Origin of the sequence: Streptomyces sp. NPDC092369, assembly GCF_044755245.1 — a bacterium.
Taxonomy (GTDB): domain Bacteria; phylum Actinomycetota; class Actinomycetes; order Streptomycetales; family Streptomycetaceae; genus Streptomyces.
Map to the genome: position 1 here is coordinate 1,034,289 of NZ_JBIVQP010000003.1, position 225,392 is coordinate 1,259,680.

The following is a 225,392-nucleotide window of genomic DNA, read 5'->3' on the forward strand; positions in this document are numbered from 1 at the left end:
AGCGCGGGCGCCTTGACGTCCAGTTCCCTGGCGATGGCACGGAGGGTCAGGCCCTCCAGACCGGCCTCGTTCAGCAGCTTCAGGGCGGTGTCCGCGACTCGCTTGCGGTCGAGGGGCGCACGTCGTTCCGTACTCACGCTGGACAGCTTGACACCTTAACAGCGTTAAGGGCACGCTTGCGAGCAACGGAACTTAACAGCGTTAAGGAGATGGATCATGAGTGCCAACGGACCGTCGGCGGACCTGGCAACGGTGGACGTACTGATCGTCGGCGCGGGCCCGACCGGCCTCGCCCTCGGGATCGACCTCGCCCGGCGCGGGGTGGACGCGCTGATCGTGGAGCGCGGCGAGGGGCTGGCCCGCGGCTCGCGCGGCAAGGGCATCCAGCCGCGCACGATGGAGGTCTTCGAGGATCTCGGCGTGCTGGAGGCGATCCTCGCGGCCGGCGGCGAGTACCCGGTCGGGATGATCTGGCAGGACGGGAAGCAGGTCGGCGAGCACCGGATGTTCGACCCGGCCGAGGACGCCGAGGAGAACACGCGGTTCACCGGACCGTGGATGGTCCCGCAGTGGCGGACGCAGGAAATCCTGTTCGCGCGGCTGACGGAACTGGGCGGGCGGGTGGAGTTCGGCCGGGAGGCCGTCTCGCTCGACGAGTCCCCCGACCGGCGGGGCGACGGCGTGACCGTCCGCTTCGCCGCCGGCGACCCGGTCCGCGCGCGGTACGTGGTCGCGGCCGACGGGGGCCGCTCGGCGGTGCGCAGGAGCCTCGCGATCGGCATGGCCGGCGAGACCGTCGACCCCAACCCGATGCTGGTGGCGGACGTCAGGATCGCCGGCCTGGGCCGGGACTTCTGGCACGTCTTCCCGCCGCACGGCGACGAGGGCTTCCTCGCGATCTGCCCGCTCGCCGGTACGGAGGACTTCCAGGTCGTCGCCCAGTTCCCGGAGGGCACACCTGTCGACACCTCGCTCGACGGCGTCCGCAAGGTCGTCGCCGCCCGCTCCCACCTCGCCCCCGAGGACGTGATGGAACTGCGCTGGTCCTCGAACTTCCAGCCCCGCGCCGCCCTGGCCGACCGCTTCCGCGCCGGACGCGTCTTCCTCGCCGGCGACGCGGCGCACGTCCACTCCCCGGCCGGCGGTCAGGGCCTCAACACCAGCGTCCAGGACGCCTACAACCTGGGCTGGAAGCTGGGCGCGGTGCTGCGCGGGAGCGCGCCCGAACGGCTCCTCGACACGTACGAGGAGGAGCGGCGCCCCATCGCCGCCCAGGTACTGGGCCTGTCGACGGGCGTCCACCGGGGTGAGGTGAAGCGCGGCAAGGCGACCCGCCAACTGGGGCTCGGCTACTGGAAGTCGTCGCTGACGGCGGACACGCGGACGGCCCCGGAGCGGGTGCGCGCGGGCGACCGGGCGCCGGACGTGACCGTGGCGGGTGCCCGCCTCTTCGACGCCTTCCAGGGCCCGCACTGGACCCTGCTGGCGCTCGGCACGGACCTCGGCGCGGACGTGCCGGCGTCGCTCCCCGAGACGGTACGAGTGGTCCACGCGGCCGCCGAAGAGACGTACGGCCCGGGCCTGTTCCTGGTCCGCCCCGACGGTTACGTCGGCTGGGCGGGCACGTCGGTCACCGGGCTGCCGGAGTACCTCGCGGGCTTCGGCGAACGCCCGTGACCGCCTATACGGCCGGCCCGACCTGTGTGATCTACACGCCCCCGGCCAGCGACAGCTTCACCGCGAAGCCGAGGAACAGCGCGCCGGCCGCCGAAGTCGCCGTCGCCGAGAGCCGCTTGCGGCGACGGAAGGCAGCGGCCAGTTTGGTGCCGCTGAATATCAGCGCGCTGAGGTAGAGGAAGCTGGCGATCTGGGCCAGGGTGCCGAGGACGACGAAGGAGACGGCCGGGTAGGCGTACCCCGGGTCGACGAACTGCACGAAGAAGGCGACGAAGAACAGGATCGCCTTGGGGTTGAAGAGGCTGACGACCAAGGCCCGCCGATAGGGCCGCTCGTCGGCCGCGGCGACGGGCGCCTCCTCGACGGCCCGCTCCCGCCGGGTCCGCCACATCGCCCACGCGGTCCGCAGCATCCCGATGGCGAGCCAGGTCAGATAGCCGGCCCCCGCGTACTTCACGATCCCGAACAGCACGGCGTTCGCCTGCAACAGCGAGGCGACCCCGGCCGCGGAGAGGGTCATCAGCACGGCGTCCCCGCACCACACCCCGGCAGCGGCGGTGTACCCGGCGCGCACACCTTTACGGGCGGCGACCGAGAGAACGTAGAGCGAGTTGGGACCGGGCAGCAGGACGATCAGGACGAGGCCCGCCAGATAGGTGGGAAGGTCGATGACACCGAACATGCAGACGAGTGTCGCATGGGGGTACGACAGTCAGTCGTCGCCGTCCAGAAGGGTGTCCACGGAGAGGTCGAGGGCGACGCCGACGGACTCCGGGACGGGGACGGTCTGGCCCCGCTCGTAGCGCTCGGGAGCCGGGTACTTGCCGTTGACCGGGTCCTTGTAGAGCAGGATCTCGTCGTGCTTGCGGTCGGCCACGAGGTAGACGGGGATGCCGGCCTCGGCGTAGCACTCGACCTTGGGGCCGAGGTCGTCGGACCAGTTCGACGAGGTGATCTCGGCGACCAGCCGGAAGACGTTCGGGGCATAGCAGTTCTTCTGGACGTGTGCGTCCCGGAAGTCCTCGTCGACGACGGAGAAGTCGGGGATCGCGAAGTCGGCGGGCAGCGTGGGCAGCCAGAGGCCGATGCCCTGGACGTACTCGTATCCTGCCTCCACGATCCCGGCCCGGTCGAAAGCCCTGCCCAGCTTCGTCAACGACAGTGCATGCGAGCCGTCCGGCGGCGGTGTCACAGTGAGCCTCCCCTGGAGAATCTCCACGCGGTGCCCAGGCAGTGCACGGGAGAGCAGGTCGGCGGCTTCGCTCAACGTCAGCTCGTGTTGCAGTACAGCCACGGCATCCTCCTTTTCGGGGGCCACTCTCCACGAGCGTAACCGCCGCCGTGCGTCTTCCGCCTTCGATCACCCGAACGAAGGAATTCCGCAGGTCAGAGCCCCCTGTTCGCAACCCCCCGCCCGGGGGCAGACTACGGGGCATGGGGAGAACGATCGTCACGACGGCGGCACTCGTGGCCCTGGCGGCCGTGTACGGCTGCACCGTGCAGGGCGCGGACGGCAAGGGTGACTCGCCGGTGCACATCTCGCTGCCGAGCAGCGCTCCCCCGACGAAGAAGTCGGCGGACGGGAAGCCGAGCGGGTCGTCCTCCCCTTCCTCGACTCCCGCCAAGCGGACCGGGCCCGCGCCCGCCGTCCTGTGGTCCCGTGGGGACAGTGGGCGCGATGTGCGGGAGCTGCAGGCCCGGTTGCATCAGGTGCAGTGGCTGTTCGACGGGCCGACGGGGTCCTACGACGATCTGACGGAGCGGGCGGTCAAGGGCTTCCAGGGCAAGCGCGGGCTGCCGAAGACGGGCGAGACGGACACCGTCACCTGGCAGCGGCTGGTGAAGATGACGCACGAGCCGGGGAAGTGGGACCTGTACCTCAAGGGCGGGCAGCCCGCCGGCGCGCCCGATCCGCGGTGTCTGACCGGCCGGGTGCTGTGCATCGACAAGACCAGCCGGACCCTGCGCTGGATGATCGACGGACGCACGGTGTCCACGATGGCGGTCCGCTTCGGCGCGACCGGCACGCCCACCCGGGACGGCGTCTTCCACGTCTACTGGAAGTCCCGCGACCACTACTCGACGCTGTACGACTCCCCGATGCCGTACGCGATGTTCTTCAGCGGCGGCCAGGCCGTGCACTACTCGTACGACTTCTCGGCCCGCGGCTACGCGGGCGGCTCGCACGGCTGTGTCAACGTCCGCGACGAGGCGGCGATCGCGAGTCTGTACGCGCAGGTGCGCAACGGCGACAAGGTCGTCGTGTACTGGTGAGGCGCGGGGCGTGAGCTGTGCGGGGCGCGGACGGGACCGGGGGAACGTGTCCCGCCCGCGCCGAGTTGCACGAGCCGAAGGTACGGGGGGAACCCCGGCTCTGTGCGACGGCCGATGACCAGTCGGCTCATTGAGTACTGCGCCATCCCGGCCGAAAACGTCACACCTCGCGGCAAGAGATTCGGAAACCGCAGGTCAGAGCTTTACAGTGCGCTGTACGTCGGATCCGGCGCCGGAGTGGGCGCGGCGGGCGCCGTCAGCCGCGTCGGCACCAGGGGCCGGACGGCGCCCGATCCGCCGGGGCCGCCGCTCTGTCCGGTACCGCCGAACCCTCCCGCGCCGCCGGGCGCCATGTGGTTGCCGTCGTCGGCACCGCCCAGGTCATCGCCCTTGCCGCCCTGGGAACCCTGGTCACCCGGGCCGCTGTGCCCACCGGGCCCGATGTCGTTCCTGCCGTCGCCCTTGCCGTCGCCCTTGCCCTTGCCCTTGTCGTCGCTGTCCTTGGCGGTGGACCCGGCGTCGCCGAGCGCGTTCTTGCAGTACCGCCACACGCGGCCGCCCCCGACACCGCCCGCCGCGTGCACCAGGGCCCGTCTGCGCTCGGCGCTCAGCTTCTTGCCGTCCCGCAGATCACGGCAGGCAGCCGGGCCGCCGCTCCACCGGCCGCCGTCCTTGCCGCCGGCGCGGTCGTCGGAGCCGGGCGCGACCGTGGCACCGGGACCCGCCGGGTCCGAGGCGGTGGGACCGCCGGTGGGTCCGTCGGGCGTGGGGTGGCCGGGCAGCAGGCCCTTCGCCGAGGGAGAGGCGTGCGGCCGGTCCGGCGACGCGGCCGCCGTGACGGAGGAGACGGGGCTCGGGCCGCCGCCACCGAACGGCGTCGGCAGGATCCCGGAGGTGGCTGCCACCGCGACCCCGCCGAGCATGCCGGCGGCCAGCACGGCGGTCAGCCCGAAGCGCACGGGCCGCCAGCGGGAGAGGCGGGCGTCCGGACCGGGGCCGCCGATCCGCACGAGCCCGGCGTCGGAGGACCGGCCGCGGGTGGGCGACCCGACCACGGCCGCACCGGACCGGTCGGCCCGCGCGGTGCGGAAGGCGGCCAACGCGGCGGCCTCGCCCGGGAGTTCGGGCCCGGGCGGGATGACGTCGGCGCAGAGCGCGCCGAGGGTTTTGGCGAGCCGTTCGGCTTCGTCCCGGGAGGTGGCGTCGACAGCGTCCAGTGGCTCTCCGCGCAGCAGCATCTCCGCTGTTTCGGGGTCCAGCCACCTGTACTGCTCGTCGGCCATCACATGTCCTTCTGCGTCCGCGGACGCGTATGCGTCACACTCGCGGACGTCACCGCACGGTCTTCGGGTTCTCGCTGGTGCGGCATCGCGTCGAGCGCACCCGCGGATTCCGCATCGTCGGCGAGCAACTCTGCCAGGCGTTTCAGACCCCGGTGCGCCGCCGTGCGGACGGCTCCCGGCCGCTTGCCGAGCGTCTCGGCCACGGTCTTGGCGTCGAGGCCCACCACCACGCGCAGCACGACCGCCTCGGCCTGGTCCTGCGGGAGGCGGGCGATCAGCGAGAGGGTGCGGTCGGTGGCCAGCGCCTCGATGGCCTCGCCCGCGGTGTCGGACTCGGCGGCCCTGCCGGTGAGTTCCGTTTCGTCGCCGCCTATGGCCGGACGGCGACCGCGCATGCGGATGTGGTCCAGGGCGCGGTTGCGCGCTATCCGGGCGGCCCAACCGCGGAAACGGTCCGCGTCACCGCTGAACCGCTCCAGGTCACGGGCGATCTGCAGCCAGGCCTCGGACGCGACGTCCTCGGCGTCCAGGTCACCGACCAGTGTCCGGACGTACCCGAGCAGCCGCGGGTGCACCGCTCGGTACACAGTCCGGAACGCGGTCTCGTTCCCGTCCTGTGCCGCAAGCACCGCGGTGGTCAGCTCCGCGTCGTCCCCCAGCACCCGTCATCCTCGATCGATGGTCTGCCGATGGTTGCGGCGATTGTTCGACATCCGCGCCCGGCGCGAAAGGCACGTTACGACCTGAAACCGCTGCTCGTCCATGTCCGTACAAGCTGCAACCATCTTGTGAGGTCGTGGGTGTGACAGAAACCGCACTCATGGCGCTGTAGCAAGTACGGGTCGCCGCGCGGCCCGTGCCGCGCGACGGCCGGGGCCTCTCCTGTGGGGGGTGGCGGCCCCGGCCGTTGCTTCGGTGGGAGCGCTCCGCCACCTCCCGTCTGCGCCTTTCCCGGCCGATTCGCCGACTGGCCGAAATCATTCGCACACGCGGGTGATCACCTTCATCGGCACCCGCGGGTGGTCACCCGGCCCGCCAGTCGTCCCGCCGCCGGGTCGGTGCCCGGTGCGTGCCCGCGTCCCGTGCGGCCCGGAACGCGTCCACCGCCTGCCGCTCCCCCTCGGGATCCAGCACCCCGTCCCGGATGGCGCCGGCGAACAGCACTTCCACGACCGGGCCGTCGGTGCGGCCGCCCTCGTGCCGTTCACCCATGTCCCCGCCCCATCCGTGTCCTACGGCCGGCCCCGGCTGTCGTCGTTCACGTCGACTCCCCCAGCGTGTGCGGGTCCCCGTTCGTCACACCCTCGGCGCCGAGGCGCCGCGCGAGCGAGCGCAGACCCCGGTGCGCGGCCGTACGCACCGCGCCGGGGCGCTTGCCGAGGACGCGCGCGGCGGCGGGCCCGTCGAGACCGACGACGACCCGGAGCAGCACGGCCTCGGCCTGGTCGGGCGGCAGCGTGCGGACCAGCGCCAGGGCGCGCTCGGTGGACAGCGCCTCCAAGGCCTGGTCGTCGGTGGCATGCGGTCCTGGCAGCTCCAGTACGTCCTGTTCGAGCGCGGTCGGCCGGGGCCGCACCCGCTGCCGGCGCAGGTGGTCCAGGGCCCGGTGCCGGGCGATGGTCGCCGTCCAGCCGCGGAAGCCCGCGCCGTCGCCCTTGAACCGCCCGAGGTCCCGGGCGATCTCCAGCCAGGCGTCGGCGGCCACGTCCTCGGCCTCGTCGCCCACGATGCCGCGGAGATAGCCGAGCAGTCCCGGCTGCACCAGCCGGTAGGCGACCGCGAAGGCGGCCTCGTCGCCCTGCTGGGCGCGCGCGACGGACGCGCCCAGTTCCCCGTCGTACACCTGCACGCGGCGGGGTTCCCCTCCCTGGCCCGACACTGCCCTGACAGAAGGCGCGGACACTGTTGAATCGTTCACGTCTTCACGGTCAACAGCGCCAGGTCGCACAGAAGTGTCACAGCTCGTCGGCTGCCCCAACTGCCCAGAGCCATCAGGTGACTTGCATCACTGTCGGCCGATCCCCCGTGACGTTTGCCGCCCGGCGACCGCTGAATGGTCTGGAGCACCCGTGTGACGGGTGTGTTTTCTGTGACTTTCTTCTGACTTCTGTGGCCTTCGGGCCTTCTTCGGGGTGGGGAACACGTGGTGAGTCGTCGTACGTCCCATGCGTACAGACCGCTGAGCATGAAGCGCCGGGCCTGGCTGACCCTGGGCGCCGTGGTGCTGGGCGGCGGGGGCCTGGCGTCCTACGCCATCGCCAGCCCGTCGGCCGAGGGCGCGGCGGACGGCCAGGCCAAGCGGCCGGCCAAGGTGTACGACCTGACGCTGGAGAACACCGCGACCGGCAAGCGGGAACTGGCGCGCACGGAGACCAAGCAGTTCTCGCTGCTGGGCGTCTCCTGGACGGGCGCGACCAAGGACCTGGACGGCACGGCCCAGGTCCGCACCCGCAGCACCGACACCGGCGCGTGGACGGCCTGGCAGGACCTGGAGACGAACGTCGACCCGGTCGAGGACCCCGAGGAGCGCGCCGGGGCCCGGGGCGCGTCGGAGCCCCTGTGGGTGGGCCCCTCGGACGGCGTGCAGGCGCAGGTCGTCCACGAGGACGGCAGCACAAGTTCCGGACTGCCCAAGGGACTTGAGGTCAACCTGGTGGACCCGGGCGTGGTGACGCCCGCGGAGCAGAAGGCCGAGCCGGCCGCGTTCGTCGCGGACGCGAGCCCCTCCGCGACCGTGACCACCACGGCGTCGCCGACGACCACCGCGACCCCGACCGCCACCCCCTCGGCCACGCCGACCGCGCCGCCGTCCACCGTGCCCGAGCCGCCGATCACCACGCGGGCCGGCTGGGGCGCGGACGAGTCGATCAGCAAGGACCCGTCGGAGTACAACCCCGACGTGAAGGCCGTGTTCGTGCACCACACGGACGGCTCCAACGACTACTCGTGCGCCGACTCGGCGGCCATCGTCCGGGGCATCTACGAGTACCACGTGAAGACCAACGGCTGGAACGACATCGGCTACAACTTCCTGGTCGACAAGTGCGGCACGATCTTCGAGGGCCGCAAGGGCGGCGTCGACCTGCCGGTGCTCGGCGCCCACACCTACGGCTGGAACCGCGAGTCCACCGGCATCGCCGTGCTCGGCAACTACACCACAGCCGAAGCCAGCGGCGCGGTCCTGACATCGGTCGCCCGCATCGCGGCCTGGAAGCTCGGCCAGTACGGCGCCGACCCGGCCGGGACGGTGCAGTTGACGGCGGGCGCGACGCAACCCAACTACGCCGGTACGAAGTTCACCGCCGGCACCGCCTACTCCTTCAACCGGATCTCCGCGCACCGCGACGGCTATCTCACCGAGTGCCCGGGCGGTGCCCTCTACGCCCAGCTGCCGGCCATCCGCACCCAGGCGGCCGGTCCGGTGCAGGACCTGAAGACCGGCACGGTGACCGGCGCGGGCAAGTCGGGCTCCACGTACTACACCAAGGGCGCCGTCACGGTGAACTGGTCGACCAGCACGCCCACTTCACTCATCTCGAAGTTCGATCTGCTGGTCGACGGCAAGGTGGTCGCCACCACCGCCGGTACGGCCACCTCCGCCGAGACCACGCTCGCCGCGGGCAGTCACAAGGTGACCGTGCGGGCCACGCACCAGTCGGGCAGGACGACGACCACGGCCGCGCTCGCCTTCGTCGCGGACACGACCGCGCCGACCTTCACCACCGCCCCGAAGCTCACCCTGCGCACCGGCACGGTCAGCACCACCGCCGTCCCGGTCACCCTCGGCTGGAAGGCCACCGACGCGCAGGCCCTGAAGTCGGTCGACCTGCTGACCCCGGCGACGGCCACCCTGGGCCTGACCGCGACGACGTCCAGCCGCACCGCCAAGCCCGGCTCCGCGTCCGTCTGGTCGATGCGGGCGACCGACTACGCGGGCAACACCCGCACGTCCTCGCCGTCCTTCACGCCGCTGATCCTCCAGGAGACCTCGGCGACGAAGACCGGCACCTGGACCAGCCGTTCGTCCACCAGCTACCTCGGTGGGAAGTCGTACTCAAGCGGTTCGAAGAACGCGAGCCTGACCTGGACGTTCACCGGCCGCTCGGCGTCCTGGGTGGTCTCGCGGGCGTCGACCTCGGGACAGGCGTACGTGTACGTCGACGGCGTCAAGGCGGCGACCGTGGACCTGAAGTCGGCCACCACCAGCTACCGCCAGGCGATCTGGACGAAGAGCTGGTCCGCCAGCGCCAAGCACACGGTCAAGGTCGTCGTGGTGGGCACCAGCGGCCGCCCGACGATCACGATGGACGGCCTGGTGTACATCAAGTAGCCACGTCCTCCAGCGACTTGGGCGCCTGCTCCCCCCGACCACCCTGGGGAGTGGGCGCCCTTTCCGCGTTCACGACCACGCCGGCGATCAGCGCGCCCAGCAGCAGCGCGCCCATCGCCCACCAGGTGGCCACGTTGAAGCCGTGCACGGAGGCCTTCGCCGCCAACTCCCGGGCGTCGACGCCCGGTCCGGCGTGGGCCGTCAGATAGCGCGCCGTCACCGTCGCGGCGATCGTGTTCAGCAGCGCCGTACCGATCGAACCGCCCACCTGCTGGGCGGTGTTGAAGGTGGCGGAGGCGGCACCGGCGTCCCGGGGGGCGACGCTGCCGGTGGCCAGGGACAGGGACGTCATCATCGCGGTGCCCATGCCGAGGCCGAGCATCAGCATCCCGGGCAGGATGTGGGAGGCATACGCCGGTTCCACGCCCACCTGGGCGATCAGCGCGAGTGCGCCGGCCGCGATGAGCAGCCCCGGCACGATCAGCACGCGCGGCGGCACCTTGTTCAGCAGCCGGGCGGCGATCTGGGTCGAGCCGATGACCATCCCGACGGTGATGGGCAGATAGGCGACACCGGTCTTCACGGGCGAGTACCCGAGCACGCCCTGCATGTAGTAGGTCAGGAAGAGGAACGTGCCGAACATGCCGATGGTCACCAGCAGCACGGTCAGGAACGCGCCCACCCGCTGCCGGTCCTTGACCACCGACATCGGCAGCAGGGGCACCCGCGCCCGGGTCTGCCAGAAACCGAACGCGCCGAGCAGCACGACCCCGCCGCCGAGCAGCCCGAGCACCAGCCCGTCGCTCCAACTCCTGGACTCCGCCTCGGAGAAGCCGTAGACGAGGGAGAGCATCCCGGCCGAGCCGAGCAGCGCGCCCGGCACGTCGAGGTGGGCGTCCGGGTGGCGTTCGCCGGGCTGGAGCAGCGTCAGCGCGCCCGCGAACGCGACCAGCGCGATGGGGACGTTGACGTACAGGCACCAGCGCCAGTCGAGGTACTCGGTGAGGAAGCCGCCCGCGAGCAGACCGACCGCGGCGCCGGCGCCGATGATGGCGCCGAAGATGCCGAAGGCCTTGCCGCGGTCCTTGGGATCGGTGAAGGTCGTCGCGAGCAGCGACAGCGCGGAGGGCGCGAGCAGCGCGGCGAAGACGCCCTGCAGGGCGCGCGCCCCGAACAGCATCCCGGAGTTGGCGGCGGCCCCGCCCAGCGCGGACGCGGCCGCGAAGCCGAGCAGCCCGATCATGAACGTGTTGCGCCGCCCGGCGAGGTCGGCGACCCGGCCGCCGAGCAGCAGCAGCCCCCCGAACGCCAGGGTGTACGCGGTGATCACCCACTGCCGGTTCCCGTCCGACATGTGCAGCGCGGCCTGGGCGGAGGGCAGGGCGATGTTGACGATGGTCATGTCGAGAACGACCATCAACTGGGCTAGGGCGATGACTACCAGCGCCCACCAACGACGATTGTCGGCCATGCGGCCATAGTGCTCCCGCCGCCCAACTTTGGGAACGGTCGCGTCTCTTATTACGGTCTTTTTGCCGAGCCGGTGCGGGGTCGTCGTGGGGTCGTGGTGGCTCGGCTCGGGTCAGAGCGGCACGACACCCAGCCGGTCCAGCAGCCGGAAGAAGAGGTTCTCGGCGAGCGGATCGGGGTCGGCGGTCAGTACGTCGATCAGTGGCTCGTCGGGCACGTCGTATCCGGCCTCGGCGGCCCAGGCGACGGCCCGGTCGGCGGCGTCGCGGGGGTCCAGGAAGTAGTCCTCCACGGTGAGCCCGTCGTCGCCCGCGCCGAGGTACCCGGCCATCGCGGCCCGCGCCAGACAGGTGGTCCACGCCCCGCTCTCGGGCCCCGCCGCCTCGACGACCACGGCCGTGCTGTCCATGACGTACCCGAAGAGGGCGGGCGCGCCGGTCTCCCGGGCCAGCACGTTCATGCTGCCGACCTCGCCGTCGCCGCTCGGGTACTCCCACACCTGCCAGCCCTCGGGCGCCGACTCCCGCAGCACCATGCCCTCGGCGTCGGCCAGCGCGTCCAGTTCGGCCAGCGGCCGCTCGCTGCGGCCCACGACGTAGTACCCCCAGTAGCCCATGTCCCGTTCCCCCACGGTCTCTCGGCTTCGGCTCGCGCCGAACACACCACAGCCGTACGTCTGTTGGCAGCCCTATCCTGGGATCACCCCAGCTTGTCGGCAAGGGCCCTGAACTGCGTCCAGGACCGGGCCGGCCGCCGCGGGTCCCACAGTTTCTGGACCGTGGCCCGCAGCGGCATCCTGATGCCGGCCGCGACCTGTTCCTGCGTCTGGGAGTTGGCGAGGTCGCACCAGACGGCGAACGATCCGCCGAGGATCTGACCGTCGTACTTCGAGGGCACCGCCTGCGTGCCGCGCACGACGAGCGGGGTCCACCGCTCGTAGATCCGCTGCCCGGTCGGATAGACGAAGGTGTTCGGTTCGCCGAGGACGTAGTAGAGGAACTCGTCGTTGTAGTTGACGACCTTCCGTCCGGCGCTCAGGTACTCCACCGGCAGCCGCGCCCCGATCTCCTTGCCCGTCCAGTACCCGACCCGCAGGTCCTTGGCCGCCGCCACGGACGTACCGGCGAAGAAGCCGTCGTTCCACGCGCGCATCGTGCGGTCGTGGGCGCGGACGGTGTCGGCGCGGTCGTTGAGCCAGCCGGTGGTCAGGTCGGCGACGGTCGCGCCGGAGCCGTAGGCCTCGCGAGCGGCGGTGGCGAGCTGCGGATAGGAGGCGGCGGGACTGGAGACGGTCAGGGCCTGGTACTCGTCGCCGCCGAGGTTCCACTGCCCGCCGGGGAAGAGCCCGGCGTACTCGTTCAGCAGGTCGTCGACGATCTCGGCGGCGGCCGGCTTGGAGATGTCGACGGCCCCGCGCGTGGCGACGCCCCGCGTGTTGCGCAGCTGGAGGTCGGGGTGCGCGGCGATGACCGCGCCCAGGTGTCCGGGCGAGTCGATCTCGGGCACGACGGTGATGTGCCGGCTCGCGGCGAGTTCGACGATCCTCGTGACCTCGGCCTTGGTCAGATGGTCCTTGGACACGATCTCGGGATGGCTGTCGGAGGCGATCCGAAAGCCCTGGTCGTCGGAGAAGTGCAGCCCCAGCTCGTTGAACTTCAGGTCCCCCAGCTCCCGCACCCGGTCCTCGATCCAGGCCGCGGTGAAGGGCTTGCGCGCGATGTCCAGCATGAACCCGCGCACCTGCTTGGCCGGCTCGTCCCGCACGACCCCCTCGGGCGCGGTGCCGCCGCCGTGCACCTCCTGCTTGAGCGTCCGCGTCCCGTAGAACACGCCCGAGTCCGCGGGCCCGCTGATGTTCACCCGACCACCGCGCACGGTCATGGCGTACGACTCAGGATCGGCCCCTTCGTCGTCGTTCAGCGCAAGCCGTACGTCCCCGGCGCGCACGTCGTCCTGTTCGCCTGCGTACGTCAGCCCCAGCTCACCGGCGATCAGGCGCCCCTCGTCGGCCAGTTCGGCATCGCCCACGACCACGCGCTCACCGCGCGCCGGACGCCAGCCCGGACCCCGGGCGGCGGTGTGGGAACGTACGGCGGGAATCGTCCTCGGGGCCTGCGAGAGGGCGTACGAGCGGGTCGGTGTCGGCGTGGGGCTCGACCTCCCGGACGCGCTGGGCGTCAGGCCCGACCTGGCGTCGGAGGGCTGCTGCGTGCGCTCCGCCCCGACCGGCCCGCTCTCGTCGCCGGAGGCCCAGAAACCGAGGCCGACCCCGAGCGCGACCGTCCCGGCGAACGCGCCCGCGACGATGATCCGCCTGTGCTTGACCTTCTGCGCCGGAGGCCGGCGCCTGTGCTGGCTCACAGCGCCAACCTAAGTCCCCTCGGGGGCGCGAGGTGTCCACCACACGTTCCGAAACTCTCCCGTGCGGGTGAAATTCGGGCATCCGTCGGACACGTCACGCGCTCGCTCGATAACGTGACGACACACCTTTCACAGTTTGCGCTGCTGTCCCAGCTTCCCTCGCTTCCTCTGCCGAAACTGCCGAAACCCACGTGACGCCCACACACCTTCCTGGCCGAGTCGGCATACCGGCGCTGCCCACCGTCCTGGACGCCTTCAACGGCGCCCCGCTCGACGACGCCCGCGCCCTCCTCCTGACCTGCCTGCGCAGCCACCGCTGGGCGGACCGAGTGGCGGCCCATCGCCCGTACCCGGACGTCGACGCCCTGCTGGCCGCATCGGACGAGGCGGCGTACGACCTCTCGTCGGCGGACCTGTCGGAGGCCCTGGCCGCGGAAACGCTGCCCACGCTGCCCGACGACACGTACTCGGCCGCCCACACGGCTCTGAGCGCGGCCCAGGCCGCGTACGAGGCCCGCTTCGGCCACGCCTTCGTCATCTACCTGGGCGACACCCCGCCGCGCCAGTGCCTGGACCACATCCTCGAAGGCATCCGGTCACGTTTGACAAACGATCCGGAGGAGGAACGGGCGGTAGCGGCGGAAGAACTCCGGCGCCTGGCAAAGAAACGGCTCCTGGAGGCTCTCAGGGGCGCGGGGAACTGCGCGACCAGCCACAAACAACCCGCACCCGGCACATAAGAGAACCAACCACCCCGGAAGCCGCAATGCTCACCCATACGCGTGCCACTTTGATCACACAGGTAGGCCCGGCGTAAGCCGAGCGGCAGCGCGTCGCTACGATGCTGGGGGCCGGTGGACCGTACCCGGCCGGGCCCGACCGACAGCACAAGCCGGCGCGGCCCCAATCCCCGCTCCCGGAGGGACTTCCGTGCCGGCTGGAACGCTGTACCGCGGCCGGGAAGGAATGTGGTCCTGGGTGGCTCATCGAGTCACCGGCGTCCTCATCTTCTTCTTCCTGTTCGTTCACGTGCTGGACACCGCTCTCGTCCGTGTCTCCCCCGAGGACTACGACAACGTCGTAGCCACGTACAAGACCCCGCTCGTCGCGTGCCTGGAGTACGGCCTCGTCGCCGCCATCCTCTTCCACGCGCTCAACGGCCTGCGCGTCATCGCCGTCGACTTCTGGTCGAAGGGCCCGCGCTACCAGAAGCAGATGCTCTGGTCCGTCGTGGGCATCTGGGTCGTGCTCATGCTCGGGGCGATCTACCCCGTCCTCGGCCACGCCGCTCGTGAACTGTTCGGGAGCTGACACCGATGGCCACCACTGAATCCACCGCCTCCGGTGTCGGCCCCATCGAGGGCGAGTCCCTCTTCAACGTCGACAACCCCGCGCCTCTCATCGAGGCCCCGCGCCAGCGCACCAAGAAGACCCCCAAGTCCACCCGGGGCAACTTCGAGATGTACGGCTGGCTCTTCATGCGCCTGTCCGGCGTGGTGCTGGTCGTCCTGGTCCTGGGCCACCTGCTGATCCAGCTGGTCCTCGACGGCGGCGTCTCCAAGATCGGCTTCGCCTTCGTGGCCGGCCGCTGGGCCTCGCCGTTCTGGCAGGTCTGGGATCTGCTGATGCTGTGGCTGGCGATGCTGCACGGGGCCAACGGCCTGCGCACGGTCATCAACGACTACGCGGAGCGCGCGAACACCCGGCTGTGGCTCAAGGGCCTGCTCTACACCGCCACGGTGTTCACCATCCTGCTGGGCACGCTGGTGATCTTCACCTTCGACCCGAACATCCGCTAGGCCGCCGGGCTGAGGGACTGAGGAATTCCTGATGAAGATCCACAAGTACGACACCGTCATCGTGGGCGCGGGTGGCGCCGGTATGCGCGCCGCCATCGAGTCGACGAAGCGCAGCCGCACCGCGGTCCTGACGAAGCTCTACCCCACCCGCTCCCACACGGGCGCCGCGCAGGGCGGTATGGCCGCCGCGCTGGCCAACGTGGAGGAGGACAACTGGGAGTGGCACACCTTCGACACGGTCAAGGGCGGTGACTACCTGGTCGACCAGGACGCCGCCGAGATCCTGGCGAAGGAGGCCATCGACTCGGTCCTCGACCTGGAGAAGATGGGTCTGCCGTTCAACCGGACGCCCGAGGGCACGATCGACCAGCGCCGCTTCGGCGGTCACAGCCGCAACCACGGCGAGGCGCCGGTCCGCCGGTCCTGCTACGCGGCCGACCGCACCGGCCACATGATCCTCCAGACGCTTTACCAGAACTGCGTCAAGGAGGGCGTGGAGTTCTTCAACGAGTTCTACGTCCTCGACCAGCTGATCACCGAGGTCGACGGCGTCAAGCGCTCGGCCGGCGTGGTCGCGTACGAGCTGGCCACCGGCGAGATCCACGTCTTCCAGGCGAAGGCGGTCATCTACGCGTCCGGCGGCACCGGCAAGTTCTTCAAGGTGACGTCGAACGCGCACACGCTGACCGGTGACGGCCAGGCCGCGGTCTATCGTCGCGGGCTGCCGCTGGAGGACATGGAGTTCTTCCAGTTCCACCCGACCGGCATCTGGCGCATGGGCATCCTCCTGACGGAGGGCGCCCGCGGTGAGGGCGGCATCCTCCGCAACAAGGACGGCGAGCGCTTCATGGAGAAGTACGCGCCGGTGATGAAGGACCTGGCAAGCCGGGACGTGGTCTCGCGCTCGATCTACACGGAGATCCGGGAGGGCCGCGGCTGTGGCCCCGAGGGTGACCACGTGTACCTCGACCTCACGCACCTGCCGCCGGAGCAGCTGGACGCGAAGCTGCCCGACATCACGGAGTTCGCGCGGACGTACCTGGGCATCGAGCCGTACACGGACCCGATCCCGATCCAGCCCACCGCGCACTACGCGATGGGCGGCATCCCGACGAACGTCGAGGGTGAGGTGCTGTCCGACAACACGACGGTGGTCCCGGGCCTGTACGCGGCCGGCGAGGTCGCGTGCGTGTCGGTCCACGGCGCCAACCGCCTGGGCACGAACAGCCTCCTGGACATCAACGTGTTCGGGCGCAGGGCGGGCATCGCGGCGGCGGAGTACAGCCAGAAGGCGTCCTACGTCGAACTGCCGGAGAACCCGGCGCAGCAGGTGATCGACCAGGTCGAGCACCTGCGTGCGTCCACCGGCACCGAGCGCGTGGCGGTCCTGCGGCGCGAGCTGCAGGAGTGCATGGACGCGAACGTCATGGTCTTCCGCACCGAGCAGACGATCAAGACGGCGGTCGAGAAGATCGCGGAGCTGCGCGAGCGCTACCGGAACGTGTCGATCCAGGACAAGGGCCGCCGCTTCAACACGGACCTGCTGGAGGCGATCGAGCTCGGCAACCTGCTCGACCTCGCCGAGGTCATGGCGGTCTCCGCCCTCGCCCGCAAGGAGTCCCGCGGCGGTCACTACCGCGAGGACTACCCCAACCGCGACGACGTCAACTTCATGCGCCACACCATGGCGTACCGCGAGGTCGGCGACGACGGCACCGAGTCCATCCGTCTCGACTACAAGCCGGTCGTCCAGACCCGCTACCAGCCGATGGAGCGTAAGTACTGATGGCTACCCCTGTTCTGGACAAGGCGGAAGCGGCCGGCCAGCCCGAGCCCGGCTTCGCCGACTCCCCCTACATCACGGTCACCTTCCGCATCCGCCGCTTCAACTCCGAGGTCTCGGCGGAAGCGACGTGGGAAGACTTCCAGCTGGAGATCGACCCCAAGGAGCGCGTCCTCGACGGCCTCCACAAGATCAAGTGGGACATCGACGGCACGCTGACCTTCCGCCGCTCATGCGCGCACGGCATCTGCGGTTCGGACGCGATGCGGATCAACGGCAAGAACCGTCTCGCCTGCAAGACCCTGATCAAGGACCTCAACCCCGAGAAGCCGATCACGGTCGAGCCGATCAAGGGTCTGACGGTCCTGAAGGACCTGGTCGTCGACATGGACCCGTTCTTCCAGGCGTACCGGGACGTGATGCCGTTCCTGATCACCAAGGACACGAACGAGCCCACGCGCGAGCGCCTGCAGTCGGCCGAGGACCGCGAACGCTTCGACGACACCACGAAGTGCATCCTGTGCGCGGCCTGCACGAGCTCCTGCCCGGTCTTCTGGAACGACGGCCAGTACTTCGGCCCGGCCGCCATCGTCAACGCCCACCGCTTCATCTTCGACTCGCGCGACGAGGCGGGCGAACAACGCCTGGAGATCCTCAACGACCGCGACGGCGTATGGCGTTGCCGCACCACCTTCAACTGCACGGACGCCTGCCCCCGAGGCATCGAGGTCACGAAGGCGATCCAGGAAGTGAAGAGGGCGCTGATCACTCGGCGGTTCTGACCGAGCATCGACAGCACCTCAGGGCCGTTCCTCCCGGAGTCGGGGGGAACGGCCCTTCCGCTGGCAGGACGGCGGACCGACCCAATAGCCTGACGCGACACGGATGGAACAACGGGGGACAACAGCATGAGTGAGCCGAATCCGTACCAGGGCGGGACCCCTCAGTGGGGTCCCGGTCAGCCTCCGACCACGCCGCCGCCCGGCTACGGATATCCGGGGCCCGGCCCGGGGTACGGCTATCCACCGCAGCCGGGGGCCCCGGCGCCCATGGGCGGTGCCCCGCTGGTGTCCATCGGGGACATCACCGTCATGGGCGACCAGATCATCACGCCCGCCGGCGCCCTCCCCCTCCGTGGGGCGGTGTGGAACGCCACCGACATGTCGCACACCGAGGAGAAGATCCCGACGGTCGCCATCGTGCTCGCGATCATCTTCTTCATTTTCTGCCTCCTCGGTCTCTTCTTCCTCCTGATGAAGGAGAAGCGCACCACGGGCTTCATCCAGGTCAGCGTGACGAGCGCGGGCCGGCACCACTCGACGATGATCCCGGCCCTCGGACCGCACACCTTCCCCGCGGTCATGGGGCAGATCAACTACGCCCGCTCGCTGAGCGCCATGTGAAGCGGCTCGCCAATCCCGGCCCCGCGCCGATCATCGCTCTAACCTGACGGCATGTCAGATGAAGAGTCGTACGAACTGCTCGGCTTCGACAACCTCCTTCTCCCCGTCGGGGACCTCGCCGAGGCCGTCGGGTTCTACGAGCGGGCCGGGTTCACCGTCGGGTTCCGGCTCGACGAGGCGGGGATCGCGGTCCTGAAGGTCGGTCAGGAGACGCCCGGGGTGCTGCTGCGGCAGGAGGAGGGGCTCGGGCACCGACCCCCACCGTGGCCCTCGCCGCGCGTGTGGCTGGAGGTGCCGGACGCGCGGAAGGCCGCTCAGCGTCTCGGTGCCGTCGGTGTCGACCTGCTCGACGCACCCTTCTCCGTGGCCACCGGGTGGACCGTCGAGTTCGCCGATCCGTGGGGCAACGTCATCGGGTTCACGGACTACTCGAAGCGGCCGGAGTTGGCGCGGCGGGTGTGACGCAGGTCCCGGTGATGGCTGTTGAACGTGTTCAAAAGGAGGGCTAGAGTCTTCCTGTCAGCGTTTTGAACGCGTTCAAGAAGGGGGAGGCGCATGGACCGCACGGTCGTCGCCTACGTCATCTACCTGGTCGTCAGCATCGGGCTCACTGTGTGGGTGGCGCGAACGCTCAGTCGCAACGGGCGGATCTTCCTCGCGGATGTGCTGCGCGGGAACGAGAAGCTCGCGGAGGCCGTCAATCACCTCCTGGTGGTCGGGTTCTATCTCGTCAACCTCGGGTTCGTCGCGCTCTACCTCAGCGGGGACGGGACCATCGAGGACACCCGGGGGATCTTCGAGGCGCTGTCCACCAAGGTGGGCGTGGTGCTGCTGGTGCTCGGAGTGATGCACCTGGCCAACGTGTTCGTGCTCAACAGGATCCGGCGGCGCGGGGTGCTGGAGCACGAGCAGGTGCCGCCGGTCGGACCGCAGGGCTGGGTCCCGCCGACGGCCGGGGCGTGACGGGGGTGGCCCCGGCCACGGCACCCCGCGACCGGGACGCCCCGCGCGTCCCGGTCCGCGGGCTCACCGTCCTGTACGACGCCGACTGCTCCCTGTGCGCCTTCCTGCGCGACTGGCTCGTACGGCAGTCGCAGCTCGTGCCGCTGGAGTTCGTACCCGCCGCCTCGGAGGACGCCCGGCGGCGCTTTCCCGGGCTCGACCATCGCGCCACCCTCGACGAGATCACCGTCGTCGGCGACCTGGGGCAGGTCTACCTGGGCGCCGCCGCCTGGATCGTCACCCTGTGGGCGCTGCGGGAACACCGGCCGCTGGCCCACCGGTTGAGCACGCCGGCCGGCGCCCGGCTCGCCAGGGGCGCCGTGCTCGCCGCCGCCAAGTGGCGCGGGGCGCAGTGGGGCGCCGGGCGGCCGAACGCCGGGCAGTGGGGCGGCCGGGCGTACCGGCCGGGTGACGGATGGGCGTACGACCCGCGCCAGGGGTGGACGTACACCGCACCGGGCTGCGACAGCGGTGCCTGCGCCACTCGTTAGGCTCTGCTTCCGTGCCCGCGAACAACGACGGCCCCGATGAGGGCGTCACCCCCAGCAAGTCCGAGCAGACCCGCGCGCTGATCCTGGAGACGGCCATGCGGCTGTTCCAGGAGCGCGGGTACGACAAGACCACCATGCGGGCCATCGCCCAGGAGGCGGGGGTCTCGGTCGGCAACGCGTACTACTACTTCGCCGGCAAGGAGCACCTGATCCAGGGCTTCTACGACCGGATCGCCGAGGAACACCGGCTCGCGGTCCGCGAGGTGCTGGACCGGGAGACCGATCTGGAGGCGCGGCTCGCGGGTGTGCTGCGGGTGTGGCTGGACATCGCCAGGCCCTACCACGAGTTCGCGGTGCAGTTCTTCAAGAACGCCGCCGACCCGGACAGCCCGCTCAGCCCGTTCTCGCCGGAGAGCGAGCACGCGCGCGTGGACGCCATCAGCGTCCACAGGGAAGTGCTGGCCGGTGCGAAGACCAAAGTGGCGCCCGAACTGCGGGACGTGCTCCCGGAGTTGATGTGGCTCTCCCAGATGGGGCTCGTGCTGTACTGGGTGTTCGACCGGACGCCCGGGCGTGAGCGGAGCTACCGGCTCGCCGAGCGCGGGGCCCGGCTCACCGCGCGCGGGGTCTCGCTGGCCCGCTTCCGGGTGCTGCGGCCCCTCGTCCTGGAGGTGCACGAGCTGTTCACGGACTTCCTGCCGGGGATGACCCACGCACTGCCCGACCCGGCGAAGAAGAAGCGCGGGGCGCCCGCCGACCCGCCCGACGAAGGGCCGGAGGTCGACGGGCGCCCCTGAACGCTCAGTTGACGGCGTCCACCTCGTCCTCCGCCAGCTCGACGTCGTACACGAGAGGCCCGTCCGCCACCATCACGTGCCTGGCCCGGGAGCCGTGCGCCGCGGACGTGACCGCGAGCAGGTAGGCGCCGGGGCCCGGCACCGACACGATGTACGAGCCGTCGGCCAGGGTCGTGACCCGGTCCAGCTGGCGTCCGCCCTTGGACAGGACCGTGACCGCCGCACCCTCCACCGCGTCGCCGTCCGGACTGCGGACGAAGCCGTGCACCGCGGAGGCGGGACCGTCGGCCGCGGGCGCGTTGCCCTCGCCCGTCTCGCCGTCCTCCTTGGGCTCGACCGCGAGGTGCGGCAGCCGCTTCTCCAGCCACTCCGGCAGCCACCAGTTGGAGTTGCCGAGCAGGTGCATCGCGGCCGGCACCAGCGCCGTACGCAGGATGAAGGCGTCGAGCGCCACCGCGGCGGCCAGGCCCACACCCGCCATCGCCGCGCCCGAGTCGCCGCTCAGGACGAAGGCCATGAAGACGCAGACCATGATGAGGGCGGCGGAGTTGATGACCCGGCTGGTCTCGGCGAGGCCCACGCGCACCGCGCGCGCGTTGTCCCTGGTGTGCACCCACTCCTCGTGCATCCGGCTGACCAGGAACACCTGGTAGTCCATGGAGAGGCCGAAGAGCAGCGACAGCATGATGACCGGCAGGAAGGCGTTGATCGGGCCCTCCTTGCCGAGGCCGAGCAGTTCCAGACCCCAGCCCCACTGGAAGATCGCCACCAGGACGCCGAAGGAGGCCGCCGCCGCGATCAGGTTCATCAGGGCGGCCGTCAACGGGACCACCAGGGACCGGAAGGCGACCAGCAGGAGCAGGAAGCCCAGGCCGATGATGGTCGCGATGAACAGCGGCAGCCGTTCGCCGGTCACGGTCGCGAAGTCCTTCGACACCGCCGTCACACCGCCGACGTGCGCGGTGACGTCGGCCTGCCGGATGACGTCGTCGCGCAGGGTGTCGATCAGGTCGTCGGTCTCCTTGGACTGCGGTGACGTGGTCGGCACGACCTGGATCACCGTCACGCCCTGCGCGGGCGGCAGCGGGACCACCTTGGCGACCCCGTCGGTGCCCTGGATGCCCTTGACCAGGGCGGTGGTGTCGCCGGCGTCCGTGACCACCTGGAGCGGCCCGTTGAAGCCGGGCCCGAAGCCCTCGGCGAGCAGGTCGTACGCCTTCCTGGTGGTCGACGAGGAGTCGTCGTTGCCCTGGTCGGTGGCGCCCAGACGCAGCGACAGCACGGGCAGCGCGAGCACGGCCATGACGGCCAGGGCGAGCACGGCGATGCGGCGGGGACGCTTCTGCACGTTCATCGACCAGCGGGCCGAGAGGTTGCTCGTCGACTCGGTCTCGGGGCCCTCGGCGGCAAGCCGGCGGCGCTGGCGGCGGCTGAGCACGCGCGGTCCGAGCAGGCCCAGCAGGGCCGGCAGCAGGGTCGTCGCGGCCAGCACGCTCAGCACCACCGTCAGGGAGGTGCCGACGACCACGCCGTCCAGGAAGCGCAGCCGCGTCACGAGCATGCCGGCGAGCGCGATGCAGACCGTGCCGCCCGCGAACAGCACCGCCCGGCCGGAGGTGTTGAGCGCGGTGACCGCCGCCTCCTCCGGGTCCAGGCCCTTCTGGATGCCGCGCCGGTGCCGCGTCACGATGAACAGCGCGTAGTCGATGCCGACACCGAGGCCGATCAGGGAGGCGAGCAGCGGGGCGATGTCGGGGATGTCGGTGGTGTGGCTGAGGAGCTGGGTGGAGAACAGGCCCATGCCGACGCCGAAGATGGCGATCGCGATCGGCAGCAGCATCGCGAAGAACGACCCGAAGGCCAGGAACAGTACGGCGGCCGCGGCGATGATGCCGACCATCTCCGACAGGCCCTGCGGCGGCTCCTGGACGCGCTGGATGGCCTGGCCGCCCAACTCGACCTCAAGGCCGCCGCGTTCGGCGCCCTGCGCGGTGTCCAGGACGTCCTGGACCAGCTCCTTGGGCACCTCGTTGGCGGGCTTGGCGAAGGTCAGCTGGGCGTACGCGATCTTTCCGTCGCCGCTGACCTGGGCCGCGCCCTGCGCGCCGGCGTACGGGCTGGTGACCGCGCCGACGCCCGGCATCTTCGCGATGCGGTCGAGGGCGGGCTGGATACGGGACTGGACCGCGGGGTCCTTCGCCGAGCCCTGGTCGACCTTCCACACCACCGTGTCGGTGTCCCCGGAGGTGTTCGGGAAGGCCTTCTCCATCAGGTCGTACGCACTCTTGGAATCCGTGTCGGGGAGGGAGAACACGTTCGCGTAGTTCGTGCCCGCGGACGAGGCCGAGAAGCCCAGGCCGAACAGTGCCCCCACCCACAGCAACAGGACCACCAGCCGGTGCCGATAGCACCACCGTGCCAATGCCGCCACTGTCAACACTCCTTAGTCGGTCGGTCGGTTGGTCCCCCAGGTCCTGGGCAACAGGATTGGCGGCGCCACGCGTGCGTGCACACGGCGCGCCCATGACTCTCAAGGAACTCCAAAGACCGATCCGGTCCCGTTGTCAGTGGCCCGGCCGATACTGGGGGCATGACGACGGCTCCAGGCACCGTGCTGGTGGTGGAGGACGAGCCGAGCATCGCGGACGTCCTCGCCATCGCCCTGCGCTACCACCGGTTCGAGGTGATGATCGCGGGCACCGTCCGCGAGGCGCTCGCGCTCGTCGAGCGCACCCGCCCCGACGCGGCGCTGCTCGACGTCATGCTGCCGGACGGCGACGGGCGGGCTCTTGGGCGTGAACTGCGCGCGAGGCGGCCCGAGTTGGCCCTGGTCTTCCTCACCGCGCGGGACGCGCCCGCCGAGATCGTCGGCGCCCTCGGCTTCGGCGACGACTACATCACCAAGCCGTTCAACATCGACGAGGTCGTCGCCCGGATCACCGCCGTCCTGCGCCGCACCCGCCGGGCCGACGTGCTGCCCCAGCGACCGCCGCTGACCTACGGTGACCTGGAGCTGGACGAGACGACGTACAGCGTCCACCGCGCGGGCCGCACGGTCGAGCTGACCCCCACCGAGTACGCCCTGCTGCGTTTCCTCGTGCGCAACGGCGGCCGGATCGTGTCGAAGGAGCAACTGCTGCGACACGTATGGCAGTACGAGCACACCCCGCCCGAGTCGACCGTCGTCGAGACCTACATCAGCTATCTGCGGCGCAAGCTGGACACCCTCGGAGCGCCGGTGATCACCACGCGGCGCGGTGTCGGATACGGGCTTGCATGAAGATCCTTAATCCGTTCCTCCGTCCGGTCCGCCTCACGCTGCGCAACTCGTTCTGCAACCGGGGCCTTCACTCGCTGCGCGCCAAGCTGACCCTGGCCAATGTGGCGCTGCTGGCCCTCGGGATCGTGGCGACCACCGCCGTCAGCCTCATGGGGATGCGGTACTACCTGCTCGACCAGGTCGACGCCGAGCTGATCAAGATGCGCGACTCGCTGAGCAATTCGCAGCTCACGCTGCGGAAGGTCGACTCCCTGGGCGCCCTGGGGTTCGTCAAGGAGAGGCTCGTCCCCGACGACACGGACAAGGACCGCTCGGCGCCGGACTCGATCTACACCGCCGTCGACGACCGGGGCAAGGCCGTCGGCATCCTCGGCGTTCAGCTCACCGAGGCGCAGGTGGGCCTCGCCCGCGCGGCCGACGACGCCCCGGCGCTGGCCCGGGACAGCGGCCCGCACGACGTGCAGGTGAACGGCGCCTCGTACCGGGTCACCGCCGTCCGGCTGTCCGACGGCACGTACATCCTGATGGCGGCCTCCACCGAGGCCCTGCACATGGGCATGGGCAAGGCCCTGCGGCTCGACTTCGCGGTCGGCGGTCTGCTCCTCGCCCTGCTGGCCTGGCTGACCATGATGAGCGTCAGCCGCCGGATGCGGCCGCTGGAGGACATGGTGGAGACGTCGTCGGCGATCGCCGAGGGCGACCTGACCCGGCGGGTGCCCTCAAGTCACCATCCGACGCAGGAGGTCGAGCAGTTGCGCCTCGCCCTCAACTCGATGCTCCACCAGGTCGAGTCGGCGTACCGCACGCGCGAGCGCAGCGCGGCCCAGCTGCGCCGCTTCGTGGGCGACGCCTCGCACGAGCTGCGCACCCCGCTGTCCGCGATCCGGGGTTACCTCCAGCTGTACGACAAGGGCATGCTGAGCGACCCCGTGGAGCGCCGGCGGGCCTGGGACCGGGTGCTGGCCGAAACGGACCGCATGGGCCGCCTGGTCGACGAACTGCTCACGCTGGCCCGCCTGGACCAGGAGCCTCAACTGATCCTGCGCAACGTCGACCTGAGCCGCCTGGTGCGGGACGCGGCCGAGGATCTGCGGGTGCAGCAGCCGGAGCGGCCGATATCGGTCGGCGCCGAGGGTGCGCTCCTGGTGCGGGCCGACGAGTCGGGCCTGCGCAAGGTGCTCGGCAACCTGACGGGCAACGTCCGCACGCACACACCCGCGGACGTGCCGGTGCGGCTCGGTCTGGAGCGGGCGGACGGGGTCGTACGACTCTGTGTCGAGGACAAGGGTCCCGGGCTGTGCGAGGAGGACGCGGCACGGGTCTTCGACCGCTTCTTCCGGGCCGGCGGCGGCGCGGGCAGCGGCCTGGGCCTGGCCATCGTGCAGGGCGTCGTCCAGGCCCACGGCGGCGAGGTGACGGTACGCACGGCCCCGGGCGAGGGCCTGACGGTGACGGTGACGCTGCCGACGCGGGTGGCGGCGGAGGCGTAGTCCTGCCGGGGCTCGGGCGACGGGGTTCGGCCGGGCAGCTCCCTTGAGCCCAGGCAACTCCCTTGAGATGGACGGAAGTTCGCCCCGGGGTCGGCCAGGACTACGGCGCGCGCCGACGGCACCGGCCGGGCTCGCACATTGGCACGGTCCGGCCTTCAACGCGGCTCAGGCCTGGCCCCCGCTCGGACTTCGGCCCGATTCGCTCCCGGTCCCGCTCGCACGTCGGTGCGGGTCAGCCCTCGGCCCCCGGTCACCCCTCGGCCCCCTCCCCGGTCAGCACCAGTGCCCATACCGTCTTGCCATGGCGGCCCCTGATCCACACGCCCCAGGCCGCCGCGAGATGGTCCACCAGGTGCAGGCCGCGGCCGGTCTCGTCCCACTCCGTCACCAGGCGCAGGCGTGGTTCGGTCCGGCTCTCGTCGGAGACCTCCATCAGGCAGGAGCCGTCGGCCAGCGCGGTCACGGCCACCTCGAACTCGCGCTCCAGGAGCGGGCCGTGGCGTACGACGTTGGTGGCCAGCTCGGACACGAGGAGGACGGCGTCGTGCAGGGCCGGGTCGTCAGGGCCGTGGCCCCAGTCGGCCAGGTGGTCGCGTACCCGGTGCCGGGCGAGGCCGACGGAGGCCGGGTGGCGGGGCAGTCGGAAGGAGTCGCGTCTCAGCACATCCACTCCTCACCCCGCGCACACCTCCGTCACATCCTCGTGTGTCGGGTGGGCATCGCGCGCCACTCGGGTGAAGGTCGTACCGTCCGGCCCGCGTCAGATCCAGTCCAGGCTCCACAGCCGGAACACTCCGGTGGCGTCCGAGAGGTACTGGCCGCCGCCGACGTCCTCGTTGCTGAGGACGTACTCCTTGCCCTGCCACAGCGGGATGACCGGCACATCGCGCGCGATGTCCTCCTGCAGCGTCTTGAAGTCGGACGCGGCGTCACCCCGGTCGGGATACTGCTGGCTGGCCTGGATCAGCTGGTCGACGGACTTGCTGCTGTAACCGGTGTTCATGGTGCTGTCGGTGCCGACGAGCGGGCCGCCGAAGGTGTCCGGGTCGGGATAGTCGGCGACCCAGCCGACGGCGTACGCGTCGAGCTTGCCGGTCGCCCACTGCTTCTGGAAGTCGGTCCACTCGTAGCCCTTGAGCGTGACCTTGAACAGGCCGCCGGCCTCCAGCTGCTTCTTGAGGTCCTCGGCCTCCGCCTGGGCCGCGCCCCGGCCCTCGGCATAGCCGTAGGTGAAGGTGACGGGGGTGGTGACGCCCGCCTCGGTGAGCAGTTCCTTCGCCTTCTTCTCGTCCTGGTCGGGGTAGGCGTCGAAGAACGACGTGGTGTGACCGGTGATGCCCGTGGGGATCAGCGAGTACAGCGGGTCGACCGTGCCCTGGTACACCGTCGCGGCCAGCTCCTCGCGGTTGATCAGCCAGGCCATGGCCTTGCGGACCTGGACGTCATGCAGGGGCGAGCTGTCGCGCGTGTTGAGGTAGAGGTTGCGGGTCTCGGAGGTGTCGGACTCGTTGACGCGCTGGTCGGGGTCGCTCGCCGAGAGCCGGGACAGCGTCTTGGGCGGCAGCTGCCGGGCGGCGACGTCGATCCGCTTCGCCTTCCAGGCCTTCTCCAGGGCGGCCGCGCTGCCGTAGTAGAGCAGGTCGATCGGGCGTCCGGTGTCGTGCACATCGCCCTTGTAGTGCGAGTTGGGGGCGAGGACGGCCTTCTTGTTCTTCGCGTACGAGGTGAGCTTGTACGGCCCGGTGCCGTCGGCGCCGGGGTCGGTGCGCAGGCTGTTCCTCGGGTACTTGGTGTGGTCGACGATCGAGCCGGCCCCGGTGGCGACCTTGAACGGGAAGGTGGCGTCCGGCGAGGAGAGGTGGAAGGTGACCGTCAGGCCGCTCGCGTCCACCGACTTGAGGGTGCTCAGCAGCGAGGACGGGCCGACGTCGGAGTTGATCTTCTTGACCCGGTCGAAGGAGTACTTGACGTCCTCGGCGGTCATCGTGCGGCCGCTCGGGAAGGTCAGGCCCTCCTGCAGCACACAGCGGTACGTGGTCAGTCCGGTGCCGACGAAGACACAGCTCTTTGCCGCGTCGGGCACCGGCTCGGCGCCGCCCGGGTCGAAGGTCAGCAGTGACTGGAAGACGTTGCTGAACAGCGCCCAGGAACCCGCGTCGTAGGCACCGGCCGGATCGAGCGCCGTGACGGCGTCCGTCGTACCGACCGTGATCGTCCTGCCGGACTTCTCCTGCGACGGCAGCAACTGCCAGCCGCCCACTCCCGCGGCCGCGAGTACAAGTAGCGTCGCGAGAATCCGCGTGCGAACCGAGCGCATCGGTTTGCCCTCTCCGGGCCCCGCCGGGACCCACCCCACCGTTCACTCCCCAGGCCGCTCCCCCGAGCGGCGCGGCTCACCTAATCACACGCGTTTCAGCCAGGGGAAGAGAAATCTGTCGAGATGAGAGAACACTTACCGAAGGATCGTTTCGGCCGAGTTTCACAGCTCGTCCACAGGATGTGAAAACCGGTGAAATGGGGCTCCTGGCAAGGGAGTTGGCCCTCTCGAAAGGGAGCCGGCATTCCGGAAGGGGACGCTGACTCTTACGCGCGCGTCGAGGCCAGCTCGATCACCGTGATGTCCGAGGGCGCGCCCACGCGCGTGGGCGGCCCCCAGGCGCCGGCGCCCCGGGACACGTAGAGCTGCGTGTCGCCGTACCGCTCCAGGCCCGCGACGGTCGGATTCGCGGCCGCCGCCACGAAGTTGCCGGGCCAGAGCTGGCCGCCGTGGGTGTGGCCGGAGAGCTGGAGGTCGACGCCGTGGTCGACGGCGTCGTGGATCTGCACCGGCTGGTGGGCGAGCAGCACGCACGCGCGCGTGGTGTCCCGGTCGCCCAGCGCCTTGGTGAAGTCGGGGCCCTGGCCCTCGCTCTCGCCCGCGATGTCGTTGACGCCGGCCAGGTCGAACCACGGCAGTTCGGTGCGCGCGTTCTCCAGCGGGAGCAGGCCGAGCCGGCGCACCTCCTCGACCCACTGCTCGGCGCCGGAGAAGTACTCGTGGTTGCCGGTGACGAAGTAGGAGGGCGCGTTCAGCTGCCGCAGCGGCGCGGCGGCCGGACCGAGGTCCTTCACGCTTCCGTCGACCAGGTCGCCGACCACCGCGACGATGTCCGGCTGGGTCCCGTTGATCGTGTCGACGACCCGCTGCGCGAAGCCCCGGCCCAGGGTCGGGCCCAGGTGGATGTCGCTGACCACGGCGATGCGGTAACCGTGCGCCGCGCGCGGGAGCTTGGCCAGCGGCACGGTGACCCGCTTCACGCGCGGGCCGCGCAGGACGCCGTAGGTCCCGTATCCGACGGTCGCGACGGCCGCCGCGGCACCGGCGCCGGCGACGACTCGGGAGACGAAGAGGCGGCGGGAGGGGTCGGGGGTCGCGGGGGGTTCGGCGGGCTGGTCGGCTGTCCCGGAAGAGGCGACGGAGGGTGCCTCCTCGGGCGTCGGCTCCTCTGCGGGCGCCGGCAGCGCTCCCGCCGGGACCGGTTCCCGTACGTCCGCCGTCGTGCGCGCCCGGCGCTCCAGCAGGCGGCGCAGCAGCGGTCGTACGACCTCTCCCGCCACCACCGCGAGCAGCAGGTAGATCGAGAGCGCGAGCCACAGGAAGCCCGGCCAGGCGAGGGTCTGCTGGAGCCAGAAGGGGGCGCCGGACCGCTCGGCCACGAGCGCGCCGATCGCCAGCAGCCAGCCGCCCGCGACGACGGCCACGCCCACGCGGCGCATGACGCCCGGGCCCCGGGTCGTGTCGCGGAAGAGGCGGCGCCACAGATACCAGTTGCCCGCCACCAGGACCGTGAGCGCGAGCAGCGCGAAGACGATGACCACCGTGCCGTGAACCCCGCTGTCTTTTGTGAGGACTTCTGGAGGACTTCCGTGCCGACTTCTGTGCGGACTCCTGCGCCGACTTCTATGAGGCGCGGCGCAATGCGCGCAGTCCGCGCAACCCGATGCCCCCCACAACCGTCCCCAATACGAAGGAGACGACGGCGAGCGTCAGGTGCACCCAGAAGTACGCCGTCGGGTTCCCGTCGTCGAACGCGAGCCCGCTGCTGTCCTTGACAAGGTTTTTGACGAAAGTGACCCAGATGACCCAGCTCCACACCCCGAAGGCGAGCAGGAACCAGGAGACCGGGCGGCTGAGCTTCATGCGTTCAGTATCGCCGCCGTCCGTCCGGTTCCCTTCCCGGGGTGGGGTGGGCGGTGGGACTTCCCGTCGCACGCCATGTACGTTCTCGTCCGTGCCCGCTGCCAAGAAGACCGCCAGGCGAACCCTGCTGGTCACCTCCGCCGCCCTGTCGTCGCTCGCGCTCACCGCGCCCGTCGCCCTCGCGGCCCCGAGTCCCTCGACGAGCCCGAGTCCTTCGACGAGTCCGTCGGCCACTCCCCCGGCGAAGATGTCGACCGTGGGCGGCGAACGCCTCGGACAGGCGGGCACGCAGGTCGATCTGGGCACCGGCGCCCCGGTGCTCCCCAAGGACCTCACCGCCCGTTCCTGGATCGTCGCCGACGCCGAGTCCGGCGCCGTGCTCGCCTCGCACAACGCGCACTGGCGGCTGCCCCCGGCGAGCACGATGAAGATGCTGTTCGCGGACACGGTGCTGCCGAAGTTCCCGAAGACCGAGAAGCACAAGGTCGTCCCCGCCGACCTGGCGGGCATCGGTGCCGGCTCCAGCCTGGTCGGGATAAAGGAGGGCGAGACCTACACGGTCCGCGACCTGTGGCTCGGCGTGTTCCTGCGCTCGGGCAACGACGCCGTGCACGTGCTGTCGGCGATGAACGACGGCGTCGACACCACCGTCCAGCAGATGAACGAGCACGCCGAGGAGCTCCAGGCCCTCGACACGCACGTGGTCAGCCCCGACGGCTACGACGCGCCCGGGCAGGTCTCCTCCGCGTACGACCTGACCCTCGTCGCCCGCTCCGGGCTGCAGAAGAAGGACTTCCGGGAGTACTGCTCGACCGTGCGGGCGCAGTTCCCGGGCGAGACGAAGAAGAGCAAGAAGGGCAAGTCGGTCCGCAAGTCCTTCGAGATCCAGAACACCAACCGGCTGCTGAGCGGCGACTACGACACCCCGGTGTACCAGGGCATCGCGGGCGTCAAGAATGGTAATACGACGAATGCGGGCGCGACCTTCACAGGGGTCGCCGAGCGCAACGGCAAGGTGCTGCTGGTCACCGTCATGAACCCGTCGAAGAACGACCACAACGAGGTCTACAAGGAGACCTCCAAGCTCTTCGACTGGGGCTTCAAGGCGGCCGGCAAGGCGCAGCCGGTGGGCGAGCTGGTGGCACCCAGGGGCGCGCAGGCGAGCGCCCAGCCAGGCGCCACGGCCTCCTCGGGACAGGCGGGCGGCTCCGGCGACGCGTCGTCGGACCCGGTGACGAAGAAGGCCGCGGCCGAGGAGGACTCCGGCGGCATCGGGACCGCGCTCGCGATCACGGGCGGCGCGCTGGTGCTGCTCGCGGCCGCCGCGTTCCTGGTCAACCGCCGCTGGCCGCTGCCTGATCTGGTACGTCGTCGTCCTCGTCCCTGACCTTGCGGATCTCCCCGCTGCGCTCCTCGGCCTCCTCCTCACGGATCTCGTCCTCCTTGCTCTGCGTCGCCGTCCAGGCGGCGCAGAACAGGACGAGCTTCGAGGTGAAGTTGATCCACAGCAGCAGCGCGACGGGCACGCCGAAGGCGCCGTACATGTTCTTCGCGGCCACGCCCTGCATGTAGCCGCTCAGCAGCAGCTTCAGCAGCTCGAAGCCGATGGCGCCGGTCAGCGCGGCCACCAGCAGCCGACGGCGCTTCGGCTCGACGCCCGGCAACAGGGTGAGGACGTACAGGAGCAGCAGGAAGTCGGCGAGTACGGCGACGGTGAACGCGGCGATCCGCAGCAGGGCCCGGCCGATGCCGCCCTCCTGGAGGCCGAGTTGCTCGCCGATCCAGCCGACCAGGGCGGAGGCGACGGTCGAGATGGCGATCGTGACGAGGACCGCGCCGCCGAAGCCGATCAGGATGACCGCGTCCTTGGCCTTGGCCAGGATCGGGTTCCCGTCCCGGTCCGGCAGCTCCCACACCGCCCGCAGACAGTCGCGCATCGACCCCACCCAGCCGATACCGGTGAACAGCAGCGCGGCGCCGGCGATGAGGCCGATCGTGCCGGCGTTCTCCACCAGGCCGTGGATGTCGAGCTGGTCGGAGATGCCGGGCACCTGGTCGGCGATCTTGTCCTGGAGCGTGTTCTGCTGCTCGGTGCTGAGCGTGGCGGCGGCGATCGCGGCGGCCACGGTGAGCAGCGGGAACAGCGCGATGAAGCTGATGAACGTCATCGCGGCGGCCAGTCGCGACCACTTCACCCGGTCCAGGCGCTCATAGGACCGCCACGCGTGCGTGGCGGTCAGGCGCGTCATCAGCGGCCCGACGACGGGGAGCTTCTTCAGCCAGTCCATGATCCGACTCTGCCCTCACTTCGGAAAACCAATGTCCGAGTACCCCAGAACCGCAGGATCGTCGCGAAGGCCATGCCGATTACAGCACCTGAGACGGTGTCCGCGCGCTGCGAGGTGAGGCCGAGGCCGTAGTGGCTGACGGCGAGGCACAGGAGCTGGACGAGGGCGCCGGCGAGGTTGACGGCGACGAAGACGGCGTAGGGGCGCAGGCCGCCCGGTCCGGTGCCCCGGTAGGTGCCGAGCGCGTTGCCCGTGTACGCGACCGAGCAGCCGGCCACGAAGGAGAGCGCCTTGGCGGTGATCGGGTCGAGTCCCGCCGGACCGCGCAGCCAGGTGAAGAGGGCGAGGTCGGCGGCGTAGGCGAGGAGTCCTACGGCTCCGAAGGCGAGGAGTTCGCGGCGGCGGGGCGGGCTCGGGGATGCCGGACGGGTGAGGGGCGTGACGGGGCGCGCGGGCGGCGCCGGGCTCGCGTGGGTCACCAGTTCGCCACCGCCAGCGCGTACATCGCCAGCCACACCAGTGCGATGAGGGCGAGTGCCCGGTCGTGCAGGACGACGTCCTCGGGCTCGCCCGCGGTGCCGCGGTCCGCGAAGACGGCGTACCTCAGGATCGCGAGGATGAACGCGACCATGGACAGCTGGCGCCAGGGCAGCACGCTCGCGTGCGAGACGCCGCCCTCCTCCAGGGCCCACAGGCAGTAGCCGAGCACGGCGACCCCGGCCGCCAGCTGCCACACGAACCTCAGGTAGCCGGTGGTGTACTCGGTCAGCAACGCCCGCGTGGCGCCGCCTTTCCCGGCCATCTGCACGGCCTCCGAGTAGCGCTTGGCCGAGACCATGAACAACGCGCCGAAGCCGGTCGTGATCAGAAACCAGCGCGAGAGCGGGATCCCGAGGGCGAGCCCGCCGATCATCGCCCGCATCAGGAAGCCGGTCGTGACGACGACGAGGTCGACGACCAGGACGTGCTTGAGGCTGACGCAGTACGCCAGTTGCATGCCCAGGTACGCCGTCAGGAGCGCCGCGACGACCGGGGAGACCAGCCAGGCCGCGAGCGCCGGTGCGAGCGCCGCGAGGGCGCCTCCCACGGCGTGGGCGAGGGGTACGGGGACCTGTCCGGCGGCGACCGGGCGGTGCCGTTTGGTGGTGTGGGCGCGGTCGGCCTCGGCGTCGCGGGCGTCGTTGATCAGGTAGACGGCGGCGGCGCAGGCGGTGAACAGCGCGAAGACCAGGGCGAGTTGGGTGAGCGCGTGCCGGGTGAAGAGCTGGCCCGCGGCGGCCGGAGCGGCGACGACCAGGACGTTCTTGACCCACTGCTTGGGGCGCGCGGTCCTCAGCAGACCGCGGAGGACCGAGCCGAGGCGGGAGCCCTTGCGGGGTGGTGGGGTACGTCGCTGGGGCGTGCGCTGTTCCAGAAGCGCCGTCTCGCGGGTGCGCGCGCTGCCGGCGAGGGGCGCGGTGTCAGTCATGAGCGCCCTCCCGCATCCGGCGCGACCTTCATCCAGCGCGATCCGATGCGTGCCGTGAGCGCTCCGAGGACCGCGCCCGCCGCCACGTCCGAGGGGTAGTGGACTCCGACGACCAGGCGGGAGAGGCACATCGCGGCGGCGAGCGGCGGGACCGCGTGCGCGCCGAGCGCCCCGAAGGCGACGGCCGCCGCGGCGGCGGAGGTCGCGTGGGAGCTCGGGAAGGAGTGGCGGCCCGCGGTGCGCACGAGGGGTTCGACGTGGGTCGGACGCGGGCGGCGCACCACTCTCTTCACGCCCATGCTGACGAGGTGGGCACCGGCGGTGAGCGCCGTGCCGCGCACCCAGGCGCCGCGTCGTGCGCCGTCCACGGCGGCTCCGGCGAGCCCCGCCGCGATCCACAGCGCGCCGTGCTCGCCGGCCCGGGAGAGGGCGCGCGCGGCTCCGGCGACGCGCGGATCGGCGCCGTACGCCCGGCAGGCCGAAAGGACTCGGTGGTCCAGGTCCATGGGGTCCGTGTGGTCCATGTGGACTCACTGTTCACGTCAACACGGCCGGAACTCCGGCAATATTGAGCGACATCCCATTAATCACCCATTTCGGGGAGAGAGGTCATGTTTATGAACAAACCGATCACATAGGGGCGATACGGTCGCCGACATGTCTGCCGACGCCGCATCCACGTCCGCGCCCGTTCCCGCAGCCGCCTCCCTCCCCGTTCCCGTCACCGGCTGGGGCCGCACCGCGCCCACGGCGGCCCGTCCGGTCCGTCCAGGGACGTACGAGGAGGCCGTTGCGGCCGTCCGGGGCTGCGGGGCCCGCGGGGGCATTCCCAGGGGCCTGGGGCGGGCCTACGGGGACGCGGCGCAGAACGCCGGCGGCACGGTCCTCGACATGACGGGTCTCGACCGCGTCCACGCGATCGACGCCGACGGCGGCATCGTGCTGTGCGACGCGGGCGTCTCCCTGCACCGGCTGATGGAGGTCCTGCTGCCGCTCGGCTGGTTCGTGCCGGTGACGCCGGGCACGCGCCAGGTGACGGTCGGCGGTGCGATCGGCGCGGACATCCACGGCAAGAACCACCACGTCTCGGGCTCCTTCTCCCGGCACGTCCTGTCCTTCGAGCTCCTCACCGCGGACGGCACGATCCGCACGGTGAGCCGCGGCACGCCCCTGTTCGACGCGACCACCGGCGGCATGGGTCTGACCGGTGTGATCCTGACGGCGACCGTTCAACTGCTGCCCGTCGAGACGTCCTTGATGTCGGTCGACACCGAACGGGCGACGGACCTCGACGACCTGATGGCACGCCTCACGGCGAGCGACCACCACTACCGCTACTCGGTCGCCTGGATCGACCTCCTCGCGCGAGGAGCGGCGACGGGCCGCGCGGTGCTCACCCGCGGCGACCACGCGCCCCTCGACGCACTGCCAGCACGCACGCGTAGAGCACCGTTGGATTTCCGGACCCGCCGGCTCCCGGCCGCCCCCGCCTTCCTGCCGGAGGGCCTGCTGAACCGCACGACGGTGGGCCTGTTCAACGAGCTCTGGTACCGCAGAGCGCCACGCGCGCGTACCGGTGAACTCCAGCGGATCCCCACCTTCTTCCATCCCCTGGACGGCGTACCGCACTGGAACCGCGTCTACGGCCGCGGCGGCTTCGTGCAGTACCAGTTCGTCGTCGGACACGGCCAGGAGGAGGCCCTGCGCCAGATCGTGCGGTGTGTCTCCGAGCACCGGTGCCCGTCCTTCCTGGCCGTCCTCAAGCGCTTCGGGGAGGCCGACCCCGGCTGGCTCTCCTTCCCCGTGCCCGGCTGGACGCTGGCCCTCGACATCCCGGCGGGCCTGCCAGGGCTCGGCGCCCTCCTCGACCGGCTCGACGAGGACGTGGCCGGGGCCGGCGGACGCGTCTACCTCGCCAAGGACTCCCGGCTGCGCCCCGAACTGCTCGCCGCCATGTACCCGCGCCTCGACGACTTCCGGGCCCTGCGCGCGGAACTCGACCCGCGCGGGGTGTTCGTGTCGGACCTCGCCCGCCGCCTCGCCCTCTGAGCGGCCCCAAGCTCCGGACGACGTCCGGGCAACCCTCCGCTCCACCTCAGGCAACCCCCAGGCACCCTCCAGGCACCCTCTAGGAGCTCTCTCGTGAAGGACGCCTTCGGCCTCCCCCAGTCCCTGCTCGTCCTCGGCGGTACGTCCGAGATCGCCCTCGCCACCGCCCGCCGTCTGATCGCCCGCCGCACCCGCACGGTGTGGCTCGCCGGACGCCCCTCGCCCGCCCTGGAACAGTCCGCGGAGCAGTTGCGCGGCCTGGGCGCCGACGTGCACACGATCGCCTTCGACGCGCTCGACCCCGACGCCCACGAGGCGGTGCTCGGCAAGGTGTTCGCCGAGGGCGACATCGACATGGTGCTGCTCGCCTTCGGGATCCTCGGCGACCAGGCGCACGACGAACGCGAACCGGCCGCCGCGGTGCGCGTGGCGCAGACGAACTACACGGGCGCGGTGTCGGCAGGACTCGTGGGCGCACGCGCGCTGCAGGCCCAGGGCCACGGCTCGCTCGTGGTGCTCTCGTCCGTCGCCGGGGAGCGCGCCCGCCGCGCCAACTTCATCTACGGATCCAGCAAGGCCGGCCTCGACGCCTTCGCCCAGGGCCTCGGCGACGCGCTCCACGGCACCGGCGTGCACGTCATGGTCGTACGCCCCGGGTTCGTGCGCTCGAAGATGACGGCGGGTCTGCCGGAGGCACCGCTGGCGACGACACCTGAGGCGGTCGCGACGGCCGTCGAGCTGGGCCTGCGCCGCCGCTCGGAGACGGTGTGGGTGCCCGGCACGCTACGTGTGGTGATGTCGGCCCTGCGGCACGTCCCGCGCGGGGTGTTCCGACGGCTGGCCCTGTAGGCGTCCAGGCACGGGCTGCCCTCGGCCGGGCATCCGCCTACCGACTGGGGATGGTGCCCCGCTCCACATGACCGGCCTGCGGCGGCACCACCGAACTCCCGAAGGGGAACTCCCTCAGCTTGCGCCACACGCCGTCCGCGCCCTGCTCGTACAGCGCGAACCCGGTGCACGGCCACTCGGCCTCGTAGTCGGCGAGCTCCTCGAAGGCGCGGTCCATCGCCTCGTCGTCGATGCCGTGGGCGACCGTCACATGAGGGTGGTACGGGAACTGCAGTTCGCGCGCGATGGGCCCGGAGGCGTCGCGGACCTGCTTCTGCAGCCAGGTGCACGCCTCGGCGCCCTCCTCCACGCGCACGTAGACGACGGGCGACAGCGGACGGAAGGTACCCGTGCCGGACAGCCGCATCGGGAACGGCCGGCCGTTCCCGGCGAGCTCCGTCAGATGCGCCTCGACGGCCGGCAGCGAGGCGCCGTCGACCTCCGTCGGCGGCAGCAGGGTGACGTGCGTGGGGATGCCGTGAGCCGCGGCGTCCCCGAAGCCAGTGCGCAGCTGTTGGAGCAGGCTGCCGTGAGGCTCCGGGACCGCGATCGACACGCCGATCGTTACGGTCCCCACGTCATCTCCTGTCGTCGTCTCGGTCGGTCGTTCCCCGCCGTTCGGCTATCGACTGTACGGCCACGGATGGGATGCGGGCAGGCGCAACCGTAGTGATGTGCAGCGCTCTGCCCAGTGGTACGTGTGTGCGGTCGTGCGCCTCAGTGCTTGGCGGGCAGGAAGCCGACCCGGTCATAGGCCTGGGAGAGGGTCTCGGCGGCGACGGCACGCGCCTTCTCCGCGCCCTTGGCCAGAATCGAGTCGAGCGTCTCCGGGTCGTCCAGATACTGCTGCGTGCGCTCCTTGAAGGGCGTCACGAACTCGACCATGACGTCGGCGAGGTCCGTCTTGAGCGCGCCGTACATCTTGCCCTCGTAGTCCCGCTCCAGCTCCTCGATCGACTTGCCGGTGAGGGTCGAGTAGATCGTGAGCAGGTTGCTGACGCCCGGCTTCTCCACGGCGTCGTAGCGGATGACGGTGTCGGTGTCGGTGACCGCGCTCCTGACCTTCTTGGCGGTGGCCTTCGGGTCGTCGAGGAGGTTGATGAGGCCCTTCGGCGTGGACGCCGACTTGCTCATCTTGATCGACGGGTCCTGAAGGTCGTAGATCTTCGCCGTCTCCCTGAGGATGTACGGCTTCGGGATCGTGAAGGTCTCGCCGAAGCGGCCGTTGAAGCGCTCGGCGAGGTCACGGGTCAGCTCGATGTGCTGGCGCTGGTCCTCACCGACCGGCACCTCGTTGGCCTGGTACAGCAGGATGTCCGCGACCTGGAGGATCGGGTACGTGAACAGGCCCACGCTCGCCCGGTCGGCACCCTGCTTGGCGGACTTGTCCTTGAACTGGGTCATGCGGGAGGCCTCGCCGAACCCGGTCAGGCAGTTCATGACCCACGCCAGCTGGGCGTGCTCGGGGACGTGGCTCTGCACGAAGAGCGTGCAGCGCTCCGCGTCGAGCCCCGCCGCCAGCAGCTGCGCGGCGGCGAGCCGGGTGTTGGCCCGCAGCTCCGCCGGGTCCTGCGGAATCGTGATCGCGTGCAGGTCGACGACCATGTAGAACGCGTCGTGGGACTCCTGCAGGGCCACCCACTGACGCACGGCGCCGAGGTAGTTGCCGAGGTGGAAAGAGCCTGCGGTGGGCTGGATTCCGGAGAGTACGCGGGGTCGGTCAGAAGCCATGTTCACCATTCTCTCAGGTGTTGGGGGCCGGTCCGGAACCGATCGGAAACAGATGTGACACGGGTGGGAACCGATCCGGGTCGGGCGGTGTACCAAAAGTGTGAGAACGCGGGAGGGGGGCCGCATCGTCGATGAGGCCGCGGTGATCGCACGCGTACGCGCCGGAGAGCCGGAGGCGTACGCGGAGCTGGTGCGGGCCCATACGAGCATCGCGCTCAGGGCGGCCACGGCACTCGGGGCGGGTGCGGACGCGGAGGACGTGGTGCAGCAGGCCTTCGTGAAGGCGTACTGCGCGCTGGGCGGGTTCAAGGAGGATGCCGCCTTCAAGCCGTGGCTGCTGTCGATCGTCGCCAACGAGACGAGGAACACCGTGCGCACGGCGGCCCGGCAGCGCACGCTCGCCGGCCGGGAAGCGGCGTTCGCCGAGGCCGAGCCGCTGATACCGGAATCGGCGGACCCGGCGGTCGCGACCATCGAGACGGAGCGCCGCGCGGCCCTGCTGTCCGCCCTGGAGAAGCTGAGCGAGGACCACCGCCTGGTCGTCACCTACCGCTATCTGCTGGAGATGGACGAGCCGGAGACCGCCCAGGCCCTGGGCTGGCCGAGGGGCACGGTGAAGTCCCGCCTCAGCCGGGCCCTGCGGAAGCTGGGCAGACTGCTGCCGGATTTTCAGCCTCGGGAAGGGGGTGATGAGCATGAGTGAGCCGCACGAGGACGACGGTCTCGACGCTTTCGACGGTGAGAGCTACGAGGGTCGGAGTTACGAGGGTGAGGGCGGCCGTGCCGCCGGAGGCACCGGTGGCCGGGGCCCGCGCGGCCGTGGTGACGGCCGGAGCGGCGGCCGGGGTCCGCGAGGACGCGAGCGCGGACGTGAGCAGGGACGTGAGCGGGGCCGGGCCCGGGAGGATGCCGCCCGGCTGCCGGAGGAGCTGAAGGCGCTGGGCCGGTCGCTGGACGCGCCCGGCACCGCAGGCGCCGACGACTCCGAGACGATGGTCGAGCGGGTGCTGGGCCAGATACTCGCCGAACAGCTGCCGACCCCGATCCCCGAGCCACGCCCGGTCGGCGCCCGCCTGCGGTCGGTCCGGCACTGGACGCGCCTGCGCTGGCGCTCGCTCAGCGCCCTGCTGTGCGGTCTGCTGACGGTGCTCGTGCTGACGCCCCCGGTGCGGGCGGCGGTCTTCGACTGGTTCGACTTCGGTGGGGTCGAAGTGCGGTACGACCCGTCGGCGGTGCCCTCGCCCGGCGCCGAGGTGCCCGGCTGCGGCCGGTCGGTGTCGCTCGGACAGGCCGAGCGACGCGCCGGGTTCGAGCCGCTGGTGCCGAAGGCGCTGGGCCTCCCGGACGCGGTGGCGGTGACCGGTGAGCCGCACGGGCGGTTCCTGGTGAGCCTGTGCTGGCGCGAGGACGGGCACACGGTCCGGCTCGACGAGATGCCGAACGCGCTGGATCTCACCTTCGCCAAGACCGCGCGCGAACAGCCGGAGTGGATCCCGCTGGGCGAGGAGACCTCGACCGACGGCATGTCGGACTACGCCCTGTGGTTTCCCCGCCCGCATCTGCTGAGCTTCTGGCTGATCGACGCGGACGGCAGCCGCTTCACCCGCAAGGAGCGGACCGCGGGGCCGACGCTGCTGTGGATGCACCGGGCCGGCTTCGACCAGGTGACGCTCCGGCTGGAGGGGGTGACGTCGAGGGCACGGGCGCTGGAGATCGCGAAGGAGCTGGAGAAGTCCGGCGGGTTGTCTGCCGACGGCTCCGCTGCCGGTTCTGCCGACGGCTCCGGGAATTAGTGCGGTCGGGGTGGGAACCCCGGCGGGTCGGGCGGTGTACCAGAAGTGACAGGCGGCTCGGGGACGGGTCGAGGGGACGACTGGTAGGGGGACGGGATGCGCGGGTGGCGGAACAGTTGGCGCGGACGGGTCCGTGAACTGGCGGTGCTGGCAGGTGCGTTGGCGGTGACGCTGGTTCTGATGACGTGGGTCGCGTCGTCGGCCTCGGCGGGCGGCCCGACGAGCGTGCTGGTGACCTCGCCGAGCAGCGGCCAGGCCACCGGGTTGTACTACTCCGACAAGGAGTACGGCGCACTGCAACAACTGCTCGGCACGGCGGACGTGGGCAGCCGAGACCAGCCGTCCGAGGTCGATATGGCGAACGCGCGTCAGATCAACGTCACTTGGATGGCGCACGACATGTCACCCTGGCGCGTGGACCGGGTCTTCCCCGTCGACTCCGGGCGCCACGCCGTCTGGATCCACACGGCGGCCAATGTGCTGGAAACGCCGAACGGTTACTGGCACCGAGCCGACCACCCCGTCGAACTGCGCGCTCTGCTGCAGAAGTTGGGCGTGATGGGCAAGGCCTCGGGCGACGGTGGCTACGGGGGCATCTTCCCGGAACCGTGGCGATCGGAGGAGCCGACCCCGGATCCGGCCACGGTGCCGACCGACGTACCGGACACCTCGACCACCACCGTGTCGGTCGGCCTGCCGGACCCGCCCGACGGCACCCGTTGGTGGTCCAACTGGTGGTGGACGCTGCCGGGGGCGGCGGCCGGGGCGGGGTTGGCGGTGATGCTCCGGCCGCTGGCGTCGCGGCTGCCGTCGGGTCGGTGGCGTGGCGGGCGGGAGCCGGGACCCAGGCAGGAGTTGCGGGACGTATGAGGGGCCGCGGACGGACTCGGCGGGCGATGGTGTGGCTGGCGGTGTTGTCGCCGGCGGTGGCGGTGAGCTTGTGCGGGGCGCCTACGGCCGACGCTGCGGTGGCCGCGGGGGCTGGGGCCGGGGCAGTGACCCGAGTACCGGCGGAGGCACCGACGCGGGGCCGGGACAGCCCCCGACACGGCGATGATCGTCGCGGGTGGCACGGGCCGGACGATGGCGTTGCGCTCGGGCGAGCCCGCGTTCGCCCGGCTGTCGGAGTTGCTGCGGCCGACATACACCGGGACTGAACGGGTGCCGGAGGAGTGGACCAAGGGTCGGTATCCGCCGGTGGACTTCACGGTGATCTGGGGGCTGTCGGGTGTCGGGGGCTGGCCGCGGACCCATCGGGCGCCGGGCGGTGACGTGGCGGTGGAGCGGCAGGACCAACTGTTCGTGGCGGCGGACGGTTCGCCGTGGGTGCGCAGTGACCTCGCGCCGGATGTGGAGGACGACGACATCCGCTGGCACCGGGCACCGAGTTCGATCTTCGTGACGTTGGAGCAGCAGAGCGTGCTCGACGGACTCGGGGACGGGCCGCGGAGCAGACCCGGGGACGGCACGGGCGAGGGCGCCGCCGGGAGCGGGTCCGCGCGGACCGGCTCGGCCGCGGCGGACGGCTCGGACAGAGCGGGGGCGGCGAACAGGCTGGGCGGAGGTGGGTTCGGCCGGGATGGTGTCTGGTGGGCGCTGCCGGGCCTGGCCGTGGGGCTCGCGGTCGGGGCCGGGGGCATGTTGCTGATACGCCGCGCGGCGGACCGGCAGAGAGCCGGACCGCCGCGGGAGGAGCCACGACATGAGCTGATCGACCTCGACCGGTGAGGTGCGGTGCGCCCCTTTGGGCCTCGGGCCTCGGGCCTCAGCCCAGGTCGATCTCCGGGTAGAGCGGGAAGCCGGCCACGAGGTCGGTGGCGCGGTGGGAGATCTCGTCGGCGACCTTGGGGTCGAGGACGTGCTGGGCCTTGGAGGGCACGCCCTTGCTGGTGGTGCCGGGCTCCGCGGTGGTGAGGACGCGGTCGATGAGCGCGGCGACCTCGTCCATCTCGGCGGTGCCGAGGCCACGGGTGGTCAGGGCGGGGGTGCCGATGCGGATGCCGGAGGTGTACCAGGCGCCGTTGGGGTCGGCGGGGATGGAGTTGCGGTTGGTGACGATGCCGGAGTCGAGGAGGGCTGCCTCGGCCTGGCGGCCGGTGAGGCCGTAGGAGGTGGTGACGTCGATCAGGTTGAGGTGGTTGTCCGTGCCGCCGGTGACGAGCGTGGCGCCGCGGCTCATCAACCCCTCAGCGAGGGCGCGGGAGTTGTCGACGATGCGCTGGGCGTAGTCGCGGAAGGAGGGCTGACGGGCCTCGGCGAGGGCGACTGCCTTGGCGGCCATGACGTGCGGGAGCGGACCGCCGAGGACCATCGGGCAGCCGCGGTCGACCTGGTCCTTGAGGGAGTCGTCGCACAGGACCATGCCGCCGCGCGGGCCGCGCAGCGACTTGTGGGTGGTGGTGGTGACGATCTGGGCGTGCGGGACCGGGTCGAAGTCGCCGGTCAGCACCTTGCCGGCGACGAGGCCGGCGAAGTGCGCCATGTCGACCATCAGGGTCGCACCGACCTCGTCGGCGATCTCGCGCATGATGCGGAAGTTCACGAGACGGGGGTAGGCGGAGTAGCCGGCGACGATGATCAGCGGCTGGAACTCGCGGGCGGAGGTGCGCAGGGCCTCGTAGTCGATGAGGCCGGTGGTGGGGTCGGTGCCGTAAGAACGCTGGTCGAACATCTTGCCGGAGATGTTCGGGCGGAAGCCGTGGGTGAGGTGGCCGCCGGCGTCCAGGGACATGCCGAGCATGCGCTGGTTGCCGAAGGCCTGGCGCAGTTCGGCCCAGTCGGCCTCGGAGAGGTCGTTGACCTGGCGGACGCCGGCCTTCTCCAGGGCGGGGGCCTCGACCCGCTGGGCGAGGACGGACCAGAAGGCGACGAGGTTGGCGTCGATGCCGGAGTGCGGCTGGACGTAGGCGTGCCGGGCGCCGAAGAGTTCCTTGGCGTGCTCGGCGGCGAGGGACTCGACGGTGTCGACGTTGCGACAGCCGGCGTAGAAGCGGCGTCCGACGGTGCCCTCGGCGTACTTGTCGCTGAACCAGTTGCCCATGGCGAGCAGGGTGGCCGGGGAGGCGTAGTTCTCCGAGGCGATCAGCTTGAGCATCTCGCGCTGGTCGGCGACTTCCTGGCCGATGGCGTCGGCGACGCGCGGCTCGACGGCGCGGATCACGTCGAGGGCGGAGCGGAAGGCGGTGGACTCGGGGGAAAGGGGCGCAGAGCTGTCGGGCATCAGGACCTCCGGACGTGGCGTTCGGCGTTCACGGTACGGCCCAGGCGCACGGCACACAGTTTCCGTTCGGGCCGCTCCCCGATGGTTGGTCCCATCCCAGCGCGCCAGTCACGGCCCGCCGGTCAGCCTACCGGGGAGGTCGCCGGCCGGAGGTGCCGCGTCCACCATGCGAGCGATGGCGGCGGGGCGGCGGACTCACTGGATGACGTGCGGGAGGAAGCGGGCGTACTCGTCCGTGACCAGGCCCGACGACTCCCGGATGCCGAGGCCGGCCGACTCGTTCTCGACGACCCAGGCGCCGAGGACGACGTGGTTGCCGTCGAAGTCGGGCAGCGGGGCCAACTGCTGGTAGCAGCAGGGTTCTTCGGGCGTTGCCTGGGGCGTGCCCGGGGCGTGGATCGTCACGCCCGCGCCCTCGCGGCCGAGCAGGGGCTTGGCGACGTAGCCCGTGGTGCGGGCGAGGTCGCGGGGGCCGTCGAGATAGGACGGGAGGAGGTTGGGGTGGTCGGGGTACAGCTCCCACAGGACGGCCAGCAGGGCCTTGTTGCTGAGGAGCATCTTCCAGGCGGGCTCGATCCACAGGGTGGTGCCGGTGCCGCCGCCGTTGTCGAGGGTGTCGAGGACGTGGTCGGCGAAGCGGTCGGTGGTGAGCCACTCCCAGGGATAGAGCTTGAAGCAACTGCGGATGAAGCGGAGGCGGTTGTCGACGAAGCGGCCGGAGAGGGGGTCCCAGCCGATCTCCTCCATGGAGATCCAGTCGGTGTCGAGGCCGGCCTGTTCGGCGGTCTCCTTGAGATAGGCGACGGTCATGAGGTCCTCGCCGAGTTCGTCGGCGGCGGAGTGCGCGAAGTGGAGGGGCGCGCCCGGCGGGAGGAGGGCGGCCTGGTTCTTCCAGGCGGCGACGAGGCGTTCGTGGAGGGAGTTCCACTGGTCGGCGCCGGGAAAGCGGTCCCGCATCCAGAACCACTGGGGCGAGGCGGCCTCGACGAGGGAGGTGGGCGTGTCGGCGTTGTACTCCAGGAGCTTCGCCGGTCCGGTGCCGTCGTAGCGCAGGTCGAAACGGCCGTAGACGGAAGGGAGTTCGGCGCGTCGGTGCCAGGCCTCGGCGACGGCCTGCGCGAGGCGGGGGTCGGTGATGCCGAGGTCGGCGAGGCGGTGGTGGGAGACCATGTGCTCGGCCGCGGCCAGGCACATGCCGTGCAGTTCCTCGACGGTCTCCTCCAGGGCCTCGACCTCGGGGAGCGTGAAGGAGTAGTAGGCGCTCTCGTCCCAGTAGGGGCGCAGGGAGTCGTCGGGATACCGGGTGAGCGGATAGACGAGGCCCTGTTCCTCGACGGTGCGCTGCCAGTTCGGGCGGGGGGTGATGGAGTGCCGTCGCATGGGTCGGTCAGCCGCCGGAGCTTCCCTTGCCGCTGCCGAAGCCGCCGCGGTCGACACTGCTGCCGTGGCCGCCGCCGGAGGAACCGGAGCCCTTGCGCGGCTTGGTGAAGGAACCGCCCTCGACCCAGGAGCCCTTCTTCTTGCCGCCGTAGTACCAGGCGCCGTTCGCCGAGGTCCTGGTGGAGTTGCAGCTCTTGTCGGCGACGACCTTGTAGCCCTTGGCGAGCTGGTAGCTGTCGCGGTCGACGCAGCGCTTGTCGGGGTCGGAGGAGCAGGCGGTGAGGGCGGCGGCGAGCAGTCCCATGCCGCCGAGTACGACCGTGCCCGAGCGTAGTTGTCGGCGTGCGTCCGCCATGTTCCGTCTCCCCGTTGATCCGACGGCCCCGCGATCGACCGGTCGCCGTCAGGCTGTTGTGTGATCTTCGGCGGACAGCCTAGAGATCGGTGAGAGCGCGCCACGAGGCACCCCGCCCGTACTCCCCTCCCCTACAGTCACTTTGTGATCTTTGGGATGGTGTGCGCGCTCGGTGCGGCGGTCTGCTTCGGTACGGCGACGGTGTTGCAGGCCGTCGCCACGCGGGAGGCCGACGCGGAGACGGCCGGCACGCGCCCGACCGGCGCCGGCGGGGAGGCGGCGCTGCTGCTCCGGGCCGTGCGGCAGTGGCGGTATCTGCTGGGGCTCGGTCTTGACGGGCTGGGGTTCGTGTTCCAGATCGCGGCGCTGCGCTCGATCCCCATCTACGCGGTCGGTGCCGCACTGGCCTCCAGCCTCGCGGTGACGGCGGTGGTCGCGGCCCGGCTGCTGCGGGTGCGGCTGAGCGGCATGGAGTGGGGCGCGGTCGGGGTGGTCTGCGGCGGACTGGCGATGCTGGGGCTGGCCTCGGGTACGGAGGGGGACCGTGCCGGGTCGACCGCGCTGAAGTACGCGATGCTCGCGGTCGCCGTCGCGGTCCTGCTGCTCGCGCTGGTCGGCGGGCGCTGGTCGGGGCGGGACCGGGCGCCGGCGCTCGGGCTGGGGGCGGGGTTCGGGTTCGGGGTGGTGGAGGTGGCGGTACGCCTGATCGACTCGATCGCCCCGGCGGACCTGTTCACCAACCCGGCGACCTACGCCCTCCTCCTCGGCGGCGCCGCCGCCTTCCTCCTGCTGACCTCGGCCCTGCGGCACGGTTCGGTGACGGCGGCCACCGCCGGAATGGTCATCGGCGAGACGATCGGCCCGGCCGCGGTGGGCGTGATCTGGCTCGGCGACCGCACCCGGGAGGGCTTGGTGTGGCTCGCGGTGCTGGGGTTCTGCGTGGCCGTGGCGGGGGCGTTGGCGCTGGCACGGTTCGGGGAGGCGCCGCCGCCCTCCCCGGGGATTTCCCCTGGCCCTTCCCGGAGGCCTGAGGGCTGACGCGCTTCCTACTGTTCCGTGTGCGGCCGGAGAACCGGCCGGATGGAGCAGGACGAACAGGGGGTAGTCATGGGACCGAACGACGCTCAGATCGTGCGGGTGTTCAGCCGTGAGCCGGGCGGGAAGATCGCCGACAGCACGCTGAACCCGCAGAAGGACGGCGAGATCGTTCTGGAGGCCGAGGCGGGGCGGACCCTCCACGGGCAGGAGGGGTCGTACCGGGTGTCGCTCGTCGTGCGTGACATCGACGACGGCACAGCCATTCCCGTCGTCGGATCCGGAGTGGTGCAGGGTCACTTCCTCACGGCCGGAGAAGGGTGGACCGACTTTCCGGGGGTCTTCGAGTTCACGCTGAGCAGCGCCGTGCTCAGCCAGCACGCTGGCCACATCGCACAGGCCTACGGATCGGTGAAGTACGGCTCGACGGAGCCGGGCGCGACCTTCGCCGTCAGCCCGCCGTTCCTGATCCTTCCCTAGCCGCAGCCACCCGGGCCACGAGTTCCACCCGGGAGCGGATGCCGAGCTTGGCGTAGGCGTGGCTGAGGTGGTACTCGACGGTCTTCGCGCTGAGGACCAGCTCGCGGGCGATCTGGCGGTTGGTCAGCCCGGTCGCCGCGAGTTGGGCGACGGCGTGTTCCTGCGGGGTGAGTCCGACGGGGTCCGGGCAGGTGCCGTCCGGGGCCGCCCCGCAGGCCGCCAGTTCGCGGTCGCAGTGGCGCAGGAAGGGTACGGCGGCCAGCTCGGCGAAGCGCGTGCGGGCCGCGCGCAGGTGGTCCACGGCCGGTGCGCGGCGGCCGGTGCGGCGCAGGAAGGAGCCGAAGTCGAGTTCGGTACGGGCCTGTTCGAAGGGCAGATCGACATGGGCCGCGCGGTCGAGGGCCTCGGCGAAGGCGTCCCGGGCGAGTTTCGGTTCACGGCGGGCCGCGAACAGGGTGCCGCGCACCCGGCACACGGACGCCAGTGTGGAGGCGCGCGAGCGCTCGGTGGCACGGCGTTCCAGCGCGGCCAGTACCTCCTCGGCCTCGTCGAGCCGGCCGGTCGAAACCAGCGCGTCGGCCAGCAGATCGCGCCAGACCATGAGTCCGGGCTCGGCGGTGAAGTCCAGTTCCTCGTGGACGAGGAGGGTGCGCAGCAGGGCGAGGGCCGCCGCGGGTTCACCGCGGACGAAGGCGAGGAAGGCACGGCCGTACGTCACGAAGATCTCCACCATCGCGGACTCCTCGACCACTCGGTGGCCGCGGGCGGTCCTCAACTGCCGCTCGGCACGCTCGTACTCACCGCGGGCCGCGAGCAGGAGCACGTTCTCGGCGTGGACCACGGGGGCGATCCAGCCCTGGCCGAGGTCGGCGGCGACGGAGGCGGCCGTCTCCCAGTGCAGGCCGGCCAAGTCCCAGGCCCCGCAGAGGAATTCGGCCTTCGCGAGGATCGCGAGGGCGATCACGCGCAGGGGCACCGGTCCCCGGCGGGTGAGCTCCACGACCCGCTCCAGGTCGGGCCGGGCCTGGGCCGCGCGGTCGGTGTACAGGTACAACGTGCCCCTGCCCATGAGGAGTTCGATGTCCCGGGGGCCCACCAGGGCGGCCTCGGGCAGTGCCTCGGCCAGCCCGAACGCCTCCTCGTAGGCGCCGAGTTGTCCGAGCGCGGTGAGGTGGATGAAGCGCAGGGTCCCGCCGGAGCGCGCCCGGCCGTCGCGGTCGCGGGCCGAGGCGGCCCACTGGCACACGCGAGCGGCCTGGCCGCCCAGCATGTGGACCATCACGTGCTGTTCCGCGATCCGCGCGTCGAGCCCGGGGTCCGCGCCGGGAGTGCGCAGCCGCCACGCCTCGTCCAGCAGGGCGTGTGCCTGGCCGACGCGGCCGGCGACCAGCGCCAGATGGCCTCGCGCACAGCACCGTACGGCCTCGTCGGTCGCGTCGGGCAGCGCGGCCACGACGGCGGCGGCCTCCTCGTCCCGGCCGTCGAAGAGAAAGGCCTCCACGGCCTCGCAGTTCAGCCGCCCGCGCTCCGCCGGCCGGGAGGCGAGCCGGGCCGCGTACTGGAGCAGGGGCGCGGCCTCCACCCAGCGGCCTTCGGCGCCGCGCCGGCGGGCGCAGTCGGCGAGTTCGGCGGCGAGTCGGTCGTCGGGTCCGTACGCGGCGAGCGCCCGGTGGTGCAGGCGCGTGAACTCGTCGTCTGCGGCCTCGGCGGCCCTGCTGTGCAGTGCGGTACGGCGCACCGGGCCCAGTCCGTGCAGGACGGCCGCACGGACCAGGGGGTGGGTGAACGCGATGCCGGTCGGCGCGGCCTGCGGGGTCTCCCGGAGCAGCCCGTGGGCGAGGGTCTCGCCGAGCGCGGTCAGCGGTTCGGCGACCTCCGCGAGCCGGGCGGCGCGGGCCAGCGTGCAGTGCGGGCCGAGCACGGCCGCGGCCCGCACCAGCGCACGGGCGGACGGCCCGCAGCGGGCGAGCCGGTCCAGGACGAAGCGGGTGTACGACTGCGGGGCGGGCAGTGCCGCGGCGGACCTGAGCGCGGCGGCCGGCACCTCCTCGAACAGGGCCCGGCAGTGCAGCGGGTTGCCGTGGGTGTGGGTGCACAGGCGCCGGGCGGCGGCCGGGGACAGCGGCTCGGTCAGATACCGGGTGCTGAGTCCGACCAGGTCCGCCGCCGCGAGCCCGCCCAGCCGCAGCCGTACGGCTGTGTCGTCGGTGAGGATCCGGAGCAGTCCGCCGGGCAGCCCCGGGGCGTCGACATCGCGCAGCGCGAGCAGGCACAGGACACGGTCGGCGCGCAGCCGGCGCAGGGCGAAGGTGAGCGCGCGCAAGGAGGGCGTGTCGACCCAGTGCGCGTCGTCCACCACCACGACGACGGGTTCGTCGCGCTGCAACTCCCCCAGCGGGTCGAGGAGTTCGGCACCAGCGGTGAGCGGGTCGGTGTGCACGGAGCGGCCCAGGAGCTGGCCCAGCACGCCGTACGGCAGCTCCGTCTCGTTCTCCTCACCGGCCGCCGCCAGCACGTGCCCGTGCGCGCTGTCGGCGAGGAAGCGCCGCAGGAGCGCCGTCTTGCCGATACCGGCGGGTCCTTCGACGACGACCACCCGCGGGACGCCCGCCGACGCCTCCCCGTACCGCCGCCGCAGTTCGGCCAGTTCCTTCGTACGTCCCAGGAACGCCGCCCCGTCGTCGCGTTCCCGGGGAATGCCGGCGTCCACGTCGCCCCCTCCCCGAGGCCACGGTCCCTGACCCCAACCCCGGGACCGTGTCCGTACGTTGGCTCGGGTCCAGCATCCCTGGGCGCGGTGGGGAAAGGTGACGAAAGCCCAGGAAAAGGCCGAAGGTCGCCCTCGCCCCTGCCCTCAACCTTGCCCTCGTCCTCGTCCCCGCCCTCGCCCTCGCCCTAAGGCAGCGCCCGGCACAACGCCTCCAGGGCTCCCGACCACGCGTGCTCCGGCGGGGTCCCGTACCCCACCACCAGTGCGTCCCGGCGTTCGACCACCGCGTCCGGGTGCTGGTAGCGGTGCAGGCCGTGGACGGCGAGGCCCTGCCAGGCCGCTGCGCGCAGGGCCTCCTGTTCGGTGCCCGAGGGAAGGCGGAGGACCACGTGCAGGCCGGCCGCGATGCCGGTGGCGCTGACCTTGGGGGCGCGGTGGGCTAGTTCGGCGACCAGGGCGTCACGGCGGCGCCGGTAGCGGAGGCGGGAGGCGCGCACGTGACGGTCGTAGGCGCCGGAGTCGATGAACTGGGCCAGGGTCAGCTGGTCCAGGGCCCCGCAGGAGTCGATGCCGCCCTTCGCGTGGGCCGCCTCCCGCGCCAGGTCCGGGGGCAGTATCAGCCAGGCCAGCCGGAGTCCGGGGGCGAGGGCCTTGCTGGCCGTGCCCGCGTACACGACGTGGTCGGGGTCCAGGCCCTGGAGGGCACCGACGGGCTGGCGGTCGTAGCGGAACTCGCCGTCGTAGTCGTCCTCGATGACCATGCCACCGGTGCGGCGGGCCCAGTCGACGACGGCGGCGCGCCGGTCGCGGTGCAGGGTGCCGCCCATCGGGAACTGGTGGGCCGGGGTGAGCAGGACCGCGCCCTCGTCGGTCAACTCCCTTGGATCCGTGCCCCGTTCGTCGAAGGGGAGCGGGACGGTCCGCAGACCTTCGGCCGCGAGCAGGCGCCAGTGGATGTAGAGGCCGTACGACTCCACCGCGACCGTGCTCGCGCCGCGGGCCCGCAGTACCGCGGCGAGGATGCGCAGGCCCTGCGAGATGCCGGCGCACACCAGGATGCGGTCGGGGTCGGCGCGTACGCCACGGGCACGGGCGAGGTAGCGGGCGAGCGCGGTGCGCAGTTCGATGCGGCCGCGCGGGTCGCCGTAGCCGAGGGACTGGGACGGGACCTCGGCCAGGGCGCGCCGGGCGGCCTTGAGCCACTCCGCGCGCGGGAAGGAGGCGAGGTCGGGGGTGCCGGGGACCAGGTCGTAGGCGGGGCGGTGCGCCTCGCGGGGGCGCGGCCGAGGGTGTTCACCGGGGTGGCGGTGTTCATGAGGGTGGGCGGCTTCACGAGGGTGGGGGTCTTCGCGGGAGTAGAGGTCTTCGCGGGAGTGGGGGTCGTGCTCCTCGTCGGAGAGCTGCGGGGTGGGGCGGGGTGCGGAGCTCTCGGCGACCCGTGTGCCCGAGCCCTGCCTGGCCGTGAGCCAGCCCTCCGCCACCAGTTCGGCGTAAGCGTCGGCGACCGTGTTGCGGGCGATGCCCAGGTCGGCGGCGAGCGTGCGGGAGGAGGGCAGGCGGGTGCCGGGGGCCAGGCGGCCGGTGCGGACGGCCTCGCGCAGGGCGTCGGTCAGGCCGCGGCGGACGCCCGGTCCGGTCGGTTCCAGATGGAGATCCACGCCGAAAGTGGCCCATGTTCTCGCCATGGAAATGGACCATACTCCTGGGCTGCACGGAATCTAGGGTCGGCACATGACCACAGAGCAGACCGCCGAATTCACCTCCGGGCACTCCGAGGAATACGCCCCCGAGCACAGCCCCCGCCTGCACTGGGCCCAGCACGTGCCCGACGTCTACAAGGCGATGCTCCGCCTGGACGCCGCCGCCCGTAAGGGCCTCGACCCGAAGCTCAACGAGCTGGTCAAGATCCGGGCCTCGCAGCTCAACCACTGCGCGTTCTGCCTGGACATGCACACCAAGGACGCGCTCGCGGCGGGCGAGAGCGTGGAGCGGATCATCCAGCTCGGCGCGTGGGAGGAGTCGCGGCACTTCTACACCGAGAGGGAGCTCGCGGCGATCGAGCTGACCGAGGCGGTCACGGTCCTGACCGACGGTTTCGTGCCGGACGAGGTGTACGAGAAGGCCGCCAAGCACTTCGAGGAGGCCGAGCTGGCGCAGCTGATCGCCGCGATCACGGTGATCAACGCGTGGAACCGCTTCGGCGTGACCTGCCGCATGGTCCCGGGCCACTACACCGCGGGGCAGCACCAGTGACCCGCAGCAAGGTCGCCGTCTTCCGTTCCCTGCACCAGGGGCGCCTCCCGGGCGACCCCCTCGTGCTGCCCGGTCCCTGGGACGCGGCCAGCGCGCGGGTCCTCGTGGAGGCCGGTTTCCCCGCGCTCGCCACGCCGAGCGCGGGGGTCGCCGCGGCGCTCGGGTACGCGGACGGGGAGGTGCCGGGCGACGAGATGTTCGCCGCGGTGGCGCGCGTCACGCGGGCGGTGGACGTACCGGTCTCCGCGGATGTCGAGGGCGGGTACGGGCTCGCGCCGAAGGAGCTGGTGGAGCGGCTGCTGGAGGCCGGGGCGGTCGGCTGCAATCTTGAGGACTCCCACGGGGGTGGAGTTCTCAAGGACCCGCGCGAGCACGCCGACTGGCTCGCCGAGGTGCGGTACGCGGCCGGTGACGAGCTGTTCGTCAACGCCCGGGTGGACACGTTCCTGTACGGGGACGGCGATCCCGAACGGGCCATCCAGCGGGCCGCGTTGTACGTCGCCGCGGGCGCCGACTGCGTCTATCCGATCGGCGCCCCGACGGACGTACTGCCGCTGCTGCGGTCCGGGATCCAGGGTCCGATCAACGTGCTGAGCCGACTGGACGGCGAGGGCCCCTCGCCCACCGAACTCGGTGAACTGGGGGCCACTCGCATCACGTTCGGACCGGGGCTGCAGCGCGCGGCGGCGCACGCCCTCCGAGGGATCGCCGAACGCCTCAAGAAGTAGCCGAACTCCTCAAGAAAACCTGGGCGTTCAGGACAGCCACGCCTTCCACGTGGACGCGTGGCCGTCCACCCACTTCTTCGCCGCCTGCTCGGGTGTGAGCTTCCGGTCGGCGATCATGAGGGAGACCTCGTTCTGGTCCTCGGTCGTCCACTTGAACTTCTTCAGGAAGGCCGCGGCCTCGCCGCCCTTCTTCGCGAAGTCCGCGTTGAGGTACTTCTGCAGCGGGGTGTGCGGATAGGCGCAGGCGACCTTCGCCGGGTCCGCGTCACAACCCTCCTTGTACGCGGGCAACTTGACCTCGGTCATCGGGACCTTCTCGAACAGCCACTGGGGTGCGTACCAGTACGTCAGGAAGGGCTTCTTCTCCTTGGCGGACTGCCGCATCTGCGTGATCTGCGCGGCCTCCGAACCGGCGAACACCACCTGGTAGTCGAGCTTCAGGTTCTTCACCAGCGCCTTGTCGTTGGTGACGTACGACGGTGAGCCGTCCATGAGTTGACCCTTGCCGCCGCTCTCGGGGGTGCGGAACAGCGGCGAGTACTTGTTGAGGTTCTTCCAGTCGGTGATGTCCGGGTGCTGCTTCACCAGGTACGTCGGCACGTACCAGCCGATGTGGCCGGTCACCCCGAGTCCGCCGCCCCGGGCGATGGTGTGCTTGTCGTCGATGTAGCGCTTCTCCTGGTCGGGGTGGCCCCAGTCCTCCAGGATCGCGTCGACGCGGCCCTGGCTGAGCGCGTCCCAGGCGGGCACCTCGTCGACCTGGACGGTGTCGACGCGGTAGCCGAGCCGGTGCTCCAACAGGTACTGCGCGACAGCCACGTTGGCCTGCGCGCCGACCCAGGACTGCACGGACAGGGTCACGGTCCTGGCGCCCTGCGCGTTCGCGAAGGGCGAGGCCTGCTTGGTCATGTCGGCGGCGCCGCAGCCGGTCAGCAGGACCAGCGACGCGACGGCGGCGGTCGTACGGACGCGCATGTCACGCTCCCTTCTTCGTGCGGCGCCGCGTGGGCTGGGTCACCCGGTCCAGCATCAGACCGAGGCAGACGATCGCGCCGCCCGCCACCAGACCGGTCGCCAGGTCTCCCTGGGCCAGGCCGAAGACGACGTCGTAGCCGAGCGCGCCACCGCCGACCAGGCCGCCGATGATGACGACGGCGAGGACGAGGACCACGCCCTGGTTGACGGCGAGCAGCAACGCGGGGCGGGCGAGCGGGAGTTGGACCTGGCGCAGTTGCTGGCCGGGAGTCGCGCCGAGCGAGCGGGCCGACTCCAGGGCGGCCGGGTCGACCTGGCGCAGGCCCTGGGTGGTGATGCGGACGACGGGGGGCAGCGCGTAGACGACCGCCGCGGCGACGGCGGGTGCGCGGCCGACACCGAACAGCGCGACGACCGGGATCAGGTACACGAACTGCGGCATGGTCTGGAAGACGTCCAGGACCGGGCGGAGCAGCCGTTCGAAGCGGTCGCTGCGGGCCGCCGCGATGCCGGTCGCGAAGCCCAGGACGAGGGTGACGGCGACGGCCGCGAGGACCTGCGAGAGCGTGTCGAGGGACGGCTTCCACACACCGAGGACGCCGATCGCGGCCATGGCGAGGACCGCGGTGAGGGCGGTGCGCCAGGTGCCGATCAGCCAGGCGAGGGTGGCGACCAGGAGCAGCACCGACCACCAGGGCAGCCACTGCAGGCCGCCGCGGACGGGGTCCAGGACCCAGGTGGTGAAGTGCCCGGCCCAGTCGGCGGTGCCGCCGATGACCGGGACGCCCGAGTAGAGGTGGGCGGTCATCCAGTCGACGGCGCGGTTGACGGGGGTGGCGATGTTCAGCGTCCAGGATTCGGGCCAGTCGAGGCGGCCCGCGAGACGGGCGACGAGGGCCACGACCACGACGGCGCCGGCCGCGTAGAGCCGGCGGCGGCTTCCGCCCTCGTCCTCGCCCGCGCTCTCGCCCGCCGCGCCGGTCACCCGGTCCAGGACGACCGCGAGGAGGACGATCGGGATGCCGGCCGCGAGGGCCGCGCCGACGTCGACGGAGGCGAGCGCCTGGTAGACGCGGTCGCCGAGGCCGCCGGCGCCGATCACCGAGGCGATGACCGCCATCGACAGCGCCATCATGATCGTCTGGTTGAGGCCGAGGAGCAGTTCCTTGCGGGCCAGCGGGACACGGGCGGTCAGCAGCCGTTGGCGGGCGCTCGCCCCGAGCGACTCGACCGCCTCCAGGACCTCCTTGTCGGCGCCGCGCAGGCCGAGGGCGGTGAGGCGGGCCGTCGGCGGAGCGGCGTAGACGACGGTGGCCAGGACGGCCGCGGGGACGCCGATGCCGAAGACCAGGACGACGGGGAGCAGGTAGGCGAAGGCCGGCAGCACCTGCATGGTGTCCAGGACCGGGCGCAGCGCGCGGTCGAGCCGGTCGGAGAGACCGCCTGCCAGGCCCAGCAGGAGGCCGACGGCGACCGACGCGAGGACGGCGACCACCATCAGCGCGAGGGTCTGCATGGTCGGCACCCACATGCCGAGCAGCCCGCAGGCGAGGAACGCGGCGCCCGTCCCGAGCGCCAGCCGCACACCGGCCACCCGCCAGGCGACCAGCGCGCCGAAGGCCGTGACGCCGGCCCAGCCCGCGGCGAGGAGCACGAGATAGACGGCGCGTACGCAGATGACGACCGCGTTGCTGACGTAGCCGAAGAAGTAGAGGAACAGGGGGTGGCTGTCGCGGTTGTCGATGATCCAGTCGCTGACGTGGGTCAGCGGTTTGGTGAGGTCGACGGTGAGCGCGTCGGGCCAACTGCCGCTCGCCCAGCGGGCGTTGGCGAGCGGTACGAGGATCGCCGCGGCGAGCGCGATGAGCAGGAGCTTCTGGACCGAGCGGCGCTTGAGGAGATCGGTGGGGAGGGTGCGGGGGACGGATGCGGTGAACGTGGCCATCAGACCGCCTCCTTGAACCGCTCCCCCGCGACGACCGCGAGGAGGCGTTCGCGGTCGAGGACGCCCAGACAGTGGCCGTCCTCCACCACGCAGGCCGTCCGGCCACTGTGCGCGACGACCTTGATCGCGTCGGCGACCACGGCGTCGGGGGCGAGCGCGCCGGGGTGGTCAGGGCCGCCGCAGTCGCCGGGGCGCATGGCCGTACGGACGGTCATGACCTGCTCGCGCGGGACGTCCCGGACGAAGTCGCGGACGTAGTCGTCGGCGGGGCTGCCCACGATCTCCTCGGGGGTGCCCAGTTGGACGATCCGGCCGTCGCGCATCAGAGCGATCCGGTCGCCGAGCCGCAGGGCCTCGTTCAGGTCATGGGTGATGAAGACCATCGTGCGGCCCTCCTCGCGGTGCAGGCGGACCACCTCCTCCTGCATGTCCCGCCGGATCAGCGGGTCCAGCGCGCTGAACGGCTCGTCGAACAACAGGACTTGGGGATCGACCGCCAACGCCCGCGCCAGGCCCACGCGTTGCCGCTGGCCTCCGGAGAGCTGGGCGGGCCTGCGCTGCTCCATGCCCTCCAACCCGACCTTGGCGACGACCTCCTGAGCCCGTGCCCGGCGTTCGGCCTTGCCCATGCCCTGGATCTCCAGGCCGTAGGCCACGTTGTCGAGGACCGTGCGGTGCGGGAGCAGACCGAAGTGCTGGAAGACCATCGCGGCGCGGTGCCTGCGCAGTTCGCGCAGCCGGGCCTTGTCCATCGCGCGGACGTCCTCGCCGTCGATGGCGATCGTGCCGGCGGTCGGCTCGATCAGCCGGGTCAGACAGCGCACGAGCGTCGACTTGCCGGAGCCGGACAGGCCCATCACCACGAAGACCTCGCCCTTGCGCACGTCGAAGGAGACGTCGTGGACGGCGGCCGTGCAGCCGGTACGGGCTCGGAGTTCGACGGGGTCGAGGGCGCGCAGGTCGGGGTCGGTGGGGATGGTGTCGGCCTTGGGGCCGAAGACTTTCCAGAGGCCGTCGACGGAGAAGACGGGGTTGTCGGTGCCGGTCCCTGAGGCGCTGTCGGCGCGGGAGAGGTCGATGGCGTCGGTGGTCATCACGCACCGCCCCCGATCAGGTCGACAGCCCGCTCACCGACCATCAGCACCCCGATCATCGGGTTCACGGCGGGCATGGTCGGAAAGACGGACGCGTCGGCGACACGGATGCCGTCCAGGCCGCGGACGCGCAACTCCGGGTCCACCACGGCCAGTTCGTCGTCGGCTGCGCCCATCCGGCAGGTGCCCGCCGGGTGGTACACGGTGTGCGCGACCTTGCGGGCGTACTCGCTCAATTCTGCGTCGCCGAGCACCTCGGGACCGGGGCAGACCTCCCGCTTCAGCCAGCCGGCCAGCGGCTCTGTCTTGGCGACCTCGCGGGCGATGCGGATGCCGTCGACGAGGGTGCGGCCGTCGTGGTCGTCCTCGTCGGTGAAGTAGCGGAAGTCGAGGGCGGGCTTGACCGAGGGGTCGGCGCTGGTGAGGAAGAGCCGGCCGCGGCTCTTCGGCTTGGGGATGTTGGGGGTCATCGAGACGCCGAACTCCGGCCGCTCGTAGCCGAGGCGCTCCGGATTGTCCGTGAACGGGATCTGGTAGAAGTGGAACATCAGGTCCGGGCCCAGGTGTTCGGGGTCGCGGCGCACGAACAGGCCCGCGTCGGAGTCCATCGCGGAGTTCTCGGGGATGGGTCCGTTCGTCTCCCACACGATGACCGACTCGGGGTGGTCGAGGAGGTTCTCGCCGACGCCCGGCAGGTCGTGGGCGACCGGGATACCGAGCGCTTCGAGGTCGGCGCGCGGGCCGATGCCCGAATGCAGCAGCAGGCGGGGCGAGTCGACGGCGCCCGCGCACAGGACGACCTCGTGGCGGGCCCGTATCAGCAGCTCCTCGCCGTCCTGGGTGCGCACGTGCACGCCCTTGGCGCGGGTGCCGTCGAGCTCCAGCCGGTACGCCCACGTCTCAAGGAAGATACGGAGGTTGGGCCGCTCGTCCATCACCGGGTGCAGGTACGCCACCGACGCGCTCGACCGCTTGTTGTCCTCGGGGTGGTAGGCGAGGTCGAAGAAGCCGACGCCCTCCGTGAACGGCTTGCGGTTGAAGCCCTCGACGCGCGGAACGGCCAGCGCGGTCCGGGCCGCGTCGACGAAGTCGCGGGCGATGGCGTTCCGGTCCTTCTCGTCGACCGGCACGATGTTGTTGCGCAGCCGGGCGTAGTACGCCTCCATCGGCACCGCGCCCCAGCCCCGCGCGCCGGCCGCCTCCCACTCGTCCCAGTCGGACGGCAGCGGCTTGAAGGCGATCAGGGTGTTGTGGGAGGAACAGCCGCCGAGCACGCGGGCGCGGCTGTGCCGGATGTGGGAGTTGCCGCGCGGCTGCTCGGTGGTGGGGTAGTCGTAGTCCAGCTCGCCGCCGAGCAGGCCCATCCAGCGGCGCAGGGTGAGGACGTCCTCGCGGCCCACGTCACTGGGACCGCCTTCGATGACGGCGACGGTGACGTCGGGGTTCTCGGTGAGGCGGGAGGCGATGACGGAGCCCGCGGTGCCGCCGCCGATGACGACGTAGTCGTACGTGTTCTCGTACTCGCGTTCGTTCTCGTGCTCGTTCTCGGGCATGGGGGTGCTCACTCCAGTGGGGGCTGGGGTCTGAAAGCTGAGGGTGAAGGGGCCGTGTATGGGGTCAGCCCGCGAACCAGCGCACCGGCTTCGGCGCCAGGTTCTGGTAGATGTGCTTGGTCTCGCGGTACTCGGCGAGTCCGGCGGGGCCCAACTCCCGCCCCACGCCGCTCTTTCCGAAGCCGCCCCACTCCGCCTGCGGGAGATAGGGGTGGAAGTCGTTGATCCAGACGGTGCCGTGTCGCAGCCGGGCGGCGACCCGGCGGGCCTTGGCGCCGTCGCCGGTCCAGACGCCGCCGGCCAGGCCGTACTCGGTGTCGTTGGCGAGGGTCACGGCCTCGTCCTCGGTACGGAAGGTCTCGACGGTGAGGACCGGGCCGAAGACCTCTTCGCGCACGACCCGCATCTCGCGGTGGCACTGGTCCAGGACGGTGGGCTCGTAGAAGTAGCCGCCGGCGGCCCGTTCGGCGGACGGCTCGGGGCGTCGGCCGCCGGCCCGCAGCACGGCGCCCTCGGCGAGCGCGGAGGCGACGTACGCCTCGACCTTGGCGCGCTGCTGCTCGGAGACGAGCGGGCCGCACTCGACGCCGTCCTCGGTGCCGCGGCCCAGGCGTATCTTCTGCGCGCGGCGGGCGAGTTCGGCGACGAAGCGCTCGCGCAGGGACTCCTCGACGATGAGCCGGGCGCCGGCCGAGCAGACCTGGCCGCTGTGGATGAAGGCCGCGTTGAGGGCCTGGTCGACGGCGGTGTCGAAGTCCTCGTCGGTGGCGCAGGCGTCGGCGAAGACGACGTTGGGGTTCTTGCCGCCGAGTTCGAGGGCGACCTTCTTGACGGTGGGCGCGGCGGCCTGGGCGACCTTGGTACCGCTGACCAGGCCGCCGGTGAAGGAGACGAGGTCGACGTCGGGGTGTTCGGCGAGGCGGGCGCCGACGGTGTGGCCGGGTCCGGTGACCAGGCCCGCGACGCCGGTGGGCAGGCCGGCCTCGGCGAGCAGGTCGATCAGGGCGATCGTGGTCAGCGGGGTGATCTCGCTGGGCTTGACCACGAAGGTGTTCCCGGCCGCGAGCGCGGGGGCGATCTTCCAACTGGCCTGCAGCAGCGGGTAGTTCCAGGGGGTGATCAGCGCGCAGACACCGACGGGTTCGTGTACGACGACGCTGTGGATGTCGGGCGAGCCCGCGTCGACGATCCGGCCAGGGGACTCGGCGGCGACGAGGTCGGCGAAGTACCGGAAGGCGTCGGCGACACAGTCGATGTCGACGCGGCCCTCCTCTGCGGTCTTGCCGGCGTCCCGGCTCTCCAGCAGCCCGAGCTGTTCGCGGTCGCGCACGAGCAGGTCGGCGACGCGGCGCAGCAGGGCGGCGCGCTCGGTGGCGGGGGTGCGCGGCCAGTCGCCGTGGTCGAAGGCCTGCCGGGCGGCGGCGACCGCCAGGTTCGTGTCCTCCTCGTCACCCTCCGCGACCACGGCGAACGGCAGCCCGTCCGCGGGGTCGAGGACCTCACGCGTGGCGCCGGAGACGGCTTCACGCCACTCCCCGCTCACGTGGATGGTCGCCTGCGCCTCTAGCCCCAGGCCGTCTGCTGTGTCCGCCATGATCGGTGTTGCCTTCCGTTCCTGTTCAGCGCCCCTGAGTGACACGGATGTCACCCAGCGGGACCGGGAGCACCTGCCCTCCGCCCCCGATTGCATGCGCAATTCATGGCCGAAAGTGCGCTGTGTCACTGGGCATGCGGGCAAATGGGGCGAACCGTACGCTGAGCAGTGAGGCCGACCCGTGGGGCAGAGCCTGGAGGTGGAGCCATGACCAGGAAGGCGTTGGTCTGTACTGCAGCGAGCGCGGCCCTGCTGCTGTCCGTCGCCCCAGCCGTCGCGGTGGCCGACGACGGCCCCTCCGCCGACGAACTGGCCGACCAGGCCAAGGACAACCTCCTCAAGACCGACTCCGTGCACCTGAAACTGACCGACCGCGGCACGGACGCCAAGAACAGCAGGACCCAGCCGACCTCGATGGACCTGGCCCTTGACCGGGACGGCAACTGCGTCGGCACGATGCGGATGGGCTCCGGCGGGGGCACCCTCGACCTGGTCAAGCGGGGCGAGGAGGTGTGGATGAAGCCGGACACCGCGTTCTGGAAGTCCCAAGTGCCGGGCAGCCAGGGCGAAGCGGTGGCCGAACTCTTCAAGAACCGCTACATCCACGGCTCCACAACGGACTCCCTGCTGAAAGGCCTGTCCGGCACCTGCGACCTCACCGCCTTCCAGAAGGAGCTCTACAGCGGCGGGTCCACCAGCGACACCCACCTCACCAAGGGCACCGAGACGAAGATCGACGGCACGAAGGTCACGCCGCTGAAGGGCACGCGGGACGGCGAACGGACGGTCCTGTACGTCACTTCGGCCGCGCCGCACCGCCTGGTCGAGGCCACGCAGAAGGGCGGCGGCACCGACATGACGCTGACCTTCACGGACTACGGCGAACCGGTGCCGTCGGCGACGCCCGCGCCGGACGACACGGTGGACATCGGGAAGCTGCAGCAGGAACTGGGGACCGCGTAAGCCTGCGCCGGTGCCCTTCGTCAGTCCAGGCCGGCGTCGGTTCCGCAGGAGGTGTAGGGCGGGCAGAACCAGGTCAACGCCGTGGCCAGATGGGCGAGTTCGTCCGCGCGCCCGTCGGAGTCGGGGCCGTAGGAGGCGATGGCGTAGATGTTGCCGTCCGCCGCGACGAAACGTTCGTCGTAGACGTGCCAGGTGCCGACGTCCGGGTCGCCCTTGATGGTGTCGGCCAGGTATTCGAGGCGGGAACCGGTGAACTGCCCGTCGTCGAGCGTCTGCAGATCCAGCTTCCGGAACCCGGCCGGCTTCCCCGTCCGGTCCGACAGATACAGCTCGAAGGACGCGGCCGGCGAGTCCTCCGACACCTGGTACACCTGCAACCGGTGAGTCCGGTCCGCACTGCGGTAGTTGACCACCGCGATCCCGAACTGGGAGTCGACCGTACTGCGCGTCCACCCTTCGGGGATCGCGATCCGGAACCCCTCCGCGTCGTCGTACGTCTCGTACCCGGCGGGCGGCGTGAAGGCCGACGCCGACGGAGAGACCGACTCGGCGGAGGGCGTCTGGGACGCGCTCAACTCCGAGGGCGTGGGCGACCCCACGGAACTCCCGGCGACCGACTTGTCGTCCGACCCGCCGTCGTCCTTCCCCACGACCAACGTCAGTACGAGACTGACGGCCACCCCGACCGCGGCGGCCCCGACGACCACGGACCATACGAGCCGCCGATTCATCCCACCGACGGTCGCGGGAGCGGGGGTTGTCACGCCGGGCGCCCAACCACCCCCGGTGGCCCACTCGTTCGGGGCCCAGCCCCCGGAACCACTGGCTCCCGCCGAACCCGCGGAACCCCCCGCAGGCCAAGCACTCCCGTCACCGGCACGGCCCGCCCCCACACCGGGCCAGGCACTCCCGTCACCGTCACCGACACCGCCCGCCCCCACGCCGGGCCAAGCACCCCCGTCACCGACACCGGCACCGGCCTCCCCCGCCGGAGGCCGGCTGGTCCCGGCACCCGCGGCGATACCGGCCGCTCCCGCCGGGAACCACGCATCCCCGCCCCCGCCGCCCCCGCCGACCCCACCGCCCGGAGGTGAAGTGGCCGCACGTCCGCCAGTCACACCCCCGTCCACAACAGTGCCCCCGGCTCCGGCCCCGGGCCCATGCCAAGCACTGCCGGCACCCGCGCCCGCACCGACATCGCCGTCGGGCCGACCGGCTGAGGGAGCTCCCGCCCCTGCGCCCGCGCCGGGCTCCCCCGCCAAAGGGCCGGCACCCGGCGTCTCGCTCCCGGGCCCCGCGTCCGAACCCGAATCCGCCACCGGGGCCTCGGCCGCGGCTCCGGCCCCCGCATCGGCACTCGCACCCGCCCCAGCCCCCGGCAAGTACTCCGGCCGCCCAGGCGGCGGCAACGTCGGTGGGACCGGACGTGCCGGCGGCGTCGCCGACCCGGCGCCCTCCCCTTGCGTCACCGACGCGGTGCCCTCCCCCTGAGTCGCCGACCCGGCGCCCACCTCCTCCCACCGCTGCAAGTCCTCGTTCCAGTACCGCTCTCCCCCGCTCATCGCGCCCCTCTCACAACCCCACCAGCGCGGCGACCGCACCCGCCGAGGCGAGGACGTTGAGCAGGGACTGGGAGTCGGCGAGCAACTCGCGCAGGCGCTGGCGGCGACCGTGGCCCACAGCGCCCGTGCCGGTGATCTCCGCCTCGGTCTCCTCCAGTTCCGTCGCCAGGGCCGCCGTCCGGTCGCTCGCCCGCACCCGCTCCAGGTCGGCTCGCAACTCCCGTACAGCGGCGAGCAGTTCCTCCGTCGCCTGGTCGCGCTCCCCGGCCGCCCCATGGTGATGGTGGCTCTCGGCGTGTGCGTGGCTGCCGATCGCGAAAGTGCTGTCCGAGACGTTTCCGAAGCTGACGTTCGGTTCTTCACTGGGCATGGCTGTCCGCCCCCTTCTGCGGCGCGGGGCCGCCCGAGACAGTGGCTGAGGCGGCCGCGGTCGCATGGCTGCCGACGGCGAACGTGCTGCCCTCGACCCGCCCGATGTTCACGTCGCCGTTGCTGATGTTGACGATCTTCTGGACGAACTCACCGGTCTCGTAACCGCATTCGGCGAGCGCGACCCGTACGCCGTTCGCGACCCGGTCCTGCACGCTGCGCAGATAGCGGGCCACGTCCATCTCCTGGAAGAGCGAACCGGCGGGCACCGCGCCCAGTTCGCGCACCGAGAGCGCGGGACCGTCGGGCAGCGCGCCCGCGTAGCCGCCGGTCAGCAGGCGCCAGAAGTAGAGCAGGCCCCGGCCGAGTTGGGCCAGCGCGCGGCCCGCCGAGGCCGGCACCAGGGCGAGGGCCGCCGCACCCTTGCCGAACGCGTTGTTGTTGCGGAACCGGTGCGCCGTACGGTCGGCGTCCTTGAACTCCGCCCGCACCGGCGTCAGTACGTGCGGGGCGATCTCCAGCATCAGCATGCTGCCCTGCGTGTGGATGCGCACGAAGACCGTGACGACCAGCTCCTCCTCCCAGCCGCCGACCCGGATGCGCAGGAAGTGCCGCCGTTTCTCGGCGCCCTCCTCGACCGCCCGCGCCCGGTGCTCCTCGAAGGCCTGCGGGGTGTACGGCGCCTGCTCCCGGCTGGTCAGCCCCTCGGCCGGCAGGAACACGCACTCGTCGATCTCCAGCCAGCGCAGCCGGTCCCGGACGCCGGGGCCCGCGTACTCGGCGGGCACCCGGAGCTGTTCGAGCAGTGGGCGGATCCGCTCCAGGACCACACGGTTGCTGAGCGGCCGGCGGTTGTGCGTCTCGTCCGGCCGCAGTTCCACCGCGAGCACCCAGGTGTCGTACGCCGTTCCCGCCCCGCAGAACGGACGGGCCTCGTGGTACATGACCAGCGGCGCGTGCTGTTCCAGCCGGATGCGCTGCTTGAGCCGCTGGAAGCGGTGGCCGTCGGCCTGTTCGGCGGGGTCGGCGGCGGCGTCCGGGAAGCGCTGCGGGGAGAGTTCGGCGGCCAGCGCCCGGCTGAACTGGGTGCGCTGGGCGTGCAGGCACAGCGCGATGAGCGCGAACACCCCGAGCGTGACCCAGGCGTGCCACGGCTCGGCGAGGCCGCCGATGTCGTCGGCGTCCGGGACGAAGACGTCACCGAGGCTCGCCGAGTCCGAGAGCCCGGAGCCGGAGCTCGACGAGTACGGGTCGTCCGAGCCGCCGTCGAACGCGGCGAAGACCGTGAGGACCAGGAACACCGCGAAGAACACCCGCCCCCACCAGCGGATCAGGAAGGCCGGGATCAGCCGGTACAGCGGGGGCTGCTCGGCCCGGCCCCTGACCCAGGGCGCGATCGCGAGCGCCACGCCCGGCCACAGGAAGAAGGTGAGGAGCCCGCCGCTGAGCGGTGCCCCCGCCACCCACAGGCCGATGACGGCCCCGGCCCACAGCAGTTCGTAGCGGCGGGCGCGCAGGGCGTGGGCGAGGACGCGGGCCGCGTCGAAGCCGAGCGAGGGGGCCACCATCCGCTGCTCGTTGAGGTGGAGTTCCTCGATGACGCGGTCGCGGTAGCCGGAGTCCAGATAGGTGCCCGCGCACAGCAGCCGGGTCGCCTCACTGGCGTGCGGAGGTGAGGAAGGTAAGGAAGCGGTACTCACGCGGTTCCCCCGATGCGTGGAAAGACCGTTGTCAGGCATTCAGTTGACAAACCGTCAGCATAAAGCGACGGAAGGGACGCGCGAAAGCGGAATGGCAGGGATGGACGGAACCGGAATCTTTGACTAAAGTCAAATAATTATGAGGCACGAGAACACGGACCCGGTGTCGGCGGAGCACGTGGCGACCCTCCGCCGGTTCAACCGCTACTTCACCCGCCGTATCGGCGCGCTCGACGACCACTACCTCGGCCAGGACCGCCCGCTCGGCGAGGCCCGGCTGCTGTTCGAGATCGAGAGCGGGGGCGGGGGCGAGAACGGCGTCGGCGGCGGGGTCTCGCTGCGCGAGCTGCGCGCCCGCCTCGGGCTCGACGCCGGGTATCTGAGCCGGATGACGAAGACCCTGGAGGCGCAGGGCGTGGTCCGGATCGGCGTGGACCCGGACGACAACCGGCTGCGCAGGGTCGAGCTGACCCCGGCGGGCCGCGTCGAGATCAAGGAGCAGAACCGCCGGGCCAACGCGCTCGCGGCCGGTCTCCTCGACAACCTGAGCGAGCCCCAGCGCGCCGAGCTCACCCACGCGATGGCCACCGCGCAGCGTCTGCTCCGGCTGGCCGCCATCACGGTCACCCTGGTCGACGGCGCCGCCGAGGACGCCCGTGCCTGTCTCGACGCCTACGCGGCCGACATCGGCGCCCGCTTCCCGGAGGGCTTCGACAAGTCCGACCTCGTACGCCCTGAGCAGGTCACCGGCGACGCGGGCGCGTTCTTCGTCGCGTACGAGGAGGGGCGGCCGATGGCCTGCGGGGCGCTACGGACGCTGGAGCCCGGCATCGGCGAGATCCGGCACGTCTGGGTCCACCCCGAGGCCCGCCGCCTGGGCCTGGCCCGCCGGATCCTCGCGGAGCTGGAGCGGTCGGCCGTGGAGCACGGCTTCGACGTCGTACGACTGGACACGCACGCCGTGCTCACGGAGGCGCAGGCGATGTACCGGGCGTGCGGCTACACGGAGATCCCGGCCTACGTCGACCACGTCTACGCCTCCCACTGGTTCGAGAAGCGACTGGCCGGCGCCCGCTGACCCGCCTCCCCGAGCAACTCCCGTACGCAGTCCCGCAGCCACGCGTGCGCCGGGTCGGCGTCATGCCGTGGATGCCAGGCCAACCCCAGCTTGAGGACGGGCAGTCGCAGCGGCACGTCGAAGGTGACCAGGCCCAGCGAGGCGGCCAGCGGCACGCTCCAGTAGCTGATCAGGCCGATCAGGTCCGTGTCGCGCAGCACGAACAGTGAGGCGGGGAAGGTGCCGACGGTGCCCACCACCCGGCGCTTCAGGCCCAGTTCGGCGAGCCGTTCGTCGACCGGACCGTGCAGCTTTCCGCGCCGCGAGACGATCAGGTGGTCGGCCTCGCCCGCGAACCGCTCGGGCGTCAACTCCCCCTCCAGCAGCGGGTGTCCGGCCCTGGCGACGCCGACCATCCGGTCCTCGTAGACGAGTTCGTGGTGCACCTCGGGTGCCGTCGCGTCGATGACCCCGACCTCCAGGTCGGCGGTTCCCTGGCGCAGGAACGGCGCGTCGACATGGCTCTCGGCGAGGAAGCGGATCCTGATGCCCGGCGCCTCCTCGGCGGCGCGCGCGAGCAGCCGGGCGCCGTGCAGGGCGGCGAGCGCGTCGTGCCCGATGATCGTGAGCGTCCGGCTGACGGTCCTGAGATCGGCGCCCCGGCCGGGTGCGAACAGGGCCCGGGCCCGCTCCACCACCGCGCTCACCTCGGCCCGTACGGCGAGCGCGTGCGGGGTGGGCACCATCCGGCGCCCGGCCCGCACCAGCACGGGATCGCCGAGCGCCTTGCGGATCCGGCCGAGGGTGCGGCTCGTCGCGGGTTCGGAGAGATGCAGCCGCCGGGCGGCCCCCTGCACGCTCTGCTCCTCAAGGAGCACGTCCAGGGCGACCAGCAGATTGAGATCCAGGCCCCCTGAGCTGCCGGAACTCGCGGATTGCGTCACACGCACTCTCCCCTTGCGAAGGTTGCACTGGAAAGCAGGCCACCGCCGAGCCTACGGTGACAGGGCATCCCACACCACACCGGAGCTCCCCGGAGGAGCCATGCCCCCGCCTGCCCTGAAACGGTCCACCCTCCTCACCCTCTGCGCCTGCGTGCTGGTCGCGCAGAGCATGGTCGCCGCCATCAACCTCCTGATCCCGCAGCTGGGTTCGTCCTCGCTGCACCCCTCGCACACCGAACTGCTGTGGATGGTCGACGCCTACGTCATCGTCTTCGCCGGACTCCTCATCCCGGCCGGCGCCCTGGGCGACCGGCACGGCCGCAAGGGCGCCCTGCTCGCCGGCCTCACCCTGTTCGCGGCGGGCGCCGCCACCAGCGCGCTCGCCCAGAACCCGGCGACGCTCATCGCGGGCCGCGGCCTGTCCGGCGCGGGCGCGGCGCTGATCACTCCGGCGACCATGTCGATCCTGGTCCACCTGTCCGCCCCGGGACACCGCTCCCGCGCGATGGCCTCCTGGACCCTCGCCCTCGGCCTCGGCGGACTCGCGGGGAACCTCGGCGGCGGTCTGGTCGGCCAATTCCTGTCCTGGCGGGCCCTGTTCGGGGCGATGGTCCCGCTGGCCGCCCTGCTCGCCCTCGCGGTCACCCTCACCACACCCCGCACGGCCCGCGCCCCGCACAGCAACCTCGACCCCACCGGCACGGTCCTCCTGACCACCGGTCTGGTCGCCGTCCTCTTCGGCATCATCGAGGGCCCGACGTACGGCTGGGCCTCCCCGCGCATCGTCACGGCCTTCGCGGCGGGTGCCGCACTGATCGCCGCCTTCACCCGGCACGCCCTGCGCTCCCGCGCCCCGCTCCTCGACCCGCGCGTCTTCACCTCCCCCACCCTCCGCGCGGCCACCCTCGGCACGGCCACCGGCTTCTTCGGCCTGTTCTCCCTCTTCTACGTCAACTCCCAGTACCTGCAAGGCATCAAGGGCTACGGCGCCGCCGTCACCGGTGTCGCGATCGTGCCGCTGACGATCGGCATGGCCCTCGTCCCGAAACTCGCCGTCCGCTGGTCGCACCGCCCGCGCGCGGTGATCGGCACCGGTCTCGCGCTCATCGACCTGGGCCTGCTCGGCGCGTCCACCGCCGACGCGGGCACCCCGTACTGGACGTACGCGTGCTGGCTGCTCGTGATCTCGGCCGGCACCGGCCTGTCCATGCCCGCGCTCACGGTCGGTGTCGTCACCTCGCTGCCGCCGCACCAGACGGGCCTCGGCTCCGGGCTCGGCACCTCGGCCCGTGAACTCGGTGCCGCCCTGGGCGTCGCGGTCACCGGCACGATCCTGGCCGCCCACCCCGACCTGGCGCAGGGCATGGGCCCGGCGCTGCGTACGGTCGCCCTGATCGTCCTCGCGGCGACGGCGATCGTGGTCGTCGGACACCGCGACCGCACCACCACACGCACTATCGCGTCCGGCGAGAAACGCGTACTATCGCGTTCATCCCGTCGCATCTGATCATCAACTTCCCTCACGCGCGACCCAGTTGAGGAGCCCCCGTGCCCGCCGCCCTCCTGAACCCCGTCCTCGACCTGCTGACGCTCCGCGCCACCGTCACGGCGGCCGAACCGATCACCGCCCGCATGCGCCGACTGCGTGTCGAGGGCGACGCGCTCGCCGGCCTCGACGTCCGGCCCGGCCAGCAGGTACGCGTCCTGGTCAGCGGCCTGACCCTTCGCACGTACTCCGTGTGGCGCTACGACCCGTCCGGCGCCGTCGAGTTGTGCGTGCTCGACCACTCCGAGGGGGGACCCGGGGCCCGTTGGGGGAAGGGTGTCGGCGTCGGCGAGCAGGTGCGGCTGCGGAAGCCCGAGGGCACCTTCACCCTCCGCTCCGACGCCACCCACCACGTCTTCGTCGGCGAGGAGACGGCGTCCGTCGCCTTCGGCGCGATGCTGGCCGCGCTGCCCGAGGACGCCCGCGTCTCCGGCTGCGTCGAGACGGGCGCACCCGACGACCGACTCCCACTCCCCCACGCGGACCGCCTCAACTGGCTGACCAGGGGCGGCACTTCCCTCCCGGACGCGGTGCGACAGCTCGCCCCCGAACCGGGCGGGATCGCCTATGTCGCCGGGGAGGCCCGGACCGTGCAGCAGGTACGGCAGATCCTCGTCCGCGAGGCGGGCTGGGAGCGCCGCTCCGTACTCACCAAGCCGTTCTGGGCACCGGGCAAGCGCGGCCTGGAGTAGGCGCGGACCGGCTCACCGGACTCCCGCGGCCCGACTCACCCGCACCCCCACAGCCCGGCTCACGTGCACTGCGCACCCGCCGGGCAGAAGGACCGCACCGCCATGGCGAGCGGCTCCCGCACCCGCTCCGGCGCCAGGCCGGCGGGCCCGCCCGCACGGATCGCGTACAGCGAGCCGTCGGCCGCCCGGAACCGGTGGTCGACGATCTGGCGCGCCCCCGTCTGCGGATCGTCGTAGCGGTAGGTCAACTCGGCCCAGGTGTCCCCGCGATCGCGCTCGATCACCTGGTATCCGGGCTGCTTGGCGAAGCCGTACCCGGGGTCGGTCTCGGCCAGTTCGAGGGACTCGGCGGGCGTGGCCTCCGAGATCCGGAAGATCTGCAACTGGCGGCCGTCACCGGGAGCGTCGTAGAAGACCACCGGGGCGAGTTGACCCGTCTTCTGCCGACGGGTCCAGCCCTCGGGGACGTTTACGGTGTAGCCGGTCGGATCCTGGGCGCGGCGGTAACCGGTGGACGGGGAGGGCGAGTTGGGCGTCACGGAAGCCAGGGGCGAGGCGGGCGGGGTGGAAGTCTGCGGCTGAGGACTCTCACTCGTGCTGACGCTGGTCGCGGGGGTCGCCGTGTTCCCGGTCGAGCCGTCCCTGTCGACGTACCAGAACGCGGCTCCCGCGCCCGCGCCGAGGACCACCGTCGCGGTGAGCGTGACGAGCAGCCGGCGCGCGCCGCCGGACCGGCCGGGCGCCGGCGCGGGCGGCGGATACGGATAGGGGGCCGGTGGTGTCCAACCCGTGGGCGGCGGTACCGGACCGCCCGGGCGGCCTTGGGCAGCGACCCAATCGGGGGGCGTGACGTTCGTACGGGTCTCCGCGCTCGCCCAGTCCGGCGGCGGCGCGGGCCGCCCTCCCGACCAGGCCGCCTGACCGCTCTCCTCGCTCGGCTCACGCTCGCCGGAACCCGAGCTGTAGCCGTTCCATCCGCTCATCGCGAACCCCCCGATATCACCCTGGCGGGCACCTGTCCTGACGGTAGCGGCGAAAACGGGCGCGGGCCCGTTCCGGATGGAACCGGAACAGGGCCCGTGCAGGCTCGTGACAGAAGCCGTGGGGTGAGCGGGGCCGAAGAGCCCTCCTGGGGGTGGCTCAGATCAGACCGAGGGCGCGGACCGCCTCGCGCTCCTCCGCCAGCTCCTGAACCGACGCGTCGATGCGGGCGCGGGAGAACTCGTTGATGTCCAGGCCCTGGACGATCTCGTAGACGCCGTCCTTCGTGGTGACCGGGAAGGAGGAGATGAGGCCCTCCGGGACGCCGTAGGAGCCGTCGGACGGGATGCCCATGGAGGTCCAGTCGCCGTCGGCCGTGCCGTTGACCCAGGTGTGGACGTGGTCGATGGCCGCGTTCGCGGCGGAGGCCGCGGAGGACGCGCCGCGGGCCTCGATGATCGCGGCACCGCGCTTGGCGACGGTCGGGATGAAGTCCTCGGCCAGCCACTTCTCGTCGTTCACGGTCTCGGCGGCGTTCTTGCCGGCGACCGTGGCGTGGAAGATGTCGGGGTACTGGGTGGCGGAGTGGTTGCCCCAGATGGTCAGGCGCTTGATGTCGGCGACCGTGGTGCCGGTCTTCTTCGCGAGCTGGGTCAGCGCGCGGTTGTGGTCCAGGCGGGTCATCGCGGTGAAGCGCTCGGCCGGTACGTCCGGGGCGGCGGCCTGCGCGATGAGCGCGTTGGTGTTGGCCGGGTTGCCGACGACGAGGACCTTGATGTCGTCCGCGGCGTTGTCGTTGATGGCCTTGCCCTGCGGCTTGAAGATGCCGCCGTTGGCCTCCAGGAGGTCACCGCGCTCCATGCCCTTGGTGCGCGGGCGGGCGCCCACGAGGAGGGCGACGTTGGTGCCGGCGAAGGCGACGTTCGGGTCGTCGGTGATGTCGATGCCCTGGAGGAGCGGGAAGGCGGAGTCGTCGAGCTCCATCGCCGTGCCCTCGGCGGCCTTGAGCGCCGGGGTGATCTCCAGGAGCCGCAGCTTGACCGGCACGTCCGCGCCGAGCAGCTGGCCGGAGGCGATGCGGAAGAGGAGGGCGTAACCGATCTGGCCGGCCGCGCCGGTGACGGTGACGTTCACGGGAGTGCGGGTCATGGCGTTCTCCGTATACAGCTGGCGGTGGAGCGTCCGGGTGGGACGTACAGATGATCGATCTCTTGGTATCAAGAGAGATCCACCGGTCAGGCTATCGCGCATCCGGGATCGCGTACGTCCGGGTCCGATGTGGCCCGTCCCACAGCCCTCGCCGTCGTCGGCTCACGGCATCGGATCACTCGGTCGAGTGAACCCTCGCACCATTTCGCGGGCGGTACGCATAGTCGCCCCGATCTCGGGCACGCGAACCGTACCCCCACGGGAGTCCGGCACAGTCGGCACCCCCACAAGGCGGCCGCCACGGTCCCCCTCTCCCGGACCGGACGGCCGCCCCCCTTTTCTCTTCCGCCGTTCTGCTTCTTTCGCCTCTCCGCACTGCCGTGCGGCGTTACTGGGCGCACCCCTTCTGACCGGTCGCGAGCGTCGCGCACGCCGTCGCCTCGCCCGCGTCCTTCACCGCGACCATCGGCGTGTAGGCGATGGTGTCGCCGGCCGTCGTGATGCTGTCGTTCTCCTTCGCGGTGCCCGCGGCCACCTCGACCCGGTCGCCCTGCGCGGCCTGGGTGATACGGCCCCAGGCGGCGCCGCAGGTCTCGCTGTAGCGGACCTCGACGGTGGTCGTGCCGACGGTGGCGGTCTTCGCGGTCGTCACCGCGCCCGCGTCCGTCGTGCAGCCCATCGCCTCGGCGTCCTTGCCGGTGCAGGAGGCGCCCGCGCACTTGACCCCGGGCGGCAGGTCGGTCCGGACGCTGGCCGAGGGCGAGACCGAGGCCTTGGCGTCGTCGTCCTTCTTGTCCTTGCCGTTGTCGGTCAGGAAGAACACGGCCGCGATGACGACCAGCACGCCGACGACCCCCGCGAGGAACATCGTCAGCCGCCGCCTGCCACCACCGTCACCGCGCGAGCCACCGGATCCGATGGACCCCGCGGACCCGCCCTGCGGCGGCTGCCCGAACGGGCTCGGCGTCCCCGGTGTCCAGCCGGGACCGCCGGGCACCGGGGACGAGGCCGATGCCGGTGTCGACGCCGGTGACGTGGTCCCGGCGCCCCGGGCCGCGGTCTGCGGTGGCCGCTGGTACCCGGCGATCCCCCAGGAGTTTCCGCCGGAGGAGGACGCCCCCGAGGAGCCGCCGGACGCGTCGGCGGGAGCCGCCGCCGGATCGCGTACGTCCCGCACATCTCCCGCGCCCCGCGAGTCCAGGGTGCCGGGCGCCGCCGGCTGCGGTGGCACCGTCGGTGCCACGCCCGCCGGTCCCGCCACTCCGGGTATCGCCGTCGCGGCGCCGCCCTTGCGGGCGGTCCTACCCCCCTTGGCGTTCGCCGCAGGCGCCCCGAACTCCCCGAGCGCGGCGCGCGCCTGGGAGATCCGGATGGCCTCCATGGTCATGTCGTGGCGCATCTCCGAACGGCTCCAGGCACGCTCGGCGAGCTCCCACATCGTGGTCAGATGGATCGGATTGGTGCCGGTGACCTCCGCCAGGGCGACGATCGCGCCCTTCGGTGCCAGCAGCCGTCCGTTGAGATATCTCTCCCACGACGTCTTGCTGTAGCCGGTGCGGTCGGCCACAGACGCGATGCTCAGGCCGCTGCGGTCCACGAGCCGGCGCAGCTGGCTCGCGAACTCCCGTACCTGCGGATCGAGTTCATCCGGCAAGGCCCTCCAACGAGGCATTGCTTCCCCCCTCTTCCCCCGGGTTCGTGCTGGTCTTCCTCGCGTTTTCCCCCGCGCGTGGCGCCCTGTTCCGAGTCCCCGTTCTGGCTACCCAAAGGGATGCGCCCACTAAGGATCTCAGTTCCCGGGGTGGGGGCGCACGGGAGCATGGAGCCGCGGACATGCACCGTTGCACGCCCGGCGGGCCGTGGTCCAGTGTCCCACCGAGGGCCCCCCTCGCCTGCCCCGACCGGACCCGCCCACGCTAGCGCCCTCGTCGAACAACCCCGTGTCAAATCCGCAAACTTGTCAATACATCGACACCGCAGCCACACATGGACAATCCCACCCGGCTCTACCCTGATCAGCCCGCCCAGGGGCAACTCACCCCAGCGCGACGGCGCCGACGACCGCGGCGAGCAACAGGAAGAGGAGCAGGAGTACGGCGTACAGGAGCAGTTTTCCGCCCGGCAGCCGTCCGCCGCGCTCCTCCTCGGGGGGCGTGTCCCACCAGGGCAGGGTGGGGTCGTCCTCGTACTCCTCGCCGCCGGGGGCGCCCGTGGCGCCCGGGGCGCCGGCGGGGCTCGCGGGCAGGGTGGCGGGGCGGGGCCAGGCGCGGACGGCCAGTTCCCAGCGCACGGTGAAGCGTTCGGCGTCGGATCCCGCCAGGCCCGCTATCCGGCACAGGGCGGTGACGGCCTGGCGGGGCGGGGGCTGGGTGGCGTTGAGGTAGCGGTGCCAGGAGGACTTGCTGTAGGCGGTGCGGGCGCCGAGGGCGACGAGGCTGAGCCCCGTGCGGTCCTTGAGGAGCCGCAACTGCTCCACGAAGTGCCGTACCTCCGGCGGCAGATCGTCGGGCAGCGGCTGCCAGGCGCTCATCACACACCTCCATGGCGTCGCGTTGTCCGGTCGGTGCGATGGACGACGTCGGACGGTCGTTGGTTCCCGTGCCCGGTCCGCTCGGCCCGTGGCGGGGCGCGGACACCGTCGCGGAACGGTCACCGCTGTGCCACAGCGCGCTGACAGGCGTTGAACAGGCGGTTCGGCGTGCACGAGGGTGGGGCGTGGCGACGGCCCGTCCTTGCTCGGGGGAGAGGACGGGCCGTCGTCGTGTGCGGTGGCGCGGACTAGCTCACCGTGAAGTGCAGGGTGTCCTTCAGGAACGGGATCTGCAGCCAGGGGTCGGGCTGCACCATCAGCGCCAGCAGCACGATCGCCAGGCCCAGCAGGCCGTAGGTGGCGATGTCCGTGAAGCGGGAGCGGACGGCGAGCATGCCGACGTCGGGCACGACCCAGCGCAGCACACCGCCGATCAGCAGGGCGACGCCGATCAGCAGGGTGCCGTACCGGAAGGCGTCCAGCGCGGTCAGCAGCAGGCCGAGCGCGACGAGCCCCAGCACGGCGAGGATCGGCCACTGCCGCACGGGCGCCGGCGCGTCAGGGGGCGCCGCCCGGCCACCGCCCTCGGGGCGCGCGGTGTCCCGCGTGAACAACGGGAACCGCCGGGTGCCGCGGCGCGGCTTCCGCCCCTCTTCGGCACCGCCGGCCTCGGCACCACTACCGTCGGCACCACCGGTCCCGGCACCACCGGCCTCGGCGTCACCGGCCCCGGTGTCGCCCGCACTGATCGCACTCCGCACGACAGCCTCCGCCTGCTGCTCGGGTCCTTGCGCCTCGTCGGCCCCCACGCCCGCATCGGGCCGCGCACCTGTCTCGGGCCGCGCACCCTCCTCGGGCCCGACGGCCCGCTGCCCGGACCCGCCGGCCCGGTCCTGCCGGTCGGCGGAGCGCTCGCCAGACCCGGCAGCGCTCCGGCTCCGCCCACGTTCCCGGACCCCGCCGGGCTCCGCATCCGGCACCTTCGCCGCGCGCCGCACCTCGTCCGGCGCAGGCTCGTCCGCCTCCGGGAGCACCGACCCGGCGTCAGCTGACCCGGTGTCGGCCGTCCCGGCCTCCCCCCGCTCAGCCGGCGGCACTGCGCTCCGCCGCCTCGACCACGTTGACCAGGAGCTGGGCGCGGGTCATCGGGCCCACCCCGCCGGGGTTCGGGGAGATCCAGCCGGCCACCTCGGCGACGCCCGGGTGGACGTCGCCCACGATCTTGCCCTCGGCGCTGCGCGAGACGCCGACGTCGAGGACGGCCGCGCCGGGCTTGACGTCCTCGGGCCGGATCAGGTGGGCGGAGCCGGCGGCGGCGACGATGATGTCGGCGCGCTTGAGGTGGGAGGAGAGATCCCGGGTGCCGGTGTGGCACTGGGTCACGGTCGCGTTCTCGCTGCGGCGGGTGAGCAGCAGCGGCATCGGGCGGCCGATGGTGACACCGCGGCCGACGACCACGACCTCGGCGCCCTTGATCTCGACGCCGTACTGCCGCAGGAGGGTGAGGACGCCGTTGGGGGTGCAGGGCAGCGGGGCCGGCTCGTTGAGCACGAGGCGGCCGAGGTTCATCGGGTGCAGGCCGTCCGCGTCCTTGTCCGGGTCCATCAGCTCCAGGATCCGGTTCTCGTCGATGCCCTTGGGCAGCGGGAGTTGCACGATGTAACCCGTGCACTCCGGGTCCTCGTTCAGTTCGCGGACGACCGCCTCGATCTCCTCCTGCGTCGCCGTGGCGGGCAGTTCGCGCTGGATGGAGGCGATGCCGACCTGCGCGCAGTCACGGTGCTTGCCGGCGACGTACTTCTGACTGCCGGGGTCGTCCCCGACGAGGATCGTGCCGAGGCCGGGCGTGACGCCCTTCTCCTTCAGCGCCGCCACGCGGGCGGTCAGATCGGACTTGATCGCGGCTGCGGTGGCCTTGCCATCGAGAATCTGGGCGGTCATGCCCCCATCCTCGCGGATGACCGGCCCCCGGTTCCAATCCGGGTCCCCGGCGCTCCCGTACCCGATATCCGGCCATGATCGTCCATGTTGCACTTGCACAACACATAGGGAATGCCGCTGGACAAGTAAGACGGCGGTGAAGAACGATGAGCGGCGCAGTACCGCGGTTCGTGTTCGGGGGGCAAACCGCTCACTTCTTGTCGTTCCTCCGTGCGGTCCGCGCCGTCCCCATGCGCAACGGAGGAAACCAGCCATGAGTTTCGGTTCGCCGAACAACCCGTACGGACAGCCGCAGAATCCGCAGCAGCCCGGCTACGGCTACCCCCAGCAGGGCCAGCCCTATCCCCAGCAGGGCCAGCAGCCCCCCGGCTACGGCTATCCGCAGGCCCCCGGTGTCCCCCCGCAGCAGGGTTACGGCTATCCGCAGCAGCCCGGTTACCCCGGCGGCGGTCCCGGTCCGCGCGTCGCCTCGATGGGCCGCCGCTTCGGCGCCCGGGCGATCGACGGTGTCGTGTTCGGCATCATCTACACGGTCCTCGCCGGCGTGGGTGTCGCGGGCGCCTTCGCCTCGGCCAAGGACTGCGACCCGAACGCCGTCGACTACAACACCTGCCTCGACAACGCGGGTTCGGACATCGCGGCCAAGTTCGGCGCGGTCATCGCCGTCATCGGGATCATCGGCCTGCTCTACGAGCTGGTGATGATCGCCGCGTTCGGCGCCACCCTGGGCAAACTCGCCGTCGGCATCCGTGTGGTGAAGGTCGACACCGGCCGGAAGCCGGGCCTGGGCTCCGCGTTCATCCGCTGGGTCATCCCGATGGTCGGCTCGCTCGCCTGCGGTATCGGCGCGCTGCTGGTCTACCTCTCCCCGTTCTGGGACAAGTCGGGCCGCCAGCAGGGCTGGCACGACAAGGCCGCGAGCACGATGGTCATCCAGAACTGACCCGCCGCCGAACCGTCGTGGGCATCACGTTCGCGCCATTCCTGTGCAAGGGCCGTGTCTCACCCGTCCGAGGGGGACACGGCCCTGCCACGTCCGCCTAGTCTGACCTCCGTAGCGGGCAGGCACGGGGAGACGCACCTTGTACAGCATCATCGTGGTACCTCCGACGACCACGGAGGACGGGCACGACCGCACCCAGCTCCGGCTCGCGCCGGGCGAACGGATCACCTTCGGACGGCTGGCGCGCGACAACGACCTCGCGATCACGCACGACGGCGTGTCCCGCCGCGCGGGCGCGATCACCGCGCAGGGCGCCTTCTGGACGCTGAGCAACCTGAGCGGCGGACAGACCTACGTCGTGGAGAACCCGGAGGGCGCGGGCGAGCACATCAAGGTCGGCCCGGGCCGGCTCGACGCCCCGGTCCCCTTCGAGTTCTCGCGGATCGTGCTGCCGGCCGCCGGCGACCTGCTGCCGGTCCAGGTGTGGGCGCCGCGCCACGACTATCTGCGCACCGAGGGCGGTCTGGCCGGCGACACCACCGCGCCCGCCTTCTCCGTGGACCGCACCAAGCGCTACTTCGCGGTCCTGGCCGCCCTGTGCGAGCCCCGCCTGCGCGGCGAGCCGCACGCCCCGCTGCCCACCGTCGACCAGGTCGTCGACCGGCTGCGGCCCAACTGGCCCGCCGCGTCCCGCACTTCGGTGCAGTGGAACATCGACTACCTGGCCGTGAAACTGCGCCTGAAGCCCGGCCCGGAAGAGGCCGACACGGGCCCGCGCCTCAACGGCAAGAAGGAGTCCCTGGTCTCCCTGGCGCTCCGTTTCGACCTGGTGCGCGAGGACGACCTGATCGTGCTGGCCGCGGAGCGGCCGGGCCGGGTGGCCCGGTGACCGAGCCGTACGCCGTGCCGGTGCCCAGCGGCTACCGGGTCGGCGCCTGGGAGGTGCGCGCGCCCATCGCGACGGGCGCCTTCGGCAGCGTCTACGAGGGCCGGCGCACCGGCGGCGACGGCGACCTCCCCCGCGTGGCCGCCCTCAAGTTCCTGCCCACCGGCACGGACACCCCGCGCCAACTGGCCCATCTGCGCGAACTCGTCGAGCGCGAGATCGACCTGTACCGCCGGCTGACCCGCCCCCGGCTGATCCGGATGTACGAGACCCTCGTCGTCGACGACCCGCAGCGCCCCCGTCTCGACGGCGCCACCGTCCTCGTACTGGAGCGGGCGGAGCGCTCGCTGGCCGAGCTGCTCGCCGCCGCGCCCCGCCCGGCCGCCGGGCCCGCGCTGCTCGCGCAGATCTGCGAGGGGCTGGCCCAGCTGCACCACGCGGGCTGGGTGCACGGGGATCTCAAACCGGCCAACGTGCTGCTGATGGCGGACGGTTCGGCGCGGCTGGCGGACTTCAACATGGCGGCCGAACTGGAGGGCACGCACGCGTACACGCCCGCGTTCTCCACGCCGGACTACACGCCCCCCGAGCTGCTGTGGGCGGAGATCGGCGAACGCGGGCGCCGGATCCGCCCGTCGGCGGACGTCTGGGCGTTCGGCGTGCTGGCCCATCTGCTGCTGACCGGCGCCTTCCCGCTGCCCGGCGGCACCCCGAGCGCCCGCCGGGACGCGGCCGCCGCCTACGCCCGCGGCCACGACGAACTCCGGCTGGCGCCCGAACTCCCGGACGCCTGGCGGGAGATCGTGCGGGACTGTCTGGCCCGTACGCACGCCGACCGCATCGGCGTCGACGCGCTGCTGCGCCGGGTCGAGGCGGCGGCCGGCACGGGTCGCTCGCCCAAGCTGCCCCGGGCCCCGCTGCCCCGTCGGCGCCGGGCGGTGCTGGCCCTGGTCTCGGCGGTGGCGACGGTCGCCGTGGCGGGTCTGGGCTACGGCATCAGCACCTGGGCCGGCTCGGGCACGACGGGCGGCGCGAGCACGTCGGGCAAGAACGCGGCCGCCGCGTACGGCGCTTCCGAACTCCGTACCGACAAGGGCGTCCCGGTGCAGTACCGGCGGATGATCGTGGACTCGGCCCACGACTGTCTCCAGCACGAGGTCTCGCCGGCGCTCATCGCGGCGATGCTCAAGACGGAGAGCAACTTCGACCCCGACCTCTCGGATCCGACCGCGGGCGGCGAGGGCGAGTACGGCATCGCCCGCTGGACGCCGAGCGTGCTGCGCTGGTGGCTGCGCTCGGACGGCGTCCCGGCCAAGAAGACTCCCCGGCCGCCGCTCACGCCGGCCCAGTCGATTCCGGCGATGGCCCGCTACCTGTGCTTCATGGAACCGCGTCTGGACACCTCGCTGCCCGGCGACCGGCGCCTCCTGCTCGCCGCCTCCTACCGGACCTCGTACAAGAAGGTGAACGCGACGGGCGGCATCCCCGAGCAGAACCGTGCCTACACCACCCGCGTCGCCCATTACCTAAAGGAGTACACGCCGCCGGGCGCCAAGTGACCCTGAGAGTTGCGAGGTTCCGCGCGCGGGCGGTGTACCCGACGGTGGTCGTGTCCACCAACGGGGGTGGCAGGACCGGAGGGACACACCATGAAGCGCGTCCTCGCCTCGATCGGCGCGGCGGCGAGCGCGGTCGTCCTGAGCCCGACGAGCGCGAGTGCGGCGAGCGGCTGCTGGGGGGACGCAGGCCAGAAGTCGTTCAACGGCAAGACGTACACCGCCCGTTACTGCCACAACTACGGCGAGAACGCACCGGTCGGCGACGCCCGCAACAACTGGTGGCTCTACACCCAGGGCGACGACGCCTACTCCGAGGACGGCTGGGGCTGGTTCCCGGCGAACAAGGTCTCGGGCGGCAACAACTACGAGCCCGTCCCGGGCCTCGCGATCTGCTGACGCCCGTCCCACGGCGGGGTTCCGGCTTCCTCGGGGGAGGGTCGGAGCCCCGCTTCCGCGTCCCTTGTTGTACCGTCCCAGGGCCGCGCCCGAGACCGGGCCGCGGGCCTTGGAGGGGGATCGTGAAAGAGCAGTTCGCTCCGGCGCGGAGAAGACCGCCGGGCAGGGGGAAGTGGGCCGCTGTCGCGGTGGGAACGCTGATCGCGGCACCGTTGCTCCTGACCAGCACCGCCTGCGGAGCCAAGGATTCCGACCCGCACGCCGGCTCGACGGCGGCCGCCACGCCGAGTCACACGCCGGCCACCCACATGTCGGCCCCGCCCGGTCCGGCCCAGCGGCTCGCCGACCTCGACGGCGACTACCGCGCCGCCGACCAGTACCAACAGGTCCTCTCCGCCCTGGCGCCGCGCTGCAAGGAGGACCCCTCCCACCTGGCGACCGTCGTCGACACGACGCAGAAGGCCCTGAAGCACAAGGGCGGTACCGACGACGAGTTCGGCGTCCTGCAGAAGCTGGAGGCCTGGGTGCCCGCCGGGAGACCACGCGCCGACTGCGCGTCGGAGGCCACAGCCTACGCGGCGCAGGCGAACGGGAGCTAGGGCCTGTCCGACGGAAACGCAGCGGCGCCCGCGCACGACCGGAGCCGTGCGCGGGCGCCGCTGTCGCGACGGGCGCCCCGTCAGTGGAAGAAGTGCCGCGTCCCAGTGAAGTACATGGTGACGCCCGCCTTCTTCGCGGCCTCCACGACCAGTTCGTCGCGGACGGAACCGCCGGGCTGGACCACGGCCTTGACGCCGGCCGCGGTGAGGATCTCCAGGCCGTCGGGGAAGGGGAAGAAGGCGTCGGAGGCCGCGTAGGCGCCACGCGCGCGTTCCTCGCCGGCCCGCTCGACGGCCAGCTTGGCGGAGTCGACGCGGTTGACCTGGCCCATGCCGACGCCGACGGAGGCGCCGTCCTTGGCGAGCAGGATGGCGTTGGACTTCACGGCCCGGCAGGCCTTCCAGGCGAAGGACAGCTCGGCCAGCTCGTCGGCGGTCAGCGCCTCGCCGGTCGCCAGCGTCCAGTTGGCCGGGTCGTCGCCGTCGGCCTGGAGCCGGTCGGTGACCTGGAGGAGGGCGCCGCCGTCGATGGGCTTGACCTCGGCCGGGTGGGAGGGCGCGGCCGGCGCCTTCAGCACCCGGATGTTCTTCTTCTTGGCGAGGGCCTCCAGGGCCCCCTCCTCGTAGTCCGGCGCGACGATGACCTCGGTGAAGATCTCGGCGACCTGCTCCGCCATCTCCTTGCTGACCGGCCGGTTGACGGCGATCACGCCGCCGAAGGCCGACAGCGGGTCGCACGCGTGCGCCTTGCGATGCGCCTCGGCGACGTCCGAGGCAATCGCGATCCCGCACGGGTTGGCGTGCTTGATGATCGCCACACACGGCTCGTCGTGGTCGTACGCGGCACGGCGGGCGGCGTCCGTGTCCGTGTAGTTGTTGTACGACATCTCCTTGCCGTGCAGCTGCTCCGCCTCGGCGAGACCGACGCCCGTGCCGTCGACGTACAGGGCGGCCGGCTGGTGCGGGTTCTCGCCGTACCGCAGAGTGCTCTTGCGCTCCAGGGTGGCGCCCAGGAAGTCCGGGAACAGCGAGTCGTCCACGGGCGCGTAGGCGCTCGCGAACCAGGAGGCGACCGCGATGTCGTAGGTCGCCGTGTGCTGGAAGGCCTCGGCGGCGAGCCGCTTGCGGGTGAAGAGGTCGAAGCCGCCGGAGGCGACCGCGGCGAGGACATCGGCGTACCGCTCGGGGCTGGTGACCACCGACACGGACGGATGGTTCTTGGCGGCGGCGCGCACCATCGACGGACCCCCGATGTCGATCTGCTCGACGCACTCGTCGGGCGAGGCACCCGAGGCGACGGTCTCGCGGAACGGGTAGAGGTTGACGACGACGAGGTTGAAGGGCTCGACCCCCAGCTCGGCCAGCTGCTGCCGGTGGCTCTCCAGGCGCAGGTCGGCGAGGATGCCCGCGTGCACCTTGGGGTGCAGGGTCTTGACCCGGCCGTCCAGGCACTCGGGGAAGCCGGTGAGCTCCTCGACCTTGGTGACGGGGACACCGGCGGCGGCGATCCGGGCGGCGGTGGAACCGGTGGAGACGAGCTCGACCCCGGCCTCGTGCAGCCCGCGCGCCAGCTCTTCCAGACCGGTCTTGTCGTAGACGCTGACGAGCGCGCGGCGAATCGCGCGCTTGCCGTTCTCGATGGTCTCGGCGGTCACTGGATAACTACCTTTCGTCCCTCAATGCGATGGCCGTTGCGGGCGAGCCGCCCCACGACCTCGACGAGCAGCCTTCGCTCGACTTCCTTGATGCGCTCGTGCAGAGCGCTCTCGTCGTCCTCGTCCCGGACCTCGACCACGCCCTGGGCGATGATCGGTCCGGTGTCGACGCCGTCGTCGACGAAGTGGACGGTGCAACCGGTCACCTTGGCGCCGTACGCGAGCGCGTCCCGCACACCGTGGGCCCCGGGGAAACTGGGCAGCAGGGCGGGGTGCGTATTGACGAACCGCCCCCCGAAGAGCCCGAGGAACTCCTTCCCCACGATCTTCATGAACCCGGCGGAGACGACAAGATCGGGGTCATGGGCGGCCACGGCCTGCGCGAGGGCGGCATCCCACTCCCCCCGGCTCCCGAAGTCCTTCACCTTGCACACGAAGGTCGCCAGCCCGGCCCGCTCTGCGCGCGCGAGCCCCTCGATGCCGTCGCGGTCGGCGCCGACGGCCACGATCTCGGCGCCGTAGGCCTCGATGCCGGTCCGCTGGATCTCGTCGAGCAGCGCCTGCAGATTGGTGCCGGATCCGGAGACGAGCACGACGAGGCGCTTGACCGCTCGGCCGGCGGGAGTGGCGGCCACGGTGGGGCCCTTTCTCGGGGGAGCATCTGTACGGCCGGTTTGTACAGTCGTACGAATGCTTCGCGCCCCGGGATACGGGGAAGTCTACGAAGCGGTCGGCCGTCAGCAACGATACCGGCACACCGGAAGGCCCCCGTGGGACGGGGGCGTGGCCGGAAGGTAGCGTCTGCGAGGGACGGGCTCGGGAACGCGGTGGTGGTGCGACGCGTTCACGAAGTGGCAGTGCGCGAGCTGTACCTGACCACTCGCATGCTTGACCGCTCGTATACCTGCCCACCCGCACAGCACGACCGCACCCGTATCGGAATCGGACCAAGGGGAAGACGCTCACTTGATGTCGGACCGCAGCCTGCGACTCTTCACGCTCTCTCCGCTCCCGGCGCGGGGAGGGGAGCGTGGCGCCGTCCTGCTGCGAGAGCGCCCCGCCTCGCCCCCGGACGCGCCCTCGGGCAAGAAGACCGGCGACAGCGACGGTGACGAGACGAGCGGTGCCGGACAGAGTGGTGCCGGACATAGTGGCGGCGGCCATAGCGGCGGCAGCCAGAACAGTGCCGGCAATGCGGGCAGTGGCGGCAGCGCGGGCAGAGGCGGCCAGGACGACAACCCGTTCGCACCGCCGCCGGAGGGCACGCCGGACCGCCCGTGGCAGCCGCGCCGCCCCACGGAGGGCGACGAGGCACAGAGCGACAGCAGTTCGTCATCACCGTCCCCCTGGGGCAGCCAGTGGAGCGACCGCCAGCCCGGCCGCTCGCAGGGCGGCTTCGGCGACCGCCCCGGAGACCGCCCCAACCCCTCGGCCCCCGAGAACCCGGGCGGCAACGGCCCGAACGCGGGCATGCGCTGGGACCCGACGGACCCCATCCAGCGCCGCGCCCGCTACTCCCTGCTCTCCGGCATGTGGGCCTTCTTCTTCGCCCTCTTCAGCTGGCCGTACGTGGCCCTGCTCCTGGGCGCGCTCTCCCTCTACTGGGGCATCAGCGCCCTGCGCGCCAAGTCCCGCGCGGCCCAGGACACCACCGACGCCTCGGCGCCCCGCCCCCAGACCACGGCGGCGATCAGCGGCCTGGTCACCGCGACGCTGGCGATCGTCCTGGTGGCCGCGGCGTTCGCGGCCCAGCTGGTCTACAGCGACTACTACACCTGCACCAGCGACGCCCTCACCAACCAGGCGAAGCAGGCCTGCGAGCAGCACCTGCCGTCGGAGCTGCGGAGCATTCTGGGCACGAACGGCTGACGGGGCCGTCGGCGGGGAACAACCCCCACGGGACTGATCGTCGGGGGGAGTTCGTGGTGCGGGAGTGCTGGTTCTGCGAGAACGCCGCGCCGGCGTCGTGGCACGACCGAGTCATGGGACTGCACCGCGACGCGGAAACGAACATGACGGCATGGATCGTCATCCTGCGCACCACGTGGCGCAGGGAAGTCGTGTACGTGCCCCGCTGCGCCCGCTGCCACACCGGCCACCAGCTGGAACAGACCGCGGCGGTGCTTTCCGCGGCTTCGCTGATCGCCTACGCCGCCAGCGGTCAACTGGACCATCTCCTCGGCATCGTGCCGAACGCGGGCGCAGACCGGGCGGTCGCGGCGATCTGGGCGGCCGTGGCCTGCCTGCCGCTACTCACCTGGCTCGCCATCAGACACGCCCGACTGCCGTGGCGGCGCCTGGCACCCCACCGTCTGGGCTACGCCCGCCACCACCCGGACTTCGTGCGCCTCCTGGACGAGGGCTGGAAACCCAGACCGGGACCCCTCCCCTACTGGGGAAACCCCCCGAACCCCCACCACCCTCCACGCCCGGGCAAAATCCGCCGGATCATCGGCCGCACCCTCGACGCAGTCGCGGCAGCGTCCGCCGTCGCCATCTTCATCGCCTACTTCAAGGGCTACGAAGAACTGGCCGGAGGCTTCATCGCGACCACGGCGGCCCTGTCCTACCTGTCCACAAAGATCAAACCGGAGAACTGACCGGGTCTTGTTCCTTGAGCGGGTCGGGTGGCGCCCCCTCTGGACGCCGGTCCGCATCTTTCAGCCCGTCCGGCGCTTGAGGACGAGGCCCCTTCAGGGCCGATCGGGGTCCGGGGCGGAGCCCCGGCGGGGTCGAAGGGGCAGCGCCCCTGGGATGGGACGGGTAGGGGCGGCGGGGGCGATCAACTCCCGTCAGAACCATCCGCCGCCTCCCGAAGCGCCGCCCACCGAGCCTCCCGCGCAGCGTCATCGTGCCAACCCCCCTCCACCGGCTCGGCCGGCAACAGGTCATACGGCTCCAACGCATCATCACCCCGCCGATCCCGCAGCCCCCCGCCTCCCATCCCGGCCCCGGCCCCCTGAACCGGCACCGCCTCCGGCAGAACACCCCCAGCCTCCCGCCCCACGTCCCCCTGCACTCCCCCACTCCCCTTCCGAATCCCCAACCACCCCACCACAGCGGCCAACCCAACCCCCGCCCCAACCTCGCGCCCCCGCCACCCCCGAACCCCCAACGCCACCGGCACCCCCACCCCCGCCATCCACACAACCGCCACCCCACCCACCTGCCACCACACCGGCCCGAACCGAGCCAACGCCCCCACCCCGAGCCGCCCACCCGCAAGCCCCGCAAGAACGGCAACCATCACCCCACCCAGAACAGCCGCCACCCCACCAACCCCAGCAGTCCGCCCCGGCGACCACCCCCGCCCTCCGCCACCTGCCTTGGTCCCCACCCCAAGCCCGCCCCTCACCCTCGCCCCGACCTCAAGCCCACCTCCGACACCGCTCACGCCCCCCGCCCCACTCCGACTCCCACTCCCACTCCCGCTCCCGCTCCCGGCACCGGGACCCGCACCCTTGCCCTCACCGGCCGCCCCCCGCCCCACAAACACCCCCACCACCACCCCAGCAACCACCGGCACCACCCCCACCGCCCACTCCAACGGCCCCCCAACCCCCGCCCCCGGCACCGCGGCCAGCAACGGAAACGGCGGCAGCAACGGCGCGGGGTCGGATGACAACGGCCCCACCACATGCCCCGCCCCCAGCACAAACCCCGGCCCCAACCCGTACCCCACCGCCCACACCACCGCGTTCGGCACCAGCGCCAGACACAGCAACAACACCGCGAACCGCCCCGACCACCCCTCCGTCAACTGCAGAAACGACCCCCGAGCCACCCCGCCGTGCCACACCAACGAGCCCCCGAGCAACAACGCCCCGCCCCCGACCAGCACCGCCACCCCGGCCGACGCGGCCCGCACGGCGACCCCGAGCCGTTCCCGCGCCTCCACCCCGAGCACCAGCCGCCGCACCGACGCCGGCAGCAGGATCAGCACCCCGTCGGCGACATCCCGCGGACGCCCGTACGCCGTCCACACCCCCACCCCCGCCGCCACCACGACAACCGTCGGCACACACACCGCGGTCCACGCCCAGGACGGCCGCAACTCCCCGCCGGACGCGTACAGCGCGGCAGCCGCGCCCACGCCGAGATACCCGACCACGACCCCGGCCCACGCCGTACGCGCGGCCACCAGAGGTGGACCATCGCCGTCGTCCTCACCGTCGCCGTCTCCCCCGCCCCCGTCCACCGCATCCCGCGCGGCCCGATGCACCAGCCACACAGGCACCGCGAGCAGCAACAACGGCGTGACACCGACCGGTGCGGGTACGCCGGAGAGCGTGTCGGTGCGGATCAGTTCGGCGCCGTGCGCGAGCAGCCACAGCGCCGCCGCGACATGCAGCGCACCCCCGGGCCCGCTGTCGGGATACGGCGAACTGATCCACAGCACCATCACGAGCACGGCGAACGACCCCAACCCGAGCCCGGCCGCGAGCGCGCCACCCAAGAGGCTCGCAGCCAGTCCGGGTGATCGGTCGAGCATCCGGGTGAGCAGGGACGACAACGGCGATCGACGAGCGGTCATCTGGATCACGCCCGTCATGCTCCCAACGACACGCGCTTTTCCGTCGTAACACGCGAACTTCCGAAGTGTCGCCCAATATATATTTATGTACTTTTTCGTACGAAGGGGCGTCCTGTGACGCAGAGCCCTGCAACCCCCCTCCCCTCACCCAAGGAACGCCGACGCCTGCGTGAGTCCGGCTCGCTGACACAGGCTCAGGTCGCGGAGCGGGTAGGCGTTTCGCGCGAGACGGTCCGCTCCTGGGAGAGAGGCCGCACGACTCCACGCGGCGACAAACGGGAGGCGTACGCGAAACTGCTGGCCTCACTCGAACGCCCGACGCCTCGTCAGGACCCGGCGAAGCAGCCGACAGTGACGGTGTCTCTGGAAAAGTCCACAGAGCCACAGCCACATCCAAGGCCGGAGCCCGCCCCCGCCACCGCCACTCCCGCCACCCCACTGACGCCCACTCAGGCCTTCGACGCGCTCTACGCGTTCTGCGCCCCCGCCCTCGTACGCCAGGCCTATCTCCTCACCGGCCGCCGCGAACTCGCGCGCGAGTCGGTCGAGCGGTCCTTCCAACTCGCCTGGCAGCGCTGGCCGGAGGTGGCGGTCGACCGGGACCCGGCGGGCTGGGTGCGGGCGACGGCGTACGAATACGCGCTCTCCCCCTGGCACCGCTTCCGCCCGCGCTACCGCCACCCCGAACCCCCACCCCCCGACCCCGCCGACCGCGCCCTGCTCACCGCACTCCTGAAACTCCCGGCCCCCCACCGCCGCACACTCATGCTCTACGACGGTGTCGGCCTCGACCTGCCCGAGACGGCGGCGGAGACGGAGGCGAGCACCCCGGCGACGGCCAACCGGCTGCTGCACGCGCGCGAGGCGCTGGCCGCGCGGTTGCCGGAGCTGTCGGACCCCGCGGTGCTGCATCGGCGCCTGGCGGAGCTTGCCTCCACGGAGCGGTTGCGCGCGGCCCGGCCGCCGACGGTGCGGATCGGGAGTGAGCGGCGGGCACGTTTCTGGACGCGGGCGGCCATCGCGTTCACGGTCGCCCTGATCGGCACGACGGCCCTCACGGTGCGGACGGCGCCCACCCACTACGAGCCGCCGATCGCCCCCGGGGCGGAGGTGCAGGGGGTGCCACCGCGGGTGGCGCCGGGTTCTTTGTCGGACGAGGAGGTGGAGCTGCGGGAGAAGCTGCGGGGTGAGATGACGAGCGGGCCCGAAAGGCTGCTCCCGCTGAGCCGCTGACTCCGGCCTGCCGACCTGCTGTCAAGGGCGCGGGGAACTGCGCGACCAGCCACGACGAACCCGCACCCGCCCGACAACGCATCGGTGGGCCCGCCCCGATCCACGGAGCGAGCCCACCGACGTTTCAGCTAGGTACCTCAGCCGCCCAGGATCTCGCGGGCGAGCTTGGCCGTCTCGGTCGGCGTCTTGCCGACCTTGACGCCCGCGGCCTCAAGGGCCTCCTTCTTCGCGGCGGCCGTGCCGGAGGAGCCGGAGACGATGGCGCCGGCGTGGCCCATCGTCTTGCCCTCGGGCGCGGTGAAGCCGGCGACGTAACCGACGACCGGCTTGGTCACGTTCTTCGCGATGAAGTCCGCGGCCCGCTCCTCCGCGTCGCCACCGATCTCACCGATCATCACGATCAGGTCGGTGTCGGGGTCGGCCTCGAAGGCAGCCAGAGCGTCGATGTGCGTGGTGCCGATGACCGGGTCGCCACCGATGCCGACGGCCGACGAGAAGCCGATGTCACGGAGCTCGTACATCATCTGGTACGTCAGCGTGCCGGACTTCGAGACCAGGCCGATACGGCCCGGCTTGGTGATGTCGCCCGGGATGATGCCGGCGTTCGACTGACCGGGGGTGATCAGACCCGGGCAGTTCGGACCGATGATGCGCGTCTTGTTGCCCTGCGCGACCGCGTACGCGTAGAACGCGGCGGAGTCGTGCACGGCGATGCCCTCGGTGATGACGACCGCGAGGGGGATCTCCGCGTCGATCGCCTCGACGACCGCGGCCTTGGCGAAGGCCGGCGGTACGAAGAGGACGGATACGTTCGCGCCCGTCTTCTCGATCGCCTCGGCGACCGTGCCGAAGACCGGGATCTCGGTGCCGTCGAAGTCGACGGACGTGCCGGCCTTGCGGGGGTTCACACCGCCGACGATGTTCGTGCCGTCGGCCAGCATGAGCTTGGTGTGCTTCATGCCCGTGGCACCGGTCATGCCCTGGACGATGACCTTGCTGTCCTTGTTGAGGAAGATAGCCATGGCTGTTAGTCCCTCGTCCCTTACTTCGCAGCCGCGAGCTCGGCGGCCTTGTCGGCCGCGCCGTCCATGGTGTCCACGCGCTGGACCAGCGGGTGGTTGGCGTCGGAGAGGATCTTGCGACCCAGCTCAGCGTTGTTGCCGTCGAGACGGACGACCAGCGGCTTGGTGACGTCCTCGCCCTTGTCCTTGAGCAGCTGCAGCGCCTGGACGATGCCGTTGGCGACCTCGTCGCAGGCGGTGATGCCGCCGAAGACGTTGACGAAGACGGACTTGACGTCCGGGTCGCCGAGGATGATCTCCAGGCCGTTCGCCATCACGGCCGCGGACGCGCCGCCGCCGATGTCGAGGAAGTTGGCGGGCTTGACCCCACCGTGCTTCTCACCGGCGTACGCGACGACGTCGAGGGTGCTCATGACGAGACCCGCGCCGTTGCCGATGATGCCGACCTCGCCGTCGAGCTTGACGTAGTTGAGGTTCTTGGCCTTGGCGGCCGCCTCGAGCGGGTTGGCGGAGTCGTGGTCGATCAGCGCCTCGTGCTCCGGCTGACGGAACTCGGCGTTCTCGTCCAGCGACACCTTGCCGTCAAGGGCGATGACCTTGCCGGAGGCGACCTTGGCGAGCGGGTTGACCTCGACGAGGAGGGCGTCCTCCTTGACGAAGGTGTCCCACAGCGTCACCAGGATCTCGGCGACCTGCTCGGCGACGTCGGCCGGGAACTTCGCCTGCGCGACGATCTCGCGGGCCTTCTCGATCGAGACACCCTCATTGGCGTCGACCGGCACCTTCGCGAGGGCCTCGGGGTTCTCCTCCGCGACGACCTCGATCTCCACGCCGCCCTGGACGGACGCCATGGCGAGGAAGGTGCGGTTGGTGCGGTCGAGGAGGAAGGAGACGTAGTACTCCTCGACGATCTCGGGCGCGGTCTCGGCGATCATCACCTTGTGGACCGTGTGGCCCTTGATGTCCATGCCGAGGATGTCCGTCGCACGCGCGACGGCCTCGTCCGGGGTGGCGGCGAGCTTCACACCACCGGCCTTGCCACGGCCGCCGACCTTCACCTGGGCCTTGACGACGGACTTGCCACCGAGCCGCTCGGTGGCTGCGCGGGCCGCCTCAGGCGTGTCGATGACTTCACCGGCCAGCACCGGTACATCGTGCTTGGCGAAGAGGTCCCTCGCCTGATACTCGAACAGGTCCACGCGCTTCCGTCCTCAGTGATCTCGCGGTTCGTTGGATGCGTGGGCGTGCCGCGAAGGGCAACGTGACGTCCGCTGTCACAAGGGAGGCGCACACGGTGACCGAGCGCGCGGCATGTCCGTCTCGCAGGTTATCGCTGCTTGCGGAGGGCCCCTAAATCGAGGGTCACACCTGAGCGGTGATACCTGTCACATGATGCCGCGCTCACTGGCACGGCGTGCCGCGAGTGAGACGCCGTACTGGTGGGGCGAAGGGCCTCACCGGGCTGGGGTTGACCCGGTGAGGCCCCCTGTACCGCCCCGAGGGGCGCGGAACGGGCGACGCCCACCCCAATGGGAATCACCCGCCTCCACCGCGGGATTCAGCCGGACCGACCGACGGTTTTCGGTCGTCTCGGCCTCGGACCCACGGAGTCGAGAAATGGCGGCAGGAAGCAGAAGAAAGGGCAGAAAGAAAGGGGGGACCGCAGGAGAGGGGACTGCAGGGGAAGGGCCTGCAGGGGAAGGGAGAGCAGAGAGCCGGGGATCCGGAGGGTCCGGAAGGGCCCTGGAGGGTTCTGCTCTACGCGGGGGAAACCGGGATGTCCCGGTGCCCGTCCCGGATCTCGGCCGCGTCGGACCGCACGGCGGCACCGGCCACGAACCGCAACGGCACCCGGTGGCTCACCGCGACCGCATGCGCGTCACCGTGCCGCGAGGACCCACCGTCGATGCCCGAACGGCTTCCCACCGCGTCGTCGCCCGCGGCACCGCCCGGCGCCTGGTGCGCGGGGGCATACCCGACACCGGCGACCCGCCGCTCGACGCTCCGCGTCGAGGCATGCCCGACGACACCGGCATCGGCATCGGCATCGACATCGACATCGACGACGAACACTGGGCCGTACGTCATCGCTCCGACCTCGGCCGAGCCAGTACGTCCCTCATCCCGGACCCCGCCCACCGTGTGCCCAACGCTGTCCGCCTGAGGCTCCTGCGCGACGGGCGCGGGCGCGGGGGCTGTCGCTGGAGCTGGGGCGGGCAACGTCTGTCCCGGTTCCTCGGGAGGGGCGGGGAGTGCGGGCGAGGAGGGCAGAGTCGGTAGGTCAGGGAGCGACGAGAGGATCGGCAACGACGCCGGCGGCGGTAACTGCGCGGTCACGTCGTCCACCTCGTCGGTCACCGCCTGCACGACTGAGCCGACCGGCTCCAGGACCCCCGCATTCACGGTCTGGACGACGTGATCGACCACCGCGACCGGCTTGACGGTCCGCGTCGGCTTCTTCGGCTTCACTTCAGCCGGTGCCCGCGGCTTGAGCAACTGCCCGACCGCATGCACCGACGAGCTGACCGTCGACGACCGCGCCGACGATCCCGAGGTCACCCCGTCCGCCGCCTGCGCCTGCTCCCCGCAGAGGAGCCCGACCGCGAACAACCCGCCCACCAGTAACGCCACTTGCAGCGCACGCCGCCCAACCGCCGTGCGCAGCACGCGCAGAGCGGCACCAGGCAGTGCTGCCGGCCAGTTCACGTGGGGGCGGATCCTCCCGTACGGGCGGGCGACACTCGGCGCACCGCTGACGGGCGTCGATCCTTGCACGCCCCTCCCGAGGTTGCGCAAGCCCCCTGTTACCGATGGATACTCATGTCCGTTTTGCTGCCCGCCCCGGTGTCAACGGATCGACAAGTCACCTGCACAGCACGCGAGTTCCGGAACCGTCACGCCGTGTCCGGCACCGGTATCGGCCGCTTCTCGATCGCCGCCGCCATGACCTCCGGGAAGAGGTCCGGCGTGCACGCGAACGCCGGTGCGCCCAGCGCGGCCAACGCCGCCGCATGCTCCCGGTCGTACGCCGGCGCCCCCTCGTCCGACAGCGCCAGCAACGCCACGAACTGCACCCCCGACGCCTTCATCGCCGCGACCCGCTTCAGCATCTCGTCCCGTATCCCCCCTTCGTAGAGGTCACTGATCAGCACGACCACCGTGTCGGCGGGCCGGGTTATCTGGGACTGGCAGTAGGCGAGCGCCCGGTTGATGTCCGTCCCGCCGCCGAGCTGCGTGCCGAACAGCACGTCGACCGGGTCGTCGAGCTGGTCGGTGAGGTCGACGACCGCCGTGTCGAAGACGACCAGCCGGGTGTTGATCGACCGCATGGACGCCAGTACCGCCCCGAACACCGACGCGTAGACGACGGACGCCGCCATCGACCCCGACTGGTCGATGCAGAGGACGACCTCCTTCTTCACCGACTGGGAGGCACGCCCGTACCCGATGAGCCGCTCGGGCACGATCGTCCCGTACTCCGGCAGGTAGTGCTTGAGGTTGGCCGCGATCGTGCGGTTCCAGTCGATGTCGTGGTGGCGCGGCCGGTTGATACGGGCGCTGCGGTCCAGGGCGCCGGAGAGCGTGGCCCGGGTGCGGGTGGCGAGCCGCTTCTCCAGGTCCTCGACCACCTTGCGCACGACCGCCCGTGCCGTCTCCTTCGTCGTCTCCGGCATCGCCTTGTTGAGGGAGAGCAGCGTGCCGACCAGGTGCACGTCGGCCTCGACCGCCTCCAGCATCTCCGGTTCGAGCAGCAGCGCGGACAGCCCGAGCCGGTCGATGGCGTCCCGCTGCATCACCTGCACGACGGAGGAGGGGAAGTAGGTGCGGATGTCCCCGAGCCAGCGCGCCACCGACGGCGCCGACGCCCCGAGCCCCGCCGAACGCTCCCGCCCCGCCCTCGCCTGCCCCTCGCCCCTCCCGTACAGCGCGCCCAACGCCCCGTCCATCGCCGCGTCCTGCCCCGACAACGTGTACCCGGTGCCTTCGGCCGCGTCACCCCCGAGCACGAGCCGCCACCGCCGAAGCCGCTCCTGCTTCGAGTCCATGTCCGTGCCCGTGCCCGTGCCCGTGCCCGTGTCCGTGTCCGTGTCCGTGTCCGTGTCCGTGTCCGTAGGAGTCTCCGTCGCCGTACCCGTTGAAGATCCCGTTCCCGTGTCCGTCGTCCCGGTGCTCATCCGCGCACCTCCGCACAGCTCCGGTCCCGGTCCCACAGCGGCACCACCGTCACGGCCGTCACCGGCCGACGGTAAGTCGCCGCCCCCTGCCCGCACTTGTGCCCGTGCGCGCGTCCACCGGCATCCGCATTCACCGCATCGCCCCGCTTCCCCGCCTGCGCCCGCCCGTCGGTCCTCATCGAGCCACCCCCACAAGGTCGTTGTCCGCGCCGTCCGCCCATCCGTCCAGTCCCAACAGCAGCCGCACCACGGGCAGTACGGCGTCCGCGCGCCCCGCGTCGAGCTCGGCCGCGAAGCCCGGTATCCCGGCACCGGTCGCCGCCGTATGCCCCGCCCGTCCGGGCCCACGCCGGACCAGCTCACCGAGAGTCCGCCGCACCCCCGGCTCGTACGCCGAGAACGTCCGCCGCAACAACGGCAGTACGTCCGTGAACGCCCCCGCCGGCACCCCCGTCAGCCAGGCGTCGACCAGCCCGAGCAGCCGCTCGTCGTGCACGAGCAGCATCCCGCCGCCGGACCCGCCGCCCACGAACCCCTCGATCCACGCGGCCGCGTCCCCCGGCGCCGTCCCCGGCGACAGCACGAGCCCCATGAGCCGCGCCGCCTCGTCCTGCCCCAGCTCCCCTTCGTCCAGGAGCAACCGCACGGCCCGCCCCCGCACCACCCCCGCGACGGTGTCCCGCGTCCCCAAGACCCGCAGCACGCGATGCCAACGCCCTCGCAGAGCAGCCCCGACGGCCCGATCCTTCACGACGGACTCGTCGGGAGCCGTCGCCGCGGAACTCCCCGCAGGTCCATCGCCCGACGCCCCCGGTGCCTCATCGCCCCGCGCCGGTGAATCGACCGCCGCCTCTGCCTCCCCCACCCTCGGCAGTACGGGGCCGCCCGCCGTATCCCCCCGCACAGGCGCGTCCGCCAGCAACCCCACCGCCCCGTGTACCGCGTCCAGATGGCGCCGCATCTCCTCGGCCGCATCGGCGTCCAGGGCGGCACAGGCCGGAGGAAGGCCGACGAAAATACGTTCGGCGAGGCCCGCTGCGACCCCGGCCAGGGCACCGGTGTCCGTGCCGCGCACATCGCCGTACCGGAGCGAACGGACCAGGGCCGGCAGGGCCTGGGCGAGATGGCCGACGTCCGCGTCGAGCGCGGCCCGGTCGGCGAGGACCCGCATCACCACGGGCAGCGCGTCGGGCAGTTCGGCCAGCAGGCAGCGCTCCGCGAGCCCGGTGACATCGGCGAGGCCCCGCGCCCCCACCGCGTCCGCCTCGGCCTTGGCCGTCGCGGCGCCGAGCACGGTCGTGCCCCACACCCCGGCCTCGGCGACCCGCACGGACAGCTCCGGCTCCCACCGCAGCCGCCACGTCTCCCGGAACGTCCCGGTGCTCCCCCGCGAGGCCGTCGGCTCGCCCCACCCGATGCCCAGCAGCCGCAGCCGATGCAGCAACCTGCTGCGCCCGGCATCGGTCTCCTTGCGCAGATCGAGCTCCAACTCCCGCTCCAGCGCCTCCGGTTTGAGCCGCAGCCGACGCTGGATCCGGTCGAGGTCACGCTGCAACGGCACCGCCGGCGCCGACCCTGGCACCTCGCCCAGCACGTCCCCCACGACCAACCGGTCGTGCACCAACGCCAGCGGCACGTCCGAGCCCTCGCACATCACCGCGCGCACCGCGTCGGTCGTCTCACCGAGCCCCGGCAGCGGACGCCCCCGCATCGCGGCGAGCGTCTCGGCCAACCGCACCGCCTCGATGACATGCGCCGAGGACACCAACCGGTCCTGCTCCCGCAGCAGTCCGGCCACCTTGGTCAGCCACCGCTCGACCGGCCGGTCCGGCGCGCTGAACAAGTGCCCGTACCAACCCGGCGAGTCGATCCCCGCCCCGTATCCGCTGACCCGCGCCAGCCTCCGGTGCGTCCACGGCACCCACGTCATGTCCGTCTTGACCTTGGGCAGCCCCTTCACCAGCGCCCGGTCGGCGGCGACAGCCGTCCGCTGCCGCAGCGCCGGCACATGCCAGGCCCCGCACACCACGGCCACGTCGTCCCCGAACTCACGCTGCGCGGCCCGCACTTGGAGCCGCATGTACGCCTCCCGCACGAGATCCCGCTCGTGTCCCCCGGCGCCGTAGGTCTCCCGCAGCGCCCCCATGGCCTCCTCCAGCACGGCGAACGGCGCGAACGCGTCCCCCTCCCCCATCCCCCGGTGCTCGACGACGTCCTCCCACCACCGCTCGGCGTCGTCGTAACCGGCGGCTTCGGCGAGCACGGCGAGCGGATCGACCCGGACGGAGGCATCGAGGGCCGGTTGTCCATCGGCGTCCGATGTCTCGTCCGGCGTCGGCGTCTCGTCAGGCGTCTCGTCCGGTCCGTCCTCCGGCTCCTTCTCCCACGCCAGCGTGTGCGTCGCCGGCAGGTCGATGAAGCGGGCCGGGACTTCGTGCTCCAGGGCCCAGCGGATGGCCACCCACTCCGGCGAGAACTCGGCCAGCGGCCAGAACGCCGAGCGGCCCGGCTCGTCCACGGCATGGGCGAGCAGGGCGACCGGCGGTCGCATGTCCTCCTCGGCGGCCAACGGGATCAGGAAATCGGCCTCGGGCGGCCCCTCGATCAGCACGACCCGCGGCCGGGCCACGTCCAGCGCCGCCCGCACGGCCCGTGCCGACCCCGGCCCGTGATGCCGTACGCCCAGCAGCAACGGCCGACCATCGGCCGCCCCGCTCCCACCCCGCTCGGGCTCAGGCTCCGTCACGACGTCCCCCTCCGTACCGCACCCGCCGACCTCGCCCGCCGGACGCCCCTCCGAAGCCGCCCCCGGCCACCGCTCTGCCATCGAAGCCATCGCCGCCCCCATCGACCCCGTTGCCCTCGCCGAACCGGCCGTCCCCGCCGCCCCAGCGGTCCCCGCCGCCCGCGTCCGTCACCCCGACCGCCCCCGGAGGCCAGGCACCCGACGCACACCGAGCCGCCCGACTCCCCCGAAACGCCGGACCCGCGGGACCCGCCGGATCCACCACGCCCACCACTCCCACCACTCCCCCCGGATCCGCCCGATCCCTGGCCCCCGCCGGAGCGCCCCCACCCCAGGTCGTTCGTCACACGCTCACCTCTCGGCAGGCCCGGTAGAAGTCCGTCCAACCGTCGCGCTCCCGCACGACCGCCTCCAGGTACTCCTGCCAAATCACGCGGTCGGTCGCCGGGTCGCGGACGACCGCGCCGAGAAGGCCCGCGGCGACATCGCCGGCCCGCAGCACGCCGTCGCCGAAGTGGGCGGCCAGGGCGAGGCCGTTGGTGACGACGGAGATCGCTTCCGCCGTCGACAGCGTGCCGCTCGGCGACTTCACCTTCGTACGCCCGTCGGAGGTCACCCCGTCACGCAGCTCGCGGAAGACCGTCACGACGCGGCGAATCTCATCGATGCCGTCGGGTGCGGAGGGCAGTTCCAGGGAGCTGCCGAGTTGGTCGACGCGGCGCGAGACGATGTCGACCTCGGCCTCGACGCTCTCCGGCAGCGGCAGCACCACCGTGTTGAAGCGGCGGCGCAGGGCACTGGAGAGGTCGTTGACCCCGCGGTCCCGGTCGTTGGCCGTCGCGATCAGGTTGAAGCCGCGGACCGCCTGCACCTCCTGGCCCAACTCCGGTATCGGCAGCGTCTTCTCGGACAGGATCGTGATGAGCGTGTCCTGCACGTCGGCGGGGATACGGGTCAGCTCCTCGACCCGTGCCGTCATCCCCTCCGCCATGGCCCGCATGACCGGGCTGGGCACGAGGGCGTCGCGGCTCGGGCCGTGGGCGAGCAACTGCGCGTAGTTCCACCCGTATCGGATCGCCTCCTCCGGCGTTCCCGCCGTGCCCTGCACGAGCAGCGTCGAGTCGCCGCTGACGGCGGCGGCCAGGTGCTCCGACACCCAGGTCTTGGCCGTGCCGGGCACGCCGAGCAGGAGCAGGGCACGATCGGTGGCGAGGGTGGTGACGGCGACCTCGACGAGGCGGCGCGGGCCGACGTACTTCGGCGTGATCACCGTGCCGTCCGGCAGCGTGCCGCCGAGCAGATAGGTCGCCACCGCCCACGGCGACAGCTTCCAGCGGGCCGGGCGCGGGCGGTCGTCCTGCGCGGCCAGCGCGGCGAGTTCATCGGCGAAGGCGTGCTCGGCGTGCGGCCGCAACGGCTCGTTCGACGGCTTCTCGCTCGTTCGCACGGACGCGGGTTCTACGGACACAGTCATGGCTGAGGCCCCCTCCAGCTCGGCCGGTTCGGATCTGGTGTCCACCGTGCACCATGCCACTGACAACGCGATCTGACCTGCGAAAACACCCGCATCGGCCCGCCCGCCCAGCCGCTCGCGGACCGATTGTCAGTGCCGGGCTCTACCTTCGATGTCATGACTCAGGTGGGGGTGCGCTGGAGCGCGGATCAGGTGCTGGCACTGGCTCCTGACGCCGCATCACGCAAAGCGGGCAGCAAACTCGGGGCGGCCGGGCCGTGGTCCGAGACGGGGAGCGGCGAGGAGGGGACGGTGTGGGGACTGTGCAAGGGCAGTGGCAGCAAGCCCTATCAGACGGTCGTCGACATCGCGGACGCCTCCGGGCCCGCGTACAAGTGCAGTTGCCCGAGCCGGAAGTTCCCGTGCAAACACGCGCTCGGGCTGTTGCTGCTGTGGGCGGGCGAGGACGGCGCGGTGGCGCCGGGCGCGCCGCCGGACTGGGCGGAAGAGTGGATAGAGGGGAGAAGAAAGCGGACGGAGGACAAGCGGACCGCGGGCGGCTCCGACTCCGCTTCCGGCTCGGCTGACCCGGAGGCGGCGCGGCGGCGGGCGGAGCGCCGGGCCGAGCGGATCACCGCGGGCGCGACCGAGTTGGAGCAGCGTCTCGCGGACCTGTTGCGCGGTGGCCTGGCCGGCGCGGAGCAGACGGGATACGCGCTGTGGGAGGAGACGGCGGCCCGCATGGTCGACGCCCAGGCACCCGGACTGGCCGCGCGCGTACGGGAGTTGGGGGCGATCCCGTCGTCCGGTCCCGGCTGGCCGGTGCGGCTGCTGGAGGAGTGCGCGCTGCTCCACCTCCTCGACCAGGCGTGGCTGCGCCGCGAAGGGCTGCCGGAGTCCCTGGCGGCGACGGTCCGCTCCCGCATCGGCCTGTCCAACTCGGCGGACGGCCCACCACTGCGCGACCGCTGGCTGGTCCTCGCCCAGTACGACACGGCGGACGCCCGACTGACGACCCGCCGCATCTGGCTCTACGGCGCCGACTCGGACCGCACGGCCCTGCTCCTCTCCTACGGCGCCGCCGGCCGCGCCCCCGAACTGACGCTCCCGGTGGGCCTGACCCTGGACGCGGAGGTGGCCGCGTATCCGGGCGCGGGCCAGCCCCGGGCGGCGCTCGGCGAGCAGTTCGCACCCCCGACTCCCGCCGCCGTACGCCCACCAGGAGTGACGACGACCCAGGCCGCCGCTCGCTACGGCGAGACACTGCGCGACGACCCCTGGCTGGACTCGGTCCCGATCACCCTGGACCGGGTCGTACCGACCCCGACGAGCGACGGCTGGCAACTCGCGGACGCCGACACGGACACCGCGCTCCCCCTCACCTCCACCGCCCGCGCCCGCCCCGGGCTCTGGCGCCTGATCGCCCTCTCGGGCGGCACCCCCGTCAAGGTCTTCGGCGAGTGCGGCCACCGAGGCTTCACACCGTTGACGGCCTGGGCGGAGGGGACGGAAAAGGCGGTGACGCTGTGCTGACCCGACGGAACGCAATCCCGGCTCGGCCCACGCATTCGCCCACGCCATCGCCCACACCGTCGCTCACGCCATCGCCCACACCCGCCTCCCCACCTTCGACTTCCCCTCACACTCCACGGAGAGGAACCGCATGAGCACCACACCCGGCGCTACGGCTGAGCCCACTCCCACCCACACGTCCGCGCCGAACCTCTGGGAAGAGCTCGTCACGGCCGCGCTGTTGGGGACGGACCGGCGTACACCGCCGGGGCACGGACAGGGACACGGCCGCGGACACGGACCCGTCCGCCAAGCGCCGGTCGCGCTGCTGGACGCCGCGGCCGTCGAGACCGTACGCCGTCGGGCCGGGTTGCGACCCGCGCAGGCGGCCCCCCGTCCCGAGCAGGCTCCGCCGGACTCGCGCCCGGCGTTGCCCGCCGCGGCGGCCCGCAGGCTGGCGATGCTGCTCGCCGACCGTCCCGGTACGGGTGGCGGGGGCCGCAGGGGCACGGCGCCGGACCTCATGGAGCTGTTGCCGCAGTGGCTCGCGGCGGCGAACGCGCGCGGTTTCGGGGCGCCCCCGCAGGTGCTGCCCGCCCTGCTGGACGCGGCGCGCGGACGGACGGATCTGCGGCCGGCGGCGCTGACGTTCGCGGGGGCACGCGCGGTGTGGCTCGCCCGGCTGAACCCGGACTGGCGTTTCGCCCTGCGCGCGACGCCGGGCGGGGGCGCCGCGTTGCCCGGTCCGGACGACGAGGCGGGCACTCGACGGCTCTGGCAGGAGGGCCTGTTCGCGGAACGGGTCGCCCTGCTGTCGGCCCTGCGCGCCCACGCACCCGCCGCCGCCCGCGAGTTGCTCGCGACGACCTGGCCGACGGAGCGGGCCGAGGATCGCCTGATGTTTCTCGACTCGCTGCGGTCGGGACTGGGCCCGCGGGACGAGCCGTTCCTGGAACAGGCGTTGGCCGACCGCAGTCGCAACGTACGGGCGACGGCGGCGGAGTTGCTCTCCGCGCTGCCGGACTCGGCGCTGGCCGGGCGGATGGCGGTCAGGGCCGGGGCGTGCGTGGCCGTCGACCCGATGCGGGAGACGCCGACGGTCGTCGTCGAGGCCCCGCACGAGTGCGACGCGAGCATGGAGCGCGACGGCGTGGTCGCCAAGGCCCCGGCGGGGCGGGGTGAACGGTCGTGGTGGTTCGGACAGTTGGCGGAGGCGGCACCGCTCGGAACATGGCCCGCGCGGCTCGGCGGACGGACACCCCAGGAGCTGGTGGCGCTTCCGGTGGCCGACGACTGGCAGAGCGATCTGCACGCGGCGTGGTGCAGGGCCGCGGTCCGGCAGCGGAACGCCGAGTGGGCGCGGGCGCTGCTCGGCATGCCCTCCGCACCCGAGGCCGGCGGCCCGGGGGCGGTCTCCCTGGCCGAACGCGCCAAGCTGCTCGGCATCCTGAGCCCCGCCGAACGCTCCGACTGGGTCGCCGGGTTCATCGCGACGCACGGCCTGTCGGAGGCGTTCCAGTTGCTCGGGGTCTGTGCGGTGCCCTGGTCCGAGCCACTGGGGCGGGCGGTGGTCGATGCCCTCGACATCGCACGGGAGGCGGGGAGTTACCCCTGGAGTTTCAGCGGAGTCATGGGCCTGGCCGAGCGCTGCCTCGACCCCGAACAGGCGGGCCGCCTGGAAGGCCTGACCTCCATACCGGAGGAGGCGGAGGACGCGTCACCGGGAGCGGGCGGCTACTGGGCGGAGGCGTTCCAACGCCTGGTCACGACATTGCGGTTGCGGGCGAAGATGGCGGAGGAGTTGGAAGTGGTGCGGGGACGTCATCCCGCACCACTCAGCCCATCCGGCGTCTGAACCGACCTACGCCCCCGTCGGCTGCCGCACGGCAACCCGAACCCAGTCCACGATCGCCTGCGTCGTCGCCCCCGGCGTAAAGATCTCCGCGACGCCCTTCTCCTTCAGCGGCGCGATGTCCGCCTCCGGAATGATCCCGCCGCCGAACACGAGAATGTCCGCCGCGTCCCGCTCCTTCAGCAGGTCGATCACCGCGGCGAAGAGCGTGTTGTGGGCGCCGGACAGGATGGACAGCCCGATCGCGTCGGCGTCCTCCTGGATCGCGGTGTCGACGATCTGCTCGGGAGTCTGGTGGAGCCCGGTGTAGATGACCTCCATACCGGCGTCGCGCAACGCCCGCGCGATCACCTTGGCCCCCCGGTCGTGCCCGTCGAGCCCGGGCTTGGCCACCACGACGCGGATCGGACCGGCTGCCACACCCATCACTGCCTCCATGAAGCGACTATCCATCCGTACCGACATGTGTACCGGCATGGGTACCGACCTGCCGGCAAGTGAACGAACGTTATCTCCAGCATCCCGCAACCGGCAGTTTCGCGAGGGAGACCGAGGGGGAAATCACACGGTGGGACACGTTCGTAGCGCATATTTCGCGCGACGGGAGCCGCAACGAGGTCGCCGCACCACCGCGCCGCAGGCCGCGCGGCGTGGTGGTGCGGCGGGTCGGCGACGGCGGGAAGGGCATACGGGGCCGACAACCCGCACGCCGCAGGCCTCCCGCACACCGGCGACCACCTTCGCCGCGACCTCCCACGAGGGCACACGGGGGACAGAGCCGTCCTCCGCGTGCCGACAGGAGGTCGGCCATGAAGGTCACCGGGGCAGTGTCGCCCTTTCTTCCCCTCGCCCAGAAGCTGCTGCCGAGCAGGCTGGCGGGACTCTCCCTGGCCCTGCTGAAAGCGACCGCGCTGGAGTTGGCGATCCTCGCGGGACACCTCCTCCTCTATCCCTCGGGCATCACCCAGGAGCGCCGTGGCCCCGCCGACCCGCTCCCCACGCCGGACGAGGGCACGGCACAGCTGCCCACCGAGGCCAAGCCCCCGGTAGTCCTCCTCCACGGCTTCATAGACAACCGCTCGGTCTTCGTCCTGCTGCGCCGCAGCCTCGCCCAGCACGGCAGGCAGCAGGTCGAGTCGCTGAACTACTCACCGCTGACCTGCGACATCCGCACCGCGGCCGAGTTGCTGGGCCAGCACATAGAGGAGATCTGCGAGCGCACCGGCAGCCGGCAGGTCGACATCGTCGGGCACAGCCTCGGCGGGCTGATCGCGCGGTACTACGTGCAGCGCCTGGGCGGCGACCTCCGCGTCCGCACGCTGGTGACGCTCGGCACCCCGCACTCCGGCACGAGCGTGGCGCCGCTGGCCAACGCGCACCCGATCGTGCGCCAGATGCGCCCCGGCTCGGACGTCCTGGAGGAGCTGACCCGGCCCGCGCCGGGCTGCCGTACGCACTTCGTCAGTTTCTGGAGCGACCTCGACCACCTGATGGACCCGCTGGAGACGGCGTGCGTCGCTCACCCCGACCTGATCGCACAGAACGTGCGGGTGAGCGGAATCGGACATCTCGCCCTGCCCGTGCACCCGGCCGTCGCGATCGGGATACGGCAGGCGCTCGACACTCCGGAGACAGGTTCCGAGACGGCCGCTCACGCCGGCGGTCTGACGGTGGCGTGACGCTGGGATGACGGTGACCCACCCGGCGTGACCTCTCGCGGGGCCGAGCAACGCCTCCGCACAGGCGTCCCACACCTCCCGGACACCCCTCGGACAGCTCCCGCGACTCGAACGCTCTTCGAACACAGGGCCAAACCCTCGCCCGGCCTCCCCCGAAACACAGCCGAATGCCCGTTTCCTGCGAGCCTAAAACCTGTTGAAGATTGTCGCGCCCGCGTACCGCCGGGTACAGTCGCCGCACTGCTCTGCCAGCCCCTGTTGTCGAGGCGAAAGAGAAGTTGGTGAACGACCGTCACCCGTCGGGGACTATGACCCCGGCTCCGGCCTCCGAGGCCGCCGCGACGCATTACGCGTCCTACGGCACCCAGGAAGGCCAGTACGGCGACTTCACCACGTACGGCGACTACGACGCCAACGGTTTCGCGACCGGTACCGGCACCCACGCCACGGCGACCTTCGCGGCCGACCCCCTCTTCGGGTGCCTCCCGGACGACGGCACGGGCACGTACGACAACAGCTCGGACTGGTCCTCCGGCGGCCAACAGACCCTGCACTACGACGCGTACGCGGCCCAGCACCACGCCGCCTACGACACCGGCGCGTACGAGACGACCGCCTGGTCGGCCGAGTACCAGCAGCTCTCCGCCATTCCCCCGCAGGCCACCGGGAACGACACCTCCGGCCAGTGGGACGCGAACGCCTGGCTCCAGCCCGACCAGAGCACCGCCGCGGCCGACCAGACCCAGCACTGGGAGTGGGGCACACAGGCCTTCGACACCGGTGCCTACGACGCCACGCAGTGGAACTCGGACGGCCAGGGCGGCGGCGCCGACGCGCCCGCCACCGCCGTCTTCGAGCAGGTCGGCCAGGAAGCACCGGACGAACAGGGCGAGCGGCACGACCAGTTCGAGGACTACTCCGAGTACGACACCGCCGGGTACGGCGAACCCGCCCCGGCCGAGGACGAGTTGGCCTCCACGGGTGAACTGCCCGCCGTGGCCCCGCTGTTGGACGACCAGGAAGAGGTCGTACCGGCGCAGGGCCGCGCGGCCACCAGGAACGCGAACCGTTCCCGTCGCCGTCCGCCCCCCAAGCGCTCCGCGCTGCTGACCATCGCCGTGCCCTCGGCGTGCGTGATGGGCGTGGCCGGTGTCGCCGCCGCCTCCGTCGGCACCTTCGCCAGCGAGCAGGACACCTCGACCACGGCCTCGGACGTCACCGCGGTGAAACCGTCCACCGCCAACAACAAGCTGGATGCCCAGCTCAAGAGCCTCTCCGCCGGCGCCGACGACTTCGCCGACCGGGCCAGCCGCACGCAGGAACGTATCGACCTCAAGGCCGAGCAGCTGGCCGAGAAGAAGAAGGCCGCCGCGGAGGCCGCCCGCAAGGAGCGACTGCGCCCCAAGTACGCGCTCCCGGTCGCGCAGCACGGACTCAGCGCCTACTTCGGCCAGGCCGGCATCAACTGGATGTCCGTGCACACCGGCATCGACTTCCCGGTCTCGTACGGCACGAAGGTGATGGCCGCGACCGACGGCACCGTGCGGACGCAGTGGAACAGCGCCTACGGCAACATGATGATCGTGACCGCGATGGACGGCACGGAGACGTGGTACTGCCACCTCTCCAGCTACCAGGTCGCCTCCGGTACGACCGTGAAGGCCGGCGACGCGATCGCCTACTCCGGGAACTCCGGCAACTCGACCGGACCGCACCTGCACTTCGAGGTGCGACCCGGCGGCGGCTCGGCCATCGACCCGCTCCCGTGGCTGCGCAGCCACGGCATCAACCCGACGTAGCGCCGGAGCCGTCCGCCCCGCCGACCTCCTTGTGAGCCCCCGCGGTTGGAGCGGGGGCTCAGCTCATGTCCTCCACGAGTTGACCGTAGGGATCGCCTACAGCTTCTCCACCGGCGCGTACCGCAGCAGCAGCCGCTTCGGCTTCTCCTCGCCGAAGTCGACCGTCGCCTCCGCGTTCGCGCCCGTGCCCTTGACCGCCACGACCGTGCCGAGTCCGAACTGGTCGTGCGTCACGCGGTCGCCGACGGCCAGCGACACCACCGGTTTCTCCGAACTCCGGCGCGTGGCAAAGCCGGACGCGCCCGAGGCGGAGGAACGGGAGCGGGTCGAGGACAGCGAAGCCGCAACACCCGACGCCGGTCCGGTGGGGGCCGACGCGGTGGCGCCGGTCCGCTTCCAGTCGACGTGCTGCGTCGGGATCTCCTCCAGGAAGCGGGACGGCGGGTTGTACGACGGCTGCCCCCACGCGCTGCGCAGCGAGGAGCGGGTGAGATAGAGGCGCTCACGCGCGCGTGTGATGCCGACGTACGCCAGGCGGCGCTCCTCCTCCAGCTCCTTGGGCTGGCCCAGCGCGCGCATGTGCGGGAAGACGCCGTCCTCCATGCCGGTGAGGAAGACGACCGGGAACTCGAGGCCCTTGGCGGTGTGCAGGGTCATCAGGGTGATGACGCCCGAGCCGTCCTCCTCCTCGTCCGGGATCTGGTCGGAGTCGGCGACCAGCGCGACCCGCTCAAGGAAAGCGGCGAGTCCGGCGGGCGTCTCGCTCTCGGCGTCGCTGTTCTCCTGCTCGAACTCCAGGGCCACGGCGGCGAGTTCCTGGAGGTTCTCGATCCGGGTCTCGTCCTGCGGGTCGGTGGAGGCCTGCAACTCGGCGAGGTAGCCGGTCCGTTCGAGGATCGCCTCCAGGACGGTCGCGGGGCCCGCGCCGGACTCGACGATCGTACGGAGGTCCTCCATCAGCGTGTTGAACTTCTTGACCGCGTTCGTCGACCGCGCGGCCATGCCGTACGCCTCGTCGACGCGGCGCAGCGCCTGCGGGAAGCTGATCCGCTCGCGCTGCGAGAGCGCGTCGATCATGGCCTCGGCGCGGTCGCCGATGCCGCGCTTGGGCACGTTCAGGATGCGGCGCAGCGGGACGGAGTCCTCCGGGTTGGCCAGGACCCGCAGGTAGGCCAGGACGTCCCGGACCTCCTTGCGCTCGTAGAAGCGGACGCCGCCGACGACCTTGTAGGGCAGGCCGACACGGATGAAGATCTCCTCGAAGACACGGGACTGCGCGTTGGTGCGGTAGAAGACGGCGACATCGCCGGCCTTCGCGTCGCCCGCGTCGGTGAGACGGTCTATCTCCTCGGCGACGAACTGGGCCTCGTCGTGCTCGGTGTCCGCCACGTAGCCGGTGATGCGCGCGCCCGCGCCCGCGTTGGTCCACAAATTCTTGGGGCGGCGGGACTCGTTGCGCTCGATGACCGCGTTGGCCGCGCTCAGGATGGTCTGCGTGGAGCGGTAGTTCTGCTCCAGGAGGATCGTCGTCGCGTTCGGATAGTCCTCCTCGAACTGGAGGATGTTGCGGATGGTCGCACCGCGGAAGGCGTAGATCGACTGGTCGGCGTCACCCACGACGCACAGCTCGGCGGGCGGCAGGTCGTGCTCCGCGGGCGGGGTGTCCTCATCATGCGCACCGGTGCCGACGAGCTCGCGCACGAGCGCGTACTGCGCGTGGTTGGTGTCCTGGTACTCGTCGACCATGACGTGCCGGAAGCGGCGGCGGTAGTGCTCGGCGACGTCAGGGAAGGCGCGCAGCAGGTTGACCGTCGTCATGATCAGGTCGTCGAAGTCGAGGGCGTTGGCCTCGCGCAGCCGCGACTGGTACATGGCGTAGGCCTGGGCGAGGGTCTTCTCGAAACCGTCGCCGGCCTGGGCGGCGAAGTCCTCCTCGTCGATCAGCTCGTTCTTCAGGTTCGAGATCTTGGCGCTGAAGGACTTCGGGGGGTAGCGCTTGGGGTCGAGGTCCAGGTCGCGGCAGACCAGGGCCATCAGGCGCTTGGAGTCGGCGGCGTCGTAGATCGAGAACGACGACGTGAAGCCGAGCTTCTTGCTCTCCCGGCGCAGGATGCGCACGCAGGCGCTGTGGAAGGTCATCACCCACATCGCGTTCGCGCGCGGGCCGACGAGCTGCTCGACGCGCTCCTTCATCTCGCCCGCGGCCTTGTTGGTGAAGGTGATCGCGAGGATCTGGCCGGGGTGCACATGCCGCTCGGCGAGCAGATGGGCGATGCGGTGGGTGAGCACACGGGTCTTGCCGGAGCCGGCGCCGGCCACGATGAGCAGGGGGGTGCCGGCGTGCACGACGGCCGCGCGCTGGTTCTCGTTCAGCCCCTCCAGGAGCGCCGCCGCGTCCAGCGCCGGGCGCGGGGCGCCGTCGCGGTAGTACGCGTCCCTGTCCGGCGGCGCGTCGAACTTCCCGCCGAACAGGTCGTCCGGAACGGGCTCCGGTCCGTGCTCGTCCTCGGGCGGTGGCGGGGGCTCCTCCGCGTGCCCGCGAGGGGCCTGGAGGTCCGCCAGGAAGCTGTCGTCAAAGAGGCTGCTCATCGCTCTCCGAGTCTAGGGCGCCCCACTGACAACCCGCCGCCGCCCCGGGAACATCCCCGGATCCGGTGACGGTTGACCCGTCTCCCACTCTCCGGAACCGGACCTTCACGTTCCGCTATCCCCGTGCACCCGCGGGACGATCTCTGACCGAAGGTCACAAAAACGTATCGGGCATATCGAACATCAACCTTCACACAGGCCACACCAGTTGGCTACCGTTTCACGCACCCACCGAACAGTCTGAGCCCCCACCGCTGACTCGGTAGGCGGAGCATTGGAAGGAGTCGCCTCCTTTGGCGTCGCACCGCAAGTCGCGTCCTTCGGGAACGCGCGCAGCAGGGATACGCACCCCTGCGATCGCCACGGCCGCCCTCACCTCCGTGGCCCTGCTCTCCCAGTCGGCCGAGGCGGCCCCGTCCACCGACGGGAACCCGAGCCTCGAAGAGGTCGAGAAGAAGGTCGACGACCTGTACCGCCAGGCGGAGTCGGCGACCGAGAAGTACAACGCGGCGAAAGAGAAGACCACCAAGCAGCGCAAGCGCGTCGGCACCCTCCTGGACGACGTGGCCCGGCGCACCCAGAAGCTCAACGAGGCGCGGCAGGAGCTCGGTTCCTTCGCCGCCGCCCAGTACCGGACCGGGGCCGCCGCGCCGGACACGTCGACCTTCCTGCTGGCCGACTCCCCGCAGGACTACTTCGACCGGACCCAGCTGATGGACCGGCTGACCGGCCGCCAGAAGGACGCGGTCGACGACTACGTCACCGAGCAGTCCGCGACGATGAAGAAGCGCCAGGAGGCCACGCAGGGCCTGGAGACGCTCACCGAGACGCAGAGCGACCTGCGGACGGCCAAGTCGACCGTCCAGAAGAAGCTCGCCGACGCGCGCGACCTGTTGTCGCAGCTGACCGCCCAGGAGAAAGCGCGGCTCGCCGCGATCGAGAAGGAGAAGCGGCAGGAAGCCGCGCGCAAGGCGGCGGAACTGGCGCAGCAGCAGGCCGCGGAGGAGAAGGCGGCACAGGAAGCGGCGTCCCAGAGCGGCTCGGACTCCTCGTCGTGGTCCCCGTCCTCGGGCACGAGCGGCTCCGACTCCGCCTACGCCACCAAGGCCGCCAAGGCGCTCGCCTTCGCCCGCGCGCAGGTCGGCAAGCCGTACGTCTGGGGCGCCACCGGCCCCGACTCCTACGACTGCTCCGGGCTCACCCAGGCCGCCTGGAAGGCCGCGGGCGTCACCCTCCCCCGCGTCACCTACGACCAGGTGAACGCCGGCACCACCGTCTCCCTCGCCGACGCCCAACCAGGCGACCTGGTCTTCTTCTACGACGACATCAGCCACGTCGGCCTCTACATCGGCAACGGCATGATGATCCACGCCCCCAGGCCCGGCACGTACGTCCGCGAGGAGTCGATCTACTACGACGGCGAGTCGGCGATCCACAGCGTGGTACGCCCGGCCTGACCCACGGGCACGCGCGCGTACTGCACGTCTCCCGTCGCACGCGCGCGTGGTGCACGTCTCCCTTCACGCGCGCGCGTAATTCCCGCACCCCCGCGCGCGTGCCCCGCCCGCAAGCCGCGCCGTGCTCCTTAGCATCGGCCCATGTCCGGTCTCTCCTCCCTACGCGCCTGGTGGGCGCAGCGTCCGCCGGCGGCCGGGGCCGTCGTGATGGCGACCGGCGTCGTGTCCATCGGGTGGCATCTGACGGGATACGAGGTCCTGTCGCGGATCGCCCTGGTGGTCGCCTGCGTCGCCTGGACGGCGCTCGCCGCGAACTTCGTCGTACGGCTGCTGCGGGACCGCGCGAGGTGGCGGGCGGAGGCGGCGACACCGGCCGCGCTGACCGCCGTCGCGGCGACGGCCGTACTCGGCATCCGTTTCGTCGCCCTCGGCTGGCAGACCCTCGCCGAGGCGCTGCTCGCGCTGGCGACCGTGCTGTGGCCGGTGCTCCTCGTCGATGTCGTACGGCACTGGAAGCGCCGTATGCCGGCAGGCGTGTTCCTCGGTTGTGTGGCCACGCAGAGTCTCGCCGTGCTCGCCGCCTCTCTCGCCGCCGCCGGGACCACGGCGTGGCTCGCGCACACGGCCCTCGTGCTGTTCTGGCTCGGCCTCGCCCTCTACGTCGTCGCGCTGCCGTGCTTCGACCCGCGCCAGGTGGTGACGGGCGCCGGCGACCAGTGGATCGCGGGCGGCGCGCTCGCCATCTCGGCGCTCGCGGGGTCGAGGCTGCTGTCCGCCGACAGCACGCGGCTGTACCTGTGGAACGGCGACGACCGGGGCGTCCTGCGCGGTGTCACGGTCGCGCTGCTCGTGCTCGGCCTGGCCTGGTGCGCCGTACTCCTCGTCGCGGAGGTGGCCCGGCCGCGGCTCGGCTACGACGTGCGGCGCTGGTCGACCGTGTTCCCGCTGGGGATGACGGCCGCCGCCACCGTGTCGGTCGCCGCCGCCGTGGACGTGTCGTGGCTCAGGGACCCCGGGGAGGTGCTGCTGTGGGTGTCGGCGGCGGCCTGGCTGGTGGTCGCCGCGGGGGCACTGCGCTCCTACGGCGCGGGCCGGGGAGACGTCACGTCCACAGCACGGCGATGAAGATGTTCGCCGTGGTGAGCAGGCCCACCAGGCCGAACAGGCTCTTGTCCACCTTCTCGTCGTCGCGCTTCACGTAGACCAGTCCGAGGATCACGATCAGCAGGGCCAGCTTCACGCCGATCTTGACGTTGTTCACGTGCTGGTCGTCGGCCTGGTTGAGGCCGACCAGGATGGCGCCGGTGACCAGCATCGTCAGCGCGCCGTGCAGCATCGCCGGGACGAACCGGGCCTCGCCGCGGCCCATCGCCTTCATCTGGGTGAGGAAACCGCCCAGCAGCGAGGCGATGCCGATGATGTGCAGGCCGACGAAGAGATGGATGAGTACGTCCATGACGCCGGAGCCTAATCAGGGGCTCGGGTGCCATCCGACACCGGGCCGCCCCTCACGCGCCGATCCGGTCCGGCCGATCATGCATAAATGCGGGCTATAGCACCGCGTCGCCCATACGTGTCCGGGAATCGTCACATCGGTCAGCGCACTGCGTGAAGTCGACGGACCTGGGCCGGGATCACGATCGTTTCCGGTCACCGGGCGGTCCCCTGGCGGCAGTTCCGCACATCGCGTTACCAAGCCGACACAGTCGGGTTTAACGTCCTTCCCCAGGTGACCGGCTCCCCACCGCCGCCCGGGCCAGGGGCGGCAGTCGGCCACCCCGCCGAGAAGGTCCGGCGGCGGCCCGCTCCCCCTGTGCGGGCCGCCGCCGGACGTGTGAGAGCGGTCGTACGAAAGGACGTGCAGTCCACTTGGCAGCGCACCGAAAGCCCGGCCGGCGTTCGGCCGGCGGCACTACGGCCCGCACCGCCTTCACCATCGCCCTGGCGGGCGCGGCGACCGCGACGGCCTTCGACGGGACCGGACACGCCGAGCCGGAACTGACGCCGTCGCAGGTCAAGGCCAAGGTGGACCAGCTGTACCAGGAGGCGGAGACGGCCACCGAGAAGTACAACGGGGCGAAGGAGAAGGCGGACTCCGCCGAGCAGCGTCTCGGCACCCTGCGGGACGAGGCCGCCCGCAAGACGGACAAGCTCAACTCGGCGCGGGAGTCCCTCGGTTCGATGGCGGCGGCGCAGTACCGCGACGGCGGTCTCGATCCGGCGCTGCAGCTCGCGCTCTCCGACAACCCCGACCACTATCTCGACGGCGCCGAGTTCGTCGACCGGGCCGGCACCCGGCAGGCGGCGGCCGTCGCGGGCGTCCGCGAGGAGCTGCGGGAGATCGAGCAACTGCGCGGGGCCGCCCGCGTCGAGCTGGCCTCGCTGCGGTCACGGCAGGCCGAACTGAGCCGCCACAAGAAGACGATCACCGGGAAGCTGGACGCGGCCAAGCGGCTGCTGTCCGAGCTGTCGCCCGCTGAGCGCGCGCAGTTCGATGAGGGCGCGGGAGCCGGCTCTGCCCGCGCGTCCCGCTCCGCCTCGGGCGGACGGACCGCCCTGGAGGCCCCCTCCTCGGCCACGGCCGCGGCCCCCAACTCCCGTGCCTCGGCCGCCGTCTCGTACGCCTACGCCAAACTCGGCAGCCCCTACGTCTGGGGCGCGACCGGGCCGGACGCCTTCGACTGCTCGGGCCTGGTACAGGCCGCGTACCGCTCCGCGGGCGTCTCGGTGCCCCGCACGACCTACGCGCAGATCGGTGCCGGCCGCCGTGTCACCCGCGCCGAACTGCTCCCGGGCGACCTGGTGTTCTTCTACTCCGGCATCAGCCACGTCGGCATCTACATCGGCAAGGGCCAGATGATCCACGCGCCGAATCCTTCGGCGCCGGTGCGGATCGCCCCCATCGACGAGATGCCGTTCGCGGGCGCCACGCGCGTGGTGTGAGCCTCGGATCAGGCCGTCACACCAGGCGCCGTGCCGTCGCCCACCGGGTCAACTCGTGCCGGTTGGACAGCTGGAGCTTCCTGAGCACCGCCGAGACATGCGACTCGACCGTCTTCACCGAGATGAACAGCTGCTTGGCGATCTCCTTGTAGGCGTAGCCCCGGGCGATGAGCCGCAGCACCTCCCGCTCGCGCTGGGTGAGTCGGTCGAGGTCCTCGTCGACCGGCGGGGCGTCCGTGGAGGCGAAGGCGTCGAGGACGAACCCGGCAAGCCGCGGCGAGAAGACGGCGTCCCCCTCCTGGACCCGGAAGATGGAGTTGACCAGGTCCGTGCCCGTGATCGTCTTGGTCACGTATCCGCGCGCGCCGCCGCGGATCACGCCGATGACGTCCTCCGCCGCGTCCGACACGGACAGCGCGAGGAAACGCACGGGCTGCTCGGCGTCGGCCATCAACGGGGCGCAGCGGCGCAGGACTTCGACACCGCCGCCGCCCGGGAGGTGGACGTCCAGGAGGACGACCTCGGGGCGGGTCGCGGTGATGACCGTGACCGCCTGGTCGACGTCCGCGGCCTCGCCGACGACCTCGACGCCGGTCTGTGCCGTCTGGCCGATCTCGGCCTGCACTCCGGTACGGAACATGCGGTGGTCGTCGACGAGGACCACGCGTACGTGGCGCTCCCCCGCGCCGCCGGCCGCCTGTTCGGTGCGCTCCGGGTTCGCCTCGGTCGGGTCGCTCATGACGTCATCTCCGCCCTCTCCATCTCCAGCTCGACCTCTGTGCCGCCGTCAGGCACCGCGCGCAGCCTGGCTGTTCCGCCGTGGCGTTCCATACGGCCGATGATCGATTCTCTGACACCCATCCGGTCGGCGGGTATCGAGTCCAGGTCGAAGCCCGGGCCGCGGTCCCGGACGGACACGAAGACCGTCTTTCCTTCGACTTCGGCGTAGACCTGGACCGCGCCGCCCTCGCCACCGTACTTGGCCGCGTTCACCATTGCCTCGCGCGCGGCCTGCATCTGCGCTCCCGTCCGGTCGTCGAGCCGGCAGTCGCCGACGACCACGACCTCTATGGGGACACCGTGTTTGTCCTCCACCTCGGCCGCGTTCCGCCTGACGGCGTCGGCCAGGGTGGTGGGTTCGTCGGCCTCGTCCTTGCCGGTGCCCTCCGGCTTGTAGAGCCAGGTGCGCAGGTCGCGCTCCTGGGCGCGGGCGAGGCGGCGCACCTCGTTCGCGTTCTCCGCGTTGCGCTGGATCAGGGTGAGGGTGTGCAGGACCGAGTCGTGGACGTGGGCGGCGACCTCGGCGCGCTCCTGGGCGCGGATGCGCATCAGGCGCTCCTCGGAGAGGTCCTGGGTCATGCGGACGAGGTAGGGGCCGGCGAGGAGCGTTATCCCCACCAGCACGGCGAGCGCCGCCTGGAGGACGGAACCGAGGTGGGCGGCGGAACCCTGGAGGACGAAGATGCCGGTGACGCCCGCGGTGACGAGGAGGACACCGCCGGCGGCACGCAGCAGCCGCAGGGTGCGCTTGCGGCGGCCGACCTCGGCCCAGCGGGCCCGGCGCGCGTTGTCCGCCTGGCGCCAGACCAGGGCGACGCCCGCGCCGACGAGGACGACGGGCCACAGGTACGCCTTCGCGCCGTTGCCCAGATTCACGCTGCCGACGAAGACCATGGCCACGATGACCATGAGGAGCAGCGCGACGATCTGCCCCTTGTCGGGCCTGCGGGCGACGAGCCTGCGCCGGCCGTCCGGCGAGGTCTCGGTGGTGACTAACGACGGCGGCCGCTGACCGGCCACGCCTCCGACACCGAGCGGCACGAAGAACCAGAACGCGGCATACAGCAGCGCGCCGAGACCGTCCGCCATGAACAGCCCGACGAAAACGAGCCGCACCCAGATCACGGGCAGCCCGAGATGCCCGGCGAGCCCCCGCGCCACACCACCGAGCCAGCGTCCGTCGCTGCTGCGGTAGAGCTTGCGCGGCGGCCGCGGTTCGACGAGGGGCGCTGCTGCGACTTCCGGCATGGCACCGATCGTCACATGCCCGCACCGGCAGAGCATCAGGGTCGACCCCGGAGACTCCCCTGATCTTCGGCGTCCGGCCACGATCACGCGCCTGTCCGGCACGATCACGCAGGACATCCGGGCCGAACCCCGCTCGGTGCCCAGGCCGGAGTGCTCTCTTTGTCCCGGCCGGACCCCGCTCGGCTCCCCGGCCGGAGTGTTCCCTTTGTCCCGGCCGAACACCGCTCGGCGCCCGGCCGAAGTGTTCCCTTTGTCCCGGTCGGACCGCTCTCGATGCCCAGGCCGGACCGCTCCTGGTATCCGGGCCGGACCGCGCTCGACACACGCACCCGATCGCGCTCGCGCTCGCGGCCGGACCTGATCACGCCCGGCATCCGTGATCGCATCGCGCCGGCGCCCGGCGCCCGGCCGTCGTGCGCCCGGCCCGACCGTCCCCGACGCCCCCGGCGCCCCCGCGCCCCCGGGCCCCCGGGCCCCCGGGCCAACCGTCCTCGGCCCCACCGCCCCCAGAATCCCGGCCCCATCCCCGCGATCCGGGCCGGTCGAACGCTTCCCCGGCCGCGGGTCAGGGGTGAAATCAGGGTCCGGCCAGGGTCGTACCGACTGCCGCTGTCGCGTCGCGCCCGTCACCATGGACACATGACAGATCACGAGCGTGCCGCGACGGGTCCGGGACCCGGCTCCGGCCCGCGCCCCGCTTCGGGCGCCGGGCCGCAGGATGCCGTGCCCGCCGCGGACGCCCCGCCCACGGCGGACACGGGGGCGGGGCCCCGACCGGGGCGAGGGGCTGCGTCCGGGCCTGCGCAAGCTCAGGCATCGGCATCGGCATCGGCGACGGCGACTGAGCCCGCCGCGGACGGTGCGAGCGGGTCCGCCGAGGTCGGCGACGCGTCCCGCAGGTTCCGGCGCGACCGCGACTACAAAATGCTCGCGGGCGTGTGCGCGGGGCTGGGGCGGCAGTGCGACATGGACCCGGTGATCTTCCGGATCACCCTCGCCGTGCTCTCCGCGACCGGCGGTATCGGTCTGATCTTCTACGGCTTCGCCTGGCTCCTCGTCCCGTACCAGGACGAGGAGGAGAACGAGGTCCGCAAGCTCCTCACCGGCCGGGTGGACGGCCAGGCGCTGACGGCGGTGCTGTTCGCGCTGGTCGGCTGCGGAGTGTTCCTGACGATGGTGGCCAACGGCGGGGTGATGACCTTCGCCGTCGTCCTCTCCCTCCTTCTCGCGGGCGCGGGGTACTGGTCGCGCCAGCGCGGCACCCCCGACCCCGACCCGCTCGCCGCCCAGGCCGCCGCCGACGCCCCGCCGGAGGCCCAGGCGCCGCCGGTCCCCGCCGCCTACCCCTCCTGGTGGCGGGACCCGATCGTCAAGGACGGCACGCATGTGGGCGGCACCGGCTATCTCTGGGGCCCCCAGGACTCCCGTGACCGGGACATCGCGGCGGCGGTCAACATCAGCCTGGGCTCCTCCTGGCGCAGCCGCGCGGACATACGCGCCCCGCAGGTCCCGGCGCCGAGGCAGCGCGGGTCCCGCTGGATCGGCGGCTGGGTGTTCCTGCTGGCCCTGCTCGCGGGCGGCCTGGGCACGGCCGGGACCTGGGAGGACCACGCGCTGGGCACCAGCCTGCAGACCGGCCTGGCCTGCGCGCTGATCGTGCTCGGCCTGGGCATCGCGGTCAGCGCGTTCCTGGGGCGCACGGGAGCGGGCTCGATCTTCCTCGCGATCATCACGGCGGCGCTGCTCGCCGGGTCGGTCGCCCTCCCGAAGGACATCGACACGCACTGGGTACGCACGACCTGGCAACCCGCCTCGGTGGCCGAGGTCCGGGCGAAGTACGACCTGGGCTCCGGGGTCGGCACCCTGGACCTGAGCCGGGTGCACGTGGCCAAGGGCCGGACGGTGGAGACGGAGGCGGAGGTCGGCGCGGGCCGGGTGAAGGTGATCGTGCCGAAGGACGCGACCGTGAAGCTGAGCATCGACGTGGGGGTGGGCGACATCCAGTTGCCGGGTGACGAGCAGAAGGACGTGGACGTGGCGCCGGACAAGCACAAGGAAGTGACCCTGACACCCGTCACGGGCGGCAGGAACGCCGGCACGCTCGACATCGACATCCAGGTCGGCCTCGGACAGGCGGAGGTGAGCCGTGCCACGTCATGAGTTCCTGCCCGGCAAGCTGATCGCGGGCCTCACCCTGACCCTCGCGGGCGTCATCTACGCCGGAGACGCGGGCGGCCTCTGGGACACCCCCTGGTTCGCGATCATCCCGCTCGTCACGGCCGGCCTGTTCCTGGCCGGCGCGATCAGCGTCCTGACCCGGGCGGTGCGCCGCCGCCGGGCCTCACGAAAGGTCACGGAGCCCCACCCCCGCCAGGACATACCGGCCTGACCTCGGAGCCTGTTTCCGCAGCAGCCGACGTCGGAACCGGCCGGCGTCACCCGCCAAGCGAGTCCGTGCTGCGCACGGCTCGCCCGGCATGTCACCGAGGTCGGCTGTCGGAACGGCCCACCGTGGCGGCCACCACCTCGCCGGACGCCGACGGGGCAGGCCGACGACCTCATCGACCTGCCCCGCACACGCGTCAGCCGCTGTCCCCGCCGACCACGAGCTACCGGTATCCGCCCACCCGGAACGCCGTCGACGACGACCTACGGCCGCCTACGGCCTGCGCCTACCGATACCCACCCGCGCGTTGCCTCCGCCGGGCTCGCAGCGCCGCGTCCAGGGAGAACACGGACGCGCCCGCGAGGACCAGCGGGAGCCAGGCCATGAGGTAGGCGAGGTCGTTGCCGTAGTAGTAGGGGTCCGAGCCCCAGCTCACGGTCAGCCACAGGCTGAGGGAGATCAGGGCTCCGCCGAGTGCCGCGATGCGGGCGAGGAGGCCGATCAAGGTGCCGATGCCGACGGCGAGTTCGCCGAAGGCGATGGCGTAGCCGAAGCCGACCGGGTTCTTCAGGGCCATGTCGACCATGGCCGGGATGGCCGAGGAGTCCCGGACGGCGCGCATCATCTCGCCGACGGAGCCGGAGCCGGAGTCCTTGAGGAACGCGCTGTCGGTGAGTTTGTCCAACCCGGCGTAGATGAACGTGACGCCGAGGAACACGCGGAGAGGAAGGAGGGCGTATCGCGTCGCGGTGTCGCGCCAGCTCCGGCCCTCGTCGAGATAGGGGGTTTGCATATCCGTACGCGTGCCGTAAGTCATAGCCGCCGCCTCTCGCCCGCCATGCCAAAGACCCCTTCAAAGACCATACGTACGTAAGGGGCGGAGCGCTCAATCCGTTCGTGCCGAATTTCGAGCGGGGGCGCGCACGCCCGGCACCAGTACGTATCAGTCCTGGTCAGACCCCATCAGGCCCCGCCAGCTCCTGTCAGGAATGGTCAGGAACGGTCAGGCTGGGTCAGTCCGTGACGTCGATCGCGTAACGGTTGGTCTCCACCCCGGCCGCGGTGACCACCTGCACCTCCACCCGCCCGGGCTCGACATCGGCCGGCACCGGCACGGTCAGTACCGCGTCCGTCGGATTGCGGAAGCCGCCGGCGACGGGGACGAGCGGTACATGGACGTGGACCGCGCCGATCCGGACGACCATCCGGGACAGGCGGTCGGCACCCTGCGCGCCCGGCGGTACGAAGCCGGCGCCCCGGATCTCGATGTCGTCGCCTGTGCGGATGGGCGCGTCGAGGTCGCCGGCCTCGCGTGAGCGGACGACGGAGAGGATCACCGGGCGCCCGCCCTCGGCGTACTTGCCGGCCACGTAGGTGGCGGCGGAGATGAGGACGACCACGGCCAGCCCCCAGGGCAGATCCGGGAGTTGGTCCGGGCGGCGGGCCAGGCGGACGGCGGCGAAGACCACGGCGACGGCGCTGATCACGGCGTACTGGATGTCCGCGAAGGTGCCGCGCCCTGAGTCGTCGGTCAGCAGGTCGGCCGCGCGGGGCCGGTCCGCCCGTACCTTCTGCAGCCGTTGGCCAAGGACCCGCAGGCCGACGACCCGGCGGACCAGGACGGCGATCGCGCAGACCACGGCGAGGACGGTCACGACCCCGGCGCCGCGGGCGAGTTCGAGCCCGGAGATCAGCGTGTCGCGCTGCGTGTGGTCGGAGGCGGCGGCCAGGCGGCCGACCAGGACCAGCACCGCGTAGACGACGAACAGCACCCAGACCGCGGCGACCGTGCGGGAGGTGGACAGGCGGTTGTCCTCGCCGATGACCGGGGCCAGTACGCCGCCGCGCGCCCGGTGGAACCAGGACGCGGCGGTCAGGGCGCCGGCCACGAGCAGCGCGGCGAGCAGTCCGGCGGTGCGGGCGGCGGTCCAGCCGGCGCCGATCGCCGTGAGGGCCTGCACCAGCAGGAGCAGCAGGACCAGGGCCCACACCGTGGCCACGGCCCGGCGCCACAGACGGGCCAGCCAGGCCTCGCCCTCGGCGCGGCCGCGTTCGGCGACGAGCCCGGCCGACTGGGTCAGTTCCTCGGAGACCCACTGCCGGGAGGCCTGGGCCGAATGGGCCACCGCGGCGGGCAGCCCCTGTCCGGCCGCGAACTCCTCGCGCAACAGCAGGAATTCGGCGACCGCGCGCCGATGTCCCTCGCGCACCCCGTGCGGGCAGTCCCCGCACGTGCAGCCACCCCCGTGCGTGCCGCGGGGAGCACCGCCCGGCGCGCCCCCGTATCCCGTCCGGCCGGCGCTCGCGTCCGCGCCCCCTCTCGCCTCCTGCACCGCCACGCTCGACGCCCGCCTTCCCCACAACCCCATCGACCGGCGGCCCCGACCGACCGTCGGTCGCCGCCTCGCAAGTCCCGCGTGATGACAGCGCATTGTGCCCTACGACACCCCGTCCGCGTCCGGCAGGTGTGGTCGAGGCGGGTGAAGCCTCGGCCGCAGTGTTGACCCGGCTGCGAGAATTTCCCTATGGCCGAGATCATCCAGCGGGACGGGACCTGGGCCTTCGACGGCACCACGGTCAGGATCACGCCGGGTCTGCACCGCTCGGTGCCACTGTTCCGGCAGACCTACGGAGAGGTCGCGGTGCCCCTCGAAGCGGTCGCGGGCGTGGTTCTTGAGCCCGAACGCAAGCGCGCGCGGCTGCGGTTGCGGCTGCGCGAGGGCGCCGACCCACTGCTGCAGGCCACCGGCGGACGGCTGCCGGAGGCGGCCGATCCCTACCGGCTGCTGGTGGACGTGGACCGTTCCGGGGTCGCCGAGTACATCGCCGAGGAGATCCGCCAGGCCCTGATGCTGGACCGCGTCCCGAAGGATCCGACGAAGGCGTATCTGCTGCCCGGGCCGCCGGTGCCGGTCTCGGTGCGCTCCTCCGACGGCACCGTCTCCTTCGACGGCACCCAGGTGCGGCTGGACTGGGCCGACACCTCCGACCGGGTCAAGCGGGCGACCGGACCGCGGATCATCGCCCTCGGCGATCTCGTGCAGGTCGAGTGGCTGCCCAACTCCGGCTACGAGGACGGCTTTCTGCGCTTCGTGACCCGGGAGACGGTGTTCTCCAAACTGCCGCCGGAGAAGGACCCGTACGCCCTCGATCTGTGGGGCAGCACCCGCCGCGACCTGCTCACGGCACTGATCGCCACCGCCGTCACCGCCCGTCTTCCGCACCCGTCCACCCGCGCCGGCGGCGATCTCGCGGACCAGGAGCGGCCGCAGTTGACGGCGGCCGTGCCGGGGCAGTCGGACCATCACGACGTACTGCTGCGCAGGCTGCGGGAGTTGGGCGAGCTGTACCGGGACGGGGTGCTGACGGACGAGGAGTTCGCGATGACGAAGGCGGCCGTGCTGCGCGGCTTCTGAGCCCGCCGGCCCAGGAGAGAACTCAACTCAGCAGATCGGGCTCGCTGCGGCTGATGTCCTGCCAGACGGGCTGGTAGTTGATCCAGGCCACCAGGTCGCCGCCGAGCTGTTCGCGGGTGGCGACGGCCAGTTTGTGGTCGATGAGGAGCGGGCGGCCGGCCGCCTTGGCGAGGAGCTGGACCTGGCTGGAGCGCTCCATGGACAGGAACCACCAGGCCGCCGCGTCCACCGAGTCGCCGACCGTCAGCAGCCCGTGGTTGCGCAGCACGAGCGCCTTGCGCGAGCCCAGCGCGGCGGCGATCCGGCGGCCCTCGTCGGCGTCGACGGCGACGCCGGTGTAGGCGTCGTACAGCGCGTGGTCCTCGTAGAAGGCGCAGCTCTCCTGGGTGAGGGGGTCGAGGAGGTCGCCGAGGGCGGACAGGGCGCGGCCGTGCACGGAGTGGCAGTGGGCGACGGCCACCACGTCGGGGCGGGCCGCGTGGACCTGGGCGTGGACGGTGAAGGCGGCCTGGTTGACGTGGTAGCGGCCCTCGATGACCTGGCCCTCGGAGTTGGCCATGACGAGGTCGCTCACAGTGACGTGCTTGAACGGCATGCCGAACGGGTTGACCCAGAAGCAGTCGCTGTACTCGGGGTCGCGGGCCGTTATGTGCCCCGAGACGCCGTCCTCGAAGCCGAGCCGTCCGAAGATCCGCAGCGCGCCCGCGAGCCGCTCCTTGCGGTGCCGGCGCTCGTCGTCGAGCGACTCGTGCATGGGCGGCATGGCGAAGCGCAGCCGATCCGTGGGCAGCGGGAGCGGTGGGGTCGGCCCGTGCATGTGTGGTCCTCCGGCACTGGGGTGTCGTAAAGAGCGGAAGTTACCGTCGGTCAGCGCAGGAGAACAGCCTTGTGATGTAAAGATGACGCACGCGACCGAATCACGACAGAAGATGTCGGGTTTACGGGCGACGATCGGCGTATGACATCGAACTGGGCCGCCTTCCGCAGCGCCGAACCCGAACCGGCGCGGATCGCCGAGGAGCGCTTCGCCGCCCACATCCACCACCTCCTGGCCACCCTGCGCGCGGACGGCTCCCCGCGCACCAGCGGCATCGAGGTGCGCTTCCTGGACGGTGAGCTGTGGCTGGGGATGATGCCGGGCTCGCTCAAGGCCCTCGACCTGCGCCGGGACCCCCGCTTCGCGCTCCAGACCAACCCCGGCGAGGGGACCGGCATGGCCGGCGGGGACATCCGCGTGGGCGGCCGGGCAGTGGAGGTCGAGGACGGGGCGGCGAAGGCGGCGTACGTGCAGGAGGTGGAACCGCCGGAGCCGTTCCACCTCTTCCGCACCGAGTTGACGGAGGTCGTACGGACCTACGTCGAGGACGAGAAGTACCTCGTCGTCGAGATCTGGAAGCCCGGAGAGCCGATGCGGACCCTCAAGCGGACCTGAGCCTCAAGAGGGCTCACTCCCACTCGATGGTCCCCGGCGGCTTGCTCGTCACGTCGAGGACGACCCGGTTGACGTCGGCGACCTCGTTCGTGATCCGGGTCGAGATCTTCGCGAGGACGTCGTACGGCAGCCGCGACCAGTCGGCGGTCATGGCGTCCTCGCTCGACACCGGGCGCAGCACGATCGGGTGGCCGTACGTGCGGCCGTCGCCCTGGACCCCGACGCTGCGGACGTCCGCGAGCAGGACCACCGGACACTGCCAGATCTCGCGGTCCAGGCCGGCCGCGGTCAGCTCCTCGCGGGCGATGGCGTCGGCCTCGCGGAGCAGGTCGAGGCGGTCCTTGGTGACCTCACCGACGATCCGGATGCCGAGGCCGGGGCCCGGGAAGGGCTGGCGCTGGACGATCTCGTCCGGCAGGCCCAGCTCCTGGCCGACCATCCGGACCTCGTCCTTGAACAGCTTGCGCAGCGGCTCGATGAGCTTGAACTCGAGGTCCTCCGGGAGGCCGCCCACGTTGTGGTGCGACTTGATGTTCGCCGTGCCCGTGCCGCCGCCGGACTCGACGACGTCCGGGTAGAGCGTGCCCTGCACCAGGAACGCGACCTCGGGACCCTCGTCCGCGATGATCTCGGCCTGCGCCTGCTCGAAGACGCGGATGAACTCGCGCCCGATGATCTTCCGCTTCTCCTCGGGGTCCGAGACCCCGGCGAGCGCGGTGAGGAAGCGCTCCTCCGCGTCCACGACCTTCAGCTGGACGCCGGTCGCGGCCACGAAGTCCTTCTCGACCTGCTCGGTCTCGCCCTTGCGCATCAGACCGTGGTCGACGTACACGCAGGTCAGCTGCGAGCCGATCGCCTTCTGGACCAGGGCGGCCGCCACGGCGGAGTCGACGCCGCCGGACAGGCCGCAGATGGCGCGCTTGTCGCCGACCTGCTCGCGGATCGCGGCGACCTGCTCGTCGATCACGTTGCCGGTGGTCCAGGACGGGGTGAGGCCCGCGCCCCGGTACAGGAAGTGCTCCAGGACCTGCTGCCCGTGCGTGGAGTGCATGACCTCGGGGTGGTATTGGACGCCGTAGAGCTTCTTCTCGTCGTTCTCGAAGGCGGCGACCGGGACGACGTCCGTGGAGGCCGTGACCGAGAAGCCCTCCGGGGCCGCCGAGCAGGCGTCGCCGTGGGACATCCACACGGACTGCTCGTCCGGGGTGCCCTCGAAGAGGGTGGAGGACGACCGGGAGACGTGCAGCGGGGTGCGGCCGTACTCGCGGGCGCCGGTGTTGTCGACCGTGCCGCCCAGCGTCGTCGCCATCAGCTGGAAGCCGTAGCACATGCCGAAGACGGGGACGCCGGCGTCGAAGAGCGCGCGGTCCAGGCGCGGGGCGCCCTCCGCGTACACCGAGGACGGGCCGCCGGAGAGGATGATCGCCGCGGGGTTCTTGGCGAGCATCTCCGCGACCGGCATGGTGCTCGGCACGATCTCGCTGTAGACCCGGGCCTCACGGACGCGACGGGCGATGAGCTGGGCGTACTGCGCACCGAAGTCGACGACCAGGACGGTGTCGGGGGCGGCGGCAGTAGGGGTCGCTGGTGACACGGGAGCCTTCCGGCGGTGGGGCGGGGGTCTTGTGCGTACACCGATTCTACCGAGACCCGCCCCGGCCCGGTCCCGTGGCATACTGGCGCCCATGCTCACCACCGCGACCTTCCTCTTTACCTATGGCAACCGGCCCACCGGCTGCCATGGTCGTGCTGCTTGAGCAACTGACAAGCGACTTCCCAGGCGCCCCGGGCCGACAAGGTCCGGGGCGCCTGTGGTTTTCCGGACCGTGCCGGTCCGGGGCTCCGCACCGCATCCGACGAGGAGCCCCCTATGACCACCAGCACGACCGAGCAGACGATCGCCGACGCCCGCGAGCGCATCGACGCGCTCGACGACAGGATCATCGGTCTGATCCAGGAACGGGTCGCCGTGTCCGCCGTCGTCCAGGAGGCACGGATCGCCTCCGGAGGGCGGCGCGTGAACCTGTCCCGTGAGAACGAGATCCTCAGCCGCTACAGCGACGCGCTCGGCAAGCCGGCCGTTTCCCTCGCGATGACGCTCCTCGAACTGTCCAGGGGGCGCATCTGAGTTCGGGCCCCCTCTCACCCGTACGGCGCGTGACCGCGGAGCGCACCGCTTCGTTGGTCCCGGTGTCCGTGCCAGCCAGGGGCGGGCCCGAAAGAACCACGCGTGGCTCCGCTGGGGCGATGAGACGTACGGGATCGTGCCGTGTGTCGTGGGACCTCGCTCCAGGGTCGTGACCGGACGGCAGGGGACAGCAGCCCGGTCACCCAAGAGAACGGTCGGCTCCGGGGACGCCCGGGGCCGTCCGGCGGAATATGCAAATATGCACGATCCTGGGTCAAACGGTTGCGGAGGCCGCGAGCATCCAGCACGATGCCTGGAAAGCCCCAAGTCCCGTCACAGCTCCACGTATTGACCTGTACCAGCTCATAGCACTGCCCTGTACCTCCGTACCGCCAGAGGTCGAGACCATCCGTGCGCCCGGTTCGCGCCGGGGCGGCGACCAGGGCGCACAGACAAGCGGCGCAACCCCCCGGCGCCGCTCCCAGGCACCGGCGCTGCCCTGACGTCGGTGCTGACGGAGAAGGGCCCCGCGGACGCACGTCCCGCGGGGCCCTTCGCAGTTCCCCGTTCTCAGGTGCGGCTCACCGTGCCGCAGTCCCCGCTCTCCTTGCCGATGTCCCGGCTGCGGTCGTACGGGTCGACCGCGGGACCGGTCGGCGTGGCACTCGCGGAAGGGGCCTGGGACCGGAACTGCGGGTGCAGATAACCGTCGTTGACGTCGCAGGCCGAATTCCCGGCGTCCTCGTCGTACTTGACGACCATCAACCGGCCGGCCGTGACGTTGTAGTGCGCGGGGTCGGGGAGTTCGGTGTCGATGACGCGGCGCACGATGGTGCGGGTGACCTCGGTCGAGCCGTCGGTACGGACGACCGGGTAGACGAAGGTGTAGTCGGCGTGCACCGCGACCGCGTCGAACTTGCCCTTCTTGAACGTGATCCGGCCGCGCGTCTTGATCACGTCACCGACCAGCCGCACCTCGCCGGGGTCGAAGCGGCTGAACATCGACAGCGGGTCGTGGGCCTCGCTCGGCGAGCGCAGGGCGGTGTTCAGGTCGCCGATCAGCTTCGGCTGCTTGGGGTCGAGCACCGAGAGGGCGGCCACCGGCCGGGCACCTGCCACCACCTTCGGATTCAGGTTCGCGTCGACGAGCAGCTTCCTGGTCTGCTGGAGGGCCAGTTCGACCCTGTCCTTGGAGACCGCGCCGACGGCCTTGGCCTTCGGCAGCACGATGCCCGCCTCGCCGTCGGCCCAGCGCAGTGCCGGGGAACCGGCGAACGGCTCGTCGAGCGTGGGGATTTCGGGATCGGCCGCGCCGGGGGCCGTGGTGGGCGGCGCGGTCTCGGCGGGCAGCGGGGAGGCGGCCTCGTCCACGTCCGACTGCCCGCCGAAGGGGTCGCCGGGGATCAGCGACGGCTTCATCGCGACGAGGGCCACGGCGATCGCGACGGGTACGCCGATGATCGCCCACGCCTTGCGCCGACGGCCCTTCTTCGGCGTACCGGTCGGGCCGGTGCGCCAGCCCTCGGGCGGTGCCCCCTCGCGCTTGAGCCGCTCGGTGACCATGCGGGCCCGGGCGGAGGGCTCCTTGGGAGCGGAGTCGCGGATGCTCCGCTCGTTGTCACGGATGAACTGCTCCCACACCTCGTCGGATATGGGTGAGGACGACGGCTCGTCCCCCGATGGATCTTCGGACCGTCTGTCTGACATCGGACTCTCTCCTGAGTGGATCGACGGGCCGAGGATAGCCATGCCCATGCCGATTCCTCACGCCGGAAAGTTTCCGTGAATACGGAGGCAACCATTCCCGCGTCTCGTCGGTCACACCACCGGAACCACCGGTTTCACCAGCGGGACCAACAGCCACAGACGAAGTGAGGGACCTGCGCTCGGAGGGGGGTGCAGGTCCCCCGCTTCGTCTGCTTCGACGCCCGGATGAGCCCTCCGCGGCTACTTCTTCGCCGGCACCGTCGGCATCCCAAGGAACGGCAGCCGCAGCGCGCCGAACGCGTCCGCCGGAACGGCCGGCGCCTGCGGCTCGACCGGCTTCAGCCGCTCGTACGCCGTCCCCTGCGCCGGACGCGGATCCGCCTCGCCCTTGTTGGGCCACAGCGACATGGCGCGCTCGGCCTGGGCGGTGATCGTCAGCGAGGGGTTCACGCCCAGGTTGGCCGAGACCGCGGAGCCGTCGACGACGGAGATGCCGGGGTGGCCGTAGAGCCGGTGGTACGGGTCGATCACGCCGTTCTCGCGCGAGGAGCCGATGGGACAGCCGCCCAGGAAGTGGGCGGTGAGCGGGGTGCCCATCAGCTCGCCGACGTTCGAGCCGGCGAAGCCGTTGATCTCGGCGGCGATCGCGGTCGCGGCCTCCGAAGCGGCCCTGATCTGCTTGGGGTTGGGGGCGCCGTGCCCCTGCCGGGCGGTGAGCAGGCCCTTGCCGACGCCGTCCGTCTTCAGGTACGTCGTCAGGGAGTTGTCCAGCGACTGCATCACCAGGCCGATGATGGTCCGCTGCGACCACTGCCGGTTGGAGAGGGAGCGCAGCACGAGGAGGGGATGGCGGGCGGCGTTGCGCAGCCAGGCCAGCGCCCTCGACGAGCCCTCCGCGTACGGGACTTGGAGGATGGACAGGCCGCCCATCGAGTTGGAGCCCCGGCCGTAGCGGACCGGCTCGATGTGGGTGTTCTCGTCCGGGTGGACCGAGGAGGTGATGGCGACTCCGCGGGTGAAGTCGACCTTCGGCTCGCCCGTCACCTTGCGGTAGCGCCGGTTGTCGGTCTGCGCGCCCACCAGCGCCTCGGAGTTGGTGCGGGTCAGCTCGCCCAACTTCTCGGAGAGGTACGGGAGTTGGCCGCCCGCCTTCATCCGGTGCAGCAGGGTCTGGGTGCCGTAGGTGCCGGCCGCGAGGACGACCTGGCGGGCCTTGAAGGTGCGGCCGCCGGATTTTCGGCGGTCGTCGGTGGGGAGCGTGGCGACCGCGTAGCCGCCCTGCGAGTCGTCGGTGACCGACACGACGGTCGTCATCGGGTGGACGACCGCGCCCGCCTTCTCGGCGAGGTAGAGGTAGTTCTCGTTCAGAGTGTTCTTCGCGCCGTGCCGGCAGCCGGTCATGCACTCGCCGCACTCGGTGCATGCCTTGCGGTCGGGGCCCGCGCCACCGAAGTAGGGGTCCGGGACCTGGTCACCCGGGGCCGCCTTCGACTCTCCCTCGGCGTCCTTGCCGTCGCCGAAGAAGACGCCGACCGGGGCCATGTGGAAGGTGTCGCCCACGCCCATCCGCTCGGCCGCGGCCTTCAGATGGACGTCGGACGGGGTCATCGTCGGGTTGAGCCGTACGCCGAGCATGCGCTGCGCCTGGTCGTAGTACGGCTTCAACTCCTCCTGCCAGTCCGTGATGTCACGCCACTGGGGGTCGTCGAAGAACGGCTTCGGCGGGACGTAGAGGGTGTTGGCGTAGTTGAGCGAGCCCCCGCCGACGCCAGCGCCGGCGAGGACCATGACGTTGCCCAGGAGGTGGATGCGCTGGATTCCGTACATGTTGAGCTTGGGGGCCCACAGGTAGTTCTTGAGGTCCCAGGAGTTCTTGGGGAGGGACTCCCTGCTGAAGCGGCGACCCGCCTCCAATACGCCGACGCGGTAGCCCTTTTCGGTCAGGCGCAGGGCGGTCACCGAACCGCCGAAGCCGGAGCCGACGACCAGGACGTCGTAGTCATAGGCATCTTGCGACAACGTGCTCTCCTCATTGAGATGCGCTGCGGGCCGTCTGTGGCCGTGGTCACCTGAAACGAAGGGCCTTCATCACCCGCAGGCTCGTGCTCATGAAGGCCGCGTACTTCTCGTCGTTCATGCCCAGCGCGGGAGCCATCGGCAGCAGGCGCTGCTGGGCGATCGTCTGGGCCTCCGTGTACTTGAGGATGCCCTCGGAGCCGTGGCGGCGGCCGAGACCGGAGTCCTTCATGCCGCCCATCGGGGACTGGACGCTGCCGTAGGCGGAGGCGTAGCCCTCGTTGACGTTGACCGTGCCGGTGCGCAGCCGGGCGGCGACCTCGCGCCCGCGGGCCGCGCTCTTCGTCCACACCGAGGAATTGAGGCCGTACGGCGTGGAGTTGGCGGCCTCGACGGCCTCGTCGTCGGTCTTGAAGCGGTACAGGGAGACGACCGGGCCGAAGGTCTCCTCGGCGCAGACGGCCATGGGGGCCTCGACGCCGTCGAGGATGGTCGGCTCGAAGAAGTACGGGCCGATGTCCGGGCGGGCGTGGCCGCCGGCGACGAGCGTGGCGCCCTTGGCGACGGCCTCCTCGACATGACGGGTGACGGACTCCAGCTGGCGTTCGCCGGCCAGCGAGCCCATGTCGGCGCCGTAGGCGAGGGAGGTGCCAAGGCGCATGGCCTTCGTGCGGGCGGCGAAGCGGTCGAGGAAGGCGTCGGCGATCGACTCGTGGACGTACAACCGCTCGATGGAGACGCAGAGTTGGCCCGCGGAGGAGAAGCAGGCGCGGATCGCGCCGGCGGCGGCCTTCTCGATGTCGGCGTCCTCCAGGACCACCATGGCGTTCTTGCCGCCGAGTTCGAGGGAGACGCCGACCAGACGGGCCGCCGCGCCCTGCGCGACCTCGCGGCCGGTGCGGGTGGAGCCGGTGAAGGAGACGTAGTCGGCGTGCTTGACGATCTCCGGTCCGATGACCGGGCCCTCGCCGATGACGACCTGGAAGACGTCGGCGGGCAGGCCGGCCTCGATGAGGAGGTCGCGGGCCCACAGGGCGGTCAGGCAGGTCTCGGTGTCCGGCTTCATGACGACCGCGTTGCCCGCGACGAAGGCGGGGAGCGCGTCGCCGACGGAGAGTTCGAGCGGGTAGTTCCAGGGGGCGATCTGGCCCACCACCCCGCGCGGGTGGCGCAGTTCGGTGACCTTGGTGAGGGTCGGCATGGCGCCGGCGTGCCGCTTCGGCTTGAGGTAGGCGGGAGCCTTGCGGCCGTAGTGGCGGGCCGCGACGGCGACGGCCTGGACCTCCTCGTGCGCGTGCAGCCGCGCCTTGCCGGTCTCCAGCTGGACGAGGTCGAGGACCTCGGCCTGGCGGGCCAGCACCAGGTCGTGGAAGCGGAGCAGGACCGCCGCGCGCTGCCGTACCGGCACCTGCGCCCACAGCGCCTGCGCCGCGCGAGCCGCCGCGAAGGCCTCCGCCACGTCCTCGGGCGTCGACTGCGGCAGATCGGCAAGCTTCTCGCCGGTGAAGGGGCTGTGGTTGGCGGTGCGCCCGGAACCGGCCACGCCCTTGGTGAGCTGGGCGACCAGCTCGGGGGTGACCACGTCCGCGGCGGTGCGGGCGCCCTCGGGGGCGGGGGCGAGGGGGTTGGTGCCGGCAACGGTGGTGCCGGTCTTCTCCGGGGCCTGCGAGTCCGTCATGACGGGCAGCGTATGCCGGAGCGGAGGCTTTGGGTACCCGTCGGTAACGCGGCTTCACGGACCGCACACACGGCGCCAGTGATGACTGGCAGCGAACCCGCTGATCAGGCTGTTGTTCGAGGACGGCCAGGGATTGCGCGTCAGTGGCCGGGGTTTTTCAGGGGCGGCCGGGTATTTTCGCCGGGGATTTTCGGGGGCGGCCGACGCGGTTCAGCTCTTCGCGATCACGAGACGGTCCTTGGCCCCCTCGAACACCGCGGTGCCCTTCTTCTCGCTGGGCGTGCCCTTGGGCATGTCCACGCGCAGCTCGTACATGCGGTCGTCCGCGGTCGCGACGATCAGCTGGATCACCCGGGTCGGGGACTCGTCCTTGTCGTAGGTGATGTCGGAGAGAACCGCGTCCAGACCCTGGTAGACGGTACGGGTCCCCCCGCCGCTCGCGTCGTGCGCGTAGCCGTTCCAGATGTTGTACACCTTCTGCGCGCGCTCCAGCACGGTGCCGGGCGCCTTGTCCCACAGGGTGAGGCGGACCTGGACGAGCCCGATGTCGTAGACGACGAGCCGGGGCTGGTCGGTCGCGCTGCCCTCGCGGGCTGCCTCCTTGTACTCGGCGGGGAGGGAGAGGACGGCGTCCAGGTCCGGCTCTCGGTGGGCGATCCAGGAGTTGGTGGCGGAAGGGCTCGGGGCGGGAGCCGCGCTTCTGGAGGCCGCGGGGGCCGAGCTGTGGGCGCTGGACGCCCTGACCGATCCGTCGTCGGACGCCGTGAAATGGGGCACGCCGAGCAGGGCGCCGCCCAGGAGGAGGACGCCGGCGGTGCCGAGGAGCGCGGGGTGGCGCAGGGGTGAGCGCCTGGAGGGGGTGCGGAGGCGCGTGTCGGGAGGGGAAACGGTCTGCGTCACCGGTTCGGCGGGGAGCGGGTTCCCGGCGCGGGGACTGTCCTCGTCGGGCGGGGTGTCCTCGAAGTCCGGCCCGGTGTCGGGGTCCAGCCCGGCGTCGGAGTCCAGCCCGGCGTCGGGGTCCGGCGCGAGCTCGGAGCCCGGGTCATTCGCCGAACCGTTCGCGTCGCCCGAACCGGGCAGCCGCTCGGCGTCGCGTCCTCCCCCGGCCGTCACGTCACTCGCCGCGGCCGACGCCCCCGCCGGTACGCGTGACGCCGACCCCGCTCCCAGCCGTACCGTGCCCGCGTCGTCCTTGAACTCCCGCAGCAGCGAGGCATCCTGAATGTCCGTCACTTCCGCGGCGGAGTGGACCGGCACCGGCCGGCCCTCGGCCACCGCCTCCAGGATCGCGGAGGCCTCCTCGGCGCCGGGACGCTGTTCGGGGTCCTTCGCCAGCAGACGGGTGATCAACGAGCCGAGCGGGCCCGCCTGTTCGGGCTCGGGCGGATCGGAGGCGATGACCGCGGCGAGGGTGGACTCCACTGTCGTACGCCGGAACGGGGACCAGCCCTCCACGGCCGCGAACAGCACCACGCCCAGGGCCCACAGGTCGGAGGCCGGACCGGCGCCACGACCGGACATCCGCTCGGGCGCCACGAACTCCAGCGAACCGATGAACTCGCCGCTCATCGTGAGGGATTCCTCGCCCTGGACGTGGGCGATGCCGAAGTCGGTGAGGACGACCCGGCCGTGCGTGCCCAGGAGCACGTTGGCGGGCTTGACGTCCCGGTGGACGATGCCGACGGAGTGCGCGGCCTGGAGGGCGCCGAGGACGGCATGGCCGATACGGGCGGCTTCGGCGGCGTCGACCGGGCCGCGCCGGAGGAGTTCGTGGAGGGACTCGCCGCGGACCAACTCCATGACGATCCAGGGGAGTCCGTCCTCCTCCACGACGACGTCATGGATGGAGACGGCGGCCGGATGCTCGACCCGGGCGGCGGCGCGCGCTTCACGGTAGAGGCGGTGGGCGGCCCGCTGCCGGTGCTCGTCCTCCGGATCGCCGGGCAGCCGGGGCTGCTTGACGGCGACGTCCCGGCCCACGAGTTCGTCGTACGCCCGCCAGACAGTGCCCATCCCGCCGGAGCCGATGCGCTCGGTCAGCCGGTAGCGCCCACCGAGCAGCCGTCCCTCGCGCGTCCGTTCGCCGCCTGCACTCATGCCCCATCAGTACCCTGCGGGGCGCCCGGTTGTCGACGCGGGCCGGACGTGACGACGGCTACGGCGTCCAGCGGGCGAAGACCAGCGAGCCGTCCCGCCGGTTCACCTCGGCGACGCCCGAGCCGGCGAGGTGTGCGGGGATCACCAACTCGCCCTGGTCAGCGGCCCGTTCCAGCACCCGTCGGCGACTGGTGGCCGCTCGCGCGGGGTCCAGGTCGAAGCGGCTGTTGCACTCGGGGTGCGGGATCTGGACCGGGCTGTGCAGCAGGTCGCCGACGAGGACGGCCCGTTCGCCGCGCGATTCGACGCGCAGGACGGCCGAGCCCGGGGTGTGGCCGGGAGCGGACTCCAGGGTGAGGTGGTCGTCGATGCGGTACTCGCCGTCCCACAGCAGGGCCTGCCCGGACTTGTGCACGGGCGCGACGCTGTCCTCGTAGATCAGGCGGTCGTCGGGGCGCACCCCGCCGCCGAAGTCGCCGTCGGGGCCGAAGTGGCGGTCGTCGGCGGCCGGGAGGAGATAGGTCGCGGCGGGGAAGGTGGGCACCCAACTCCCGTCCTGGTCATGGGTGTTCCAGCCGACGTGGTCGCCGTGGACGTGGGTGTTCACGACGAGGTCGACGTCCTCGGGTCGCACGCCGGCCCGCGCCAGCAGGCTCGGCAGATCGCCGCCCTGCCGCCGGTGGAACATCGGATTGCCGGGCCGTTCCCGCCCGTTGCCCACGCCGGTGTCCACGACCACGGTCCGCCCGCCGCTGCGCAGCACCCACGTCTGGATCGCGACGACGGCCCGGTCGGTCTCGGGCTCCCAGTGGTCCGGTACGAGCACGTCGCGGTGGGCCTGCCACACCTCGGGCCCGGCGGCGGGGAGGAACTCCCGGGTCACGGCGTAGGGCGCCTGCCATTCGACGACCCGGGTGAGTTCGACGTCGCCGATCAGGAAACTCTGTGCGTTGTCATCAGCCATGCCCTCGACGCTACGGGGAGCGGATGAGCATCCCAATGCCTGAAATACTCGTCCGGATACGCCATCGGCTCAGCCGCGATCCATCGGCGCGTAGCCTGGGGCTCATGGACGTGGTGAGCGACGCGATCTCCGCCGTGCGTATCGGGCAGCCCTCCTCCAACCGGCTGCGGGTCGAGGGCAGTTGGTGCACGCGGCTCGCGCCGTACGGGGGCGCCGGGTTCCATGTCGTGCTCGCGGGCGGCTGCTGGCTGGTGCCGGACGGGGGCGGCGCGGCGGTGACGCTGGGCGCCGGGGATGTCGTACTGCTGCCGCACGGGGCGGGGCATGTGTTGGCGGATGCGCCCGGGGATACGGGGCGGGCGGTGCCGTTCGAGGAGATGCGGGGGTCGGCCGGGGGCGGGAGTGGGGGCCGGGGCCGGAGTAGGGGCGGGGTCGGTGGAGAGGGTGGGGGCGGGGGTGGGCGTGCGGTGGAGTTGCTGTGCGGGAAGTACCGCCTCGACCGCAGCCGTGTGCATCCGCTCATGGCCGAGCTGCCGGAGGTCGTCCACCTGCCCAATCGGGTCGGCGCGCACCCCGAACTCCGTGCCGCCGTCGATCTGTTGGCCCGCGAGCTCGACGAGCGTCGGCCGGGTTCCTGCCTGGCTCTGCCGAGCCTGCTCGACCTGCTGCTGATCTACATGGTTCGGGCGTGGATGACGGACGCGGCGACGGGTGCGGAGACGGGCATGGCGACGGGTGCGGCGACGGGTGTGTGGCCGGCGGTGCTGAGCGACCCGGTGACCACGGCCGCGCTGCGGGCCCTGCACTCGGACCCGGCGGCGCCCTGGACCAACGACCGGCTGGCCGCCGAGGCGGGCGTCTCCCGGGCGACGCTGGCCCGGCGGTTCACCGCGCTGGTGGGGCGGCCGCCGATGGCGTACCTGACGTGGTGGCGGCTGACCCGCACGGCGGCGCTGCTGCGGGACACCGACGTCCCGTTGGCGTCCGTCGCCCGCGAGACCGGGTACAGCACGCCGTACGCCCTCTCGCACGCGTTCAGCCGGGAGTTCGGGGTGACACCGGGGAGGTATCGGGCGGGGGTGCGTGCCGAGTGAGGGCGGGTCAGAGGTGGTCGATGTCCAGGTTGTCGATCGCGGCCTGGGCCACCTCGCGGCCGCGGTCGGTGAAGTCGCCCTTGCCCGGGTAGCTGACGGTGAGCCGGTACAGATCGCCGGCCGAGGTCTTGTAGTAGAAGACCCGCACCTCGCGAGGGAGCGGGTTCTGGCTGTCGTCGGTCCGGAAGACCACCGTGTTCTCGGCGGCCGGCTTGTTCTTGTACGTCGTCGGCTTCGGGTCGGACTTCGGGTTGGCGGGCATGTTGAGGTCGTACTCGCCGTTCTCCCTGAACGTGTCGTTGTCGGCGTACATCTGGGCGGCCGAGGAGCCCTTGATGTCGCCGGAGGTGTCCTCGGACTTCTTCGCCAGGCCCAGGGTGATCCGGATCGCGCCGCTCGGATCGTTGTAACTGACCCAGTGGGTCTTGTCGTTCTCCCGGTCGGGCAGCGCCGTGAGGTAGCTGTCCGGCGTGGCCACCGTGGCCGCGACATCCTGGACGTGTTGCTTCTTCCACCCATCCGGCAGGCCCCCCGACCCCCCGAACGGATCCGCGACCGCCACATACGCCGACGCCCCCGCCACCACGGCGGCCACGGCGACTCCCGCGCAGAACGCGAGCCACGTCCTGCGCCCGCCGTCCCGCGTGACGACCTGAACCGGCTGTGTGGGCGCGGGAGTCGTCGGGTTCGCCGTCTCCTCCAGCAGCGCCCTCACCTGAGGGGCGTTCGGTCTGCGTGCGGGGTCCTTGTGGAGGAGGCCGGTTATCACGTCGGCCAGCGGTCCGGACGCCGAACTGGGCGGCGCGGGCGTGCCGTTGAGGACCGACTGGAGCGTCGCCGGGGTGTTGCTGCGACGGAACGGCGAGACGCCCTCCGTGGCCGCGTAGAGGACGACGCCGAGCGACCAGAGGTCGGAGGAGGGGCCAGGGCGCTGGCCCAACACCCGCTCGGGGGCGATGTATTCGGGCGAGCCGACGAAGCCGCCGGTGTCCGTCAGGTTCGTCTCGCCCTCGATCTGGGCGATGCCGAAGTCGGTGAGGACGACCCGGCCGTGCCGGCCGAGGAGCACGTTGTCCGGCTTCACGTCCCGGTGCAGGATGCCCGCCGCGTGCGCGGCCTCCAGCGCGCCGAGCACCTCAAGGCCGATCCTGGCCGCCTCGCGGGCGTCCAGCGTGCCCTCCTGGAGGGCGTCGCCGAGCGAACGGCCGTGCACCAGCTCCATGACGATCCACGGCTGACCGTCCACGACGGCCACATCGTGGACGTTCACGACCGCCGGATGGTCGAGGCGGGCCGCCGCGCGGGCCTCGCGACGCATCCGCTCGAAGGCGTTGGCGCGTTCGCGTTCGGGAAGTGTGTCCGGGACGCGGGGCTCCTTGACGGCGACCTCACGGTCCACCGTCTCGTCCTTGGCCCGCCATACCGTCCCCATGCCACCGTGCCCGAGCTTGGCCAGCAGCCGGTAGCGACCGGCGATGAGACGACCGATGCCGGGCTCCTGCGGCGGGGCGGCCTGGTGGGGCGCAGTCTGCTGCGGCGCGGCCTGGTGGGGCGGTGTCACCTGGCCCGACTGCACGACCTGCGTATGCGCGGCGACCGGGTTGGGCGGTTGCAGAACAAAACTCGTCGTGTCGTCGGGCCCGTGCCCGGATCCCCCGTTGCTGCTCATGTCACCATGCATATCGCGCCACGCGGCTCCACATCCAGACAGAAGGCGCAGCGGTCACAGAGCCGTGACGAACGTGTCCACCGCGACATCGAAGTACTCCTTCGCCTCCCGCACCTTCCCGACCGGCGCCGACACCCACACGTCGTACAGCCGACCGTCCTCCTCCCAGCACAGGTCGTAGGTGTGCCGGGGCCCCTCGGCCGTGCTGAAGCCGTTCCAGGTGAACTCCCAGAGGGCTGCCGGGAGTTCATGGTGCGTGGTCTCGGTGACCCGGCCGTCGTGGTAACCGGGGTTCGTGTCCGGGCCCTTGGCCGCCGCGCGCCGCATCACCCCGAGCGGGCCGCCCTCCTGGGGCTCGGCGACCTTGATGCCGAGGCGGAAGGTCTGCCCCGGCGACATGTAGAAGACGCGCTCGCCCTGGGGCGTGCGTGTGAAGCCCTCCGGCACGGCGAGCGAGAAACCGGCGGGGTCGTCCGCGACGCGGTAACCGGAGGGGGCGGAGGCGTGGGTCCCGCCGGTCGGCGCGGGGGAGGAAGCGCGGGGCGCGCTCGGCGTCGGCGTACCGGCTGTCGGCGTACCGCTCACCGGCGTACTCGGGGCGGACGTGTGCGAAGTCGGCGTACCGGCCGCCGTCGTCGCGCTCACCGACACCCCGGGCCCCGAACTCTTCGGCACCCCGCCGCCGCCTCCGTCCCCGTCGCCGTTCATGAGCAGCGCCGCAGCCGACACCCCCGCCCCGGCCATCGCGGCGACGAGCAGCGCGGCCACCAGTACGCCCCGGGTGGAGCGCCGGGTCTCCACCGTCGGGGAGGACGGGGTAGGGGTCGGTGCGGGTGCCGGGGTGGGCGTGTCCGGCCGGGTCGGCGTGTAACCGGGCGGCAGTCGGGGCGTGCGGCCGGTGTCCAGATAGGCGCGCAGCATCCGCTCGGCCCGGGGCGCGTCCAGCCGCCGGTCCGGATCCCGCTCCAACAGGCCCCGTACGACGGGCAGCAGGGGCGCGGCCTGTGCGGGCGGACGGATCTCGTCGAAGACGACGGCGTGCAGGATGCCGCCCAACGAGTCGCGCCGGAAGGGGGATTCACCGCTGACGATCGTGCACAGCAGCGCGCCCAGCGACCACAGGTCGGACTCCGGTCCGGTCCGCGCCCCCGACATCCGCTCCGGTGCCGTGTACTCGGGCGAGCCGACGAAGGCCCCGGTCTCGGTGAGCGTCGTGGCGCCCGCTACCTGCGCGATACCGAAGTCGGTGAGGACGATCCGGTCGCCCTCGGACCCCAGCAGGACGTTGGCGGGCTTGATGTCACGGTGCAGGACACCGGCCGCGTGCGCCGCGGCGAGCGCGCTCAGCAGGGCGATGCCGATCCGCGCGGCCTCGGGGGCGTCGACCGGGCCGCGCGTGGAGATCCGGTCGGCGAGCGAGCCACCGTCGATCAACTCCATGACGAGATACGGGCGTTCGTCCTGCTCGACGACGTCGTGGACGACGATGATGTGCGGGTGGCGGAGCTGGGCCACGGCACGCCCCTCACGCAGGGTGCGGTCGCGCTGGCGCCGGGTCTCCTCCGCCGAGAGCGTCTCGTCGAGGTCGAGCGGTATCTCCTTGACCGCCACCTGCCTGCCGAGCAGTTCGTCGGTCGCCCGCCACACCACGCCCATGCCACCGCGCCCCAGCCGCGACTCCAGCCGGTAGCGGCCCGCGATGACGCGGACGCCTGCCCCCTCGGTCCCCATGCGCCCCATCATGCCGCACCGGCCGAACCGGCTCCGGGGCGGCGACGGGCCAAGTGTGCCTGCCCTCAAGGGGGTGATCATTTTTCAGCCACGACAGGTTTTGAAACGAAGATAAAACGTGGCAAACAGGTGGTCCATACGCCCCCATGCAAGGCAGAACGGACGGCTGGAATCATGTGGTCACGTGAACCGGGAAAGCCTTATCTTTCCCTCATGGGAAACACATTGAAGCGCCTTTCCGTCACGGGCGTCGCGGCGGCGGCGATATTCGCCACGACCACAGTGACCGATGCCAGCGCGGCGAGTGGCGTGGCCGCGTGCTCGGTGACCGGCGCGTCCGGGAGCCTCACGTTCTCCAACTGGACGTCCTCCTATGTGGACATCAGCGGTTGGGTCAAGGACAACGCCGCCGATGGTCACCACGTGGGCATTCGACTCGTTTCGATAGATGATGGCACTGGATATGTAACGGAATGGCCCTGGCATTCCGACGTTGACGGAAATGGAACGACCATCTCCTTCAGCACCTACGCGAATCCCACGGGCGATAGCCTCGACTACATCGGCGCCCAGGTGGCGGTCATCGAAGGAAGCACGACAGTCCGTTCCTGCACCGACTACGCCTGAACCCCCGTGGCGCACGAGGCCGCGCCGGTCACCCCTCCTGGAAACTCCGCAGGATCACGTCGAACTGCTTGCGGGTGGTGGCCCAGTCGGCGGCCGGCGAGGCCTCGTAGATGGCGTACTCCGTGCCTTTGCTGTCCATGTACCCGACGTCGATCGCGCGGTAGGGCCCCGGGAAGTAGTGGGGCGCGTCGTTGGCCAGCGCGTTCCACGCGTACTCCCAGCGCACGCCCGGCTGGTCGCGGAAGAGCTCCTCCTTGAGGCTCAGCCGCCGGTAGTCCACCAGCCGCGCCGAGACCCGCTGGTCCAGGTCTTTCATGTGCGCGTACGAGGTGCTGAAGTCCGGCGCGGTGTCGACGGCGACCCGCACGAGGTGCTTGCCCTTGTCGGGCGAGTAGTCGACCTGCTGGAGGCCGTCCTGGTCGATGGAGACGGACCGCTTCCATCCCTTGGGCAGGGAGACGCTGAAGCCCACCGGGTCGTCGTGGCGCTCCCAGCCGTCGGGAACCGCCCCCTGACCACCCCCGCCGCTCGGCGTGGCACTGGCACTGGCACTCGGAGTCGGCGAGGCGGAGCCGGAGTCGCCGTCGCCGCCCGTGCCGAAGTGCTCCAGCGCGACCGCGACGCCCCCGCCGACGAGCGCGGCGAGGACGACGACCAGGGCGACCGAACGGAGCCGGCGCCGCTTCACCGGTGCGGGCGCAGGGGCCACGACGGGGACGGCAGGCGTGTGGTGGGTGATCGGCGGGTACGGCGTCGCACCCCCGGTCGCCGACTGGTACGTCGCACCCGAGCCCGAACCGAAGCCCTCCGCGAACTCGCCGTGCCGCGCGCCCACTTGCTGGGTCGGCAGCCACTCCTCCGCGGCTCGCGGCCGCCGCCCCTCGGCCGCCTGCGCGAGCATGTGCTCGGCCTGGTCCGCACCGGGCCGTAGAGCCGGGTCCTTGTGCAGCAGCGCGGTGATGACCGGCGCGAGCGGACCGGCGTGATGCAGCTCGGCGGCCTCCTCCTCGACGACCGCCTGCATCGTGGACAGCGGCGACGTGCGGCGGAACGGCGACCTGCCCTCCACCGCCGTGTACAACGTGGCGCCCAGCGCCCACAGGTCGGAGGCGGGGCCCGGGTCGTGGCCGCGGACACGCTCGGGGGCGAGGTAGTCGACCGAGCCGACGACCTCGCCGGTGCGGGTGATCGTCGAGTCGCCCTCGATCTGGGCGATGCCGAAGTCGGTGAGGAGCACGCGCCCGTCGTGCCCGATGAGTACGTTTCCAGGCTTCACATCGCGGTGCAGGACACCGGCGGTGTGCGCGGCGCGCAGCGCCCGCAGCACCCACAGGCCGATCCGGGCGGCCTCGGCGGACTCGATCCGCCCGCGCTCCTTGACCGCGTCGGCCAGCGAGTAGCCCTCGACGAGCTCCATCACGATCCACGGCCGGCCGTCGTGTTCCAGCACGTCGTGCACGGTGACGACCGCGGAGTTGTTGATCCGCGCGGCGGCCCGCGCCTCGGCCCGGGTCCGCGCGAGCAGCCGCTCCTGGTCGCCCTCGGACACGTAGAGCGCGGCGGTCAACTCCTTGATCGCGACGGCCCGGTGCAGCACCTCGTCATGCGCGCGCCACACGCGGCCCATGCCGCCGCTGCCGATCGACTCGGCGAGCCGGTAACGGCCGGCGACGAGTTGGCCCTGCATCTGATTCACGTTGCCCCGCAATGGTCTTGACAGGCTCAGACTAAGGACCGGTCCGCGTCCAGGGAACCAGGGGGGTCCCAAGGAAACCGCACTGTGACGGTTGTCGCTTCTGGGCCGCGGAGTGAACCGATCGGGCCTTTCACGGACTGTTCACAAGTGGAGGCCAGCCGGTGACGTGAACGAGAGGTCAGCGGGTGAACTGATAGGTGGCCGACGCCTGCTCGTACAGCCGTGTCACCTCGTCCCGCTCCGACTCGGGCCCCCGCACCTGCACCACGTGGTACCGCCCGTTGATCAGAATCGCGAGATTCCGTACGAAGAGGTCGCGCCCCGCGTCGTCGCTCCAGGTGAACTGCCCCTCGGCCATCTCCCGTTCGCCCACGGTGATCGTCTTGAGCCCGGTGGCGGTGGCCCAGCTGGAGGTGCGGTACGGCTGCAACTCGTGCTCCGTGTCCCGCTGGTACGCCATCGGGTCGCTGCCGTAGGTCACCGCGCCGTCGCGGCCGGGCACGAGGATGAGCTCGAAGTCGCCGTGCGAGTACACCACCTGGTTCCAGGAGTTCCTGGGCGTCCGGGTCCAGCCCTTGGCCACGGCGACCTGGAAACCCTCGGGGTCCTTGCGCAGGGTGAACCCGGCACCGACATCGGGCCCGCTCGCCGTCTCACTGCCGCTTGCCGACGCCGACTTCGAAGGCGTCTTCTCCGGCTGGGGCGAGGTCTGGTCCGGCCGCGGCTCGCTGCTCGCGGTCACGTCCGACCGCTTCGGCTCGGGACTGGCCTCCCCCGCGGCCCCGGTCCGGTCACCGCCGGCCGCGCCGTCGTCGCCGGACTTCGGCATGAACATCAGGGCGTACGCGACGGCCCCGGCCAGCAGAAGCAGTATCAGCAGCAGGAGGGTGCGGCCGAGGTGACGCGGCGACTTCGCCTCCGTCTTGGCCCGCTTGTGCCGCCCGTGCGGGGAGGTCGCGGGCAGCCCGGCACGGCGCCTGCGCACCAGCTCGCCCCGTCGGCGCACGATGGGCAGCCGGCTGGAGTCGGCAGGCGGCGCGGCCACCACGTTGACCCCGGCCTCGGCCTCGGGCGCGGACCGCACCAACGACCGCAGCCAGCCCCGGAGTTCCTCGAACTCCAGCCGCTCGGTCGGATCCTGCCGCAGCAACGACTCGACGACCGGCCGCAGCGGACCGCACTCCTCCGCGAAGGCCGGCGGCTCGGCGCACACCATCTGCACCAACTCGGCCGTCGACTCCTCCGGATACGGCGCATGCCCCTGCACGGCCCGGTACAGCAACGCCCCCAGGGCCCACAGGTCGGTGGCGGGCCCGATCGGCGCGGCCAGCTGCCAGTTCTCGTGCACGGGCCCGGCCTGCTCCGGCGCCCACCGCTCGGTCACCGGCCCCACCACGGCCATCCGAGCCTGCCGCGCCCGCTCGGCGGCGAGCGGCGTGGCGGGCCCACGCCGAACGAGCGGAACATCGGCGCGGAGGTCGTCCCAACGGTTCGGTGGGTGGGGGCGCTGGGCGGCGCCGGAAGCCTGGAGACCCTGGGCGGAGTGACCGTGCGCCCCGAAATCGGGCGCGGTGTGTCCCGCGGAGGGAAGGGCGGCGGCCCCTGAAGCCGGCTGGACCGGACCGCCGGGGCTTGCCGGGCCGGGGGCCCCGCGATGGGCGCCCTGGTAGCCGGGGTGACCGGGGTGACCAGGGTGAGAGCCAGGTCCGGCCACGCCGTGAGCACCCGACCGGGAGTCGGGGCGGCCGGACGTGTCCGGGCCGGCGCCGAAACCGGGCTGGCCGGGTACGCCGGGCCCGCGCCGACCCGGCCCGGTCATGGGCGGTTCGCCGAAACCGGGGGAACCGGGCGTCGGAACGCCCGTAGCGGGAGCCGCCCCCAGGCCGGGGGCGGGAGCGCCGGGTGCGAGGGGCATGCTGAAGCCGGGGCCGGCGCCTGTGCCGGGACCTGACGCGTAGGCGGAGGGGCCTTCACCGACGGTGCCGCCGGAGGCTTCGCCGGGGTGGGTACCAGTTGCTCCGCCAGGGACTCCGCCAGGGTGGGCGCCAGGGACTCCGCCAGGGTGGGCGCCCGGGACTCCGCCGGGATAGGTGCCCGCGTCGTCACCGCCGAAGTCGCCGCCCGGTTCGCCGCCGGGCGGCAGCGCCGTACGATCCTGCCCCTCCGTCACCGGAGTGGCCCCCCGAGGCGTCGCACCGTGCCAGGAGGTGCCGACGCCATAAGGGTCGGCGATCTGACCCGGCGGCGTCACCGCACCGGGCCCGCTCTCCACGCCGCTTCCGGAGGGGTACGCCTGTGCCGAGCCGTTGGCCTGCGAGCCGGGCCCGACCTCGGGCGCCGACCGGGCACCTGGCAGGGCCGCCCGGCCGTGCTGCTGCGCCTCCTGAACCCGGGCCGCGGCACGGGCACCGGCCCGATACGCCGCGATCGCCCCGGCCCGCGCGGCCCGTATGTCACCGCCGCCTTCCAGCGCCTTCGGCGCGAGGGCGCCGGACGCCCCGGTCCCGTTGGCCGCCGTCTCCGTCCCGGCGGGCGGCAACCCGCCCGCCGCACGCGCGTTGATGGCGGCACGCCGAGCGGCCTCGGGATCAACACCCCCGGCGCCACCCGGACCACCCGGACTCCCCGAAACGCCCGTAGCCGCCGGGGAGTTGCCCACTCCTAAGGCACCGACACCGGCACCACGACCACTCCCAGCGGAACCCCCAGGCCCACCCGCCGGCCCACCGGCGCCCGCGAATCCCTGGCCTACGGACCCGCCGGAGCCGCCGAGTCCCTGTCCCGCTCCGGCCCTCTGCCCCGGCCCCTGGCCCTGGCCCTGCCCAAGCCCAATTCCCTGCCCGTGCTCGGGACCGCGCCGGAGCCCGGCCGCACCCGGCGCCCCAGCCCCACCACCACTGCCGACACCCCCGGCAGCGCCGCCCGCATCCACACCGTCGTCATCCGCCGCCGGCACCGGGTCGTACCCGCACAGCGCCTCCTCCGCGGCACCCACCGCGAGCCCGGTCAGCATCACGCGGCCGTCGTCGCAGACGAGCACCGTGCGCACGGTGATGTTCCGGTGCACCCAACCGTGCGCGTGCAGTACCCGCAGCGCCATGAGGACGTCGGAGGCGACCTCGGCCGCCCGGTACGGCGTCAGCGGCTTCTCGGCGAGCAGTGCGGCCAGCGGCCTCGCGGGCACCAACTCGCTCACTATCCACAGCGACCCGCCCTCGGCGAACACGTCGAAGACCTGGTCGAGCCGTGGGTGGTCGGGGATCCGGGCCGCGGCCTGCGCGGCATCGACCGCGCGCCGCACGGCCGGATCGGTGGGCCGCCGCGGCTCGCCACGCGTCTGGGGCCGGCGCGCACCGCGGTCCCGCGCCGTGAACCCCTCGGGCAGCCCCTGGTCGTCGAGCACCTCGGCCTCGACGACCTCCGGCAACGGCACCTGCCGGACGAGGACTTCCTGTCCGCTGTAGGTGTCGAAGGCGCGGGTCTCGGTCAGTTCGTACTCGTCGGAAGGCGGCAGCGGCAGGCGGTAGCGGTCGGCGAGGACCCGTCCCGCATAGTCGTCCACGTTGCCTCCCCCAGCCGCCCGGTCGGTCAATTCCGTTCGTCTCGCGTCCCGTTCCGACGCATACCCGGATGCGTACGGTCCGCGAACCTTCACGATACGTGCCGGAGGCAACTCGCAAAGAGGGGATGCCAGATCTCACGCCCCAAACGCGGGCCAGTCAGTTCACGATTTGGGTTCGAACGACGTCGTGAGGGTCTGCCATGTGGCCTTGCGGAGGTCACTGTCCCAGTTCGCGGCTTTCGCCGTGTACATCAGCGCGTGCCCGAGACTGCTGTTCACCACGAACCCCCGGTCGATCGTCCGGTACTTGGTGCCGCCGTCCACGTAGGTGAACTCCCAGTCGGCCGTGTTCCAGCCGCGGTAGTCCACCTTCTCTATTCGGATCCTCGTGTACTGCGAGCGCGTCATGGAGCGCTCCTGGTTCTTCCAGTCGGCGACCGCGTCGCCCTTGGGCGTGGTCGTCCAGGCGACCAGCAGCTTCTGCCCGTCGGGGCCCGTGAACCGGTCCCCCGCGTCATCCGAGGACGTGTACTTCCACCCCGCGGGCAGCCCGATCGAGTACCCCTGGCTGCCCTTGTGCGTCGACTTCACGGCGGCGCCACCGCCGGACGACGACCCGCCCGAAGCGCCCGAACTCGACCCGTCACCGGACGCGTTCGCACTCTCGGACGCGTTCGCCGAGCCCCCGGAATCGGTTTTCCCCGAGGAGGACCCGTCCGCGTCCTTGCCGGCGCTCGCGTCCTCCTCGGTGCTGTCCCCCGGCCCGGAACCCGTGCTCGCCTTCGCGCTCGCACCCGTACTCGCGACGGCCTTCCCGCCCTCGCTCCTGCCGCCCTTCGAACCGCCGTCGTCGTCCCCACCGAGCGTGAAGGCCAGCACGACCGCGAGCACGGCGAGCACCACGACCAGCGCGATGATCACCAGCGTCCGCCTCGGCACCACGTCCGTGATCGGCGCCCTCGGCACCGACCGCGGCGGCAGATCCGGCGGCGTCATCACGGGCCACCCCGAACTCCGCCCACCGGCCTGGGAGTTGGCCCCCGAGGCCGCTGAAGAAGTCGAAGAGGCCGAGGAAGGGGACACCCCTGAAGACGGCGACGACGTTGTCGAGGCCTCGCCGGAAGAACCCCGGGAGGCCGAACCACCGGACACGGGAGGAGCCTTGGGAGCCGCAGGAACGGCCGGCGCCGAAGGAGTCACGGGCGCCACGGGAGTCGTCGAACCCGCAGAAGCAGTAGAACCTGCGGGAGCCGTAGAACCTGCAGGAGCCGTAGAACCTGTAGGAGCCGTAGGACCCGACGAAGCCACCGCCCCGGCCGCCCCACCGACACCCGCCCCACCGGCACGGTCATCACGGACCCCGGTCCCGGTACCAGTCCCGCCCCCAGCCCCGCTCCCAGTCCCTGCCCCGGTGCCGGCCCGCGTCGCGGCAGCCGGCCCGGCCCCGCTGTCCGTCCGAGAACCCTCCGCCCCACTCCCCGACTTGGTCCGCGCCGCGGCAGCCGACCCGGCGGCTCCGGCCGCCACCGCCGCCTTCTTCACGGAACGGAACGCCCCGCGCAGCTTCTCCGCGGCCTCCTCGCCACGCTTGCCGCCGGACCCCGTCGAACCCGAACTCCCCCTGCCCCGCCGCCTGTCGGGCTGCTCAGGCAGCGGCACGACCCTGGTCGCGTCGGCCGACGGCTCCGGCTCGGCCTTCGGCTCGGGCGCGTGGATCACCGCGTTGAGCATCCGCCGCGCACCCGCGTCGTCGAGTCGCTGCGCCGGATCCTTGGTGAGCAGGCCATAGATGACGTCCTTCAGTGGCCCCGCGTTCTTCGGGTCCTCCAACGGCTCGGTCATCACCGCGGTGAGGGTCGCGATCGCGGAACCCTTGTCGTACGGCGGCGCACCCTCAACTGCCGCGTACAGCAACCCGCCCAGCGACCACAGGTCGGCCGCCGGACCGGGCTTGTGCCCGCGCGCCCGCTCGGGGGAGATGTAGGAGGGCGCGCCGACGAGCATGCCGGTCGAGGTGATGGACGGGTCGCCCTCGACCTGGGCGATACCGAAGTCAGTGAGCACGACACGGTCGGTGTCGGACTCCAGCAGCACGTTCGACGGCTTCACGTCACGGTGCAGGATGCCCTCGCGGTGCGCCGAACGCAGCACGTCGAGTATCGCGAGACCGACCTCGGCGGCCCGCTTCGGCTCCAGCAGGCCGTCCTCCCGGATGACCTCGGCGAGCGACTTGCCCTCGACGAGCTCCATCACGATCCACGGCCGGTCGTCCTCGTCGACCACGTCGAAGACCGTCACCGCGCTGTTGTTGCGGATCCGCGCGATCGCCTTGGCCTCGCGCAGCGTCCGCGTGATCAGCCGCCGTTTCTCCTCGTCGTCGATGCTCGACGGGAACCGCAACTCCTTGACCGCGACCGTCCGGCCCAGGGTTTCGTCCTCGGCCCGCCAGACCGTGCCCATGCCTCCGCGGCCGAGCACTCCTCCCAGGCGGTACCGCCCGGCGAGAAGACGCTCGCTCTTGTCCTGACGAGTGTCCTGGCGAGATGTGCCCGCCCGCTCCGCCTCCGACATGCGTCCCCTCATGCAACCCGCCCTGACAGAGCCTCCATTGTCCCTCACCCGACAAGTGCCCTACGCCCAGGGTGCCTCTGACGCCCCACCCGGACCCGAACACCTGCCCCAAAAACCCCACGCATGCGGAACCCTGACTTCCAGCCACCCGAACCCGCAGTAACAAAGCACCCGAAGCCCCGCATCTCAAGACTCCGAGCCCGGCACTCCAGCACCCCCGACCCCGAACTCCGCGTACCCCGAACCCCCGAACCCACCCAACGGAACCGCCCGTTCCGCTCAACCCGGGCCCCCTTGAACCCGGCCCCCGCCCGCCCTGCATGATGGGCCCCACCACAGACGGACCAGAGACGAACCAGCGACGAACCAGGGATGGTTCAGCCACGGTTCGAAGATGGACCGGCAAGGACCCACGACGGGACCCGCGATGCCACCGCTTCGGACACTACTGGCCCTGCCTGTGTCCCTCGTGTCCCTGGCGCTCGTCGCCCTGACCCCGGCGGCCTCCTCTCCCCCCGAGCCGCGGCGACCGCCCGCCACGGACACCCTCCTCCCGCTCCTGGTCCGCCAGGGCGGCACCCCCGCCGCGGCACTGCTCGCACAGGAGGACTCGGGCACCCGCTACGCCGCCGCAGGCACCGGCATCTCCCGCGCCGACCACTTCCGCGCCGGCAGCGTCACGAAGACCTTCATCGCGACGGTCGTCCTCCAACTGGCCGCCGAACACCGGCTGTCCCTGTCCGACACCGTCGAGGACCACCTGCCCGGCCTCGTCCGCGGCGCGGGCAACGACGGCCGCGCCCTGACCCTGCGGGCCCTGCTCACCCACACCAGCGGCCTGTACGACTACACGCGCGACACCGCGGGCACCGTCCCCCTCACCCCCGTTCAGGCCGTACGCCTCGCACTCACCCACTCCCCGGCCGGCCGCGGCCGCTTCGCCTACTCCAACACGAACTACGTCGTGCTCGGCATGGTCGTCCGGCAGGTCACCGGCCGCTCCTACGCCGCCGAGGCCGAGCGCCGCATCATCGCTCCGCTGGGTCTGACCGGCACCTCCTTCCCCGGCTCCCGCACCACGCTCCCCTCCCCGCACGGCCGCGCCTACGCCGCCGACGGAACCGACGTCACCGAACTCGACCCGCGGGTGGCCGGCGCCGCGGGCGAGCTGGTGACCACGCTCGCCGACCTGAACCGCTTCTACGCGGCCCTGCTCGGCGGTGAACTGCTGCCCCCGCGCCGGCTGCGCGAGATGCGTGACACCCGGGCCGCACACGGCTCGTACGGCATGGGCCTGTTTCCGGTGAAGCTGCCGTGCGGCACCACGGTGTGGGGGCACAACGGACGCATCTCCGGCAGCTACGTGCGCACCGCTGCCACCGTCGACGGCCGTCGTGTCCTCACCTTCCGCGTGAACACGACCGCGATCGCAGACCCCGACCTCGAACCCCGGTTGCTCGCCGCCGAGTTCTGCCCCCGCACCTCGTAGAACGACCCGGTTCCGAACGAAGATCCCAGTTCACGACACTCGTTCGAGTGATACCGCCGATACCGCGGGCGGCCCGCGGAACTCCGCGGACCGCCCGGCAAAGCACCTGTCGACGACCGCCGGCAGGGCCGCAGCCCGGCACGGGCATCCCGCCCGGCGTCCGTCCTACAGCGGCACGATGTCCGGGGCCCCCAGCCGCGCCGCGTCCGCCGTGAGGTCGTCGGGCTGGCGCTGGGACTCCCGCTCGGCCTCCACCCGCTTCTCGTAGTGCTCGACCTCGCGCTCGATCTGGTCCTTGTCCCAACCGAGGACCGGCGCCATCAGCTCCGCCGCCTCACGGGCGCTGCGCGTCCCGCGGTCGAACGTCTCGATCGAGATGCGCGTGCGCCGGGTCAGCACGTCGTCCAGGTGCCGGGCGCCCTCGTGCGAGGCCGCGTAGACGACTTCGGCGCGCAGATAGTCGTCGGCGGCCTGGAGGGGTTCGCCGAGCGAGGAGTCGCCTGCGATGAGGTCGAGGAGTTCCTCCGCCATCGACCCGTACCGGTTCAACAGGTGCTCCACGCGCACCACATGGATGCCGGTCTGGGCCGCGATCCGTGCCCGCGCGTTCCACAGTGCCCGGTAGCCCTCCGCCCCGATCAGCGGCACGTCCTCGGTGACGCATTCGGCGACGCGCATGTCGAGTCCGTGCACCGCCTCGTCGACCGCGTCCTTGGCCATCACCCGGTACGTCGTGTACTTGCCGCCCGCCACGACGACGAGACCCGGCACCGGATGCGCCACGGTGTGCTCGCGCGACAGCTTGCTGGTGGCGTCGGACTCGCCGGCCAGCAGCGGGCGCAGCCCCGCGTAGACACCCTGCACGTCGTCCCGGGTCAGCGGGACCGCGAGCACCGAGTTCACGTGCTCCAGGAGGTAGTCGATGTCCGCGCTGGACGCGGCCGGGTGCGCCTTGTCGAGGTCCCAGTCGGTGTCCGTCGTACCGACGATCCAGTGCCGGCCCCAGGGGATGACGAACAGGACGGACTTCTCGGTGCGCAGGATCAGGCCGGTGGAGGAGTTGATGCGGTCCTTCGGCACGACGAGGTGGATGCCCTTGGAGGCGCGGACGTGGAACTGGCCCCGCTCCCCCACGAGCGCCTGGGTGTCGTCGGTCCACACGCCCGTCGCGTTCACGATCTGCTTGGCGCGGATCTCGTACTCGCCGCCCGCCTCGACGTCCTGCACGCGCGCGCCGACGACCCGTTCGCCCTCGCGCAGGAAGGCCGTCACGCGCGCGCGGTTGGCGACCTTCGCGCCGTACGACGACGCGGTGCGCACCAGGGTGGCCACGTAACGGGCGTCGTCCATCTGGGCGTCGTAGTACTGCAACGCTCCGACCAGCGCGTCCTTCTTCAACGCGGGTGCCACGCGCAGGGCGTGACGGCGGCTCAGGTGCCGGTGCGTGGGCAGACCGCGGCCGTGTCCGCGGGCCATCGACATGCCGTCGTAGAGCGCGACGCCCGAGCCGGCGTACAGGCGCTCCCAGCCCTTGTGCTGGAGCGGGTACAGGAACGCCACCGGCTTCACCAAGTGCGGGGCGAGCCGCTCAAGGAGCAGCCCGCGCTCCTTGAGCGCTTCCCGTACGAGGGCGAAGTCGAGCATCTCCAGGTAGCGCAGGCCGCCGTGGATGAGCTTGCTGGACCTGCTGGACGTGCCCGAGGCCCAGTCGCGGGCCTCGACCAGGCCCGTCGACAGGCCGCGGGTCACGGCGTCAAGGGCGGTGCCCGCGCCGACCACACCGCCACCCACCACCAGCACGTCCAGCTCGCGCTCGGCCATTCCCGCCAGTGACTCGGCCCGCTGCGCCGGCCCCAGTGTCGCTGTCCTCACAGCTGCCTCCCGCTTTCCGCTTTCGGTAGCGCCGGCCGCACCCGTCGGGCGAAGCCCGTTTCCGTTCCCTACTCCCCCCTGCCCGCATTCCTACGTCCCCTCCTGCCCAAATTCTGACCGTGTTGCCCAACTTCAGCCACCACTCGCCCCCAGCCTGTGGACAACATTCATGGGCCGACCGGAAAACACAGCCGACCAATCCCGCATATCGGTCATATTTACTCCTAGTCTGACATTGCGCTCGCTCGTTCTGTCCACAGGGCTTGCGCACCTGTCCCGCTTCGGTTACTGGGAAGGACGGCCCACGCCATGCCCGCAGATCTCGCCGTCATCGGACTCGGCCCGTTCGGCCTGCCGCTGGCCCAGGCCGCCGTCGCCGCCGGCATCTCCACGCTCGGCTACCGGACCGGGCCCGAGCCCGGCTCGCTCAGCCCCGCCGAACTGCGCCGGATGCTCTCGGGGGGCTTCCGGCACGCGACCAGCCCGGCCGAGCTGGGCCGCGTACGCACCGCGGTCATCTGTGTGCCCACCCCGCGCGGCGCCGACGGCGGCCTCGACCTCACCCCGGTGGAGACGGCCGCCCGCACGCTCGCCGCGCAGCTGCGCCCGCACACCACCGTGATCCTGGAGTCGCCCGTGCACCCGGGCACCACGGAGACGATCCTGCGCCCGATCCTGGAAGCCGGCTCAGGACTCCGCGCGGGCCGCGACTTCCACCTCGCGTACTCCCCCAGCCGGGTGGATCCCGGCAACCGCGACTTCACCCCGGCCAACACCCCGAAGGTGATCGGCGGCCTCACGCCCGCGTGCACCGAGTCGGCCGCCGCGTTCTACGGGCGTCTCACCGACAAGGTGGTACGCGCGCGTGGCTTGCGCGAGGCGGAGACCGTGCAGCTCCTGGAGACCAACTTCCGGCACGTCAACATCGCGCTCGTCAACGAGATGGCCGTCCTCTGCCACGACCTGGGCGTCGACCTCTGGGACGTCATCCGCTGCTCGGAGACCAAGCCCTTCGGCTTCCACGCCTTCCGCCCCGGCCCCGGCGTCGGTGGCCACGCCGTCCCCCAGGACCTGACCGGCCACGCCGGCCGCACCCTGCGCATGGTCGAACTGGCCCAGCAGGTCAACACCCAGATGCCGCGCTACGTCATCCAGCGCGCCGCGGCCCTCCTCAACGAACACGGCAAGTCGGCCCGCGCCGCCCGCGTCCTCCTCCTGGGCGTCACCTACAAACCCGACCTCGCCGACCAACAGGCCACCCCCGCCCGCGAGATCGCCGTCCGCTTGATGGAACTCGGCGCCTCCGTCAGCTACCACGACCCGCACGTCCCGTCCTGGAGCGTCCTGGACCGCCCGGTCCCCCGCGCCGACTCCCTCTACGAAGCCGCCGCCGAAGCCGACCTGACGATCCTCCTCCAACACCACCGCACGTACGACCTCCAGGGCCTCTCGGTAAAGGCCCAACTCCTCCTCGACACCTGCGGAGCGACCCCGACGGGGGCGGCGCACCGGTTGTGAACGGGGGCGCGCGGAACACCGCGAACTCCGGAGGCTGGTGGCACAGGGCGCGCGCCACGGGTACCGTACGAAGCAGGTGGAGCCCACCGCAGGGGTCACTGCGGCAGGCTCCTGATGGATCACGGGTGTCCGCCCCTAGGTCTTGTGGGGGCGGCCGCTCACCATCCGAAAAGCCGCAAGATTCACCTCCTCCGGCACTTCACCGTCCGAAGACGGATCCGATCCCAGCGAGTGGGCTTGCGGTGGCGTCCCATGGGCGCCCCCTTCCACGACACCGCCCAGAGACCCGGTAGGCGGTCCGTCGGAACTCGGGCCGGGCCCCGAGGGCCGGGGTCCGGAACGATGTCCTTGGAAGGGGGCGCTCCGCAGACCTGGAGCGCCGACACGGACGTTATCGCCCGGCACCCCGCTGGCCAGCCCTCTTCGCCTCGAAGGCAACCGTGCGCCCCCCGCACCACGTCACGCGCCCCGCGCCACGAGCACCCGGACAGCACGAAGGGGGCCGGTCACCTCACCAGGTGACCGGCCCCCTTCCGTCGTAGGGGCCGCGCCCTACGGACTACCGCTTGTGCTGTGAGTCCGCCACCGTGACCTCGACCCGCTGGAACTCCTTGAGTTCGCTGTAGCCGGTGGTGGCCATGGCGCGGCGGAGGGCGCCGAAGAAGTTCATCGAGCCGTCGGGGGTGTGGGAGGGGCCGGCCAGGACCTCCTCGATCGTGCCGACCGTGCCGAGGTCGACCTTCTTGCCGCGGGGCAACTCCTCGTTGACCGCCTCCATGCCCCAGTGGTTGCCCCGGCCCGGCGCGTCGGTCGCGCGGGCCAGCGGGGAGCCCATCATCACCGAGTCCGCGCCGCAGGCGATCGCCTTGGGCAGGTCGCCGGACCAGCCGACACCACCGTCCGCGATCACGTGCACGTACCGGCCGCCGGACTCGTCCATGTAGTCCCGGCGGGCGGCGGCCACGTCGGCGACCGCGGTGGCCATGGGGACCTGGATGCCCAGCACGTTGCGCGTGGTGTGCGCGGCGCCGCCACCGAAGCCGACGAGCACACCCGCCGCGCCGGTGCGCATCAGGTGCAGGGCCGCGGTGTACGTGGCGCAGCCGCCGACGATCACCGGGACGTCGAGTTCGTAGATGAACTGCTTCAGGTTCAGCGGCTCGTGCGAGCCCGACACGTGCTCCGCCGAGACCGTCGTACCGCGGATGACGAAGATGTCCACGCCCGCGTCGACCACGGCCTTGGAGAACTGCGCCGTGCGCTGCGGGGAGAGCGCGGCGGCGGTGACCACGCCCGAGTCGCGCACCTCCTTGATGCGCTGCCCGATCAGCTCCTCCTTGATGGGAGCCGTGTAGATCTCCTGGAGGCGGCGGGTCGCGGCGTCCACGTTCAGCTCGACGATCTCGTCGAGCAGCGGCTGCGGATCCTCGTACCGCGTCCACAGCCCTTCGAGGTTCAGCACACCGAGGCCGCCGAGCTCGCCGATGCGGATCGCGGTGGCCGGGGAGACGACCGAGTCCATGGGAGCGGCCAGGAAGGGCAGCTCGAAGCGGTAGGCGTCGATCTGCCAGGCGATCGAGACCTCCTTCGGGTCCCGCGTACGGCGGCTGGGGACGACGGCGATGTCGTCGAAGGCATACGCCCGCCGGCCGCGCTTGCCGCGCCCGATCTCGATCTCAGTCACGTCTGTGGCCTTTCCCTCTGCGTTTCAGCGTCTTCCAGTATCGCCGACGGGTACGACAAGGGCGGCCCCGGATGCTCCGGGACCGCCCCTTCACGAGTCCGGCGACTACTTGCGGCTGTAGTTCGGCGCCTCGACCGTCATCTGGATGTCGTGCGGGTGGCTCTCCTTGAGGCCCGCCGAGGTGATCCGGACGAAGCGGCCCTTGGTCTCCATCTCGTCGATGGAGGCGGCACCCACATAGCCCATGGTCTGGCGCAGACCGCCGACGAGCTGGTGCAGGACGTTGGCCAGCGGACCGCGGTAGGGCACCTGGCCCTCGATGCCCTCGGGCACGAGCTTGTCGTCGGAGGACACCTCGGCCTGGAAGTAGCGGTCCTTGGAGAAGGACTTGGCCTGGCCGCGGGACTGCATCGCGCCGAGCGAACCCATGCCCCGGTACGACTTGAACTGCTTGCCGTTGATGAACTGCAGCTCGCCGGGCGACTCCTCGCAGCCGGCGAGCAGCGAGCCCAGCATCACCGTGTCGGCGCCGGCGGCCAGCGCCTTGCCGATGTCGCCGGAGTACTGCAGGCCGCCGTCGCCGATCAGCGGGATGCCGGCCGGCCGGGCGGCGAGGGAGGCCTCGTAGATGGCGGTGACCTGCGGGACGCCGATGCCGGCGACCACTCGGGTCGTACAGATCGAGCCGGGGCCGACACCGACCTTGATGCCGTCGACACCGGCGTCGATGAGCGCCTGGGCGCCGTCACGGGTGGCGACGTTGCCGCCGATCACGTCGACGCGCACGCTCGACTTGATCTTCGACATCCAGCTGAGGGCGTTGCTGTTGTGGCCGTGCGAGGTGTCGACGACCAGGAAGTCCACACCGGCCTCGGCCAGGGCCTGAGCCCGCTCCAGTGCCTCGGGGCTGGCGCCGACGGCGGCACCGACGATCAGCCGGCCCTCGGAGTCCTTGGCGGCACCGGGGTACTGCTCGGCCTTGACGAAGTCCTTGACGGTGATGAGGCCCTTGAGGACACCCGCGTCGTCGACCAGGGGAAGCTTCTCGATCTTGTGGCGGCGCAGCAGACCCATGGCATCGCTGCCGGAGATGCCGACGTGCCCGGTGACCAGCGGCATCGGGGTCATGACCTCGCGCACCTGACGGGAGCGGTCGGTCTCGAAGGCCATGTCGCGGTTGGTGACGATGCCGAGCAGCTTGCCGTTGCCGTCCGTCACGGGGACACCGCTGATGCGGAACTTGGCGCACAGCGCGTCGGCCTCGGCCAGCGTCGCGTCCGGGTGCACCGTGATCGGGTCGGTGACCATGCCGGACTCGGAGCGCTTCACGAGGTCGACCTGGTTGACCTGGTCCTCGATGGACAGGTTGCGATGCAACACGCCGACGCCGCCCTGGCGGGCCATCGCGATCGCCATCCGGGACTCGGTCACCTTGTCCATCGCCGCCGACAGCAGCGGGATGTTCACCCGCACGTTGCGGGAGATGCGCGACGAGGTGTCGACCGCGTTGGGGAGCACCTCGGACGCTCCCGGCAGCAGCAGCACGTCGTCGTAGGTCAGCCCGAGTGTCGCGAATTTTCCGGGCACTCCGTCGACGTTCGCAGTCATGACACCTTCCCCAAATGGCCTTGATCGGTGCGGATGTCCATGCTAACGGGAACCACCGGTCCCACATTCCACGGTTACGTCCGCCCCCGGCTTCGTATGTTCGTACGCAACCGGCAGCCGGACTGTTCAGGCAAAGCCCCGGACCCCCGCGGGCCCCACGCTCCGCGAGCCCCCTGCCTCGCGGGCCCCAGCGTTCCGCGAGCCCGCGCCCTCCGCAGGCCTACTGCTCCGCGAGCGCCCGCAGCCGGCTCAGTGCCCGGTGCTGTGCCACCCGCACCGCTCCGGGTGACATTCCCAACATCTGGCCGGTCTCCTCGGCCGTGAGGCCGACGGCGATGCGCAGGAGCAGCAGTTCGCGCTGGTTCTCCGGCAGGTTGGCCATGAGTTTCTTGGCCCATTCGGCGTCACTGCTGAGCAGCGCGCGCTCCTCCGGGCCGAGCGAGTCGTCCGGCCGCTCCGGCATCTCGTCCGACGGGACCGCGGTCGAGCCGGGGTGCCGCATCGCCGCGCGCTGCAGGTCGGCGACCTTGTGCGCGGCGATGGCGAAGACGAAGGCCTCGAAGGGGCGTCCGGTGTCCCGGTAGCGCGGCAGCGCGAGCAGGACGGCGACGCAGACCTCCTGCGCGAGGTCCTCCACGAAGTGCCGGGCGTCGCCCGGCAGGCGGGACAGACGGGTGCGGCAGTAGCGAAGCGCGAGGGGGTGGACATGGGCGAGCAGGTCGTGCGTGGCCTGCTCGTCCCCGTCGACGGCGCGATGGACGAGTGCACCGATCGCCCCTGCGGCCCCGGCCGCCTCGTCGTCGCGCATCGGTCCATGGTGCCTTGCGGCCGTGCGGTCCGTGGCACCGCGTCCGATGTTGTGTGCCGAAGCGTTATGAGCTGGTGCGCCGGAACTCATCCCTTGCACCCTCCCCTTCCGCTCGACCGACTCGTCCCCGAGAGACTCCACACCTCAAGGATGCGGCATCCGCGCCGAAACGGGCAGCGGGGCGCCGACAGGGCTGTTCAACCAACCTCGCAACCGCGCCCTTTCAGGGGCGCGAGGAACTGCGCGACCAGCCACGAACAGCCCGCACCAAAGCGACAGCCTGTAGGACCGAGCTCTTCGGAACCGAGCCCTTAACGAACGAGACCCCACCGAAACCCGAGCGCCACCGCATGCGCCCGGTCGGACGCACCCAGCTTCTTGAACAAGCGCCGAGCATGCGTCTTCACGGTGTCCTCGGAAAGGAACAACTCCCGCCCGATCTCCGCGTTCGACCGCCCGTGGCTCATTCCCTCGAGCACCTGGATCTCACGCGCGGTGAGCGTGGGCGCCGCCCCCATCTCGGCCGACCGCAACCGCCGGGGCGCGAGCCGCCACGTCGGATCGGCAAGAGCCTGCGTGACGGTCGCACGCAACTCCGCGCGCGAGGCGTCCTTGTGCAGGTAGCCCCGCGCCCCCGCGGCGACCGCGAGAGCGACACCGTCCAGGTCCTCCGCGACGGTGAGCATGATGATGCGCGCACCCGGGTCCGCGGACAGCAGCCGCCGGACGGTCTCGACGCCGCCCAGACCGGGCATGCGTACGTCCATCAGAATCAGGTCCGAGCGGTCGGCGCCCCAGCGGCGGAGGACTTCCTCGCCGTTGGCCGCGGTCGTCACGCGCTCGACGCCTGGCACGGTCGCGACCGCGCGGCGGAGCGCCTCTCGGGCAAGCGGGGAGTCGTCGCAGACGAGGACGGATGTCATGGCCGCCCTCCGCAGCTGATGCACGTCACCTTGAGCCTCCAGGCTGGTACGAAATCGTCACCTGTGCGGTCGACCGTCTCGGACGCCTGCCCGAGCACTCGTTGTTCCAACCGCCTCCGCCACTCTCAACGATGGTCACTCGAAAGAGTTACGGGGCCGTGTGCCATCTTCGGCACTCTACGTGAGGGGGCGGACACAGCGCAGACGTGCGACGCCGACCCACAACGTTTCATCACAACCGGTGCCCCATTTAGCTCTATTTCTTCCCTTCTGCTGGTGTCTGAGGCTAGATTCGCAATGAGTCATATTTTCATCTCCTTAGATAGTAGATGTACGGTCGTGGGCACCGTATCCGCTCAGCACGGCTACAAGGGGTCACGTAATGGCAGATTTCTCCCGCCTTCCTGGACCGAACGCGGACCTGTGGGACTGGCAGCTTCTGGCTGCCTGCCGCGGGGTGGACAGCTCGCTCTTCTTTCATCCGGAGGGCGAGCGCGGTGCGGCCCGGAGCGCTCGCGAGAGCTCGGCCAAGGAGGTCTGCATGAGGTGCCCGGTCCGCGCGCAGTGCGCGGCGCACGCGATGGCGGTCAGAGAGCCGTACGGCGTGTGGGGCGGGCTGACCGAGGACGAGCGCGAAGAGCTGATGGGTCGGGCGCGGAACCGGTTGGTGTCGGCTTCGGCCGGCGCCGGGGACGGCGTCTCGAACAACTGAAGGAACGTTTCTGCGGTCCAGGGCTCCGGAACAGCTCCTGGACGGGACATCAGGCCGGTGGGCACGCGCATGCGTGCCCACCGGTTTTCACTGTCGGGTGGCCGCCCGCCCCAACTGCTCCAGCGTCGCCGCGACCGCCGGTACCTGGGCCAGGTCGGGCAGCGTCAGCGCGACGATCTCCCGCCGCACCGCCGGCTCCAGCGTCAGCACGCGCGCGTGCCGCGGCCGTACGGACTCGATCGCGAGCTGGGGCAGTACGGCGACGCCGAGACCCGCGCCGACGAGGCCGACCACGGCCGGGTAGTCGTCGGTGGCGAAGTCGATGCGGGGCGTGAAGCCGGCGCCCTCGCACACCTCCACCAACTGACCGCGGCAGCGCGGGCATCCGGCGATCCACGGCTCGTCCGCGAGTTCGCCGATGGCCACGGTGCCGGCCCCCGCGAGGCGGTGCCGCTCCGGCACGAGTCCGACGAGGCGGTCCGTCAGCAGGGGACGTACGACGAGGTCGTCCCACTCCTCCGCGCCCGCGGCGCCCTCGTAGCGGAAGGCGAGTGCGATGTCGCAGTCGCCCTCGCGCAACAGCTCGACGGAGGCGGGTGGTTCGGCCTCCTCCAGGGAGACGCGGGTGCCGGGGTGCGCGCCGCGCAGGGCGGCGAGCGCGGTCGGTACGAGCGTGGAGCTGCCGCTGGGGAAGGAGACCAGCCGCACCCGCCCGGCGCGCAGGCCCGCGATCGCGGCGACCTCCTCCTCGGCGGCGGTGAGCCCGGCGAGGATGCCGCCCGCGTGCCGCACCAGCGCCTCGCCCGCCTGGGTCAGCCGCATCTCGCGCCCGCTGCGGATCAGCAACGGCGTGCCCACGGACGCCTCCAGGGCCTTCATCTGCTGGCTGACGGCGGGCTGGGTGCAGCCCAGCGCCCGCCCCGCCGCCGAGAAGGAGCCGGTCGCGGCGACCGTGCGCAGGACCCGGAGATGACGTGCCTCGATCATCCTTCGAGGATAGCGAGCGATAAGCGAGCCTTTGGTACGACGTCGAAAAATGCGTCGACGCTTTGATGTGGGGCTCGATATCGTGCCCGCATGGAGCTTCTGTCGCTGAACGTGGGACACGCGCGCCCGGTCCCGTATGCGGACATGGGGGTCACCGGCATCGACAAGCGGCCGGTGGCCGGACCCGTGCGGGTGTCGGCGCCGGGACCGAAGGGGGTCGGCGCGAGCGGGCTGGCCGGGGACGACGTGTGCGACCAGCGGCATCACGGCGGGGACGACCAGGCGGTGTACGCGGTCGCGCGCGAGGATCTCGACGACTGGGAACGGGAGTTGGGGCGCCCGCTGGTGAACGGCTCCTTCGGGGAGAACCTGACGACGCGCGGACTGGACGTGTCCGGGGCGCGGATCGGTGAGCGCTGGCGTATCGGGCCCGAGGTGGTCCTGGAGGTGACCTGCGGGCGGATTCCGTGCCGTACGTTCCAGGAGCATCTGGGGGAGAAGCGCTGGGTGAAGCGGTTCACGGAGCGGGGCGCGCCGGGCGCGTACCTCCGGGTGATCGTGCCGGGTGAGATACGGGCAGGCGATCCGATCGAGGTCGTGCACCGCCCGGACCACGACGTGACGGTGGCCCTGCAGTTCCGCGCGACCACCACGCGGCGCGAGCTGTTGCCGCGGCTGCTGCCGGCGGGCGAGGCGCTGCATCCGGAGTCACTGGCACAGGCGCGCAAGTACGCGGCGGAGCACGCCGGCGCGCACCCGGCACAGCGCGCGGCGGAACACGCGGGCTGACCGTCCGGGAGCGCGCGGGCCGACCGCGGGCGCGGCCTGCGTGCACGGGCCTTCACCTATCGGGAGGCCGTGTGCAGCAATCGGGCGAATGCGTTCCAGGTCACTAATCTTGCGTCATGACAACGGCTCTGATTACGGGATCGACCGCGGGCATCGGCGCCGCGTTCGCGCGGCGGCTGGCGGCCGACGGGCACAACCTGGTGCTGGTGGCCCGGGACACCGAGCGGCTCGGGCAGCAGGCGACCGAACTGCACGACCGGCACGGCATCGAGGCGACGGTCCTGACGGCGGACCTCGCCACGGACGAGGGCATCGAGGCGGTGGCCGCGCGGCTGTCCGACCGCAAGAACCCGGTCGACCTGCTGATCAACAACGCCGGCTTCGGCAACAAGGGCCGCTATCTCGACGTACCGATGGCCGATGAGCTCAGGATGCTCAAGGTGCACTGCGAGGCGGTGCTGCGGCTGACGTCGGCGGCGGCGGAGGCGATGCGCGAGCGCGGGCGGGGCGGGGTCGTCAATGTGGCGTCGGTGGCCGCCTTCGTGCCGCGCGGGACGTACGGCGCGTCCAAGGCGTGGGTCGTGCAGTTCACGCAGGGCGCGGCGAAGGACCTGGCCGGCAGCGGGGTGCGGCTGATGGCGCTGGCGCCGGGGTTCGTGCGGACGGAGTTCCACGAGCGGGCCGGGATGGGCACGGACAACATCCCTGGCTGGATGTGGCTCGACGCGGACAAACTGGTCGCGGCGGCGCTGCAGGATCTGGCCCGCGGCAAGTCGCTGTCGATCCCGGACCCGCGCTACAAGGTGCTGATGGGTCTGGTGAAGGTGACGCCCCGTGCCCTGCTCGGCGGGGTCACGTCAAAAACCGGGCGGAAGTACGGGCCGCAGTGACGGCGGCGGGAGGCGTCCCGCCAGGTGGTGCAGGGGATCAAGGCACCGGAGCGGGCGGGTCGGAGCCGGTGGCCGCGCCCGCTCGGGCCCTCGTCCCGCTCCAGCGGGGCCCTCTCGCGGACTGCCGCCCCGGCGGAGATCGCTACGGGCGGCGAACCGGAACGCGAAGCGAAGCGCCGGATCCCCCGCACCACTTCGCGGGGCGTGCCCCGGCAGCGCGAAGGCCCGGCGCCCCCCGAGGGGTGCCGGGCCTTCGACGATTCACCGACCTGCGTCAGTGGGAGTGGCCGTGGCCACCGGCCGCGGCCGGCTCTTCCTCTTCCTTCTTCTCGACGACCAGGGTCTCGGTCGTCAGCAGGAGGGAGGCGATGGAGGCCGCGTTCTCCAGGGCGGAGCGGGTGACCTTGACCGGGTCGATGACGCCGGCCTTGACCAGGTCGCCGTACTCGCCGGTGGCGGCGTTGAAGCCCTGGCCCTTGTCCAGCTCGGCGACCTTCGCGGTGATGACGTAGCCCTCGAGGCCCGCGTTCTCCGCGATCCAGCGCAGCGGCTCGACGACCGCGCGGCGCACGACGGCGACACCGGTGGCCTCGTCGCCGGTCTTGCCCAGGCCGCCCTCCAGCACCTTCGCGGCGTGGACGAGCGCGGAGCCACCACCGGAGACGATGCCCTCCTCGACCGCGGCGCGGGTCGCGGAGATGGCGTCCTCCAGACGGTGCTTCTTCTCCTTGAGCTCCACCTCGGTGGCGGCGCCGACCTTGATCACGCACACGCCGCCGGCCAGCTTCGCGAGGCGCTCCTGGAGCTTCTCGCGGTCCCAGTCGGAGTCCGTGTTCTCGATCTCGGCCTTGATCTGGGCGACGCGGCCGGTGACCGCGCCGGAGTCGCCGGCACCGTCGACGACTGTGGTGTCGTCCTTGGTGACGGTGACGCGGCGGGCGGAGCCGAGCACGTCCAGGCCGACCTGGTCGAGCTTGAGGCCGACCTCCTCGGAGACGACCGTGGCGCCGGTGAGGATCGCCAGGTCCTCCAGCATCGCCTTGCGGCGGTCGCCGAAGCCGGGGGCCTTGACCGCGACCGCGTTGAAGGTGCCGCGGATCTTGTTGACCACCAGGGTCGACAGGGCCTCGCCCTCGACGTCCTCGGCGATGATCAGCAGCGGCTTGGAGGAGTTGGCCTGGATGACCTTCTCCAGCAGGGGCAGCAGGTCGGCGATCGCGGAGATCTTGCCCTGCGTGATGAGGATGTAGGGCTCGTCGAGGACGGCCTCCATGCGCTCCTGGTCCGTCACGAAGTACGGCGACAGGTAGCCCTTGTCGAAGGCCATGCCCTCGGTGAAGTCCAGCTCCAGACCGAAGGTGTTGGACTCCTCGACGGTGATGACACCGTCCTTGCCGACCTTGTCCATCGCCTCGGCGATGAGCTCGCCGACCTGGCTGTCCTGCGCGGACAGACCGGCGACGGCCGCGATGTCGGCCTTGTCGTCGATCGGGCGCGCGGTGGCGAGCAGCTCCTCGGAGACGGCGGCGACGGCCGCGTCGATGCCCTTCTTCAGGGCGGCCGGGGAGGCGCCGGCGGCGACGTTGCGCAGGCCCTCACGGACGAGCGCCTGGGCCAGCACGGTGGCGGTGGTCGTACCGTCACCCGCGATGTCGTTGGTCTTGGTCGCCACCTCCTTCACCAGCTGGGCGCCGAGGTTCTCGTACGGGTCGTCGAGCTCGACCTCGCGGGCGATGGTGACACCGTCGTTGGTGATGGTGGGAGCGCCGAACTTCTTGTCGATGACGACGTTGCGGCCCTTGGGGCCGATCGTCACCTTGACCGTGTCGGCAAGCTTGTTGACGCCGCGCTCGAGGGCGCGACGGGCGTCCTCGTCGAACTTCAGGATCTTCGCCATGGGAGCGTAAGCCCTCTCGGGAGTTCAGGGGTGGAAAAAAGCTGCGCCCCCGGCGCCCGGCTCAGTAGTCGTCGCGGGGGGCCAGGGGCGCAGCATTGAAGCGAAAAAGGCTTCGAGGTGAATTACTTCTCGATGATCGCGAGAACGTCGCGAGCCGAGAGGACGAGGTACTCCTCGCCGCTGTACTTCACTTCGGTGCCGCCGTACTTGCTGTACAGCACGATGTCGCCGGTCTTGACGTCGAGCGGCAGGCGCTCGCCGTTCTCGAAGCGGCCCGGGCCAACGGCGAGGACGACGCCCTCCTGGGGCTTCTCCTTCGCGGTGTCCGGGATGACCAGGCCAGAGGCCGTGGTCTGCTCGGCGTCGAGCGGCTGGACCACAATGCGGTCCTCGAGCGGCTTGATGGCAACCTTGGAGCTGGCGGTCGTCACGATCCGACCTCCCCCTTCGGAGATCTCACGGGGTTAACTGTCTGAGGTGGCGACCAGGTGGATCCGTCGTCGCGGGTGCCGGACCTGCCCGTCGCTATTGGCACTCCCCAGTGGCGAGTGCCAGAACCGAGACTATGACCGCAGTTAGCACTCGGTCAAGCGGAGTGCCAATTAGCCACGAGATGCCGGTCACGTGTCGACGTACGCGCAGCCCCCTGCGGCCTACAGGTAGTCCTCCAGCCGTCCCACCGTAAGCCCGGCCTTCTCCGCCTCCCGCAGCACCCGTACCGTCCGCTGCCGCAGGGTCAGGCCCGCTGTCTCGTCCGAGGGGATCGACACGATGTCGCCCGGCCGCAGCCGCCGCACCCCTCCGTCGTACGTCAGCGTGCCGTCGTCCGTCGCAGTCACCCGCCACAGCACCACCGCCGACACCCCGCAGTCCCCCGCCGCCCGCAGTGTCGTCGTGTCGTACGTGCCGTAGGGCGGGCGGAAGAGGCGGGGGCGCAGACCGAAGCGGGCGCGGAGTTTGTCCTGCTGGCCGCAGATCTCGGCGCGCTGGCCGAGGTAGGGCAGGCCGCGCAGGGCGGCGTGGTCGAGGGTGTGGTTCTGGATGGTGGCGCCGACCGACTGGAGGCGCGCGAAGTGGCCGTACCCCGGTCCCACCACGCTGTCGGTGAGGAACATGCTGACGGGCAGCCGGAGTTCACGGACCATGTCGACGAACCGCGGGTCCTGCTCGGCGCCGTCGTCGTACGTGAGGAAGACCACCTGGTCGCGGGTCGGCACCCGGGAGAGGACCGGCGGCAGCCCCGGGCCCGCCGAGCGGGCGGCGGGGAGGCGGACGGCCCGCGGGGCCGGGGCGAGCGGGGCGGTCAGGCCCCAGCGGCGGTACGGCGGCTGCGCGGCGCCGGCCGGCCCGTGCGGGCGTACCCGCTGGGCCGCCTTCCTGCCCAGCCGTTCGATGGGGTCGACGGACTGGGCGCAGCCGGCGAGCAGCGCGGCCGCCAGGACACCGGCCAGCAGGCCCCGGCCCCGCGCTTTCACAGGTAGTCCTCCAGCCGGGCCACCGCGTAGCCCTGGGCCGTGACCTTGTCGAGGAAGCGGCGGACCATGTCGGGCATGGTGCCCTTCCAGTCCTCGCGACCGCGGAAGTGGCTGAGCACGATGTCGCCGGGGTGCAGGTCCCGGTCCCACTCGCGGTACTCCCAGTGGTCGACGAAGACCTCCTCGTCCCAGATCGGCGCGTACTTGATGCCGCAGTCCTTGGCGGCGCGCAGGGTGTCCTGGTTGTAGTTGCCGAAGGGCGGCCGGAAGAGGGTGGGGCGCTTGCCGAACTGCTTCTCGATCACGTCCTGCATGCCGCAGATCTCGTGCTTCTGACGGCGGTAGGACAGGGCCGGCAGGTAGGGGTGGTGGAGGGTGTGGTTGTTCAGGACGACACCCCGGTCCTGCATCTTCTTGAAGTACGGGTAGTCGTCCTTGATCAGGTAGTCGCTGAGGAACGCGGTGTACGGGATCTTCAGGTCGCTCATCATCCGCAGGAACGCCGGGTCCTTCTCGGCGCCGTCGTCGATGGTGAGGAAGACGACCTTCTCCTTGGTGGGGATCGTGGTGAAGACCGGCGGGAGGTTCAGTTCCTCCTGGTCGTCCACCTCGAAGCCCTTGCGGGCGGTGATCTCCGGCTTGTGCGCGGGGGCGGCGGGCGCGGTCAGCGGGACCGTCCGCAGCCCCCAGCGCTTCGCGGCGGCGACCCGGGCGGCATGGGCGGCACGCAGTCTCGTGGCGTAGGCGTCGAGGGCGCGGGCCGGGGCCGCCTTGAGCACCTGCTGACCCGGCGCCGGCCGCACTCCGTGCCCGTGCCCGTCCGCCGCGTCCCGCCCGCCGTCCTGCGCACAGCCGGCGGCGAGGGCGGCGACGGCGAGCGCGGCGATTCCGCCACGGATCCGACGACCCAAGAACGACCCATTTTTGTCATTTTGTACGACTGCTCGCATGGTGCCGGATCCTCGCAGGCCAGGCCCCTGCTCCCGGCCCGACACCGCGGCCGGCCACGCACCATCCACCGACTGGCCCACAATGATCCGGTGAACGACCTCGCCCTCCTCCTCACCCCGCAAGGCCGCGCCCTCCTCGACGAGGTGCGTGACACGGCCCCGGCCGACGAGCTCGCCGTCGCCACCCGGCTGCGCCGCGAGCACCCCGCCGAGCTGGTGTCGGCGGCGCTCGGGCAGGCCCGGCTGCGGCAGCGGGCGGCGGCGAAGTTCGGCGCCGAGGACGCGGGGCGGATGTTCTTCACGCCCAACGGGGTCGAGCAGTCGACGCGGGCGAGCGTGGCGACGTACCGGGCCGAGCGGCTGAAGGCGCAGGGGGTGACCTCGCTGGCCGACCTGTGCTGCGGGATCGGTGGGGACGCGATCGCGCTGGCGCGGGCCGGGATCCGGGTGCTGGCCGTGGACCGGGATCCGCTGACGGCGGCCGTGGCGCGCGAGAACGCGGCGGCGCTGGGTCTCGCCGAGCTGATCGAGGTGCGGGAGGCGGACGTCACCGAGGTGGACACGGCGGGCTGGGACGCCGTGTTCGTGGACCCCGCCCGGCGCGGCGGACGCGGCCGGATCTTCGACCCGGAGGCCTACTCGCCACCCCTGTCCTGGGCGATCGAGGCCGCGCTCAAGGCGCCCCGTGCCGCGCTGAAGGTCGCCCCCGGCATCCCGCACGAGGCGGTGCCCGGCGCGGCCGAGGCCGAGTGGATCTCGGACGGCGGGGACGTGAAGGAAGCGGTGCTGTGGTTCGGGACCGAGCCGGGCGCGGTGCGCGCGACCCTGCTGCCGGGCCCGCGCACGCTGCTCGGCAGGGGCCTGCCGGATCCCCAAGTCCGGCCCGTGGGGCGCTACTTGTACGAGCCCGACGGCGCCGTCATCCGCGCCCACCTGGTCGCCGAGGTGGCCGAGGAACTGGACGGTGGGCTGATCGACCCCACCATCGCCTACGTCACCGCGGACGAACTGCGCCCGACCCCGTACGCCACCGCCTACGAGATCAGCGACCAACTCCCCTTCAGTCTGAAGAAGTTGAAGGCGCTGTTGCGGGAGCGGGAGGTCGGGATCCTGACCGTGAAGAAGCGGGGGTCGGCGGTGGAGCCGGAGGAGTTGCGGAAGAAGGTCAAGCCGCAGGGGCCCAACTCGGCGACGGTCTTCCTGACACGCGTGGCGGGGGCGCCGACCATGTTGGTCGGCGCCCCCGCGTAGGGCCTGACTACCGCCGTCCTACTGGTGGTTGGCCGTCCTGAGCGGACCCAGGTGCGGATCGGCCGTCACCGGGCCGGACTTGGCCGGGGCGGCGGCGGGAGCGGAGGTCTCCGCGCGCAGGGAACGCGCACCCGCGGGCTCGACCCCGTTGTAGTACGGCACGTACGTGAACTGGCTGCTGTTCGCGCTCATCGCGGCGCCCGCCGTGTTCAGCGTGCCCGACGTGACCGAGGAGGTGGGTCCGAAGGCGACCGCCAGCTGCGTGCCCGCGGACTCACGGAGCAGGTAGCTCTTGGGGTCGGCGGACAGGTCGGGCCGTGAGGTCCACACGAGCGGCGCGTAGATGTTCATCGCCGCGCCCGCCGAGACACCGTCCCGCCAGGCGCCGGTGTAGGCGAACGCCACCTGGCTGGGCACGGTCCACCAGAACTTGGCGAGGGCCACCGAGAGACCCTCGCTCGTGCCCGACGTGACCGGGTAGTAGTAGTACGTCGACGGCCACCTGGAGAACGAGGTGTGCGTCAGCGCGTACTTCGCGTCCGAGCCGACCGGGATGACCATGGTCTTGTCGGGGTTCACGCTGTTGAGGTACGACTTCACGGCCGCCGTCAGCTTCTTGCCGTTGCTGAGGACGAAGGTCGCCGTGCTCGCGGTGCCGTCGGAACCGGCCGCGGAGGCCGCCGGGAGGGCCGCCTTGTAGTCGTTGCCGCTGGCCAGGAACACGTACTTCGGGGCGGTGGTGATCGCCTTGGAGACCTTGACCGAGGTGTCGTAACGGTCCACGCCGGACAGCCGCTTGGGCACGTAGCCGAGCGCCTTGACCTGGGTGGAGACGTTGGTGGCGAGGGTCGAGGTGCCGCCGAGCAGCCAGACGGACGCGCCCTTCTTCAGGGTGCGCTTCAGCTCGTTCTTCACCGCCGTGGACAGACCCGTCTTCGGGGTCATCAGGACCGGGCCCCGCTTCTTGCCGGCCAGGGCGGGCGCGGTGAGCGAGTACGCCGTGCTGTCCCGGTTGATCAGGACCGCGGTCTTGGCGTTCAGCAGGCCCGGCGTGCTGGTGCCGACGGTGTTCCAGCTCCAGCGGGAGGCGGCGATCGCGGTGGCGTAGCTGTCGCTGCCCCAGACCCGGGCGGTGGTGTTCTTGCGCAGCGGCTGCCAGCTGGGGTTGCTGCCGTGCGCGCCACCCGGGACCACGGTGAGGGCGCCGTCGGCCACGGAGGCGTACTCGGTGGTGTGCGTGTCGACGCCGTTCGCCGAGGCGTGCACGTCGAAGACGATCCGGGTGCCGGTGGGCGACCAGGACGGGTTGGCGTAGGAACGGGCGTCGGTGGTGAGCTGCTTGACGCCGGTGCCGTCGGCCTTCGCCGTGAAGACCTGCCCGTCGCGGACGAAGGCCAGCTTGGTGCCGTCCGGCGACCAGGCGGGCTGGGTGGCGTCGGTGAGGACGCGCTTGACCGTGTTCGTGGACGCCGTGTAGACGTACACGCCCGGAGCGCTGGAGCAGTTGCCGGTGCGGCGCTCGAAGGCGACCAGGCCGGCGGTGTTCACGGTCGGCTCGGTGTCGCAGACCGTGGACGGCTCAAGGGAGTTGGACAGCAGCGGGGCCGGGGCGTAGGAGCCGTCGGAGGGACCGTAGGCGAGCTGGCCGCCGGTGGCGAAGGCCACGTAACGGCCGCCCCACCCGAAGGTCAGGTCGGTGTAGGTGGCGCTGGAGCGCATGCCCTCGGCCCGGGGCAGGGTGATCTTCGTGGTGCCGCCGGTGCGGACGCTGGTGATCGTCTGCCCGTTGATGACGGCGAAGCGGCTGCCGTCGGGCGCCCAGGCCGCGTACTCCCCCGAGCCCGCGCCCGGGACGGCGGTGGCCGCGCCGGTGGCCGGGTCGACCAGCCAGGGCCCGTCGGTCAGGATCCTGCCCTCGGTGCCCGGCCAGGGCCCGGCGTCGTCGGCGACGGCTCCGGGAGCGGTGGCCAGGGTCCCGACGGCGGCGAGTGCCGCGGCGGTGGCGAGCGCCGCGACATGGCGGCGCGTGAACGGTCTCAAGTTGTCGTCTCCCCCACGGAGCGGATGACCTGACGCGGATCACGTCATCCAGTCGGAATTCAGTCGATTGGTGCCGCGCACGGCCGGGTCGGCGTCTGTCCCCCAGGCGACCACACAGCCGATGCTCAGCGGCCGGATCACTGTAGTGTCCAACGAGGCGGGATGGGAACAGAGTTACGAGTAAACACTCGGGTGGTTCCAGGTCAAGGACGGCACTTCCCGGCCCGGTCCAGCAGCATCTCCCGCTCCCGCTCGTTGCGCGCGAGCCCCGCCGCCCGTACGAACTCCTCGTGGGCCTCCGCCGTCCGCCCCAGCCGTTCCAGCAGGTCGCCACGGACGCTGGGCAGCAAGTGGTAGTCCTTCAGGGCGGGTTCGGCGGCGAGGGCGTCGACGATGACCAGCCCCTCGGCCGGCCCCCGAGCCATCGACACGGCGACCGCGCGGTTGAGTTCGACGACGGGTGAGGGCGCGCGGGCGGCCAACAGGTCGTACAGCGTGGCGATCGTGCGCCAGTCGGTCTCCTCGTAGGTGTACGCGTGCGCGTGGCAGGCGGCGATGGCGGCCTGGAGGGCGTAGGGGCCGGGGGCGCCGGTGGAGGTGGCGTCGGCGCGGCCCAGGGCGGTGATGCCGCGGGCGATCAGCATGCGGTTCCAGCGGCGCCGGTTCTGGTCCCGGAGCAGGACGGGCTCGCCGCCCGGGCCGGTGCGGGCGGCGGTCCGGGACGCCTGGAACTCCAACAGCGAGGTCAGCGCGTGCACTTCGGGTTCCTTCGGCATCAGCCCGGACAGCACGCGGGCAAGCCGCAGCGCGTCCTCGCACAGCGCCGGGCGCAGCCAGTCGTCGCCGGCGGTGGCCGCGTACCCCTCGTTGAAGATCAGGTAGATGACGTCGAGCACGGAGCCCAGCCGGGCCGCGCGCTCGGGGCCGTAGGGCACTTCGAAGTCGACGTTCTTCGTGGCGAGGGTGCGTTTGGCGCGGACGATGCGCTGGGCGACCGTCGGTTCGGGGGTGAGGAAGGCGCGGGCGATCTCGGCGGTGGTGAGGCCGCCGAGCAGGCGCAGGGTGAGGGCGATGCGGGCCTCGGCGGACAGGACGGGGTGGCAGGCGGTGAAGACGAGCCTGAGCAGGTCGTCGTCGATGTCCTCCGGGTCGGCCGGCTCCTCGGGCGGGGCGGTGGTCTCCAGGTCGCGGCCGATCTCCTGGAGCTTGCGGGCGTAGTTCTCCCGGCGCCGGATCAGGTCGACGGCGCGGTGGCGGGCGGCGGCCATGAGCCAGGCACCCGGGTTGTCCGGCACTCCGTCCCGCGGCCACTGCTCCAGGGCGGCGACCAGCGCGTCCTGGGCGAGCTCCTCGGCGATCCCGACGTCACGGACGATGCGGGCGACGCCGGCGATGATGCGCGGGGATTCGATGCGGAAGACGGTGTCGATGGCGGGACGGGGGTCGACGGGTTCCTGTCGGCCGGGGGGCTGTGGGCTCACAACCCCCCATTCGACACCCGGACCGGCACCTGGCCAAGCAAGGACGCTCAGCGGGTGATCTAGCCTTCGGCGATCTCCCGCACCTCGCAGGTCACCGTCCAGAACTCCTCGTGCACCTTCAGGAACCGCTTGGTCCACTCCAGGGCCTCGGCGCGGTCCTTGCACTGCATGATCGCGTAGCCGCCGACGACCTCCTTGGACTCGGTGAAGGGTCCGTCGGTGACGCTGATCTCGCCGTTCTCCCAGTGCACCTTCGTGCCCTGCGCGGACGGGGTGAGACCGGCGGTGTCGAGCATCACGCCGGCCTTGGTGACCTCCTCGATCAGCTCGCCCATGCGCTGCATCAGCTCGGGGCTGGGACCCTCGGCGGGAGCGCTCTTCTCGTCGATCTGCACGAGCGACAGGTAGCGGGGCATGGTGCCCTCCTCATTCGATGCGGGGCCGGGTCCTTCCCGGCCTCTCACCCCTGCGTCGATCGGGATCCGGCCGGATCGACACGGCCGCCGGAATTCTTCGAGGATTTTTTCCCGGCGTACGTTTCCGCAGGCCGGGCCCTTCTCCCGTCCAGGAGTCTCAGCGCAACGACTCCCACAGCTCACTGGCCGCGGGCTCCTTCGCCACCACCCGGTTCGAGTCCGACGGTGCCGGCACCACCGGCATCATCACCGTCTTGAGATCGCTCGCCGACAACGACTTCAGGCTCTGCCCGAGCCGCATCAGTTCGCTCAGCGAGTTCAGGCCCGTGTCGGTGGTGAGGCTGTCGGTGACCGCGTCGGCGACCTCGTAGAGCTTGGCGGGGTTCGTGAGGAGGTTCGTGGACGAGATCTGGGTCAACAGGGCCTTCACCAGCTTCTGTTGGAGGCCTATTCGGCCCAGGTCGCTGCCGTCGCCTATGCCGTGGCGCGTCCTCGCAAGGGCCAGCGCCTGCGTGCCGTTGAGGTGGTGGGTGCCCGCCTTCAGGTGCAGGTGGCTGTCGTCGTCGTCGATGTCCTCGTCCGTGGTGACGGTGACACCGCCGAGCGCGTTGACCAGCTTCGCGAAGCCCGCGAAGTCGATCTCTATGTAGTGGTCCATGCGGACGTTCGTGATCGACTCGACCGTCTTGACCGCGCACACCGGGCCGCCGACCGAATAGGCGCTGTTGAACATCGAGTTGTACGCCACCGACGTCGAACCCCCGGAGGAGAGGGGGCAGGACGGGCGCCTGACCAGGGTGTCGCGCGGGATGCTGACCACCGTGGCGCTGGTCCGCCCCGCGTCGATGTGCACGACCATCGCCGTGTCCGAGCGCGCGCCCGAGCTGTCGCCCCCGCCGAGCGCCTGGTTCTGCTTGCCGCTGCGCGAGTCCGAGCCCAGGACCAGGATGTTCACGGCACCCGTGGGCAACGGGGACGCCGACGCGCTCGCCGAGGCGGAGGGGGTGGTGACCCCCGGGGCCGGGCGGTCGTCGCCGAGCGCGCTGTTGATGTCGACGCTCTTGATGTTGTTGTTGAGATGCCAGTAGGCCCAGCCGGCAGCCGCCACGGTCAGCACCAGCACGCCCGCGAGGGTCAGGCCGACGGCCTTCAGCACACGCGACCGCCGGCCCGTTCGTCTGCCCTCGTCGCCGCTCTCGTCTCCCGTCACGGAAGGAACGTAAGTCCGAATTATTAGGAGACTGTTAGGGGAAGCGTCCCAGGACGGTTTTCTTCGGAAAATCTCACCTTCTCAGACCGTCCAGGGTGTGGCCGCGCACCTGCTGGCTGTGGGCCTGCGCGAAGGCGACGATCTGGTCGGCCTCCGCCGTGAGCGAGTTGAACTGTGCCCCCGCGATGGAGCCGTACGACCCGCTGAGCTTGGAGCCGGTGACCGCGGTACCGATCACCTTCCCCTTCGCCGCGGCAAGATCGCGCAGCAGTAAGCCTCTTCTCAGAGATCTCATGCGGGCGCCTCCGAAAGTTTCGGCTGAACAACCGATTGGCTTCGGAGGAGCGTGGGCGCGCCCGCACCACCCGTCAATACGTCACCTTCCGGCCACCGGCGGCGCCCCCGTGCTGCTGCGCACCACCAGGCTCGTCGCCAGCTCCACCCGCGTGGCCATCGGCGGTTGGTCCTCGCGCCCCAGGTCGAGGACCAGCTTGCCCGCCGCCTCGGCCATCTCCATCAGCGGCTGCCGTACGGTCGTCAGCGGCGGCCCGATCCAGCGGGCGATCGGCAGATCGTCGAAGCCGATCACGCTCAGGTCCTGCGGGATGCGCAGCCCCAACTCCCGGGCGGCTTCGTAGAGTCCGAGCGCCTGGAGGTCGTTGAGGGCGAAGACGGCGGTCGGGCGGTCCGGGCGGCGCAGCAGCTCCAGACCGTGCCGGTAGCCGGCCTCGTGGTGGAAGTCGCCGGTCGCGATCAGCGCCGGGTCGACCGGCAGCCCGGCGGTCTCCAGCGCGGCCCGGTAGCCGTCCACCCGCGCGCGGCTGCACATCATGCGGGTCGGCCCGGTGATCGCGCCGATGCGGGTGTGACCGAGATCGATCAGATGCCGGGTGGCGGCCAGGCCGCCCTGCCAGTTGGTGGCGCCGATCGAGGGCACGTCGACCCCGGGGTCACCGGCCGGGTCCATCACCACGAACGGGATGGAGCGGCTGGTCAGCAGGGCGCGCTGGGACTCGTCGAGACCGGACAGTACGAGGATCACGCCGTGCGGCCGGCGGGCGGCGACCTGGTCGGCCCAGGTCCGCCCGGGCGTCAGCCGCCCCGCGCTCTCACTGAGCACCACGCTCAGACCGGCCTCCCGGGCCACGTTCTCCACGCCCCGGATGACCTCCATCGCCCAGGCGCTCTCCAGTTCGTGGAAGACCAGGTCGATCAGGGGCGAGCGGCTGGCCTCGGCACGGCGGCGCCGGTAGCCGTGCGCGCGCAGCAGGTCCTCGACGCGGCTGCGGGTGGCCGGGGCCACGTCCGCACGGCCGTTGAGGACCTTCGAAACAGTCGGCGCGGACACGCCGGCCTCACGGGCGATCTCCGCGAGGGTCGCGGTCTGCGAGGACCGGCCTGTCGTCGGCGTAGCCGTCCGGGTTTCCACGGGCTCCGGGGGTGTCATGGCGGCGATCGTATCCCTGCGCGACCTCTTGACGAACCCCACGCACCGCCCTAGGTTCCCGGAACATTCGAGATACTTCCCGAAACATTCGCGACGCAGGAGTTTCATGACCACCGCCCCCTGGCGTGACCCCGCCCTGCCCGCCGCCGCCCGCGTCGACGACCTCCTCTCCCGGATGACCCTTGAGGAGAAGACCGCTCAGCTGTACGGGGTCTGGGTGGGCGCCGCCACGGACGGCGACGGAGTCGCGCCCCTGCAGAGCGAGATGACCGCCGCCTACGACTGGGACGAGCTGATCACCCACGGCCTGGGCCAGCTCACCCGCTCCTTCGGCACCGCCCCCGTCGACCCGGCCCTCGGCGCGCAGGCACTGGCCCGCGCCCAGCGCCGGATCGCGGCGGCGGGCCGTTTCGGCATCCCGGCGATCGCCCACGAGGAGTGTCTGGCCGGTTTCACCGCCTGGGGCGCCACCGCCTACCCCGTCCCCCTGGCCTGGGGCGCCACCTTCGACCCACCCCTGGTCGAGGACATGGCCCGCGCCATCGGCCACGACCTGCGCGCGGCCGGTGTCCACCAGGGCCTCGCCCCCGTCCTGGACGTCGTCCGCGACCCGCGCTGGGGCCGGGTCGAGGAGACCATCGGCGAGGACCCGTACCTGGTCGGGACCGTCGGCGCGGCCTACGTCCGGGGGCTGGAGTCGGCCGGGATCATCGCCACGCTCAAGCACTTCGCCGGGTACGCCTCCTCGGCGGGCGCCCGCAATCTCGCCCCCGTGCGCGCGGGCGTCCGCGAGTTCGCGGACATCACCCTGCCGCCCTTCGAACTGGCCCTGCGCGAGGGCGGCGCGCGCTCGGTGATGGCCGCGTACACCGACACGGACGGCGTCCCGGCCTCGGCCGACCCGGGGCTGCTCACGCACCTCCTGCGCGAGGACTGGGAGTTCACCGGAACCGTGGTCGCCGACTACTTCGGCATCGGCTTCCTGCAGACCCTGCACCGGGTGGCGGGCACCCCGGCCGAGGCGGCGCACGCGGCGCTGGCCGCCGGGATCGACGTGGAGCTGCCGACGCTGAAGTGCTACGGGGAGCCGCTGCTCGAAGCCGTCCGGGCCGGCGAGGTTCCCGAGGCGCTGATCGACCGCGCGGCTCGCCGAGTCCTGCTGCAGAAGTGCGAGTTGGGGCTGCTGGACGAGGACTGGAGCCCGGAGCCGACGCAGACGATCGACCTGGACTCGACCGCCAACCGTGCGATCGCCCGGCGCCTCGCCGAGGAGTCGGTGGTGCTGCTGGACAACCCGGACGGCGTCCTGCCCCTCTCCCCCGACACCCGGATCGCGGTGGTCGGCCCCCGCGCCGCCGACTCCCTCGCCATGCTGGGCTGTTACTCCTTCCCCTCCCATGTGCTGACCCACCACCCCGAGGTGTCGATGGGCATCGAGATCCCGACCGTCCTGGAGGCGCTGCGGGCCGAACTCCCGGATGCCAAGGTGACGTTCGCCGAGGGCTGCGGGGTGTCCGACCCGGACGACTCGGGGCTCACGGAGGCGGTGGCCCGTACGTCGGAGGCGGACGTGTGCGTGGCTGTACTGGGCGACCGGGCGGGCCTGTTCGGGCGGGGCACGTCTGGTGAGGGCTGCGATGTGGCGGACCTGCAACTCCCGGGTATCCAGGGTGACTTGCTGGACGCGCTGGTCGCCACGGGGGTCCCGGTGGTCCTGGTCCTGCTCACCGGCCGCCCCTATGCCCTCGGCCGCTGGCACGGTCGACTGGCCGCCGTGGTGCAGGCGTTCTTCCCGGGGGAGGAGGGCGGCCCGGCGGTCACGGGAGTACTGTCGGGCCGCGTCAACCCGTCCGGGCGGCTGCCGGTGAGTGTCCCGCGGGTTCCGGGCGGTCAGCCCTGGACCTACCTCCAGCCGCCACTCGGCCTGGCCGGCGAGGTCAGCAACCTCGACCCGACCCCGCTGTACGCCTTCGGCGAGGGGCGGTCCTACACGACGTTCGCCTGGGAGGACTTCACGGGCGGGCCGCAGCGGGAGATCGGGACGGACGGGACGTACGACCTCGCGCTGACCGTCCGGAACGCCGGGGAGCGGGCGGGGGCGGAGGTCGTCCAGCTGTACCTGCACGACCCCGTCGCCTCGGTGACCCGTCCCGATGTCCGGCTGATCGGTTACCAGCGCGTGGAGTTGGAGCCGGGTGAGTCTCGCCGGGTGACGTTCCGGTTCCACGCGGACCTGTCGGCGTTCACGGATCGACGGGGGGTGCGGGTGGTGGAACCGGGTGCGCTGGAACTACGACTCGGGGCGTCCAGCGCGGACACCCGGCACACGGCGCGCATTCAACTCAAGGGTCAGCTGAGGGAGTTGGATGCTTCCCGCGTACTGCGCTGCGCGACGAAGGCGGACCAGGCGGCGGGGCCGACGGTGAGGTGAGGGCGGGTGCGGTCTTTGGTGTCGCGGATGTGGATGGTGGCGAGGGTGAGGGCGACCTCTATGCAGTTGTCGCCCTGATCGCTGCTGTAACTGGACTTGAACCAGGCCAGATCGGTGGTGTCGCTCATAGCTCTCCTCTGATGCGCTCCAGCAGGCTCACGGAGTCCAGAGGGCTGAGAGCCTGCGAGCGGAGTGTCGCATAGCGACGGTGCAGCATGGCCGCGTCTTTCGGGTCAGAGATCAACTGGCCGGTCAGCTGCCCCTCCGCATAGGCGAGATGCCTGCCATCCGGGGTCTCCAGCAGGGCGAGCGGACCGCCGAGGCCCGCGTGCACCTCGCTCGCCGTCGGCATGACCTGGATCGCCACATTGCGGAGTTGAGCGCACCCGAGCAGGTGGTCCAACTGCTTTCGAACGACCTCGACACCGCCCAAGTGCCGCCGCACGATGTTCTCGTCCATGACGAAACTGAACGAGGTGTTGGGGCGCTCCCGCAGCATGTGCTGACGCTCCATGCGAGCCGCCACCCGCGCGTCCACCTGCTCGTCCGACAACGGCGGGACGCTGTTCCCGAACACCGCCCTCGCGTACGGCTCGGACTGCAACAGCCCCGGAACCAACCGGCATTCATAGGTCGCCAGACTCACCGCCTCCTGTTCCAGCGCGGCCCACCTCCGGAACCACGCCGCAAACCCCGGTTGCCGCCCCACCCTCCCGAACGCCTTGCGGAGCGCCCCCGTGTTGCCCAGCGCCGGTTCCGCCATCTCCACGAACTGCTCGTCCGCGAGCCGCCGTCCCAGCTCGATGGACGCGATGGAGTGCTTGGACAGATGAACCCGCTCCCCCAACTCCTCCCTGCTCATCCCCGCATGCTCCCGCAGCCCCTGCACGAACGCCCCGAACGTCCTCATGCTGTCCGACGCCTCGGGTTCCCCACCTACCTCGATGCCACCGCTCATGCACTCAGGGTGACGAATCGCGAACGCCCCCGCACCTGAATCCCGTAAGCGGATAGATTCATCCACTTACTGGTACCGTGGATCCCATGACACAGAAAAGAACCTGGCTGTCGCTGGGAGCCGTCGTCCTGGTGGTGAACGCCCTCCAGTGGGTGATCTCGGAGGCCGTCACCGCCGGCGCGTGGAAGAGCCCCTCCTACCGCTACGCGTACAACTACATAAGCGACCTGGGCGTACCCGACTGCGGTGTGGAGTTCCAGGGCCGCACCATCTGCTCGCCGTCGCACGACGTGATGAACACGTCGTTCATGGCCCAGGGCGTCCTGTTCGCGATCGGCGTGCTGCTGCTGGCCCGCGCGCTGGAGGGCAGGACGCGTCGGATCGTGTCGGTGCTCGCGGTCGCGCACGGCGTGGGGTTCGTGATGGTCGGGATCTTCCACGGTTCGCCGGACGGGGCGTCGTACGTGCTGGCCCTGCACCTCGTGGGCGCGCTGATCGGCATCGTGTGCGCGAACACGCTGGTGATCATGGCGGGGCGGCTGAAGAGCCTCGACCTGCCGAAGCCGTACCGCGTGTTCAGCGTGACGGTCGGTGTCCTCGGGCTGGTGAGTGAGCTGGGCGTGGGGATCTCGACGAGCACCGCGGGCGCGTTCGAGCGCGGCGGGGTCTACTCGTGGCTGCTGTGGAGCGTCGTGACGGGCGTACTGCTGCTGGCCAGGAACCTGCGCCGACCGGCGGTCGTGGAGAATGCCTTGGTGTGAGCGAGGACAGGCAACGCCCGCTGCGCGCGGACGCGGAACGGAACCGGCGGCTGATCATGGACACGGCCGAGCGCCTGTTCGCGGAGCGGGGCTCGGTCGCCACACTCAACGAGATCGCGCATGAGGCCGGCGTCGGGGTCGGCACGGTGTACCGCCGCTTCCCGGACCTCGCGTCCCTGATGAACGCCCTGTTCGCCGAACGGTTCACCACGTTCCTCCAACTCGCGGAGACCGCTGCCGAGCACGCGGAACCCGGGGAGGCCCTGCGCCACTACCTCGTCGAGGCGGCGCGCCGGCGGGCCGGGGACCCGGCGCTGGACGTGGTCCTCGCCCACGCGGACCTGGAGGTGGCGCCGGCCGCCGGGATGCGCGAGGAGCTGGGCCGCCGGGTGGACGCCCTGGTGGAACGGGCCGTGGCGGCGGGCGCGGTCCGCGAGGGCTTCGCCAGCACTGATGTGTACGCCTACCTCTACATGATCGGCGCCGTCGCCGACCGCACCCACGATGTCGCGCCGGACGCCTGGCGCCGCTATGTCGACGTCCTGCTGAGGGGCTTCGGCCTGGAACCGGCGACGGCGATGCGGCAGCCCGCGATGACCGATGCGCAGATCCTCAGCACCTGGCCCAGACCCTGAGCGACCCGCCGCCGCGCCGGTACAACGCTGGTCCGACCGGGCACCCTGGAACTACGGTTGACGCGATCCCGGAAACGGGGAACGGGGAACGGGGGAACGTGATGGGCAGGTATGTGCATCAGGAACTGCTGGCCGCGCTGGCGATGCTGACCGGCATCGCTGTCGGGGTGGCGGTGTCGGTCGGCATACGGGACGACGCATCACTGCACGGCCGCGGTGTGGCGGTGACGGCCGCGCTGGCGGTCGCCTTCCTCGTCGTGTCCGTGCTGCTCAGGTCGAGCCGGCTCAAGTGGGTCGGTGAGGTGCGGGAGTTCGAGGCCGCGGGGCCGCGGCCGGGGGCGGACGTGGTACCGCGCGACCGCGCCTACTCCGTGCGGATGGTCGTTCTGTTCGTGCTCGCGGCCGTGCTCACCTCGTTCCTCGGGGTAGCGGTGGTCATCCCCCTGGCGATGGGTCTGGACTGGCTCACCAAGGCGGTGGTGGCCGCCCGTTGGGAGCGCCGGCACGGACGGGTGCTGTGGCGCGGGCACAACCGGGACGAGCCGTGGAAGCTGTCGTACTCGCCGGTCAGTCCGCCCCGAGCGACTCGAACCGCCACCGATGGACCGGCCGTGTGAGCAACTCACCGTCAGGCTCGGGGAGTTCGGGCAGCTCGGCGTCGTGGGCCGCGTCCCACCAGGTGATGACGAGGACGCGGTCCTGCGGGCCGCGGAAGAACTCCCGGCGCAGGGGGGTCAGCGGCAGCTCCCACGCCCTTGCCCAGGCGAGCAGTTCGGCGCCCCGGCCCTCGACGGCCTTCGCCTCCCACATCAACGCGACGGTCACGAGTACAGGTTGTCCTTGCTGACCTCGTGCACGTGGTCGTGATGGTGGTGGCCCGGCACATGCGGCTCGGTCACCGGCAGCGAGGAGTCCGCCGACAGGTCCCAGTCGGAGGCGGCCCGGCCCCGCGCGACCATCTCGGCGCCCAGCGCGGCGACCATCGCGCCGTTGTCCGTGCACAACTTGGGCCGCGGCACCCGGAGTCGGATGCCGGCCGCCTCGCAGCGCTCCTGGGCCAGCGCCCGCAGCCGCGAGTTGGCGGCCACGCCACCGCCGATCATCAGGTGGTCGACGCCCTCGTCCTTGCAGGCCCGTACGGCCTTGCGGGTCAGCACGTCGACGACCGCCTCCTGGAAGGAGGCCGACACGTCCCGCACCGGCACGTCCTCGCCGGCCGCCCGCTTGGCCTCGATCCAGCGGGCCACGGAGGTCTTGAGTCCGGAGAAGGAGAAGTCGTAGGCGGGATCGCGCGGACCGGTGAGTCCGCGCGGGAACGCGATCGCCTTCGGGTCGCCCTCCTTCGCGTACCGGTCGATGACCGGGCCGCCGGGGAAGCCGAGGTCGAGCACGCGGGCGATCTTGTCGAAGGCCTCGCCCGCCGCGTCGTCGATGGTCGCGCCCAGGGGCCGTACATCCGAGGTGATGTCGGTCGAGAGCAACAACGACGAATGACCGCCGGAGACCAGCAGGGCCATCGTCGGCTCGGGCAGCGGGCCGTGCTCCAGCTGGTCCACGCAGATGTGGGAGGCCAGGTGGTTGACGCCGTAGAGAGGCTTGCCGAGCGCGTAGGCGTACGCCTTGGCGGCGGTGACGCCGACCAGGAGGGCGCCGGCGAGGCCGGGACCCGCGGTGACCGAGATGCCGTCCAGGTCCTTCGCGCTCACCCCCGCGTCCTTCAGCGCGCGCTCGATCGTCGGCACCATCGCCTCCAGGTGCGCCCGCGAGGCGACCTCGGGGACGACACCGCCGAAGCGGGCGTGCTCGTCGACGCTGGAGGCGACGGCGTCGGCGAGCAGGGTCGTGCCGCGCACGATGCCGACGCCGGTCTCGTCGCAGGAGGTCTCGATGCCGAGGACGAGCGGCTCGTCCCGGGTGTCAGCCATTGATCTCGGTTCCTCGCACTGAAGTCGTGGGGTCGGTCAGACGCATCACCAGCGCGTCCACGTTGCCGGGCTGGTAGTAGCCGCGGCGGAATCCGATGGCCTCGAAGCCGAAGCGCTCGTAGAGCTTCTGGGCGCGGATGTTGTCGATCCGGCACTCCAGCATCACCTCGGCGCACTCGAAGGCCGTGGCCGCGCGCAGCAGTTCGGTGAGGATCAGCGCACCGAGGCCGGTGCCCCAGTGGTCGCGGGCGACCGCGATGGTCTGGACGTCACCGAGGTCACCGGAGGCGGCGAGGCCCCCGTACCCGATGAGCCGGCCGGCGCCGTCCTCGGCGACGACATAGCGGCGGGTCGCCTCGGCGCCGCGCGCGTGGGCCAGTTCGGACCAGAACATGCCCCGGGACCAGGTGTCCTCGGGGAAGAGTTCCTTCTCCAGCTCCAGCACGGAGTCGATGTCCCACCAGCGCATCTCGCGCAGTCGCGGGGTAGCGGGTGTGGTCACTTGGGGGTGACCACCTTGTAGTTCTTGGGGACCTGGGCATCGGGCCGGCGCAGGTACAGCGGCCGGGGCGGGGGCAGTTCCTCACCGGCCGCCAGTCTCTCGGCGGCCAGCGCCGCGAGCGCGGCGGCCGACACGTGCTCCGGCTCGTGCGCCTGCGGGAAGGTGTCCGGGTACAGCAGCGCGCCCGCCCCGACGGCCGGCATCCCGGCCACCCGCTCGGCGATGTCGGCGGGCCGGTCGACGGCGGGGTCGGTCAGCCGGGTGCGCGAGTCGGCGTAGGTCGCCCAGTAGACCTCTTTGCGCCGGGCGTCGGTCGCGACCACGAAGGGCCCCTCCTCGACATCGGCGGCGTACGCGAGACCGTCCAACGTGCACAGTCCGTGCACGGGGACGCCGAGCGCGAGCCCGAACGTGTCGGCGGTCATCAGCCCGACGCGCAGACCCGTGTACGGACCGGGCCCGATCCCTACGACGATCCCGGTGACGGCGTCGAGCCTCAGCCCGGCGTCGGCGAGCACGCGGTCGACGGCCGGCAGCAGCAGCTCCCCGTGCCGACGCGCGTCCACCTGGCTCGACGAGGCGATGACGTCCGTGCCGTCGTGCAGCGCGACGGTGACGGCGGGGGTGGCGGTATCCAGAGCGAGCAAGAGCACACAAACAGCCTACGGCTCCCCGGGCCCCCTGTCGGACGTCCCGCCACCACGCCCTCGTTCACACGGCGGGTGTGCCCGAAAGGACTGTGAGCGTGTGCGGCGCCGGGCGCCCGAACGGACCGGCGACGACTCGGGCACGGCGGCCCGGACCTGCGGACGTTCACTGCTACGGTCGCCGGGAACCGCGACGGACGACGTGATGGCTGAGGTGGGCGACGGTGGCAGGCGGCAGCTCCGGGTTCGTGTTGGGACTCACCACGGCGGCGCTCGCGTCGGTCGGTTTCCTCGCCTACCAGGCGTCCGCGAGCGCCCCGGGCGACCTTTCGGCACCGCACAGGACCGGCGAGCCCTCGGCGACCGCCTCGAAGGCGCCCCGCGACAAGAGGAACCCCGTGGCCCTGCCCTCCGGCTCCGGCAAGGGCGAGCGCGTCGTGTACTCGATCGACGACGACCGGGTCTGGCTGGTCGGCGCGCGCGACAAGGTCCGGCGCACCTTCAAGGTCACCCCGGGCACTGTCGACCCGTCGCCGGGCAGCTACGCGGTCACGTCCCGTTCGAACGCCATCACCGGAACGGACGGCACCCCCATCGAACACGTGGTGCGCTTCGCCTCGGCGGACGGCGTGGCCATCGGCTTCAGCGCGGCCGTGGAGAACGCGCCGTCCCCGACCCCCGGCGCGTACGTGCGCACGGGCGGCATCCGCGAGTCCCGCGCGGACGGCGACGCGATGTGGCAGTTCGCGACGATCGGCGAGCCGGTCGTGGTGATCCGCTGAGCGGTCGGATCCCTTGAGGAGTCAGGCCGCTTCGCGATGCTCGGCCGGCGGCTGAGACACCTCGGGGTCCGGCAGGCGCGGCGGAGTGGAGACGGCCCGCGCGGCGGCGCACGACGCCAGCAGATCCCGCATGGACACACCGGACGCTCGGTGCGCGGGCACCTCGTCCCGTTCCGTGACCGACATGGACGCCTCCTTGGCTCGGGGGCGGACGTGGTTAGGCAGACCTAACTACGGATTGAGTACCATGTGACCACGTACGAGACATCGAACGCAATATCTTGCCGACGCGTTGTCGGAACCTTCATCAAAACCGACCAAGCACGCTGAGGTCGGCGGCGGCCCACCGCTCCCCCAGCCCCGTCACCGTCACGTGCCGCACCTCGTCCGTGGTGTCGCCGACGGCCCGGTGGATGACGACGTTCAGCCGGTCGTCGGTCAGCTCCTCGACCTTGCCCTCGCCCCACTCCACGACGATCACCGAGTCGGACAGCGAGACGTCGAGGTCGAGGTCCTCCATCTCGTCCAGCCCGCCGCCCAGGCGGTACGCGTCGACGTGGACGAGCGGCGGCCCCTCACCCAGCGAGGGGTGCACGCGCGCGATCACGAACGTCGGCGAGGTGACCGCGCCCCGCACCCCCAGTCCCTCGCCGAGCCCCCGGGTGAGCGTCGTCTTGCCCGCGCCGAGCTCGCCGTTGAGCATCACGAGGTCACCGGCGCGCAGCAGTTTCGCGAGGCGGCGGCCCAAGTCCCGCATCTGGTCGGGGGAGGTGACGGTCAGTTCGGTCTCAGCCCGGCTGTGCGGTGCCGCTGGTGCTTCCATAGCCACCCACGGTAGCTCCTGCCGGTACGGCGCCCGCACGGGTCAGCAGGTCCGCGAGCCGGTCCGTGACCACTTCCGGGTGCTCCAGCATGACCAGATGCCCGGCGTCCGGGACGAGCACCAGCTCGGCGTCCGGCAGCAGGTCGGCGATGGCCTCGCTGTGCTCGCTGGGCGTGACGAGGTCCTTGACCCCGGCAAGGACCAGCACCGGCAGATCCTTGAAATGGGCGAGCGCGGCGGTCTTGTCGTGGTCGGTGAACGCCGGGTAGAACTCGGCGACCACGTCGATCGGCGTGGACTCGATCATCCGCTCGGCGAACCGCTCGACCGCCGGGTCGATGTCCTTCGTCGCGAACGAGTACCGCTTGATGATCCCTGCGAACAGGTCGGCGGTGACCCGCCGCCCCTTCTCCACCAGCGCGGCCTGGGTCCCGAGCGCCTTCAGCACGCCCGGCAGGATCCGCCGCACCGCGTTGACCCCGGCCACCGGCAGTCCGAAGTTGACCTCGCCGAGCCGCCCGGACGACGTACCGATGAGCCCGACGGCGACCACCCGGTCGCGGATCAGGTCGGGGAACTGGTCGGCCAGGGCCATCACCGTCATCCCGCCCATGGAGTGTCCGACCAGCACGATCGGGCCCTCGGGCACGGCCGCGTCGAGCACGGCCTTCAGATCGCGGCCCAGCTCGTCGATGGTGACCGCGACGCCGTCCTGGTGCTGCCGCACGCCCCGCCCGGACCGGCCGTGGCTGCGCTGGTCCCAGTACACGGCACGGACGACACCGCGCAGGGCGGCCCGCTGGAAGTGCCAGGAGTCCTGGCTGAGGCAGTAGCCGTGGCTGAAGACGACGGTGACGGGAGCGAGCGCCTTGCGGCCGAACAGCCGGCGCCGGCGCGGACCGATCGACGGCACGGCCTCGGGGTCGACGTCGTCGACCTCGTAGTACAGCTCGGTGCCGTCCTCGGCGTACGCCCTGCCGGGCTTGCCGCGCAGGCCGCCGTACGGTCCCGTCGAGTCGAGCGCGAGCTTGGCCTTCTGGCGCATCCCGCGGCCGACCGTCAGCCGCTCGATGGCGACACCGGCCGCCGCGCCCGCCGCGATCACGCCTATCGCGGCGCCCGCGATCCCGGTCGCCCTGCGCCAGTTGCCGCCCGCCGCCGTGGCGGAGGCTACGGCGGCGACGGCCTCGACGGCCTCCGCACTGCTCTCGCTCACGTGTGTCGCTCCTCTTCGCCGGACTGCTGTTCGCTGGATCGGGTGATGCGGGTGGTGCCGGTGGTGCCGGTGGTGCCGGTGGTGCCGTAGTAACAGGTGTCACCGGCGCGGTGTCCCCCGAGGGGGTTACCCCACCTGTTCCCTGTTCACAGCTCGTTCCTCGTTCAAGTAGCCGTATTCACATAGACGCGGGGAACGCGCGATCCGATGCGCGTGACGATCTCGTACGCGATGGTGCCCGCGGCCTGCGCCCAGTCCTCGGCCGTGGGCTCGCCCCGGTCGCCCGGTCCGAACAGCACCGCCTCCGTGCCGGGCGGCGGCTCGTCCCCGCCGAGGTCGACCACGAACTGGTCCATCGCGACCCGCCCGGCGACCGTCCGCCACTTGCCGTCGACCAGGACCGGACCGGTGCCGGAGGCGTGCCGCGGGATGCCGTCCGCGTAGCCGACGGGCACGAGCCCGAGGGTGGTCTCGCCGGGGGTGGTGTAGTGATGCCCGTAACTGACGCCGTGACCCCCGGGTACGTGCTTCACGAGGGCGATGTTCGCCGCGAGCGTCATCACCGGGCGCAGTCCGAAGTCGGCCGGGGTGCCGACCTCCGGGCTGGGCGAGATGCCGTAGAGGGCGATCCCGGTGCGGACGAGGTCGAAGTGGGCGTCGGGGAGCGTGAGCGTGGCCGGCGAGTTGGCGATGTGCCGCACCTCGGGGCGCACGCCCTGGCCCTCGGCGTACGCCAGCATCTCCCGGAAGAGGGTGAGCTGGGCGGCGATGGAGGGGTGCCCGGGCTCGTCGGCGCAGGCGAAGTGGGACCAGAGGCCGGTGACGCGGACCAGCCCCTCCTCCTCGGCGCGCAGGGCGGCGGCGACCAACTCGGCCCAGTCCTCGCCCGGCTGGCACCCGTTCCGCCCGAGCCCGGTGTCGGCCTTGAGCTGCACGCGCGCGGGGAGCCCGGCGGCACGCGCGGCCGCGGTGACCTCCTCCAGGGCCCACATCCCGCTGACGGAGACGTCGATGTCGGCCTCGATGGCGTCCCGCCAGGGGCCGCCGGGCGTCCACAGCCAGCACATGACCCGCACCCGCTCGGGCGTGAGCCCCTCGGCCCGCCGCAGCGCGAGCGCCTCCTCGGGCGTCGCCGTGCCGAGCCAGCCGGCCCCCGCCTCGACGGCCGCGCGGGCGCACGGCACCGCACCGTGGCCGTACGCCTCGGACTTCACGACGGCCATGAGCTCCGCACCCGGCGCGAGGGCGCGCAGAGTCCGCACATTGGCGCGCAGGGCGGCCAGATCGATCTCGGCACGGGCGCGCAGCGGTGCGGTCGGGGCAGTTGCTGTCTCATTCATGGCGTCCCCAGTCTCTCAGAGGGCTGTGACAACACCAGGAACCCGTCCGGTGGTCCGGGGCAAGGGCGTTCCCGGCCGAGGCGCGCGTCCGGGGGAAAGAAGCGCGCGCCGGCGCGAAAGACGGCCCGGCCGGCCCGCTGTGAGAGTCGTTCCGGCAGCACGAGCACGTCTTCGTCCTCAGCGAGGAGCTCCGGCAGAGCCTGCCGGAGACGTGGGACGAGCGGGAGCGGATCGCCGACGCGGTGACCCGGCTGCGGGCCCTGGCCGCGACCGGCGTGACCACGATCGTCGACCCCACCGTCATCGGGCTCGGCCGCGTGCGCGAGCAGATCGCCCCGAACTGGCACTACACGCCCCTGCACGGCGAGGTGCTCCCGGCGCTGCGCTCAGCGGGCGTGACGGAGGAAATGTTCACGCACCGGCTAGTTGCCGGGCCGGTGTCCCCAGACGTACACCCGGTCGCCCTTCTTCAGCACGCCCCACAGCTTCCGGGCGTCGCCGAGACGCAAGTTGACGCAGCCCCAGGACCCGGTGGTCGTGTAGATGCTCCCGTAGACGGCGTGAAATGCCTGCCCGCCGTCGAAGAACTGGGCATACGGCATGGGCGAGTTGTACAGGGTCGACCAGTGGTTCTTGTGCTTCCAGAAGACCTTGTGCCACCCGAGCCGGGTCCGGTGCCCGGTCCGCCCGCTGCGCATCGGCACCGGCCCGAAGACGACCTTCTTGCCCTTCTGCACCCAGGTCAGCTCGCGATTGAGATCGACGCAGGCGACCCGGTACGACTTAACCGGGCACAGCTTCTTGGCGTTCGGATTCTTCCGGGCCCCGATGTACTGCATGGTCGCCCAGGTCACAGGCCCGGCGAAGCCGATAGCAGGCTTGATCTTCTGCTTCACCTGAAATTTCCGGATGGCCTTGCAGTCGGCCGCCGACTGCTTCCCGTCCGCCTTCAGCTTCAGCCACCGCTCGACCGGCCGCTGATAGGGCCCGGTCCGCTTGCTGCACGCCACCTTCGCGACGGCGTCCCCGAGCGGCACGTACTCGATGAGGTCGTACGTCCCCTCCGCGGCCTCCCGCGGCTCCACGGCGTCCTCCGCCCGAGTAGGCGTGTACACCTGCGGCGGCAACACCTGGTCGGGCGTATCGATCTGCCACGGCTGATAGGGACCCGGGGCGACCCCGGGCACCAGCTCGGCCTCGGGACCGGAGACGGGGGGAACGGGCGGCACGGGCGCGGCCCAGGCGGCACCACCGGAAAGGGCGGTGACGGGAAGGGCCGTCACGACGGCGAGGACCACGGCAACACTTCGACATGCGATACGTCTGCTGATCATGCGATCAGAGAAACGCGCCCGGGGCTCGGGGCGGGGGTGGCACGCGGACGGGGTCACCCATACGTAGCCGCGTACATCCCCGTATTGGTCCCCTCCACCCCCTCATGGGCCGCCGAGGCGACCTCCCTCATGGTTCGCCGCGGCGGTCTCCCTCACTGGTCGCGCACATCCCTCCACGCCCGTACGACCGCCTCGGCCACGTCGTGCGCCCCCACCGGCGCCCCGTCCGAGGCGAACCTGCCGGCCAGCCCGTGCAGATACGCGGCCACGCTCCCCGCGTCCAGTGCGCTGAGCCCGGCCGCGAGCAGCGACCCGCCGAGGCCGGACAGGACGTCACCGCTGCCGGCGGTGGCCAGCCACCCGGTCCCGGTGGGATTGACGCGTACGGCGCCGCCGTCGGCGTCGGCGATCAACGTGGTCGACCCCTTGAGCAGGACGGTCGCCCCGTAGCGCGCCGCCAGTTCCCGCGCCGACGCCAGCCGGGCCCCCTCGACCTGCTCGCGGGCCACGCCGAGCAGCGCGGCGGCCTCACCGGCGTGCGGGGTCATCAGCGTCGGCGCGGTACGGGCCCGTACGGCATCCCGGTCGGCGAGCCGCAGGCCGTCGGCGTCGATCAGCACGGGCACGTCGGCGGCCAGCACCTCGCCCACGTGCGACGCGTCGTCCCCGGCCCCGGGCCCGACGACCCACGCCTGAACCCGCCCGGCGTGCTTGGGCCCCTGGTCGGAGACCAGCACCTCGGGGAACCGCGCGAGCACGGCGTCCGCGGCAGGACCGACGTACCGCACAGCCCCGGCGCCGCCCCGCAGCGCCCCGGCGACGGCGAGCACGGCCGCGCCCGGATAGCGCGCCGACCCGGCCGCGATCCCGACGACACCCCGCCGGTACTTGTCGCTCTCGGCGCCGGGCACGGGAAGCAGCGCGGCCACGTCCGCATGCTGCAGGGCCTCCAGCTCGGGCTCTTCGGGGAGTACGTCCCCCAGCCCGATGTCGACGAGCCGCACGGACCCGGCGTACTCCCGCGCGGGATCGATCAGCAGGGCGGGCTTGTGCGCGCCGAAGGTGACGGTGAGGTCGGCCCGCACGGCAGCCCCTCGCACCTCACCACTACCCGCCTCGACCCCACTGGGCAGATCGACGGCGACGACGGGGACGCGGGCCTCGGCGACGACCTCGGCCAACCGCTCCGCGTCGGGCCGCAGCCCTCCGCTGCCACCGATCCCGACAATCCCGTCGACGACGAGATCGGCCCGGAGAATGGCTTCTTCGACGGTGTCGACACAAAGAGCGGAATTGACGGTTCCGGATTCGACAACCCGCCCCCCGGCCCGCCGAAACGCTTCCAGCCCCCCGGCATGGGCCCGGTCAGGCGCGAGCAGTACGGCCGCGACCCCCGCCCCCCGCCGGGCGAGGCGCGCGCCGGCGTACAGCGCGTCGCCGCCGTTGTCCCCGCTGCCGACGAGCAGGACGATCCGCCTGCCGTAGACGCGCCCGAGCAAGTCCGCACAGGCGACGGCCAGCCCGGCGGCGGCGCGTTGCATCAGCGCCCCATCGGGAAGCCGCGCCATGAGGGCCCGCTCGGCGGTCCTTACCGTCTCCACGCTGTACGCAGTACGCATGGGTCGAGTCTCTCGCGCAGACGAGGATCAACGCACCCGGGCGCCCGGATCAGCCCTCGGCGAGCACCACGGCCGACGCGACCCCGGCGTCATGGCTGAGCGACACGTGCCAGGACCGCACGCCCAACTCCGCCGCCTTCGCGGCGACGGTCCCCTTCACCCGCAGCCGAGGCTGCCCGCTCTCCTCGACGTACACCTCGGCGTCGGTCCACAGCAGCCCGGCCGGCGCCCCGAGCGCCTTGGCCAGCGCCTCCTTGGCCGCGAACCGCGCGGCCAGCGAGGCGACACCGCGACGCTCCCCGCTGGGCAGCAGCAACTCGCTCTCCACGAACAGCCGGTCCGCCATCCCGGGCGTGCGCTTGAGCGACGCCGCGAACCGGTCGATCTCGGCCACGTCGATTCCGACCCCGATGATGCTCATGCGGAGCACCCTATGGCGGGGCGCCCGGTGGCGGACGGCCCGTGTCTCACTCCACCGTCACCGACTTCGCCAGGTTCCGCGGCTGGTCCACCTCGTTGCCCCGAGCCGTGGCGAGTTCACACGCGAAGACCTGCAACGGCACGGTGGCGACCATCGGTTGGAGCAACGTCGGCGTCGCGGGGATCCGGATCAGATGGTCGGCGTACGGCACCACCGCCTCGTCCCCCTCCTCCGCGATGACGATGGTCATCGCCCCTCGGGCCCTGATCTCCTGGATGTTGGACACGATCTTGTCGTGCAGCACGGACCGCCCCCGGGGCGACGGGACGACCACCACGACCGGCAGATCCGGCTCGATCAGGGCGATCGGCCCGTGCTTCAACTCCCCCGCCGCGAAGCCCTCCGCGTGCATGTAAGCGAGTTCTTTCAGCTTCAGTGCCCCCTCCAACGCGACGGGATACCCGACATGCCGGCCGAGGAACAACACCGTGTCCTTGTCGGCGAGGGACCGCGCCAACTCCCGTACGGGCTCCATGGTTTCGAGGACCCGCTCGACCTCGCCGCCGATCTGGGCCAGGTCCCGGATGACGGCCCCGATCTCGTCGCCCCACTTCGTGCCGCGCACCTGCCCGAGATACAGCGCGACGAGATAACACGCCACCAGCTGCGTCAGAAACGCCTTGGTCGACGCGACGGCCACCTCGGGCCCGGCGTGGGTGTAGAGAACCGCGTCCGACTCACGGGGAATCGTCGACCCGTTGGTGTTGCAGATGGCCAGCACCTTCGAACCCTGCTCACGGGCGTGCCGTAGCGCCATGAGCGTGTCCATGGTCTCCCCGGACTGCGAGATGGCGATCACCAACGACCGCGCGCCCAGGATCGGATCCCGGTACCGGAACTCGCTCGCGAGCTCCACCTCGCACGGGATCCGCGTCCAGTGCTCGATGGCGTACTTGGCGATGAGCCCGGCGTGGAAGGCCGTACCGCACGCGACGATGACGACCTTGTCGACCTCGCGCAGCTCGTGCACCGGGATCCGGACCTCGTCAAGGCGCAGCAGCCCCTCCGCGTCGATGCGGCCGAGCAACGTGTCGGCGACGGCCTTCGGCTGCTCGGCGATCTCCTTGAGCATGAAGTAGTCGTAGCCGCCCTTCTCGGCGGCGGAGGCGTCCCAGTCGACGTGGTAGGAGCGGACCTCGGCCGGGGTCCCGTCGAACCCGGTGACCGTCACGCCGTCCCGCCGCAACTCGACGACCTGGTCCTGCCCGAGCTCGACCGCCGACCGCGTGTGGGCGATGAACGCGGCGACGTCGGAGGCGAGAAAGGCCTCGCCTTCACCGACACCCACCACCAGGGGCGAGTTCCGCCGCGCCCCCACGACGACGTCCGGCGCGTCAGCATGCACGGCGACGAGCGTGAAGGCCCCTTCCAACCGCCGGCACACGAGCCGCATCGCCTCCGCGAGATCGGCGGTGACGGAGAACTCCTCGGCGAGCAGATGCGCGACCACTTCGGTATCGGTCTCGGAAGCAAACTCATGCCCCCGCTCGGCCAACTCGTCCCGCAGCAGGGCGAAGTTCTCGATGATCCCGTTGTGGACGACGGCGACCCGCCCGGCGTTGTCGAGATGAGGATGGGCGTTCGCGTCGGTCGGCCCACCGTGCGTGGCCCACCGCGTATGCCCGATGCCGTTCCCGCCGGCAGGCAGAGGCCGCTCCACCAACTCCTTCTCGAGATTGACAAGCTTCCCGGCCTTCTTCGCCGCCGCCAGCCCCCCGTCCGCGAGCACAGCGACCCCGGCCGAGTCGTACCCCCGGTACTCCAGCCGCTTCAGCCCGGCCATCACCACATCAAGCGCCGACTGCGACCCCACGTATCCCACGATTCCGCACATGGGCGGCAGCCTAGACACCGAAAGCGGCCAAAACACGGCACGTCCTGCCCGATTCCGGAAATTACGGCCATGATCAGAACATGCCACCCTCGACCGGAAGCCGTCTTGAGGCGAGCCCCACGTTCGCTCCGGAGAGCCCATGACCGACGACCCCCTAGGCGACCCGCCTCCGAAGGCCTCGCCGGAGATCGTCGAAGAGCGCCGGGCGCTGGCCGAGCGAGTGTGTCGGGAACTGCGACTCGTCGGTCTGCCGGTGCACCGACGTGACCTCACCGGCGATCCGGACATCCTGCCCGGCGTGGACGTACACGTGACGCCGTTCGTCGACGGCGGTGTGTACGCGAGTTGGCGCACGGACGCGGAGCTGCGCGATCCCGCACTCGACCTCTTCGCCAGAGGCATCGACTACGCGGACCCACCGCCGGTCGTCCGCCACTTCAGCAACGTGCTCGATCACATGCAGGCCGCCCTCATGGGGATCCTCACCTCGGCGGGTTTCGAGGTCGAAGCGCCGGACAGACACGGCTTCGGAACCATGGTCCTGGTGACGGGCCGATGACACCTGAAGATCGCGGACAGCTCCCACGTGACCCACCCCACCCCCCACCCCGTTCAAACTCCGTTAACAATGGACTGTGATCTCTCCGGTCTCCCCGATGCCCCGGAGCGCCCACCGGCACAGGCCGGAGGCGACTCCCTACGTCGACCTCACCCGATCCGAGTGGAGCGCGCTGCGCGACAAGACGCCGCTGCCGCTCACCGCCGAGGAGGTCGAGAAGCTGCGCGGTCTGGGCGATGTCATCGACCTCGACGAGGTGCGGGACATCTACCTCCCGCTGTCCAGACTCCTCAATCTCTACGTCGGCGCCACGGACGGTCTGAGAAACGCCCTGAACACCTTCCTGGGCGAACAGGGCTCCCAGTCCGGCACCCCGTTCGTCATAGGCGTAGCCGGCTCGGTGGCGGTCGGGAAGTCCACCGTCGCCCGCCTCCTCCAGGCCCTGCTCTCCCGCTGGCCCGAACACCCCCGCGTGGAACTGGTCACCACCGACGGCTTCCTCCTCCCCACCCGGGAACTGGAGGCCCGCGGCCTGATGTCACGCAAGGGCTTCCCGGAGTCCTACGACCGCCGAGCACTCACCCGCTTCGTCGCCGACATCAAGGCCGGCAAGGACGAGGTCACCGCCCCCGTCTACTCCCACCTGATCTACGACATCGTCCCGGACCGGCGCCTCACGGTCCGCCGCCCGGACATCCTGATCGTCGAGGGCCTGAACGTCCTGCAGCCCGCCCTCCCCGGCAAGGACGGCCGCACCCGCGTCGGTCTCGCCGACTACTTCGACTTCAGCGTCTACGTCGACGCGAGCGGCGACGACATCGAGCGCTGGTACCTCAGCCGGTTCAAGAAGCTGCGCCAGACCGCCTTCCAGAACCCGGACTCCTACTTCCGCAAGTACACCCAGGTCTCCGAGGAGGAGGCCCTCGACTACGCCCGCACCCTCTGGCGCACCATCAACAAGCCCAACCTCGTCGAGAACATCGCCCCCACCCGAGGCCGCGCCACCCTCATCATCCGCAAGGGCCAGGACCACAAGGTCCAGCGACTGAGCCTGCGCAAACTCTGACCGGGCTCCGACCGTTAGCCTGCCCCCATGCTCCACCTCCGCCTGATCACCCCCTCCGCCCGTACCGACGACGTGGTCCGCCTGATCGAGAAGACGGTCGGCACCACCCACCTCGTCGTGCTGCCGGGCGCCGCCCGCGACCCCGCAGGGGACGTCGTACTGTGCGACGTGGCCCGCGAGGCCGGCGACGAACTCATCGCCGGGCTAAGGGAGTTGGACCTGGACCGCACGGGTTCCATCGCCGTCGACAACATCGACCTGTCGCTGTCCGAGCGCGCCGACAAGGCGGAGGCGGACGCACCCGGCGAGGGCGCCGACGCGGTCCTGTGGGAGCACCTCGCCGAGGCGTCGCACGAGGAGTCGACGCTCTCGGTCACCTACGTCGCCTTCATCACGCTCGCCACGATGATCGCGGCCTGCGGTGTGGTGCTCGACAACGCGATCCTGATCGTCGGCGCGATGGCGGTCGGCCCCGAGTTCGGCCCGCTGGCCGGCATCTGCACGGCGATCGTGCGCCGCGCGCCCCGCCTCGCCCTGCGCTCCCTGATCGCCCTGCTCGTCGGCTTCGCCTTCGCCATGCTGGTCACGGTCGGCTTCAGCTACTTCATGGACGCCGTGGACCTGTTCAGCAAGGTCCGCCTGGAGGCCGAGCGCCCCAACACCAACTTCATCTACCAGCCCGACGCGTTCTCCTTCGTCGTGGCAGTCCTCGCCGGCATCGCCGGCACCCTCTCCCTGACCTCGGCGAAGTCGGGCCTCCTGGTAGGCGTGGCCATCTCGGTCACCACGGTCCCGGCCGCCGCGAACGCGGCCGTGGCCTTCACCTACAACGAGTACAGGCAGGCCTGGGGCTCGACGGAGCAACTGCTCCTGAACCTGCTGGGAATCGTCCTGGCAGGCACTCTCACGCTGCTCGCACAGAAGTGGCTGTGGTCAAGCCAACGGCGCCACCGAAACGCCGTCTAGGGCATCGCCCTCAGGGGCGCGAGGAACTGCGCGACCAGCCACAACAAACCCGCAGCCCGCACCACACAGATCCCCCACCCCGAACCCGGAACCGAGAATCTAACCCAGCGCCGACTTCACCGCATCAGCCAACCGCCCCGCCACAGACCGAGCCTGATCAATATCCGCCGCCTCCACCATCACCCGAACCAACGGTTCGGTCCCCGACGGCCGAAGCAACACCCGCCCCGTAGCCCCGAGTTCCCGCTCAGCCTCAGCAACGGCAGTAGCCAGCTCCGCCGAACTACCCACCCGACCTCGATCGACATCCGGCACATTGATCAACACCTGAGGCAACCGCTCCATCACAGAAGCCAGTTCCCGCAACGACCGCCCGCTGGAAGCGACCCGCGCCGCGAGCATGAGCCCGGTCAACGTCCCGTCCCCGGTCGTCGCGTGATCGAGAATGATCACGTGCCCGGACTGCTCACCCCCCAGCGCGTACCCGTGCTCCTTCATCTCCTCCAGCACATACCGGTCACCGACGGCGGTCTGGATGATCGTCAGCCCCTCCCGCTCCATGGCCAGCTTGAAGCCGAGGTTGGACATGACCGTCGCGACAACGGTGTCCGACCGCAGAGCGCCCCGCTCGCGCATCGCCAGCGCGAGCACGGCCATGATCTGGTCGCCGTCGACGTCGTCACCGGTGTGGTCCACGGCCAGGCAGCGGTCCGCGTCACCGTCGTGCGCGATACCGAAGTCCGCCCCGTGCTCGACGACGGCCGCCTTGAGCAGCTCCAGGTGGGTCGACCCGCACCCGTCGTTGATGTTGAGCCCGTCCGGATCCGCACCGATCGTGATGACCTCGGCGCCGGCCCGCGAGAACGCCTCCGGCGAGACCCGGGAGGCAGCGCCGTGCGCCTCGTCCAGGACGATCTTCAGCCCGTCGAGCCGGTTGGGGAGTACGCCGATGAGGTGGGCGACGTACTGGTCGAAGCCCTCGTTGTAGCGCCGGACCCGGCCGACGCCCGAGCCGGTGGGGCGGTCCCAGGGCGCGCCGGTGCGGTGCTCCTCGTAGATCTTCTCGATCCGCTCCTCCAGCTCGTCGTCGAGCTTGTGCCCGCCGCGCGCGAGGAACTTCAGTCCGTTGTCGGGCATGGCGTTGTGGCTCGCGGAGAGCATCACGCCGAGGTCGGCGCCCAGCACGCCGGTGAGATACGCCACCGCGGGGGTGGGCAGCACACCGACGAGCAGTACGTCCACGCCCGAGCTGGCCAGGCCCGCGACCACGGCCGCCTCCAGGAACTCCCCGGACGCCCGCGGATCCCGGCCGACCACCGCCGTGGGCCGATGCCCCTCGAAGGAGCCCGCCTCGGCCAGTACGTGCGCCGCGGCCACGGAGAGGCCGAGGGCCAGCTCCGCCGTCAGGTCCGCGTTGGCGACGCCGCGCACGCCGTCCGTGCCGAAGAGTCGTCCCACTTGTCCTCCTGAGGAAGCGTCAGTTACGGAAGCCGGTGCTGATGCAGTTCTGATGGATGCGGCCCGCACCCACGGCTTTCGCGTCCCAGGCAATCCATGCAGTTCATGCATTCATCACCTGGCCATCCGATCACACAAGCCTTTGAGCGCCTTGTGCCGTTATACGCCCACCACCGCGATAAACGAACGCCCCGACGGCACTGTGGCGTGCCGCCGGGGCGTTCGGAGTACGAGCAGGCAGCTGTGATTAGCGCTTGCTGTACTGCGGGGCCTTACGGGCCTTCTTGAGACCGGCCTTCTTGCGCTCGACCGCACGGTCGTCGCGACGGAGGAAGCCGGCCTTCTTGAGGGCGCCGCGGTTGTTGTCCACGTCGGCCTCGTTCAGGGCGCGGGCCACGCCGAGGCGCAGGGCACCGGCCTGACCGGAGACGCCGCCACCCGCGATGCGCGCGATGACGTCGTAGCGGCCCTCAAGCTCGAGCACCTTGAAGGGCTCGTTGACTTCCTGCTGGTGCACCTTGTTGGGGAAGTAGTCCTCAAGGGTGCGACCGTTGATCTTCCACTTGCCGGTGCCCGGGACGATCCGGACGCGGGCGATGGCGTTCTTGCGACGGCCCAGGCCGGCGGCCGGCTGCGGGTCGCCGAAGCGGGACGCGGTCGACTCCGACGTGTACTCGCCCTCGACGGGCGCGTCGGACTCGGTGGTGTAGCTCTCGATGTCGACGATCTCTTCGCCCTCGACGGGCGTCTCGACAGTGGTCTCGGCCACGGTTCTCCTCAGATTCTTTTCTGTCTTAGGGGGTTGTGGCCGGAACTACTGCGCGACCTGGGTGATCTCGAACGGCACCGGCTGCTGGGCAGCGTGCGGGTGCTGGTCGCCCGAGTAGACCTTCAGCTTCGAGAGCATCTGACGGCCCAGGGTGTTCTTGGGGATCATGCCCTTGATGGCCTTCTCGACGGCCTTCTCGGGGTTCTTCGCCAGCAGCTCGTCGTAACGGACGGAGCGCAGACCACCCGGGTAACCGGAGTGGCGGTACGCCAGCTTCTGGGTCTTCTTGTTGCCGGACAGGTGAACCTTGTCGGCGTTGATGATGATGACGAAGTCGCCCATGTCCATGTGCGGGGCATAGGTCGGCTTGTGCTTGCCACGGAGGAGGTTCGCGGCAGTGGTGGCCAGACGGCCGAGGACGATGTCCTGGGCGTCGATGACGTGCCACTGGCGAGTCACATCGCCGGGCTTGGGGCTGTACGTACGCACTTCGCAGCCTTCTTCTTCAGTGGATGGGTGCTGACACATGGCATCACTGAAGCGATCGTGCAGCTGGGGACGACAATGGCCGGGGACGAAGCCCGTATGCCGCCCACTGGTAACTGCTCCAGGGAACCTACGCAAGGGCCTCTCGTCTGAGAACGACCAGGCCGATACGCATAACAACTGGCAAGGTTACCCGCGCTGCCCCGGACGGGTCAAAACGTGACGGCGGCGGCCGCTCCGGGCGCCCTCTCGGGCACCTGCGCCCACCGCGTCCAGCCGTGCACGGCGACCGTGACGGCCAGTGCGCACAGCGTGAACGCGTCCTTGAACGCCCGGCGCTGGACCGTCTCCAGGTACGGCCAGCTCAGTCCCGGCAGCTGCGGCACCAGAGCCAGCCAGAACCACGGACTCCGGGCGACCGAGCCGGCCCGCGGCAGCCCGGCCAGGAGCACCGGGAGCACCACCACCAGATAGTGGTCGTACGACGGTCTGGAGACCAGGAACGCCGAGAGCATCAGCGTCGCCGCGGTCTCGGCGAGCCGCAGCGGCCCGGGTTCACCGCGCCGCCAGCGCCGGTACGCGCACAGCACCCCCGCGCCGGCCCCGAGCAGCGCCGTCGCCCCGGCCACCGCCGCCGGCACCCCCAGCCGCGGCAGCACCGCCGCCGGCGAGGCCTCGTAGAGCCGTACGAAACCGTCGTCACCGCGCAGCAGGAACGGCAGCGTGCGGGTGAGGAAGCCCGCCGGGTCCGGCAGCAGGAGCGCGGCGGCGGCCGAGGCGAGCGCCGGGAGCGCCACCAGGACCGCCAGGGCACGCCAGCGGCGGGCGAAGACGAAGAGCAGCGCCAGCGGGGCCAGCAGCGGCTTCAGGGCGATCGCCGCGCCCACCACCACGGCCGCCGCCACCCACCGGCCCCGGCTCGCGAGCAGCAGGGCCAGCGGCAGCGCGAGCGCGGCCGTCGCCGTCCAGTTCGCCAGCAGCACCAGGTGCCCGAAGGGCGCGAACCCGGCGGCCAGGGCGACCGGGCCGAGCGCGGCCAGCCGGCTGCGCAGCGGAACACCGTACAGACGCAGGGCGCAGATCCAGCCGAACCCCAGACACCCGGTCACCACGAGCGGTACCAGCACGCGCAGTACAAGAGGGGACAACAGGGTCTGCGGGGCGGCCGCCAGGACCGCGCTCGGCAGATAGAGGAAGTGTGGATCGTCATACGGGGATCCACCGGCCAACCAGGTCCGCGCGGCCCGTACGACGATCGCGTTGTCCATGCCTCCGTCCGAGGTCAGCCGCGCCGTGCGGGCCATCGTGGCACCCAGCACGGCGGCGAGCGCCACCCACAACTGCCGGCGGGCAGGTCGCACCAACCACCCGGAGATATCCCTTTTCTCCATATTCACCGGGCCAACGGTAGGTGCCACAGAGCCTGTTGAGACGCACCAGCACGCGCCGTACCCCGTCTAAGATGCGGCCCATGAGCTTTGGGCAGCAGGGAGGGCCCCCGTCCCAGTGGGATCCCTGGAAACCGCAATCGCAGCAGCCGTGGACCGACGGCGGCGGTGACGGCACCCCGGACTGGGCCGCACTCGCCGAGGCGTCCGAGACCCGCAACCGCAGACGCCGCCTGTTCCTCATAGGCGGCGGCGCGGTCGCCACGATCGCGATAGGCACCGCCGTCGCGATGGCCGTCGTGTCCTCGGACGGCGGCAACCAGGCCTCGGGCAACCCGTCCAACCTGCCCGCCAGCGCCTCCATCCCCAGCGGCAGCGCGGCGGCCCCGTCCTTCGAGCCGACCAGCGCCCCGCCCCCGCTGGACCCGAAGGAATTCATCGACAGCAAGGCCAAGGACACGGCCCCCCTCAGCGTGACGCTGCTCTTCCCGGGCACCCAGCTGACCATGGGCTCGGCCGTGTACAAGAAGGGCCCGACGGCGGAGACGAAGAACTGCGCCTCGGCCGCCCAGGGCACGCTCCCGAAGGTCCTCACCGCGAGCGGCTGCACCAGCCTGATGCGCGTGACCTACAGCAAGGACGGCGTCGCGGTCACCGTCGGCGTGGCCGTCTTCGACACCGAGGCCAAGGCCCTCAAGGCCAAGGGCGACGCGGACAAGAAGGGCTTCGTCAAGCCCCTCACCGGCGCCGGCGTGAAGTCCTTCTGCGACGCCGCGCTCTGCCGCACGACCACCAACTCCTACGGCCGGTACGCCTACTTCACCATCTCCGGCTTCACCAACGCCAAGGACGTCACGACCAAGGACACCAAGGTCTTCTCGACCGGCGACGACCTGGCCGAGTTCACCTTCCGCCAGATCCGCCGCCGCGGCGAGGCCCAGGCGTCGGCGGCGGCCGACTAGCGGGACCCTCTCAACAGCACCCGGCCCCGGGCAGCGTCCGCTTGTTGCGCGCCTCCTTGCTGCGCGCGGCAAGCAGCTCGTCGGCCGGGTAGCCGACCTCCTCCAGCGTCAGCCCGTGCGGCCGTACGACATGCACGGCCGAGTCCCGTACGCCGGCGGCCAGCACCTTGCCCGGCCAGTCCGGGGCCCGGTGCCCGTCCCCCACGAACAGCAGCGCCCCGATCAGCGAGCGCACCATGTTGTGGCAGAAGGCGTCGGCCCGCACGGTGGCGGTGACGATCCCGTCCTCACCGCGCACCAGACTCAGCTCCTGCAAGGTCCGGATCGTGGTCGCCCCTTCGCGCCGCTTGCAGTAGGCCGCGAAGTCGTGCTCCCCGAGCAGCGCTTGGGCCGCCTCGTTCATCGCGTCGACGTCCAGCGGCCAGTCGTGCCACAGCACATGCCCGCGCAGCAGCGGGTCGACCCCACCGGGATGGTCGGTGACGCGATAGGCGTACCGCCGCCACACGGCCGAGAACCGGGCGTTGAACCCGGCGGGAGCCTCTGCCACCGCCCACACCCGCACGTCCTTGGCCAGCCGCCCCGCAAGCCGCTTCAGCAGCTTCTCCCGATGCTCGGCCCACACCTCCCCCGGCAGATCCACATGCGCCACCTGCCCCCGCGCGTGCACCCCGGAATCGGTCCGCCCCGCGACGGTCAACTCGTACGAGACGTCCCCCGACCGGGTAACGGTCCGCAGCGCCTCCTCAATCTCCCCCTGCACGGTCCGCCGCCCCCCGGCCTGCTTGGCCCACCCGGAGAAGTCGGCCCCGTCGTAGGAGAGATCGAGCCGAACGCGAACGTGACCGGGCTGAACTTCGTCACTCACCCCTGGATTCCTTTCAGGTACACAAAAGCGGGCCCGTCCCACGAAGGAACGGGCCCACTGGTGCGCCCCTTCAGGGGCGCGGGGAACTGCGCGACCAGCCACGACGGCGAGTCAGCCAAAAACGGTGTTACGCGTCCTTGGTCTCTTCGGTCGCCTCGTCAGCCTTGGCGTCCTCGACCGGGGTCTCCTCGACCTTGGTCTCAACGGGAGCCTCGGCGTCCTTGGCGGCACGCTTGGTGGCCGCCTCGGCCTCACCCGTCGCGGCCTGTGCAACAGTCAGCGCCTCGACCAGCTCGATGACAGCCATGGGCGCGTTGTCGCCACGACGGTTACCGATCTTGGTGATACGGGTGTAGCCACCGGGACGGTTCTCGTAGCGCGGGCCGATCTCGGTGAAGAGCGTGTGGACGACGCTCTTGTCCGTGATCACCTGAAGCACCTGACGGCGGTTGTGAAGGTCGCCCTTCTTGCCCTTGGTGATCAGACGCTCGGCGTACGGCCGCAGCTTGCGGGCCTTCGCCTCGGTGGTGGTGATACGGCCGTGCTCGAAGAGCGACTTCGCGAGGTTCGCGAGGAGCAGCTTCTCGTGCGCGGCACTGCCGCCCAGACGGGCACCCTTGGTGGGCTTCGGCATGGTCTTTCTCCTCAGGTTCTGCCCCGGCCGTATCAGGTACCGAGGTCAGTGTCCGAGCGGGCGATCGCCCGTCGGAGATCCGGGAGCAGCCCCGAAGGGGCGCTCCCGGAAGGGGCGCGGGGAACTGCGCGACCAGCCACAGCGCTCCCGCACCCGAAAACCGATCAGTACTGCTCGGTCTCCACAAAACCCGCGTCCACGTCATCGTCCGCGCCAAACGCGTCCGCCGCGGCCGTCGGGTCGAATCCGGGCGGGCTGTCCTTCAGGGCCAGGCCCATGCCGGCCAGCTTCGCCTTGACCTCGTCGATGGACTTCGCACCGAAGTTGCGGATGTCCAGGAGGTCGGCCTCGGAACGAGCCACGAGCTCACCCACGGAGTGGATGCCCTCGCGCTTGAGGCAGTTGTAGGAGCGGACCGTGAGCTCCAGCTCCTCGATCGGCAGCGCCAGGTCGGCGGCAAGGGCGGCGTCCGTGGGGGACGGGCCCATGTCGATGCCCTCGGCGTCGATGTTCAGCTCGCGGGCGAGACCGAACAGCTCCACCAGGGTCTTGCCGGCCGACGCCATGGCGTCACGCGGCCGCATGGCCTGCTTGGTCTCGACATCGACGATCAGCTTGTCGAAGTCGGTCCGCTGCTCGACACGCGTGGCCTCGACCTTGTACGTGACCTTCAGCACCGGGCTGTAGATGGAGTCGACCGGGATACGGCCGATCTCCTGGCCCACCTGCTTGTTCTGCACGGCGGAGACGTAACCGCGACCGCGCTCGACGGTCAGCTCCATCTCCAGCTTGCCCTTGCCGTTCAGCGTGGCCAGGACGAGGTCGGGGTTGTGCACCTCGACACCGGCCGGAGGCGCGATGTCGGCGGCGGTGACCAGACCCGGACCCTGCTTGCGCAGGTACATCACGACCGGCTCGTCGTGCTCCGAGGAGACGACCAGCTGCTTGATGTTGAGGATCAGGTCGGTGACGTCCTCCTTGACGCCCGGCACGGTGGTGAACTCGTGCAGGACACCGTCGATCCGGATGCTGGTGACAGCGGCACCGGGGATCGAGGAGAGGAGCGTACGACGCAGGGAGTTGCCGAGGGTGTAGCCGAAGCCCGGCTCCAGCGGCTCGATCACGAACCGGGAGCGGAACTCGTCGACGACCTCTTCGGTCAACGAGGGACGCTGAGCGATCAGCATGAAGTGAGTCCTTCAGTCATGGACACCCACTATTTGATGTCCTTGAGTACTGCAAGGGTACGGGCGGCACGGCACCGGAGTGCCGTACCGCCCGAAACCTGAGACAACCGTGCGTCAGACGCGGCGGCGCTTGGGCGGACGGCAGCCGTTGTGCGGGGTGGGGGTGACGTCCTGGATGGAGCCGACCTCAAGACCGGTCGCCTGCAGCGAACGGATGGCCGTCTCGCGACCCGAGCCCGGGCCCTTCACGAAGACGTCGACCTTGCGCATGCCGTGCTCCTGCGCGCGACGGGCGGCCGACTCGGCGGCCATCTGCGCGGCGAAGGGGGTGGACTTGCGCGAGCCCTTGAAGCCGACGTGGCCGGCGGAGGCCCAGGAGATCACGTTGCCCGAGGGGTCCGTGATCGAGACGATGGTGTTGTTGAACGTGCTCTTGATGTGCGCGTGGCCGTGAGCGACGTTCTTCTTTTCCTTGCGGCGCACCTTCTTGGCAGCGCCCTGACGACCCTTGGGGGGCATCTATATCTCCTACGGGGAGGTGGTCGGTCCTACAGCGAAGACCGCTGATGAAGCGTTGTCCGCTGCGGACTACTTCTTGCCCGGCTTCTTCTTGCCGGCGATGGCGCGACGCGGGCCCTTGCGGGTACGGGCGTTCGTGCTGGTGCGCTGACCGCGGACGGGCAGACCACGACGGTGACGGAGACCCTGGTAGCAACCGATCTCGACCTTGCGGCGGATGTCGGCCTGGATCTCGCGACGGAGGTCACCCTCGGTCTTGATGTTGGCGTCGACGTACTCGCGGATCGCGACGAGCTGCTCTTCCGAGAGGTCGCGAACGCGGGTGTTGGGGTCGATGCCGGTCTCGGCCAGCGTCAGCTGGGAAAGGGTCCGACCAATGCCGAACACGTAGGTGAGGGCGACCTCCACGCGCTTTTCGCGCGGGATGTCGACACCGGAAACGCGTGCCATTCAATGGCTCCTGGTGATCTTCGGAGGTCTTCCGCAGAACCGGTTCCCGTCCGCCGGCCTCTTCTGATCGAAGAGTTGGTACGGAACGGGTCCCCAGCCTCCGAGCCGGGGGTGTCAGGCGCCTACTACGCCTGGGTCCTGCGTATGAACTTGCTTTGCTCGCGTCGCGCGAATCCCTGCGATGTCGATGCAGAGGGAACGGTCAGTCGTGCGTCAGCCCTGGCGCTGCTTGTGGCGCGGGTTCTCGCAGATGACCATGACCCGACCGTGACGGCGGATCACCCTGCACTTGTCGCAGATCTTCTTGACGCTCGGCTTGACCTTCATGGGACTGAGGCTCTCCGAGTCAGAGGGATCTACTTGTAGCGGTAGACGATCCGGCCACGCGTCAGGTCGTACGGAGACAGCTCCACCACGACCCGGTCGTCAGGGAGGATGCGGATGTAGTGCATACGCATCTTGCCGCTGATGTGTGCCAGGACCTGGTGGCCGTTCTGGAGCTCGACCTTGAACATGGCGTTCGGAAGAGACTCGACGACAGTGCCCTCGATCTCGATGGCACCTTGCTTCTTGGCCACGCTTCGCCCTTCGAATCGACTACCTTGATCGGCTCAGGTGCTTCCCCCTCGGGGGTGCATGCGGACATGCGGCTGCACGAGAGCCGACGAGTCAGTCTACGTCAGGCCACTCGGAAAGACGAATCGAGGAAGGATGCCCCAAGACGAAGATCCTTAAGCGGAATCCATCGCGCAGCGGCTGTGGGCACTCGTTCCGCTGGGCGGAACGGGTGGACACAGCCGCACCCGCGGTCGCGCACGGCGAGGGGCCCGGCACCCACCGTAGGCGCTACGCCAGCGGGTCCGGCGCCGCCGTGATGCCCAGCTCCGCGAGCTTGGCCCGGCCGCCGTCAGGCGCGGTCAGCACCAACGGGCCCTCCTCCGTCAAAGCGACCGAGTGCTCCCAGTGGGACGACCACGTGCCGTCCGTCGTGATGACCGTCCAGTCGTCGGCCAGGACCTCGGTCTTGGGCGTGCCGAGGGACACCATCGGCTCGATCGCCAGGCAGAACCCGGGGATCAGCTTGGGCCCCTTGCCCCGCCGCTTCTCGACGTAGTTCAGCAGGTGCGGGTCCATGTGCATCTCGGTGCCGATGCCGTGACCGCCGTAGTCCTCGACGATCCCGTACTTGCCGCCGCCCGGCTTCGGCTGCCGGCGGATGTACGTCTCGATGGCACGGGAGACGTCGACCAGCCGGTTGCCGACCTTCATCGCGGCGATGCCGGCCCACATCGACTCCTCGGTGACCCGGGACAGCTCGATCAGTTCAGGGGAGTGACCGGAGCCCACGAACGCCGTGTACGCCGCGTCGCCGTGCCAGCCGTCGATGATCGCGCCGCAGTCGACGGAGATGATGTCGCCGTCCTTGAGGACGACCTCGTCGGACGGGATGCCGTGCACGACGACCTCGTTCACGGACGTGCAGATCGTGGCCGGGAAGCCGCCGTAGCCGAGGAAGTTCGGCTTGGCGTCGTGCTCGGCGAGCACCTTGCGCGCGACCTGGTCCAGATCCCTGGTCGTGGCCCCGGGCACCGCGGCCTCGCGCGTGGCCGCGTGGATGGCGGCGACGACCAGGCCCGCCTCACGCATCTTGGCGATCTGCTCGGGGCTCTTGATCTGCACCATGGGGGCCTGCGCTCTCCGTCACTCACGTCATTCGGCTACGTACACAACACTACGGCCGCGACGCCCTGGGTGCCCCGGACAGAGTCCGGAGCAGGGCGTCACGGCCGGATCGGACTGCGACTACTTGTCGTCGTCCTCGCGCTTGAGGGCCTTCAGAGCCCGCTGCGTGACCTCGTCCACCGGACCCATCGCCTCGATCGTCACCACGAGGCCCTGGACCTTGTAGTAGTCGATGATCGGCTCGGTCTGGGTGTGGTAGACCTCCAGGCGCGTGCGGACCGTCGCCTCGGAGTCGTCGTCCCGCTGGTACAGCTCGCCGCCGCAGATGTCACAGACACCTTCCTTGGCCGGCTTCTTGTACGACACGTGGAAGACGTGCGCCGAGTCGTTGCGGCAGATGCGCCGACCGGCGATCCGCTTCACGACCTCTTCCTCCGGTGCTTCGAGATCCAGCACCGCGTCCAGCTTGATGCCCTCGGTGGTGAGGAGTTCGTCGAGCGCCTCGGCCTGCGAGACATTGCGCGGGAAACCGTCCAGGAGGAAGCCGTTCTCCGCGTCGGCCTGCTCCATCCGGTCCTTGGCCATCGCGATGGTCACCTCGTCGGGTACGAGGTTGCCGGCGTCCATGTAGGACTTCGCGAGTTTCCCGAGCTCCGTCTGCTGGCTGATGTTGGCGCGGAACAGGTCACCCGTGGAGATGTGCGGGACGCGCAGCTTCTCGGCGAGCCGAGTGGCCTGCGTGCCCTTCCCGGCGCCCGGCGGCCCGACGAGGACGATTCGCATCAGCGGAGGAACCCTTCGTAATTGCGCTGCTGGAGCTGGCTCTCGATTTGCTTCACCGTCTCGAGACCCACACCCACGATGATGAGGATGCTTGTCCCACCGAACGGGAAGTTCTGGCTTGCCCCGAAGCCCACCAACGCCATCGTCGGCACGAGAGCGATCAGACCCAGATACAGCGAACCCGGCCAGGTGATCCGGTTGAGCACGTACGAGAGGTACTCAGCGGTCGGTCGGCCAGCCCGGATGCCCGGGATGAAGCCACCATACTTCTTCATGTTGTCGGCGACTTCTTCGGGGTTGAAGGAGATCGCGACGTAGAAGAAGGCGAAGAAGACGATCAGCAGGAAGTACATGCTGATGTAGATCGGGTGGTCGCCCTTGGTCAGGTTCTGCTCGATCCAGGTCTTCCAGCCGGAGGTGCTTCCCGAGAACTGCGCGATGAGCGCCGGGATGTAGAGCAGCGAGGACGCGAAGATGACCGGGATGACACCCGCCTGGTTGACCTTCAGCGGGATGTAGGTCGACGTACCGCCGTAGGAACGGCGGCCGATCATGCGCTTCGCGTACTGCACCGGGATCCGGCGCTGGGCCTGCTCGACGAAGACGACCAGGCCGACCATGACCAGACCCACGGCGATGACGGTGCCGAACTCGATCCAGCCGTCCGCCAGCGTGCCCTGCTTCTTGATGGCCCACAGCGCCGACGGGAAGGTCGCCGCGATGGAGATGAACATGAGGATCGACATGCCGTTGCCGATGCCGCGGTCGGTGATGAGCTCGCCCAGCCACATGACGACGGCCGTACCGGCGGTCATGCAGATCACCATCGTGATGGTGGTGAAGATGGCCTGGTCGGGGACGATGCTCGACGCGACGGTGCAGCCGGAGAAGAGAGCGCCGCTGCGGGCGGTGGCCACCAGGCCGGTGCCCTGCAGGATGGCCAGCGCCACGGTCAGGTAACGCGTGTACTGCGTGATCTTCGCGGTGCCTGCCGAGCCCTCCTTCTTGAGGGCTTCCAGACGCGGGATCACCACGGTCAGCAGCTGCAGGATGATGCTCGCGGTGATGTAGGGCATGATGCCCAGCGCGAAGATCGTGATCTGCAGCAGCGCGCCGCCGCTGAACATGTTGACCAGACCGAACAGGCCCTGGTTGCCGGAGGCCTCGTCCACACACTGCTGGACGGCCGTGTAGTTGACGCCGGGAATCGGAATGTGGGTACCGACCCGGTAGACCACGATGATGCCGAGCGTGAAGAGCAGTTTCTTGCGCAGGTCGGGCGTCCTGAACGCCCGGGCGAACGCGGTGAGCACGGTGCCTCCTGCGACCCCCGCGCAACTGCGTCAAGGGTGACGGTCTTGAGGTTCGACGAATAGGAAAAAGAACAGCGCAGGCCACCTTACCGGCGACACCGCTTCCCTAGGAACGACCAACCGGGGATACCCCGTTGTGAGGTATCCCCGGTCGGGATCGTTCAAGTCATCGAGACGCCTGTGGTGTTCAGACGAGCTCGGTGACGGTACCGCCGGCCGCGGTGATCTTCTCCTTGGCGGAACCGGAGACGGCATCCACCGTCACCTGCAGCGCCACGGAGATCTCACCCTGGCCGAGGACCTTGACGAGGCTGTTCTTGCGAACAGCGCCCTTGGCCACGAGACCCTCGACGGTCACCTCGCCACCCTCGGGGTAGAGGGCGGAGAGCTTGTCGAGGTTCACGACCTGGTACTCGGTCTTGAACGGGTTCTTGAAGCCCTTCAGCTTCGGAAGACGCATGTGGAGGGGCATCTGGCCACCCTCGAAGCGCTCCGGAACCTGGTAACGGGCCTTCGTACCCTTGGTACCACGACCGGCCGTCTTGCCCTTCGACGCCTCACCACGACCCACACGGGTCTTGGCGGTCTTGGCGCCCGGGGCGGGACGGAGGTTGTGGATCTTGAGCGGGTTGTTCTCCGCCATGATCAGTCGACCTCCTCGACCGTCACGAGGTGACGGACATGGCGAACCATGCCGCGGAACTCGGGGCGGTCCTCCTTGACGACCTGCGAGTTGATGCCCTTGAGACCAAGGGAACGCAGGGTGTCACGGTGGTTCTGCTTGCTGCCGATGTACGACTTCGTCTGCGTGATCCGGAGCTGTGCCATTACGCAGCACCAGCCCCGGCACGCGCACGCAGCAGAGCCGCGGGAGCGACGTCCTCGAGGGGCAGACCACGGCGAGCCGCGATCTCCTCGGGACGCTGCAGGCCCTTGAGGGCCGCCACGGTCGCATGCACGATGTTGATCGCGTTCGACGAGCCGAGCGACTTCGACAGGATGTCGTGCACGCCGGCGCACTCGAGCACGGCACGCACCGGGCCACCGGCGATAACGCCGGTACCGGGGGAAGCAGGCTTGAGCAGGACGACGCCCGCGGCCTTCTCGCCCGTGATCGGGTGCGGGATGGTGCCCTGGATACGGGGGACCTTGAAGAAGTGCTTCTTGGCCTCTTCAACACCCTTGGCGATCGCGGCCGGCACCTCCTTGGCCTTGCCGTAACCGACACCCACGGTGCCATCGCCATCGCCCACTACGACGAGCGCAGTGAAGCTGAAGCGACGACCACCCTTCACAACCTTGGCGACGCGGTTGATCGCGACGACGCGCTCAACGTACGCGGTCTTCTCGGCGGCAGCTGCGCCGCCGTCACGGCCCTTCCGGTCCCGCCGCTCGCCGCCACCGGCACCGCCACCGCGGCGCTGGGGTCCAGCCATTGGAATTACCTCTCTCTATATCCGCTAGCTACGGCGGCTCAGAACTTGAGCCCGGCCTCGCGGGCGGCGTCCGCCAGAGCGGCGATGCGCCCGGCGTACTGATTACCGCCACGGTCGAAGACGACAGCCTCGACACCGGCGGCCTTGGCACGCTCGGCGACCAGGGCGCCGACCTGCTTGGCCTGCGCGGACTTGTCACCCTCGCCGCCACGGACCGTGGTGTCCAGGGTGGACGCCGACGCCAGGGTGTGACCCTTGATGTCGTCGATCACCTGGGCCACGATGTGGCGGTTGGAGCGGGTAACGACCAGACGCGGACGCTCCGCCGTTCCGTTGATGTGCTTACGGATCCGGATGTGACGGCGCTTGATCGCGGCGCGCTTGTAGGCGTCGCCCTTGAGGATCTTCTGTCCGTATGCCATGGCTTACTTACCCGCCTTTCCGACCTTGCGGCGGATGACTTCGCCCTCGTACTTGACACCCTTGGCCTTGTACGGGTCGGGCTTGCGCAGCTTGCGGATGTTCGCCGCAACCTCGCCGACCTTCTGCTTGTCGATGCCCTCGACCGAGAAGTGCGTCGGGTTCTCGACCTTGAACGAGATGCCCTCGGGCGCCTCGACGGTGATCGAGTGGCTGTAGCCGAGCGCGAACTCGAGGTTCGAACCCTTGGCCGCAACGCGGTAACCGACACCGCTGATCTCGAGCTTCTTCACGTAACCCTGGGTCACGCCGGTGATCATGTTCGCCACCAGCGTGCGGGACAGGCCGTGCAGGGCCTTGTTCTGACGCTCGTCGTTGGGGCGGGTGACGTTGAGCACGCCGTCCTCACCCTTGGCGATGTCGATCGGCGCGGCAACGGTGTGGGACAGGGTGCCCTTGGGGCCCTTGACCGACACCGTGCGGCCGTCGATGGTGACGTCCACGCCGGCGGGAACCGTGATGGGGAGCTTGCCAATACGCGACATAGCTGTTTCCTCCGATTCCTTTCCGCTACCAGACGTAGGCGAGGACTTCTCCGCCTACGCCCTTCTTGCCGGCCTGCTTGTCGGTGAGGAGCCCGTGGGACGTGGAGATGATCGCCACGCCCAGGCCGCCCAGCACCTTCGGCAGGTTGGTGGACTTCGCGTACACCCGGAGACCGGGCTTGGAGATCCGCTTGATGCCCGCGATGGAGCGCTCACGGTTCGGGCCGAACTTCAGCTCGAGAACGAGGTTCTTGCCGACCTCGGCGTCCTCGACCTTCCAGCCCGTGATGAAGCCCTCCTGCTGGAGGATCTCCGCGATGTGAGACTTGATCTTGGACGCCGGCATCGTCACTGAGTCGTGGTACGCCGAGTTCGCGTTCCGCAGACGCGTAAGCATGTCTGCGATCGGATCAGTCATGGTCATGAAGTGGCCTTCGGCCTCTCTCGCCGGGGTTTCCTGGTGCGCCATCCCTCTCCCCGATCCGAGACGGGGCGGGTGCGGCACGGTGGACCTACGGCGTAGTAAGTCTTACGGGCGTCAGAGCGCCCAACCCTCCCAGCCTAAGCCATGGAGGGGTGGGCTCCTGACCAAACCCTTTGCTTACCGAGAGACTCCGGAATCCCTGAAGGGATTACCAGGAGCTCTTGGTCACGCCCGGCAGCTCGCCACGGTGGGCCATCTCACGAAGGCACACGCGGCACAGGCCGAACTTGCGGTACACGGAGTGCGGACGGCCGCAGCGCTGGCAGCGCGTGTAGCCACGCACACCGAACTTGGGCTTACGAGCAGCCTTGGCAATCAGAGCCTTCTTCGCCATCTCGCTTATGCCTCCTTGAAGGGGAAGCCGAGGTGACGGAGAAGGGCACGGCCTTCGGCGTCGTTGGTCGCCGTGGTGACCACGGTGATGTCCATACCCCGGACGCGGTCGATCTTGTCCTGGTCGATCTCGTGGAACATGACCTGCTCCGTGAGACCGAAGGTGTAGTTGCCACGGCCGTCGAACTGCTTGGGGGACAGACCACGGAAGTCGCGGATGCGCGGGAGCGCGAGCGACAGGGTGCGGTCCAGGAACTCCCACATGCGGTCGCCACGGAGCGTGACGTGGGCACCGATCGGCTGACCCTCGCGCAGCTTGAACTGCGCGATGGACTTGCGGGCCTTGGTGATGGCCGGCTTCTGACCGGTGATGGTGGTCAGGTCACGGACGGCACCGTCCATGAGCTTGGAGTCACGGGCGGCGTCGCCGACACCCATGTTGACCACGATCTTGACGAGGCCGGGGATCTGCATGACGTTCTCGTACTTGAACTCGTCACGCAGCTTGCCCGCGATCTCCTCGCGGTACTTCGTCTTGAGACGCGGAGTCGTGGTGGTAGCCATCAGATGTCCTCACCCGTCCGCTTGGCAACGCGGATCTTGTTGCCCTCGTCGTCGAAGCGGTAACCGACACGCGTGACGACCTTGTTGCCGTCCTTCTCAACGACCAGCTGGACGTTGGAGACGTGGACGGGCGCCTCGGTCGTGACGATGCCGCCGGCCTGCGAACCGCGAGCGGTCGGGCCGGCCTTGGTGTGCTTCTTGACCCGGTTGACACCCTCGACCAGGACGCGGTCCTCGCGGGGGTAGGCCGCGATGACCTTGCCCTGCTTGCCCTTGTCCTTGCCGGTGATGACCTGAACCAGGTCGCCCTTCTTGATCTTCATGCTTACAGCACCTCCGGAGCCAGCGAGATGATCTTCATGAACTTCTTCTCGCGCAGCTCGCGCCCGACCGGGCCGAAGATGCGGGTACCACGAGGGTCGCCGTCGTTCTTGAGAATGACAGCGGCGTTCTCGTCGAAGCGGATGTACGAGCCGTCCGGACGGCGGCGCTCCTTGACGGTGCGAACGATGACCGCCTTGACGACGTCACCCTTCTTCACGTTGCCACCGGGGATCGCGTCCTTGACGGTGGCGACGATGACGTCACCGATGCCCGCGTAGCGGCGACCGGAGCCACCGAGCACACGGATGCAAAGGATTTCCTTCGCACCAGTGTTGTCGGCGACACGCAGTCGCGACTCCTGCTGGATCACGTCTATCTCCTGTTTGTCTGCCGGTTCCCGGCAGGGGCCGCCTCTTTACGAGGAGAGGCCCCTGCCGAGCCTGGCGGAACTGTCCTGCGGGGGTGCCCGCAGGAGATTTACTTGGCCTTTTCGAGGATCTCGACGATGCGCCAGCGCTTCGTCGAGGACAGCGGCCGGGTCTCCGCGAGGAGGACACGGTCGCCGACGCCTGCGGCGTTCTGCTCGTCGTGGGCCTTGAGCTTGTTCGTACGGCGGATGACCTTGCCGTACAGCGCGTGCTTCACGCGGTCCTCGACGGCGACGACGACGGTCTTGTCCATCTTGTCGCTGACGACGAGACCCTCACGGGTCTTGCGGAAGCCGCGGGCCTCTGCGGTCTCGGTCACGTTGTTCTCACTCATCAGGCGCTCTCCACCGTCTCGATGCCCAGCTCGCGCTCACGCATCAGGGTGTAGATCCGCGCGATGTCCTTGCGGACGGCCTTGAGCCGACCGTGGTTCTCGAGCTGACCCGTCGCCGCCTGGAAGCGGAGGTTGAACAGCTCTTCCTTGGCTTCGCGGAGCTTCGCCAGAAGCTCCTCGTCACCCAGTTCGCGCAGCTCGGACGCCTTGGTACCGGCCGACATCACGCTTCACCTGCCTCGCGCTTGACGATCCGGCACTTCATCGGCAGCTTGTGAGCGGCGCGAGTCAGGGCCTCACGGGCGATCTTCTCGTTGGGGTAGGACAGCTCGAACATGACCCGGCCCGGGTGCACGTTCGCGATCCACCACTCCGGAGAACCCTTACCGGAACCCATGCGGGTCTCGGCAGGCTTCTTCGTCAGCGGGCGGTCCGGGTAGATGTTGATCCAGACCTTGCCGCCACGCTTGATGTGGCGGGTCATCGCGATACGGGCCGCCTCGATCTGGCGGTTGGTCACGTACGCCGGAGTGAGGGCCTGAATGCCGTACTCGCCGAACGCAACCGTCGTACCGCCCTTGGCCTCGCCGCGGCGCTTGGGGTGGTGCTGCTTGCGGTGCTTGACCCTACGGGGGATCAGCATGTCGGTCAGGCCTCCGTTCCGGTGCTCTCAGCCGGAGCGGCGGCGGCGGGAGCCTCGGCCTTGGGGGCCTCGGCGCCTGCAGCCTGCTGCGGCTTGCGACCGCGCCGCTCGCCACCACGGCCACCACGGGCCGGGCGGTCGGAGCCGCCGCCACCGCGAGCCGGGCGGTTACCCGCACGGGCGGCAGCGTTCTCGGCGCGGACCTCGGCGATGTTCTTGACATCGCCCTTGTAGATCCAGACCTTCACGCCGATGCGGCCGAAGGTCGTCTTGGCCTCGAAGAAGCCGTAGTCCACGTTCGCGCGGAGCGTGTGCAGGGGCACGCGGCCCTCGCGGTAGAACTCCGAGCGGGACATCTCGGCGCCGCCGAGGCGACCGCCGCACTGGATCTTGATGCCCTTGGCGCCGGCCTTCATCGCCGACTGCATGCTCTTACGCATGGCGCGGCGGAAGGAGACGCGGGAGGAGAGCTGCTCGGCAACGGCCTGCGCGACCAGCTGGGCATCCGTCTCGGGGTTCTTGACCTCGAGGATGTTCAGCTGGACCTGCTTGCCCGTGAGCTTCTCGAGGTCACCGCGGATGCGGTCGGCCTCGGCGCCACGGCGGCCGATGACGATGCCCGGACGAGCGGTGTGGATGTCCACCCGCACACGGTCACGGGTGCGCTCGATCTCCACCTTCGAGATGCCGGCGCGCTCCATGCCGGACGTCATCATCCGACGGATGGCGACGTCTTCCTTGACGTAGTCCTTGTACAGCTTGTCGGCGTACCACCGGGACTTGAAGTCCGTGGTGATGCCGAGCCGGAACCCGTGCGGGTTTACCTTCTGGCCCATTACCGGGTTCCTTCCTTGCTGCTGACGACCACGGTGATGTGGCTGGTCCGCTTGCGGATCCGGTAGGCACGGCCCTGCGCGCGCGGCCGGAACCGCTTCAGGGTCGGACCCTCGTCGACGTACGCCTCGGAGATGAAGAGGCTGTCGGCGTCGGTGTGGTCGTAGTTGTGCGCGGCGTTGGCAATGGCGCTGTCGAGCACCTTGCCGACCGGCACGCTCGCGGCCTGCGGGGCGAAACGCAGGACCGCCTGAGCCTCCGTGGCGTCCATGCCACGGATGAGGTCCACCACGCGGCGGGCCTTCATGGGCGTGACGCGGATGTACCGCGCCTGGGCCCTGGCTTCCATGGTTGTCCCTTCAGTGTTTGTCATGGTCAGTCACCCCGCGCTAGCGGCGCTTCGACTTCCGGTCGTCCTTGACGTGACCCCGGAAGGTGCGCGTCGGCGAGAACTCGCCGAGCTTGTGGCCGACCATCGACTCGGTGACAAACACCGGGATGTGGGTCTTGCCGTTGTGCACCGCGATCGTGTGGCCCAGCATGGCCGGGACGATCATCGAGCGGCGGGACCAGGTCTTGATGACGTTCTTGGAACCGGCTTCGTTCTGAGCATCCACCTTCTTGGCGAGGTGCTCGTCGACGAAGGGCCCCTTCTTGAGACTGCGCGGCATCTAAACCCGCTCCTAGCGCTTCTTGTTCGTCTTGCGGCGGCGGACGATGTACTTGTTCGAAGCCTTCTTCGGCGAACGAGTACGACCCTCCTTCTGACCCCAGGGGCTGACCGGGTGGCGACCACCGGAGGTCTTGCCCTCACCACCACCGTGGGGGTGGTCAACCGGGTTCATCGCCACACCGCGAACGGTCGGGCGGACGCCCAGCCAGCGCTTGCGGCCGGCCTTGCCCCAGTTGATGTTGCTCTGCTCGGCGTTGCCGACCTCGCCGACCGTGGCGCGGCAGCGCTGGTCGACCAGACGGATCTCACCGGACGGCATGCGGAGGTGGGCCATCGAGCCCTCCTTCGCGAGCAGCTGCACGGAGGCACCGGCGGAGCGGGCGAACTTGGCGCCACCGCCCGGACGAAGCTCCACGGAGTGGATCGTCGTACCGACCGGGATGTTGCGCAGCGCCAGGTTGTTGCCCGGCTTGATGTCGGCCCCGGGACCGTTCTCGACGCGGTCGCCCTGCTGCAGGTTGCGCGGGGCGAGGATGTAGCGCTTCTCGCCGTCCGCGTAGTGCAGCAGCGCGATGCGCGCGGTGCGGTTGGGGTCGTACTCGATGTGCGCGACCTTCGCCGGCACGCCGTCCTTGTCATGACGACGGAAGTCGATGACACGGTAGGCGCGCTTGTGTCCGCCACCCTGGTGGCGAACGGTCACACGACCGGCATTGTTACGGCCGCCCTTGCTGTGCAGCGGGCGGACCAGCGACTTCTCCGGCGTGGACCGCGTGACCTCGACGAAGTCGGCGACGCTGGAGCCACGACGACCCGGCGTAGTCGGCTTGTACTTGCGGATTCCCATTTCTCAGTCCTCGTCCGATATCGGACGATCCGACCCGCTTACGCGGACGGACCGCCGAAGATGTCGATACGGTCGCCCTCGGCGAGGGTCACGATCGCTCGCTTGCTGCCGGCACGCTGACCGAAGCCGGTCTTCGTGCGCTTGCGCTTGCCGATGCGGTTGATCGTGTTGACCCCGGTGACCTTGACCGAGAAGACCGCCTGGACGGCCTGCTTGATCTGGGTCTTGTTGGCGTTCGGGTCGACGATGAACGTGTACTTGTTCTCGTCCAGGAGCGCGTAGCTCTTCTCCGACACGACCGGCTTCAGCAGCACGTCACGGGGGTCCGTGTACGACTTGCTGAGCGGCGTGACGACGGTGTTCTTGCCCTCGGTCGCGTGGCGCTTGGCCTTGGCGACGCGCGCGGCCTTGGCAGCCTTGGCCGCCTTGGCGGCGATGCTCGGGTGGCGCGTAGCCATCAGGCCTCGCTCCCTTCGGTGTCATTGGCCTTCGGGCCGGACACGAAGGACTCGAACGCGGACTGGGTGAAGACCACGTCGTCCGAGACGAGAACGTCGTACGTGTTCAGCTGGCCCGGCTCCAGGATGTGGACCTGGGGCAGGTTGCGGGCGGACAGCCACGCGGCCTCGTCGGCGCGCTCGATGACCAGGAGCAGGTTCTTGCGCTCCGAGATCTTGCCGAACAGCGTCCGGGCGGACTTCGTGGACGGGTTGTCGCCCTCGATGAGTCCGGAGACGACGTGGATGCGGTTGTGGCGGGCCCGGTCGGTGAGGGCGTGGCGCAGGGCCGCGGCCTTCATCTTCTTCGGGGTCCGCTGCGAGTAGTCACGCGGCTGCGGGCCGTGGACGACGCCACCGCCTGCGAACTGCGGCGCACGGGTCGAGCCCTGGCGGGCGCGGCCGGTGCCCTTCTGGCGGTACGGCTTCTTGCCACCACCACGGACCTCGCCACGACGCTTGGTCTTGTGCGTGCCCTGACGGGCCGCGGCCAGCTGCGCGACGACTACCTGGTGGATCAGCGGGATGGAGACCTTCTCCACGTCGAAGATCTCCGCGGGGAGCTCGACGGATCCGGCCTTCTCGCCCGCCGGCGAAAGGATGTCAACAGTGCTCATCGGTTACCTCAGGCCCCCTTGGCCGCAGTGCGGACCAGGACGAGGCCGCCGTTCGGACCAGGAACCGCGCCCTTGATGAGCAGCAGACCCTTCTCCGCGTCAACGGCGTGGACGGTCAGGTTCTGGGTGGTGACCCGCTCGTTGCCCATACGACCCGCCATGCGGAGGCCCTTGAACACACGGCCCGGGGTGGCACAGCCACCGATGGAGCCGGGAGAGCGGTGCTTGCGCTGGGTGCCGTGTCCGGCGCCGAGGCCCTTGAAGTTGTGACGCTTCATGACACCGGCGAAGCCCTTGCCCTTGCTCTTGCCGGTCACGTCGACCTTCACGCCGGCCTCGAACACCTCAGCGGTGATCTCCTGGCCGAGCGTGTACTCGGAGGCGGCCGCGGTGCGGATCTCGACGAGGTGGCGACGCGGGGTGACATCGGCCTTGGCGAAGTGGCCCTTGAGGGGCTTGTTCACCTTGCGCGGGTCGATCTCGCCGAAGGCGATCTGGACCGACTCGTAGCCGTCACTGTCGTTCGTACGGACCTGGGTCACGACGTTGGGGCCGGCCTTGACGACGGTGACGGGAACAACACGGTTGTTCTCGTCCCACACCTGCGTCATGCCGAGCTTCTCGCCCAGGATGCCCTTGATCTGCTTTGCCATCTTCAGCTCACCGACCCCTAGAGCTTGATCTCGATGTCGACACCGGCCGGGAGGTCGAGTCGCATCAGAGAGTCAACGGTCTTGGGGGTGGGGTCGAGGATGTCGATGAGGCGCTTGTGGGTGCGCATCTCGAAGTGCTCGCGAGAGTCCTTGTACTTGTGCGGCGACTTGATGACGCAGTACACGTTCTTCTCGGTGGGGAGCGGCACCGGGCCCGCGACCGACGCACCAGTGCGGGTCACCGTCTCGACGATCTTCTTCGCCGAGGAGTCGATGACCTCGTGGTCGTAGGCCTTGAGCCGGATGCGGATCTTCTGTCCCGCCATGGCTACTCAGTAGTCCTGTCTCTTTTACAGCTCTGGAACCCGGTGCTCCACTGACTTCCGCCGACCCACGCGGTCGGGTGTGTCGCACTCTCACCGACACAGATGTCCCTTGTCCGAACATCCCTTGCCTGAGAAAGAGGTTCACCGGGCGCCTGGCCGGCGCTGCACCGCACTTCCCGAAAGATTCCCGTACGTCCGCCCCAGCGCTGCCTTACGGCAGTTAGGGCGACGAGTACTGTGGGACTCGCTTCCGGTCCTCCCGGCGGGAGGCGCGCAGCATCAACACTCGACCGAGCAACTCCGACAGTCTGCCATATGGGCCAGGGCCCTGGCCAATCGAGCCGGAGAGAATACCCCGGGAGTGACGCAGGTCAAACACGGGTGCCACCCGCGTGGCGGCCCGGCCTGCATGTCCGCCAGGATCACGACGTGACGCAGCGCATATCCCTGGCCCAGGCCGAGACAGAACTCGACGCCCGCAGACCCCTCTGGACGACCGCCGGCCACGAAGTCTCCCCCACCCAGTGGACGCACGACGGCGAACACCTGGCCGTACGCCTCACCTCGCCCGCCTGGCAGGTCGAACTCACCGTGGAACTGCACCACACCGGCTGGGCGCACCTCCACTTCACCTCACCAGCGGGTGCGATACGGGATCCACGCCGCGTCCGACCGACGGCCACGTGGGGCACGCTGCTGGACGAAACGGGCGCCCGGGCCGCCCGCATCCGCCTGCGACCCGCCAAACTCCTGGCCGGCACCTGCACCACCGGCTGGCTGGACTGGATCCACGGCGAGCTGTGGCTGCTCCCCGACCATCTGGTCCGCGTACGCAGCGGCCTGCTGCGGTCCGTACTGAACTCCCAGAACGGCTCGGGCGTGACGGCCCAGGACCCGTACCAGTTGGTCGCCCACGACCCGGACGCCATCCGCCGCGCCCACCGCACGAACAAGGTCATCCCCTTCACCGACATCCACAGCGCCCGCCTGCACGGCGGCGTCACCACGTCCGGCATGACCCTGACGATGACCGACGGCACCCGCCACAAACTCCTGTGGCTGTCCACGGAACCGGCCCGACGGCTCCTGAGAGACAGGCTGCTGCCGGTGCTGGGGCCGCGGCTGGTGCACTGACGCCGCTCACGCGTACGGGTTCACGGAGAACTCCGGATGCTCGCTGGGGAAGTCCTCCGGGAAGAACGGCACTCGCAACGACCCCGTGAGAAGACGGAGCAGCGTGGCGGTCGAGCCCTCGGGTGAGACGACGGCACCGAGCTGTCCGGCCTGGATGATCACCGTCGGCCAGGCGTCGGGCTCCCCCACCGCGATCCAGGCCAACACGTCGGCGTTGTCGGTCACGCCCCACTGGACCAGATCCTCGACCCCGGCACCGTACTCATCCAGCACACCCCTCAGCACATCCGACGACCTGCCCCGGAGGATCGACCGCAACTGCTCGGTCTGGTGGCGGATATCGAGCTCGGCGTTCGCCGCACCGTCAGCGAAGATCCACAGAAACTCGTCGAAACAGCCCGTGCCGTGGATATGGGTCAACTCCCGATGATCGGCCGGGCAGACGCCCATGAACACCCCTGACCCCCTTCAGTCGCGCAAGCGTGCACGCACGAAGAGAAGCAGCTCGGCGAGCTCGACCGGACGAGCCGCAGCGCCGCTCTCCTCCCCGAGGAACCAGCCGTTGTCCCACTCGACGCGCCAGACCTTCCCGTGCCGGTTCTCGAACTCGACGAAGCCACCGGGCGCGTTCTCCAGCTTCGGGATCTCCTGGAGGAGAATCTTCTCCTGGGCGAGGGCACGTCCCGGGTTGGTACTGCCTCCCCCGGTCCGCGGATTGTCGAACCGCATCTTCAGGAACGGAACCGGCTTCCTGTTGATGTCGGCGGTGGACAGCATCTTGAGATACCGGTGCTCGGCTTCCTCAAGGGTCTCGTTGCCCGCGAATTCACAGGAATAGGCCGGAAAGACGGCGTAGGTCGCCGGCGTGAGGGCAGGATTCTGCACCTTGTGCAGTTGAGCCACCTCCGGAACAGCGACCGCGACGACATCGAAGCCACGCCCTGGCGCACTGAAGCCCCCGGCGAACCCGAGGAACCGCCCCTCCTGGAACAGCTCACCTTCATGCTCATGCGCAAAGGACAACACCGCACGGGCCAGCTCCTCGCTGTACTTCCCCCGCATGTTGCAATTCAGGCTGCTGAACCTCGTGGTACCGGTGAACACCAGGCCTCGCCGGCGCCACGACCTCGAAGTCGCGGCCCGGAAAGCGAAAGCCCGGCTGTGCGCCCAGCAATACACCGTCGGCCAGCAGCCGGGAGCTGTTCTCGCGCGCGGCCAGGAGAGTCGCCCGCACCAGCCCCTCGTCGTAGGTGTCACGGGCGTTCACCTGCAAAAGATGCCGCCCGTCCGCACTCAGCGCCGCGGCGAAGTCCAGTCCCGGCACGGGCGACCAGTGCCAGGCATCGGAAACACCCGCGAACTCTTCAACTCCGGGAAAACCCGACACGACAGCAGCCGGATCCATATTTTCTCCCCTTGAGCGCAACACCCGTATGCACACGCGAACTTACACGGCACTCACCTTCGAAGTGGAGGTCACTCGAAGCGGCACAGACCCCGTACCCCCGGGGGCCCCGGGGGTTCTCCCCACCCTCCAAGCGCCAGCGTGCCGGATGGTCCCCAGATGATCTCGCCGTCACCGTGGAGACATCGTCATCGAGAGGACCCCACCGTGCGTACCGCCCGTGCAATCGCCCCCGCCGTCGCCCTCGCCCTCGCCACAGCCGTGGCCGCGGCCGCCGCCCCGGCCGCCATCGCCGCCCCCCATCACCCCCGCACCGCCACCCTCTGGCGCACAGACGGCTACGGCACCATCCTCGCCCTCACCGAAGACGGCCTGCAGGAGTACCAGACCACCGCCGTCAGCTGCATCAAGGGCGACTTCGCCGAGCGGACGGGACCGTGGACGTACACGGCGGACGGTTCCGTGCTCACCGTGCGGTCGGGCTCCGACGGTGAGCACGCCACCCTCGCCGCGGACAGTTCGGTGGGCCATCGGCAGCTGCACCGCATCGCCGCTCTCCCCGCCGCCTGCGCCCACCCGCTCCCCGCCGACGACCCCCGCGCCGCCTTCGACGTCTTCTGGCAGTCGTTCGAGGAGAACTACCCCTTCTTCGCCGCCAAGGGCATCAACTGGCAGGCGGTCAGGGACTGTTACCGCTCGCAGGTGCACGCGGACACCACTCGTGACCAGATGTTCGCGCTCTTCAGCAAAATCGTGGAGCCGCTGCGCGACGCCCATGTCGTCGTCCAGGACGGAGACCGTTACTACGGCGTCGGCCGCCCCGGCACCGAGATCCCGAGCGAGGAACTCGACGACAAGGTAAGGAAGTTCGTCATCGCGCGGGACCTCAAGGGCGCCTCACCTGTACAGGAGTTCGCCGACGGCCTGATCACCTACGCCGACCTCCCCGACACCAGCCGTCCCGGCAAGGGAGACACCGGCACCCTGGGATACCTGCGCATCGCCTCCTTCTCCGGCTACAACCCCCACGACCACTCCTACGCCGCCGACCTCACCGAACTCGACCGCGCCCTCACCGCCGTACTCACCCCCGACCGCACCCGGCACCTCCGCGGCCTGATCATCGATCTCCGGGTCAACGGCGGCGGTGCCGACTCCCTCGGCATCCACATCGCCGAGCGCCTCACGGACACGCCCTACGTCGCCTACGCCAAGCGTGCCCGCAACGACTCCGCCGACCCGACCCGGTTCACCCGCCCCGAGCCGATCCGCGTCACGCCGGCCAGGGCACCGCGCTACACGGGCCCGATCGCCGTACTCACCGGTGGTTCCACCGTGAGCGCCGGGGAGACCTTCACCCAGGCCCTTATCGACCGACCGGGGCGGACCGTCCGGATCGGGCAGGCCACCCAGGGCGTCTTCTCCGACACCATGGCCCGCCGGCTCCCGAACGGCATGGTCGCCTGGCTGCCCAACGAGGAGTTCCTGACCCGCACCGGCCGCACCTTCGACGGCACCGGCATCCCGCCCCAGCTGACCGAACCGGTGTTCACGAAGGAGGAGTTCGCGAAGAACCGGGACTCCGCCTTCGACCGCGCGGTGAACGTACTAGGCCGGTCCTGAAGACGGACGCACCGACCCCGGAGCGGCACACGAACGCACCGACCCCGGCGCGGCACACCGCCCCTACGACCCCGCGTTCCGCAGCCGAGCGAACGACGTGTCCAATCCCCGCTTCATCAGCCCCGCCACCGGCCGCTCGACCAGCCGGTGAACCAGCCAACTCAGCGCCATGAAACCGGCGATGACCACCGCGACCAGCAGCCGCGCGTCCATCGTGTCCTTCAGCCGGTGGATCAGCGTCGTACCGGCCACGTAGTGCGTCAGGTACAGCGGATACGTCATCGCACCGGCCGTCACCAGCCACTTCCACTGGACGCGGTCCGTCGCGCCGAGGGCGATCGCGACCATGATCAGCAGGAAGACGGTGAAGATCGCCACGCTCCCGCGCCAGCCGGACACATGCTCGACCTCGTCGATCCGCAGGCCCAGTTCCCGCTGGCCCATCAGCCAGGCCATCCCGAGGATGCCCCACAGCAGCAGGTCCTGGCCGAAGCGGTACATGAGGTAGAGGGCGAGTCCTGCGATGAAGTACCAGGCGCCCTCGGGGTTGGCGATCAGCTCCAGCAGATGGAACTTCGCGACCGGCGCGAGCATCGCCGCCGCGCCCCACAGACAGCAGAACAGCACGACCCTGCGGTAGGTCAGACCCATGGCGACGACGACGAGGAAGAGGAGGTAGAAGCGGAGCTCCGACCAGAGGGTCCAGTAGACGCCGTCGACGTTTCCGACCTTCGAACCCGCCTGCAGCATCGTGAGGTTGAGGAGTATGTCGCGCGGCCGCAGCCGGTCCCACACCCCCGGCAGAGCCACGAGGACGGCCGTGGTGAAGGCGATGGCGAACCAGTACGCCGGATAGAGCCGCATCACCCGGGAGGTGAAGAACTGCCTCGGGGTGCGGCCCCAGCAGGACATGCAGATCACGAAGCCGCTGATGACGAAGAAGATCTCGACGCCGATCCAGCCGTAGGTCGCGACATGGAACACCGTCGGCATGATGTCCGACACCGGCCGGTCCCAGATGGCGTTGTGCGGCTGGTTCACACGGTAGGTGCCGGCGTAGTGGTGCACCGCCACCATCAGCGCGGCGACCAGACGGATGCCGTCGATGGCGTACAGGCGCGGGCGTTCGCGCCGGACGGGGGCGCTCGGGGTGCTCGGAGCGGTCGTGCGCTGTCCCGGCCGTACCGTCCGCAGCTGCTGCGTCGGCACGTCGTCGAGCTGGTGCCGCTGCTGCGGGACCCCGCCCTTGGTGTCTCCGCCGGTGACGATGCCCTTGGTGCCGCCGGTGACGATCAACGATCCGCTGTGCGCCTCACGCATCAGACTCCAGCCATCCCCTGTGTGCGTCCCGGCCCCGCCGGCCCTCCAAGCCCACCACGCTAGGCCGTCACAACCACCCCACAGCGAACAGACAAGAACATTCGGTGCACCGGCCGCCCGGAATTGGCCCAGTCATCGAAAAGGCGCCTCACAAGGTTTGCCAAGACTTCACCCAGGAATCATCGCCGTGGCCTGACAGCGGAAAGACCCGGCAAACGGAAAAGGTCCGTACGACCGAAGTCGTACGGACCTTTTCTGGAACTCGCTGTGGAGCTACCGGGTCAGACCAACGGGACTTACTTGTTGATCTTGGTGACCTGGCCGGCGCCGACCGTCCGGCCACCCTCACGGATGGCGAACTTCAGGCCCTCTTCCATGGCGATGGGCTGAATGAGCTCAACCTTCATCTCCGTGTTGTCGCCGGGCATGACCATCTCGGTGCCCTCGGGGAGGGTCACGACGCCGGTCACGTCCGTCGTACGGAAGTAGAACTGGGGACGGTAGTTGTTGAAGAACGGCGTGTGACGGCCACCCTCGTCCTTGGACAGGATGTACGCCTGGGCCTCGAACTCCGTGTGCGGGGTGACCGAGCCGGGCTTGATGATGACCTGGCCGCGCTCGACGTCCTCGCGCTTGATGCCACGGAGGAGGAGACCGACGTTCTCACCGGCCTGGCCCTCGTCGAGCAGCTTGCGGAACATCTCGATACCGGTGACCGTGGTGGTGGTCTTCTCGGTCTTGATGCCGATGATGTCGACGGTCTCGTTGACCTTCAGGACACCACGCTCGATACGGCCGGTGACGACCGTACCGCGACCGGTGATCGTGAAGACGTCCTCGATGGGCATGAGGAACGGCTTGTCGACGTCACGCTCGGGCTGCGGGATGCTCTCGTCGACGGCCTTCATCAGGTCGAGGACGGACTGGCCCCACTCCTTGTCGCCCTCAAGGGCCTTGAGCGCCGAGACCTTGACGACCGGCAGGTCGTCGCCCGGGAACTCGTACTCGGAGAGCAGCTCACGGACCTCGAGCTCGACGAGCTCCAGGATCTCCTCGTCGTCCACCATGTCGGCCTTGTTCAGGGCGACGACGATGTACGGAACGCCGACCTGGCGGGCCAGGAGCACGTGCTCCTTGGTCTGCGGCATCGGGCCGTCCGTCGCGGCGACAACGAGGATGGCGCCGTCCATCTGCGCCGCACCCGTGATCATGTTCTTGATGTAGTCCGCGTGACCGGGGCAGTCGACGTGGGCGTAGTGACGCGTCTCGGTCTGGTACTCGACGTGCGCGATCGAGATCGTGATACCGCGCTGGCGCTCCTCGGGAGCCTTGTCGATCTGGTCGAAGGCCGAGGCCTCGTTCAGGTCCGGGAACGCGTCGTGCAGCACCTTGGTAATGGCGGCCGTGAGGGTCGTCTTACCGTGGTCGATGTGACCGATGGTGCCGATGTTGACGTGCGGCTTAGTCCGCTCGAACTTCGCCTTCGCCACTGGGTCCTCCTGTGGAGTGGTTCTGGTACGCCTTACTCATCGGCGCCAGGTGATCTTTGCTGGGGTGCCGCCCGCCGGGGTCTGCCCTCCCGGGTGAGCCCCGGCGGTCGGTGTCAAGCCTAAAGCGTGCAAACGGTGTGCGTTACTCGCCCTTGGCCTTCGCGATGATCTCCTCGGCGACGTTCCGCGGAACCTCGGCGTAGGAGTCGAACTGCATCGAGTAGCTTGCGCGACCCGAGGTCTTGCTGCGGAGGTCGCCGACGTAGCCGAACATCTCCGAGAGGGGCACGAGGCCCTTCACGACACGGGCACCGGCACGCTCCTCCATGGCCTGGATCTGACCACGGCGGGAGTTGATGTCGCCGATGACCTCACCCATGTAGTCCTCGGGCGTGGTGACCTCTACGGCCATCATCGGTTCGAGGAGCACGGGGCTGGCCTTGCGGGCGGCCTCCTTGAAGGCCTGCGAGCCGGCGATCTTGAACGCGAGCTCGGAGGAGTCGACCTCGTGGTAGCCACCGTCGAGAAGAATGACGCGGACGCCCGTCATCTCGTAGCCGGCCAGGATGCCGAACTGCATGGCCTCCTGCGCACCGGCGTCCACCGAAGGGATGTACTCCCGCGGGATACGGCCACCGGTGACCTTGTTCACGAACTCGTACGCCGGGCCGTCGGACTCGGTGATCGGCTCGATCGCGATCTGCACCTTGGCGAACTGACCGGTACCACCGGTCTGCTTCTTGTGGGTGTAGTCGTGACGCTCGACGCCCTTGCGGATCGTCTCGCGGTACGCGACCTGCGGCTTGCCGACGTTCGCCTCGACGCGGAACTCGCGCTTCATACGGTCGACCAGCACCTCGAGGTGCAGCTCGCCCATACCACCGAGGATGGTCTGGCCCGTCTCCTCGTCCGAGTGGACGTGGAAGGAGGGGTCCTCCTCCGCGAGACGCTGGATGGCGACACCCAGCTTCTCCTGGTCGCCCTTGGACTTGGGCTCGATGGCGACCTGGATGACCGGCGCCGGGAAGTCCATGGACTCCAGGATCACCGGCTGCTTCTCGTCGCACAGCGTCTCACCGGTGGTGGTCTGCTTCAGGCCCATGACGGCGACGATGTCGCCGGCGCCCACCGCCTCGATCTCCTCACGCTTGTTCGCGTGCATGCGGTAGATCTTGCCGATGCGCTCCTTCTTGCCCTTGACGGAGTTCAGCACCGCGGTGCCGGTCTCCAGGCGGCCCGAGTACACCCGGACGAAGGTGAGCTTGCCCAGGTGCGGGTCGCTCATGATCTTGAACGCGAGCGCGGACAGCGGCTCGTCCACGGACGGCTTGCGCTTGACGACGACCTCGGGGTCCTTGACGTCGTGGCCCTCGATGGCCTCGACGTCCAGGGGGGTCGGCAGGTAGCGCACGACCGCGTCGAGCAGGGGCTGGACGCCCTTGTTCTTGAACGCGGTGCCACAGAACACCGGGGTGACCGTGACGCCGTCGGACTTGCCGGACGCGATGGTGATGCGACGGATCGCGGCGTACAGCTGCTCCTCGGTGGGCTCCTGGCCCTCCAGGAACAGCTCCATGATCTCGTCGTCGTTCTCCGCGACCGCCTCGACCAGCTTGCCGCGGTACTCCTCGGCAGCCTCGGTGTGCGTGGCCGGGATGTCGACGACGTCGTACATCTCGCCCTTGGCGGCCTCGGCGGACCACACGAGCGCCTTCATGCGGACCAGGTCCACGACGCCCTTGAAGTCGGCCTCGGCACCGATCGGCAGCTGCATGATGAGCGGCACGGCGCCCAGGCGGTCCGAGATCATGTCCACGCAGCGGTGGAACTCGGCGCCGGTACGGTCCAGCTTGTTCACGAAGCAGATGCGCGGCACGCCGTAACGGTCGGCCTGACGCCACACCGTCTCGGACTGCGGCTCGACACCGGCCACGCCGTCGAAGACGGTGACGGCACCGTCGAGGACGCGGAGCGAACGCTCCACCTCGACCGTGAAGTCGACGTGCCCGGGGGTGTCGATGATGTTGATCGTGTAGTCGTCGTCCTCAAGCGGCCAGTGACAGGTGGTCGCAGCAGAGGTGATCGTGATGCCACGCTCCTGCTCCTGCTCCATCCAGTCCATGGTGGCGGCGCCGTCGTGGACTTCACCGATCTTGTAGCTGACGCCGGTGTAGAAGAGGATCCGCTCGGTGGTGGTCGTCTTGCCCGCGTCGATGTGGGCCATGATCCCGATGTTGCGGACCTTGGCCAGGTCAAGTGAAGTAGTAGCCATAAGGCTTCGGTCTTCTCTCGGTCTCGATGTGGGTAGCGACTACCAGCGGTAGTGCGCGAAGGCCTTGTTGGACTCGGCCATCTTGTGCGTGTCCTCGCGCTTCTTGACGGCCGCGCCGAGGCCGTTCGAAGCGTCCAGAAGCTCGTTGAGCAGACGCTCGGTCATGGTCTTCTCGCGACGGGCGCGGGAGTAACCGACCAGCCAGCGCAGCGCCAGCGTGTTGGCACGGCCGGGCTTGACCTCGACCGGCACCTGGTAGGTGGCGCCACCGACACGGCGGGACTTGACCTCAAGCGTGGGCTTGATGTTCTCCAGCGCGCGCTTGAGCGTGATGACCGGGTCGTTGCTGGTCTTCTCGCGCAGGCCCTCCATGGCGCCGTACACGATCCGCTCGGCGGTGGAGCGCTTGCCGTTCAGCAGCACCTTGTTGATCAGGGAGGTGACAAGAGGAGAACCGTAGACCGGGTCGATGATGACCGGGCGCTTCGGGGCAGGGCCCTTACGAGGCATTCTTACTTCTCCTTCTTGGCGCCGTAGCGGCTGCGGGCCTGCTTGCGGTTCTTGACACCCTGGGTGTCAAGGGAACCGCGGATGATCTTGTAGCGAACACCGGGCAGGTCCTTCACACGGCCGCCGCGCACGAGCACGATCGAGTGCTCCTGCAGGTTGTGTCCCTCACCCGGAATGTAGGCCGTGACCTCGATCCCGCTGGTCAGACGCACACGCGCGACCTTACGCAGGGCCGAGTTCGGCTTCTTCGGGGTGGTCGTGAACACACGCGTGCAGACGCCACGACGCTGAGGGGAACCCTCGAGTGCGGGCGTCTTGTTCTTCTCGACCTTGTCCTGCCGGCCCTTCCGGACCAGCTGCTGGATCGTAGGCACTACTTCTCCGGTTTCTGTGTGCCGAATGGTGAAGCTAACCTGGAACGTCGCCGACCCACGCGGTCGGGTGTGTCGAATGCTGCAGACTTCCGCCGCCAGGCAGTAAGAGCGCAGATTGCGGTGGCCGCTCACGGTCCAGGTACGGTTCGAAGGCACGCACAAGGGCCAGGGCACACCCCAGGCACAAGGTCCGAGGGTACCTAGCTCATACGCTGCGGTCAAAACAAATGGACGGCACCAACAGTGCCGGGCCTCCGGTGTCAAGCCCCTACGCCGTAGTCGATCTTCGATTTCACATTCCGCACACGTCGGGCCCGGTCGTCATCGGCCCGTCATCCGGTCGCGACACCCACCAGAATCATCAGCGTCAGGAGCAGCGCCCAGCCCGCAGTGGAGAGCCAGCCGATGACGAGCCCGGTCAGCGCGAGCCCGTCGCCGCCCTCCCCGGTCCGCCGGATCTCCGTACGCGCCGTGTGCCCCAGCACCACCGCCGGAATCCCGGTCAGCCCGAAGGTCGGCAGACACAGCACCCCGCAGATGGCGGCCCCGACCGCCTTCCCGTTCGTCCGCGGCGCCGGCTGCGGCAGAAACGTCCGCGGTACGGCGGTGACGGGCGCCGGCTGCGGCACAGGACCCAGCGGAAGGTCGGCCACGAGCAGTGCCAGCTCCCCGACGGTACGGGCCGCGTACACCCGCTCCACCCGCCGGTCGAACTCCCCCTTCTCCAGCCGCCCCTCCCCGTACCCCGCCCGCAGCACGTCCACGGCCCGCTCGCGATCGGCGTGCGAGGCGAGCATGGCGGGGGCGGTGGGGGCGACGGGCGTCTGCCAAGGCTGCGGATACGGCTGGCGTTGGGGTTGGAGATACGGCTGGGGCTGAAGGTGCGGCTGGGAGGCCGGCCGGGACACGCCTCTCCCCTGCGTGTCGTACGGCGTGCCGTTGACCGACGACTCGTCCTTGTCCTGCCACGGCTGCCACGACGGTTGGGACACCGAGCACCTCCAGAACCCCCCGAGGTCCCTCCATGATGCGGCATCGGACGCCCTGCCGTCAGGGTGCGTCGCCCGAATCGCCCCGGCCTCGCGAGCCGCTCCGCACCGCCCGTTCGGCCGCGAACACGTCCTCCAGCCGGAAGAGCTGCGCCCGCCCCGCGCGCCCGGCCACCGGCAGCCGGCCGAGCTGGACCCACTTGCGGATGGTCGCCGGCGCGACCCCGACCTCCCGGGCGGCGAGGGGACCGGGAACCGTCTCATCCAGGCCGTGCGCCCGCTCCGGACCGACCGGGCACCCGGGATTCACACAGCGGACGGCCCCCCGCTCGGGGAAGTCGCGCAGCGAGACGGAGTGGCACCGGGGGCAGCGCCCGGAGACCCGTACGACGGTCTCGGCGTCCCCCAGCGCACGCGCGCACCGCCGGGCCAGCCGCCGGCTCTCGTCGCGCACGTGCGCGGCCAGCACGGGGTCGGCGGCGATGCCGTGGAGGAGCGCGGCGATACGCCGGAGCCGCTCGGGCACGGACGCGCGGCCCGGGCGGGGCAGGGCGAGGCGCTCGCACACGGCCTCCTCCAGTTCGAACACGCCGTCCGTGATGTCACGGAGGGCGTCGGAGACGTGGACGCGGATCGGGGCGGTGCCGTGGCCGGCCGACGGCGGGGAGCCGGGGCGGAGGACCGGTGCGGCGCGGCCGGGCGCCAACTCCGCCACCAGCTCGGGCAGCTGCTGGAGCAGCCGGTCGATCCAGCGGGCGGCCTGAACAGTGGGGGTGTTGGGGTCGGTGGGGGCCATGGCCTCTCTCGGTCCGGGAGAAGGGAAGGGGGCTTTCAGGGGCCGTCCACCCTGACATGTTGCGCGTGCGCACGCAATCTAGTTCCGGCCACTCTGCCCACACGGCATCCACGCCTCTATACTCATTGCTTGCACGAGCGCACGTAGTACCGCGCGCGCAAGCAAACTGGACGTCCCCGCCGAGGGAAGCGAGCTGACAGATGACCAGTCCGGATCTGGACGCGTTCGCCACATGGGTCGAGGACCTGATGCGCGAACGCGGCTACGACATCGACAGCCCGCGCGGCGGCGGCAAGTCGCGGATCGCGGACGAGGCGGGCGTCCACCGTGCCGCCGTGACCCGTCTGCTGCAGCGCCAGAGCATGCCTGACCTGGAGACCACGCGTCGACTCGCCCGCGTGCTCGGAGTGCCGGTCCGCGACCTGCTGATCCGCTCGGGGCGCCTGACCGCCGAGGAACTGGCCGACCCGCACGAGCGATCCCCCTTCCCCGCCGCCGGTACCGAGCCCGGCCGCCGGCCCACTCCCGAGGAGGTCGCGGAGCTCCTGGGCGTACCGGCCGACCGGCGGGAGATGTTCGTACGGGTGGTCGAGCAGTTTCTGCCGGAGGGGAATGACGCCGGGAGCCTCGCGGCCGACTGATCGAAATGGTTGCGATCGCGCTCGCAACATGTCACAGTAGACACAGCGGCGGAGCTGTACCCGGACACCGGGTGACGGCCCGCCGCTTTCGCATGCCCGCACTCCCCGCCCCCCACCGGAGGTGATCGCTTCCGTTTCTCCCCCGCGCGAGCGCACGCGTGGAGTACCCTGCGAACAGCTATCGCTCACTTGTTCGATTCGAACGGAGTGGAACCGAGCGAGGGTCCGCACGGTACGGAGGGATACGAGGGCCTCATGACCAGGGACGACGACACGGAACGGAACGAGACCGACGAGGCCGGGACAAGCGCCGAGCTACGACGGGCCCTTGCCGCCCACCTCAAGGGCCGTCCGATCCCGCCGGACCTGGTGATCACCACGCGGACGGAGATCGAGCGCCGGGAGTTCACCGCGTACGGCCAGGGCTGGCGGGACCGCGGCGAGCACGACGAGCGCCGCAGGGCGGAGGCGGCGGCCCAGCCCAGGCCCCGCGACGGCACCCCCGCCGACGCGACCGTCCTCCCCTTCCCGCCCCTCTCCGGACCCCAGCCGGCCCGCCCGCACCCGGACACCGAACGGCCCTGACGCGGCCCTGAGACAGCCCGGGGGCAGCCCTGAAACAGCCCTCAAGACCGCTCCCCTCCCCTGTGTCCCGTACCCGAACAGACCCCAAGGAGATGACGCAACGTGGGCCCCGCCAACTCGCGGAACCAGGCCGCCACCGACCCCGACCAGAACGACTCGCTCGCCGTCGCGCTGGAGCTGGAACGCCTGCGCGGCAGCCTGGACTCCCACCTCGCCCGGGTCGACGGCTCGCTCGCGCTCGTGGTCCAGCGCTGCGACCAGACCGACCGGCAACTCGCCGACCACGAGCGGCGCGTGGAGTCGCTGGAACGCTCCCGCTGGCCGCTCGCCAGCATCGGCGTCCTGGCCGCGATCGCCACCGCGGTCGTGACCTTCGTCCAGCTCACCGCCCGCTGACATGCCGAAGGGCGGCCACCCCGCACGAAGCGTGGTGACCGCCCTTCAGCAGACGTACGCCTTACTGGTTGTACGGACCGTAGTCGTAGTCCTCCAGCGGGACGGCCTGGCCGGAGCCGGTACCGAACGGCGAGTAGTCGATGTCGTCGTAGCCGACGGCCGAGTACATCGCGGCCTTGGCCTCTTCGGTGGGCTCGACCCGGATGTTGCGGTAGCGGGACAGACCCGTACCGGCCGGGATGAGCTTACCGATGATGACGTTCTCCTTGAGGCCGATGAGGCTGTCGGACTTGGCGTTGATCGCCGCGTCCGTCAGCACTCGGGTCGTCTCCTGGAAGGAGGCGGCCGACAGCCAGGACTCCGTCGCCAGCGAGGCCTTGGTGATACCCATCAGCTGCGGACGGCCGGAGGCCGGGTGGCCGCCTTCCTGGACCACACGACGGTTCTCGGTCTCGAACTTCGAACGCTCGACCAGCTCGCCGGGCAGCAGCTCCGCGTCGCCCGACTCGATGATCGTCACCCGGCGCAGCATCTGCCGGATGATGATCTCGATGTGCTTGTCGTGGATCGACACACCCTGCGAGTTGTAGACCTTCTGGACCTCGCCGACCAGGTGGACCTGGACCGCGCGCTGACCGAGGATCCGCAGCACGTCGTGCGGGTTGGTGGCACCCACGGTGAGCTTCTGGCCCACCTGGACGTGCTCGCCCTCGCTGACCAGAAGACGGGCACGCTTGGAGATCGGGAACGCCGTCTCGTCGCTGCCGTCGTCCGGGGTGATGACGATCTTCTTGGTCTTCTCGGTCTCCTCGATCCGCACGCGGCCCTGGGCCTCGGAGATCGGGGCGACACCCTTCGGCGTACGAGCCTCGAAGAGCTCGACGACACGGGGCAGACCCTGGGTGATGTCGTCACCGGCCACACCACCGGTGTGGAAGGTACGCATCGTCAGCTGCGTGCCGGGCTCACCGATGGACTGGGCGGCGATGATGCCGACCGCCTCACCGATGTCGACCAGCTTGCCGGTGGCCAGCGAGCGGCCGTAGCACATGGCGCAGGTGCCGACGGCGGACTCACAGGTCAGGACCGAGCGGGTCTTGACCTCGGAGACACCGTGCTTGACCAACTCGTCGATGAGCACGTCACCCAGGTCGGTGTTGGCCGGGGCCAGCACCTTGCCGTCGACGGTGATGTCCTCGGCCAGCGCACGGGCGTACACGCTGGTCTCGACGTTGTCGGCCTTGCGCAGCACGCCGTCCGCGCCGACCTCCGCGATCTGGAGCCTGAGGCCGCGGTCGGTGCCGCAGTCCTCCTCGCGGATGATGACGTCCTGGGAGACGTCGACCAGACGACGGGTGAGGTAACCCGAGTCGGCGGTACGCAGGGCGGTGTCCGCCAGACCCTTACGGGCACCGTGCGTGGAGATGAAGTACTCCAGCACGGACAGGCCCTCACGGAAGGACGCCTTGATGGGACGCGGGATCGTCTCGTTCTTGGCGTTCGACACCAGACCACGCATACCGGCGATCTGACGCATCTGCATCATGTTGCCTCGTGCGCCCGAGTTCACCATCATCGAGACCGGGTTGGTCTTCGGGAAGTTCGCGTTCATCGCCTCGGCGACCTCGTTGGTCGCCTTGGTCCAG

216 protein-coding genes, 2 pseudogenes and 1 riboswitch (2 of these 219 cut by a window edge) are annotated in these 225,392 nt (G+C 70.8%); of the genes and pseudogenes, 73 read left to right on the forward strand and 145 right to left on the reverse strand.

The genetic code is table 11. The features are described from left to right. Positions 1-137, reverse strand: partial view of a TetR/AcrR family transcriptional regulator gene (locus tag ACIQI8_RS21585; protein ID WP_402352840.1) — the 5' end (the start) only. 517 nt of this gene lie to the left of the window's left edge; only the first 137 of its 654 coding nucleotides appear in the window; it begins with the start codon at positions 135-137; its stop codon lies off the left edge, out of view. Between the two features lie 79 nt (positions 138-216). Between ACIQI8_RS21585 and ACIQI8_RS21590 the strand changes: the two genes are divergently transcribed. Next, positions 217-1,677: an FAD-dependent oxidoreductase gene (locus tag ACIQI8_RS21590; protein ID WP_402352843.1), complete on the forward strand. Its 1,461-nt coding sequence runs from the start codon at positions 217-219 to the stop codon at positions 1,675-1,677. A 31-nt stretch (positions 1,678-1,708) separates the two neighbouring features. Here ACIQI8_RS21590 and leuE read toward each other — a convergent pair whose 3' ends face one another. Continuing rightward, positions 1,709-2,359, reverse strand: a complete 651-nt coding sequence (gene leuE / locus ACIQI8_RS21595; RefSeq protein ID WP_402352846.1) for a leucine efflux protein LeuE — start codon at positions 2,357-2,359, stop codon at positions 1,709-1,711. Between the two features lie 30 nt (positions 2,360-2,389). After that, a complete protein-coding gene (locus ACIQI8_RS21600; protein ID WP_402352849.1) occupies positions 2,390-2,971 on the reverse strand; it encodes a Uma2 family endonuclease in 582 nt (193 codons plus the stop codon). A 140-nt stretch (positions 2,972-3,111) separates the two neighbouring features. On the opposite strand from ACIQI8_RS21600, the gene ACIQI8_RS21605 reads away from it, so the two are divergent. Next, the gene (locus ACIQI8_RS21605) at positions 3,112-3,951 is read left to right on the forward strand and encodes a L,D-transpeptidase family protein (RefSeq protein ID WP_402352852.1); all 840 of its coding nucleotides are present in this window, start codon (positions 3,112-3,114) and stop codon (positions 3,949-3,951) included. A gap of 203 nt (positions 3,952-4,154) precedes the next feature. Here ACIQI8_RS21605 and ACIQI8_RS21610 read toward each other — a convergent pair whose 3' ends face one another. The 4 genes from ACIQI8_RS21610 to ACIQI8_RS21625 all read right to left on the reverse strand — a co-directional run bounded on the left by ACIQI8_RS21610 (position 4,155) and on the right by ACIQI8_RS21625 (position 7,137). Further along, entirely contained in the window at positions 4,155-5,234 is a 1,080-nt protein-coding gene (locus ACIQI8_RS21610; protein WP_402352855.1) for a hypothetical protein, read from the reverse strand. Next, positions 5,234-5,896 (reverse strand): RNA polymerase sigma factor, encoded by a 663-nt coding sequence (locus ACIQI8_RS21615; RefSeq protein WP_402352858.1) that lies wholly within the window; start codon positions 5,894-5,896, stop codon positions 5,234-5,236. Before ACIQI8_RS21615 ends, ACIQI8_RS21610 begins: the two co-directional genes overlap by 1 nt. Positions 5,897-6,257: 361 nt before the next feature. Beyond that, positions 6,258-6,446 (reverse strand): hypothetical protein, encoded by a 189-nt coding sequence (locus ACIQI8_RS21620; RefSeq protein ID WP_402352861.1) that lies wholly within the window; start codon positions 6,444-6,446, stop codon positions 6,258-6,260. Positions 6,447-6,492: 46 nt separating this feature from the next. After that, positions 6,493-7,137 (reverse strand): RNA polymerase sigma factor, encoded by a 645-nt coding sequence (locus ACIQI8_RS21625; protein WP_402352864.1) that lies wholly within the window; start codon positions 7,135-7,137, stop codon positions 6,493-6,495. A 282-nt stretch (positions 7,138-7,419) separates the two neighbouring features. Between ACIQI8_RS21625 and ACIQI8_RS21630 the strand changes: the two genes are divergently transcribed. After that, positions 7,420-9,564 carry a peptidoglycan recognition protein gene (locus ACIQI8_RS21630; protein ID WP_402352867.1) on the forward strand — a complete coding sequence of 715 codons (2,145 nt, stop codon included), beginning with the start codon at positions 7,420-7,422 and terminating at the stop codon, positions 9,562-9,564. Here the strand turns inward: ACIQI8_RS21630 and ACIQI8_RS21635 are convergent. The 3 genes from ACIQI8_RS21635 to ACIQI8_RS21645 form a co-directional block, all read right to left on the reverse strand. Beyond that, on the reverse strand, positions 9,557-11,035 hold the full coding sequence (locus ACIQI8_RS21635; protein ID WP_402352870.1) for an MFS transporter: 1,479 nt from the start codon (positions 11,033-11,035) through the stop codon (positions 9,557-9,559). The genes ACIQI8_RS21630 and ACIQI8_RS21635 overlap by 8 nt on opposite strands. A 111-nt stretch (positions 11,036-11,146) precedes the next feature. Beyond that, a complete protein-coding gene (locus tag ACIQI8_RS21640) occupies positions 11,147-11,650 on the reverse strand; it encodes a hypothetical protein (protein ID WP_402352873.1) in 504 nt (167 codons plus the stop codon). An 83-nt stretch (positions 11,651-11,733) separates the two neighbouring features. Beyond that, positions 11,734-13,395 carry a family 20 glycosylhydrolase gene (locus ACIQI8_RS21645; RefSeq protein WP_402352876.1) on the reverse strand — a complete coding sequence of 554 codons (1,662 nt, stop codon included), beginning with the start codon at positions 13,393-13,395 and terminating at the stop codon, positions 11,734-11,736. A 191-nt stretch (positions 13,396-13,586) separates the two neighbouring features. Between ACIQI8_RS21645 and ACIQI8_RS21650 the strand changes: the two genes are divergently transcribed. The 10 genes from ACIQI8_RS21650 (at position 13,587) to ACIQI8_RS21695 (ending at position 20,670) form a co-directional block, all read left to right on the forward strand. Then, complete coding sequence (locus tag ACIQI8_RS21650) at positions 13,587-14,135, forward strand: 2-oxo-4-hydroxy-4-carboxy-5-ureidoimidazoline decarboxylase (protein ID WP_402352879.1); 549 nt, start codon at positions 13,587-13,589, stop codon at positions 14,133-14,135. A 190-nt stretch (positions 14,136-14,325) separates the two neighbouring features. After that, positions 14,326-14,706 (forward strand): succinate dehydrogenase, cytochrome b556 subunit, encoded by a 381-nt coding sequence (gene sdhC / locus ACIQI8_RS21655; RefSeq protein WP_402352882.1) that lies wholly within the window; start codon positions 14,326-14,328, stop codon positions 14,704-14,706. 5 nt (positions 14,707-14,711) lie between these two features. Further along, a complete protein-coding gene (locus ACIQI8_RS21660; RefSeq protein WP_402352885.1) occupies positions 14,712-15,194 on the forward strand; it encodes a succinate dehydrogenase hydrophobic membrane anchor subunit in 483 nt (160 codons plus the stop codon). 31 nt (positions 15,195-15,225) lie between these two features. Beyond that, positions 15,226-16,980: a succinate dehydrogenase flavoprotein subunit gene (gene sdhA / locus ACIQI8_RS21665; RefSeq protein WP_402352888.1), complete on the forward strand. Its 1,755-nt coding sequence runs from the start codon at positions 15,226-15,228 to the stop codon at positions 16,978-16,980. Further along, positions 16,980-17,759: a succinate dehydrogenase iron-sulfur subunit gene (locus tag ACIQI8_RS21670; RefSeq protein ID WP_359603142.1), complete on the forward strand. Its 780-nt coding sequence runs from the start codon at positions 16,980-16,982 to the stop codon at positions 17,757-17,759. Before sdhA ends, ACIQI8_RS21670 begins: the two co-directional genes overlap by 1 nt. A 126-nt stretch (positions 17,760-17,885) precedes the next feature. Beyond that, the gene (locus tag ACIQI8_RS21675; protein ID WP_402352891.1) at positions 17,886-18,380 is read left to right on the forward strand and encodes a hypothetical protein; all 495 of its coding nucleotides are present in this window, start codon (positions 17,886-17,888) and stop codon (positions 18,378-18,380) included. A 51-nt stretch (positions 18,381-18,431) separates the two neighbouring features. Next, complete coding sequence (locus ACIQI8_RS21680; protein WP_402352893.1) at positions 18,432-18,842, forward strand: VOC family protein; 411 nt, start codon at positions 18,432-18,434, stop codon at positions 18,840-18,842. A gap of 93 nt (positions 18,843-18,935) precedes the next feature. Further along, positions 18,936-19,343 carry a hypothetical protein gene (locus ACIQI8_RS21685; RefSeq protein ID WP_402352896.1) on the forward strand — a complete coding sequence of 136 codons (408 nt, stop codon included), beginning with the start codon at positions 18,936-18,938 and terminating at the stop codon, positions 19,341-19,343. Then, positions 19,340-19,873, forward strand: coding sequence for a thiol-disulfide oxidoreductase DCC family protein (locus ACIQI8_RS21690; RefSeq protein ID WP_402352899.1), 534 nt, complete (start codon positions 19,340-19,342; stop codon positions 19,871-19,873). The genes ACIQI8_RS21685 and ACIQI8_RS21690 overlap by 4 nt, the downstream gene beginning before the upstream one ends. Before the next feature lie 11 nt (positions 19,874-19,884). Further along, a complete protein-coding gene (locus ACIQI8_RS21695; protein WP_402352902.1) occupies positions 19,885-20,670 on the forward strand; it encodes a TetR/AcrR family transcriptional regulator in 786 nt (261 codons plus the stop codon). Between the two features lie 4 nt (positions 20,671-20,674). Here the strand turns inward: ACIQI8_RS21695 and ACIQI8_RS21700 are convergent, their stop codons facing one another. After that, positions 20,675-23,092, reverse strand: coding sequence for an MMPL family transporter (locus ACIQI8_RS21700; protein ID WP_402354091.1), 2,418 nt, complete (start codon positions 23,090-23,092; stop codon positions 20,675-20,677). Between the two features lie 168 nt (positions 23,093-23,260). Here ACIQI8_RS21700 and ACIQI8_RS21705 point away from each other — a divergent pair, with 168 nt between their 5' ends. Further along, a complete protein-coding gene (locus ACIQI8_RS21705) occupies positions 23,261-23,950 on the forward strand; it encodes a response regulator transcription factor (protein ID WP_402352905.1) in 690 nt (229 codons plus the stop codon). Further along, a complete protein-coding gene (locus ACIQI8_RS21710; RefSeq protein ID WP_402352907.1) occupies positions 23,947-25,440 on the forward strand; it encodes a sensor histidine kinase in 1,494 nt (497 codons plus the stop codon). The genes ACIQI8_RS21705 and ACIQI8_RS21710 overlap by 4 nt, the downstream gene beginning before the upstream one ends. 250 nt (positions 25,441-25,690) lie before the next feature. On the opposite strand, the gene ACIQI8_RS21715 is transcribed toward ACIQI8_RS21710, so the two are convergent. The 4 genes from ACIQI8_RS21715 to ACIQI8_RS21730 form a co-directional block, all read right to left on the reverse strand. After that, positions 25,691-26,104: an ATP-binding protein gene (locus ACIQI8_RS21715; protein WP_402352910.1), complete on the reverse strand. Its 414-nt coding sequence runs from the start codon at positions 26,102-26,104 to the stop codon at positions 25,691-25,693. Between the two features lie 96 nt (positions 26,105-26,200). Next, positions 26,201-27,757, reverse strand: a complete 1,557-nt coding sequence (locus ACIQI8_RS21720) for an ABC transporter substrate-binding protein (protein ID WP_402352913.1) — start codon at positions 27,755-27,757, stop codon at positions 26,201-26,203. A gap of 266 nt (positions 27,758-28,023) precedes the next feature. Continuing rightward, the gene (locus tag ACIQI8_RS21725; RefSeq protein WP_402352915.1) at positions 28,024-29,298 is read right to left on the reverse strand and encodes a metallophosphoesterase; all 1,275 of its coding nucleotides are present in this window, start codon (positions 29,296-29,298) and stop codon (positions 28,024-28,026) included. Positions 29,299-29,380: 82 nt separating this feature from the next. Further along, positions 29,381-29,620, reverse strand: a complete 240-nt coding sequence (locus ACIQI8_RS21730) for an SCO4848 family membrane protein (protein WP_402352918.1) — start codon at positions 29,618-29,620, stop codon at positions 29,381-29,383. A gap of 91 nt (positions 29,621-29,711) precedes the next feature. Between ACIQI8_RS21730 and ACIQI8_RS21735 the strand changes: the two genes are divergently transcribed. Next, complete coding sequence (locus ACIQI8_RS21735) at positions 29,712-31,007, forward strand: D-alanyl-D-alanine carboxypeptidase family protein (protein ID WP_402352920.1); 1,296 nt, start codon at positions 29,712-29,714, stop codon at positions 31,005-31,007. On the opposite strand, the gene ACIQI8_RS21740 is transcribed toward ACIQI8_RS21735, so the two are convergent. From ACIQI8_RS21740 to ACIQI8_RS21755, 4 genes are read right to left on the reverse strand one after another with little or no spacing between them, the layout of a single operon-like run. Beyond that, positions 30,955-31,908 carry a YihY/virulence factor BrkB family protein gene (locus ACIQI8_RS21740; protein WP_402352923.1) on the reverse strand — a complete coding sequence of 318 codons (954 nt, stop codon included), beginning with the start codon at positions 31,906-31,908 and terminating at the stop codon, positions 30,955-30,957. The genes ACIQI8_RS21735 and ACIQI8_RS21740 overlap by 53 nt on opposite strands. Next, on the reverse strand, positions 31,896-32,387 hold the full coding sequence (locus ACIQI8_RS21745) for a GtrA family protein (RefSeq protein WP_402352926.1): 492 nt from the start codon (positions 32,385-32,387) through the stop codon (positions 31,896-31,898). Before ACIQI8_RS21745 ends, ACIQI8_RS21740 begins: the two co-directional genes overlap by 13 nt. Continuing rightward, entirely contained in the window at positions 32,384-33,376 is a 993-nt protein-coding gene (locus ACIQI8_RS21750) for a decaprenyl-phosphate phosphoribosyltransferase (RefSeq protein ID WP_402352929.1), read from the reverse strand. The genes ACIQI8_RS21745 and ACIQI8_RS21750 overlap by 4 nt, the downstream gene beginning before the upstream one ends. Continuing rightward, positions 33,373-33,900: a phosphatase PAP2 family protein gene (locus ACIQI8_RS21755; protein ID WP_402352932.1), complete on the reverse strand. Its 528-nt coding sequence runs from the start codon at positions 33,898-33,900 to the stop codon at positions 33,373-33,375. Before ACIQI8_RS21755 ends, ACIQI8_RS21750 begins: the two co-directional genes overlap by 4 nt. 133 nt (positions 33,901-34,033) lie before the next feature. Here ACIQI8_RS21755 and ACIQI8_RS21760 point away from each other — a divergent pair, with 133 nt between their 5' ends. Together ACIQI8_RS21760 and ACIQI8_RS21765 are read left to right on the forward strand one after the other, a co-directional pair. Then, complete coding sequence (locus ACIQI8_RS21760) at positions 34,034-35,425, forward strand: FAD-binding protein (RefSeq protein WP_402352935.1); 1,392 nt, start codon at positions 34,034-34,036, stop codon at positions 35,423-35,425. 93 nt (positions 35,426-35,518) lie between these two features. Next, positions 35,519-36,274, forward strand: a complete 756-nt coding sequence (locus ACIQI8_RS21765) for a decaprenylphospho-beta-D-erythro-pentofuranosid-2-ulose 2-reductase (protein ID WP_402352938.1) — start codon at positions 35,519-35,521, stop codon at positions 36,272-36,274. Positions 36,275-36,311: 37 nt separating this feature from the next. Here ACIQI8_RS21765 and ACIQI8_RS21770 read toward each other — a convergent pair whose 3' ends face one another. Together ACIQI8_RS21770 and trpS are read right to left on the reverse strand one after the other, a co-directional pair. Next, positions 36,312-36,890, reverse strand: a complete 579-nt coding sequence (locus ACIQI8_RS21770) for a 2'-5' RNA ligase family protein (RefSeq protein WP_402352941.1) — start codon at positions 36,888-36,890, stop codon at positions 36,312-36,314. 140 nt (positions 36,891-37,030) lie between these two features. Then, entirely contained in the window at positions 37,031-38,044 is a 1,014-nt protein-coding gene (gene trpS / locus ACIQI8_RS21775; protein WP_402352944.1) for a tryptophan--tRNA ligase, read from the reverse strand. Positions 38,045-38,144: 100 nt separating this feature from the next. Between trpS and ACIQI8_RS21780 the strand changes: the two genes are divergently transcribed. The 4 genes from ACIQI8_RS21780 to ACIQI8_RS21795 all read left to right on the forward strand — a co-directional run bounded on the left by ACIQI8_RS21780 (position 38,145) and on the right by ACIQI8_RS21795 (position 41,565). Continuing rightward, positions 38,145-38,747 carry an RNA polymerase sigma factor gene (locus ACIQI8_RS21780; protein ID WP_402352947.1) on the forward strand — a complete coding sequence of 201 codons (603 nt, stop codon included), beginning with the start codon at positions 38,145-38,147 and terminating at the stop codon, positions 38,745-38,747. After that, entirely contained in the window at positions 38,740-39,837 is a 1,098-nt protein-coding gene (locus tag ACIQI8_RS21785; RefSeq protein ID WP_402352949.1) for a hypothetical protein, read from the forward strand. Before ACIQI8_RS21780 ends, ACIQI8_RS21785 begins: the two co-directional genes overlap by 8 nt. A 180-nt stretch (positions 39,838-40,017) precedes the next feature. Continuing rightward, positions 40,018-40,707, forward strand: a complete 690-nt coding sequence (locus tag ACIQI8_RS21790) for a hypothetical protein (protein ID WP_402352952.1) — start codon at positions 40,018-40,020, stop codon at positions 40,705-40,707. Between the two features lie 183 nt (positions 40,708-40,890). Beyond that, positions 40,891-41,565, forward strand: a complete 675-nt coding sequence (locus ACIQI8_RS21795; RefSeq protein WP_402352955.1) for a hypothetical protein — start codon at positions 40,891-40,893, stop codon at positions 41,563-41,565. A 37-nt stretch (positions 41,566-41,602) separates the two neighbouring features. Here ACIQI8_RS21795 and ACIQI8_RS21800 read toward each other — a convergent pair whose 3' ends face one another. The 3 genes from ACIQI8_RS21800 to ACIQI8_RS21810 form a co-directional block, all read right to left on the reverse strand. Next, positions 41,603-43,057, reverse strand: coding sequence for a glycine hydroxymethyltransferase (locus ACIQI8_RS21800; RefSeq protein WP_402352957.1), 1,455 nt, complete (start codon positions 43,055-43,057; stop codon positions 41,603-41,605). A gap of 31 nt (positions 43,058-43,088) precedes the next feature. After that, positions 43,089-43,179, reverse strand: a riboswitch (ZMP/ZTP riboswitch). Between the two features lie 73 nt (positions 43,180-43,252). Next, positions 43,253-44,437 carry a glutathionylspermidine synthase family protein gene (locus tag ACIQI8_RS21805; protein WP_402352960.1) on the reverse strand — a complete coding sequence of 395 codons (1,185 nt, stop codon included), beginning with the start codon at positions 44,435-44,437 and terminating at the stop codon, positions 43,253-43,255. A gap of 7 nt (positions 44,438-44,444) precedes the next feature. Continuing rightward, the gene (locus tag ACIQI8_RS21810) at positions 44,445-44,792 is read right to left on the reverse strand and encodes a hypothetical protein (RefSeq protein ID WP_402352963.1); all 348 of its coding nucleotides are present in this window, start codon (positions 44,790-44,792) and stop codon (positions 44,445-44,447) included. Between the two features lie 156 nt (positions 44,793-44,948). On the opposite strand from ACIQI8_RS21810, the gene ACIQI8_RS21815 reads away from it, so the two are divergent. Both ACIQI8_RS21815 and ACIQI8_RS21820 read left to right on the forward strand, forming a co-directional pair. Beyond that, complete coding sequence (locus ACIQI8_RS21815; RefSeq protein WP_402354094.1) at positions 44,949-45,830, forward strand: hypothetical protein; 882 nt, start codon at positions 44,949-44,951, stop codon at positions 45,828-45,830. Positions 45,831-45,899: 69 nt separating this feature from the next. Continuing rightward, positions 45,900-46,307: a hypothetical protein gene (locus ACIQI8_RS21820; RefSeq protein ID WP_402352965.1), complete on the forward strand. Its 408-nt coding sequence runs from the start codon at positions 45,900-45,902 to the stop codon at positions 46,305-46,307. On the opposite strand, the gene ACIQI8_RS21825 is transcribed toward ACIQI8_RS21820, so the two are convergent. Both ACIQI8_RS21825 and ACIQI8_RS21830 read right to left on the reverse strand, forming a co-directional pair. Further along, entirely contained in the window at positions 46,279-49,017 is a 2,739-nt protein-coding gene (locus tag ACIQI8_RS21825; RefSeq protein WP_402352967.1) for an AAA family ATPase, read from the reverse strand. The two genes, ACIQI8_RS21820 and ACIQI8_RS21825, sit on opposite strands and share 29 nt — an antisense overlap. A gap of 185 nt (positions 49,018-49,202) precedes the next feature. Next, positions 49,203-50,702 carry a PLP-dependent aminotransferase family protein gene (locus ACIQI8_RS21830; RefSeq protein WP_402352970.1) on the reverse strand — a complete coding sequence of 500 codons (1,500 nt, stop codon included), beginning with the start codon at positions 50,700-50,702 and terminating at the stop codon, positions 49,203-49,205. Positions 50,703-50,748: 46 nt separating this feature from the next. Here ACIQI8_RS21830 and ACIQI8_RS21835 point away from each other — a divergent pair, with 46 nt between their 5' ends. Then, positions 50,749-51,270, forward strand: coding sequence for a carboxymuconolactone decarboxylase family protein (locus ACIQI8_RS21835; RefSeq protein WP_402352973.1), 522 nt, complete (start codon positions 50,749-50,751; stop codon positions 51,268-51,270). Next, positions 51,267-51,998, forward strand: coding sequence for an isocitrate lyase/phosphoenolpyruvate mutase family protein (locus ACIQI8_RS21840; RefSeq protein WP_402352976.1), 732 nt, complete (start codon positions 51,267-51,269; stop codon positions 51,996-51,998). The genes ACIQI8_RS21835 and ACIQI8_RS21840 overlap by 4 nt, the downstream gene beginning before the upstream one ends. Before the next feature lie 27 nt (positions 51,999-52,025). Here the strand turns inward: ACIQI8_RS21840 and ACIQI8_RS21845 are convergent, their stop codons facing one another. The 5 genes from ACIQI8_RS21845 to ACIQI8_RS21865 all read right to left on the reverse strand — a co-directional run bounded on the left by ACIQI8_RS21845 (position 52,026) and on the right by ACIQI8_RS21865 (position 59,159). Further along, positions 52,026-52,973 carry an ABC transporter substrate-binding protein gene (locus tag ACIQI8_RS21845; protein WP_402352979.1) on the reverse strand — a complete coding sequence of 316 codons (948 nt, stop codon included), beginning with the start codon at positions 52,971-52,973 and terminating at the stop codon, positions 52,026-52,028. A gap of 1 nt (position 52,974) precedes the next feature. After that, entirely contained in the window at positions 52,975-54,918 is a 1,944-nt protein-coding gene (locus ACIQI8_RS21850; RefSeq protein WP_402352982.1) for an ABC transporter permease, read from the reverse strand. After that, on the reverse strand, positions 54,918-56,012 hold the full coding sequence (locus ACIQI8_RS21855) for a glycine betaine/L-proline ABC transporter ATP-binding protein (RefSeq protein ID WP_402352985.1): 1,095 nt from the start codon (positions 56,010-56,012) through the stop codon (positions 54,918-54,920). The genes ACIQI8_RS21850 and ACIQI8_RS21855 overlap by 1 nt, the downstream gene beginning before the upstream one ends. Then, the gene (locus tag ACIQI8_RS21860) at positions 56,012-57,565 is read right to left on the reverse strand and encodes a GMC family oxidoreductase (protein ID WP_402352988.1); all 1,554 of its coding nucleotides are present in this window, start codon (positions 57,563-57,565) and stop codon (positions 56,012-56,014) included. Before ACIQI8_RS21860 ends, ACIQI8_RS21855 begins: the two co-directional genes overlap by 1 nt. Positions 57,566-57,629: 64 nt before the next feature. Then, entirely contained in the window at positions 57,630-59,159 is a 1,530-nt protein-coding gene (locus ACIQI8_RS21865) for an aldehyde dehydrogenase family protein (protein WP_402352991.1), read from the reverse strand. Between the two features lie 207 nt (positions 59,160-59,366). Between ACIQI8_RS21865 and ACIQI8_RS21870 the strand changes: the two genes are divergently transcribed. Beyond that, positions 59,367-60,122, forward strand: a complete 756-nt coding sequence (locus ACIQI8_RS21870) for a hypothetical protein (RefSeq protein ID WP_402352994.1) — start codon at positions 59,367-59,369, stop codon at positions 60,120-60,122. A gap of 20 nt (positions 60,123-60,142) precedes the next feature. Here the strand turns inward: ACIQI8_RS21870 and ACIQI8_RS21875 are convergent, their stop codons facing one another. The 3 genes from ACIQI8_RS21875 to ACIQI8_RS21885 all read right to left on the reverse strand — a co-directional run bounded on the left by ACIQI8_RS21875 (position 60,143) and on the right by ACIQI8_RS21885 (position 63,792). Further along, positions 60,143-60,853 (reverse strand): hypothetical protein, encoded by a 711-nt coding sequence (locus tag ACIQI8_RS21875; protein WP_402352997.1) that lies wholly within the window; start codon positions 60,851-60,853, stop codon positions 60,143-60,145. 841 nt (positions 60,854-61,694) lie between these two features. Then, a complete protein-coding gene (locus ACIQI8_RS21880; RefSeq protein ID WP_402353000.1) occupies positions 61,695-62,054 on the reverse strand; it encodes a hypothetical protein in 360 nt (119 codons plus the stop codon). Continuing rightward, complete coding sequence (locus tag ACIQI8_RS21885) at positions 62,044-63,792, reverse strand: hypothetical protein (protein ID WP_402353003.1); 1,749 nt, start codon at positions 63,790-63,792, stop codon at positions 62,044-62,046. Before ACIQI8_RS21885 ends, ACIQI8_RS21880 begins: the two co-directional genes overlap by 11 nt. A gap of 100 nt (positions 63,793-63,892) precedes the next feature. On the opposite strand from ACIQI8_RS21885, the gene ACIQI8_RS21890 reads away from it, so the two are divergent. After that, positions 63,893-64,831: a GNAT family N-acetyltransferase gene (locus tag ACIQI8_RS21890; protein ID WP_402353006.1), complete on the forward strand. Its 939-nt coding sequence runs from the start codon at positions 63,893-63,895 to the stop codon at positions 64,829-64,831. On the opposite strand, the gene ACIQI8_RS21895 is transcribed toward ACIQI8_RS21890, so the two are convergent. Then, the gene (locus ACIQI8_RS21895; protein WP_402353009.1) at positions 64,786-65,760 is read right to left on the reverse strand and encodes a LysR family transcriptional regulator; all 975 of its coding nucleotides are present in this window, start codon (positions 65,758-65,760) and stop codon (positions 64,786-64,788) included. The two genes, ACIQI8_RS21890 and ACIQI8_RS21895, sit on opposite strands and share 46 nt — an antisense overlap. A 94-nt stretch (positions 65,761-65,854) precedes the next feature. Here ACIQI8_RS21895 and ACIQI8_RS21900 point away from each other — a divergent pair, with 94 nt between their 5' ends. Together ACIQI8_RS21900 and ACIQI8_RS21905 are read left to right on the forward strand one after the other, a co-directional pair. After that, positions 65,855-67,261, forward strand: coding sequence for an MFS transporter (locus ACIQI8_RS21900; RefSeq protein WP_402353012.1), 1,407 nt, complete (start codon positions 65,855-65,857; stop codon positions 67,259-67,261). Positions 67,262-67,302: 41 nt separating this feature from the next. Continuing rightward, complete coding sequence (locus ACIQI8_RS21905) at positions 67,303-67,992, forward strand: siderophore-interacting protein (protein ID WP_402353015.1); 690 nt, start codon at positions 67,303-67,305, stop codon at positions 67,990-67,992. A gap of 59 nt (positions 67,993-68,051) precedes the next feature. Here ACIQI8_RS21905 and ACIQI8_RS21910 read toward each other — a convergent pair whose 3' ends face one another. From ACIQI8_RS21910 to ACIQI8_RS21935, 6 genes are all read right to left on the reverse strand, one after another. Further along, positions 68,052-68,975 (reverse strand): hypothetical protein, encoded by a 924-nt coding sequence (locus tag ACIQI8_RS21910; RefSeq protein ID WP_402353018.1) that lies wholly within the window; start codon positions 68,973-68,975, stop codon positions 68,052-68,054. Positions 68,976-69,132: 157 nt separating this feature from the next. Then, positions 69,133-70,122, reverse strand: coding sequence for a malate dehydrogenase (locus tag ACIQI8_RS21915; protein WP_402353019.1), 990 nt, complete (start codon positions 70,120-70,122; stop codon positions 69,133-69,135). A 388-nt stretch (positions 70,123-70,510) separates the two neighbouring features. Continuing rightward, entirely contained in the window at positions 70,511-71,776 is a 1,266-nt protein-coding gene (locus ACIQI8_RS21920; RefSeq protein ID WP_402353022.1) for a DUF2690 domain-containing protein, read from the reverse strand. Between the two features lie 381 nt (positions 71,777-72,157). Beyond that, positions 72,158-72,652, reverse strand: a complete 495-nt coding sequence (locus ACIQI8_RS21925; protein ID WP_402353025.1) for a helix-turn-helix domain-containing protein — start codon at positions 72,650-72,652, stop codon at positions 72,158-72,160. A 248-nt stretch (positions 72,653-72,900) separates the two neighbouring features. Next, positions 72,901-73,461 (reverse strand): DUF3017 domain-containing protein, encoded by a 561-nt coding sequence (locus tag ACIQI8_RS21930; protein WP_402353028.1) that lies wholly within the window; start codon positions 73,459-73,461, stop codon positions 72,901-72,903. A 274-nt stretch (positions 73,462-73,735) separates the two neighbouring features. Next, positions 73,736-74,593: a bifunctional methylenetetrahydrofolate dehydrogenase/methenyltetrahydrofolate cyclohydrolase gene (locus tag ACIQI8_RS21935; RefSeq protein ID WP_402353031.1), complete on the reverse strand. Its 858-nt coding sequence runs from the start codon at positions 74,591-74,593 to the stop codon at positions 73,736-73,738. Positions 74,594-74,846: 253 nt separating this feature from the next. Here ACIQI8_RS21935 and ACIQI8_RS21940 point away from each other — a divergent pair, with 253 nt between their 5' ends. From ACIQI8_RS21940 to ACIQI8_RS21960, 5 genes are all read left to right on the forward strand, one after another. Further along, complete coding sequence (locus ACIQI8_RS21940; protein WP_402353034.1) at positions 74,847-75,536, forward strand: RDD family protein; 690 nt, start codon at positions 74,847-74,849, stop codon at positions 75,534-75,536. A gap of 139 nt (positions 75,537-75,675) precedes the next feature. After that, positions 75,676-76,425, forward strand: coding sequence for an FHA domain-containing protein (locus ACIQI8_RS21945; protein ID WP_402353037.1), 750 nt, complete (start codon positions 75,676-75,678; stop codon positions 76,423-76,425). Further along, complete coding sequence (locus ACIQI8_RS21950) at positions 76,422-77,981, forward strand: protein kinase (RefSeq protein ID WP_402353040.1); 1,560 nt, start codon at positions 76,422-76,424, stop codon at positions 77,979-77,981. The genes ACIQI8_RS21945 and ACIQI8_RS21950 overlap by 4 nt, the downstream gene beginning before the upstream one ends. A gap of 90 nt (positions 77,982-78,071) precedes the next feature. After that, complete coding sequence (locus ACIQI8_RS21955) at positions 78,072-78,377, forward strand: hypothetical protein (RefSeq protein WP_402353042.1); 306 nt, start codon at positions 78,072-78,074, stop codon at positions 78,375-78,377. Between the two features lie 122 nt (positions 78,378-78,499). Continuing rightward, positions 78,500-78,976 (forward strand): hypothetical protein, encoded by a 477-nt coding sequence (locus tag ACIQI8_RS21960; RefSeq protein WP_402353045.1) that lies wholly within the window; start codon positions 78,500-78,502, stop codon positions 78,974-78,976. Between the two features lie 80 nt (positions 78,977-79,056). On the opposite strand, the gene purH is transcribed toward ACIQI8_RS21960, so the two are convergent. Continuing rightward, positions 79,057-80,631, reverse strand: coding sequence for a bifunctional phosphoribosylaminoimidazolecarboxamide formyltransferase/IMP cyclohydrolase (gene purH, locus ACIQI8_RS21965; RefSeq protein WP_402353048.1), 1,575 nt, complete (start codon positions 80,629-80,631; stop codon positions 79,057-79,059). Next, entirely contained in the window at positions 80,628-81,266 is a 639-nt protein-coding gene (purN, locus tag ACIQI8_RS21970) for a phosphoribosylglycinamide formyltransferase (protein WP_402353051.1), read from the reverse strand. Before purN ends, purH begins: the two co-directional genes overlap by 4 nt. A gap of 334 nt (positions 81,267-81,600) precedes the next feature. On the opposite strand from purN, the gene ACIQI8_RS21975 reads away from it, so the two are divergent. After that, positions 81,601-82,500, forward strand: coding sequence for a hypothetical protein (locus ACIQI8_RS21975; protein WP_402353054.1), 900 nt, complete (start codon positions 81,601-81,603; stop codon positions 82,498-82,500). A 143-nt stretch (positions 82,501-82,643) separates the two neighbouring features. Then, complete coding sequence (locus ACIQI8_RS21980) at positions 82,644-83,231, forward strand: hypothetical protein (protein WP_402353057.1); 588 nt, start codon at positions 82,644-82,646, stop codon at positions 83,229-83,231. A 182-nt stretch (positions 83,232-83,413) separates the two neighbouring features. Here ACIQI8_RS21980 and ACIQI8_RS21985 read toward each other — a convergent pair whose 3' ends face one another. Continuing rightward, positions 83,414-85,183, reverse strand: a complete 1,770-nt coding sequence (locus ACIQI8_RS21985) for a DUF6350 family protein (RefSeq protein WP_402353060.1) — start codon at positions 85,181-85,183, stop codon at positions 83,414-83,416. A 96-nt stretch (positions 85,184-85,279) separates the two neighbouring features. Here ACIQI8_RS21985 and ACIQI8_RS21990 point away from each other — a divergent pair, with 96 nt between their 5' ends. Further along, complete coding sequence (locus ACIQI8_RS21990) at positions 85,280-86,398, forward strand: helix-turn-helix domain-containing protein (protein WP_402353063.1); 1,119 nt, start codon at positions 85,280-85,282, stop codon at positions 86,396-86,398. A gap of 137 nt (positions 86,399-86,535) precedes the next feature. On the opposite strand, the gene sucD is transcribed toward ACIQI8_RS21990, so the two are convergent. The 6 genes from sucD to ACIQI8_RS22020 form a co-directional block, all read right to left on the reverse strand. Further along, the gene (gene sucD / locus ACIQI8_RS21995; protein ID WP_123998221.1) at positions 86,536-87,420 is read right to left on the reverse strand and encodes a succinate--CoA ligase subunit alpha; all 885 of its coding nucleotides are present in this window, start codon (positions 87,418-87,420) and stop codon (positions 86,536-86,538) included. A gap of 20 nt (positions 87,421-87,440) precedes the next feature. Beyond that, complete coding sequence (gene sucC, locus ACIQI8_RS22000) at positions 87,441-88,619, reverse strand: ADP-forming succinate--CoA ligase subunit beta (protein ID WP_402353067.1); 1,179 nt, start codon at positions 88,617-88,619, stop codon at positions 87,441-87,443. Between the two features lie 559 nt (positions 88,620-89,178). Beyond that, the gene (locus ACIQI8_RS22005; RefSeq protein ID WP_402353070.1) at positions 89,179-90,126 is read right to left on the reverse strand and encodes a hypothetical protein; all 948 of its coding nucleotides are present in this window, start codon (positions 90,124-90,126) and stop codon (positions 89,179-89,181) included. Positions 90,127-90,314: 188 nt separating this feature from the next. After that, complete coding sequence (locus ACIQI8_RS22010; protein ID WP_402354097.1) at positions 90,315-91,466, reverse strand: VWA domain-containing protein; 1,152 nt, start codon at positions 91,464-91,466, stop codon at positions 90,315-90,317. A gap of 304 nt (positions 91,467-91,770) precedes the next feature. After that, positions 91,771-94,422 (reverse strand): DUF5682 family protein, encoded by a 2,652-nt coding sequence (locus ACIQI8_RS22015; protein WP_402354100.1) that lies wholly within the window; start codon positions 94,420-94,422, stop codon positions 91,771-91,773. Positions 94,423-94,684: 262 nt separating this feature from the next. Next, on the reverse strand, positions 94,685-95,815 hold the full coding sequence (locus tag ACIQI8_RS22020; protein ID WP_402353073.1) for an AAA family ATPase: 1,131 nt from the start codon (positions 95,813-95,815) through the stop codon (positions 94,685-94,687). A gap of 156 nt (positions 95,816-95,971) precedes the next feature. On the opposite strand from ACIQI8_RS22020, the gene ACIQI8_RS22025 reads away from it, so the two are divergent. After that, positions 95,972-97,327: an SWIM zinc finger family protein gene (locus ACIQI8_RS22025; RefSeq protein ID WP_402353076.1), complete on the forward strand. Its 1,356-nt coding sequence runs from the start codon at positions 95,972-95,974 to the stop codon at positions 97,325-97,327. Between the two features lie 130 nt (positions 97,328-97,457). Further along, positions 97,458-99,161, forward strand: a complete 1,704-nt coding sequence (locus ACIQI8_RS22030; protein ID WP_402353079.1) for a DUF5691 domain-containing protein — start codon at positions 97,458-97,460, stop codon at positions 99,159-99,161. 6 nt (positions 99,162-99,167) lie between these two features. Here the strand turns inward: ACIQI8_RS22030 and ACIQI8_RS22035 are convergent, their stop codons facing one another. After that, on the reverse strand, positions 99,168-99,584 hold the full coding sequence (locus ACIQI8_RS22035) for a cobalamin B12-binding domain-containing protein (RefSeq protein ID WP_402354103.1): 417 nt from the start codon (positions 99,582-99,584) through the stop codon (positions 99,168-99,170). A gap of 383 nt (positions 99,585-99,967) precedes the next feature. Here ACIQI8_RS22035 and ACIQI8_RS22040 point away from each other — a divergent pair, with 383 nt between their 5' ends. After that, positions 99,968-100,837 carry a lipase family alpha/beta hydrolase gene (locus ACIQI8_RS22040; protein ID WP_402353082.1) on the forward strand — a complete coding sequence of 290 codons (870 nt, stop codon included), beginning with the start codon at positions 99,968-99,970 and terminating at the stop codon, positions 100,835-100,837. Positions 100,838-101,118: 281 nt separating this feature from the next. Then, the gene (locus ACIQI8_RS22045; RefSeq protein ID WP_402353085.1) at positions 101,119-102,636 is read left to right on the forward strand and encodes a M23 family metallopeptidase; all 1,518 of its coding nucleotides are present in this window, start codon (positions 101,119-101,121) and stop codon (positions 102,634-102,636) included. Positions 102,637-102,732: 96 nt separating this feature from the next. On the opposite strand, the gene pcrA is transcribed toward ACIQI8_RS22045, so the two are convergent. After that, positions 102,733-105,225 (reverse strand): DNA helicase PcrA, encoded by a 2,493-nt coding sequence (pcrA, locus tag ACIQI8_RS22050; RefSeq protein ID WP_402353088.1) that lies wholly within the window; start codon positions 105,223-105,225, stop codon positions 102,733-102,735. A gap of 293 nt (positions 105,226-105,518) precedes the next feature. Between pcrA and ACIQI8_RS22055 the strand changes: the two genes are divergently transcribed. Continuing rightward, positions 105,519-106,682 (forward strand): NlpC/P60 family protein, encoded by a 1,164-nt coding sequence (locus tag ACIQI8_RS22055; protein ID WP_402353091.1) that lies wholly within the window; start codon positions 105,519-105,521, stop codon positions 106,680-106,682. A 141-nt stretch (positions 106,683-106,823) separates the two neighbouring features. After that, complete coding sequence (locus ACIQI8_RS22060; RefSeq protein ID WP_402353094.1) at positions 106,824-107,807, forward strand: tellurite resistance/C4-dicarboxylate transporter family protein; 984 nt, start codon at positions 106,824-106,826, stop codon at positions 107,805-107,807. Here the strand turns inward: ACIQI8_RS22060 and ACIQI8_RS22065 are convergent. Continuing rightward, positions 107,785-108,138 carry a hypothetical protein gene (locus ACIQI8_RS22065; RefSeq protein ID WP_402353097.1) on the reverse strand — a complete coding sequence of 118 codons (354 nt, stop codon included), beginning with the start codon at positions 108,136-108,138 and terminating at the stop codon, positions 107,785-107,787. The two genes, ACIQI8_RS22060 and ACIQI8_RS22065, sit on opposite strands and share 23 nt — an antisense overlap. A 413-nt stretch (positions 108,139-108,551) precedes the next feature. On the opposite strand from ACIQI8_RS22065, the gene ACIQI8_RS22070 reads away from it, so the two are divergent. Continuing rightward, positions 108,552-109,625: an NlpC/P60 family protein gene (locus ACIQI8_RS22070; protein ID WP_402353100.1), complete on the forward strand. Its 1,074-nt coding sequence runs from the start codon at positions 108,552-108,554 to the stop codon at positions 109,623-109,625. A 16-nt stretch (positions 109,626-109,641) separates the two neighbouring features. On the opposite strand, the gene ACIQI8_RS22075 is transcribed toward ACIQI8_RS22070, so the two are convergent. Together ACIQI8_RS22075 and ACIQI8_RS22080 are read right to left on the reverse strand one after the other, a co-directional pair. Further along, the gene (locus ACIQI8_RS22075) at positions 109,642-110,364 is read right to left on the reverse strand and encodes a response regulator transcription factor (protein ID WP_123998235.1); all 723 of its coding nucleotides are present in this window, start codon (positions 110,362-110,364) and stop codon (positions 109,642-109,644) included. Further along, on the reverse strand, positions 110,361-111,653 hold the full coding sequence (locus ACIQI8_RS22080) for a PspC domain-containing protein (protein ID WP_402353103.1): 1,293 nt from the start codon (positions 111,651-111,653) through the stop codon (positions 110,361-110,363). The genes ACIQI8_RS22075 and ACIQI8_RS22080 overlap by 4 nt, the downstream gene beginning before the upstream one ends. 639 nt (positions 111,654-112,292) lie before the next feature. Between ACIQI8_RS22080 and ACIQI8_RS22085 the strand changes: the two genes are divergently transcribed. Together ACIQI8_RS22085 and ACIQI8_RS22090 are read left to right on the forward strand one after the other, a co-directional pair. Beyond that, positions 112,293-113,813, forward strand: coding sequence for a PspC domain-containing protein (locus tag ACIQI8_RS22085; RefSeq protein ID WP_402353106.1), 1,521 nt, complete (start codon positions 112,293-112,295; stop codon positions 113,811-113,813). After that, positions 113,800-114,042, forward strand: a complete 243-nt coding sequence (locus tag ACIQI8_RS22090) for a hypothetical protein (protein ID WP_402353109.1) — start codon at positions 113,800-113,802, stop codon at positions 114,040-114,042. Before ACIQI8_RS22085 ends, ACIQI8_RS22090 begins: the two co-directional genes overlap by 14 nt. A 283-nt stretch (positions 114,043-114,325) precedes the next feature. Here the strand turns inward: ACIQI8_RS22090 and ACIQI8_RS22095 are convergent, their stop codons facing one another. Together ACIQI8_RS22095 and ACIQI8_RS22100 are read right to left on the reverse strand one after the other, a co-directional pair. Beyond that, entirely contained in the window at positions 114,326-114,856 is a 531-nt protein-coding gene (locus ACIQI8_RS22095; protein WP_123998239.1) for a DoxX family protein, read from the reverse strand. Positions 114,857-115,052: 196 nt separating this feature from the next. Further along, positions 115,053-116,378 (reverse strand): hypothetical protein, encoded by a 1,326-nt coding sequence (locus ACIQI8_RS22100; RefSeq protein WP_402353112.1) that lies wholly within the window; start codon positions 116,376-116,378, stop codon positions 115,053-115,055. 186 nt (positions 116,379-116,564) lie between these two features. On the opposite strand from ACIQI8_RS22100, the gene ACIQI8_RS22105 reads away from it, so the two are divergent. Beyond that, the gene (locus ACIQI8_RS22105; RefSeq protein WP_402353115.1) at positions 116,565-117,455 is read left to right on the forward strand and encodes a DUF4429 domain-containing protein; all 891 of its coding nucleotides are present in this window, start codon (positions 116,565-116,567) and stop codon (positions 117,453-117,455) included. A 22-nt stretch (positions 117,456-117,477) separates the two neighbouring features. On the opposite strand, the gene ACIQI8_RS22110 is transcribed toward ACIQI8_RS22105, so the two are convergent. Beyond that, complete coding sequence (locus ACIQI8_RS22110; RefSeq protein WP_123998241.1) at positions 117,478-118,272, reverse strand: class II aldolase/adducin family protein; 795 nt, start codon at positions 118,270-118,272, stop codon at positions 117,478-117,480. A 141-nt stretch (positions 118,273-118,413) separates the two neighbouring features. Between ACIQI8_RS22110 and ACIQI8_RS22115 the strand changes: the two genes are divergently transcribed. After that, complete coding sequence (locus tag ACIQI8_RS22115) at positions 118,414-118,887, forward strand: pyridoxamine 5'-phosphate oxidase family protein (RefSeq protein ID WP_402353119.1); 474 nt, start codon at positions 118,414-118,416, stop codon at positions 118,885-118,887. A gap of 13 nt (positions 118,888-118,900) precedes the next feature. On the opposite strand, the gene guaA is transcribed toward ACIQI8_RS22115, so the two are convergent. Then, a complete protein-coding gene (gene guaA, locus ACIQI8_RS22120) occupies positions 118,901-120,481 on the reverse strand; it encodes a glutamine-hydrolyzing GMP synthase (RefSeq protein WP_402353122.1) in 1,581 nt (526 codons plus the stop codon). Between the two features lie 276 nt (positions 120,482-120,757). Here guaA and ACIQI8_RS22125 point away from each other — a divergent pair, with 276 nt between their 5' ends. Next, positions 120,758-121,015, forward strand: a complete 258-nt coding sequence (locus tag ACIQI8_RS22125; protein ID WP_402353125.1) for a chorismate mutase — start codon at positions 120,758-120,760, stop codon at positions 121,013-121,015. A gap of 570 nt (positions 121,016-121,585) precedes the next feature. Here ACIQI8_RS22125 and ACIQI8_RS22130 read toward each other — a convergent pair. The 5 genes from ACIQI8_RS22130 to ACIQI8_RS22150 all read right to left on the reverse strand — a co-directional run bounded on the left by ACIQI8_RS22130 (position 121,586) and on the right by ACIQI8_RS22150 (position 129,477). Next, positions 121,586-122,722 carry a hypothetical protein gene (locus ACIQI8_RS22130; RefSeq protein ID WP_402353128.1) on the reverse strand — a complete coding sequence of 379 codons (1,137 nt, stop codon included), beginning with the start codon at positions 122,720-122,722 and terminating at the stop codon, positions 121,586-121,588. Positions 122,723-122,962: 240 nt separating this feature from the next. Next, complete coding sequence (locus ACIQI8_RS22135; protein WP_402353130.1) at positions 122,963-124,741, reverse strand: GMC family oxidoreductase N-terminal domain-containing protein; 1,779 nt, start codon at positions 124,739-124,741, stop codon at positions 122,963-122,965. Positions 124,742-124,787: 46 nt separating this feature from the next. Continuing rightward, on the reverse strand, positions 124,788-126,416 hold the full coding sequence (locus ACIQI8_RS22140) for a succinic semialdehyde dehydrogenase (RefSeq protein ID WP_402353133.1): 1,629 nt from the start codon (positions 126,414-126,416) through the stop codon (positions 124,788-124,790). A 210-nt stretch (positions 126,417-126,626) separates the two neighbouring features. Further along, positions 126,627-128,513 carry a protein kinase gene (locus tag ACIQI8_RS22145; RefSeq protein WP_402353136.1) on the reverse strand — a complete coding sequence of 629 codons (1,887 nt, stop codon included), beginning with the start codon at positions 128,511-128,513 and terminating at the stop codon, positions 126,627-126,629. Between the two features lie 58 nt (positions 128,514-128,571). Next, positions 128,572-129,477, reverse strand: coding sequence for an MBL fold metallo-hydrolase (locus ACIQI8_RS22150; protein ID WP_402353139.1), 906 nt, complete (start codon positions 129,475-129,477; stop codon positions 128,572-128,574). Positions 129,478-129,581: 104 nt separating this feature from the next. Here ACIQI8_RS22150 and ACIQI8_RS22155 point away from each other — a divergent pair, with 104 nt between their 5' ends. Further along, entirely contained in the window at positions 129,582-130,571 is a 990-nt protein-coding gene (locus ACIQI8_RS22155; protein WP_402353142.1) for an AraC family transcriptional regulator, read from the forward strand. Positions 130,572-130,578: 7 nt separating this feature from the next. Here the strand turns inward: ACIQI8_RS22155 and ACIQI8_RS22160 are convergent, their stop codons facing one another. Then, positions 130,579-132,240 (reverse strand): serine/threonine-protein kinase, encoded by a 1,662-nt coding sequence (locus ACIQI8_RS22160; RefSeq protein WP_402353145.1) that lies wholly within the window; start codon positions 132,238-132,240, stop codon positions 130,579-130,581. Between the two features lie 54 nt (positions 132,241-132,294). Next, entirely contained in the window at positions 132,295-133,971 is a 1,677-nt protein-coding gene (locus ACIQI8_RS22165) for a protein kinase (protein WP_402353148.1), read from the reverse strand. Between the two features lie 213 nt (positions 133,972-134,184). On the opposite strand from ACIQI8_RS22165, the gene ACIQI8_RS22170 reads away from it, so the two are divergent. Beyond that, positions 134,185-134,598: a hypothetical protein gene (locus ACIQI8_RS22170; RefSeq protein ID WP_402353150.1), complete on the forward strand. Its 414-nt coding sequence runs from the start codon at positions 134,185-134,187 to the stop codon at positions 134,596-134,598. 28 nt (positions 134,599-134,626) lie between these two features. On the opposite strand, the gene ACIQI8_RS22175 is transcribed toward ACIQI8_RS22170, so the two are convergent. From ACIQI8_RS22175 to ACIQI8_RS22185, 3 genes are all read right to left on the reverse strand, one after another. Further along, positions 134,627-136,285, reverse strand: a complete 1,659-nt coding sequence (locus tag ACIQI8_RS22175) for a serine/threonine-protein kinase (RefSeq protein ID WP_402353153.1) — start codon at positions 136,283-136,285, stop codon at positions 134,627-134,629. 187 nt (positions 136,286-136,472) lie between these two features. Then, a complete protein-coding gene (locus ACIQI8_RS22180) occupies positions 136,473-139,856 on the reverse strand; it encodes a protein kinase (RefSeq protein WP_402353156.1) in 3,384 nt (1,127 codons plus the stop codon). A gap of 162 nt (positions 139,857-140,018) precedes the next feature. Then, complete coding sequence (locus ACIQI8_RS22185) at positions 140,019-142,427, reverse strand: serine/threonine-protein kinase (RefSeq protein ID WP_402354106.1); 2,409 nt, start codon at positions 142,425-142,427, stop codon at positions 140,019-140,021. A 427-nt stretch (positions 142,428-142,854) separates the two neighbouring features. Between ACIQI8_RS22185 and ACIQI8_RS22190 the strand changes: the two genes are divergently transcribed. Beyond that, positions 142,855-143,916, forward strand: coding sequence for a serine hydrolase domain-containing protein (locus ACIQI8_RS22190; protein WP_402353158.1), 1,062 nt, complete (start codon positions 142,855-142,857; stop codon positions 143,914-143,916). 165 nt (positions 143,917-144,081) lie between these two features. Here the strand turns inward: ACIQI8_RS22190 and ACIQI8_RS22195 are convergent, their stop codons facing one another. Next, entirely contained in the window at positions 144,082-145,788 is a 1,707-nt protein-coding gene (locus tag ACIQI8_RS22195) for a glycerol-3-phosphate dehydrogenase/oxidase (RefSeq protein WP_402353161.1), read from the reverse strand. A 309-nt stretch (positions 145,789-146,097) separates the two neighbouring features. Between ACIQI8_RS22195 and ACIQI8_RS22200 the strand changes: the two genes are divergently transcribed. Continuing rightward, positions 146,098-147,306 (forward strand): nucleotide sugar dehydrogenase, encoded by a 1,209-nt coding sequence (locus ACIQI8_RS22200; protein WP_402353164.1) that lies wholly within the window; start codon positions 146,098-146,100, stop codon positions 147,304-147,306. Positions 147,307-147,865: 559 nt separating this feature from the next. Here the strand turns inward: ACIQI8_RS22200 and ACIQI8_RS22205 are convergent. From ACIQI8_RS22205 to ACIQI8_RS22220, 4 genes are all read right to left on the reverse strand, one after another. Next, positions 147,866-148,990, reverse strand: coding sequence for a GuaB3 family IMP dehydrogenase-related protein (locus ACIQI8_RS22205; protein ID WP_402353167.1), 1,125 nt, complete (start codon positions 148,988-148,990; stop codon positions 147,866-147,868). Between the two features lie 105 nt (positions 148,991-149,095). Further along, the gene (gene guaB / locus ACIQI8_RS22210) at positions 149,096-150,598 is read right to left on the reverse strand and encodes an IMP dehydrogenase (RefSeq protein ID WP_402353170.1); all 1,503 of its coding nucleotides are present in this window, start codon (positions 150,596-150,598) and stop codon (positions 149,096-149,098) included. Positions 150,599-150,818: 220 nt separating this feature from the next. After that, positions 150,819-151,406, reverse strand: coding sequence for a sigma-70 family RNA polymerase sigma factor (locus tag ACIQI8_RS22215; protein WP_123998260.1), 588 nt, complete (start codon positions 151,404-151,406; stop codon positions 150,819-150,821). Positions 151,407-151,717: 311 nt separating this feature from the next. Further along, entirely contained in the window at positions 151,718-152,329 is a 612-nt protein-coding gene (locus ACIQI8_RS22220; protein ID WP_003948568.1) for a response regulator transcription factor, read from the reverse strand. A 382-nt stretch (positions 152,330-152,711) separates the two neighbouring features. Here ACIQI8_RS22220 and ACIQI8_RS22225 point away from each other — a divergent pair, with 382 nt between their 5' ends. Further along, positions 152,712-153,041 (forward strand): WhiB family transcriptional regulator, encoded by a 330-nt coding sequence (locus tag ACIQI8_RS22225; protein ID WP_402353173.1) that lies wholly within the window; start codon positions 152,712-152,714, stop codon positions 153,039-153,041. Between the two features lie 87 nt (positions 153,042-153,128). Here the strand turns inward: ACIQI8_RS22225 and ACIQI8_RS22230 are convergent, their stop codons facing one another. After that, positions 153,129-154,028, reverse strand: coding sequence for a LysR family transcriptional regulator (locus ACIQI8_RS22230; protein WP_402353176.1), 900 nt, complete (start codon positions 154,026-154,028; stop codon positions 153,129-153,131). Positions 154,029-154,118: 90 nt separating this feature from the next. Here ACIQI8_RS22230 and ACIQI8_RS22235 point away from each other — a divergent pair, with 90 nt between their 5' ends. Then, the gene (locus tag ACIQI8_RS22235) at positions 154,119-154,817 is read left to right on the forward strand and encodes an MOSC domain-containing protein (RefSeq protein WP_402353179.1); all 699 of its coding nucleotides are present in this window, start codon (positions 154,119-154,121) and stop codon (positions 154,815-154,817) included. Between the two features lie 116 nt (positions 154,818-154,933). Continuing rightward, the gene (locus ACIQI8_RS22240) at positions 154,934-155,707 is read left to right on the forward strand and encodes an SDR family NAD(P)-dependent oxidoreductase (RefSeq protein ID WP_402353182.1); all 774 of its coding nucleotides are present in this window, start codon (positions 154,934-154,936) and stop codon (positions 155,705-155,707) included. Between the two features lie 274 nt (positions 155,708-155,981). Here ACIQI8_RS22240 and groL read toward each other — a convergent pair whose 3' ends face one another. From groL to ACIQI8_RS22260, 4 genes are all read right to left on the reverse strand, one after another. After that, positions 155,982-157,604, reverse strand: coding sequence for a chaperonin GroEL (gene groL, locus ACIQI8_RS22245; protein WP_402353185.1), 1,623 nt, complete (start codon positions 157,602-157,604; stop codon positions 155,982-155,984). Positions 157,605-157,726: 122 nt separating this feature from the next. Continuing rightward, positions 157,727-158,035 (reverse strand): co-chaperone GroES, encoded by a 309-nt coding sequence (gene groES / locus ACIQI8_RS22250; RefSeq protein WP_008747517.1) that lies wholly within the window; start codon positions 158,033-158,035, stop codon positions 157,727-157,729. A gap of 222 nt (positions 158,036-158,257) precedes the next feature. Continuing rightward, positions 158,258-159,079: a polysaccharide deacetylase family protein gene (locus tag ACIQI8_RS22255; protein ID WP_402353188.1), complete on the reverse strand. Its 822-nt coding sequence runs from the start codon at positions 159,077-159,079 to the stop codon at positions 158,258-158,260. Continuing rightward, positions 159,076-160,029, reverse strand: a complete 954-nt coding sequence (locus ACIQI8_RS22260; RefSeq protein ID WP_402353191.1) for a polysaccharide deacetylase family protein — start codon at positions 160,027-160,029, stop codon at positions 159,076-159,078. Before ACIQI8_RS22260 ends, ACIQI8_RS22255 begins: the two co-directional genes overlap by 4 nt. A 90-nt stretch (positions 160,030-160,119) precedes the next feature. On the opposite strand from ACIQI8_RS22260, the gene ACIQI8_RS22265 reads away from it, so the two are divergent. Further along, a complete protein-coding gene (locus ACIQI8_RS22265; RefSeq protein WP_402353194.1) occupies positions 160,120-161,280 on the forward strand; it encodes a methyltransferase domain-containing protein in 1,161 nt (386 codons plus the stop codon). Positions 161,281-161,298: 18 nt separating this feature from the next. Here the strand turns inward: ACIQI8_RS22265 and ACIQI8_RS22270 are convergent, their stop codons facing one another. The 6 genes and pseudogenes from ACIQI8_RS22270 to ACIQI8_RS22295 form a co-directional block, all read right to left on the reverse strand. Continuing rightward, the gene (locus tag ACIQI8_RS22270; protein WP_402353197.1) at positions 161,299-163,320 is read right to left on the reverse strand and encodes a cell wall-binding repeat-containing protein; all 2,022 of its coding nucleotides are present in this window, start codon (positions 163,318-163,320) and stop codon (positions 161,299-161,301) included. A gap of 203 nt (positions 163,321-163,523) precedes the next feature. Then, complete coding sequence (locus tag ACIQI8_RS22275) at positions 163,524-164,801, reverse strand: RNA polymerase sigma factor (protein ID WP_402353200.1); 1,278 nt, start codon at positions 164,799-164,801, stop codon at positions 163,524-163,526. A 59-nt stretch (positions 164,802-164,860) separates the two neighbouring features. Continuing rightward, positions 164,861-165,217, reverse strand: coding sequence for a YciI family protein (locus ACIQI8_RS22280; protein WP_402353203.1), 357 nt, complete (start codon positions 165,215-165,217; stop codon positions 164,861-164,863). Between the two features lie 157 nt (positions 165,218-165,374). Continuing rightward, positions 165,375-166,427, reverse strand: a complete 1,053-nt coding sequence (locus ACIQI8_RS22285; protein WP_402353206.1) for an LCP family protein — start codon at positions 166,425-166,427, stop codon at positions 165,375-165,377. A gap of 91 nt (positions 166,428-166,518) precedes the next feature. Next, positions 166,519-166,722, reverse strand: a pseudogene (locus tag ACIQI8_RS22290) (hypothetical protein); the annotation flags it as partial. An 81-nt stretch (positions 166,723-166,803) separates the two neighbouring features. Then, positions 166,804-167,874, reverse strand: a complete 1,071-nt coding sequence (locus ACIQI8_RS22295) for a LacI family DNA-binding transcriptional regulator (protein ID WP_402353209.1) — start codon at positions 167,872-167,874, stop codon at positions 166,804-166,806. A gap of 106 nt (positions 167,875-167,980) precedes the next feature. Between ACIQI8_RS22295 and ACIQI8_RS22300 the strand changes: the two genes are divergently transcribed. Further along, positions 167,981-170,305 (forward strand): glycoside hydrolase family 3 N-terminal domain-containing protein, encoded by a 2,325-nt coding sequence (locus ACIQI8_RS22300; protein WP_402353212.1) that lies wholly within the window; start codon positions 167,981-167,983, stop codon positions 170,303-170,305. Here ACIQI8_RS22300 and ACIQI8_RS22305 read toward each other — a convergent pair. Both ACIQI8_RS22305 and ACIQI8_RS22310 read right to left on the reverse strand, forming a co-directional pair. After that, positions 170,224-170,433, reverse strand: coding sequence for a DUF397 domain-containing protein (locus ACIQI8_RS22305; RefSeq protein WP_402353215.1), 210 nt, complete (start codon positions 170,431-170,433; stop codon positions 170,224-170,226). The two genes, ACIQI8_RS22300 and ACIQI8_RS22305, sit on opposite strands and share 82 nt — an antisense overlap. After that, entirely contained in the window at positions 170,430-171,263 is an 834-nt protein-coding gene (locus ACIQI8_RS22310) for a Scr1 family TA system antitoxin-like transcriptional regulator (RefSeq protein ID WP_402353218.1), read from the reverse strand. Before ACIQI8_RS22310 ends, ACIQI8_RS22305 begins: the two co-directional genes overlap by 4 nt. Before the next feature lie 86 nt (positions 171,264-171,349). Here ACIQI8_RS22310 and ACIQI8_RS22315 point away from each other — a divergent pair, with 86 nt between their 5' ends. The 3 genes from ACIQI8_RS22315 to ACIQI8_RS22325 all read left to right on the forward strand — a co-directional run bounded on the left by ACIQI8_RS22315 (position 171,350) and on the right by ACIQI8_RS22325 (position 173,276). After that, positions 171,350-172,024 carry a DUF998 domain-containing protein gene (locus tag ACIQI8_RS22315; protein WP_402353220.1) on the forward strand — a complete coding sequence of 225 codons (675 nt, stop codon included), beginning with the start codon at positions 171,350-171,352 and terminating at the stop codon, positions 172,022-172,024. Beyond that, complete coding sequence (locus ACIQI8_RS22320; RefSeq protein WP_402353223.1) at positions 172,021-172,659, forward strand: TetR/AcrR family transcriptional regulator; 639 nt, start codon at positions 172,021-172,023, stop codon at positions 172,657-172,659. The genes ACIQI8_RS22315 and ACIQI8_RS22320 overlap by 4 nt, the downstream gene beginning before the upstream one ends. 101 nt (positions 172,660-172,760) lie before the next feature. Beyond that, complete coding sequence (locus tag ACIQI8_RS22325) at positions 172,761-173,276, forward strand: hypothetical protein (RefSeq protein WP_402353226.1); 516 nt, start codon at positions 172,761-172,763, stop codon at positions 173,274-173,276. Here the strand turns inward: ACIQI8_RS22325 and ACIQI8_RS22330 are convergent. The 4 genes from ACIQI8_RS22330 to tsaB are packed head-to-tail and all read right to left on the reverse strand — an operon-like array spanning position 173,227 to position 175,739. Next, complete coding sequence (locus ACIQI8_RS22330; protein ID WP_402353229.1) at positions 173,227-173,484, reverse strand: hypothetical protein; 258 nt, start codon at positions 173,482-173,484, stop codon at positions 173,227-173,229. The genes ACIQI8_RS22325 and ACIQI8_RS22330 overlap by 50 nt on opposite strands. Further along, positions 173,481-174,584, reverse strand: coding sequence for a tRNA (adenosine(37)-N6)-threonylcarbamoyltransferase complex transferase subunit TsaD (gene tsaD / locus ACIQI8_RS22335; RefSeq protein ID WP_402353232.1), 1,104 nt, complete (start codon positions 174,582-174,584; stop codon positions 173,481-173,483). The genes ACIQI8_RS22330 and tsaD overlap by 4 nt, the downstream gene beginning before the upstream one ends. Further along, positions 174,577-175,086, reverse strand: a complete 510-nt coding sequence (rimI, locus tag ACIQI8_RS22340; RefSeq protein ID WP_402353235.1) for a ribosomal protein S18-alanine N-acetyltransferase — start codon at positions 175,084-175,086, stop codon at positions 174,577-174,579. Before rimI ends, tsaD begins: the two co-directional genes overlap by 8 nt. Further along, positions 175,083-175,739, reverse strand: coding sequence for a tRNA (adenosine(37)-N6)-threonylcarbamoyltransferase complex dimerization subunit type 1 TsaB (gene tsaB, locus ACIQI8_RS22345; protein WP_402353238.1), 657 nt, complete (start codon positions 175,737-175,739; stop codon positions 175,083-175,085). The genes rimI and tsaB overlap by 4 nt, the downstream gene beginning before the upstream one ends. 218 nt (positions 175,740-175,957) lie before the next feature. On the opposite strand from tsaB, the gene ACIQI8_RS22350 reads away from it, so the two are divergent. Then, on the forward strand, positions 175,958-176,515 hold the full coding sequence (locus tag ACIQI8_RS22350) for a hypothetical protein (RefSeq protein WP_402353241.1): 558 nt from the start codon (positions 175,958-175,960) through the stop codon (positions 176,513-176,515). A gap of 21 nt (positions 176,516-176,536) precedes the next feature. Here ACIQI8_RS22350 and ACIQI8_RS22355 read toward each other — a convergent pair whose 3' ends face one another. The 4 genes from ACIQI8_RS22355 to alr form a co-directional block, all read right to left on the reverse strand. Next, on the reverse strand, positions 176,537-176,701 hold the full coding sequence (locus ACIQI8_RS22355; protein WP_402353244.1) for a hypothetical protein: 165 nt from the start codon (positions 176,699-176,701) through the stop codon (positions 176,537-176,539). 121 nt (positions 176,702-176,822) lie between these two features. After that, positions 176,823-177,338: a tRNA (adenosine(37)-N6)-threonylcarbamoyltransferase complex ATPase subunit type 1 TsaE gene (gene tsaE / locus ACIQI8_RS22360; protein WP_402353247.1), complete on the reverse strand. Its 516-nt coding sequence runs from the start codon at positions 177,336-177,338 to the stop codon at positions 176,823-176,825. Next, on the reverse strand, positions 177,304-178,554 hold the full coding sequence (locus ACIQI8_RS22365; RefSeq protein WP_402353250.1) for an alpha/beta fold hydrolase: 1,251 nt from the start codon (positions 178,552-178,554) through the stop codon (positions 177,304-177,306). Before ACIQI8_RS22365 ends, tsaE begins: the two co-directional genes overlap by 35 nt. A 164-nt stretch (positions 178,555-178,718) precedes the next feature. Next, on the reverse strand, positions 178,719-179,894 hold the full coding sequence (gene alr / locus ACIQI8_RS22370) for an alanine racemase (protein WP_402353253.1): 1,176 nt from the start codon (positions 179,892-179,894) through the stop codon (positions 178,719-178,721). A 167-nt stretch (positions 179,895-180,061) separates the two neighbouring features. Here alr and ACIQI8_RS22375 point away from each other — a divergent pair. After that, positions 180,062-180,211, forward strand: a pseudogene (locus tag ACIQI8_RS22375) (phosphotriesterase-related protein); the annotation flags it as partial. 105 nt (positions 180,212-180,316) lie between these two features. Here the strand turns inward: ACIQI8_RS22375 and ACIQI8_RS22380 are convergent. From ACIQI8_RS22380 to glmS, 4 genes are all read right to left on the reverse strand, one after another. Beyond that, positions 180,317-181,228: a L,D-transpeptidase gene (locus tag ACIQI8_RS22380; RefSeq protein WP_402353256.1), complete on the reverse strand. Its 912-nt coding sequence runs from the start codon at positions 181,226-181,228 to the stop codon at positions 180,317-180,319. Between the two features lie 152 nt (positions 181,229-181,380). Next, entirely contained in the window at positions 181,381-182,847 is a 1,467-nt protein-coding gene (locus tag ACIQI8_RS22385; protein ID WP_402353259.1) for an NAD(P)H-hydrate dehydratase, read from the reverse strand. A gap of 49 nt (positions 182,848-182,896) precedes the next feature. Beyond that, positions 182,897-183,268: a holo-ACP synthase gene (locus ACIQI8_RS22390; RefSeq protein WP_402353262.1), complete on the reverse strand. Its 372-nt coding sequence runs from the start codon at positions 183,266-183,268 to the stop codon at positions 182,897-182,899. Positions 183,269-183,314: 46 nt separating this feature from the next. Next, entirely contained in the window at positions 183,315-185,162 is a 1,848-nt protein-coding gene (gene glmS, locus ACIQI8_RS22395) for a glutamine--fructose-6-phosphate transaminase (isomerizing) (protein WP_402353265.1), read from the reverse strand. Positions 185,163-185,301: 139 nt separating this feature from the next. Here glmS and ACIQI8_RS22400 point away from each other — a divergent pair, with 139 nt between their 5' ends. From ACIQI8_RS22400 to ACIQI8_RS22410, 3 genes are all read left to right on the forward strand, one after another. Beyond that, entirely contained in the window at positions 185,302-185,721 is a 420-nt protein-coding gene (locus ACIQI8_RS22400; protein ID WP_402353268.1) for a hypothetical protein, read from the forward strand. Between the two features lie 97 nt (positions 185,722-185,818). Further along, entirely contained in the window at positions 185,819-186,787 is a 969-nt protein-coding gene (gene coaA, locus ACIQI8_RS22405; RefSeq protein ID WP_402353271.1) for a type I pantothenate kinase, read from the forward strand. Between the two features lie 27 nt (positions 186,788-186,814). Continuing rightward, complete coding sequence (locus ACIQI8_RS22410; protein ID WP_402353274.1) at positions 186,815-187,753, forward strand: DUF389 domain-containing protein; 939 nt, start codon at positions 186,815-186,817, stop codon at positions 187,751-187,753. A 99-nt stretch (positions 187,754-187,852) separates the two neighbouring features. Here ACIQI8_RS22410 and glmM read toward each other — a convergent pair whose 3' ends face one another. The 4 genes from glmM to ACIQI8_RS22430 form a co-directional block, all read right to left on the reverse strand. After that, a complete protein-coding gene (gene glmM / locus ACIQI8_RS22415) occupies positions 187,853-189,211 on the reverse strand; it encodes a phosphoglucosamine mutase (RefSeq protein ID WP_402353277.1) in 1,359 nt (452 codons plus the stop codon). A 247-nt stretch (positions 189,212-189,458) separates the two neighbouring features. Next, positions 189,459-189,980 carry a 30S ribosomal protein S9 gene (rpsI, locus tag ACIQI8_RS22420; RefSeq protein ID WP_402353280.1) on the reverse strand — a complete coding sequence of 174 codons (522 nt, stop codon included), beginning with the start codon at positions 189,978-189,980 and terminating at the stop codon, positions 189,459-189,461. Between the two features lie 45 nt (positions 189,981-190,025). After that, positions 190,026-190,469: a 50S ribosomal protein L13 gene (gene rplM / locus ACIQI8_RS22425; RefSeq protein WP_045559465.1), complete on the reverse strand. Its 444-nt coding sequence runs from the start codon at positions 190,467-190,469 to the stop codon at positions 190,026-190,028. Between the two features lie 209 nt (positions 190,470-190,678). Next, positions 190,679-191,857: a glycosyltransferase 87 family protein gene (locus tag ACIQI8_RS22430; RefSeq protein WP_402353283.1), complete on the reverse strand. Its 1,179-nt coding sequence runs from the start codon at positions 191,855-191,857 to the stop codon at positions 190,679-190,681. Between the two features lie 80 nt (positions 191,858-191,937). Between ACIQI8_RS22430 and ACIQI8_RS22435 the strand changes: the two genes are divergently transcribed. Beyond that, on the forward strand, positions 191,938-192,816 hold the full coding sequence (locus ACIQI8_RS22435) for a hypothetical protein (protein WP_402353286.1): 879 nt from the start codon (positions 191,938-191,940) through the stop codon (positions 192,814-192,816). A gap of 10 nt (positions 192,817-192,826) precedes the next feature. Here the strand turns inward: ACIQI8_RS22435 and truA are convergent, their stop codons facing one another. From truA to rpsJ, 31 genes are all read right to left on the reverse strand, one after another. After that, positions 192,827-193,684, reverse strand: a complete 858-nt coding sequence (truA, locus tag ACIQI8_RS22440; protein WP_402353288.1) for a tRNA pseudouridine(38-40) synthase TruA — start codon at positions 193,682-193,684, stop codon at positions 192,827-192,829. A 127-nt stretch (positions 193,685-193,811) separates the two neighbouring features. Beyond that, positions 193,812-194,318: a 50S ribosomal protein L17 gene (gene rplQ / locus ACIQI8_RS22445; protein ID WP_402353291.1), complete on the reverse strand. Its 507-nt coding sequence runs from the start codon at positions 194,316-194,318 to the stop codon at positions 193,812-193,814. Between the two features lie 164 nt (positions 194,319-194,482). Then, positions 194,483-195,505 carry a DNA-directed RNA polymerase subunit alpha gene (locus ACIQI8_RS22450; protein WP_019055532.1) on the reverse strand — a complete coding sequence of 341 codons (1,023 nt, stop codon included), beginning with the start codon at positions 195,503-195,505 and terminating at the stop codon, positions 194,483-194,485. A 114-nt stretch (positions 195,506-195,619) separates the two neighbouring features. Beyond that, a complete protein-coding gene (gene rpsK / locus ACIQI8_RS22455; protein ID WP_003956432.1) occupies positions 195,620-196,024 on the reverse strand; it encodes a 30S ribosomal protein S11 in 405 nt (134 codons plus the stop codon). Positions 196,025-196,093: 69 nt separating this feature from the next. Then, positions 196,094-196,474 (reverse strand): 30S ribosomal protein S13, encoded by a 381-nt coding sequence (rpsM, locus tag ACIQI8_RS22460; protein WP_019055531.1) that lies wholly within the window; start codon positions 196,472-196,474, stop codon positions 196,094-196,096. 213 nt (positions 196,475-196,687) lie between these two features. Then, positions 196,688-196,801, reverse strand: a complete 114-nt coding sequence (gene rpmJ / locus ACIQI8_RS22465; RefSeq protein WP_003998809.1) for a 50S ribosomal protein L36 — start codon at positions 196,799-196,801, stop codon at positions 196,688-196,690. A 29-nt stretch (positions 196,802-196,830) separates the two neighbouring features. Next, positions 196,831-197,052 carry a translation initiation factor IF-1 gene (gene infA / locus ACIQI8_RS22470; protein ID WP_003948620.1) on the reverse strand — a complete coding sequence of 74 codons (222 nt, stop codon included), beginning with the start codon at positions 197,050-197,052 and terminating at the stop codon, positions 196,831-196,833. Positions 197,053-197,320: 268 nt separating this feature from the next. After that, positions 197,321-198,157, reverse strand: coding sequence for a type I methionyl aminopeptidase (map, locus tag ACIQI8_RS22475; RefSeq protein WP_402353295.1), 837 nt, complete (start codon positions 198,155-198,157; stop codon positions 197,321-197,323). 120 nt (positions 198,158-198,277) lie between these two features. Then, positions 198,278-198,940 (reverse strand): adenylate kinase, encoded by a 663-nt coding sequence (locus ACIQI8_RS22480; RefSeq protein ID WP_402353298.1) that lies wholly within the window; start codon positions 198,938-198,940, stop codon positions 198,278-198,280. Further along, positions 198,940-200,253 carry a preprotein translocase subunit SecY gene (gene secY / locus ACIQI8_RS22485; protein WP_123998303.1) on the reverse strand — a complete coding sequence of 438 codons (1,314 nt, stop codon included), beginning with the start codon at positions 200,251-200,253 and terminating at the stop codon, positions 198,940-198,942. The genes ACIQI8_RS22480 and secY overlap by 1 nt, the downstream gene beginning before the upstream one ends. 187 nt (positions 200,254-200,440) lie before the next feature. After that, the gene (gene rplO, locus ACIQI8_RS22490; protein ID WP_123998304.1) at positions 200,441-200,896 is read right to left on the reverse strand and encodes a 50S ribosomal protein L15; all 456 of its coding nucleotides are present in this window, start codon (positions 200,894-200,896) and stop codon (positions 200,441-200,443) included. A gap of 2 nt (positions 200,897-200,898) precedes the next feature. Continuing rightward, a complete protein-coding gene (rpmD, locus tag ACIQI8_RS22495; protein WP_280878454.1) occupies positions 200,899-201,081 on the reverse strand; it encodes a 50S ribosomal protein L30 in 183 nt (60 codons plus the stop codon). Further along, positions 201,081-201,689, reverse strand: a complete 609-nt coding sequence (gene rpsE, locus ACIQI8_RS22500; RefSeq protein ID WP_007384078.1) for a 30S ribosomal protein S5 — start codon at positions 201,687-201,689, stop codon at positions 201,081-201,083. The genes rpmD and rpsE overlap by 1 nt, the downstream gene beginning before the upstream one ends. Positions 201,690-201,727: 38 nt before the next feature. Then, positions 201,728-202,111, reverse strand: coding sequence for a 50S ribosomal protein L18 (gene rplR, locus ACIQI8_RS22505; protein WP_123998306.1), 384 nt, complete (start codon positions 202,109-202,111; stop codon positions 201,728-201,730). Between the two features lie 3 nt (positions 202,112-202,114). Continuing rightward, complete coding sequence (gene rplF, locus ACIQI8_RS22510; RefSeq protein WP_164423748.1) at positions 202,115-202,654, reverse strand: 50S ribosomal protein L6; 540 nt, start codon at positions 202,652-202,654, stop codon at positions 202,115-202,117. Positions 202,655-202,679: 25 nt separating this feature from the next. Further along, positions 202,680-203,078 carry a 30S ribosomal protein S8 gene (gene rpsH / locus ACIQI8_RS22515; protein WP_007384075.1) on the reverse strand — a complete coding sequence of 133 codons (399 nt, stop codon included), beginning with the start codon at positions 203,076-203,078 and terminating at the stop codon, positions 202,680-202,682. Between the two features lie 208 nt (positions 203,079-203,286). Next, the gene (locus tag ACIQI8_RS22520; protein ID WP_003948630.1) at positions 203,287-203,472 is read right to left on the reverse strand and encodes a type Z 30S ribosomal protein S14; all 186 of its coding nucleotides are present in this window, start codon (positions 203,470-203,472) and stop codon (positions 203,287-203,289) included. A 5-nt stretch (positions 203,473-203,477) separates the two neighbouring features. Then, complete coding sequence (gene rplE, locus ACIQI8_RS22525; protein WP_053753925.1) at positions 203,478-204,035, reverse strand: 50S ribosomal protein L5; 558 nt, start codon at positions 204,033-204,035, stop codon at positions 203,478-203,480. Continuing rightward, on the reverse strand, positions 204,035-204,358 hold the full coding sequence (gene rplX / locus ACIQI8_RS22530; RefSeq protein WP_030967306.1) for a 50S ribosomal protein L24: 324 nt from the start codon (positions 204,356-204,358) through the stop codon (positions 204,035-204,037). Before rplX ends, rplE begins: the two co-directional genes overlap by 1 nt. Before the next feature lie 2 nt (positions 204,359-204,360). Continuing rightward, complete coding sequence (gene rplN / locus ACIQI8_RS22535; RefSeq protein WP_003998823.1) at positions 204,361-204,729, reverse strand: 50S ribosomal protein L14; 369 nt, start codon at positions 204,727-204,729, stop codon at positions 204,361-204,363. Between the two features lie 107 nt (positions 204,730-204,836). Continuing rightward, the gene (rpsQ, locus tag ACIQI8_RS22540) at positions 204,837-205,121 is read right to left on the reverse strand and encodes a 30S ribosomal protein S17 (RefSeq protein ID WP_280878456.1); all 285 of its coding nucleotides are present in this window, start codon (positions 205,119-205,121) and stop codon (positions 204,837-204,839) included. Further along, a complete protein-coding gene (gene rpmC / locus ACIQI8_RS22545; RefSeq protein WP_003998824.1) occupies positions 205,121-205,345 on the reverse strand; it encodes a 50S ribosomal protein L29 in 225 nt (74 codons plus the stop codon). The genes rpsQ and rpmC overlap by 1 nt, the downstream gene beginning before the upstream one ends. Next, the gene (rplP, locus tag ACIQI8_RS22550; RefSeq protein WP_030788270.1) at positions 205,345-205,764 is read right to left on the reverse strand and encodes a 50S ribosomal protein L16; all 420 of its coding nucleotides are present in this window, start codon (positions 205,762-205,764) and stop codon (positions 205,345-205,347) included. The genes rpmC and rplP overlap by 1 nt, the downstream gene beginning before the upstream one ends. A gap of 5 nt (positions 205,765-205,769) precedes the next feature. Next, the gene (rpsC, locus tag ACIQI8_RS22555; RefSeq protein WP_123998310.1) at positions 205,770-206,600 is read right to left on the reverse strand and encodes a 30S ribosomal protein S3; all 831 of its coding nucleotides are present in this window, start codon (positions 206,598-206,600) and stop codon (positions 205,770-205,772) included. Then, positions 206,600-206,947, reverse strand: coding sequence for a 50S ribosomal protein L22 (gene rplV / locus ACIQI8_RS22560; RefSeq protein WP_003974262.1), 348 nt, complete (start codon positions 206,945-206,947; stop codon positions 206,600-206,602). Before rplV ends, rpsC begins: the two co-directional genes overlap by 1 nt. 40 nt (positions 206,948-206,987) lie before the next feature. Further along, positions 206,988-207,269, reverse strand: coding sequence for a 30S ribosomal protein S19 (rpsS, locus tag ACIQI8_RS22565; protein WP_030930516.1), 282 nt, complete (start codon positions 207,267-207,269; stop codon positions 206,988-206,990). Between the two features lie 12 nt (positions 207,270-207,281). Further along, positions 207,282-208,118 (reverse strand): 50S ribosomal protein L2, encoded by an 837-nt coding sequence (rplB, locus tag ACIQI8_RS22570; protein WP_123998311.1) that lies wholly within the window; start codon positions 208,116-208,118, stop codon positions 207,282-207,284. Positions 208,119-208,156: 38 nt separating this feature from the next. After that, entirely contained in the window at positions 208,157-208,576 is a 420-nt protein-coding gene (gene rplW, locus ACIQI8_RS22575) for a 50S ribosomal protein L23 (protein WP_402353311.1), read from the reverse strand. Beyond that, complete coding sequence (rplD, locus tag ACIQI8_RS22580) at positions 208,576-209,232, reverse strand: 50S ribosomal protein L4 (RefSeq protein WP_123998313.1); 657 nt, start codon at positions 209,230-209,232, stop codon at positions 208,576-208,578. The genes rplW and rplD overlap by 1 nt, the downstream gene beginning before the upstream one ends. A gap of 8 nt (positions 209,233-209,240) precedes the next feature. After that, complete coding sequence (gene rplC, locus ACIQI8_RS22585; RefSeq protein WP_123998314.1) at positions 209,241-209,885, reverse strand: 50S ribosomal protein L3; 645 nt, start codon at positions 209,883-209,885, stop codon at positions 209,241-209,243. Positions 209,886-209,902: 17 nt separating this feature from the next. After that, positions 209,903-210,211, reverse strand: coding sequence for a 30S ribosomal protein S10 (gene rpsJ, locus ACIQI8_RS22590; protein WP_003948644.1), 309 nt, complete (start codon positions 210,209-210,211; stop codon positions 209,903-209,905). A gap of 429 nt (positions 210,212-210,640) precedes the next feature. Here rpsJ and ACIQI8_RS22595 point away from each other — a divergent pair, with 429 nt between their 5' ends. Next, positions 210,641-211,345, forward strand: coding sequence for a hypothetical protein (locus tag ACIQI8_RS22595; protein WP_402353315.1), 705 nt, complete (start codon positions 210,641-210,643; stop codon positions 211,343-211,345). Positions 211,346-211,351: 6 nt separating this feature from the next. On the opposite strand, the gene ACIQI8_RS22600 is transcribed toward ACIQI8_RS22595, so the two are convergent. Genes ACIQI8_RS22600 through ACIQI8_RS22610 form a run of 3 tightly spaced genes read right to left on the reverse strand, consistent with a single transcriptional unit; the run spans position 211,352 to position 212,750 of the window. Beyond that, the gene (locus ACIQI8_RS22600) at positions 211,352-211,765 is read right to left on the reverse strand and encodes a hypothetical protein (protein ID WP_402353318.1); all 414 of its coding nucleotides are present in this window, start codon (positions 211,763-211,765) and stop codon (positions 211,352-211,354) included. Between the two features lie 48 nt (positions 211,766-211,813). Further along, positions 211,814-212,407: a hypothetical protein gene (locus ACIQI8_RS22605; protein WP_402353321.1), complete on the reverse strand. Its 594-nt coding sequence runs from the start codon at positions 212,405-212,407 to the stop codon at positions 211,814-211,816. Continuing rightward, positions 212,352-212,750 carry a hypothetical protein gene (locus tag ACIQI8_RS22610; RefSeq protein WP_402353323.1) on the reverse strand — a complete coding sequence of 133 codons (399 nt, stop codon included), beginning with the start codon at positions 212,748-212,750 and terminating at the stop codon, positions 212,352-212,354. Before ACIQI8_RS22610 ends, ACIQI8_RS22605 begins: the two co-directional genes overlap by 56 nt. A 225-nt stretch (positions 212,751-212,975) precedes the next feature. Here ACIQI8_RS22610 and ACIQI8_RS22615 point away from each other — a divergent pair, with 225 nt between their 5' ends. Then, entirely contained in the window at positions 212,976-214,373 is a 1,398-nt protein-coding gene (locus ACIQI8_RS22615; protein WP_402354109.1) for a S41 family peptidase, read from the forward strand. 63 nt (positions 214,374-214,436) lie between these two features. Here the strand turns inward: ACIQI8_RS22615 and ACIQI8_RS22620 are convergent, their stop codons facing one another. From ACIQI8_RS22620 to ACIQI8_RS22650, 7 genes are all read right to left on the reverse strand, one after another. Beyond that, positions 214,437-215,693, reverse strand: a complete 1,257-nt coding sequence (locus tag ACIQI8_RS22620) for an acyltransferase family protein (protein ID WP_402353326.1) — start codon at positions 215,691-215,693, stop codon at positions 214,437-214,439. Positions 215,694-215,989: 296 nt separating this feature from the next. After that, on the reverse strand, positions 215,990-217,183 hold the full coding sequence (gene tuf, locus ACIQI8_RS22625) for an elongation factor Tu (protein ID WP_402353328.1): 1,194 nt from the start codon (positions 217,181-217,183) through the stop codon (positions 215,990-215,992). Between the two features lie 142 nt (positions 217,184-217,325). Continuing rightward, positions 217,326-219,455: an elongation factor G gene (gene fusA, locus ACIQI8_RS22630; RefSeq protein ID WP_402353331.1), complete on the reverse strand. Its 2,130-nt coding sequence runs from the start codon at positions 219,453-219,455 to the stop codon at positions 217,326-217,328. 39 nt (positions 219,456-219,494) lie between these two features. Next, complete coding sequence (rpsG, locus tag ACIQI8_RS22635; RefSeq protein ID WP_007384059.1) at positions 219,495-219,965, reverse strand: 30S ribosomal protein S7; 471 nt, start codon at positions 219,963-219,965, stop codon at positions 219,495-219,497. A 2-nt stretch (positions 219,966-219,967) separates the two neighbouring features. Continuing rightward, positions 219,968-220,339, reverse strand: a complete 372-nt coding sequence (gene rpsL / locus ACIQI8_RS22640; RefSeq protein ID WP_003948652.1) for a 30S ribosomal protein S12 — start codon at positions 220,337-220,339, stop codon at positions 219,968-219,970. Between the two features lie 332 nt (positions 220,340-220,671). After that, on the reverse strand, positions 220,672-221,136 hold the full coding sequence (locus ACIQI8_RS22645) for a DUF1707 and DUF4190 domain-containing protein (RefSeq protein ID WP_402354112.1): 465 nt from the start codon (positions 221,134-221,136) through the stop codon (positions 220,672-220,674). A gap of 253 nt (positions 221,137-221,389) precedes the next feature. Beyond that, positions 221,390-221,596 carry a hypothetical protein gene (locus ACIQI8_RS22650; RefSeq protein ID WP_402354115.1) on the reverse strand — a complete coding sequence of 69 codons (207 nt, stop codon included), beginning with the start codon at positions 221,594-221,596 and terminating at the stop codon, positions 221,390-221,392. A gap of 728 nt (positions 221,597-222,324) precedes the next feature. Between ACIQI8_RS22650 and ACIQI8_RS22655 the strand changes: the two genes are divergently transcribed. The 3 genes from ACIQI8_RS22655 to ACIQI8_RS22665 all read left to right on the forward strand — a co-directional run bounded on the left by ACIQI8_RS22655 (position 222,325) and on the right by ACIQI8_RS22665 (position 223,746). After that, complete coding sequence (locus ACIQI8_RS22655) at positions 222,325-222,765, forward strand: helix-turn-helix domain-containing protein (RefSeq protein ID WP_402353334.1); 441 nt, start codon at positions 222,325-222,327, stop codon at positions 222,763-222,765. Positions 222,766-223,020: 255 nt separating this feature from the next. Continuing rightward, the gene (locus ACIQI8_RS22660) at positions 223,021-223,350 is read left to right on the forward strand and encodes a hypothetical protein (RefSeq protein WP_402353337.1); all 330 of its coding nucleotides are present in this window, start codon (positions 223,021-223,023) and stop codon (positions 223,348-223,350) included. Between the two features lie 102 nt (positions 223,351-223,452). Next, complete coding sequence (locus ACIQI8_RS22665) at positions 223,453-223,746, forward strand: hypothetical protein (protein WP_402353340.1); 294 nt, start codon at positions 223,453-223,455, stop codon at positions 223,744-223,746. Positions 223,747-223,807: 61 nt separating this feature from the next. Here ACIQI8_RS22665 and ACIQI8_RS22670 read toward each other — a convergent pair whose 3' ends face one another. After that, a protein-coding gene (locus ACIQI8_RS22670) for a DNA-directed RNA polymerase subunit beta' (RefSeq protein ID WP_123998326.1) crosses the window boundary here: on the reverse strand, positions 223,808-225,392 show its final stretch. 2,315 nt of this gene lie beyond the right edge of the window; the window shows 1,585 of its 3,900 coding nt (coding positions 2,316-3,900); its start codon lies off the right edge, out of view; it ends in the stop codon at positions 223,808-223,810.

Excerpts from the sequence above, each read along its gene's own strand:
- ACIQI8_RS21590 (WP_402352843.1), top strand. The coding sequence starts at position 217 with ATGAGTGCCAACGGACCGTCGGCGGACCTGGCAACGGTGGACGTACTG.
- leuE (WP_402352846.1), bottom strand. The coding sequence starts at position 2,359 with ATGTTCGGTGTCATCGACCTTCCCACCTATCTGGCGGGCCTCGTCCTG.
- ACIQI8_RS21605 (WP_402352852.1), top strand. The coding sequence starts at position 3,112 with ATGGGGAGAACGATCGTCACGACGGCGGCACTCGTGGCCCTGGCGGCC.
- ACIQI8_RS21610 (WP_402352855.1), bottom strand. The coding sequence starts at position 5,234 with ATGGCCGACGAGCAGTACAGGTGGCTGGACCCCGAAACAGCGGAGATG.
- ACIQI8_RS21620 (WP_402352861.1), bottom strand. The coding sequence starts at position 6,446 with ATGGGTGAACGGCACGAGGGCGGCCGCACCGACGGCCCGGTCGTGGAA.
- ACIQI8_RS21630 (WP_402352867.1), top strand. The coding sequence starts at position 7,420 with ATGAAGCGCCGGGCCTGGCTGACCCTGGGCGCCGTGGTGCTGGGCGGC.
- ACIQI8_RS21635 (WP_402352870.1), bottom strand. The coding sequence starts at position 11,035 with ATGGCCGACAATCGTCGTTGGTGGGCGCTGGTAGTCATCGCCCTAGCC.
- ACIQI8_RS21640 (WP_402352873.1), bottom strand. The coding sequence starts at position 11,650 with ATGGGCTACTGGGGGTACTACGTCGTGGGCCGCAGCGAGCGGCCGCTG.
- ACIQI8_RS21660 (WP_402352885.1), top strand. The coding sequence starts at position 14,712 with ATGGCCACCACTGAATCCACCGCCTCCGGTGTCGGCCCCATCGAGGGC.
- sdhA (WP_402352888.1), top strand. The coding sequence starts at position 15,226 with ATGAAGATCCACAAGTACGACACCGTCATCGTGGGCGCGGGTGGCGCC.
- ACIQI8_RS21670 (WP_359603142.1), top strand. The coding sequence starts at position 16,980 with ATGGCTACCCCTGTTCTGGACAAGGCGGAAGCGGCCGGCCAGCCCGAG.
- ACIQI8_RS21675 (WP_402352891.1), top strand. The coding sequence starts at position 17,886 with ATGAGTGAGCCGAATCCGTACCAGGGCGGGACCCCTCAGTGGGGTCCC.
- ACIQI8_RS21680 (WP_402352893.1), top strand. The coding sequence starts at position 18,432 with ATGTCAGATGAAGAGTCGTACGAACTGCTCGGCTTCGACAACCTCCTT.
- ACIQI8_RS21685 (WP_402352896.1), top strand. The coding sequence starts at position 18,936 with ATGGACCGCACGGTCGTCGCCTACGTCATCTACCTGGTCGTCAGCATC.
- ACIQI8_RS21705 (WP_402352905.1), top strand. The coding sequence starts at position 23,261 with ATGACGACGGCTCCAGGCACCGTGCTGGTGGTGGAGGACGAGCCGAGC.
- ACIQI8_RS21710 (WP_402352907.1), top strand. The coding sequence starts at position 23,947 with ATGAAGATCCTTAATCCGTTCCTCCGTCCGGTCCGCCTCACGCTGCGC.
- ACIQI8_RS21720 (WP_402352913.1), bottom strand. The coding sequence starts at position 27,757 with ATGCGCTCGGTTCGCACGCGGATTCTCGCGACGCTACTTGTACTCGCG.
- ACIQI8_RS21730 (WP_402352918.1), bottom strand. The coding sequence starts at position 29,620 with ATGAAGCTCAGCCGCCCGGTCTCCTGGTTCCTGCTCGCCTTCGGGGTG.
- ACIQI8_RS21740 (WP_402352923.1), bottom strand. The coding sequence starts at position 31,908 with ATGGACTGGCTGAAGAAGCTCCCCGTCGTCGGGCCGCTGATGACGCGC.
- ACIQI8_RS21750 (WP_402352929.1), bottom strand. The coding sequence starts at position 33,376 with ATGACTGACACCGCGCCCCTCGCCGGCAGCGCGCGCACCCGCGAGACG.
- ACIQI8_RS21755 (WP_402352932.1), bottom strand. The coding sequence starts at position 33,900 with ATGGACCACACGGACCCCATGGACCTGGACCACCGAGTCCTTTCGGCC.
- ACIQI8_RS21760 (WP_402352935.1), top strand. The coding sequence starts at position 34,034 with ATGTCTGCCGACGCCGCATCCACGTCCGCGCCCGTTCCCGCAGCCGCC.
- trpS (WP_402352944.1), bottom strand. The coding sequence starts at position 38,044 with ATGGCTTCTGACCGACCCCGCGTACTCTCCGGAATCCAGCCCACCGCA.
- ACIQI8_RS21785 (WP_402352949.1), top strand. The coding sequence starts at position 38,740 with ATGAGTGAGCCGCACGAGGACGACGGTCTCGACGCTTTCGACGGTGAG.
- ACIQI8_RS21790 (WP_402352952.1), top strand. The coding sequence starts at position 40,018 with ATGACGTGGGTCGCGTCGTCGGCCTCGGCGGGCGGCCCGACGAGCGTG.
- ACIQI8_RS21795 (WP_402352955.1), top strand. The coding sequence starts at position 40,891 with ATGATCGTCGCGGGTGGCACGGGCCGGACGATGGCGTTGCGCTCGGGC.
- ACIQI8_RS21800 (WP_402352957.1), bottom strand. The coding sequence starts at position 43,057 with ATGCCCGACAGCTCTGCGCCCCTTTCCCCCGAGTCCACCGCCTTCCGC.
- ACIQI8_RS21805 (WP_402352960.1), bottom strand. The coding sequence starts at position 44,437 with ATGCGACGGCACTCCATCACCCCCCGCCCGAACTGGCAGCGCACCGTC.
- ACIQI8_RS21810 (WP_402352963.1), bottom strand. The coding sequence starts at position 44,792 with ATGGCGGACGCACGCCGACAACTACGCTCGGGCACGGTCGTACTCGGC.
- ACIQI8_RS21815 (WP_402354094.1), top strand. The coding sequence starts at position 44,949 with ATGGTGTGCGCGCTCGGTGCGGCGGTCTGCTTCGGTACGGCGACGGTG.
- ACIQI8_RS21820 (WP_402352965.1), top strand. The coding sequence starts at position 45,900 with ATGGGACCGAACGACGCTCAGATCGTGCGGGTGTTCAGCCGTGAGCCG.
- ACIQI8_RS21830 (WP_402352970.1), bottom strand. The coding sequence starts at position 50,702 with ATGGCGAGAACATGGGCCACTTTCGGCGTGGATCTCCATCTGGAACCG.
- ACIQI8_RS21835 (WP_402352973.1), top strand. The coding sequence starts at position 50,749 with ATGACCACAGAGCAGACCGCCGAATTCACCTCCGGGCACTCCGAGGAA.
- ACIQI8_RS21845 (WP_402352979.1), bottom strand. The coding sequence starts at position 52,973 with ATGCGCGTCCGTACGACCGCCGCCGTCGCGTCGCTGGTCCTGCTGACC.
- ACIQI8_RS21850 (WP_402352982.1), bottom strand. The coding sequence starts at position 54,918 with ATGGCCACGTTCACCGCATCCGTCCCCCGCACCCTCCCCACCGATCTC.
- ACIQI8_RS21855 (WP_402352985.1), bottom strand. The coding sequence starts at position 56,012 with ATGACCACCGACGCCATCGACCTCTCCCGCGCCGACAGCGCCTCAGGG.
- ACIQI8_RS21860 (WP_402352988.1), bottom strand. The coding sequence starts at position 57,565 with ATGCCCGAGAACGAGCACGAGAACGAACGCGAGTACGAGAACACGTAC.
- ACIQI8_RS21865 (WP_402352991.1), bottom strand. The coding sequence starts at position 59,159 with ATGGCGGACACAGCAGACGGCCTGGGGCTAGAGGCGCAGGCGACCATC.
- ACIQI8_RS21870 (WP_402352994.1), top strand. The coding sequence starts at position 59,367 with ATGACCAGGAAGGCGTTGGTCTGTACTGCAGCGAGCGCGGCCCTGCTG.
- ACIQI8_RS21875 (WP_402352997.1), bottom strand. The coding sequence starts at position 60,853 with ATGAATCGGCGGCTCGTATGGTCCGTGGTCGTCGGGGCCGCCGCGGTC.
- ACIQI8_RS21880 (WP_402353000.1), bottom strand. The coding sequence starts at position 62,054 with ATGCCCAGTGAAGAACCGAACGTCAGCTTCGGAAACGTCTCGGACAGC.
- ACIQI8_RS21885 (WP_402353003.1), bottom strand. The coding sequence starts at position 63,792 with ATGCCTGACAACGGTCTTTCCACGCATCGGGGGAACCGCGTGAGTACC.
- ACIQI8_RS21890 (WP_402353006.1), top strand. The coding sequence starts at position 63,893 with ATGAGGCACGAGAACACGGACCCGGTGTCGGCGGAGCACGTGGCGACC.
- ACIQI8_RS21900 (WP_402353012.1), top strand. The coding sequence starts at position 65,855 with ATGCCCCCGCCTGCCCTGAAACGGTCCACCCTCCTCACCCTCTGCGCC.
- ACIQI8_RS21910 (WP_402353018.1), bottom strand. The coding sequence starts at position 68,975 with ATGAGCGGATGGAACGGCTACAGCTCGGGTTCCGGCGAGCGTGAGCCG.
- ACIQI8_RS21915 (WP_402353019.1), bottom strand. The coding sequence starts at position 70,122 with ATGACCCGCACTCCCGTGAACGTCACCGTCACCGGCGCGGCCGGCCAG.
- ACIQI8_RS21925 (WP_402353025.1), bottom strand. The coding sequence starts at position 72,652 with ATGAGCGCCTGGCAGCCGCTGCCCGACGATCTGCCGCCGGAGGTACGG.
- ACIQI8_RS21935 (WP_402353031.1), bottom strand. The coding sequence starts at position 74,593 with ATGACCGCCCAGATTCTCGATGGCAAGGCCACCGCAGCCGCGATCAAG.
- ACIQI8_RS21940 (WP_402353034.1), top strand. The coding sequence starts at position 74,847 with ATGAGTTTCGGTTCGCCGAACAACCCGTACGGACAGCCGCAGAATCCG.
- ACIQI8_RS21955 (WP_402353042.1), top strand. The coding sequence starts at position 78,072 with ATGAAGCGCGTCCTCGCCTCGATCGGCGCGGCGGCGAGCGCGGTCGTC.
- ACIQI8_RS21975 (WP_402353054.1), top strand. The coding sequence starts at position 81,601 with ATGTCGGACCGCAGCCTGCGACTCTTCACGCTCTCTCCGCTCCCGGCG.
- ACIQI8_RS21980 (WP_402353057.1), top strand. The coding sequence starts at position 82,644 with ATGACGGCATGGATCGTCATCCTGCGCACCACGTGGCGCAGGGAAGTC.
- ACIQI8_RS21985 (WP_402353060.1), bottom strand. The coding sequence starts at position 85,183 with ATGACGGGCGTGATCCAGATGACCGCTCGTCGATCGCCGTTGTCGTCC.
- sucD (WP_123998221.1), bottom strand. The coding sequence starts at position 87,420 with ATGGCTATCTTCCTCAACAAGGACAGCAAGGTCATCGTCCAGGGCATG.
- ACIQI8_RS22010 (WP_402354097.1), bottom strand. The coding sequence starts at position 91,466 with ATGGACTCGAAGCAGGAGCGGCTTCGGCGGTGGCGGCTCGTGCTCGGG.
- ACIQI8_RS22015 (WP_402354100.1), bottom strand. The coding sequence starts at position 94,422 with ATGGCAGAGCGGTGGCCGGGGGCGGCTTCGGAGGGGCGTCCGGCGGGC.
- ACIQI8_RS22020 (WP_402353073.1), bottom strand. The coding sequence starts at position 95,815 with ATGACTGTGTCCGTAGAACCCGCGTCCGTGCGAACGAGCGAGAAGCCG.
- ACIQI8_RS22025 (WP_402353076.1), top strand. The coding sequence starts at position 95,972 with ATGACTCAGGTGGGGGTGCGCTGGAGCGCGGATCAGGTGCTGGCACTG.
- ACIQI8_RS22030 (WP_402353079.1), top strand. The coding sequence starts at position 97,458 with ATGAGCACCACACCCGGCGCTACGGCTGAGCCCACTCCCACCCACACG.
- ACIQI8_RS22035 (WP_402354103.1), bottom strand. The coding sequence starts at position 99,584 with ATGGGTGTGGCAGCCGGTCCGATCCGCGTCGTGGTGGCCAAGCCCGGG.
- ACIQI8_RS22040 (WP_402353082.1), top strand. The coding sequence starts at position 99,968 with ATGAAGGTCACCGGGGCAGTGTCGCCCTTTCTTCCCCTCGCCCAGAAG.
- pcrA (WP_402353088.1), bottom strand. The coding sequence starts at position 105,225 with ATGAGCAGCCTCTTTGACGACAGCTTCCTGGCGGACCTCCAGGCCCCT.
- ACIQI8_RS22060 (WP_402353094.1), top strand. The coding sequence starts at position 106,824 with ATGTCCGGTCTCTCCTCCCTACGCGCCTGGTGGGCGCAGCGTCCGCCG.
- ACIQI8_RS22065 (WP_402353097.1), bottom strand. The coding sequence starts at position 108,138 with ATGGACGTACTCATCCATCTCTTCGTCGGCCTGCACATCATCGGCATC.
- ACIQI8_RS22075 (WP_123998235.1), bottom strand. The coding sequence starts at position 110,364 with ATGAGCGACCCGACCGAGGCGAACCCGGAGCGCACCGAACAGGCGGCC.
- ACIQI8_RS22080 (WP_402353103.1), bottom strand. The coding sequence starts at position 111,653 with ATGCCGGAAGTCGCAGCAGCGCCCCTCGTCGAACCGCGGCCGCCGCGC.
- ACIQI8_RS22085 (WP_402353106.1), top strand. The coding sequence starts at position 112,293 with ATGACAGATCACGAGCGTGCCGCGACGGGTCCGGGACCCGGCTCCGGC.
- ACIQI8_RS22095 (WP_123998239.1), bottom strand. The coding sequence starts at position 114,856 with ATGACTTACGGCACGCGTACGGATATGCAAACCCCCTATCTCGACGAG.
- ACIQI8_RS22105 (WP_402353115.1), top strand. The coding sequence starts at position 116,565 with ATGGCCGAGATCATCCAGCGGGACGGGACCTGGGCCTTCGACGGCACC.
- ACIQI8_RS22110 (WP_123998241.1), bottom strand. The coding sequence starts at position 118,272 with ATGCACGGGCCGACCCCACCGCTCCCGCTGCCCACGGATCGGCTGCGC.
- ACIQI8_RS22115 (WP_402353119.1), top strand. The coding sequence starts at position 118,414 with ATGACATCGAACTGGGCCGCCTTCCGCAGCGCCGAACCCGAACCGGCG.
- ACIQI8_RS22125 (WP_402353125.1), top strand. The coding sequence starts at position 120,758 with ATGACCACCAGCACGACCGAGCAGACGATCGCCGACGCCCGCGAGCGC.
- ACIQI8_RS22130 (WP_402353128.1), bottom strand. The coding sequence starts at position 122,722 with ATGTCAGACAGACGGTCCGAAGATCCATCGGGGGACGAGCCGTCGTCC.
- ACIQI8_RS22140 (WP_402353133.1), bottom strand. The coding sequence starts at position 126,416 with ATGACGGACTCGCAGGCCCCGGAGAAGACCGGCACCACCGTTGCCGGC.
- ACIQI8_RS22145 (WP_402353136.1), bottom strand. The coding sequence starts at position 128,513 with ATGAGTGCAGGCGGCGAACGGACGCGCGAGGGACGGCTGCTCGGTGGG.
- ACIQI8_RS22150 (WP_402353139.1), bottom strand. The coding sequence starts at position 129,477 with ATGGCTGATGACAACGCACAGAGTTTCCTGATCGGCGACGTCGAACTC.
- ACIQI8_RS22155 (WP_402353142.1), top strand. The coding sequence starts at position 129,582 with ATGGACGTGGTGAGCGACGCGATCTCCGCCGTGCGTATCGGGCAGCCC.
- ACIQI8_RS22160 (WP_402353145.1), bottom strand. The coding sequence starts at position 132,240 with ATGAGCAGCAACGGGGGATCCGGGCACGGGCCCGACGACACGACGAGT.
- ACIQI8_RS22165 (WP_402353148.1), bottom strand. The coding sequence starts at position 133,971 with ATGGGGACCGAGGGGGCAGGCGTCCGCGTCATCGCGGGCCGCTACCGG.
- ACIQI8_RS22170 (WP_402353150.1), top strand. The coding sequence starts at position 134,185 with ATGGGAAACACATTGAAGCGCCTTTCCGTCACGGGCGTCGCGGCGGCG.
- ACIQI8_RS22175 (WP_402353153.1), bottom strand. The coding sequence starts at position 136,285 with ATGCAGGGCCAACTCGTCGCCGGCCGTTACCGGCTCGCCGAGTCGATC.
- ACIQI8_RS22185 (WP_402354106.1), bottom strand. The coding sequence starts at position 142,427 with ATGTCGGAGGCGGAGCGGGCGGGCACATCTCGCCAGGACACTCGTCAG.
- ACIQI8_RS22190 (WP_402353158.1), top strand. The coding sequence starts at position 142,855 with ATGCCACCGCTTCGGACACTACTGGCCCTGCCTGTGTCCCTCGTGTCC.
- ACIQI8_RS22200 (WP_402353164.1), top strand. The coding sequence starts at position 146,098 with ATGCCCGCAGATCTCGCCGTCATCGGACTCGGCCCGTTCGGCCTGCCG.
- guaB (WP_402353170.1), bottom strand. The coding sequence starts at position 150,598 with ATGACTGCGAACGTCGACGGAGTGCCCGGAAAATTCGCGACACTCGGG.
- ACIQI8_RS22215 (WP_123998260.1), bottom strand. The coding sequence starts at position 151,406 with ATGCGCGACGACGAGGCGGCCGGGGCCGCAGGGGCGATCGGTGCACTC.
- ACIQI8_RS22220 (WP_003948568.1), bottom strand. The coding sequence starts at position 152,329 with ATGACATCCGTCCTCGTCTGCGACGACTCCCCGCTTGCCCGAGAGGCG.
- ACIQI8_RS22225 (WP_402353173.1), top strand. The coding sequence starts at position 152,712 with ATGGCAGATTTCTCCCGCCTTCCTGGACCGAACGCGGACCTGTGGGAC.
- ACIQI8_RS22230 (WP_402353176.1), bottom strand. The coding sequence starts at position 154,028 with ATGATCGAGGCACGTCATCTCCGGGTCCTGCGCACGGTCGCCGCGACC.
- ACIQI8_RS22235 (WP_402353179.1), top strand. The coding sequence starts at position 154,119 with ATGGAGCTTCTGTCGCTGAACGTGGGACACGCGCGCCCGGTCCCGTAT.
- ACIQI8_RS22240 (WP_402353182.1), top strand. The coding sequence starts at position 154,934 with ATGACAACGGCTCTGATTACGGGATCGACCGCGGGCATCGGCGCCGCG.
- groL (WP_402353185.1), bottom strand. The coding sequence starts at position 157,604 with ATGGCGAAGATCCTGAAGTTCGACGAGGACGCCCGTCGCGCCCTCGAG.
- ACIQI8_RS22260 (WP_402353191.1), bottom strand. The coding sequence starts at position 160,029 with ATGCGAGCAGTCGTACAAAATGACAAAAATGGGTCGTTCTTGGGTCGT.
- ACIQI8_RS22280 (WP_402353203.1), bottom strand. The coding sequence starts at position 165,217 with ATGCCCCGCTACCTGTCGCTCGTGCAGATCGACGAGAAGAGCGCTCCC.
- ACIQI8_RS22295 (WP_402353209.1), bottom strand. The coding sequence starts at position 167,874 with ATGACACCCCCGGAGCCCGTGGAAACCCGGACGGCTACGCCGACGACA.
- ACIQI8_RS22300 (WP_402353212.1), top strand. The coding sequence starts at position 167,981 with ATGACCACCGCCCCCTGGCGTGACCCCGCCCTGCCCGCCGCCGCCCGC.
- ACIQI8_RS22305 (WP_402353215.1), bottom strand. The coding sequence starts at position 170,433 with ATGAGCGACACCACCGATCTGGCCTGGTTCAAGTCCAGTTACAGCAGC.
- ACIQI8_RS22310 (WP_402353218.1), bottom strand. The coding sequence starts at position 171,263 with ATGAGCGGTGGCATCGAGGTAGGTGGGGAACCCGAGGCGTCGGACAGC.
- ACIQI8_RS22315 (WP_402353220.1), top strand. The coding sequence starts at position 171,350 with ATGACACAGAAAAGAACCTGGCTGTCGCTGGGAGCCGTCGTCCTGGTG.
- ACIQI8_RS22325 (WP_402353226.1), top strand. The coding sequence starts at position 172,761 with ATGGGCAGGTATGTGCATCAGGAACTGCTGGCCGCGCTGGCGATGCTG.
- tsaD (WP_402353232.1), bottom strand. The coding sequence starts at position 174,584 with ATGGCTGACACCCGGGACGAGCCGCTCGTCCTCGGCATCGAGACCTCC.
- ACIQI8_RS22355 (WP_402353244.1), bottom strand. The coding sequence starts at position 176,701 with ATGTCGGTCACGGAACGGGACGAGGTGCCCGCGCACCGAGCGTCCGGT.
- tsaE (WP_402353247.1), bottom strand. The coding sequence starts at position 177,338 with ATGGAAGCACCAGCGGCACCGCACAGCCGGGCTGAGACCGAACTGACC.
- alr (WP_402353253.1), bottom strand. The coding sequence starts at position 179,894 with ATGAATGAGACAGCAACTGCCCCGACCGCACCGCTGCGCGCCCGTGCC.
- ACIQI8_RS22380 (WP_402353256.1), bottom strand. The coding sequence starts at position 181,228 with ATGATCAGCAGACGTATCGCATGTCGAAGTGTTGCCGTGGTCCTCGCC.
- ACIQI8_RS22385 (WP_402353259.1), bottom strand. The coding sequence starts at position 182,847 with ATGCGTACTGCGTACAGCGTGGAGACGGTAAGGACCGCCGAGCGGGCC.
- ACIQI8_RS22390 (WP_402353262.1), bottom strand. The coding sequence starts at position 183,268 with ATGAGCATCATCGGGGTCGGAATCGACGTGGCCGAGATCGACCGGTTC.
- glmS (WP_402353265.1), bottom strand. The coding sequence starts at position 185,162 with ATGTGCGGAATCGTGGGATACGTGGGGTCGCAGTCGGCGCTTGATGTG.
- ACIQI8_RS22400 (WP_402353268.1), top strand. The coding sequence starts at position 185,302 with ATGACCGACGACCCCCTAGGCGACCCGCCTCCGAAGGCCTCGCCGGAG.
- coaA (WP_402353271.1), top strand. The coding sequence starts at position 185,819 with ATGCCCCGGAGCGCCCACCGGCACAGGCCGGAGGCGACTCCCTACGTC.
- ACIQI8_RS22410 (WP_402353274.1), top strand. The coding sequence starts at position 186,815 with ATGCTCCACCTCCGCCTGATCACCCCCTCCGCCCGTACCGACGACGTG.
- ACIQI8_RS22430 (WP_402353283.1), bottom strand. The coding sequence starts at position 191,857 with ATGGAGAAAAGGGATATCTCCGGGTGGTTGGTGCGACCTGCCCGCCGG.
- ACIQI8_RS22435 (WP_402353286.1), top strand. The coding sequence starts at position 191,938 with ATGAGCTTTGGGCAGCAGGGAGGGCCCCCGTCCCAGTGGGATCCCTGG.
- rplQ (WP_402353291.1), bottom strand. The coding sequence starts at position 194,318 with ATGCCGAAGCCCACCAAGGGTGCCCGTCTGGGCGGCAGTGCCGCGCAC.
- ACIQI8_RS22450 (WP_019055532.1), bottom strand. The coding sequence starts at position 195,505 with ATGCTGATCGCTCAGCGTCCCTCGTTGACCGAAGAGGTCGTCGACGAG.
- rpsK (WP_003956432.1), bottom strand. The coding sequence starts at position 196,024 with ATGCCCCCCAAGGGTCGTCAGGGCGCTGCCAAGAAGGTGCGCCGCAAG.
- rpsM (WP_019055531.1), bottom strand. The coding sequence starts at position 196,474 with ATGGCACGCGTTTCCGGTGTCGACATCCCGCGCGAAAAGCGCGTGGAG.
- rpmJ (WP_003998809.1), bottom strand. The coding sequence starts at position 196,801 with ATGAAGGTCAAGCCGAGCGTCAAGAAGATCTGCGACAAGTGCAGGGTG.
- map (WP_402353295.1), bottom strand. The coding sequence starts at position 198,157 with ATGGTGCAGATCAAGAGCCCCGAGCAGATCGCCAAGATGCGTGAGGCG.
- ACIQI8_RS22480 (WP_402353298.1), bottom strand. The coding sequence starts at position 198,940 with ATGCGAATCGTCCTCGTCGGGCCGCCGGGCGCCGGGAAGGGCACGCAG.
- rplO (WP_123998304.1), bottom strand. The coding sequence starts at position 200,896 with ATGGCGGAGAACAACCCGCTCAAGATCCACAACCTCCGTCCCGCCCCG.
- rpmD (WP_280878454.1), bottom strand. The coding sequence starts at position 201,081 with ATGGCACAGCTCCGGATCACGCAGACGAAGTCGTACATCGGCAGCAAG.
- rpsE (WP_007384078.1), bottom strand. The coding sequence starts at position 201,689 with ATGGCTGGACCCCAGCGCCGCGGTGGCGGTGCCGGTGGCGGCGAGCGG.
- rplR (WP_123998306.1), bottom strand. The coding sequence starts at position 202,111 with ATGGCATACGGACAGAAGATCCTCAAGGGCGACGCCTACAAGCGCGCC.
- rplF (WP_164423748.1), bottom strand. The coding sequence starts at position 202,654 with ATGTCGCGTATTGGCAAGCTCCCCATCACGGTTCCCGCCGGCGTGGAC.
- rpsH (WP_007384075.1), bottom strand. The coding sequence starts at position 203,078 with ATGACCATGACTGATCCGATCGCAGACATGCTTACGCGTCTGCGGAAC.
- ACIQI8_RS22520 (WP_003948630.1), bottom strand. The coding sequence starts at position 203,472 with ATGGCGAAGAAGGCTCTGATTGCCAAGGCTGCTCGTAAGCCCAAGTTC.
- rplE (WP_053753925.1), bottom strand. The coding sequence starts at position 204,035 with ATGGCTACCACCACGACTCCGCGTCTCAAGACGAAGTACCGCGAGGAG.
- rplX (WP_030967306.1), bottom strand. The coding sequence starts at position 204,358 with ATGAAGATCAAGAAGGGCGACCTGGTTCAGGTCATCACCGGCAAGGAC.
- rpsQ (WP_280878456.1), bottom strand. The coding sequence starts at position 205,121 with ATGAGTGAGAACAACGTGACCGAGACCGCAGAGGCCCGCGGCTTCCGC.
- rpmC (WP_003998824.1), bottom strand. The coding sequence starts at position 205,345 with ATGTCGGCCGGTACCAAGGCGTCCGAGCTGCGCGAACTGGGTGACGAG.
- rplP (WP_030788270.1), bottom strand. The coding sequence starts at position 205,764 with ATGCTGATCCCCCGTAGGGTCAAGCACCGCAAGCAGCACCACCCCAAG.
- rpsC (WP_123998310.1), bottom strand. The coding sequence starts at position 206,600 with ATGGGCCAGAAGGTAAACCCGCACGGGTTCCGGCTCGGCATCACCACG.
- rplV (WP_003974262.1), bottom strand. The coding sequence starts at position 206,947 with ATGGAAGCCAGGGCCCAGGCGCGGTACATCCGCGTCACGCCCATGAAG.
- rpsS (WP_030930516.1), bottom strand. The coding sequence starts at position 207,269 with ATGCCGCGCAGTCTCAAGAAGGGGCCCTTCGTCGACGAGCACCTCGCC.
- rplB (WP_123998311.1), bottom strand. The coding sequence starts at position 208,118 with ATGGGAATCCGCAAGTACAAGCCGACTACGCCGGGTCGTCGTGGCTCC.
- rplW (WP_402353311.1), bottom strand. The coding sequence starts at position 208,576 with ATGGCTACGCGCCACCCGAGCATCGCCGCCAAGGCGGCCAAGGCTGCC.
- rplD (WP_123998313.1), bottom strand. The coding sequence starts at position 209,232 with ATGAGCACTGTTGACATCCTTTCGCCGGCGGGCGAGAAGGCCGGATCC.
- rplC (WP_123998314.1), bottom strand. The coding sequence starts at position 209,885 with ATGGCAAAGCAGATCAAGGGCATCCTGGGCGAGAAGCTCGGCATGACG.
- rpsJ (WP_003948644.1), bottom strand. The coding sequence starts at position 210,211 with ATGGCGGGACAGAAGATCCGCATCCGGCTCAAGGCCTACGACCACGAG.
- ACIQI8_RS22605 (WP_402353321.1), bottom strand. The coding sequence starts at position 212,407 with ATGCGGGGGAAGTACAGCGAGGAGCTGGCCCGTGCGGTGTTGTCCTTT.
- ACIQI8_RS22610 (WP_402353323.1), bottom strand. The coding sequence starts at position 212,750 with ATGGATCCGGCTGCTGTCGTGTCGGGTTTTCCCGGAGTTGAAGAGTTC.
- ACIQI8_RS22620 (WP_402353326.1), bottom strand. The coding sequence starts at position 215,693 with ATGCGTGAGGCGCACAGCGGATCGTTGATCGTCACCGGCGGCACCAAG.
- fusA (WP_402353331.1), bottom strand. The coding sequence starts at position 219,455 with ATGGCTACTACTTCACTTGACCTGGCCAAGGTCCGCAACATCGGGATC.
- rpsG (WP_007384059.1), bottom strand. The coding sequence starts at position 219,965 with ATGCCTCGTAAGGGCCCTGCCCCGAAGCGCCCGGTCATCATCGACCCG.
- ACIQI8_RS22645 (WP_402354112.1), bottom strand. The coding sequence starts at position 221,136 with ATGCTCGCCTCGCACGCCGATCGCGAGCGGGCCGTGGACGTGCTGCGG.
- ACIQI8_RS22655 (WP_402353334.1), top strand. The coding sequence starts at position 222,325 with ATGACCAGTCCGGATCTGGACGCGTTCGCCACATGGGTCGAGGACCTG.
- ACIQI8_RS22660 (WP_402353337.1), top strand. The coding sequence starts at position 223,021 with ATGACCAGGGACGACGACACGGAACGGAACGAGACCGACGAGGCCGGG.